Source organism: Williamsia sp. MIQD14 (genome assembly GCF_051025635.1).
GTDB lineage: Bacteria > Actinomycetota > Actinomycetes > Mycobacteriales > Mycobacteriaceae > Williamsia_A.
The window spans coordinates 515388-744149 of record NZ_JBPFDG010000001.1 but is presented as its reverse complement, the minus strand read 5'-3'; the positions used below and the strand labels follow the sequence as shown (position 1 = coordinate 744149).

Annotated in this window: 211 protein-coding genes and 1 riboswitch (2 of these 212 running past the window's edge); of the genes, 123 read left to right on the top strand and 88 right to left on the bottom strand. The window is 68.9% G+C overall.

What is annotated here, in order from left to right:
- Positions 1 to 927 carry the 3' portion of an MFS transporter gene (locus ACQ7HM_RS03230; RefSeq protein ID WP_434214786.1) on the top strand. Its footprint begins 540 nt before the window's first position, so 927 of the gene's 1467 nt are visible here — the last part of the coding sequence; its start codon lies off the left edge, out of view; the stop codon is at positions 925 to 927.
- A gap of 101 nt (positions 928 to 1028) precedes the next feature.
- Positions 1029 to 1553 carry a PaaI family thioesterase gene (locus ACQ7HM_RS03225; protein ID WP_434214785.1) on the top strand — a complete coding sequence of 175 codons (525 nt, stop codon included), beginning with the start codon at positions 1029 to 1031 and terminating at the stop codon, positions 1551 to 1553.
- Between the two features lie 69 nt (positions 1554 to 1622).
- Here the strand turns inward: ACQ7HM_RS03225 and ACQ7HM_RS03220 are convergent, their stop codons facing one another.
- The gene (locus ACQ7HM_RS03220) at positions 1623 to 2219 is read right to left on the bottom strand and encodes a hypothetical protein (protein ID WP_434214784.1); all 597 of its coding nucleotides are present in this window, start codon (positions 2217 to 2219) and stop codon (positions 1623 to 1625) included.
- A 168-nt stretch (positions 2220 to 2387) separates the two neighbouring features.
- Between ACQ7HM_RS03220 and ACQ7HM_RS03215 the strand changes: the two genes are divergently transcribed.
- Positions 2388 to 3551 carry a TerD family protein gene (locus ACQ7HM_RS03215; protein ID WP_434214783.1) on the top strand — a complete coding sequence of 388 codons (1164 nt, stop codon included), beginning with the start codon at positions 2388 to 2390 and terminating at the stop codon, positions 3549 to 3551.
- Positions 3552 to 3726: 175 nt separating this feature from the next.
- The gene (gene clpB / locus ACQ7HM_RS03210; RefSeq protein ID WP_434214782.1) at positions 3727 to 6291 is read left to right on the top strand and encodes an ATP-dependent chaperone ClpB; all 2565 of its coding nucleotides are present in this window, start codon (positions 3727 to 3729) and stop codon (positions 6289 to 6291) included.
- Positions 6292 to 6303: 12 nt separating this feature from the next.
- Here the strand turns inward: clpB and ACQ7HM_RS03205 are convergent, their stop codons facing one another.
- The gene (locus tag ACQ7HM_RS03205) at positions 6304 to 6660 is read right to left on the bottom strand and encodes a winged helix-turn-helix transcriptional regulator (RefSeq protein ID WP_434214781.1); all 357 of its coding nucleotides are present in this window, start codon (positions 6658 to 6660) and stop codon (positions 6304 to 6306) included.
- Between the two features lie 100 nt (positions 6661 to 6760).
- On the opposite strand from ACQ7HM_RS03205, the gene ACQ7HM_RS03200 reads away from it, so the two are divergent.
- Positions 6761 to 7480, top strand: coding sequence for an SDR family oxidoreductase (locus ACQ7HM_RS03200; RefSeq protein ID WP_434214780.1), 720 nt, complete (start codon positions 6761 to 6763; stop codon positions 7478 to 7480).
- Positions 7477 to 8259 carry an SDR family NAD(P)-dependent oxidoreductase gene (locus ACQ7HM_RS03195; RefSeq protein WP_434214779.1) on the top strand — a complete coding sequence of 261 codons (783 nt, stop codon included), beginning with the start codon at positions 7477 to 7479 and terminating at the stop codon, positions 8257 to 8259. Before ACQ7HM_RS03200 ends, ACQ7HM_RS03195 begins: the two co-directional genes overlap by 4 nt.
- A 109-nt stretch (positions 8260 to 8368) precedes the next feature.
- Here ACQ7HM_RS03195 and ACQ7HM_RS03190 read toward each other — a convergent pair whose 3' ends face one another.
- Entirely contained in the window at positions 8369 to 9901 is a 1533-nt protein-coding gene (locus tag ACQ7HM_RS03190; protein ID WP_434214778.1) for an MFS transporter, read from the bottom strand.
- Positions 9902 to 10046: 145 nt separating this feature from the next.
- On the opposite strand from ACQ7HM_RS03190, the gene ACQ7HM_RS03185 reads away from it, so the two are divergent.
- On the top strand, positions 10047 to 10694 hold the full coding sequence (locus ACQ7HM_RS03185) for a TetR/AcrR family transcriptional regulator (RefSeq protein ID WP_434214777.1): 648 nt from the start codon (positions 10047 to 10049) through the stop codon (positions 10692 to 10694).
- A 4-nt stretch (positions 10695 to 10698) separates the two neighbouring features.
- Here the strand turns inward: ACQ7HM_RS03185 and ACQ7HM_RS03180 are convergent, their stop codons facing one another.
- Complete coding sequence (locus ACQ7HM_RS03180; RefSeq protein WP_434214776.1) at positions 10699 to 11052, bottom strand: VOC family protein; 354 nt, start codon at positions 11050 to 11052, stop codon at positions 10699 to 10701.
- Positions 11053 to 11169: 117 nt separating this feature from the next.
- Here ACQ7HM_RS03180 and ACQ7HM_RS03175 point away from each other — a divergent pair, with 117 nt between their 5' ends.
- The gene (locus ACQ7HM_RS03175; protein ID WP_434214775.1) at positions 11170 to 11601 is read left to right on the top strand and encodes an SgcJ/EcaC family oxidoreductase; all 432 of its coding nucleotides are present in this window, start codon (positions 11170 to 11172) and stop codon (positions 11599 to 11601) included.
- A 31-nt stretch (positions 11602 to 11632) separates the two neighbouring features.
- Entirely contained in the window at positions 11633 to 12433 is an 801-nt protein-coding gene (locus tag ACQ7HM_RS03170; protein WP_434214774.1) for a M15 family metallopeptidase, read from the top strand.
- A 3-nt stretch (positions 12434 to 12436) separates the two neighbouring features.
- Here ACQ7HM_RS03170 and ACQ7HM_RS03165 read toward each other — a convergent pair whose 3' ends face one another.
- From ACQ7HM_RS03165 to ACQ7HM_RS03150, 4 genes are read right to left on the bottom strand one after another with little or no spacing between them, the layout of a single operon-like run.
- The gene (locus ACQ7HM_RS03165; RefSeq protein ID WP_434214773.1) at positions 12437 to 13117 is read right to left on the bottom strand and encodes an SDR family NAD(P)-dependent oxidoreductase; all 681 of its coding nucleotides are present in this window, start codon (positions 13115 to 13117) and stop codon (positions 12437 to 12439) included.
- 24 nt (positions 13118 to 13141) lie between these two features.
- Positions 13142 to 13789: a DUF998 domain-containing protein gene (locus tag ACQ7HM_RS03160; RefSeq protein WP_434214772.1), complete on the bottom strand. Its 648-nt coding sequence runs from the start codon at positions 13787 to 13789 to the stop codon at positions 13142 to 13144.
- Complete coding sequence (locus ACQ7HM_RS03155; RefSeq protein WP_434215619.1) at positions 13786 to 15420, bottom strand: dihydroxyacetone kinase family protein; 1635 nt, start codon at positions 15418 to 15420, stop codon at positions 13786 to 13788. The genes ACQ7HM_RS03160 and ACQ7HM_RS03155 overlap by 4 nt, the downstream gene beginning before the upstream one ends.
- A gap of 16 nt (positions 15421 to 15436) precedes the next feature.
- Entirely contained in the window at positions 15437 to 16762 is a 1326-nt protein-coding gene (locus ACQ7HM_RS03150) for an amino acid permease (RefSeq protein WP_434215618.1), read from the bottom strand.
- A gap of 154 nt (positions 16763 to 16916) precedes the next feature.
- Here ACQ7HM_RS03150 and ACQ7HM_RS03145 point away from each other — a divergent pair, with 154 nt between their 5' ends.
- Positions 16917 to 17813, top strand: coding sequence for an SCO6745 family protein (locus ACQ7HM_RS03145; protein WP_434214771.1), 897 nt, complete (start codon positions 16917 to 16919; stop codon positions 17811 to 17813).
- Positions 17814 to 17870: 57 nt separating this feature from the next.
- Here ACQ7HM_RS03145 and ACQ7HM_RS03140 read toward each other — a convergent pair whose 3' ends face one another.
- The gene (locus ACQ7HM_RS03140; protein ID WP_434214770.1) at positions 17871 to 19301 is read right to left on the bottom strand and encodes an amidase; all 1431 of its coding nucleotides are present in this window, start codon (positions 19299 to 19301) and stop codon (positions 17871 to 17873) included.
- Positions 19302 to 19420: 119 nt separating this feature from the next.
- On the opposite strand from ACQ7HM_RS03140, the gene ACQ7HM_RS03135 reads away from it, so the two are divergent.
- Together ACQ7HM_RS03135 and ACQ7HM_RS03130 are read left to right on the top strand one after the other, a co-directional pair.
- The gene (locus ACQ7HM_RS03135; RefSeq protein ID WP_434214769.1) at positions 19421 to 20149 is read left to right on the top strand and encodes a GntR family transcriptional regulator; all 729 of its coding nucleotides are present in this window, start codon (positions 19421 to 19423) and stop codon (positions 20147 to 20149) included.
- A gap of 186 nt (positions 20150 to 20335) precedes the next feature.
- On the top strand, positions 20336 to 21718 hold the full coding sequence (locus ACQ7HM_RS03130; RefSeq protein ID WP_434214768.1) for an MFS transporter: 1383 nt from the start codon (positions 20336 to 20338) through the stop codon (positions 21716 to 21718).
- Positions 21719 to 21842: 124 nt separating this feature from the next.
- On the opposite strand, the gene ACQ7HM_RS03125 is transcribed toward ACQ7HM_RS03130, so the two are convergent.
- From ACQ7HM_RS03125 to ACQ7HM_RS03095, 7 genes are all read right to left on the bottom strand, one after another.
- A complete protein-coding gene (locus ACQ7HM_RS03125) occupies positions 21843 to 22448 on the bottom strand; it encodes a flavin reductase family protein (RefSeq protein WP_434214767.1) in 606 nt (201 codons plus the stop codon).
- 155 nt (positions 22449 to 22603) lie between these two features.
- Positions 22604 to 23788 carry a M20 family metallopeptidase gene (locus tag ACQ7HM_RS03120; RefSeq protein ID WP_434215617.1) on the bottom strand — a complete coding sequence of 395 codons (1185 nt, stop codon included), beginning with the start codon at positions 23786 to 23788 and terminating at the stop codon, positions 22604 to 22606.
- A gap of 14 nt (positions 23789 to 23802) precedes the next feature.
- Positions 23803 to 25029: a PLP-dependent aminotransferase family protein gene (locus ACQ7HM_RS03115; protein WP_434214766.1), complete on the bottom strand. Its 1227-nt coding sequence runs from the start codon at positions 25027 to 25029 to the stop codon at positions 23803 to 23805.
- 33 nt (positions 25030 to 25062) lie between these two features.
- Positions 25063 to 26256 (bottom strand): M24 family metallopeptidase, encoded by a 1194-nt coding sequence (locus ACQ7HM_RS03110; protein WP_434214765.1) that lies wholly within the window; start codon positions 26254 to 26256, stop codon positions 25063 to 25065.
- Between the two features lie 9 nt (positions 26257 to 26265).
- On the bottom strand, positions 26266 to 27732 hold the full coding sequence (locus ACQ7HM_RS03105) for an NAD-dependent succinate-semialdehyde dehydrogenase (RefSeq protein WP_434214764.1): 1467 nt from the start codon (positions 27730 to 27732) through the stop codon (positions 26266 to 26268).
- Positions 27729 to 30785 (bottom strand): FAD-binding and (Fe-S)-binding domain-containing protein, encoded by a 3057-nt coding sequence (locus tag ACQ7HM_RS03100; RefSeq protein ID WP_434214763.1) that lies wholly within the window; start codon positions 30783 to 30785, stop codon positions 27729 to 27731. The genes ACQ7HM_RS03105 and ACQ7HM_RS03100 overlap by 4 nt, the downstream gene beginning before the upstream one ends.
- A gap of 8 nt (positions 30786 to 30793) precedes the next feature.
- Positions 30794 to 32134, bottom strand: a complete 1341-nt coding sequence (locus tag ACQ7HM_RS03095; protein ID WP_434214762.1) for an aspartate aminotransferase family protein — start codon at positions 32132 to 32134, stop codon at positions 30794 to 30796.
- A 90-nt stretch (positions 32135 to 32224) separates the two neighbouring features.
- On the opposite strand from ACQ7HM_RS03095, the gene ACQ7HM_RS03090 reads away from it, so the two are divergent.
- The 5 genes from ACQ7HM_RS03090 to ACQ7HM_RS03070 all read left to right on the top strand — a co-directional run bounded on the left by ACQ7HM_RS03090 (position 32225) and on the right by ACQ7HM_RS03070 (position 36217).
- Positions 32225 to 33214, top strand: a complete 990-nt coding sequence (locus ACQ7HM_RS03090; protein ID WP_434214761.1) for a D-2-hydroxyacid dehydrogenase — start codon at positions 32225 to 32227, stop codon at positions 33212 to 33214.
- Positions 33215 to 33346: 132 nt separating this feature from the next.
- A complete protein-coding gene (locus ACQ7HM_RS03085) occupies positions 33347 to 33898 on the top strand; it encodes a hypothetical protein (protein ID WP_434214760.1) in 552 nt (183 codons plus the stop codon).
- Between the two features lie 34 nt (positions 33899 to 33932).
- The gene (locus ACQ7HM_RS03080; protein WP_434214759.1) at positions 33933 to 35006 is read left to right on the top strand and encodes a hypothetical protein; all 1074 of its coding nucleotides are present in this window, start codon (positions 33933 to 33935) and stop codon (positions 35004 to 35006) included.
- Positions 35007 to 35010: 4 nt separating this feature from the next.
- Positions 35011 to 35541: an orotate phosphoribosyltransferase gene (gene pyrE / locus ACQ7HM_RS03075; protein ID WP_434214758.1), complete on the top strand. Its 531-nt coding sequence runs from the start codon at positions 35011 to 35013 to the stop codon at positions 35539 to 35541.
- The gene (locus ACQ7HM_RS03070; protein ID WP_434214757.1) at positions 35522 to 36217 is read left to right on the top strand and encodes a TrmH family RNA methyltransferase; all 696 of its coding nucleotides are present in this window, start codon (positions 35522 to 35524) and stop codon (positions 36215 to 36217) included. The genes pyrE and ACQ7HM_RS03070 overlap by 20 nt, the downstream gene beginning before the upstream one ends.
- Positions 36218 to 36316: 99 nt before the next feature.
- On the opposite strand, the gene ACQ7HM_RS03065 is transcribed toward ACQ7HM_RS03070, so the two are convergent.
- Positions 36317 to 37024: a DedA family protein gene (locus ACQ7HM_RS03065; RefSeq protein WP_434214756.1), complete on the bottom strand. Its 708-nt coding sequence runs from the start codon at positions 37022 to 37024 to the stop codon at positions 36317 to 36319.
- A 156-nt stretch (positions 37025 to 37180) separates the two neighbouring features.
- Between ACQ7HM_RS03065 and fbaA the strand changes: the two genes are divergently transcribed.
- Complete coding sequence (gene fbaA / locus ACQ7HM_RS03060) at positions 37181 to 38218, top strand: class II fructose-bisphosphate aldolase (RefSeq protein ID WP_434215616.1); 1038 nt, start codon at positions 37181 to 37183, stop codon at positions 38216 to 38218.
- 85 nt (positions 38219 to 38303) lie between these two features.
- Here fbaA and ACQ7HM_RS03055 read toward each other — a convergent pair whose 3' ends face one another.
- Complete coding sequence (locus ACQ7HM_RS03055; RefSeq protein ID WP_434214755.1) at positions 38304 to 39497, bottom strand: Rv0361 family membrane protein; 1194 nt, start codon at positions 39495 to 39497, stop codon at positions 38304 to 38306.
- Between the two features lie 163 nt (positions 39498 to 39660).
- On the opposite strand from ACQ7HM_RS03055, the gene ACQ7HM_RS03050 reads away from it, so the two are divergent.
- From ACQ7HM_RS03050 to ACQ7HM_RS03035, 4 genes are all read left to right on the top strand, one after another.
- Positions 39661 to 40077 carry a DUF3151 domain-containing protein gene (locus tag ACQ7HM_RS03050; protein WP_055793938.1) on the top strand — a complete coding sequence of 139 codons (417 nt, stop codon included), beginning with the start codon at positions 39661 to 39663 and terminating at the stop codon, positions 40075 to 40077.
- Positions 40078 to 40138: 61 nt separating this feature from the next.
- On the top strand, positions 40139 to 41230 hold the full coding sequence (locus ACQ7HM_RS03045) for an FUSC family protein (protein ID WP_434215615.1): 1092 nt from the start codon (positions 40139 to 40141) through the stop codon (positions 41228 to 41230).
- Positions 41231 to 41277: 47 nt separating this feature from the next.
- Positions 41278 to 42186 (top strand): cation diffusion facilitator family transporter, encoded by a 909-nt coding sequence (locus ACQ7HM_RS03040; protein ID WP_434214754.1) that lies wholly within the window; start codon positions 41278 to 41280, stop codon positions 42184 to 42186.
- 65 nt (positions 42187 to 42251) lie between these two features.
- Positions 42252 to 42872 carry a pyridoxamine 5'-phosphate oxidase family protein gene (locus ACQ7HM_RS03035; RefSeq protein WP_434214753.1) on the top strand — a complete coding sequence of 207 codons (621 nt, stop codon included), beginning with the start codon at positions 42252 to 42254 and terminating at the stop codon, positions 42870 to 42872.
- A 26-nt stretch (positions 42873 to 42898) separates the two neighbouring features.
- Here ACQ7HM_RS03035 and ACQ7HM_RS03030 read toward each other — a convergent pair whose 3' ends face one another.
- From ACQ7HM_RS03030 to ACQ7HM_RS03020, 3 genes are all read right to left on the bottom strand, one after another.
- Positions 42899 to 45541 (bottom strand): hypothetical protein, encoded by a 2643-nt coding sequence (locus tag ACQ7HM_RS03030; RefSeq protein WP_434214752.1) that lies wholly within the window; start codon positions 45539 to 45541, stop codon positions 42899 to 42901.
- 137 nt (positions 45542 to 45678) lie between these two features.
- Complete coding sequence (locus tag ACQ7HM_RS03025; RefSeq protein ID WP_434214751.1) at positions 45679 to 49089, bottom strand: ATP-binding protein; 3411 nt, start codon at positions 49087 to 49089, stop codon at positions 45679 to 45681.
- 106 nt (positions 49090 to 49195) lie between these two features.
- Positions 49196 to 52594: an ATP-binding protein gene (locus ACQ7HM_RS03020; protein ID WP_434214750.1), complete on the bottom strand. Its 3399-nt coding sequence runs from the start codon at positions 52592 to 52594 to the stop codon at positions 49196 to 49198.
- 181 nt (positions 52595 to 52775) lie between these two features.
- Between ACQ7HM_RS03020 and ACQ7HM_RS03015 the strand changes: the two genes are divergently transcribed.
- A complete protein-coding gene (locus tag ACQ7HM_RS03015) occupies positions 52776 to 59291 on the top strand; it encodes a VCBS domain-containing protein (RefSeq protein WP_434214749.1) in 6516 nt (2171 codons plus the stop codon).
- Positions 59292 to 59368: 77 nt separating this feature from the next.
- Here the strand turns inward: ACQ7HM_RS03015 and ACQ7HM_RS03010 are convergent, their stop codons facing one another.
- Both ACQ7HM_RS03010 and ACQ7HM_RS03005 read right to left on the bottom strand, forming a co-directional pair.
- A complete protein-coding gene (locus ACQ7HM_RS03010; protein ID WP_434214748.1) occupies positions 59369 to 60151 on the bottom strand; it encodes a site-2 protease family protein in 783 nt (260 codons plus the stop codon).
- Positions 60148 to 60834 carry a hypothetical protein gene (locus ACQ7HM_RS03005; protein WP_434214747.1) on the bottom strand — a complete coding sequence of 229 codons (687 nt, stop codon included), beginning with the start codon at positions 60832 to 60834 and terminating at the stop codon, positions 60148 to 60150. Before ACQ7HM_RS03005 ends, ACQ7HM_RS03010 begins: the two co-directional genes overlap by 4 nt.
- Positions 60835 to 60988: 154 nt before the next feature.
- Here ACQ7HM_RS03005 and ACQ7HM_RS03000 point away from each other — a divergent pair, with 154 nt between their 5' ends.
- The 6 genes from ACQ7HM_RS03000 (at position 60989) to ACQ7HM_RS02975 (ending at position 68937) form a co-directional block, all read left to right on the top strand.
- On the top strand, positions 60989 to 62275 hold the full coding sequence (locus ACQ7HM_RS03000; RefSeq protein ID WP_434214746.1) for an adenylosuccinate synthase: 1287 nt from the start codon (positions 60989 to 60991) through the stop codon (positions 62273 to 62275).
- Between the two features lie 6 nt (positions 62276 to 62281).
- Complete coding sequence (locus tag ACQ7HM_RS02995; protein WP_434214745.1) at positions 62282 to 62950, top strand: hypothetical protein; 669 nt, start codon at positions 62282 to 62284, stop codon at positions 62948 to 62950.
- A gap of 314 nt (positions 62951 to 63264) precedes the next feature.
- Complete coding sequence (locus ACQ7HM_RS02990; protein ID WP_434214744.1) at positions 63265 to 64725, top strand: DUF222 domain-containing protein; 1461 nt, start codon at positions 63265 to 63267, stop codon at positions 64723 to 64725.
- 186 nt (positions 64726 to 64911) lie between these two features.
- Entirely contained in the window at positions 64912 to 66459 is a 1548-nt protein-coding gene (locus tag ACQ7HM_RS02985; RefSeq protein ID WP_434214743.1) for an alkaline phosphatase D family protein, read from the top strand.
- Positions 66460 to 66531: 72 nt separating this feature from the next.
- Entirely contained in the window at positions 66532 to 68169 is a 1638-nt protein-coding gene (locus ACQ7HM_RS02980) for an adenylate/guanylate cyclase domain-containing protein (protein ID WP_434214742.1), read from the top strand.
- A gap of 60 nt (positions 68170 to 68229) precedes the next feature.
- The gene (locus ACQ7HM_RS02975; RefSeq protein WP_434214741.1) at positions 68230 to 68937 is read left to right on the top strand and encodes a YoaK family protein; all 708 of its coding nucleotides are present in this window, start codon (positions 68230 to 68232) and stop codon (positions 68935 to 68937) included.
- Position 68938: 1 nt separating this feature from the next.
- On the opposite strand, the gene ACQ7HM_RS02970 is transcribed toward ACQ7HM_RS02975, so the two are convergent.
- Positions 68939 to 70543 (bottom strand): Na+/H+ antiporter, encoded by a 1605-nt coding sequence (locus ACQ7HM_RS02970; RefSeq protein ID WP_434214740.1) that lies wholly within the window; start codon positions 70541 to 70543, stop codon positions 68939 to 68941.
- Between the two features lie 121 nt (positions 70544 to 70664).
- Between ACQ7HM_RS02970 and ACQ7HM_RS02965 the strand changes: the two genes are divergently transcribed.
- The 3 genes from ACQ7HM_RS02965 to ACQ7HM_RS02955 are packed head-to-tail and all read left to right on the top strand — an operon-like array spanning position 70665 to position 73188.
- Complete coding sequence (locus ACQ7HM_RS02965; RefSeq protein ID WP_434215614.1) at positions 70665 to 70988, top strand: UBP-type zinc finger domain-containing protein; 324 nt, start codon at positions 70665 to 70667, stop codon at positions 70986 to 70988.
- A 25-nt stretch (positions 70989 to 71013) separates the two neighbouring features.
- Positions 71014 to 72708, top strand: a complete 1695-nt coding sequence (purT, locus tag ACQ7HM_RS02960) for a formate-dependent phosphoribosylglycinamide formyltransferase (protein WP_434214739.1) — start codon at positions 71014 to 71016, stop codon at positions 72706 to 72708.
- Complete coding sequence (locus ACQ7HM_RS02955) at positions 72709 to 73188, top strand: DUF456 domain-containing protein (protein ID WP_434214738.1); 480 nt, start codon at positions 72709 to 72711, stop codon at positions 73186 to 73188. It abuts the gene before it with no gap.
- Positions 73189 to 73400: 212 nt separating this feature from the next.
- Here ACQ7HM_RS02955 and ACQ7HM_RS02950 read toward each other — a convergent pair whose 3' ends face one another.
- Genes ACQ7HM_RS02950 through ACQ7HM_RS02940 form a run of 3 tightly spaced genes read right to left on the bottom strand, consistent with a single transcriptional unit; the run spans position 73401 to position 76350 of the window.
- Complete coding sequence (locus tag ACQ7HM_RS02950; protein WP_434214737.1) at positions 73401 to 74231, bottom strand: ABC transporter ATP-binding protein; 831 nt, start codon at positions 74229 to 74231, stop codon at positions 73401 to 73403.
- Positions 74228 to 75340, bottom strand: a complete 1113-nt coding sequence (locus ACQ7HM_RS02945; protein ID WP_434214736.1) for a FecCD family ABC transporter permease — start codon at positions 75338 to 75340, stop codon at positions 74228 to 74230. The genes ACQ7HM_RS02950 and ACQ7HM_RS02945 overlap by 4 nt, the downstream gene beginning before the upstream one ends.
- The gene (locus ACQ7HM_RS02940; protein ID WP_434214735.1) at positions 75337 to 76350 is read right to left on the bottom strand and encodes a FecCD family ABC transporter permease; all 1014 of its coding nucleotides are present in this window, start codon (positions 76348 to 76350) and stop codon (positions 75337 to 75339) included. The genes ACQ7HM_RS02945 and ACQ7HM_RS02940 overlap by 4 nt, the downstream gene beginning before the upstream one ends.
- Positions 76351 to 76674: 324 nt before the next feature.
- Here ACQ7HM_RS02940 and ACQ7HM_RS02935 point away from each other — a divergent pair, with 324 nt between their 5' ends.
- Positions 76675 to 78381, top strand: coding sequence for an AIPR family protein (locus ACQ7HM_RS02935; protein WP_434214734.1), 1707 nt, complete (start codon positions 76675 to 76677; stop codon positions 78379 to 78381).
- Between the two features lie 524 nt (positions 78382 to 78905).
- A complete protein-coding gene (locus ACQ7HM_RS02930) occupies positions 78906 to 79298 on the top strand; it encodes a hypothetical protein (RefSeq protein WP_434214733.1) in 393 nt (130 codons plus the stop codon).
- Between the two features lie 77 nt (positions 79299 to 79375).
- Here ACQ7HM_RS02930 and ACQ7HM_RS02925 read toward each other — a convergent pair whose 3' ends face one another.
- The 3 genes from ACQ7HM_RS02925 to ACQ7HM_RS02915 all read right to left on the bottom strand — a co-directional run bounded on the left by ACQ7HM_RS02925 (position 79376) and on the right by ACQ7HM_RS02915 (position 82391).
- A complete protein-coding gene (locus ACQ7HM_RS02925) occupies positions 79376 to 79714 on the bottom strand; it encodes a hypothetical protein (protein WP_434214732.1) in 339 nt (112 codons plus the stop codon).
- A gap of 137 nt (positions 79715 to 79851) precedes the next feature.
- On the bottom strand, positions 79852 to 81231 hold the full coding sequence (locus ACQ7HM_RS02920) for an FAD-dependent oxidoreductase (protein WP_434214731.1): 1380 nt from the start codon (positions 81229 to 81231) through the stop codon (positions 79852 to 79854).
- A 146-nt stretch (positions 81232 to 81377) separates the two neighbouring features.
- Positions 81378 to 82391: an ABC transporter substrate-binding protein gene (locus ACQ7HM_RS02915; protein WP_434214730.1), complete on the bottom strand. Its 1014-nt coding sequence runs from the start codon at positions 82389 to 82391 to the stop codon at positions 81378 to 81380.
- A gap of 93 nt (positions 82392 to 82484) precedes the next feature.
- Between ACQ7HM_RS02915 and ACQ7HM_RS02910 the strand changes: the two genes are divergently transcribed.
- From ACQ7HM_RS02910 to ACQ7HM_RS02890, 5 genes are all read left to right on the top strand, one after another.
- Entirely contained in the window at positions 82485 to 82979 is a 495-nt protein-coding gene (locus tag ACQ7HM_RS02910; RefSeq protein ID WP_434214729.1) for an Rv0361 family membrane protein, read from the top strand.
- A gap of 69 nt (positions 82980 to 83048) precedes the next feature.
- On the top strand, positions 83049 to 83462 hold the full coding sequence (locus ACQ7HM_RS02905; protein ID WP_434214728.1) for a rhodanese-like domain-containing protein: 414 nt from the start codon (positions 83049 to 83051) through the stop codon (positions 83460 to 83462).
- A gap of 30 nt (positions 83463 to 83492) precedes the next feature.
- Complete coding sequence (locus tag ACQ7HM_RS02900; RefSeq protein WP_434214727.1) at positions 83493 to 84698, top strand: O-succinylhomoserine sulfhydrylase; 1206 nt, start codon at positions 83493 to 83495, stop codon at positions 84696 to 84698.
- A gap of 19 nt (positions 84699 to 84717) precedes the next feature.
- The gene (locus ACQ7HM_RS02895; protein ID WP_434214726.1) at positions 84718 to 85353 is read left to right on the top strand and encodes a DedA family protein; all 636 of its coding nucleotides are present in this window, start codon (positions 84718 to 84720) and stop codon (positions 85351 to 85353) included.
- Positions 85354 to 85372: 19 nt separating this feature from the next.
- Positions 85373 to 86371, top strand: a complete 999-nt coding sequence (locus ACQ7HM_RS02890; RefSeq protein WP_434214725.1) for an acyl-CoA dehydrogenase family protein — start codon at positions 85373 to 85375, stop codon at positions 86369 to 86371.
- 25 nt (positions 86372 to 86396) lie between these two features.
- Here ACQ7HM_RS02890 and ACQ7HM_RS02885 read toward each other — a convergent pair whose 3' ends face one another.
- Positions 86397 to 87497: an isochorismate synthase gene (locus tag ACQ7HM_RS02885; protein WP_434214724.1), complete on the bottom strand. Its 1101-nt coding sequence runs from the start codon at positions 87495 to 87497 to the stop codon at positions 86397 to 86399.
- A gap of 141 nt (positions 87498 to 87638) precedes the next feature.
- Positions 87639 to 87755: riboswitch (SAM riboswitch) on the top strand.
- A gap of 39 nt (positions 87756 to 87794) precedes the next feature.
- On the opposite strand from ACQ7HM_RS02885, the gene ACQ7HM_RS02880 reads away from it, so the two are divergent.
- Entirely contained in the window at positions 87795 to 89084 is a 1290-nt protein-coding gene (locus tag ACQ7HM_RS02880; RefSeq protein WP_434214723.1) for an aminotransferase class V-fold PLP-dependent enzyme, read from the top strand.
- Between the two features lie 119 nt (positions 89085 to 89203).
- Here the strand turns inward: ACQ7HM_RS02880 and alc are convergent, their stop codons facing one another.
- Positions 89204 to 90208: an allantoicase gene (gene alc / locus ACQ7HM_RS02875; RefSeq protein WP_434215613.1), complete on the bottom strand. Its 1005-nt coding sequence runs from the start codon at positions 90206 to 90208 to the stop codon at positions 89204 to 89206.
- A 167-nt stretch (positions 90209 to 90375) separates the two neighbouring features.
- Between alc and ACQ7HM_RS02870 the strand changes: the two genes are divergently transcribed.
- Positions 90376 to 90951, top strand: a complete 576-nt coding sequence (locus ACQ7HM_RS02870) for a MarR family winged helix-turn-helix transcriptional regulator (protein WP_434214722.1) — start codon at positions 90376 to 90378, stop codon at positions 90949 to 90951.
- Entirely contained in the window at positions 90948 to 92843 is a 1896-nt protein-coding gene (locus ACQ7HM_RS02865; protein WP_434214721.1) for an MDR family MFS transporter, read from the top strand. Before ACQ7HM_RS02870 ends, ACQ7HM_RS02865 begins: the two co-directional genes overlap by 4 nt.
- 74 nt (positions 92844 to 92917) lie before the next feature.
- Here the strand turns inward: ACQ7HM_RS02865 and ACQ7HM_RS02860 are convergent, their stop codons facing one another.
- Positions 92918 to 93430: an inorganic diphosphatase gene (locus ACQ7HM_RS02860; RefSeq protein ID WP_434214720.1), complete on the bottom strand. Its 513-nt coding sequence runs from the start codon at positions 93428 to 93430 to the stop codon at positions 92918 to 92920.
- 183 nt (positions 93431 to 93613) lie between these two features.
- Here ACQ7HM_RS02860 and dacB point away from each other — a divergent pair, with 183 nt between their 5' ends.
- Genes dacB through tilS form a run of 3 tightly spaced genes read left to right on the top strand, consistent with a single transcriptional unit; the run spans position 93614 to position 96974 of the window.
- Complete coding sequence (dacB, locus tag ACQ7HM_RS02855) at positions 93614 to 94990, top strand: D-alanyl-D-alanine carboxypeptidase/D-alanyl-D-alanine endopeptidase (protein ID WP_434214719.1); 1377 nt, start codon at positions 93614 to 93616, stop codon at positions 94988 to 94990.
- Positions 94987 to 96036 (top strand): zinc-dependent metalloprotease, encoded by a 1050-nt coding sequence (locus ACQ7HM_RS02850; RefSeq protein WP_434214718.1) that lies wholly within the window; start codon positions 94987 to 94989, stop codon positions 96034 to 96036. The genes dacB and ACQ7HM_RS02850 overlap by 4 nt, the downstream gene beginning before the upstream one ends.
- Positions 96015 to 96974 (top strand): tRNA lysidine(34) synthetase TilS, encoded by a 960-nt coding sequence (gene tilS, locus ACQ7HM_RS02845; protein WP_434214717.1) that lies wholly within the window; start codon positions 96015 to 96017, stop codon positions 96972 to 96974. The genes ACQ7HM_RS02850 and tilS overlap by 22 nt, the downstream gene beginning before the upstream one ends.
- 42 nt (positions 96975 to 97016) lie before the next feature.
- On the opposite strand, the gene ACQ7HM_RS02840 is transcribed toward tilS, so the two are convergent.
- Entirely contained in the window at positions 97017 to 97673 is a 657-nt protein-coding gene (locus ACQ7HM_RS02840) for a hypothetical protein (protein WP_434214716.1), read from the bottom strand.
- A gap of 310 nt (positions 97674 to 97983) precedes the next feature.
- Between ACQ7HM_RS02840 and hpt the strand changes: the two genes are divergently transcribed.
- From hpt to bluB, 3 genes are read left to right on the top strand one after another with little or no spacing between them, the layout of a single operon-like run.
- Entirely contained in the window at positions 97984 to 98565 is a 582-nt protein-coding gene (gene hpt / locus ACQ7HM_RS02835) for a hypoxanthine phosphoribosyltransferase (RefSeq protein WP_434214715.1), read from the top strand.
- A gap of 12 nt (positions 98566 to 98577) precedes the next feature.
- On the top strand, positions 98578 to 99951 hold the full coding sequence (locus ACQ7HM_RS02830; protein WP_434214714.1) for an amidase: 1374 nt from the start codon (positions 98578 to 98580) through the stop codon (positions 99949 to 99951).
- On the top strand, positions 99948 to 100619 hold the full coding sequence (gene bluB, locus ACQ7HM_RS02825; protein ID WP_434214713.1) for a 5,6-dimethylbenzimidazole synthase: 672 nt from the start codon (positions 99948 to 99950) through the stop codon (positions 100617 to 100619). The genes ACQ7HM_RS02830 and bluB overlap by 4 nt, the downstream gene beginning before the upstream one ends.
- A 263-nt stretch (positions 100620 to 100882) precedes the next feature.
- Here bluB and ACQ7HM_RS02820 read toward each other — a convergent pair whose 3' ends face one another.
- Positions 100883 to 101368, bottom strand: coding sequence for a PPOX class F420-dependent oxidoreductase (locus tag ACQ7HM_RS02820; protein WP_434214712.1), 486 nt, complete (start codon positions 101366 to 101368; stop codon positions 100883 to 100885).
- A gap of 28 nt (positions 101369 to 101396) precedes the next feature.
- Complete coding sequence (locus ACQ7HM_RS02815) at positions 101397 to 102470, bottom strand: isocitrate/isopropylmalate dehydrogenase family protein (protein WP_434214711.1); 1074 nt, start codon at positions 102468 to 102470, stop codon at positions 101397 to 101399.
- Between the two features lie 192 nt (positions 102471 to 102662).
- On the opposite strand from ACQ7HM_RS02815, the gene ftsH reads away from it, so the two are divergent.
- The 14 genes from ftsH to ACQ7HM_RS02745 all read left to right on the top strand — a co-directional run bounded on the left by ftsH (position 102663) and on the right by ACQ7HM_RS02745 (position 115179).
- Entirely contained in the window at positions 102663 to 105023 is a 2361-nt protein-coding gene (ftsH, locus tag ACQ7HM_RS02810; RefSeq protein ID WP_434214710.1) for an ATP-dependent zinc metalloprotease FtsH, read from the top strand.
- A gap of 109 nt (positions 105024 to 105132) precedes the next feature.
- Positions 105133 to 105738, top strand: a complete 606-nt coding sequence (folE, locus tag ACQ7HM_RS02805) for a GTP cyclohydrolase I FolE (RefSeq protein ID WP_434214709.1) — start codon at positions 105133 to 105135, stop codon at positions 105736 to 105738.
- Between the two features lie 107 nt (positions 105739 to 105845).
- Complete coding sequence (gene folP / locus ACQ7HM_RS02800) at positions 105846 to 106688, top strand: dihydropteroate synthase (protein ID WP_434215612.1); 843 nt, start codon at positions 105846 to 105848, stop codon at positions 106686 to 106688.
- Positions 106681 to 107058 carry a dihydroneopterin aldolase gene (gene folB, locus ACQ7HM_RS02795; RefSeq protein WP_434214708.1) on the top strand — a complete coding sequence of 126 codons (378 nt, stop codon included), beginning with the start codon at positions 106681 to 106683 and terminating at the stop codon, positions 107056 to 107058. The genes folP and folB overlap by 8 nt, the downstream gene beginning before the upstream one ends.
- Positions 107055 to 107591 (top strand): 2-amino-4-hydroxy-6-hydroxymethyldihydropteridine diphosphokinase, encoded by a 537-nt coding sequence (gene folK / locus ACQ7HM_RS02790; RefSeq protein WP_434214707.1) that lies wholly within the window; start codon positions 107055 to 107057, stop codon positions 107589 to 107591. Before folB ends, folK begins: the two co-directional genes overlap by 4 nt.
- Complete coding sequence (locus tag ACQ7HM_RS02785) at positions 107588 to 108127, top strand: DUF3180 domain-containing protein (RefSeq protein ID WP_434214706.1); 540 nt, start codon at positions 107588 to 107590, stop codon at positions 108125 to 108127. Before folK ends, ACQ7HM_RS02785 begins: the two co-directional genes overlap by 4 nt.
- Before the next feature lie 90 nt (positions 108128 to 108217).
- Positions 108218 to 109309, top strand: coding sequence for a DUF6779 domain-containing protein (locus ACQ7HM_RS02780; protein WP_434214705.1), 1092 nt, complete (start codon positions 108218 to 108220; stop codon positions 109307 to 109309).
- 148 nt (positions 109310 to 109457) lie between these two features.
- Positions 109458 to 110408, top strand: a complete 951-nt coding sequence (locus ACQ7HM_RS02775) for a Rossmann-like and DUF2520 domain-containing protein (protein WP_434214704.1) — start codon at positions 109458 to 109460, stop codon at positions 110406 to 110408.
- Positions 110405 to 111358 carry a pantoate--beta-alanine ligase gene (gene panC, locus ACQ7HM_RS02770; RefSeq protein ID WP_434214703.1) on the top strand — a complete coding sequence of 318 codons (954 nt, stop codon included), beginning with the start codon at positions 110405 to 110407 and terminating at the stop codon, positions 111356 to 111358. Before ACQ7HM_RS02775 ends, panC begins: the two co-directional genes overlap by 4 nt.
- Positions 111359 to 111364: 6 nt before the next feature.
- Complete coding sequence (gene panD, locus ACQ7HM_RS02765) at positions 111365 to 111781, top strand: aspartate 1-decarboxylase (RefSeq protein ID WP_434214702.1); 417 nt, start codon at positions 111365 to 111367, stop codon at positions 111779 to 111781.
- A 5-nt stretch (positions 111782 to 111786) separates the two neighbouring features.
- The gene (locus tag ACQ7HM_RS02760) at positions 111787 to 112620 is read left to right on the top strand and encodes a type III pantothenate kinase (RefSeq protein WP_045824407.1); all 834 of its coding nucleotides are present in this window, start codon (positions 111787 to 111789) and stop codon (positions 112618 to 112620) included.
- A gap of 87 nt (positions 112621 to 112707) precedes the next feature.
- Positions 112708 to 113148, top strand: coding sequence for a rhodanese-like domain-containing protein (locus ACQ7HM_RS02755; RefSeq protein ID WP_434214701.1), 441 nt, complete (start codon positions 112708 to 112710; stop codon positions 113146 to 113148).
- 24 nt (positions 113149 to 113172) lie between these two features.
- On the top strand, positions 113173 to 114687 hold the full coding sequence (gene lysS / locus ACQ7HM_RS02750) for a lysine--tRNA ligase (RefSeq protein WP_434214700.1): 1515 nt from the start codon (positions 113173 to 113175) through the stop codon (positions 114685 to 114687).
- A 159-nt stretch (positions 114688 to 114846) separates the two neighbouring features.
- On the top strand, positions 114847 to 115179 hold the full coding sequence (locus ACQ7HM_RS02745) for a histone-like nucleoid-structuring protein Lsr2 (protein WP_434214699.1): 333 nt from the start codon (positions 114847 to 114849) through the stop codon (positions 115177 to 115179).
- A gap of 17 nt (positions 115180 to 115196) precedes the next feature.
- On the opposite strand, the gene ACQ7HM_RS02740 is transcribed toward ACQ7HM_RS02745, so the two are convergent.
- Positions 115197 to 116795, bottom strand: a complete 1599-nt coding sequence (locus tag ACQ7HM_RS02740) for a FadD3 family acyl-CoA ligase (RefSeq protein ID WP_434214698.1) — start codon at positions 116793 to 116795, stop codon at positions 115197 to 115199.
- 66 nt (positions 116796 to 116861) lie between these two features.
- On the opposite strand from ACQ7HM_RS02740, the gene ACQ7HM_RS02735 reads away from it, so the two are divergent.
- Genes ACQ7HM_RS02735 through ACQ7HM_RS02725 form a run of 3 tightly spaced genes read left to right on the top strand, consistent with a single transcriptional unit; the run spans position 116862 to position 120105 of the window.
- Positions 116862 to 118115 (top strand): acyl-CoA dehydrogenase family protein, encoded by a 1254-nt coding sequence (locus tag ACQ7HM_RS02735; RefSeq protein ID WP_434214697.1) that lies wholly within the window; start codon positions 116862 to 116864, stop codon positions 118113 to 118115.
- Positions 118112 to 118933: an SDR family oxidoreductase gene (locus ACQ7HM_RS02730; RefSeq protein ID WP_434214696.1), complete on the top strand. Its 822-nt coding sequence runs from the start codon at positions 118112 to 118114 to the stop codon at positions 118931 to 118933. Before ACQ7HM_RS02735 ends, ACQ7HM_RS02730 begins: the two co-directional genes overlap by 4 nt.
- Positions 118934 to 118950: 17 nt before the next feature.
- The gene (locus tag ACQ7HM_RS02725) at positions 118951 to 120105 is read left to right on the top strand and encodes an acetyl-CoA C-acetyltransferase (protein WP_434214695.1); all 1155 of its coding nucleotides are present in this window, start codon (positions 118951 to 118953) and stop codon (positions 120103 to 120105) included.
- A gap of 109 nt (positions 120106 to 120214) precedes the next feature.
- Here ACQ7HM_RS02725 and ACQ7HM_RS02720 read toward each other — a convergent pair whose 3' ends face one another.
- The 3 genes from ACQ7HM_RS02720 to ACQ7HM_RS02710 form a co-directional block, all read right to left on the bottom strand.
- A complete protein-coding gene (locus ACQ7HM_RS02720) occupies positions 120215 to 120847 on the bottom strand; it encodes a class I SAM-dependent methyltransferase (RefSeq protein ID WP_434214694.1) in 633 nt (210 codons plus the stop codon).
- Positions 120848 to 120883: 36 nt separating this feature from the next.
- On the bottom strand, positions 120884 to 122425 hold the full coding sequence (locus ACQ7HM_RS02715) for a DUF222 domain-containing protein (protein WP_434214693.1): 1542 nt from the start codon (positions 122423 to 122425) through the stop codon (positions 120884 to 120886).
- Between the two features lie 278 nt (positions 122426 to 122703).
- Positions 122704 to 123090 carry a hypothetical protein gene (locus tag ACQ7HM_RS02710; protein WP_434214692.1) on the bottom strand — a complete coding sequence of 129 codons (387 nt, stop codon included), beginning with the start codon at positions 123088 to 123090 and terminating at the stop codon, positions 122704 to 122706.
- Positions 123091 to 123208: 118 nt separating this feature from the next.
- Here ACQ7HM_RS02710 and ACQ7HM_RS02705 point away from each other — a divergent pair, with 118 nt between their 5' ends.
- Positions 123209 to 124711, top strand: a complete 1503-nt coding sequence (locus ACQ7HM_RS02705; RefSeq protein ID WP_434214691.1) for an aldehyde dehydrogenase family protein — start codon at positions 123209 to 123211, stop codon at positions 124709 to 124711.
- A gap of 48 nt (positions 124712 to 124759) precedes the next feature.
- Positions 124760 to 125368, top strand: coding sequence for a TetR/AcrR family transcriptional regulator (locus ACQ7HM_RS02700; RefSeq protein ID WP_434215611.1), 609 nt, complete (start codon positions 124760 to 124762; stop codon positions 125366 to 125368).
- Positions 125369 to 125405: 37 nt separating this feature from the next.
- On the opposite strand, the gene ACQ7HM_RS02695 is transcribed toward ACQ7HM_RS02700, so the two are convergent.
- Entirely contained in the window at positions 125406 to 125693 is a 288-nt protein-coding gene (locus tag ACQ7HM_RS02695) for a putative quinol monooxygenase (protein ID WP_434214690.1), read from the bottom strand.
- Positions 125694 to 125784: 91 nt separating this feature from the next.
- On the bottom strand, positions 125785 to 126402 hold the full coding sequence (locus tag ACQ7HM_RS02690; protein ID WP_434214689.1) for a TetR/AcrR family transcriptional regulator: 618 nt from the start codon (positions 126400 to 126402) through the stop codon (positions 125785 to 125787).
- Between the two features lie 164 nt (positions 126403 to 126566).
- Here ACQ7HM_RS02690 and ACQ7HM_RS02685 point away from each other — a divergent pair, with 164 nt between their 5' ends.
- Genes ACQ7HM_RS02685 through atzF form a run of 5 tightly spaced genes read left to right on the top strand, consistent with a single transcriptional unit; the run spans position 126567 to position 133350 of the window.
- On the top strand, positions 126567 to 128138 hold the full coding sequence (locus tag ACQ7HM_RS02685; RefSeq protein ID WP_434214688.1) for an amino acid permease: 1572 nt from the start codon (positions 126567 to 126569) through the stop codon (positions 128136 to 128138).
- Complete coding sequence (locus tag ACQ7HM_RS02680; protein ID WP_434214687.1) at positions 128135 to 128974, top strand: urea amidolyase associated protein UAAP1; 840 nt, start codon at positions 128135 to 128137, stop codon at positions 128972 to 128974. The genes ACQ7HM_RS02685 and ACQ7HM_RS02680 overlap by 4 nt, the downstream gene beginning before the upstream one ends.
- A gap of 28 nt (positions 128975 to 129002) precedes the next feature.
- Positions 129003 to 129695: an urea amidolyase associated protein UAAP2 gene (locus ACQ7HM_RS02675; RefSeq protein WP_434214686.1), complete on the top strand. Its 693-nt coding sequence runs from the start codon at positions 129003 to 129005 to the stop codon at positions 129693 to 129695.
- On the top strand, positions 129695 to 131695 hold the full coding sequence (locus ACQ7HM_RS02670; RefSeq protein ID WP_434214685.1) for a 5-oxoprolinase/urea amidolyase family protein: 2001 nt from the start codon (positions 129695 to 129697) through the stop codon (positions 131693 to 131695). Before ACQ7HM_RS02675 ends, ACQ7HM_RS02670 begins: the two co-directional genes overlap by 1 nt.
- The gene (atzF, locus tag ACQ7HM_RS02665; protein ID WP_434214684.1) at positions 131692 to 133350 is read left to right on the top strand and encodes an allophanate hydrolase; all 1659 of its coding nucleotides are present in this window, start codon (positions 131692 to 131694) and stop codon (positions 133348 to 133350) included. Before ACQ7HM_RS02670 ends, atzF begins: the two co-directional genes overlap by 4 nt.
- Positions 133351 to 133488: 138 nt before the next feature.
- On the opposite strand, the gene ACQ7HM_RS02660 is transcribed toward atzF, so the two are convergent.
- Positions 133489 to 133956 carry a DUF3237 domain-containing protein gene (locus tag ACQ7HM_RS02660; protein WP_434214683.1) on the bottom strand — a complete coding sequence of 156 codons (468 nt, stop codon included), beginning with the start codon at positions 133954 to 133956 and terminating at the stop codon, positions 133489 to 133491.
- Positions 133953 to 134480 carry a phenolic acid decarboxylase gene (locus ACQ7HM_RS02655; RefSeq protein WP_434214682.1) on the bottom strand — a complete coding sequence of 176 codons (528 nt, stop codon included), beginning with the start codon at positions 134478 to 134480 and terminating at the stop codon, positions 133953 to 133955. Before ACQ7HM_RS02655 ends, ACQ7HM_RS02660 begins: the two co-directional genes overlap by 4 nt.
- An 82-nt stretch (positions 134481 to 134562) precedes the next feature.
- Between ACQ7HM_RS02655 and ACQ7HM_RS02650 the strand changes: the two genes are divergently transcribed.
- On the top strand, positions 134563 to 135063 hold the full coding sequence (locus ACQ7HM_RS02650) for a MarR family winged helix-turn-helix transcriptional regulator (RefSeq protein ID WP_434214681.1): 501 nt from the start codon (positions 134563 to 134565) through the stop codon (positions 135061 to 135063).
- Position 135064: 1 nt separating this feature from the next.
- Here the strand turns inward: ACQ7HM_RS02650 and ACQ7HM_RS02645 are convergent, their stop codons facing one another.
- From ACQ7HM_RS02645 to echA20, 5 genes are read right to left on the bottom strand one after another with little or no spacing between them, the layout of a single operon-like run.
- On the bottom strand, positions 135065 to 136546 hold the full coding sequence (locus tag ACQ7HM_RS02645; protein WP_434214680.1) for a methyltransferase domain-containing protein: 1482 nt from the start codon (positions 136544 to 136546) through the stop codon (positions 135065 to 135067).
- Positions 136547 to 136590: 44 nt separating this feature from the next.
- Positions 136591 to 137646, bottom strand: a complete 1056-nt coding sequence (locus ACQ7HM_RS02640) for an NAD(P)H-dependent flavin oxidoreductase (RefSeq protein WP_434215610.1) — start codon at positions 137644 to 137646, stop codon at positions 136591 to 136593.
- Positions 137647 to 137663: 17 nt separating this feature from the next.
- Positions 137664 to 138428, bottom strand: coding sequence for a CoA-transferase subunit beta (locus ACQ7HM_RS02635; RefSeq protein ID WP_434214679.1), 765 nt, complete (start codon positions 138426 to 138428; stop codon positions 137664 to 137666).
- Positions 138425 to 139333 (bottom strand): CoA transferase subunit A, encoded by a 909-nt coding sequence (locus ACQ7HM_RS02630; RefSeq protein ID WP_434214678.1) that lies wholly within the window; start codon positions 139331 to 139333, stop codon positions 138425 to 138427. Before ACQ7HM_RS02630 ends, ACQ7HM_RS02635 begins: the two co-directional genes overlap by 4 nt.
- The gene (echA20, locus tag ACQ7HM_RS02625; RefSeq protein ID WP_434214677.1) at positions 139330 to 140085 is read right to left on the bottom strand and encodes a (7aS)-7a-methyl-1,5-dioxo-2,3,5,6,7,7a-hexahydro-1H-indene-carboxyl-CoA hydrolase; all 756 of its coding nucleotides are present in this window, start codon (positions 140083 to 140085) and stop codon (positions 139330 to 139332) included. Before echA20 ends, ACQ7HM_RS02630 begins: the two co-directional genes overlap by 4 nt.
- Before the next feature lie 101 nt (positions 140086 to 140186).
- Here echA20 and ACQ7HM_RS02620 point away from each other — a divergent pair, with 101 nt between their 5' ends.
- Genes ACQ7HM_RS02620 through ACQ7HM_RS02610 form a run of 3 tightly spaced genes read left to right on the top strand, consistent with a single transcriptional unit; the run spans position 140187 to position 142236 of the window.
- Positions 140187 to 140972, top strand: coding sequence for an SDR family oxidoreductase (locus ACQ7HM_RS02620; protein WP_434214676.1), 786 nt, complete (start codon positions 140187 to 140189; stop codon positions 140970 to 140972).
- Positions 140969 to 141889, top strand: a complete 921-nt coding sequence (locus tag ACQ7HM_RS02615; protein ID WP_434214675.1) for an SDR family oxidoreductase — start codon at positions 140969 to 140971, stop codon at positions 141887 to 141889. The genes ACQ7HM_RS02620 and ACQ7HM_RS02615 overlap by 4 nt, the downstream gene beginning before the upstream one ends.
- The gene (locus tag ACQ7HM_RS02610; RefSeq protein ID WP_434214674.1) at positions 141886 to 142236 is read left to right on the top strand and encodes a hypothetical protein; all 351 of its coding nucleotides are present in this window, start codon (positions 141886 to 141888) and stop codon (positions 142234 to 142236) included. The genes ACQ7HM_RS02615 and ACQ7HM_RS02610 overlap by 4 nt, the downstream gene beginning before the upstream one ends.
- A 4-nt stretch (positions 142237 to 142240) precedes the next feature.
- Here the strand turns inward: ACQ7HM_RS02610 and ACQ7HM_RS02605 are convergent, their stop codons facing one another.
- Positions 142241 to 142828, bottom strand: a complete 588-nt coding sequence (locus ACQ7HM_RS02605; RefSeq protein ID WP_434214673.1) for a TetR family transcriptional regulator — start codon at positions 142826 to 142828, stop codon at positions 142241 to 142243.
- A gap of 97 nt (positions 142829 to 142925) precedes the next feature.
- On the opposite strand from ACQ7HM_RS02605, the gene ACQ7HM_RS02600 reads away from it, so the two are divergent.
- Together ACQ7HM_RS02600 and katG are read left to right on the top strand one after the other, a co-directional pair.
- On the top strand, positions 142926 to 143969 hold the full coding sequence (locus tag ACQ7HM_RS02600; protein WP_434214672.1) for an NAD(P)-dependent alcohol dehydrogenase: 1044 nt from the start codon (positions 142926 to 142928) through the stop codon (positions 143967 to 143969).
- 138 nt (positions 143970 to 144107) lie between these two features.
- Positions 144108 to 146378: a catalase/peroxidase HPI gene (gene katG / locus ACQ7HM_RS02595; RefSeq protein ID WP_434214671.1), complete on the top strand. Its 2271-nt coding sequence runs from the start codon at positions 144108 to 144110 to the stop codon at positions 146376 to 146378.
- Positions 146379 to 146405: 27 nt separating this feature from the next.
- Here the strand turns inward: katG and ACQ7HM_RS02590 are convergent, their stop codons facing one another.
- The 5 genes from ACQ7HM_RS02590 to ACQ7HM_RS02570 all read right to left on the bottom strand — a co-directional run bounded on the left by ACQ7HM_RS02590 (position 146406) and on the right by ACQ7HM_RS02570 (position 150627).
- Positions 146406 to 146774 carry a DUF1304 domain-containing protein gene (locus ACQ7HM_RS02590; RefSeq protein WP_434214670.1) on the bottom strand — a complete coding sequence of 123 codons (369 nt, stop codon included), beginning with the start codon at positions 146772 to 146774 and terminating at the stop codon, positions 146406 to 146408.
- A gap of 1 nt (position 146775) precedes the next feature.
- A complete protein-coding gene (locus ACQ7HM_RS02585; RefSeq protein ID WP_434214669.1) occupies positions 146776 to 147438 on the bottom strand; it encodes a GNAT family N-acetyltransferase in 663 nt (220 codons plus the stop codon).
- A 44-nt stretch (positions 147439 to 147482) separates the two neighbouring features.
- Positions 147483 to 148850 carry a WS/DGAT/MGAT family O-acyltransferase gene (locus ACQ7HM_RS02580; protein ID WP_434215609.1) on the bottom strand — a complete coding sequence of 456 codons (1368 nt, stop codon included), beginning with the start codon at positions 148848 to 148850 and terminating at the stop codon, positions 147483 to 147485.
- 100 nt (positions 148851 to 148950) lie between these two features.
- On the bottom strand, positions 148951 to 149448 hold the full coding sequence (locus ACQ7HM_RS02575) for a nitroreductase family deazaflavin-dependent oxidoreductase (RefSeq protein ID WP_434214668.1): 498 nt from the start codon (positions 149446 to 149448) through the stop codon (positions 148951 to 148953).
- A gap of 12 nt (positions 149449 to 149460) precedes the next feature.
- Positions 149461 to 150627 carry a steroid 3-ketoacyl-CoA thiolase gene (locus ACQ7HM_RS02570; protein WP_434214667.1) on the bottom strand — a complete coding sequence of 389 codons (1167 nt, stop codon included), beginning with the start codon at positions 150625 to 150627 and terminating at the stop codon, positions 149461 to 149463.
- Between the two features lie 165 nt (positions 150628 to 150792).
- On the opposite strand from ACQ7HM_RS02570, the gene ACQ7HM_RS02565 reads away from it, so the two are divergent.
- The gene (locus tag ACQ7HM_RS02565; protein WP_434214666.1) at positions 150793 to 152040 is read left to right on the top strand and encodes a cytochrome P450; all 1248 of its coding nucleotides are present in this window, start codon (positions 150793 to 150795) and stop codon (positions 152038 to 152040) included.
- A 45-nt stretch (positions 152041 to 152085) separates the two neighbouring features.
- On the top strand, positions 152086 to 152982 hold the full coding sequence (bla, locus tag ACQ7HM_RS02560) for a class A beta-lactamase (RefSeq protein ID WP_434214665.1): 897 nt from the start codon (positions 152086 to 152088) through the stop codon (positions 152980 to 152982).
- A gap of 4 nt (positions 152983 to 152986) precedes the next feature.
- On the opposite strand, the gene ACQ7HM_RS02555 is transcribed toward bla, so the two are convergent.
- The 4 genes from ACQ7HM_RS02555 to ACQ7HM_RS02540 form a co-directional block, all read right to left on the bottom strand.
- On the bottom strand, positions 152987 to 153439 hold the full coding sequence (locus tag ACQ7HM_RS02555) for a nuclear transport factor 2 family protein (RefSeq protein WP_434214664.1): 453 nt from the start codon (positions 153437 to 153439) through the stop codon (positions 152987 to 152989).
- Between the two features lie 61 nt (positions 153440 to 153500).
- A complete protein-coding gene (locus tag ACQ7HM_RS02550; protein WP_434214663.1) occupies positions 153501 to 154670 on the bottom strand; it encodes a thiolase domain-containing protein in 1170 nt (389 codons plus the stop codon).
- Entirely contained in the window at positions 154670 to 155716 is a 1047-nt protein-coding gene (locus ACQ7HM_RS02545; protein WP_434214662.1) for a thiolase domain-containing protein, read from the bottom strand. The genes ACQ7HM_RS02550 and ACQ7HM_RS02545 overlap by 1 nt, the downstream gene beginning before the upstream one ends.
- Positions 155717 to 155727: 11 nt before the next feature.
- Complete coding sequence (locus ACQ7HM_RS02540; RefSeq protein WP_434215608.1) at positions 155728 to 156735, bottom strand: Zn-ribbon domain-containing OB-fold protein; 1008 nt, start codon at positions 156733 to 156735, stop codon at positions 155728 to 155730.
- 76 nt (positions 156736 to 156811) lie between these two features.
- On the opposite strand from ACQ7HM_RS02540, the gene ACQ7HM_RS02535 reads away from it, so the two are divergent.
- The 6 genes from ACQ7HM_RS02535 to ACQ7HM_RS02510 all read left to right on the top strand — a co-directional run bounded on the left by ACQ7HM_RS02535 (position 156812) and on the right by ACQ7HM_RS02510 (position 162869).
- Positions 156812 to 157867, top strand: a complete 1056-nt coding sequence (locus tag ACQ7HM_RS02535) for an LLM class F420-dependent oxidoreductase (protein WP_434214661.1) — start codon at positions 156812 to 156814, stop codon at positions 157865 to 157867.
- 27 nt (positions 157868 to 157894) lie between these two features.
- On the top strand, positions 157895 to 159457 hold the full coding sequence (locus ACQ7HM_RS02530; RefSeq protein WP_434214660.1) for an acyl-CoA synthetase: 1563 nt from the start codon (positions 157895 to 157897) through the stop codon (positions 159455 to 159457).
- A 52-nt stretch (positions 159458 to 159509) separates the two neighbouring features.
- Positions 159510 to 160139 carry a glycosyltransferase family 2 protein gene (locus tag ACQ7HM_RS02525; RefSeq protein ID WP_434214659.1) on the top strand — a complete coding sequence of 210 codons (630 nt, stop codon included), beginning with the start codon at positions 159510 to 159512 and terminating at the stop codon, positions 160137 to 160139.
- A 92-nt stretch (positions 160140 to 160231) separates the two neighbouring features.
- The gene (locus ACQ7HM_RS02520; RefSeq protein ID WP_434214658.1) at positions 160232 to 160636 is read left to right on the top strand and encodes a hypothetical protein; all 405 of its coding nucleotides are present in this window, start codon (positions 160232 to 160234) and stop codon (positions 160634 to 160636) included.
- On the top strand, positions 160633 to 161448 hold the full coding sequence (locus tag ACQ7HM_RS02515) for a hypothetical protein (protein WP_434214657.1): 816 nt from the start codon (positions 160633 to 160635) through the stop codon (positions 161446 to 161448). The genes ACQ7HM_RS02520 and ACQ7HM_RS02515 overlap by 4 nt, the downstream gene beginning before the upstream one ends.
- A gap of 98 nt (positions 161449 to 161546) precedes the next feature.
- Positions 161547 to 162869, top strand: coding sequence for an HNH endonuclease (locus ACQ7HM_RS02510; protein WP_434214656.1), 1323 nt, complete (start codon positions 161547 to 161549; stop codon positions 162867 to 162869).
- Here the strand turns inward: ACQ7HM_RS02510 and ACQ7HM_RS02505 are convergent.
- Entirely contained in the window at positions 162866 to 164296 is a 1431-nt protein-coding gene (locus ACQ7HM_RS02505) for a cytochrome P450 (RefSeq protein ID WP_434214655.1), read from the bottom strand. The genes ACQ7HM_RS02510 and ACQ7HM_RS02505 overlap by 4 nt on opposite strands.
- Positions 164297 to 164366: 70 nt before the next feature.
- On the opposite strand from ACQ7HM_RS02505, the gene ACQ7HM_RS02500 reads away from it, so the two are divergent.
- Positions 164367 to 165002 carry a TetR/AcrR family transcriptional regulator gene (locus ACQ7HM_RS02500; RefSeq protein ID WP_434214654.1) on the top strand — a complete coding sequence of 212 codons (636 nt, stop codon included), beginning with the start codon at positions 164367 to 164369 and terminating at the stop codon, positions 165000 to 165002.
- Here ACQ7HM_RS02500 and ACQ7HM_RS02495 read toward each other — a convergent pair.
- On the bottom strand, positions 164989 to 165825 hold the full coding sequence (locus tag ACQ7HM_RS02495) for a crotonase/enoyl-CoA hydratase family protein (protein ID WP_434214653.1): 837 nt from the start codon (positions 165823 to 165825) through the stop codon (positions 164989 to 164991). The genes ACQ7HM_RS02500 and ACQ7HM_RS02495 overlap by 14 nt on opposite strands.
- A 75-nt stretch (positions 165826 to 165900) precedes the next feature.
- On the opposite strand from ACQ7HM_RS02495, the gene ACQ7HM_RS02490 reads away from it, so the two are divergent.
- Both ACQ7HM_RS02490 and ACQ7HM_RS02485 read left to right on the top strand, forming a co-directional pair.
- Positions 165901 to 167532, top strand: a complete 1632-nt coding sequence (locus ACQ7HM_RS02490; RefSeq protein ID WP_434214652.1) for an acyl-CoA synthetase — start codon at positions 165901 to 165903, stop codon at positions 167530 to 167532.
- 17 nt (positions 167533 to 167549) lie between these two features.
- Positions 167550 to 168695 carry an NAD(P)H-dependent flavin oxidoreductase gene (locus ACQ7HM_RS02485; RefSeq protein WP_434214651.1) on the top strand — a complete coding sequence of 382 codons (1146 nt, stop codon included), beginning with the start codon at positions 167550 to 167552 and terminating at the stop codon, positions 168693 to 168695.
- Here the strand turns inward: ACQ7HM_RS02485 and ACQ7HM_RS02480 are convergent.
- Genes ACQ7HM_RS02480 through ACQ7HM_RS02470 form a run of 3 tightly spaced genes read right to left on the bottom strand, consistent with a single transcriptional unit; the run spans position 168684 to position 172557 of the window.
- A complete protein-coding gene (locus tag ACQ7HM_RS02480; RefSeq protein ID WP_434214650.1) occupies positions 168684 to 170213 on the bottom strand; it encodes a long-chain-fatty-acid--CoA ligase in 1530 nt (509 codons plus the stop codon). The genes ACQ7HM_RS02485 and ACQ7HM_RS02480 overlap by 12 nt on opposite strands.
- Positions 170214 to 170238: 25 nt before the next feature.
- A complete protein-coding gene (locus tag ACQ7HM_RS02475) occupies positions 170239 to 171345 on the bottom strand; it encodes an acyl-CoA dehydrogenase family protein (protein WP_434214649.1) in 1107 nt (368 codons plus the stop codon).
- Positions 171346 to 171369: 24 nt separating this feature from the next.
- A complete protein-coding gene (locus tag ACQ7HM_RS02470) occupies positions 171370 to 172557 on the bottom strand; it encodes an acyl-CoA dehydrogenase family protein (RefSeq protein WP_434214648.1) in 1188 nt (395 codons plus the stop codon).
- A 139-nt stretch (positions 172558 to 172696) separates the two neighbouring features.
- Here ACQ7HM_RS02470 and ACQ7HM_RS02465 point away from each other — a divergent pair, with 139 nt between their 5' ends.
- The 12 genes from ACQ7HM_RS02465 to ACQ7HM_RS02410 all read left to right on the top strand — a co-directional run bounded on the left by ACQ7HM_RS02465 (position 172697) and on the right by ACQ7HM_RS02410 (position 184483).
- Positions 172697 to 172885 carry a ferredoxin gene (locus tag ACQ7HM_RS02465; protein WP_045821857.1) on the top strand — a complete coding sequence of 63 codons (189 nt, stop codon included), beginning with the start codon at positions 172697 to 172699 and terminating at the stop codon, positions 172883 to 172885.
- Positions 172886 to 172964: 79 nt separating this feature from the next.
- The gene (locus ACQ7HM_RS02460; RefSeq protein WP_434214647.1) at positions 172965 to 173855 is read left to right on the top strand and encodes a 3-oxoacyl-ACP reductase; all 891 of its coding nucleotides are present in this window, start codon (positions 172965 to 172967) and stop codon (positions 173853 to 173855) included.
- Between the two features lie 222 nt (positions 173856 to 174077).
- Entirely contained in the window at positions 174078 to 174839 is a 762-nt protein-coding gene (locus tag ACQ7HM_RS02455; RefSeq protein WP_045821859.1) for an MlaE family ABC transporter permease, read from the top strand.
- 28 nt (positions 174840 to 174867) lie between these two features.
- Positions 174868 to 175692: an MlaE family ABC transporter permease gene (locus ACQ7HM_RS02450; RefSeq protein ID WP_434215607.1), complete on the top strand. Its 825-nt coding sequence runs from the start codon at positions 174868 to 174870 to the stop codon at positions 175690 to 175692.
- Between the two features lie 48 nt (positions 175693 to 175740).
- A complete protein-coding gene (locus ACQ7HM_RS02445; protein ID WP_434214646.1) occupies positions 175741 to 176913 on the top strand; it encodes an MCE family protein in 1173 nt (390 codons plus the stop codon).
- A complete protein-coding gene (locus ACQ7HM_RS02440; RefSeq protein ID WP_434214645.1) occupies positions 176906 to 177979 on the top strand; it encodes an MCE family protein in 1074 nt (357 codons plus the stop codon). The genes ACQ7HM_RS02445 and ACQ7HM_RS02440 overlap by 8 nt, the downstream gene beginning before the upstream one ends.
- Positions 177976 to 179121 (top strand): MCE family protein, encoded by a 1146-nt coding sequence (locus ACQ7HM_RS02435; protein WP_434214644.1) that lies wholly within the window; start codon positions 177976 to 177978, stop codon positions 179119 to 179121. The genes ACQ7HM_RS02440 and ACQ7HM_RS02435 overlap by 4 nt, the downstream gene beginning before the upstream one ends.
- On the top strand, positions 179118 to 180389 hold the full coding sequence (locus ACQ7HM_RS02430) for an MCE family protein (RefSeq protein ID WP_434214643.1): 1272 nt from the start codon (positions 179118 to 179120) through the stop codon (positions 180387 to 180389). The genes ACQ7HM_RS02435 and ACQ7HM_RS02430 overlap by 4 nt, the downstream gene beginning before the upstream one ends.
- Positions 180386 to 181630 (top strand): MCE family protein, encoded by a 1245-nt coding sequence (locus ACQ7HM_RS02425; RefSeq protein WP_434214642.1) that lies wholly within the window; start codon positions 180386 to 180388, stop codon positions 181628 to 181630. Before ACQ7HM_RS02430 ends, ACQ7HM_RS02425 begins: the two co-directional genes overlap by 4 nt.
- A complete protein-coding gene (locus ACQ7HM_RS02420) occupies positions 181627 to 183057 on the top strand; it encodes an MCE family protein (RefSeq protein ID WP_434214641.1) in 1431 nt (476 codons plus the stop codon). Before ACQ7HM_RS02425 ends, ACQ7HM_RS02420 begins: the two co-directional genes overlap by 4 nt.
- Entirely contained in the window at positions 183054 to 183881 is an 828-nt protein-coding gene (locus ACQ7HM_RS02415; RefSeq protein WP_434214640.1) for a hypothetical protein, read from the top strand. The genes ACQ7HM_RS02420 and ACQ7HM_RS02415 overlap by 4 nt, the downstream gene beginning before the upstream one ends.
- Complete coding sequence (locus ACQ7HM_RS02410; RefSeq protein WP_434214639.1) at positions 183881 to 184483, top strand: hypothetical protein; 603 nt, start codon at positions 183881 to 183883, stop codon at positions 184481 to 184483. Before ACQ7HM_RS02415 ends, ACQ7HM_RS02410 begins: the two co-directional genes overlap by 1 nt.
- Here the strand turns inward: ACQ7HM_RS02410 and ACQ7HM_RS02405 are convergent.
- From ACQ7HM_RS02405 to mhuD, 6 genes are all read right to left on the bottom strand, one after another.
- A complete protein-coding gene (locus ACQ7HM_RS02405) occupies positions 184480 to 185499 on the bottom strand; it encodes a glycosyltransferase family 4 protein (protein WP_434214638.1) in 1020 nt (339 codons plus the stop codon). The two genes, ACQ7HM_RS02410 and ACQ7HM_RS02405, sit on opposite strands and share 4 nt — an antisense overlap.
- 14 nt (positions 185500 to 185513) lie before the next feature.
- Positions 185514 to 186077, bottom strand: coding sequence for an FKBP-type peptidyl-prolyl cis-trans isomerase (locus ACQ7HM_RS02400; protein ID WP_434214637.1), 564 nt, complete (start codon positions 186075 to 186077; stop codon positions 185514 to 185516).
- Between the two features lie 110 nt (positions 186078 to 186187).
- Entirely contained in the window at positions 186188 to 187690 is a 1503-nt protein-coding gene (locus ACQ7HM_RS02395; protein ID WP_434214636.1) for an aldehyde dehydrogenase, read from the bottom strand.
- A 77-nt stretch (positions 187691 to 187767) separates the two neighbouring features.
- Positions 187768 to 188412: an LON peptidase substrate-binding domain-containing protein gene (locus ACQ7HM_RS02390; protein ID WP_434214635.1), complete on the bottom strand. Its 645-nt coding sequence runs from the start codon at positions 188410 to 188412 to the stop codon at positions 187768 to 187770.
- Positions 188413 to 188486: 74 nt separating this feature from the next.
- The gene (locus ACQ7HM_RS02385) at positions 188487 to 188915 is read right to left on the bottom strand and encodes a GNAT family N-acetyltransferase (RefSeq protein ID WP_434214634.1); all 429 of its coding nucleotides are present in this window, start codon (positions 188913 to 188915) and stop codon (positions 188487 to 188489) included.
- A gap of 68 nt (positions 188916 to 188983) precedes the next feature.
- Entirely contained in the window at positions 188984 to 189289 is a 306-nt protein-coding gene (gene mhuD, locus ACQ7HM_RS02380) for a mycobilin-forming heme oxygenase MhuD (protein ID WP_434214633.1), read from the bottom strand.
- Between mhuD and ACQ7HM_RS02375 the strand changes: the two genes are divergently transcribed.
- The gene (locus ACQ7HM_RS02375) at positions 189288 to 190112 is read left to right on the top strand and encodes an alpha/beta fold hydrolase (RefSeq protein WP_434214632.1); all 825 of its coding nucleotides are present in this window, start codon (positions 189288 to 189290) and stop codon (positions 190110 to 190112) included. The genes mhuD and ACQ7HM_RS02375 overlap by 2 nt on opposite strands.
- A 28-nt stretch (positions 190113 to 190140) precedes the next feature.
- Here ACQ7HM_RS02375 and ACQ7HM_RS02370 read toward each other — a convergent pair whose 3' ends face one another.
- Entirely contained in the window at positions 190141 to 191028 is an 888-nt protein-coding gene (locus ACQ7HM_RS02370) for an A/G-specific adenine glycosylase (RefSeq protein WP_434214631.1), read from the bottom strand.
- On the opposite strand from ACQ7HM_RS02370, the gene ACQ7HM_RS02365 reads away from it, so the two are divergent.
- Both ACQ7HM_RS02365 and ACQ7HM_RS02360 read left to right on the top strand, forming a co-directional pair.
- Positions 191027 to 191677, top strand: coding sequence for a carbonic anhydrase (locus ACQ7HM_RS02365; protein WP_434214630.1), 651 nt, complete (start codon positions 191027 to 191029; stop codon positions 191675 to 191677). The two genes, ACQ7HM_RS02370 and ACQ7HM_RS02365, sit on opposite strands and share 2 nt — an antisense overlap.
- 71 nt (positions 191678 to 191748) lie before the next feature.
- The gene (locus tag ACQ7HM_RS02360) at positions 191749 to 192519 is read left to right on the top strand and encodes a hypothetical protein (protein ID WP_434214629.1); all 771 of its coding nucleotides are present in this window, start codon (positions 191749 to 191751) and stop codon (positions 192517 to 192519) included.
- A 21-nt stretch (positions 192520 to 192540) separates the two neighbouring features.
- On the opposite strand, the gene disA is transcribed toward ACQ7HM_RS02360, so the two are convergent.
- A complete protein-coding gene (disA, locus tag ACQ7HM_RS02355) occupies positions 192541 to 193623 on the bottom strand; it encodes a DNA integrity scanning diadenylate cyclase DisA (protein WP_434214628.1) in 1083 nt (360 codons plus the stop codon).
- 68 nt (positions 193624 to 193691) lie between these two features.
- On the opposite strand from disA, the gene ACQ7HM_RS02350 reads away from it, so the two are divergent.
- A complete protein-coding gene (locus tag ACQ7HM_RS02350; RefSeq protein WP_434214627.1) occupies positions 193692 to 194207 on the top strand; it encodes a PaaI family thioesterase in 516 nt (171 codons plus the stop codon).
- On the opposite strand, the gene radA is transcribed toward ACQ7HM_RS02350, so the two are convergent.
- Together radA and ACQ7HM_RS02340 are read right to left on the bottom strand one after the other, a co-directional pair.
- Positions 194204 to 195580: a DNA repair protein RadA gene (gene radA, locus ACQ7HM_RS02345; RefSeq protein ID WP_434214626.1), complete on the bottom strand. Its 1377-nt coding sequence runs from the start codon at positions 195578 to 195580 to the stop codon at positions 194204 to 194206. The two genes, ACQ7HM_RS02350 and radA, sit on opposite strands and share 4 nt — an antisense overlap.
- 57 nt (positions 195581 to 195637) lie before the next feature.
- On the bottom strand, positions 195638 to 196321 hold the full coding sequence (locus ACQ7HM_RS02340; protein ID WP_434214625.1) for a hypothetical protein: 684 nt from the start codon (positions 196319 to 196321) through the stop codon (positions 195638 to 195640).
- 244 nt (positions 196322 to 196565) lie between these two features.
- Between ACQ7HM_RS02340 and ACQ7HM_RS02335 the strand changes: the two genes are divergently transcribed.
- The 6 genes from ACQ7HM_RS02335 to ACQ7HM_RS02310 all read left to right on the top strand — a co-directional run bounded on the left by ACQ7HM_RS02335 (position 196566) and on the right by ACQ7HM_RS02310 (position 201099).
- A complete protein-coding gene (locus ACQ7HM_RS02335; RefSeq protein WP_434214624.1) occupies positions 196566 to 197054 on the top strand; it encodes a CarD family transcriptional regulator in 489 nt (162 codons plus the stop codon).
- A gap of 17 nt (positions 197055 to 197071) precedes the next feature.
- Complete coding sequence (gene ispD / locus ACQ7HM_RS02330; protein WP_434214623.1) at positions 197072 to 197737, top strand: 2-C-methyl-D-erythritol 4-phosphate cytidylyltransferase; 666 nt, start codon at positions 197072 to 197074, stop codon at positions 197735 to 197737.
- Positions 197738 to 198205, top strand: a complete 468-nt coding sequence (gene ispF / locus ACQ7HM_RS02325) for a 2-C-methyl-D-erythritol 2,4-cyclodiphosphate synthase (RefSeq protein WP_434214622.1) — start codon at positions 197738 to 197740, stop codon at positions 198203 to 198205. It abuts the gene before it with no gap.
- 15 nt (positions 198206 to 198220) lie between these two features.
- Positions 198221 to 199612, top strand: a complete 1392-nt coding sequence (cysS, locus tag ACQ7HM_RS02320; protein WP_434214621.1) for a cysteine--tRNA ligase — start codon at positions 198221 to 198223, stop codon at positions 199610 to 199612.
- Positions 199612 to 200583 carry a 23S rRNA (guanosine(2251)-2'-O)-methyltransferase RlmB gene (rlmB, locus tag ACQ7HM_RS02315; RefSeq protein WP_434214620.1) on the top strand — a complete coding sequence of 324 codons (972 nt, stop codon included), beginning with the start codon at positions 199612 to 199614 and terminating at the stop codon, positions 200581 to 200583. The genes cysS and rlmB overlap by 1 nt, the downstream gene beginning before the upstream one ends.
- Positions 200584 to 200694: 111 nt before the next feature.
- Positions 200695 to 201099: a hypothetical protein gene (locus ACQ7HM_RS02310; RefSeq protein WP_434214619.1), complete on the top strand. Its 405-nt coding sequence runs from the start codon at positions 200695 to 200697 to the stop codon at positions 201097 to 201099.
- A 5-nt stretch (positions 201100 to 201104) separates the two neighbouring features.
- Here ACQ7HM_RS02310 and ACQ7HM_RS02305 read toward each other — a convergent pair whose 3' ends face one another.
- From ACQ7HM_RS02305 to ACQ7HM_RS02290, 4 genes are all read right to left on the bottom strand, one after another.
- Positions 201105 to 202397: an HNH endonuclease gene (locus ACQ7HM_RS02305; RefSeq protein ID WP_434214618.1), complete on the bottom strand. Its 1293-nt coding sequence runs from the start codon at positions 202395 to 202397 to the stop codon at positions 201105 to 201107.
- Between the two features lie 116 nt (positions 202398 to 202513).
- Positions 202514 to 203233 (bottom strand): class I SAM-dependent methyltransferase, encoded by a 720-nt coding sequence (locus ACQ7HM_RS02300; protein ID WP_434214617.1) that lies wholly within the window; start codon positions 203231 to 203233, stop codon positions 202514 to 202516.
- Positions 203230 to 204783 (bottom strand): AMP-binding protein, encoded by a 1554-nt coding sequence (locus tag ACQ7HM_RS02295; RefSeq protein WP_434214616.1) that lies wholly within the window; start codon positions 204781 to 204783, stop codon positions 203230 to 203232. Before ACQ7HM_RS02295 ends, ACQ7HM_RS02300 begins: the two co-directional genes overlap by 4 nt.
- Positions 204783 to 205553 (bottom strand): LamB/YcsF family protein, encoded by a 771-nt coding sequence (locus ACQ7HM_RS02290; protein ID WP_434214615.1) that lies wholly within the window; start codon positions 205551 to 205553, stop codon positions 204783 to 204785. The genes ACQ7HM_RS02295 and ACQ7HM_RS02290 overlap by 1 nt, the downstream gene beginning before the upstream one ends.
- Positions 205554 to 205583: 30 nt before the next feature.
- On the opposite strand from ACQ7HM_RS02290, the gene ACQ7HM_RS02285 reads away from it, so the two are divergent.
- Positions 205584 to 207119, top strand: a complete 1536-nt coding sequence (locus ACQ7HM_RS02285; protein ID WP_434214614.1) for a carboxylesterase/lipase family protein — start codon at positions 205584 to 205586, stop codon at positions 207117 to 207119.
- Here ACQ7HM_RS02285 and ACQ7HM_RS02280 read toward each other — a convergent pair.
- Positions 207078 to 207887, bottom strand: a complete 810-nt coding sequence (locus ACQ7HM_RS02280) for an alpha/beta fold hydrolase (protein WP_434214613.1) — start codon at positions 207885 to 207887, stop codon at positions 207078 to 207080. The two genes, ACQ7HM_RS02285 and ACQ7HM_RS02280, sit on opposite strands and share 42 nt — an antisense overlap.
- Positions 207888 to 207940: 53 nt before the next feature.
- On the opposite strand from ACQ7HM_RS02280, the gene ACQ7HM_RS02275 reads away from it, so the two are divergent.
- Genes ACQ7HM_RS02275 through ACQ7HM_RS02265 form a run of 3 tightly spaced genes read left to right on the top strand, consistent with a single transcriptional unit; the run spans position 207941 to position 209864 of the window.
- Complete coding sequence (locus ACQ7HM_RS02275; RefSeq protein ID WP_434214612.1) at positions 207941 to 208411, top strand: DUF2599 domain-containing protein; 471 nt, start codon at positions 207941 to 207943, stop codon at positions 208409 to 208411.
- Positions 208412 to 208428: 17 nt separating this feature from the next.
- Positions 208429 to 208833 (top strand): ArsR/SmtB family transcription factor, encoded by a 405-nt coding sequence (locus tag ACQ7HM_RS02270; protein ID WP_434214611.1) that lies wholly within the window; start codon positions 208429 to 208431, stop codon positions 208831 to 208833.
- Positions 208830 to 209864, top strand: coding sequence for a cation diffusion facilitator family transporter (locus tag ACQ7HM_RS02265; RefSeq protein WP_434214610.1), 1035 nt, complete (start codon positions 208830 to 208832; stop codon positions 209862 to 209864). The genes ACQ7HM_RS02270 and ACQ7HM_RS02265 overlap by 4 nt, the downstream gene beginning before the upstream one ends.
- Here ACQ7HM_RS02265 and ACQ7HM_RS02260 read toward each other — a convergent pair.
- The 5 genes from ACQ7HM_RS02260 to ACQ7HM_RS02240 form a co-directional block, all read right to left on the bottom strand.
- Complete coding sequence (locus ACQ7HM_RS02260; protein ID WP_434214609.1) at positions 209786 to 210664, bottom strand: metal ABC transporter permease; 879 nt, start codon at positions 210662 to 210664, stop codon at positions 209786 to 209788. The two genes, ACQ7HM_RS02265 and ACQ7HM_RS02260, sit on opposite strands and share 79 nt — an antisense overlap.
- Entirely contained in the window at positions 210661 to 211461 is an 801-nt protein-coding gene (locus ACQ7HM_RS02255) for a metal ABC transporter ATP-binding protein (RefSeq protein ID WP_434215606.1), read from the bottom strand. The genes ACQ7HM_RS02260 and ACQ7HM_RS02255 overlap by 4 nt, the downstream gene beginning before the upstream one ends.
- Positions 211462 to 211502: 41 nt before the next feature.
- A complete protein-coding gene (locus tag ACQ7HM_RS02250; protein WP_434214608.1) occupies positions 211503 to 212438 on the bottom strand; it encodes a metal ABC transporter solute-binding protein, Zn/Mn family in 936 nt (311 codons plus the stop codon).
- An 83-nt stretch (positions 212439 to 212521) separates the two neighbouring features.
- On the bottom strand, positions 212522 to 214726 hold the full coding sequence (locus tag ACQ7HM_RS02245) for a SulP family inorganic anion transporter (RefSeq protein ID WP_434214607.1): 2205 nt from the start codon (positions 214724 to 214726) through the stop codon (positions 212522 to 212524).
- Positions 214727 to 214895: 169 nt separating this feature from the next.
- Positions 214896 to 215861, bottom strand: coding sequence for a pirin family protein (locus ACQ7HM_RS02240; protein WP_434214606.1), 966 nt, complete (start codon positions 215859 to 215861; stop codon positions 214896 to 214898).
- A gap of 96 nt (positions 215862 to 215957) precedes the next feature.
- On the opposite strand from ACQ7HM_RS02240, the gene ACQ7HM_RS02235 reads away from it, so the two are divergent.
- The 4 genes from ACQ7HM_RS02235 (at position 215958) to ACQ7HM_RS02220 (ending at position 220620) form a co-directional block, all read left to right on the top strand.
- Positions 215958 to 216920 (top strand): alpha/beta fold hydrolase, encoded by a 963-nt coding sequence (locus ACQ7HM_RS02235; protein ID WP_434214605.1) that lies wholly within the window; start codon positions 215958 to 215960, stop codon positions 216918 to 216920.
- On the top strand, positions 216917 to 218257 hold the full coding sequence (mshA, locus tag ACQ7HM_RS02230) for a D-inositol-3-phosphate glycosyltransferase (RefSeq protein ID WP_434214604.1): 1341 nt from the start codon (positions 216917 to 216919) through the stop codon (positions 218255 to 218257). Before ACQ7HM_RS02235 ends, mshA begins: the two co-directional genes overlap by 4 nt.
- Positions 218254 to 218901 carry a YbjN domain-containing protein gene (locus ACQ7HM_RS02225; RefSeq protein ID WP_434214603.1) on the top strand — a complete coding sequence of 216 codons (648 nt, stop codon included), beginning with the start codon at positions 218254 to 218256 and terminating at the stop codon, positions 218899 to 218901. Before mshA ends, ACQ7HM_RS02225 begins: the two co-directional genes overlap by 4 nt.
- A 102-nt stretch (positions 218902 to 219003) precedes the next feature.
- Positions 219004 to 220620, top strand: coding sequence for a 4-coumarate--CoA ligase family protein (locus tag ACQ7HM_RS02220; protein WP_434214602.1), 1617 nt, complete (start codon positions 219004 to 219006; stop codon positions 220618 to 220620).
- On the opposite strand, the gene ACQ7HM_RS02215 is transcribed toward ACQ7HM_RS02220, so the two are convergent.
- On the bottom strand, positions 220553 to 222007 hold the full coding sequence (locus ACQ7HM_RS02215) for an MFS transporter (protein ID WP_434214601.1): 1455 nt from the start codon (positions 222005 to 222007) through the stop codon (positions 220553 to 220555). The genes ACQ7HM_RS02220 and ACQ7HM_RS02215 overlap by 68 nt on opposite strands.
- 60 nt (positions 222008 to 222067) lie before the next feature.
- Positions 222068 to 223624: an MFS transporter gene (locus ACQ7HM_RS02210; protein WP_434214600.1), complete on the bottom strand. Its 1557-nt coding sequence runs from the start codon at positions 223622 to 223624 to the stop codon at positions 222068 to 222070.
- Between the two features lie 162 nt (positions 223625 to 223786).
- Between ACQ7HM_RS02210 and ACQ7HM_RS02205 the strand changes: the two genes are divergently transcribed.
- From ACQ7HM_RS02205 to ACQ7HM_RS02190, 4 genes are all read left to right on the top strand, one after another.
- Entirely contained in the window at positions 223787 to 224533 is a 747-nt protein-coding gene (locus tag ACQ7HM_RS02205) for a phosphoglyceromutase (RefSeq protein WP_434214599.1), read from the top strand.
- A 34-nt stretch (positions 224534 to 224567) separates the two neighbouring features.
- Positions 224568 to 224909, top strand: coding sequence for a GNAT family N-acetyltransferase (locus ACQ7HM_RS02200; RefSeq protein ID WP_434214598.1), 342 nt, complete (start codon positions 224568 to 224570; stop codon positions 224907 to 224909).
- A 179-nt stretch (positions 224910 to 225088) separates the two neighbouring features.
- Positions 225089 to 226492 carry a sensor histidine kinase gene (locus tag ACQ7HM_RS02195; protein ID WP_434214597.1) on the top strand — a complete coding sequence of 468 codons (1404 nt, stop codon included), beginning with the start codon at positions 225089 to 225091 and terminating at the stop codon, positions 226490 to 226492.
- Entirely contained in the window at positions 226489 to 227178 is a 690-nt protein-coding gene (locus tag ACQ7HM_RS02190; RefSeq protein WP_045821892.1) for a response regulator transcription factor, read from the top strand. The genes ACQ7HM_RS02195 and ACQ7HM_RS02190 overlap by 4 nt, the downstream gene beginning before the upstream one ends.
- A 70-nt stretch (positions 227179 to 227248) precedes the next feature.
- Here ACQ7HM_RS02190 and ACQ7HM_RS02185 read toward each other — a convergent pair whose 3' ends face one another.
- The gene (locus ACQ7HM_RS02185) at positions 227249 to 228082 is read right to left on the bottom strand and encodes a hypothetical protein (RefSeq protein ID WP_434214596.1); all 834 of its coding nucleotides are present in this window, start codon (positions 228080 to 228082) and stop codon (positions 227249 to 227251) included.
- 126 nt (positions 228083 to 228208) lie between these two features.
- Positions 228209 to 228762, bottom strand: the 3' portion of a protein-coding gene (locus ACQ7HM_RS02180) for a hypothetical protein (RefSeq protein ID WP_434215605.1). 277 nt of this gene lie beyond the right edge of the window; 554 of the gene's 831 nt are visible here — the last part of the coding sequence; its start codon lies off the right edge, out of view — the gene reads right to left on this strand; it ends in the stop codon at positions 228209 to 228211.

The following is a 228762-nucleotide window of genomic DNA, read 5'->3' as shown; positions in this document are numbered from 1 at the left end:
ATGGTGAACGTCCCGATCGGCGCGGTGGCACTCGTCGCCGCGATCAAGCTCCTGCCCTCGCGTGACGCCGACTCCCTGCAGCCGCTGCGCGCATCGTCGTTCGATCCGGTCGGTGTCGTGCTGTTGGGCCTCGGTGTGCTCGCGGTGATGCTGCCCCTGGTGCAGGAGCAGCAGTGGAAGGGGTCGGCGAAGTGGTTGCTGTTCATCCCGGCCGCGCTGCTGTTGATCGCGTTCGTGCTGTGGGAGCGGCGTCAGGGCGCCCGTGGCCACCAGCAGCTCGTCGACCTCTCGCTGTTCTCGATGCGTTCGTACACACTCGGCTGCGTCATCGGCACCGTCTACTTCGCCGGTTTCACCACGATCTTCTTCGTCTACACGCTGTATGTACAGCAGGGACTGGGCTATTCGGCGTTGCAGGCCGGTCTCGCGGTGACGCCGTTCGCGATCGGTTCGGCGGTGTCGGCGCGCGTGGGAGGGTCGATCGTCGGCCGATTCGGGCGCAGCCTCGTCGCCGTCGGGTTGGCGATGGTGCTCGTCGGAATGGTCGGTGCGGTCGTCGCCTCGGTGCTCGTCCCCGGGTCCGGTGTCGGCTGGGCGGCAGCCTTCCCGCTGCTGATCGCCGGTGTCGGTTCGGGATTCGTGATCTCACCGAACGTCACGCTCACCCTCGACGACGTGCCGGTGACGCGCGCCGGCATCGCCGGTGGCGTGCTGCAGACCGGTCAGCGCATCGGGTCGGCCGCGGGTATCGCGCTCGTCGGCGCGGTGTTCTTCGCCCAGATCACCGACTCCCGAGGTGATTTCGCCCCGGCCTTCCAGGTCGGGCTGTCGGTGGCCTCGGCCCTCGTCGGCGTCGGGCTGATCATCGCCGTCGTCGATGCCGTCACGGCGGCGCGCACGTCCGAGAAGACCGCGGCCTCGGTCTGACCCGGGCCGACGACCCGATTGCAGCCCGAGGGCGGCGGGTTCGCAGCGCGGCGCTCGTCGACAACGGCTGGTCGACAACGGCTGGTGTGACAATGGTGGGTGTGAACAACAACAAGACCGTGTTCCACGGATGGCTGTACAAGCCGTCGAGATTCCGTCTGCTGGTCGGGCTGTTTCCGCCCCTGCTCGGAGCGGGTGTGCGCGTCTCCCACATCGCCGACGACTGGACCTCCGGCGCGATCACGGTTCGCGTCTATCCGTGGACGGCGAACCTGCACGGAGCCGCGTTCGGCGGAGCGCTGTTCTCGGCCACCGACGTGCTCTACGGGATGATGCTTGCCGCACAACTCGGTCGCCGCTTCGAGGTGTGGACCAAGGCCGCGAGCATTGACTTCCAGGCACCGGGTCGCGGTCGACTCGAACTGCGTGTCGCGCTGCCGCACGACGAGGCGCAGCGCATCCGCGAGGAGGCCACCCGCGACGGTGTCACGCAGGTCATCCACCACGTCGACATCCTCGACTCCGCGGGTACCGTGGTCGCCGGTGCCGATCACACCATGCGGATCAGGTTGCGCAGCAACGACACCGCGCCCTCGAGCCCCTCGGCTCCGTCAGGCACACGGTAACGGCATACCGCCCCATGCCGTCAGCAACGGCACCGCCCGACCCCGTTGCCTGTTCGTTCTGCATCCGCCTCAGGCGCCACACTCGGGTGCGCCGCCGGAGCCGGTGCCGGAGCCACACCAGCCGTCGACGAGGGTCGTCGAACCCGGTGACGACGTCGTCAGGATCTGCGCGCCGTTCTCGCTCCTCGTGAAACGCGCCGCCATGGTGAGTCCCGGCCTCAGTCCGATCTCGAGGCCCTTACCGGACTGCTCGAGCCTGCGCTGATAGGTGATGGTGATCCCCTGCGCGGCGGGACGCCAGGTCACCGTCCACTTCTCGCCGTCGATGGCGTTTGCGCCTTCGAGGATGTCGCCGGTCTGGTCGGCGTTCAGGTTCATCAGGCTCTCGTGACGTTGATAGTGGCCGACGTACGCCGATGCCCCGGTGCCACGATCGACGGTCGGCGCCGAACGGACCGTGACAGCGGTGTCGGTGTCGGGTGCGTCGGCGGTGCTGGTCACCGTCTCGGTGACCACAGGTGTCGGAACGGGAGCCGACGGCGCGACCGTCCGGGTCACGGTGACCGCCGATGTCGCGGTGGCGGCGCTGTCGTCGGATGATCCGCATCCGGCGAGCGCGACGACCGCGAGGCCCGCGATGAGGGGTGCGATGGCGCGAGAGTTCACAATGCCTCCTGGGTGTGTGGAACGGTGCTGTACCACCCATGTCGCTCCGACCGCCTCAGTCGTTACCGTGACGCACGAAAAGGTTGCCCCACCCCCGCGAACGTGGGTCTCGACCGGCGAATCCGACTGCCGCCTCGGACAACTGACCGATGCGGCTACGGTCGTGGCATGACGACGCTGAGCCGCGGTGCCAACGCCCCACTCGACGAACGACGGTTCACCGCGACGGTGTCGGGTCCCTCTGCGGGGACGTGTGACCTCATGGTGTTCCAGGTGACCGAGGCCGGTCGCGTCCGGTCCGACGACGACTTCGTGTTCTTCAACAACCCGGTGGCGCCGGGTGGCGCGGTGCGGCTCGCCGGAACCGACGCGGTCGAGGTGGATCTCGGTGCCGTCCCGCCCGACGTGCACACCCTGCGCCTCGCCGTGGTCCTCGACGACTCGGCGCCCGGCACGTTGGCCGACGTGCGTGGCCTGTCGGTGACGATCGGCGCCCTCGAACTGCCGGCCGAGGGGCTGACCACCGAGCGCGCGGCCGTCCTCACCGAGATCTACCGTCGTGGCGACATGTGGAAGGTCCGCAACGTCTCGGCCGGATGGGACGCCGGCTTCACGGCGTTGGTGACCGAACACGGTGTGAGCGTCGACGACGCTCCCACCGCCTCCGCGCCACCGCCCGCCACTCCGCCGCCCGCGGCGACACCGCCTGCCGCCGCGACACCGCCGGTCGATCTGGGCAAGATCACGCTCACGAGATCGGCGCCGACCGTCTCACTGGCCAAGGTGCGCGACAAGCCCAGCGGCACCATGCGCATCAACCTGAACTGGAGTCGCGGAGCGGCGAAGGGCGGTCTGTTCCGTAAGCAATCCGGCATCGACCTCGACCTCGGATGCCTCTACGAACTCACCGACGGCAGCAAGAGTGTGGTGCAGGCGCTCGGCAACTCCTTCGGCAGCCTGAACGGCCCGCCGTGGATCCTGCTCGACGGCGACGACCGCAGTGGCACCGTGTCCGGCGGCGAGAACCTCCTCATCGACCTGTCCCACCTCGCCGAGTTCCGTCGGATCCTCGTGTTCGCGTTCATCTATGAGGGCACGCCGAACTGGTCGGCGGCCGACGGTGTCGTGACACTCTTCCCGCCAGGAGGCACGGAGGTCGAGGTCCGCCTCGACAGCGCCGACAACACCGCCATGACCTGCGCCATCGCGATGCTCGAGGTCCGCGACGGCGAGCTGAGCATCACCCGCGAGGTCCGCTACATCAACGGGGGTCAACGCAAGCTGGACGAGGCCTACGTGTGGGGTATGACGTGGGCCCGCGGCTCGAAGTGAGCCCCTCCGGGCCGACCTGACCGGCACGCAGGCGGTGGGTGTTGCGCGATCGGCGCCCCATCCGCATACTTGAGCGGAACAGACTCAAGAGCGAACGCGTTGAGGTCTGTGACGGGCGAGATGGGCCCGACAGACCACCGAACATGCACGAACCTCACTCAAGAAAGGTGAGCCCATGACCAACCCCTCCTCCGGCGGGTTCAACCCGACCACGAAGACGCAGGCCGCACTGTCGGCCGCGGTGCAGGCGGCCACCGCCGCCGGCAATCCTGATGTCCGGCCGGCCCACGTGCTCGTCGAACTGCTCGACCAGCCCGACGGGATCGCCGCACCCCTGCTGAAAGCCGTCGGGGTCGACCCCGCATCGGTGAAGGCGCAGGCCGCGAACCTGGTGTCGCGGATGCCCACGGCGTCGGGCAGCAGCTCCGCTCCGCAACTCACCCGCGAGACGATCGCGGCCATCACCGCCGCCCAGCAGCTCGCCGGTGAGCTCAGCGACGAATACGTGTCGACCGAGCACCTCGTCGTGGGTCTCGCGACCGGCGACGGCGACGTCGCGAAACTGCTCGCCGACGTCGGCGCCACCCCGCAGGCCCTGCGCGACGCGTTCGTCGCCGTGCGCGGCAGTGCCCGGGTCACCTCGCCCGACCCCGAATCGACCTACCAGGCGCTGGAGAAGTACTCCACCGACCTCACCGCGCAGGCCCGCGAGGGCAAGCTCGACCCGGTCATCGGTCGCGACACCGAGATCCGCCGCGTGGTCCAGGTTCTCAGTCGCCGTACCAAGAACAACCCGGTGCTCATCGGCGAACCCGGCGTCGGCAAGACCGCCATCGTCGAGGGACTCGCGCAGCGCATCATCGCCGGCGACGTGCCGGAGAGCCTGCGCGACAAGACCGTCGTGAGCCTCGACATGTCATCGATGGTCGCCGGCGCCAAGTACCGCGGCGAGTTCGAGGAGCGACTGAAGGCTGTCCTCGAGGAGATCAAGGGCTCGGCCGGGCAGGTCATCACGTTCATCGACGAACTGCACACCATCGTGGGTGCCGGCGCGACGGGCGATTCCGCGATGGACGCGGGCAACATGATCAAGCCGATGCTCGCCCGCGGCGAGCTGCGGTTGGTCGGCGCGACCACGCTCGAGGAGTACCGCAAGTACATCGAGAAGGACGCCGCGCTCGAACGCCGGTTCCAGCAGGTGTACGTCGGCGAGCCCTCGGTCGAGGACGCCGTCGGCATCCTGCGTGGGCTCAAGGAGCGCTACGAGGTGCACCACGGTGTCCGCATCACCGACTCCGCACTGGTCGCGGCGGCGACGCTCAGCGACCGCTACATCACCTCGCGCTTCCTGCCCGACAAAGCCATCGACCTCGTCGACGAGGCCGCGTCGCGCCTGCGCATGGAGATCGATTCGCGCCCCGTCGAGATCGACGAGGTCGAACGCATCGTGCGCCGCCTCGAGGTCGAGGAGGTCGCGCTGAGCAACGAGACCGACGAGGCGTCGAAGCAGCGCCTGGAGAAGTTGCGTCGCGAACTCGCCGATCAGCGCGAGAAGCTCAACGAACTCTCCGCGCGGTGGCAGGGCGAGAAGCAGGCCATCGACGGTGTCCGTGATCTGAAGGAGAAGCTCGAGGCGCTGCGCGGCGAGTCCGACCGCGCCGAGCGCGACGGCGATCTCGGCCGTGCCGCCGAACTGCGGTACGGGCAGATCCCGGCGCTGGAGAAGGAGCTCGCGATCGCGGCCGAGAAGAGCGCGCCCGCAGGTGATTCGGTGATGCTCAAGGAAGAGGTCGGCCCCGACGACGTCGCCGAGGTCGTCTCGGCGTGGACGGGCATCCCCGCCGGCCGCATGCTCGAGGGCGAGGTGGCCAAGTTGCTGCGCATGGAGGACGAGATCGGTGCGCGTGTCGTCGGGCAGCGCAAGGCCGTCGAGGCCGTGTCCGACGCGGTGCGGCGCTCGCGCGCCGGTGTCGCCGACCCGAATCGTCCGCTGGGCTCGTTCATGTTCCTGGGGCCGACGGGTGTCGGCAAGACCGAGCTCGCGAAGGCGTTGGCGGAGTTCATGTTCGACGACGAGCACGCGATGGTGCGTATCGACATGAGTGAGTACGGCGAGAAGCACAGTGTGGCGCGGCTCGTCGGTGCCCCTCCGGGCTACGTCGGCTACGAGTCGGGTGGCCAGCTCACCGAGGCCGTGCGCCGACGGCCGTACACGGTCGTGCTGTTCGACGAGATCGAGAAGGCGCACCCCGATGTGTTCGACATCCTCCTGCAGGTGCTCGACGAGGGTCGGCTCACCGACGGTCAGGGGCGAACGGTGGACTTCCGCAACACCATCCTGATCCTCACCTCGAATCTCGGTGCCGGTGGCAGCGAGGAACAGGTGATGACGGCGGTGCGCTCGGCGTTCAAGCCGGAGTTCATCAACCGGCTCGACGACGTGCTCATCTTCGACGGGCTCAACCCCGAGGAGTTGACGTCCATCGTCGACATCCAGATCGGCCAGCTCAAGACGCGACTGGCGCAGCGACGCCTCGACCTCGAGGTGTCCGACAACGCCAAACGGTGGCTCGCCGCACGGGGATTCGATCCGCTGTACGGTGCCCGACCGCTGCGCCGCCTGGTCCAGAAGTCGATCGGCGATCAGCTCGCGCGCGGGCTGCTCGCCGGCGACATCCACGACGGCGACGTGGTGCCGGTCAACGTCTCGGCCGACGGGGAGAGCCTCGTCCTCGGGTAGGTCGGGTCCGGGCTAGCCGCCGTGTCGGGCGTTGGCCGCCTGCACGTCCGGGACGTGGGTCTCGGCCCACTCCCGGACGGCGGCCAACGGCTCGAGCAGTGACCGGCCCAGGTCGGTCAGTGCGTACTCGACGTGCGGTGGTTGCCCGCCGAAGTCGGTGCGCTCGAGAAGTCCGTCGTGGTGCAGCGCCCGCAGGGTCTCGGTGAGGACCTTCGGCGTGATGCCCTGGATGTGGGCCTTGAGCTCGCTGAAACGCATCGGACCCTCCGCCAGCGCGGTGACGACGAAGACCGTCCATCGCGCGCCGATGCGGTGCAGCACGACTCGGCTCGGGCACGTCGGCGCCATGACGGTGTAGGCCTTCGACATGGTGTCCCTCCTGGTGGGAATCGGTTTCGTTGTAGATACCGGTATCAAATCCATACCGTTGTCGGTGCAAGTCTAACGACGACATCGACAGGGGATACCCATGAGCGACACTCTGACCGGACAGACCATCCTGGTGGTCGGCGGCGCCAAGAACCTTGGGCTCGCGATCGCCACGCGCGCAACCGAACTCGGGGCACGCGTCGTGATCGGGGCCCGCGACGGGGATGCGGCGACGAAGGCTGCCGCAGCCCTGGACGGGGCTCGCGGCATCACCATCGACATCACCGACGAGACGACCATCGCCACCGCAGCCGCGGAGCTGGGCGCGGTCGACCACATCGTCGCCACCGCCGCCGCCCACCACAACGTCCCGGTGTCCGACCTCGACCACGACAAGGTGGTCACCGCGTTCGAGGCCAAGGTGATCGGACCGCTGTTGCTGGCCAAGCACTTCGCGCCGTCGATGCCTGCAACGGGCTCGATCGTCCTGTTCTCCGGCGTCGCGGCGTGGAAGCCGTCGCCCGGCAAGGCGATCATGGGTATCACCAACGGCGCGGTGTCGTTCACCGCGAGCCACCTCGCGAAGGTACTCGCACCCCTCCGCGTCAACGCGATCTCACCGGGCATCGTCGACTCCGGCACCTGGGACGGCATGCCCAAATCGGACCGCGCCGCATTGTTCGACGGCGTCGCCGGCAACATCCCGGCCGGACGCGTCGGCGCGACCGCCGACATCGTCGATGCGGCAGCATGGTTGTTGACCGCCGGATTCGTGAGCGGCGAGACCATCCACATCGAGGGAGGCGCACGCAGCGCATGAGCACCGTCAACACCTACGCAGTTCGCGACAAGGTCGTCGTCGTCACCGGCGCCGGGACCGGTATCGGCCGGGCCATCGCCCGCGCGTTCCTGGCCAACGGAGCGACAGTCGTGGTCACGGGCCGCCGCCGCGAACCCCTCTCCGAAGCCATCGGCGACGCCGGTGAGGATCGCGCACTCGTCGTCACCGCCGACGTGGCGCAGCGGGCCGACGTCGACGCACTCGTCGCGGCGACACTCGAGACGTTCGGTCGCATCGACATCGTCGTGAGCAACGCCGGCGTCCACGACGGTGGCGGCGACATCACCGAGCTGTCCGACGACAGTTGGGCACTGTTGCGCGGGGTCAACATCGACGGCTTCGTGCACATCGCGCAGGCGACGCTGCCCGAGCTCGTGAAGACCGGCGGCAACCTCGTGGCGGTGTCGTCGGTCTCCGGGATCGCCGGCGACTGGGGGCAGGCGGCCTACAACGCGACCAAACACGCGGTGAACGGCTTCGTCGAATCCCTGGCCCTGGACTACGGCGGCCGCGGTGTGCGGATCAACGCCGTCGGCCCGGCGTTCACCCTCACCGAGATGACCGAGGGCATGGGGCGCGACGAGAAGGCGTTGACGCCGTTCGTGAACCGCATCGCGCTCGGCCGCCCGGGTGAGCCCGACGACGTCGCACCCGCCGTGCTGTTCCTGGCCTCCGACGACGCCCGGTACATCACCGGGACCATGCTCACCGTCGACGGCGGCACCAGTGCGTCGACCGGTCAGCCGCACGTCGAGTAGCGCGACACCTGCCACCGGCAGAAAACTGCCCCGAGGCGGTGGTTCGAGGGGAATGTTCCCTCGGACCTCGCTCTCGGGGCAGTTCTCGGCAGTGCGGACGCCTGCAGCGTCAGGCGACGAGCAACGGATCCGGCGACTCGTCGGCAAGATCCTGCTTGCGCATCCGGATGAACACCAGCGCGGCCACCAGGGCGGCGGCCATGAAGCCGGCACCGGAGTAGAAGGCGACGTCGTAGCTGTAGATGTTGGCCGCCTTCAGGCCATCCGGGGTGTTCAGGTTCGGACGATCGGCGAACACCTGGGCGACGATCGTGCTGAGCAGCGCCAACCCGATGGACCCGCCGATCTGCTGGGTGGTGTTGACCAGGGCGCTGGCCACGCCCGAGTCGTCTGCGTCGACCCGGTGCAGTGCGACGGTCTGCATCGAGACGAACACCAGTCCCATACCCGCGGCGATGAGGATCATCGACGGCAGCACGTTGACCAACCACGTCGAGTCGGTGTCGAGCTGTGCCAGGTACAGCAGTCCCGCTGTGGCCATACCCGATCCACCCACCAGCAGGGCCCGCGGACCGAACCGGGGCAGCAGCGAGCTGGCCACACCTGCGCCGATCACGATGAAGATCGGGAAGGGCAGGAAGAGCACGCCGGTACGCAGCGGGGTCTCGCCGAGGGTGTTCTGGAAGTAGTAGCTCAGGAACAGGAACATCGCGAACATGGGGATGGGCACGATGAACGAGATGAGGAACGCCCCACCGCGGTTGATCTCACCCGGGATGCGCAGCGGCAGCAGCGGGTTCGACACCCGCATCTCGATCGCGACGAACACCGCGAGGAGTACGACGCCCGCGACGAGCAGCGACACCGTCGAGGCTGCGCCCCAACCGGATTCGGCCGCCTTGGTGAAACCGTAGACAAGGCTGACCAGGGCGGCGGTCACCGTGACGGCGCCGGGGAGGTCGTAGCCACCCGTGCGGGCGCTGGGCTTGTCCTTGATGACCAGGAGCAGACCACCGATGGCGGCGACGAGCGCGATCGGGGTGTTGATCAGCAATGTCCACCGCCACGAGAAGAACTCGGTGAGCGCACCACCGGCGATGAGGCCGATCGCGGCGCCGCCACCGGAGACGCCGGCGTACACCGCGAGAGCGCGGGCACGTTCCTTCTGCTCGGTGAACGTCACGGTGATCAGCGACAGGGCGGCCGGGGCGAGCATCGCGGCGAAGACTCCCTGTAGGGCGCGTCCGGCGAAGAACGAGGCGCCGTTCCACGCGAGACCTGCTGCGGCGGAGGACAACGCGAAGCCGGCGAGGCCGATCAGGAACATCCTGCGACGACCAAGATAGTCGGCCATGCGGCCGCCGAGCAGAAGCAGTCCACCGAACAGCAGCGTGTAGGCGGTCAGCGCCCACTGGCGGTTGGCGTCGGAGATCGCGAGATCGGTCTGGGCGAAGGGGAGGGCGATGGTGATGATCGTCGCGTCGAGCACGACCATCAGCTGGGCCAGGGCGATGATGCCCAAAGCCCACCACTTGCGGTTGCTCTTCGGCGGGGCGGTCGACGGGTCCGCTGACACGGCCGTGTCGAGCCCGGTGTCGTCGAGTTCTGTGTCGTCGAGTTCTGGGGGATTGGTGATTGCCACGATTCCTCGAATCTGGAGAGGGTGTGCCAGGCGGCGCCCGGCAATAGTGGCAGAGTCAGACACTTGGCGTCAAGCGCCAGAAGGCAGCAAGTGACATTTGGCGGTTTACGGCGCTTGTCTCCGTCAGACGGGTACGATGGGCCTCATGACGGTGGTGGATACCGAGAATCCGCAGGCCAGAGCCGGTCTGCGCGAGCGCAAGAAGGTACAGACGCGGGCTCGGTTGATCGATGTCGCCCTCGAACTGTGCGATTCGCAGGGGTTCGACGCGACCACGGTCGAGCAGATCTCCGACGCCGCGGACATCTCGCCGCGCACGTTCAACCGCTACTTCGCGACCAAAGAGGACGTCATCCTCGCCCCGATCGACGACATGGTCGCCGCCGTCGCGGCCGCGATGGATGCCCAGCCACGCACCGGCAACGAGTTCCAGGCCCTGCTCGACGCGCACCTACAGGTGATGTGCGGCGGGTGTCCCGAGCTCTCCGCCGTCGACGTCGACCGCTTCGAGGTGATGAACCGCATCGCGCAGTCATCACCGTCGGTGAGCGGTCGCAGTGCCGAGATGGGCGAGATCAAGTTCCGCCGCCTCAGCGAGAAGATCGCCGAGCGCACCGGCGCCGACACCGACGACATGCAGGTGCGGGTCATCGCGACCGTGTGGTTGTCCCTGATGCACCTCGCCATGGACAAGTTGTGCGGCGCGGGTGCGCAGGTGGGCAGCCCGGCCGCGCGCGCCGACGCTCTGCAGTCGACCTACGACGCCTTCCGCGTCGCGGTCAAAGACATCTGACGCGTCAGTACTCCTCGCGAAAACTGCCGATCAGAGTGATCGAGTTCCCGTCGGGGTCGACGATCGGCGACAACTGAACACCTTTCGTCACCGTCTGGACGTCGCCGGGTGTCACTCCTCGCTCGACCAGGCCGACGATGTGGGTGTCGAGATCGTCTACAGCGAGATTCAGCAGGCCCGATCCGGCACGGTCGACATCGACGAAGACCTGCACCCAACCGTTCTTCACGACGCGCCACTCGACCAGCGAGGGCATCGGGTTGTTGTCGGCAGGCCGGCCGAACAGCTTCTCGTACCAGCTGTTCGCCGTCGCGAGGTCGCGCACGGGCACCACTGCGAGCAGATGGTCGATGGACATGGGGCGTCCTTTCGTCGGGGATCCGGTACCTCTGTGTCGACTCGTCGAGGCGTCGGAACTCATCGGTGCGGTGTCGGTGTTGACCCCAAGCGAGGTTGAGGTCCTACCGTCTCGGTCATGGACCACGACAACGACCGACCCCACCGCCCGTCGCTCGACACCGGCGACCACCGTGACGCGATCGCAGACCTCATCGACCACCTGCAGCGTGGTCACGACACCGGCGACGCCGACGCCTACGACGGGATGTTCGCCGACGACATCCTGTGGGGGTCACCCAAAGGCCAGGCGCTGCAGGGGTTCGCGCCCCTCACCGCGATTCATCACACCCAGCTGACGGGGACTCCGGCGTCCCCGGCGTCGAAGTTCGAGCTCGCACAGGCGTCGGCACCCACCGACGACGTCGTGATCGCCCAGATCCGCAGGCGTGCGCGCAACGGAGCGTTCTCGGAGATGGCGATGTACGTGCTCGTGCGACAGGACGACCGGTGGTGGCTCGCGGCCGGGCAGAACACCCCGATCACCGACGTTCTGCCCGCCGTCGACTGACAACTGGCCCGGATCGTGCGGTAATCGGGGTATGAGATCCAGACTCCTCGGCCTCGGCGCCGCTGTCGTCGTCGCACTCTCGCTCGCGGCACCCACCGCGTCGGCCGCACCCGCGGCGCCCTCGACCACCAGGGCACCGAGCGACTTCGTCGCGCTGAGCGATGTCGATCCGACGATTCTGCAGGAGATCCGGTACTTCACACCGCACAACTTCACCGGCGATCCGGTCGACGGTTATCGCCAACCGATGTGCATCCTGACGCGCGAAGCGGCGCAGGGACTGCACCGTGCGCAGCTGCAGTTCCTCCTGCAGGGGTACTCGCTGAAGGTGTACGACTGCTACCGCCCCCAACGCGCGGTGAACGACTTCGTCGCGTGGGCGAAGAGACTCGACGATCAGCGGATGAAGGCCGAGTTCTACACCGGCGTCGACAAGGCCAACCTGTTCCGCGACGGCTACATCGCGGAACAGTCCGGGCACAGTCGTGGCAGCACGATGGATCTGACCCTCGTACGCCTACCGGCGCGGCCCACACGGCCGTACGTCCGCGGTCAGCGGCTCGTCGACTGCACCGCGCCGCAGGCGAAGCGATTCGGCGACAACTCCATCGACATGGGCACCGGCTTCGACTGTTTCAACACCCTCGCGTGGCCGCTCGACTCGCGCATCCAGGGCCAACAGCTCCGCAACCGCGTGATGCTCCTCAACGGTCTGGTGCAGCAGGGTTTCTCCCCGTATCCCTACGAGTGGTGGCATTTCACCTACAAGCCCGAGCGGTTCCCGAACACCCACTTCGACTTCCCCGTCGCCCGCTCCTCGCTACGGAGGTAGCGGTCAGCTGAAGTCGGAGCTGGCGACCTCGCGTTCGCCACCGGTGATCGCGGCGATCACGCGGTCGGCGACGGTGTCAGGGCTCAGTCCCTCGGGCATCTTCGGCGGATCGCCCGCGATGGCGCGGTCGACCAGGCCGGTCTCGGTGTGCGGCGGACGGACGTCGACCACGCGGATCTTGCTGCGTCGTGCCTCTTTCGCCGCGGCGACATACAACGTGGAGGCTGCCGCCTTCACCGCCGAGTAGGTCGCCATCCCGGCGACGGGTTGCTCGGCGAGAACAGCGCTGATCCCGACGACGACGCCACCTTCCTCGATCTCTCCGAGTGCCGCCCTCAGCAGGCGCAGCGGTCCGAGGAAGTCGATGAGCACGAGGTCGTCGACGGTGTCGTCGTCGATGTCGGCGACCGGGCCGAAGGCTGCCACCCCTGCCGCGTTGACGACGCCGTCGATGCGGCCGTGCTTCGCCTTCGCCTCGGCGATCACCGTGCGGGCGGCATCGGGTTCCCGCAGATCCGCTGCCACCACGTGCGCGCCGTCGATACCCAGACCCTCGAGCGTCTCGGTCGATCGGCCGCTGATCGTCAGCGTCGCGCCCTGCTCGGCCAGCGATCTCGCGATCCGCGAACCGAGGGCCCCGCTCGCACCGACGACGACGTACACCTTGCCCGAGATATCAGTCATCTCTCCATAGTGCCTCGTGGTCGTTCAGTCGAGACGTGCGTTGTGTCGCGACGCCCGCTGACCAGCAGGTCGACACATCAGCAGGGCGACGCCGGCCACGATGTCCCAGCCGATGATCGTGTAGACGCTGCCGCGTTCGATGGCACCCTCGATCCCGGTGTCGGCGCCGCTGACCGCGAGCAGGGCGACGAAGCATCCGATGCCGATCACGCCCGCCGCCCGACTCGCCGCGCACCAGAACGCGGGTGCCCCCGACCGCCGGAAGAGCCCGGCCGCGACGATGAGCGCTGCGTTCCCACCCACGATGGCGAGGAACGCGCCCACGCCGTGCAGGGGACTCGTCCCAGCGTGGAACAGACCCACGAGCACGTTGCCGACGCCGTTGGTCACCGCGAGTCCGGCGAGACCCGCACGCGCGCGACGCGTTCCGCTCAGACCGCGGGCCGCGACGACACCGGCCGCCGCGAACAGGCAACCGTGGACGAGAAACGCTCCGACGTTCATCGTCGTCGCCCGCGGCGAATCCCCGGGGATGCCGAGCGCGCTGATGTAGTCCCGTACGAGGCTGAAGCCGGGATACCCGGTCACCGCGATCACCTCGGACACCACGTAGACCACCCCGCCGGCCAGCCACAGCCACGCGGCGACGCGGACCTGGCCGCGCGTGCTCACCGGTGGTCGGCGGCGGCGCGGAAGAGCCAGGCGATCACCAGTGCACCGGGATCGACCACGCCGCGCGCACGATCGCCGACGTAGCTCGCGCGTCCCCGCGATGCGACCAGGTCCCGTGTCGACTCCGCACCGGCCTCGGCCGCGGCGGCGACATCGTCGAGCGACGCCCCGGCGGCCAGCGCGTCGGACGCGGGTGCCAGTGCATCGACCAGGGTGTTGTCGCCGACCCGGGCGCCCCCGAGATCGGTGATCTCGCCCAGCGCGCTCGCCACGCCGTCAGCCAGGGCGCCGGACCCGTCGGATTCGTCGGCCGCGGTGGCCAGTTCGGCGAACAGGGTGCCGAAGACCGCGCCCGAGGTGCCGCCCGCACGCACCAGGAACGAGGTGCTCAGCGCCCGTGCGACCGCAGCCTCCGTTCCGCGCAGCGGCAGATCCAGATGGTCCAGCGCCGCAACCATGTTCGTGCCGAAATCGCCGTCGCCCGCACGCCGGTCGAGGTCGGTGAGCTCCTCGATCGACCCCTGCACCCGTTCGACGAACGCACTGAGCCAGCCACATTCGGGTCCCTCGGCGGCGGAGTCGTCGGGCTCGGCGAAACTCACGTCCACCGGATGCGACGCCGACGTGGCGGTGCGCGCCGGCCAGCCCGGAGCGCCGGTGGGGGCGTCGAAGAGTTCCACGATCTCGTCGTCGCAGCGCACCACGGTCAGCGAGAAGCCGGCCATGTCGAGCGCGGTCACCAGTGTCGCGACGAGGCTGCGCCGTACCTCGAATCCCCGTGCGGTGAGCTGACGCACCACCTGGTCGAACACGACACCGAGTTCGAGGGGATGGGTCGATCCCAGTCCGTTCACGAACACGATCAGCGGCTCCCCGTCCTCGGGTGCCAACGCGTCGAGGATGCGGCCCAGCATCCCGGAGACCAGTTCGTCGACGGGCTGCTGCGGGATCCGGTCGACACCACTCTCACCGTGGATGCCGACCCCGTACTCCATCTCGTCGGGGGCGAGGTCGAAACTCGTGCGGTCGGCGCCGGGCACGGTGCACGGCGCGAACGCCACCGAGAAACTGCGTGCGCCGGACGCGACCCGTCGACCGAGATCGGCGACCGACGCCAGGTCGTCGCCCCGCGCCGCCGCTGCGCCACAGATCTTCTCGACGATCACCGTCGCGCCGGTGCCCCGCCGCCCGGGACCGTCGTTGTCATCGCTCGAGGATCCGGTCGCGACGTCGTCGTCGATGAGGACGTGGTCGGTCTCGACCTCTCCGTCGACGAGGCGGCGCGCGACGCGGAAGTTCATCACGTCGCCGGTGTAGTTCTTCACGATGTGCAGTACCCCGGCGCCGCGGTCGACGTGCCGCGTGGCCGCGGCGACCTGCAACGCGTTCGGCGAGGTGAACACCAGTCCCGGGCAGGCGGCGTCGAGCATGCCCGCGCCGATCAACCCCGAGTGCATCGGCTCGTGACCCGATCCGCCACCCGACACCAGCGCCACCCCGTCGCCCTCGCGGTCGGTGCGGTACAAAAAGCCCGGGTCGGGTTCCCACGCGATGTGGTCGTGGGCGGCAACGACACCCGCGAGGGCGTCGGTGAGGAACCGTCGGGGGTCGCCGCTGATGTACCGGTGCACCGGGCGCGTGTCGGTGTCAGCCACGGGTCGATCCCGACACGAGGTCCTTCGGGGCGTCGGTGCGGCGGTGATGCCACACCCCGATCGAGACGATCACGATCGCGGAGATGACCGAGAAGAAGATCGGTTCGCGCTGGTTGTCGTCGAAGACCATCAGCACCAGCACCGCCACGATGAAGACCATCGCCAGCACGGTCAGATACGGGAACATCCACATGCGTACCGGCGGGCGATCGCCGGCGGCGCGCATCTGTCGCCCGAGCACGAACTGGCTGGCCGCGATGGCGAGGTAGACGAACAGCGCGACCGCGCCGCTGGTGGCCAACAGGTACCCGAAGATCTTGTCGGGCAGCACATAGTTGCCGATGACGGCGAGGAAACCCACCACCATCGAGGCCAACACCGCGACCCACGGCACACCGTTGTGGGTGAGGCGGCGGACGACCGCGGGTGCCTCGTTGCGCTCGCCGAGTGAGAAGAGCATGCGCGACGCGGTGTAGAGCGCCGAGTTCAGGCACGACGCGACGGCGGTCAGCACCACGATGTCCATGATGCGCGCCGAACCGGGGATCCCGATGGCCTGCAACACCGTCTGGTAGGAACCGTCGTCGAGACGGTCGTAGGGGACCAGTGCGACGACCACGAAGATCGATCCGATGTAGAACAGGAAGATCCGCCAGATCACCGAGTTGACCGCGCGGCTGATGCCCTTGCGGGGATCGGGCGACTCGGCGGCGGCGATGGTCACGATCTCGGTGCCCATGAACGAGAACATCGTGGTGAGCATGGCCGCGACGATGGCCGAGTAGCCGTTGGCGAAGAAGCCGTCGGGCTGCCACAGGTTGCTCACGCCGCTGACGTCGGAACCCGGGAAGATGCCGAAGATCGCGACGAGTCCGATCGCGATGAACGCCACGATGGCAACGACTTTGATCAGCGCGAACCAGAACTCGAACTCGCCGTAGTTGCCGACGCTGACCAGATTCGTCGCGGTGAGGAGCAGTGTGACGGCCAGCGCCCACACCCACTGCTCGCTGCCGATCAGGCGGCTGAGCACATCGGCCGCGGCCGTCGCCTCCACCGGGATCACCAGCACCCAGAACCACCAGTACAGCCAGCCGACCGAGAAGCCGGCCCAACGGCCCAGCGCACGTTGGGAATACACCGAGAACGAACCGGTGTCGGGGTTGGCTGTCGCCATCTCGCCCAGCATCCGCATCACCAGGACCACCAACGTGCCCGCGAGGCCGTAGGAGATGAGGACGGCGGGGCCGGCCTCCTTGATCGCCGTCGCCGACCCGACGAACAGTCCCGCGCCGATGACCCCGGCGATGGAGATCATCGTGATGTGACGCGGCTTGAGATTGGCGCCGAGTGAGGCGGGCTGTGTGGGGGTCGTGGTCACGGAGGCCCTTCGTGTGAGGTCGAGATCCCCATGGCAGACGGTGTGGCTACCGTGAGGTGGTTCCCACTCATGCTGGCACGAGGAGATACCGATGGCGCACCGATTCGACGCGACCGCACGAGCGCGTGCGCGGACGGCGTACGAGACGCTCGAACCGATGCATGTCCTCTGCTACTTCAACCCCGGGTTGGGCGCGGCGCAGGCCGACACCGGACTCGACGCCTACGCGTTCTACGTCGGTGCCCGCGGGGCGCCGCTGGGTGAGTGCGTGCCGTCGGTGGTCTCGGCGGCGTTCTTCAACTTCAGCGAGGGCATCGTCCACCCGGGATGGGAGGCGGCGAAGGCGGTGGGGCTCGATCAGGTGGCGCAACGACGCGACGCGATGCTGGCCGAGTCGCTCGGGAGCATCTATGGCGACGCCGCCGACCCCGCGACGCTGACCGCGCTGGCCGACCGGTTCTACGCGATCGCCGCTCGGGCACCGATGGCCGGTCGCACGTTGGCCTCGGCGTGGGCCCACGTCCCGCGTCCCGATGACCCGGCCGTCGCGCTGTGGCACGCCGTGGCGATCCTGCGTGAATGGCGCGGCGACGGCCATATCGCGGTCCTGGTGGGCGCCACGCTCGACCGGCTCGAGGCCGTGGTGTTCCACGAGGCCCGGCACCCCGATCCGGCCGTCCGCAAACGCGGACTCGGGCGGCGGATGTCGCAGCTGACACGCGGGTGGTCCGACGAGCAGTGGGATGCCGCCGCCGACGGCCTCGTGGGTCGCGGACTGTTGTCGCGGTCGACCGACGACACCGGCAAGGTGACCGACACCCTCACCGACGCCGGGGCCGCGCTCTACGCCGACATCGAGGAGATCACCGACGACTCCGCGGCCGCCGCCTGGGCCGACGTCGACGATTTCGACGACCTGATGGCCTCGACACGCCCCTTCGTCAAGGCCGTGATCGATGCCGGCGTCCTGCCGGGCACGAAGAAGTAGCCGCCGAGCGGACAGTTGTCCGCGTCGATCGGGCACGTAACCGCGTCGATCGTGCAGTCAGGCGCGATCCTGGATGCGGGCGAACGGTCGGTCGGCCTCGAGCTCGAAGGCGAGCTCGAGCAGCGTCCGCTCATCCCCGTGATCGGCCGAGATCTGCACGCCCAGTGGCATTCCCGTATCGGTCCGACCCAGCGGCAACGAGATCGCCGGTCCGCCGGCCGCGTTGTTCAGCGGGGTGAAGGCGACGTAGGCGATCAACCGCGGGAACAGGACGTCGAAACCGTTGGCGGGGGAGAGGTATCCGAGCTCGGGTGTCGTGTGGGCGACCACCGGCGACACCATCGCGTCGAGATCGGCAAAGCTGTTGTGGTACTTGGCCTCGGCGGCACGCAGTCGCCACAGTGCAGTCGGTGTACGCCAGGCGTTGCGCAGGAACTGACTCGACAGCCCGCGGGTGAGCGACTCGGTGCGATCGCCGTCGAAGTCCGGGCTCATCACCCGCGACCCGAACTTCTGTACCCCGAACGCCAGCAGTCCCCAGAGATGGATGAAGTCGTCCTTGAACCGGGTGAGGTCGCGTTCGGGCAGCGGCAGCCCGATCTCGCGAACGTCGTGGCCGAGATCGGCGAGCCGACGGGCGGTGTCGGCGACGGCGGAGGTCGTGGCGTCGTCGACGGGGAACTCGCTCAGCGAACGGTTCACGACGCCGATACGCAGTCGCTTCGACGACGGGCCCTCGACGAGGCCGATCGGGCGCAGCGACGGTGCCGGTCGGTATCGCTCGATCTGCGCGGCGAAGTGCGCGGTGTCGCGGACCGACCGTGTCAACGCGCCGTTGGAGACGAGGTTGACCGGTAGATCCTTCGCGTGGGCGTCGGGGAGTTCGCGTCCCCGCGTCAACTTCAGGCCCACGAGCCCGCAGGCCGCGGCGGGGATGCGGATCGAGCCGCCACCGTCGTTGGCGTGCGCGATCGGCACGACGCCGGAGGCGACCAGCGCAGCCGAGCCGCCGGACGACGCACCGGCCGAGAACCCGGTGCCCCACGGGTTGCGGGTGGGCGGCAGGTCCTCGTACTCGGTGCTCGCGTTGAACCCGAACTCCGGCATCGTCGACTTGCCGAGGCTGATCAGACCGGTCGAGAGGTACTGGTCGGTGACCGCGGCGTTGCGGCTCGCGGGCCTCGCGTTGACGGCCAGCGAACCCTGATTCGATGCGAGTCCCGCGACGTCGGTGTTGTCCTTGATCACGGTCGGGACGCCGGCGAAGACGCCCTTGCCGGGACTCCGGGCGAACGCGGTCGCGCGGTCGAAGTCGGGGGTCTGCAGGGCGTTGAGGTGCGTGTCGACGGCCTCGGCGCGTGCGATGGCGGCGGCGACCGCCTCGGCGGCCGAGATGTCGCCCGCGGCGATCGCGGCGGCCACACCGGTCGCGTCGAGGTCGCCGAGCGCGTCGTCGGTGAACGCGTGTCGGCGATCCGATTCACTCATCGCTCGAATATAGAGCCGCCGTCGACGGGCCCACGCGAACGCCATGGATACGCGATGACGTAGATTGTTGACAATCTACCGACCCAGCTCGCACCATCGGTGCATGAATGTGACGGGCCATGACTGACCTCGAGGGAGGGCCGGGCACCCGCAAACGGGTACTCGAGCCGCTGGTGCAGGAGTCGACGCCGGCCATCATCGCGCGCAAGCTGCGTGCGGCGATCGCGGCGGGCGATTTCGCGCCCGGAACCCAGCTCACCGAATCCGGCCTCGCCGCCGATCTCGGCGTGAGTCGCGGGCCGCTGCGCGAGGCGATGCAGCGTCTCACCCAGGAAGGGCTGCTGGTCAGCTACCGCAACCGCGGGCTCTTCGTGATCTCGATGGACGACGACGACATCAACGACATGTACGTGGCGCGGTCGGCGATCGAGCGGGCCGCGTTGGCCCAGGTGGTGGCGCGCAGGGACCCTGCCGACGTCGCCGCACTCGAGGCCACGATCGACCACATGCAGGCGTTCGCCGACGATCCGAACGGTCGCGAGATCGCCGACGCCGACATGGCCTTCCATGCACAGCTCGTGGAATGCGCACGCAGCCCCCGACTCTCACGCATCCACGAGACCATCCTGGTGGAGACGCGGATGTGCCTGGGCGCCATGCGCGGAACCTATGCGTCGGCGCAGGCGCGCATCGACGAGCACACCGAGATCGTCCACGCCATCGTCGCCGGTGACCTCGCCACCGCCGACGAACTGATGATCGCGCACATGCGAGACGGATTGGCGCGTCTGATGCCCGACGAGTCGGCGGTGGTCGCGCAGACCGTCCCGCCAGGCCATCTCCCGTGATCGGCGCCGAGTCGCTGCCGCGGTTCGGCGATCTACCTGCAAGGACGGGGGTATCCGCCTCGTGATTGTCGCGTACCGGCTACCGTTGCCACACCCGTTCGGGTGTGCAGCACAGCGCACCGACAACGACATCGCGCAGCGAGCGCGTACATCGACCCGCGTAGTTCCCGACGCCGGAGGCATCACATGACCACCAAGACCGCGAATGCCGGAGATGTTCCCGGCCTGCCGGATCCCGAGACCCCTGAGGGCAAACGGCTGCTCCGCAAGGCGATCGGCGCATCGGCGATCGGCAACGCGACCGAGTGGTACGACTACGGCGTCTACGCCGCGACCGCCACCTATCTGACGCAGGCGTTCTTCCCGGGTGATCTCGGCACCATCGGCACCATGCTGGGTTTCGCGGTGTCGTTCGCGCTGCGCCCGCTCGGCGGCATGGTGTGGGGTCCCATCGGCGACCGCATCGGTCGTAAAGCCGTGCTGGCCATGACGATCATGCTCATCTCGATCGCCACGGCCCTGATCGGTGTGCTGCCGACGCACGCCGTCGCGGGCGTGTGGGCGCCGATCCTGCTGATCGTTCTCCGTGTGGTGCAGGGCTTCTCGACCGGCGGTGAATACGGCGGCGCCGCAACGTTCATGGCCGAGTACGCCCCGGACGCCAAGCGCGGCAAGTACGGATCGTTCCTGGAATTCGGGACGCTCGCCGGCTTCGTGTTGGGCACCGCGTTCGTGCTGGTCCTGGAGTTGAACCTCAGTGACGAGTCGATGCAGACCTGGGGCTGGCGCATCCCGTTCTTCTTCGCGCTACCGCTCGGACTCGTCGGTCTCTACCTGCGTAGTCAGATGGAGGACACACCGATCTTCCGCGAGATGGAGCAGAAGGGCGAGATCGAGGGCACCGCGTGGACGCGCTTCGTCGATCTCCTCCGCGACTACCGTCGTCCGATCATCATCATGTTCGGCATGGTGATCGCGCTCAACGTCGCCAACTACACGCTGCTCGCATATCTCCCGACGTACCTGAAGAACACCATCGGGCTCGAGGGCAACGACAGCACCGTGACCATGCTGATCGGTCAGCTGGTGATGATGGCGCTGATCCCGTTCGTGGGCCGTCTCTCCGACCGCACCGGGCGCAAACCGATGTGGTGGGTGTCGCTGATCGGTCTGTTCGTGTTCGCGCTGCCCATGTTCTGGCTGATGGGACAGGGATTCGTCTGGGCCATCATCGGATTCGTGGTCCTCGGTGTGCTCTACATCCCGCAGCTGGCCACCATCTCCGCGACGTTCCCGGCGATGTTCCCGACCCAGGTGCGTTACGCCGGTTTCGCGATCTCGTACAACGTCGCGACCGCGGCGTTCGGTGGCACCGCGCCGCTCGTGAACGACGCCGTCGTGGAGAACAACGACGGTTGGGACCTGTTCCCGGCGGGCTACATGATGATCGCGTGCGCGATCGGCATGGTCGCCCTGCTGTTCCTGCGGGAGACGGCGGGCTGTTCGATCCGCGGCACCGAGATCCCCGGCGAGGAGACCGACGCCGAGAAGGCCCTCACCAACGCCTGACCCCTCCGCCAGGTGGGCCGACGTTCGCGCCAGTTGGGCCGTTGTTGCCGCCAGTTGGTCTCACAACGCCGCCAGTTGGGCCCTTGTCGCCGCCAGTTGGGCCGACGTTCGCGTCGAGTGGGCCCTAGTGCGGGCGGTCGAGGTCGACGGTGTCGCCCGGCATGCCCCATTCGATGCGGCCGAGGCGGCTGACGGCGGCGAGCTTGTCGTAGTCGGGCAGCCCGTCGTCGGCGACGATCGCGGGGTCGACGGTGAGCGCGACGACCTCGCCCATGATCACGACACTGTTGCCGACCTCGATCGACCGATGGAGGCGACACTCGATCGCGATGGGGGAGTCGGCGACGCGCAGGCAGTCGACCACGGTCGCCGGAGTCGACGGGATGCCCGCCTCGACGAATTCGTCGACGTCGGAATCGAATCCGGCCGAGCTGTCGTTGGCGAGGTGCATCAGCGACTTCGAGACGATGTTGATAACGAACTGCCCGGTGTCGATGGCGTTGCGCGCGCTGTCCTTCGCGCCGCCGACCGAGGTGAACTGTACGACCGGCGGACTCGTCGACGACACCGAGAAGAAGCTGTACGGCGAGAGGTTGTCGATGCCGTCGCTGCTGCGACTCGACACCCATGCGATCGGCCGCGGGACGATCGACGCGGTCAGCAGCTTGTAGAAGTCACCCGGGTCGACGGTGGCGGGATCGTGCACGATGCGGTCGTTCGATGAGCTCATCGTTCCAGTCTGCCCGACGCGATGGCGGTGACGTCGGCCCAGCCCGCGCGAGTAACGGCCCAACTGGCGCGAACGTCGGCCCAACGGGCGCGAACGTCGGCCCAACTGGCGCGAACGACGGCCCAACTGGCGCGAACGACGGCCCAACTGGCGGGTCAGGAGAGGAGGCGCAGGGCCATGAGGGCGTAGGCGCGGGCGGCGGTGACGAGGTCGTCGATGACGACCGACTCGTCGGGTTGGTGGGCCTGGGTGTTGATGTCACCCGGACCGAGGACGATGCAGGGGATGCCGAGGTCGCGGGTCACGAACCCGCCGTCGCAGGCCGCGGTCCAGCCGCCGATCGAGGTGGTGCCGCCGGCGTCGCGGACGGCCTCGACGGCCGACGTCACCAACACATGGTCCTCGGCGGTGCGGAAGCCCGGCATCTGCATGGTGACCGCGATGTCGACCTCGATGCCGTCGGTGTCGATGCCCTCGGCGGTGACCCGCTCGCGCAGATCGGCGGCGATGGCCTCGGCGTCCTCGTCGGGCATGAGTCGCCGGTCGATACCGATCGACGCATCCGGTGCGACCGCCGAGATCCCCTGTCCGCCGGTGATCGTCCCGACGTTCCAGGTACCCGCACCGAGCAGCGGATCGAGGTCGGTCTGCATGGCGTCGTGGTCGGCGCGGATGATCTCGATGATGCGCGCGGCGGCGTTGATGGCGTTGCGACCGTCGGCGGGCCGACCGGAATGGGCAGCGCGGCCACGGATCTCGATGGAGATGTACGACGCGCCGCGACAGGCGATGACCGTGTCGAGGCCCGTCGGCTCGGCCACCACGCAGCCCACGAACGACACCCCGTCCGGCCGCGACACCAGCTCGCGCACACCGATCCCGTGCTCCTCCTCGTCGACCGTGCACGTGAGACGCACCGGGCCGCTGAGCTTCTCGTCGCGCAATGCGTTCATGGCGACGACGATCGACGCGAGCCCGCCCTTCATGTCGGTGGCGCCGCGACCGATGATCGTGCCGTCGACCACCCGCGACACGAACGGGTCGGCGGTCCACCCCGGCCCGGTGGGCACCACGTCGGAGTGGCCCAGGAACATCAGGCCGGGCCCGTCGCCGCCGGGGAGTGTGGCGACCAGGTTCGGGCGGTCGGGCGCCACCTCGGTGACCTCGACCGTTGCACCCGCGGCACGGGCGGCGTCGGCGAGGACGGCCACGGTCGACGCCTCGGTGCCACCCGGGTTGACGCTGGGTTGCTCGACGAGCGCCCGCGTGAGCTCGACGATCGACTCCGCGGTGATCGCGGCACACACCGCGCGTTCACGCTCGGTACGTGCGGTGAGCAGGGATGGCGCGTCGGTCACGCCACCATCTTCTCAAGGCTGCCGGCGAGCCGCTTGATGCCCTCGTCGATGCGCTCGGGCGTACTCGAGGCGAAACACAGCCGCAGGGCGTTGCGGAAACGTCCCCCGGGCGAGAGCGCCGGGCCCGGGATGAACGCGACACCGTCGGCCAGCGCGACCTCGAACAGCTCGCGGGTGTCGATCTCGCCGAACTCGCCGGTCAGCGTCAACCAGAGGAAGAAGCCACCCTCGGGGTTGGTGGTGGTCACCCGGTCGCCGAGATGGCGCTCGATCGAGGCGAGCATCGCGTCCTTGCGCTCGCGGTAGAGCACGCGGATCGACGCGAGGTGGTCGTCGAGTCCGCCACGCGCGATGTACTCGGCGACGATGTGCTGATTGGGGACGTTGGTACACGTGTCCATCGCCTGCTTGCCGTTGATCAGCAGCTGCCGCAACGAGGGATCGGCGTCGACCCAGCCCACCCGCCAGCCGGGCGCCAGGATCTTCGAGAACGTGCGCACCGAGAACAGCAGCGGATCCTGCGGGCTCAGCGTCTGGAACGTCGGGATGTCGGCGCCGGCGAACCGCAGCAGACCGTACGGGTCGTCGTCGATGATCACCGAACCCCACCGATGGGCCAGCTCCAACAACGCCTTCCGGCGTTCGAGCGACATCGTGACACCGGACGGGTTCTGGAAGGTGGGGATGGTGTAGATCGCCTTCGGCGGCCGGTGGTGGTGCGCCACCAGGTCTTCCATCATGTCGACCCGCATGCCCTCGTCGTCGACGGGGACCTCGAGCAGTTGCGCCCCGTACGACAACGCCGTGGCACTGCCGTTGGTGTAGGTCGGCGATTCGACGACCACGAGGTCACCCGGATCGATGAACAGCTTGCACGCCAGGTCGAGCCCCTGCATCCCGCCTGTGGTGATGACGAGCCGGTCCTCGCTCGACGGATCCGGAGTCCCGGCCAGGTATTTCACCAGCAACTCGAGCAACCGGGGCTCGCCCTCGGTGGCCCCGTAGGTGAACGACGAGGCGTCGAGGATCGATCCCGCGATCTCACGGAACTCCTCCGAGGGCACGGCTTCGTCGGCCGGCGACCCCATCGCGAAACGCACGATGTCGTGGGTCTGCGCCGCGAGCAACGACGTCGACGAGTCGATCATCGAACCCACGAGATCCTTCGCGCGTCCGGCGAGGGGGAGGGTCGGGGCGGTCCGAAGAATCTCGGTCGCGGTCATGGCGTGCTCCTTCGTGGTCGAGAGGCGATCAGGTCACTTGCGGATGAGCTCACGCGGGAAGCTGGTGAACGTCTCCACGCCGGTCGCGCTCACGCGCACCGACTCCGACAGCTCGAATCCGTAGCCGTCCATCCACATCCCGCACACGATGTGGAACGTCATGTTCTCGGCGAGGATCGTCTCGTCCTCGGTGCGGATGCTGATGGTGCGCTCGCCCCAGTCGGGCGGGTAACCGATGCCGATGGAATAGCCCAGACGCGAGGGCTTCTCGAGTCCGTACTTCGCCAGCGTCCAGTTCCAGGTCGAGGCGAGTTCGCGGGTCGGCACACCGGGGCGGATGGCGTCGAGGACGTTGTTGAGACCTTCGGCCGTCGCGCCGGCCACGTAGTCGACGTCCTTGTTCGGCGTGCCCAACGACACTGTGCGCGCAAGCGGACAGTGGTAGCGGTTGTGCGCACCGGTCAGCTCGATGACGACGGCCTCGTCGTCGTTGAACGTGCCCTGGTGCCAGGTGAGGTGCGGGGTGTCGGCCGCGGCGCCGGTCGGCATCATCGGCACGATCGCCGGATAGTCGCCGCCGAAGTCGTCGGTACCGGTGATCTGGGCCTGGGAGATCGCCGCTGCCGCATCACATTGCCGCACCCCGACGTCGATGGTGTCGATCGCGGCGCGCATGGCCTGCGAGCACACCATCCCGGCCTGGCGCATCAGCTGGATCTCGGCGTCGGACTTCACCGACCGCACCCAGTTCACGAGTTCGAAGCTGTCGACGAGCTTCCACTCGGGGATCGCGTTGAAGAGGGCGCGGTAGGCCTTGGGTGAGAAGAAGTGTGAGTCCATCTCCAGACCCACCGACCCCTGCCGCGACGCGGGGGCGATCTGGTGTCGTTGGCGCAGCGCCCATGCCACCCAGTCGAACGGGTGCACGTGGGGGCGGTGCACGTAGCTCTCCGGGTACCCGACGATCTGCTCGGCCGGGAGCCACGTGGTGCGGTGTGCGCCGTGAGCGTCCATGTCGCGCAGGAAGAACACCATCTCGCCCTCGATGGGCACGAACAACATCTGCGGGGTGTAGAACGACCACGCGTTGTAGCCGATGAGGTAGAAGATGTTCGCGGGATCGGTGACCACGACGGCCGAGAGTCCCTGTTGCTCCATCAGTTCGCGCACCCGGTGCAGCCGGGTGGCGTATTCGTCGTCGGTGAAGAGTTGGGATCCGAGATACACGAGGCGCCCCTAGGTCCGCGGGATCGCGAGGTACTTGGTCTCGAGGAACTCCTCGATGCCGACGCGACCGCCCTCGCGGCCCAGACCGGACTCCTTCACGCCACCGAACGGCGCGGCCGGATTCGACACCAGGCCGGTGTTGAGACCCACCATGCCGACCTCCAGCGCCGCCGACAGTCGCAGCGCGCGGTCGATGTCCTGGCTGAACAGGTATCCCACCAGCCCCCACGGGGTGTCGTTGGCCATGGCGATGAGCTCGTCCTCGTCGTCGAAGGGGATGAGCGGTGCCACGGGCCCGAAGATCTCGGTCGCCATGAGGTCCGACTCCGGGCTCACGCCGCTGAGCACGGTCGGCGGGTAGAAGTGACCGGGGCCCTCGGGAGCGGTGCCGCCGCACATCACCGTCGCGCCGCGCTCGACGGCGTCGGCGACGAGGTCGCGCACCTTGGCCAGTGCCTTGTCCTCCACCAGGGGACCGACCTGTGTGCCCTCGGCGACACCGTCGCCCACCACGAGCGCGCCCATCCGTTCGGCGAGTTTGGTGCCGAATTCCTCGGCGACGGAACGGTGCACGAAGATCCGGTTGGCCGCGGTGCAGGCCTCGCCCATGTTGCGCATCTTGGCGACCATCGCGCCCTCGACGGCGCGATCGATGTCGGCGTCGGCGCAGACGACGAACGGGGCGTTGCCGCCGAGTTCCATCGACGTCCGCATCACCGTGTGCGACGCCTGCTCGAGCAGCAGCTTGCCGACCTGGGTCGAGCCGGTGAAGCTCAGCTTGCGGGCGAGGCCGCTGTCCATCCAGGTGGTCACCACCGGCCCGGGGGTGTTGGTGGTGACGATGTTGAGCACACCCTCGGGAAGACCTGCCTCGGTGAGGATGTCGGCCAGGGCGAGCGCGGTCAGCGGGGTCAGCTCGGCGGGTTTGAACACCATCGTGCAGCCGGCGGCCACGGCGGGACCGATCTTGCGGGTGCCCATCGCGAGGGGGAAGTTCCAGGGCGTGATCAACACGCACGGTCCGACCGGCTCCTTGGTGACCACGATGCGATTGGCGCCGTCACCGGTGGTGGTGTGGTCGCCGCCGATGCGGACGGCCTCCTCGGCGAACCACCGGAAGAACTCGGCACCGTAGGTCACCTCGCCCTTGGCCTCGGCGAGCGGCTTGCCCATCTCGGTGGTCATGATCAACGCGAGATCGTCGGCGCGCTCGAGGATCAGCCGGTGTGCCCGGTAGAGGATCTCGCTGCGTGACCGGGGAGACGTTGCCGCCCAGCTCTTCTGGGTCGCGGCAGCGGTCTCGATGGCGCGCTGGGCGTCGGCGGCACCGCCGTCGGCGACGGTCGCGATCTGCTCGCCGGTCGCGGGGTTCTCCACGGCGAAGGTGGCGCCCGATGCGGCGGCGCTCCAGCTGCCGCCGATGAACAGCCCGGTGTTCAGCTTCCCGATCAGTTCGGCGGCACGGGTGTCGGTCACGTCGAGTCCTTTCGTGTGGGTCCTGTGCGAAGGGGGTCGGTGTACAAGGGTTCGGGGCGCAGGGTAGCCCGTTCGGGGTCGAGGAGTTCGGCGAGATGGGTCCCGGCGACCGAGGTGATCGCGCTGTCGACGCCCGAGAGGTGGTCGACGGCCATGGCGCAGCTGAACCCGTCGGTGAGCACCGGGGTGCCGTCGGTCCGCGCACGCAGTGCCGGGGCCAGGGCCTGCTCGCCGACGGCCATGCTCACCTCGTAGTGTCCGCGCTCGAAGCCGAAGTTGCCTGCCACGCCACAGCATCCGTCGGCCGAGGTGACCTCGCTGACGCCGAGTCGCTTCAGCACCGACACCTGCGTCGCAGGACCGAACACCGCGTACTCGTGGCAGTGGGTCTGCACCGTCACCGATGTGGGCATCGCGGGCGGGGTGTAGCCGTCGTCGAGCATCTCTCCGACGTGCGCCGCGAAACTGCGTACGCGCGCCGCGACTCGCCTCGCGGCATCGGTGTGGACCAGCTCGGGCAGGTCCTTGCGCAGTGCCGCAGCACAACTGGGCTCGGGCACCACGATCGGTCGGTCGGTGCCGTCATCGAGTGCGTCGGCGGTGCGGGTGAGGACCTTCTTCGCGTGATCGAGCTGGCCGGTCGAGATCCACGTCAGCGCACAGCAGTTGTCCTTCTCGCAACTGACCCGGTCGGTGTGGCCGGAACCGAGCACGCGGGCGGCGGCGGTCGCGACGTCGGGACGGAAGGCCTTGGTGAAGGAGTCGAGGAACAGCACCACCGGCGCATCGGTGCGACGGACCAGCGGTACCAGCGCCGCCCGCACGTTCTTGCGGCGGGCGAAGCGGGGCATGGAGCGCCGGGCGTCGAGACCGGCGACGCGGGCCGCCGGCCCCGACAAGCGGCTGCCGAGGACGGCGTTGATGGCCGGCGCCAGGGCGGTGGCGGGCCGCAGCCAGGCCGGCATCCAGCCCAGGGCGTAATGCGACATCGGCCGCAGGCGACGACGGTAGTGGTGGGAGAAGAACTCCGAGCGGTAGGTCGCCATGTCGACGCCGGTGGGGCAGTCGGTGGAGCACGCCTTGCATGACAGGCACAGATCGAGGGAGTCGCGGACGTCCTTCGAGCGCCACCCGGTCGCGATGTCGGGTGCGGTGCGCGTCATCTCCTGCAGCACACGGGCTCGCGCGCGGGTCGAGTCCTTCTCGTCGCGGGTGGCGCGGTAGCTGGGACACATGACGCCGCCGGAGTGTGAGCGACACCGTCCGACGCCGATGCAGGCCTGGGTGGCGTGCACGAACGGGTCGATCCCGGGCATCTCGAGTTCAGCCGCCTCGAGCGGGTGATCGGCGCGACCGTCGCTGCCGGGACCGGGGATACCGAGATCGAAGGCGGTGGTCCAGCGGCGGGTGGGGATGCCGTCGAGGGCGAGGTGGTCGCCGATGGCGTCGGGGTCGACGATGCTGCCGGGGTTGAGGATGCGGCGTGGATCCCAGGCATCCTTGAACGCGGCGAACATCGACATCATGGTGGGCGAGTACATGATCGGCAGCAGCTCCGACCGTGCGCGGCCGTCGCCGTGTTCGCCCGAGAGCGATCCGCCGTGGGCGACCACGAGGTGGGCGGCGTCGCGGCAGAACGCGAGCATCACCGCGCGACCGGCCTCGGTGCGCTGATCGAAGGTGATGCGTACGTGCATGCAGCCGGCCCCGAAGTGGCCGTACATCACTCCGGTGAGGCCGTGGCGGGCGAGCAGGTCCTGAAAACCCTCGAGGTACTCGGGCAGATTCTCGGGTGCGACCGCGGAATCCTCCCAACCGGGCCAGGATTCGTACCCACTGCCTGCATCGGGATCGTCGAGGTCGACCAGGCGCGACGACAGTCCGGCACCGTCCTCACGCACCCGCCACAACATGGTGCGGGCCGCGGGGTCGGTGACGGTGCGCGCGTCGACGAGTCGTCCCTCGGCGCGCAGCTTCTCGAGCAGGTCCGAGATCGCCGCGGGGACATCATCGGCACTGAACTCGTCGAGTTCGACGTAGATCCAGGCGTTCCCGTCGGGCAGTCCCTCGACCGACGACCGTCCGCGGCGGGCGCGCATGGTGGCGACGATGCGTTCGTCGATGCCCTCGATCGCCGAGGGGGAGAAGCTCAGCATGGTGGGGACGTCGCGGGCGGCGTCGACGACGTCGCGGTACCCCAGGCACAGCAACTGGGGGTGCACCGCGACAGGTACGAGCGACACCGTCGCCGACACCACGATCGCGCAGGTTCCCTCGCTGCCGACCAGCGCCCGCGCGACGTCGAATCCGCGCTCGGGCAACAGGTGTGCGAGGTGATAGCCCGACACCTGCCGCGGGATGCGTTCGAGCTCGGTGCGCAGCGGGGCGAGGTTGTCGCCGACCAGGTCGCGCAGGGCGTCGGTGAGATCCTCGGCGCGGCGGACCGCGGCGCTGTCACCGGGGTCGGTGGCCCTCAGACCCGTTCGGGTCGCGGTGAGGCGTACCCCGTCGGCGGTGACCAGCGAGATCGCGACGACGTGGTCGGTGGTGCGGCCGTAGCGCACCGAGTGGTTGCCGCAGGCGTCGTTGCCGATCGCGCCGCCGACGGTGGCGCGGGACTGGCTCGAGGGGTCGGGTGCGAACGTCAGTGCGCCGTCGCTGACCTCGCGGACCCGCTTCTGCAGGGCGGTCAGCACGACACCGGACTGGGCGACCGCGGTGCGCCCCTCGACGTCGACGGAGGTGACGGCGTCCATGTGCCGGGAGAAGTCGATGACGACTCCCTCGCCGATCGCGTTGCCGCCCATACCCGTTCCGCCGCCGCGGGCGATGATCGGCACGCCGTTGTCGTGGCACCATCGTGCGGTGGTGGCGACGTCGATGTCGGTGCGGGGAAACACGACACACACCGGCGACAGCCGGTAGTTCGAGGCGTCGTAGGAGTATTCGGCCCGGCGGCGTGTCGAGTCGTCGGCGTCGAGACCGAGGCCCCGGAGCGCGATGGCGGCGTCGACGGCGTCCCCGGTGGTCTCGCGCTGCGGTGTGAGGGTCACCGCGCGGATCAGCCCAGCACGGCGTCGACCGCCGCGCCGAATCGGGCCAGACCGGAATCGATCTCGTCGGCGGTGACGACCAGCGCGGGGATGAGTCGCACGACGTTGCCCAACGGCCCGCAGGTGAGGGTGAGCAGGTCCTGGTCGATGCACGCCTGCTGCACTTTCGCCGCGGCGGCGGCGTTGGCGGTGGGCACCGAACCCGACGCGTCGGGGTCGATGAACTCGATGCCGGCCATCAGGCCCTGCCCGCGGACATCACCGATGGCGGGCACGCGTTCGGCGAGCGTCGCCAGGCCGGCGAGCAGCTGATCGCCGCGCTCGCGGGCGTTGTCGACGAGGTTCTCCTCGGCGATCACGGCCAGTGTCGCGACACCGGCGGCCGCGGCGACGGCGTTGCCGCCATAGGTGCCACCCTGCGAACCCGGCCATGCCTTGGCCATGAGCTCGGTGGGCGCGGCGATCGCCGAGATCGGGAAGCCCGAGGCGATCCCCTTGGCGGTGATGAGGATGTCGGGGACGAGGCCGTCGCAGAACTCGTGGCCCCAGAACCTGCCGGTGCGTCCCACGCCGGATTGCACCTCGTCGACGATCAGCACGATGCCGTGGCGGTCGGCGCGCTCGCGCAGACCCGCGAGGAACGCCGGGGGCGTGGGCAGGTAGCCGCCGTCGCCGAGGACGGGCTCGATGAGCATGGCCGCGGTGTCGTTCGGGGCGACCCTCGAGGCGAAGAGATAGTCGAGTTCCCGCAGGGCGAAATCGACGGCGGTGTCGGTGTCCATCCCGTAGCGATAGGCGTAGGGGAACGGCGCCATGTGCACGCCGCTCATCAGCGGGGAGAACCCGGCCGAGAAGCGGGTGCCCGCGGTGGTGAGGCTCGCCGCGGCGACGGTGCGTCCGTGGAAGCCGCCCTGGAACACGACGATGTTCGGACGCCCGGTGGCCATGCGCGCCAGGCGGATCGACGCCTCGACCGCCTCGGAACCGGAGTTGGCGTAGAAGACGGAGTCGATGCCCTCGGGGAGCACCTCGCCGAGGGCGTCGGTGAGTTCGAGCAACGGCTGGTGCATCACCGTCGTGTACTGGGCGTGGATGATCTTGCCGCACTGCTCCTGGGCGGCGGCGACCACGCGGGGGTGGCAGTGGCCGGTGCTGGTGACGCCGATCCCGGTGGTGAAGTCGAGGTACGAGCGCCCGTCGGTGCCGTGGATCCACGACCCGGTCGCGTGGTCGACGACGACCGGTGTGGCCTGCTTGAGCGCCGGACTCAGGGTGGCGCGAGCACGGTGGATCTCGGTCGTGTTGTCGCCGCTCGAGGTGTGCGCGACGGTGCCCAGGGTGGAGGTCATGGGTACACGGTGACCGCTGGATGGTCGGATTGTCAACAATTGGACCATCCGGCTCCGGGCGGTGTCGGGACGTTGTCTACGGTGGGCGGCGTGACAGCAGATCCGAGCCCGGCCGACCGCCCCATCCGCGTTGCCGTGCTGACCCGTGACGGGCTCGCCGACCCGCACAATCTCGACGCGATCTCCGCACTGGCGCAGGTGCGGTTGTGCACCGCCGACGACCTCGCCGACGCCGTCGCCGGGGCCGACGTGCTGATGCTGTGGGACTACTTCTCCGCCGCCCTGCGCGACGTGTGGCCGCACGCCGACGCCCTGCGGTGGATCCACGTGTGCACCGCCGGCGTCGACGCCATGCTCTTCGACGAGCTGCGCGCCTCCGATGTCGTCATGACCAATGCGCGCGGGGTGTTCGACGGTCCGATCGCCGAGTTCGTCCTCGCCTCGATCCTGGCCCGCGACAAGGCGCTGCACGAGTCCCGGGCGCTGCAGCGCGACCACCGGTGGGTGTGGCGCGAGACGCGACGCACCACCGGATCGAGTGCCCTGGTGATCGGCACCGGGTCGATCGGCCGTGCCGTCGCCCGCCTGCTGCGCGCCGCAGGACTCGAGGTGACCGGCGCGGGCCGCACCGCGCGCACCGACGATCCGGACTTCGGCACCGTGATCGCCACCGACGACCTCGTCCGGCACGTCGGCGACTTCGACGACGTCGTCCTCATCGCGCCGCTCACCGAGCAGACCGCAGGACTCGTCGACGCGCGCGTGTTGGCCGCGATGAAGCCCTCGGCCCATCTCGTCAACGTCGGACGCGGGCAGTTGGTGGTCGAGGCCGATCTCATCGGCGCGCTGCGAAACGGCACCATCGCGGCGGCCTCGCTCGACGTCGTGGAGACCGAACCGCTCCCGGCCGACAGCCCGCTGTGGGACCTCGAGCAGGTCGCGATATCGGCCCATATGAGCGGCGACGTCGTCGGCTGGCGTGATGAACTCGCCGACCAGTTTCTCGCGCATCTGCAGCGATATTCGGCCGGGCAGGCCCCCGACCACCCCGTGGACAAGGAGCGCGGCTACGTGCGCTGACCGCCGGGCACGCCGACGCGCCGGGTTCCGACCGTATTCACAGACGTATCTCAGGGTCGGCTCCTAGCCTCGGGGCGGTATCCGACAGGGCATCGACAACAGCGGAGAACCGGTGAAGGAGGTCAGCGCGTCATGAAGCGACGACTGCGACCGACCTGGAAACCGAACAGGACCTGGAAGCCGAACAGCGGCACCCGCACGACACTGTTGTGTGTGGCCGGTCTCATGGTCGCCGGCATCGGACTCGCCTACTGCGTTCATCTCGGCGCCGATCGTGGCGAGGAGTCCGAGGCCGAATCGACCTCCGCCGCGGCGATGAAGTTCATCAGCCCGCCCACGTCGACACCCGCCGTCCCCGACACCGTGGGCCCCGCACCCGTCGCGCCGCCTGCCTCGGGCACCGCGGTCGGTGGTGCGGCCCCGACCGCCATCAGCCGCTCGAAGATGCTGCTCGGGACGGTCGACAGCCTCTCGACGTCGGAGATGGGCATCCACATGAGCGACGGTCGGCGACACCGCATCGCGCTGACCGACTCGACCCACTACGAGACCGCCGACAAGGCCGCCCCCTCGCCGTTGAAGCTCGGCGACCTCGTCGTCGTGCACGTGCTCATCGACGGCGAACGCATGGTCGCCGATCTCGTGGTGGACGGACGCGTGACCGCGTCGCGTCCGGGAAACTGACCTCCGCGGTCACCAGTGACTAGGCTGTAGCGCGATGACCGCCGTCTACTTCGTGATCGCCGCCCTCGCCCTCGCCGGTGCGGCCGTACTCCTGTGGCTCGACCGTCGTCGTGCCGCGGTGGTCCGTCGTGAACGCGCGGTGTGGGGTGACGGTCACGGGTTCCGGTTCGTCGCCACCGAGCGCGCCGCGCCCGAGGAGGTGCGCGACCTGCGGTCGGAGCTGCACCGGGCCGCGATGGACATCGAGGAACACGTCGAGATCGTCGACATCACCCACGGCCGCTACTTCGGCGACGAGGCCGTCGTGTTCGACCTCGTCGACATCGGCACCATCGTCGCGGTGCGTCGGTCGGTCGCGTCGTCGGTGGTGATCGACGTCCGGCAGGAGAAGGTGCTCGCCCCCGCCGAGGACGACGTCGAGTTGCTCGGCGCCATGGGGCGACGCGTCATGTTCTCCACACACCTCGACATCGCCCGCCGCGTCTGCGACCGCCGCATGATCGCGCTGGCCACCAACGCCCCGGACTACATCGAGATCATCTGGAACGAGGGCAACTGGTCGGTCGCGTCGATGCCGCTGACCAACGACCCCGACCGTCTCGACACGGCACTGGAGACGGTGCGTCGGTTCACCGACCTGCTCCGCGTGCTGCCGCCCTCGACCGATCCGGCGCCGCGGCCCGATCCGCGTGACCCCTCGAGTCCGACCGGACGTGCACGCCGCGGGCTGGCCGAGCCGAAGACCGAAGCCATTGCGCGCGAACAGCTCCAGGCGACCGCGGGTGCTGTCGGGGCGCGCGCCGCCGCCCCCCGTCCCGACGGACCGCGTGGTGACCGTGTGCGCGCCGAGAACGCGCCTGCCGAAGCGCCTGCGGCACGGCCGGTCTCGCCGGTCGACGTCGCCGGCGGCCCGCCGCGCACCCTCCCGCCCCGCCCTCAGCCGCGGGCGGCCGAGTCTGCTCCGCCGCGGCCGTCCTCGCCCCCGTCGGATGCGCCGCGTCGTGGTGTGCAGCCGATGCCCGTGCGACGTCGCGTCGATCCCGACCGTGACACTTCACGTGCGGACGCCCCCCGCGAGGGTTTCTCTCGCGACAACCGATCGGAGTGACCCGGTGAGCAAGCAGCGACTGGCGCACCTGGTCGCCGAACTCGCCGTGGTCCACGGCCGGGTGACGCTGTCCTCGGGCAAGGAGGCCGACTACTACGTCGACCTCCGACGAGCGACGTTGCACCACGAGGCATCTCGGCTCATCGGCGCACTCATGCGTGAGCTCACCGCCGACTGGGATTTCGTCGCCGTCGGCGGACTCACCCTCGGCGCCGACCCCGTCGCGACCGCGATCATGCACGCCCCCGGACGCGACATCGACGCGTTCGTGGTCCGCAAGGCCGCGAAAGCCCATGGGATGCAACGGCAGATCGAGGGCCCCGACATCGTCGGCAAGCGCGTCCTCATCGTCGAGGACACCACCACCACCGGCAACTCGCCGCTGACCGCCGTCGCCGCAGCGCGCGACCTCGGTGCCGAGGTCGTCGGTGTGGCGACCGTCGTCGACCGCGACACCGGTGCCGCCGCCGTCATCGAGGCGCAGGGTGTCGAGTACCGGTCGCTGCTGGGCCTGGATGACATCGGACTCGCCTGACGGCTCGTCTGCGCCCGAGCCCGGACCGACCGAGTGGGCGACGGCGGCCGATGAGGCGGTCGGTCTCGGACCCTGGTCGGTCGACCGCGACGGGCCGGTCCCGACCGACGACCACCTCGATCCCGAACTGCTGGCCGAGGGGGATCGGCGCAATGTGGTCGACCGCTACCGGTACTGGCGTCGCGAGGCGATCGTCGCCGACCTCGACACCCGTCGCCACCCGTTCCACGTGGCCATCGAGAACTTCGCCCACGACGCCAACATCGGCACCGTGGTGCGTACCGCCAACGCCTTCGGTGCGGCCGCGGTGCACATCGTGGGTCGGCGGCGGTGGAATCGGCGCGGCGCCATGGTCACCGACCGCTATCAACACATCTCGCATCACCCCGACGTCGCCTCGCTGATCGACTGGGCGCACGAGGCGGGGCTGCGGGTGGTCGCCGTCGACAACACACCCGGCTCGACGCCGCTGGAGACGACCGACCTCCCGCGCGACTGCGTGCTGTTGTTCGGTCAGGAGGGCCCCGGTGTCAGCGCCGAGGCGCACGCCGGTGCCGACCTGACGGTCTCCATCGCGCAGTTCGGGTCGACCCGCAGCATCAACGCCGGTGTCGCGGCGGGGATCGCCATGCACGGCTGGATCCGCGCGCACGCCGATCTCGGTCAGGCCTGGTGAGCGCCCTCGCCGCGACGGACATCGTCCGCGTACAGCGTCGGTTCGGGCATATTCCCCGAGCCGGGCTGTACTCGGACGATCTCGGTCAGCGGCCGATGGTCAGGGGGCGTCGGCCTCGACCGGCGGCGGGGGACCGGAGGCCTTGCGGCGCTTGTAGTACTCCCAGATGATCGGGACGATCGACACCAGCACGATGAGGATGAAGATGGGCTCGATGAGCTTCTGGATGATCTCGAACTGGCCGAGCCAGTAGCCCAGCAGTGTGATGCCACAGCCCCAGACGATGGCGCCGAGCACGTTGTAGGCGGTGAACAGCGCCGCGTTCATGCGGGCGGCGCCGGCGACGATCGGCGCCAGGGTCCGCACGATGGGCACGAAACGCGCCAGGAAGATGGTGACCGGTCCGCGCTTCTCGAAGAACGCGTGCGCCTCGTCGATGTAGCGCTTCTTGAGGAACCGGTTGCCCTCGGCGAACATCGCGGTGCCGGCGTAGCGACCGATCCAGTAGCCGATCTGCCCGCCGATGATCGCCGCGATCGGGATGAACACCAGCAGCTGCCACAGCGACGCGAACTTCGCGACCTCGGCCGATTCACCTGCGGCGACCAGCCCGGCGACGAAGAGCAGCGAATCGCCCGGCAGCACCGGGAACAGCACGCCCGACTCGACGAGGATCACCACCAGCAACCCCACCAACGCCCAGGTCCCGAAGTACCCGAGCAGAGTGATCGGGTCGAGGAAGCCCGGGAGGAGGGCGGTGTTCACGGTGGTGGTGCTCGCGGCGTCGGCGAGCGCGGTGGAATTCACGGCCCTGACGATAGCGGGTCGGGCCTGAGGAAACGCTGTGCGTGCGGTGCCGGTGTGCACGGGACTCTCACCGCACCGCAGGTGACTTGCCATACTGTCTGCGGACGCGAGACCTACGCGAGCACCACGAAGACCTACCGGTTGGAGGACGACCCGATGCCCATCGCCACCCCCGAGCAGTACGCGAAGATGCTGGACAGCGCCAAGAAGGGCGGCTACGCGTTCCCCGCGATCAACTGCACCTCCTCGGAGTCGATCAACGCGGCCCTCAAGGGCTTCGCCGACGCCGGCAGCGACGGCATCATCCAGTTCTCCACCGGTGGCGCGGAGTTCGGTTCGGGGCTCGGCGTGAAGGACATGGTCACCGGCGCCGTCGCACTCGCCGAGTTCGCGCACGTGGTGGCCGAGAAGTACGACGTCACCGTCGCGCTGCACACCGACCACTGCCCCAAGGACAAGCTCGACACCTACGTCCGCCCGCTGATCGCCGTCAGCCAGGAGCGCGTCGACGCCGGCAAGAACCCGCTGTTCCAGTCGCACATGTGGGACGGCAGCGCCGTGCCGCTCGAGGAGAACCTCGAGATCGCCAAGGATCTGCTGGCCAAGGCGGCCGCGGCGAAGATCATCCTCGAGATCGAGATCGGTGTGGTCGGCGGCGAGGAGGACGGCGTCGAGAACGAGATCAACGACAAGCTGTTCACCACCGCCGAGGACTTCGAGAAGACCGTCGACGCCCTCGGCGCCGGCGATGCGGGCAGCCGCTACCTGCTGGCCGCCACCTTCGGCAACGTCCACGGCGTCTACAAGCCGGGCAACGTGAAGCTCAAGCCCGAGGTGCTCAAGACCGGCCAGGAGGTCGCGGTGAAGAAGCTGGGCTCCGGCGCCGGTGACAAGCCGTTCGACTTCGTCTTCCACGGCGGCTCGGGCTCGCTGAAGAGCGAGATCGAGGAGGCACTGAGCTACGGCGTCATCAAGATGAACGTCGACACCGACACCCAGTACGCCTTCACCCGCCCGCTGGCCGGCCACATGTTCGCCAACTACGACGGTGTCCTGAAGGTCGACGGCGACGTGGGCAACAAGAAGGTCTACGACCCGCGCAGCTACCTCAAGAAGGCGGAGGCCGGGATGACCGAGCGTGTCGTCGAGGCCTGCAACGACCTCAAGTCGGCCGGGAAGTCCATCAGCGCCTGACACCCCCGCACGACACGACGCGGCCCCCGATCCTTGAGATCGGGGGCCGTCGTCGTGGGGGTGTTGTCGTGGGCGCGGGGGTGGATCAGCCTGCGGTGCAGACCTTCCAGTCGCCGTTCTCGTTGCGCAGACGCACCGAGACCGGCGTGGTCGTGTTCGGGGTGCTTGCGCTCGCGGCGAGGAGCTCGACGATCGCGGTGTTCGGGTCGACGATCTTCGACGCCTGCACCTTGCGGACCTCGACCAGTTCGTTGTTCGCCTTCTGCGTCTCGAACTGCTGACGGAACGCGTCGTCGGCGACGCTGTCGTAGAACTGCTTGCGCTCGCCGCAGGTGACCGAGCGCAGTGTCGCGAGGTCACCGTCGCCCAGCGCCGTGGCGTACTTCATCGCCGAGGACGCCGCCCGATCCGCCTGCGGCTCGCCCGGCTCGCCCCGAGTCGCGAACACCGCGATGACCACGGCCGCGACAGCGACCACGATCACCACGATCGACGACACCCACAGCAGGGTGCGCCGCGAACGGCCGGTGCTCTCGGGCTTCGGTGTGGTCGACGGCGGAATGTACTGCGGGGCCGCGGTGTCCGACCGCCACGGGCCGTCGTCGGATCGGGCGGGTTCCGGCTGGGCCTCGGGTTCGGGCGTCGATGTCGGCTCGGGCTCGGGTTCGGGCGTCGATGCCGCTTCGGGCTCGGGCTCGTGCTCGGGTTCCGGTTCGACAGGCGTTACCTCGGCCTCCGGCTCCGGCTCCGGCTCTGCGTCGGGTTCCGGTTCGAGTTCGGCCGCGGCGGCGGATTCGGTGCCGGTCTCGGGTTCCACGGCAGGTTCGGGATCCGTCTCGGACTCGTCGCTCACTGCCTCGTCGGAGTCGGAGTCGGAGTCGTCCGAGGCCTCCGAAGGAGAGTCGTCCTCGGCTGACTCGACCTCGGCCGGCTCGTCCGCGCCGGATTCCTCGGCATCGGTCCCCTCGGCATCGGAGCTCTCCGCGTCGGAGACCTCTGGGTCGGACCCATCAGCGTCGGAGACCTCTGGGTCGGAGTCCTCGTCGTCGGAGTCGGTCGCGGTGGCGTCCTCGTGGTCGGCGCGCGGGGCGCGGTCGACGTCGGAGTCGACGGACTCGTCGCCGGAGGCGTCCTCGACGTCGGCCCGCGGGGTCGGCGGGACACCCTGTTCGGACTTCGGGGTGGGGACGACAGGCTCGGACGGAGTGCGGCGCAGTCGTCGTAGAGCGGAGAGGGCCTTGCCGACTCCTGTGGAACCCGTGTCGTCGGGATGCGACATCCGTGCTGCCCTCGCCTTCGTCGTCACGCTCGCGTGTCGGGTCGCCTCTCCTGAACGCACCGCGCCGGGAGGTGTCGACCGCGTCGCTCACCCTATCGAAGGACGCGGTGTCCGTCCGGTGGCGGAGTACCCCGACCAGCTGCGTCGTGTGCACAATGGGGCGGTGACGTCCTTCGGAGATCTCCTCGGCCCCCAGCCCACCCTGCTCACCGGTGACGACGACGCCGAATCGGACCTGCTCGCGGGCACCGACCCGAAGTCGGTCGCCGCCGCGCATCCCACCGCCTCCATCGCGTGGGCGTACCTCGCCGAGGCGGCCATCGACTCGGGCGAGACGATCACCGCCTACGCCTACGCGCGCACCGGGTACCACCGCGGCCTCGACCAGCTCCGTCGCCACGGCTGGAAGGGATTCGGCGCCGTGCCGTGGAGCCATGAGCCCAACCGGGGGTTCCTGCGCTGCGTGGCCGTCCTCGCGCGCGCCGCGCAGACCATCGGCGAGCAGGACGAGTACCTCCGCTGCCTCGACCTGCTCAACGACAGTGACCCGGCGGCGGCAGCCGAACTCGGCCTCGCCTGATCCCGGGCGCGCCCCTGGGGGCGCCTCCGGTGCGGCGGGTCGAGACGCGGTCGCGGCATCGCTGCGCACCCGGCACAACCGGTTGCCGCCCGCGATCCGCACCCGCACGCGACGGGTCTGGTACTCGCTGCTGCCGATAGCCCAGTGCTCGATCGCCGCAGGTGTCGCCTGGTTCATCGCCTTCGACCTCGTCGGCCACACGCGCCCCTTCTTCGCGCCGATCGCGGCGGTTCTCTCGCTCGGGCTCTCACTGGGTCAACGCTGGCGCCGGGCGGTGGAGATGGTCGGCGGGGTCACCGTCGGCATCGGTGTCGGCGATCTCATCATCAGCGTCATCGGCACCGGCGCGTGGCAGATCACGGTGGTCGTGGCGCTGGCGATGACCGTCGCGGTCTCCCTCGACCGCGGTCCGCTGGTGCCGATCCAGGCGGCCAGCTCCGCGGTGCTCGTCGCGACCCTGCTGCCGCCGGGTGGTCCCGCTGGGGTGAACCGGATGATCGACGCCCTCATCGGAGGGCTGGTCGGCCTGGTCATCGTCGCGCTCATACCCACCCATCCGGTCCTGCGTGCGCGGCGCGACGCGGCCGCGGTACTGGCGACGATGGGTCTGGTGGTGCAGGGCGTCGTCGACGGTCTGCGTGCGTCCGACGCGCAGCTCATCTCCGAGGCGCTGACCCGTGCCCGCGGTACGCAGGGCGCCATCGACACCATGCGCACCGACATGAGCGGTGGCCGCGAGATCAGCCACATCTCGCCGTTGTACTGGAACTCGCGAGATCGGTTGTCGCGACTGGAGGCAACCGCCGACCCCATCGACAACGCGGTACGCAACATCCGTGTGATGGCGCGACGTGCGCTGTCGGGTATCCAGCACGGCGAGACGATGCACGACGACGTGATCGACGTCCTCGCCGAGGTGGTGGGCGCACTCGACGTCGTGCGGCAGATGCTGCTCGCCGACCCCGGGGACAAACCCGACGGCGCCGACGCCGCGCGCGTCCTGCGCACCATCGCCCGGAAGGCCACGCCCGAACTCGTGGCCGACAGCGGCCTGTCGGAGACGGTGATCCTCGGTCAGTTGCGGTCGATCCTCGTCGACCTGTTGATGGTCGCCGGCCTCCAGCGCGAATCAGCGATAGCCACGCTGCGCTGACGGCAGACGGTTGTTTTATATGCGTGAGTACGCATATATTGATCGGCATGGGTCACGACCACTCGCATGCGCCGACGGCGGCGGACGGCTCGACACGTCGGCTCTGGCCGATGGTCGCTGGCATGGCCATCATCGCGACGTTCTTCGTCGTCGAGGTGGTCGCCGGTGTGCTCGCGAACTCGCTGGCACTGCTCGCCGACGCGGGTCACATGCTCACCGACGCCGTCGCGATGGCGATGGGGCTCATCGCGCTGCTGCTCGCGCGCCACGGGCGCTCCGACGGTGAGAAGACGTTCGGTTGGCACCGCGCCGAGGTGTTCACCGCCGTCGCGAACGCCGTGCTGCTGATCGGTGTCGCGGTGTTCGTGCTGTACGAGGCCGTCGAGCGGCTCGGCTCCGACCCGAAGGTCCCCGGTCTGACGTTGATCATCGTCGCCCTGCTGGGACTGGCGGCCAATCTCGTTGTCATGCAACTCCTCCGCGCGGATTCGAAGGACAGTATCGCCGTGCGGGGCGCGTACATGGAGGTGCTGGCCGACGCGGTCGGCAGTGTCGGCGTGCTCGTCGCCGGCATCATCGCGCTCACCACCGGGTGGGGGTACGCCGACATCGTCGTCGCCGTGCTCATCGCGCTGTGGGTCGCGCCGCGGGCCATCCGACTGGCACTCGACGCGCTGCGCATCCTGTCGCAGCGGGCGCCCGCGCACGTCGACGTCGAGGCGGTGCGCGCCGAACTCGAGGCGTTGCCGCAGGTCCATGACGTCCACGACCTGCACATCTGGACCCTCACCACCGGGATGGACGTGACCACCGTGCACCTGGGCAGCGACCACCCCAACGGCGAGGTGTTGACCGCGGCGCGCGAGGTCCTCGAGCGCCACGGTCTCGACCACGCGACCGTTCAGGTCGACCCCATCGAGATCCGGAAACGCTGTCACCGCGACCTCACCTGGTGATCAGGGCGGTCGCGACCGCGGTAATCGGCTGGCGTGCACCCCCGAGCGCCCGCCAGACTGTGCGCATGAGCTCCGAACCGCTGACGCGACTGCACCGCAAACCCGATCGCGGGGGAGACCGTGCGTTGCTCGACGAGGTCCTCGACACGGTCACGGTCGGCACGCTGAGCACCGTCGTCGACGGCCTGCCGTGGTCGGTGCCGATGTTGTTCGCCCGCGACGGCGATCGGATCCTCCTGCACGGCTCCACCGGTGCGGGCGCGCTACGCCAGGTGGCCGACGGTGCGCCGGCCACCCTCACCGCGTTCGTCCTCGACGCGCTCGTGGTGGCCGACACCCTGTTCGACCACTCCGCCAACTACCGGTCCGCCGTGGTCCGCGGCACCCTCGAGAACATCCGTGACGATGCCTCGCACGCGCTCGATGTGTTGAGCGACAAGTTGATTCCGGGGCGTGTGGCCGAGGTTCGGGACCACACACGCAAGGAGGTCGCCGCGACCGCGGTGGTGTCCCTGCCGATCGTCGACGGACAGTGGATCACGAAGGCGCGCAGCGGACCCCCGGGCGAGCCCGAGGATCCGAGCCGATGGACCGGCACCGTCGGCGTCCGTACCGTCTACGACCGGCCGATCACCGCGACCGGCGACGAGCCGCCGGAATCGATCCGGCGGCTCGTCGACGGCTGAGCGTCAGGCGTCACACGACCAGCGGGTCACGGTCGGAGGACTGTGACGCTGCCGGGCGTGCCGTTGCTGCTGCCACCGACACCGCCCGCGCCCGCGGTCGGGCTGTACCCGGTGGCGTTGCCACCGTTGCCGGACGCTCCGTCGCCGTATCCGTCGCCACCGGCACCGCCTGTCGCCCGGCCCCCGGCAGGACTGGTCGAGAGGGCATTCCCGCCGTTGCCGGCGTTGCCACCGGGCTCGGCGGTGCTCACGTCACCGCCGCGGCCGCCGGTCGCATTCCCTGCGGTCGCCTTGGCGTCCCCGCCGTTCCCGCCGGTCGAGCCGATGCCCACAGCTGTACCGCCGTCTCCACCGAACGGGTCGCCGTTGACGGTCGTCGCCGAACCGCCGTTGCCGCTCACGCCACCGCGACTCGACCCGCCATCGCCGCCGATCGCCACGCCACCGACGGTGCTGGGTGTCGCTATGTAGGAGGCTGAGCCACCGTCTCCGGCGCGGCCCGGGGCCTGACCCGCGCCGTCCGCACCTGCGACTCCGGTACCGGCCTGGCCACCGGTTCCCGCTGCGCCACCGGAGCCGCCGGACCCGCCGAGCGCGCCGTAGTTCCCGTCGCCACCGACTGCCCGGCCCTCGGTGCGGCCCACGGTCGCGTCGGTGACCGAGGCGTCGCCGCCCGCGCCGCCGTTGCCGGCCCGGCCACCGGCGCCACCGGCGCCGCCGTTGCCGTTCGCGCCGGTCGCGCCGTTCGTCGAACCATTGCCGGCCGCACCGCCGGCACCGCCGATGCCGCCGTTGCCGCCGCGTCCACCGTCGGTGCCTGGCTCGCCCAGGCCGCCCTGTGCCTGTCCTCCTCGCAGGACGACGGTCGCAGAAGTGCCCTTCGCGCCGTCGACACCGGCGACGCCCGTCGCCCCGGTCCCACCGATACCGCCGGTGCCTCCGTTGCCGCCGACGCCTTGGGCGCCCATGGCGCCCGGATCTCCCTGGACGCCGCCGGTCCCGATCCCGGCTGCTCCGCCGACACCACCGGCGCCGCCTTCGCCACCGGCACCTCCGGCCCCACCGGCCTGGCCCGCGTCGCCGTCGGAGCCCGGTGTCGAGCCCGCCGCGCCGGCTGCGCCGTCCGCGCCGTTGCCGCCCGCACCGCCCTGGCCTCCGGTCCCACCGTTGCCGCCACTGCCGCTCAGTCCGGCGGCCCCGTTCGTCGACCCCGCACCACCGGCGCCGGCGTTGCCGCCGACCCCGCCGCTACCGGCGCCCGTCCCGCCGCCGCCCATCACGCCATCGGCGCCCGGGGTCGCACCGTTCGCGCCCGCGGTGCCGATGGCGCCCGCGGCGCCGTTGCCGCCGACACCGCCGTTGCCGCCCTGCCCGCCGACACCACGAATGCCCGTGGCGCCGGACGATCCTGCGACACCACGGGTTCCGCCTGTCCCGGCAGCGCCGCCCGCACCGGCTGCGCCGCCGTCGCCACCCTCACCGCCGCCGCCGCCGTTCTGGCCGTCCGAGCCGTCGGCGCCCGCGACCGCCCCGACGGTGCCGGCTGCGCCGTTCGCACCGGTGCCGCCGGTTCCTCCGAATCCGCCGTTGCCGCCCTGGCCGCCGTCGCCGTTGGTGCCGGCGGCTCCGGCAGCACCCAGGAGTCCGCCGGTGCCACCCGCACCCGCGTTGCCCCCGGCGCCGCCCGCCATACCCGCGCCGCCGGTGCCCCCGTTGCTGCCTCCGGCCCCGGCCGTCACCCCGTTCGCACCCGTGGAGCCGGTCGCACCGTCGCCGCCGGCGCCGCCGACACCTCCGGATCCACCGGTGCCACCGGTGCCGATCAGCCCGCCACCGGAACCGCCGCGTCCGCCGTTCCCGCCTGCGGAGCCGGCGACCCCGGCCGCGCCGTCGGCGCCGGCCGAGCCCGCGCCGCCGTTGCCGCCGTTGCCGATCAGGCCACCGTTGCCGCCGTTGCCCCCGGCCTGGCCGATACCACTCGCGGCACCGCCGTTGCCGCCGTTGCCGAACAGTCCCGCGTTGCCGCCCGAGCCGCCGTTCGCGCCGTTGCCGCCGCTCCCGAAGAGCAGGCCGCCGTTGCCTCCGTTGCATGCGAGGCCGACGCAGTCGGCGGCGGCGTCGGTGCCGTTGCCGATGAAGACGCGGATGAGGACGCCGAGGAAGTCGGTGCCGCCGGTCGCTCCGGTGCCGGTCTCACCGGACGGTGCCACGAGCGCGTAGGACGTCGCGCGTGCACCGGAGGTGATCGGGGTCCACTCGGTGACGGCGGGGAACGCGCTGAACGATGTCGCGACGTAGGGCGCGAACTCCTTCGACACCGACACGAACGTCGTCGGGGTGCCGCCTGATCCGGTCGACGGGGTGGTCGGTGCCGTACCCGAGGTGGTGGTCGAGCCGGTCGTCGAGGAGCTCGAGGAGCTCGAGGAGCTCGAGGCGTTCGACGAGCCGCCGGTCGAAGGTGTCGTGTGCCCGGTCTGCTGCAGCAGGGCGGCGATCGCGGTGTTGGTCAGGGCGAGGCCGTCGGTGTGCGAGCCGGTGGGTGGGGTCGCCTGGGCGGTCGAGGGTGCCGAGGTGTTGACGGTGAAGGCGACGGCGGCCGCGGTGGCGACGCCGGCGGTCATCGCGGTGCGGACCGCAGATCGTGAACCGGCTGGGGTGGAATTGCGCACGGCGATGGTCCCTTCGACCCGCGATGGGACGCCTCGTCGTGTCCGCTGATCGCTCGAGGCGAGACCGTAGCGACGGACTGCAACGAAAGTGCACATCTTTGCCCATGCGAAGGAATTGCACTCGATGTCGACGCGGGTCACGCCGCGAGCGCGTCGATCCTGCGCCGCACCGCGGTGGCGCCCACCTCGTCGGCGGCACGGCGGGCACGGGTGAGCGCGCCGTCGGTGGCGTGCCCGTCGCGACGCTGTTCGAGGAGGGCGACGAGGTAGAGCGTCTCGGCGTACCAGCCGTCGAATCCGCGCTCACGGTGGGCGATACGGGCGTCGTCGAGGTGATCGGCGGCGCGGTCGTAGTCGCCGAGCGCGATCGACAGCTCACCGAGATGATGGTGGACGGTCCCGTACACCGCCGCCCACGACACGGTGTTCTCGTTCGGGAAGGCCGACAGGATCTCGTAGGCCACGGCACAGGTCTCGGTGTTGCCGACCTGCGCGGCGACTCGCCCGATGGTCGCGATCGTGGCCAGCCAGATGTTGTTGACCGGGATCCGCTCGATCCGCCGACGGTCGTACCACGCGACGAGGTCGGTGGCGGCGTCGATCTCCCCGACATCGACGAGAGCGGTTGCGAGACAGGCCCGGTAGGTGTCGACGATGTCGAACCTCTCGACGAGGGCCTCTCGGGCGTCGACCACCTCACGCATGTCGCCGCGCAGCGTGCGCAGAGCGACGACCGGCCCGAGGAGACGTCCGAACGAGTAGCTCTCCAGCGGCGGTGAGGGGATGTCGAGCAGATCCTCCAGCCACCGATCGCAGCGGTCGAGGCGACCGGCGGCCAGGTCGACGGCGAACCGGATGAGACGCGCCAGCCAGGCCAGTTCGGGGTCGCGGGACACCTGCGCATCGGTGAGGACCGCCGCGGTCCGTGTGGCAGCCTGCAGGTCGCCGTACTCGATCTGCTGGCGCGCGATCCACACCGCGACAAGGGGATCGATCCGACGGTCGGTGGAGCCCGAGAGCAGTTCCATCAGCTCGTCGTAGGACTGACGCCGGAACGCGGCGCACTGCGGGGCGCGCAGCGCCACGACGACCGCCGACAGGGCCGTGATGAGCGCTCCGCGGTCGCCGACGGTGCGCGCGGCGCCGATGGCGCGGACCAGCAACGTCTGCCGCGTCGGGTGATCGGAGACCCAGATCAGCTCGATCGCCAACTGCGACAACAGACGTGCGGCCTCGGCCGAGGCGCCGCGCCCCACCTTCTCCAGACCGTCGAGGGCGTCGTAGAGATCGGCGATGCGCTCACTGTCGGAGTGGAGGTGGATGTAGAGGATCCCCTGCAGGTCGTTGGCGAGGGTGGCGGTCACCTGCAGGTCGATGTCGTCGAGTCGCCGGGCCATGTCGGCCGCGCCCAGCAGGGTCGCCCGGAACCCCGGGTCGCGGGCCTTGCGCTGCGCTCGACCCAGATCGACCCACAGGCGACAGCGGTCGGCCGAGTCGCCGCGGGGGATGAGCCGCTGCTCGGCACTGCGGTAGAAGGCCACGGCGTCCTCGTACGCCCCCAGCGCCATCGCGGAGGTGCCCGCACGCCACCAATAGGGCACGGCGCGTGCGCGATCGGCGTCGCGCCCGCGACTGAGGTGGTAGGCCAGCCGCGCGTACTCCTCGGGTACCCCGACCTCACCGAGATCGGTGAGCGCCCGGGCGACGCGGGAGTGCAGTTCCGCCCGGCGGGTACCGGGGATCTCGGCGTACACCGCCTCCTGGACGAGGGGGTGCCGCAGCACGACGTCGGTGCCCTCGGCCGAGTCGATGATGAGTCGCTGCCGGACGAGGTCGTCGAGCGCCTCGGCGAAGGCGTAGTCGGTGAGGTCGGCGGTGACCGTCCGCAACACGATCCGCTGCGCCGCCATGCCGACCACCGAGCACAGCTGCAGGAGATCACGCGCCTGCGCGGTCAGCAGCCGTCCGCGCTGCGCGACGGATTCGGCGATCGACGCCGGAAGCGACTCGCCGGATTCCGAGAGATGGGAGGCGATCAGCGATTCCACGAAGAGCGGTAGACCGCGTGTGCGTTCGGAGAGCGTGACCGGATCGAGTGCGGTGCCCGATGCCTCGATGATCGCACCGACCTCGGCGACGCTGAGACCGGTCAGCCTGATCCGATGCAGGCCGCTCGACCGTTCTGCGGCGGCGAGGGTGGACCGGATGTCGTCGCTGTCGACGTATTCGTCACGCACCGTGACGATCACACACAGGCGGGTGCGATTGGACGCATGGATCAGATAGCGGATGATCGCGAGTGTCGCCGGCGAGGCCCAGTGCAGATCCTCGATCACCAGCACCGTGGGTCCGCGGCGGGCGGTTGTGGTGAGCCATTCGAGGACGGCGGTCATGATCGTGGAGCGGTCGTCGGACAGGGGTTGCTCGGGCGTGATGTCGGGGAAGCGTCGGGCCACGGTCGGGATGAGATGGAAGATCCCGGCGCCGGTGTCGCGAAGCCGCTCCCGGGACACCTCCGCGCCGGACGCGTCGATGTCGTCACCGATCGCCTCGACGAACGGCTCGAACGGGACCACCGCCTCCTCCGAGCAGCGACCGACGAGGACATCGGCGCCGGCGGCCCGCGCCTGGTCCATGGCGGCGTGGGCGACGGTGCTCTTCCCCGAGCCGGCCTCGCCGGAGATGACGACGATCTGTCCGTCTCCCCGCGACGCGCGTCCGACGGCATCGGTGATCGTCGACAACTCGGCGGCCCGGCCGATCAGCCCGGCCGACCGGGGCGGATCGGAGGGTGTGTCACCGCGCAGCACGGTGAGGAACAGCTCCTCGGTCGCCGCCGACGGCTGCACACCGAGTTCGTGGGACAGGACCTGCCGGCAGCGCGCGGCGACCTGGAGAGCGCGCCCGCGCTCACCGAGCCCCATGTGTCCGCGGATGGCCGTCCGGTAGGCGCTCTCTCGCAGCGGGTCGATCCCTATGAGACGCTCGGCCGAGGAGATCGACGCCTCGTACTCGGCGAGGCGCAGCGAGCCCTCGGCATTGACCTCGTGGGCGCGGATCCGCAGCGCGTCGGCCTCGTCGCGCAGTTCGTCGACCCACCGACCCTCGACGTCGCGCAACACCGGCCCGTCGAGCAATCGGAGTGCGGTCCGTGCGTCGTGCACGTTCGTGGTGTCGTCGGGTCCCTGGTCGCAGCAGCGACGCGCGAACTCGAGGTCGGTGACCGAGCCGTCGGGCAGGGACAGACGGACATTGCCCGCCCGTGACCGCACGGTGTCGGCGGGCATGCCGGCCATCTCGAGGGTGTCGCGGACGCGGGACAGGACACCGCGTACCGCCGAGTTCCATGACTGGGGTCGCAATGCCGGCCACAGCGCGTCGGCCAGTTCCTCGAGCGTGACCTCGCGGTGGCGGTTGACGGCGAGGTAGCTGAGCACGATGTCACACCGCCTGCCGCCGACCACGCGGGGATGCACGACGTGCTCGCCGTGGATGACGGCGACCTCGCCGACGAGCCGGACAGCGAGCGCCACGCCATCGGTCGTCATCGTCTCACGATAGAGCAGCGACGCCGGGGGCCTCGACGAAGGCGCAACCCGATCAACGCCAATGACCCACGGGATCCCGGAAATTCGACCATGTGGCGGGCAGCTCCTACCTGACCGTGCCCAGGGCGCTGGTGTCGGCGATGAGGGGATCGAGGCGTCGGCGCACCGCCGTCGCGCCGGTCTCGTCGGCCGATCGGCGGGCGCGGTTCACGGTCGCAGGCTGCGCCATGCCGTCGCGGCGGACCTCGAGTGCGACGGCGAGACACGCCGCGTCGGCGTACCAGCCGCGGTAGTCCCGTGCGGACAGGACGCTCAGCGCGTCGTCGATGTGGACGGCGGCGCGGTCGAGGTCGCCCACGGCCATCGCCGCCTCGGCGAGATACTGGTGCACCACACCCAGCACGGTCGCGCCGCTCGCCACGGTCTGATCGCCGTAGGGCGCGAGGAGTCGCAGGACGTGGTCGCACACCTCGGTGTCGCCGACCTGGGCGGCGACACGTCCGAGCACAGCCATCGAGCACATCCACAGGGGGTCGTCGGCGATCGCCTCGATGCGATCGCGCGTGTGCCACGCGACGAGGTCGGCGGCGGCGTCGAGGTCGCCGCAGTCGGCGTACGCCGCGGCCAGGCACATGCGGTAGAAGCCGATGATGTGGAACCGCTCGACGAGTCCTGATGCGGCATCGACGATCTCGCCCATGTCGCCGCGGAGCATCCGCAGGCTGAACAGCGACGGGAGGATGCGGCCGTAGGAGTATCCGGTGGTCGGGGCGGCGGGGATCGACCGCAGATCGACCAGCTCGCTCTCGCACAGGTCGAGCCGTCCCGCCGCGTGGGCGATGCCGTACCGGGTCACCTTCGCCAACCACGCGGTCTCGGGGTCGCGCGTGAGGTGTGACGGCGAGATCCGGTCGAGGGTACGTCCGGCATGGTCGAGCTGGCCGTAGTGGATGTGGGCGCGGGTGATCCGCACGGCACGGAGCGGTTCCACCGTGCGACCCGTCGAGGCGCTGAGGTGATCCATCAGCTCGCGGTAGGCGGCGTACCGCATGGCGTCGAGGTCACGATGGTGGATCCCGGTGAGGGCGGCGACCAGTATTTCGACGAGGGCATCGCCGTCGTCGGCCGCACGGGCCGCCGCCATGCCGCGGACAACGAGGTCACGCCGCTCACGGTGGTCGGCCACCCAGATCGACTCGATGACGAGTTGCGCTGTGAGATGAGCGATCTCCGACCCATCGGGTCGACCGGCCGCGTCGAGCGCCTCGATCGCTCCGCGCAGGCTCTCGATGCGCTCGGAGTCGGCGACGATCTGGATGTTGAGCACCCCCTGCTGGTTGTTGGCCAGGGTGGCGGTGACGAGCAGATCGAGATCGCCGAGACGTCGAGCCATCGCGACGGCCTCGAGAAGCGTGGAGTGGAACGCCGGGTCGCGGGCCCTGCGTTGCGCGCGCCCGGCCGCCACCATCAGCTCACACCGGGCGGCGGAGTCCCCTTCGGGCGTGAGCCGTTGCGCCGCAGACCGGTACAGGTCGACGGCATCCTCGTGGGCGCCGATGGCCATCGCGCTGTCGCCCGCGCGTCGGAAGTGGTCGACGGACGCGGCTCGATCGGCGTCGACCCCACGCGCGAGGTGATGCGCCAGACGGGCGGCGTCGGCGTGCCCCGCGATCCCGGACCACTCGAGCGCGCGGGCCACCTCGCTGTGCATCTGCTCGCGCAGCGAGACGGTGATCCGGTCGTAGACCGCGTCGGCGACCAGGGGATGTCGGAGGAGTACGTCGCCGCCGGAGTCGGATTCGGTGACGAGGCGGTGATGGATCAGTTCGTCGAGCGCAGAGGCGAACGCGAGGTCATCGCATTCCGGCATCGCTTCGCGCAGGACGGTGCGGGGCGTCGTCATCCCCATCACCGCGCACAACCGGAGCGCCCTCTGCGCCACGTCGCTCAGGACGCCTTCGCGGTGTCGCACCGACTCGGCGATCGATGCGGGCACCCTACGGTCCGAACCGAGCTCGTGGTCGGTGATGAGCGAGGTGACGAACATGGGCAGTCCGCCGGTGCGGGCGTGCAGGATCGCCGGGTCGAGAGCGGCTCCGTTGATCGCGATCAGGTCGGCGACATCTCCGACCTCGAACCCGCGCAGTCGTACCCGATGGGCTTCCGCGCGCGCGTCTCCGACGGCCAGCAACTCCCGGATCCGCGGGCGGTCGGTGTGCTCGTCGCGGACGGTGACGACCACGCACACCCGTCGGTCGGCGGTGGTGGCGACGATGTCGCCGATGAGGTTCAGGGTCGCCGTGGACGCCCAGTGCAGATCGTCGATCACGAGCACGGTCGGCCCGTCGTCGATCGCGGGGGTCACCCAGTCGACGAGGGCGTCCATGGCGTCGGCGCGATGATCTGCGTCCGGTGCATGCGTGCCCGTGGACTCGGTTGACTCACCGGCGCTGAGGATCTGCAGGATCGGATGGCGGTCCCGCCGCGCGGCGTCGACGAACGGTTCGAACGAGACGGTCGCCTCCTCGGTGCACCGACCGAAGAGCACCCGGGCACCGGCCTCGGTCGCCCGCGCCATCGCCTCGGAGACGATCGTGCTCTTGCCCGCCCCCGCCTCACCGCTCACGACGAGGAACTGACCGCGCCCGGTCGCAGACCGTGCGACGCAGTCGGCGACGATCCGCAGTTCGGTGTCGCGGCCGACCACGGCATCACGATGCGGCGTGGGCGGTGTCGGATCGGCGGTCGGGGTGTCGCGCAGGAGCTCGAGGAAGAGCTCCTCGGTCTCCGGTGACGGCAGCTCGCCGAGCTGCTCGCGGAGAACCTGGCGGCACCTCGCAGCAGCGGTCAGCGCGCGCCCGCGTTCTCCGAGACCCATGCGTGCCCGGATGAGAATCCGATAGGTGTTCTCCCGCAGGGGATCCAGGGTGAGCAGTCGTTCGGCCGCGGTGGCAGCGCCCTCGTGGTGTCCGAGCGTCAACGAACCGGTGGCGTCGATCGTGAGCGCCACGTCGGTCATCTCGGCGACGTCGGCGCGCACCGCGTCCACCCATGCGCCCGTCGAGGTGGGGAGGATCGGCTGGTCGAGGATCTCGAGCGCGGCGCGTGCGTCGGCGATGGCGGCCGCCACGTCGTCGCCGATGGGGCGGCAGCATCGACGAGCGACGTCGAGGTCGGTGACCAGCCCGTCGGGCAGTGAGAGCCGAACCGTCCCGCCGCGTGCACGAACGGTGGCCGCGGGTATGTCGGCCAGGGCGACGGCACTGCGCACCTTGATGAGCAGCCCCCGCAGACCCGAGTACCACGACGAGGGCCGTCGGTGCGGCCACACGACGTCCGCCAACTCCTCCAGCGGGACCTCGCGATGGCGGTGGACGGACAGGAAGGCGACGAGATCGTCGCATCGGGGGCCGCCGACGGTGCGGGGACGGACGACGGCTCCGGCGCCGACGATGCGCACGTCTCCGGCGACGTGGATCGCGACCACTTCACCATCGGATGCCATCCGTCAACGATATGCAGTCTCGCGAATCGACGCTGCGGTGATTTGCATGTATTAAGCACGACATTTCGGCCGCTAAAGATTTGCAAAAAATATACAAACCGTTTCTACGGTTCGCTCATACCCCGGCGAGAGTCCGACCGGGAAAGCGCGGCGCGCGTCAGCAAGAGTGGGTTGATCCAGCATGAGTGCACATCGGGTGAAGAATCGGGCGAAGGCCAAGGCGCGTGCGGCGAAGGCGGCGGGCCGCGGTCGCGCGTCGTCGCAACGGCACGAGGTACCGACATGGGTGAAGACCTCGGCGATGACGGTGGGCCTCGGCGCCGCGCTGATCGCGGGATCGGGTGTCGCCGGTGCCGACACCACCGTCGGCGATGGTGGTTCCGCGCCCGCGCCCAGGACCTCCGATGCGACCGGGTCGTCGACCTCGACGGCCACCGCAGAGCCGAACGCGACGCAGACTGCCGCCGACTCGTCGACCCCGCCGTCCTCGTCCGACACCTCCCAGCCCGGTGTGCCCCCATCCGGTGTGCCCCAATCCGGTGGGACGGATGCCCCGACCGGATCGGCCACGCCGCCCGCGGTTGCTGACCCGGTCCCGACGACCGATGGCACGGGCGGGTCGTCGACACCCCCGGCCGCCGCTGCGCCGTCGGTCCCGTCCGCCGCGGACACCCCCTCGACCTCGTCGACCGGAACACGGTCCCAGGGTGGGTCGGGGACCGGTTCGACGGTCAACGGAGGTGCGGAGCCGAGCACTTCCCTACCCGTCCCGGCGGTCGCCCCGTTGGTGGTGTCGACACCGTCGGGTTCGGCAGCGATCACCCCGACGTTGTCGTTGAACGCTGTCGCGCCGACGGTCTCGGTCGCGCCGGTGTCACAGCAGGCGGTCACACCGTTGACCGCGCTGGCCGCGGTCGTGCTCTCGATCTTCGGACTGCACACCAGCACCTCGACCACACCGGGTGGCCCCGTGGTACCCGCAGCGAACCCGATCGGCGATCTCGTGGTCGCGGTGTTCCGGCGGATCGAGGACATCCTCTCGCCGTATCCGACCGCCCAGGGTGGCCAGACCGTCGACCCCACCACCGGTGTGGTGACCGGTAGCGCCCAGTTCACCAGTCCGTTCTGGTTGCCGCAGTGGTACACCGTGACCGCGCCGGCCAACGGCAGCGTCACCGTCGATCGCAACGGGCGCTACACCTACACCCCGTCGGCGACCGCCCCGATCACCGTCACCGCCGATTCGTTCACGGTGTCGGCCAACAACTGGTTCACGAGATCGTCTGTGGTGGTCAATGTCCCGGTCGCGTCGACCGCTCCGCCGACAACGATCGCCATCGTCGTCGGGACGCCCGCCCCGTCGACCGGTGCGATCGACGGCAGGGTGTCCGCGAAGTCGAGCAACGGCACCCCGGTGACCTACAGCGCAGGGTCATCGATGAGCACGCAGGGTGGGGTCGTCACCGTCACCACCGGCGGCGCCTTCTCCTACACCCCGACCGCAGATGCCCGGCACCAGGCCGCGGCGACCGGCGCACCAGATGCGCGCAAGCAGGACACGTTCACCGTGAACGCGACCGACGGACGCGGCGCGACGACGCCGATCGTCGTCACCGTCCCACTGGCTCCGCTCAACGCGGTTCCCGTGGCTCCCGCGAATCAGCCTGTCGGACGGACCGATCCCGCGACAGGTGCGGTGACCGGCACGGTGACGGTCACCGACGGCGACAAGGACCCGGTGACATACACCGGTCCGACGAGCTCGACCGGCGGTACCGGTTCGGTTGTGGTCGACACGAACGGCGCCTACACCTACACCCCGACCGTGGCGGCGCGGCACGCTGCGGCCAAACCCGGTGGTGTGACCTCGGATTCGTTCACGGTGACCGCGAGTGATGGGTTCGGTGGCTCGACGCAGGTTGTGGTGACGGTGCCGATCACCGCGGTGAACGCCGATCCGGTGGCAGGGGAGCAGGTTCCGGGGACGGTGGGTGCCGGTGGTGTGGTGACGGGCACGGTGACGACGTCCGACGCCGACGGTGACACCGCGACCTATTCGGGTCCGACGACCACTGCCGGCGGCACCGGCAGTGTGGTGGTCAACGCGAACGGCACCTACACCTACACCCCGACCGCGGCGGCACAGCACGATGCGGCATCGGCGACGGGTGCGAAGACCGACACATTCACGGTGACCGCGAGTGATGGGTTCGGTGGCTCGACGCAGGTTGTGGTGACGGTGCCGATCACGGCGGTGAACGCCGATCCGGCGGCAGGGGAGCAGATTCCGGGGACGGTGGGTGCCGGTGGTGTGGTGACCGGCACGGTGACGGCCACCGACGGCGACGACGACACGGTGACGTTCATTCCGGCGACGACGACGAGCACGAGCGGCACGTTCACGGTGAATGCGAACGGTTCCTACACCTACACCCCGACCGCGGCGGCGCAGCACGACGCGGCGTCGGCGACGGGTGCGAAGTCGGACACGTTCAGCGTCGTCGCCGATGATGGTTTCGGCGGCCGGGTCGACATCCAGGTGACGGTTCCGATCACGGCGGTGAACGCCGATCCGGTGGCAGGGGAGCAGATTCCGGGGACGGTGGGTGCCGGTGGTGTGGTGACCGGCACGGTGACGGCCACCGACGGAGACGACGACACGGTGACGTTCATCCCGGCGACGACGACCAGCACTAGCGGCACGTTCACGGTGAATGCGAACGGTTCCTACACCTACACCCCGACCGCGGCGGCGCAGCACGATGCGGCGTCGGCGACGGGTGCGAAGTCGGATACGTTCAGCGTCGTCGCCGATGATGGTTTCGGCGGCCGGGTCGACATCCAGGTGACGGTTCCGATCACGGCGGTGAACGCCGATCCGGTGGCAGGGGAGCAGACTCCGGGGACGGTGGGTGCCGGTGGTGTCGTGACCGGCACCGTCACCACGACCGACGCCGACGGTGACACAGCGACATATTCGGGTCCGACCGGCACGGTCGGGGGCTCGGGTTCGGTCGTGGTCAACGCGAACGGCACCTACACCTACAGCCCGACCGCGGCGGCGCAGCACGCTGCGGCGTCGGCGAACGGCGCGAAGACGGACACGTTCACCGTGACCGCGAGCGATGGGTTCGGTGGCTCGACGCAGGTTGAGGTGACGGTGCCGATCACCGCGGTGAACGCCGATCCTGTTGCCGGAGAACAGACACCGGGCACGGTGGACACCTCGTCGGGGCAGGTGACCGGCACGGTGACCACCACCGATGCCGACGGCGACATGGTGACCTTCACGCCGGCGACGTCGACCAGCGCGTCGGGAACGTTCACGGTGAAGGTGGACGGCTCGTACACCTACACCCCGACCGCGGCGGCCCGTCACGACGCAGCATCACCCACGGGTGCGAAGACCGATACGTTCACCGTCACCGCGACAGACGGTTTCGGCGGAATCACCCCGATCACGGTGTCGATCATGATCAATCCGCTCAACGCCCCACCGGTGGTGACCACGACCCCGACCGCGTCGACGATCGGTGTCGGCTACTTCCCGAGCGGTGTCGCGGTCGGTCCGGATGGTCGGATCTACGTGGTCAATCTGAGCAGCAACTCGGTCTCGGTGATCAAGAACGGCGTCGTGGTCCAGACCATCGACGTGGGTAACGGTCCACTGTCTGCGGCGGTCGGTTCCGACGGTCGGGTCTACGTCACCAATCAGGGCGACAACTCGGTGTCGGTGATCAACGACGGTGCGGTGGAGACGACGATCGACCTGGGCGCCCGTCCGGTCGGTGTCGCAGCGGGTGCGGACGGGCGCGTGTACGTCGCTACCGGCAGCGGTGTGTCGGTGATCAACAACGGCGCCGTGGAGTCGACCATCGCGGTCGGCGCCGGACCCGACGGCATCGCGGTCGGTCCCGATGGTCGGGTGTACGTCACCCAGATCGACGGCGGATCGGTCGCGGTGATCCGAGACGGTGTGGTGGAGTCCACGATCAGGGTGGGTGCCGGCCCGGACGGTGTCGGGGTGGCGCCCGACGGCACCGTCTACGTCTCCAACAGTCGATCCAACTCGGTGTCGGTGATCAAGAACGGTGTCGTGGTGTCGACGATCGCCGTGGGCGCGGCCCCGAATCGCGTTGCGGTGGGGCCCGACGGCACCGTGTACGTCACCAACAGCAGTTCGAACACCGTGTCGGTGATCCGCAACGGCGTGGTCACCTCGACCATCGACGGGTTCACCTTCCCGTTCGGTGTCGCGGTGGGTTCTGATCGCGTCGTCTATGTCACGAACCTGTTCGGCAACACCACCACGGTGATCGCACCCCCGGGTGTCACGGTCGGCGCCCCGAACACCGTCACCGGCGCGGTGTCGGGTACGGTGCGGAGCTCGGATGCCGACGGTGACACCCTCATCTTCGGCGGTTCCGGGGCAACGACCTCGGGTTCGGTCGAGATCGCCCCCGCGACAGGGGCGTTCGTCTACACCCCGACAGACGCAGCGCGACACGCTGCGGCGTCGGCGACGGGTGCACAGACCGACACCTTCGCGGTCACGGTGACCGATGGTCACGGCGGATCGATCTCGGTCCCGGTGACGGTGACCATCAGCCCGGTCAACGCTGCGCCCACCGGCGGGACCGTGCCGAAAGTGGTCGCATCGGTCGGGGTGGGCAGCGGGCCCAACTACATCGCCGTCGGTCCCGACGGGCGGGTCTACGTGACCAGCTACGACGAGAGCAAGGTGTCGGTGATCGATCCGATCACCCGAACCGTCACAGGAACCATCGCGCTCACCAGCAACCCGACGGGCGTCGGTGTGGGGCCCGACGGGCTGGTGTACGTGGTCACCAATCGGAACAACCGGGTGACGGTCATCGACCCGACGAGCAAAGCGGTGCTCACGACGTATTCGGTCGGGTCCACTCCGTTCGGCATCGCGCTGGGCTCCGGTGGTGTCGTCTACGTGACGAATCAGGGCGCCGGGACGGTGTCGGTGATCGACACCTCCACCGGGCTGGTGCGCTCGGTCGCGGTGGGTCAACACCCGACGGGTGTCGCGGTGGCACCCTCCGGGCGTGTGTACGTCAGCAACTACCACGGCGGCACGGTGTCCGTCATCGACCCCGCTGACGACTATTCGGTCACGACGATCGACACCGGGTACGGCGCGGCCGGAGTGGCCGTGGGGCGCGACGGATCGGTGTACGTCGTATCCCAGGTAGACGGCACGGTATCGGTGATCGATCCCGTCACGAACACCGTGACATCGGTGGTGACGGTGGGGTCCGACCCGTTCGGCGTCGCGGTGGGTGCCGACGGTCGGGTGTACGTCGGGAACCAGGCCGACAACTCGCTGTCGATCATCGACCCGGTGACGAACACGGTCATCAGGACGGTCGCAGCCGTGGGCAGGGGACCGTTCGCGGTCGCCACGGGTTCCAACGGAGACGTATACGTCATGAACTTCTACTCGGGGACGGTGTCGATAGTTCCCACAGCCGATTTCACGACCGGACCAGCTCAGCCGGGGACCGGTGCCGTCGCCGGCACGGTGAGTGTCGTCGATGCCGATGGCGACACCCTCACCTACGGCGGGTCCGGTGTCACGGGCATGGGGACCATCGAGGTCGATTCGGCTACCGGGGCGTTCACCTTCACCCCGACGGCCGCGGCGCGGCACGATGCGGCCGCGGTGGGTGCGGCGAAGACCGTCACGTTCACGATCACGGCGGACGACGCCCACGGCGGATCGATCTCGGTCCCGGTGACGGTGACCATCAGCCCGGTCAATGCCACGCCGACGGCGGGGACGCAGGTCGCCGGGACGGCCAACGGGGCGACGGGTGTCGTGACCGGAGTCGTGTCGGTGACCGACGGCGACAGCGACGTCCTCACCTATTCCGCTCCGACGACGTCGGTCGGCGGCGGTGCGGTGTCCGTCGACGCCCGGGGCAACTACACCTTCGCGCCGACCGATGCCGCGCGGGCGGCCGCCTCGGCGGCGAACGCACCGGACTCTGCGAAGACGGATTCGTTCGTCGTCACGGTGTCCGACGGCCATGGCGGGAAGGTGCCGATCACCGTGACCGTCGCGGTCGTGCCGAACGCCGCGTCCGGGGCCACCGGAACGACGGGCCCTGTGGGCTCGAGCAGCGGCGCGACCGGCGTGACCGGATCGGCAGGGTCGGATTTCGGGACGATCGGGTTGGCCGGCGGACCGACGAACTCGGTGACCGGCGCGGTATCGGGATTCCTTCTGCCGTCCAACACCGGTGCGGGTCCTTACACCTTCGCCGCCCCGACGGTGAGCCCGCCGACCGGGACGGTGACCGTCACCTCCGGTGGTGTCTGGACGTTCACGCCGACCGCAGCCGCGCGGACGGCCGCAGCGTCGGGCGGCACGACGACGGACTCGTTCGTCATCACGGTCTCCAACGCGCAGGGCGCCTCGATGCCGGTCACGATCACCGTCGCGATCACGCCGGTCACGGTTGTCTCGGTGACGAATGGTTCGGGACGAACCCTGTATTGCGGCGGCACATCCGGCACGAACACGACGCCCACGACGCTGCCGCCGTCCCCGGTAGGAGGTGGCGTCATCCTCGTGCCACAGACTCCCACCGTTCTGGGTTACCAGCCGCCGGTGACCACGAGCCCGCACACATCGGGCCCCAGCATCGACTGCGAGGTCCGCTGACCGCAGCGATCAACCCGCTCTGAACTGACGAACCCGCCTCGAACTCGAGGCGGGGTTCGTCAGTCTATGTCGGGATCTCAGCGCCAGAAGACGACAAGGTCGTAGCCGATGGAGGCCAACGCCGAACTGACGCCGGACAACTCGAAGAGCCAGTAGACGATGTCGAAGAACGCTCGGTTGACCGGGGGCAACAGCAGGATGAGAAAGACGACGAGGAAGCCGTACTGGCCGATCGGCGCGATCGATCGACGGGTCTGCATCGACAGGTACGGCTCGATGGCGCCGTAGCCGTCGAGGCCGGGTATGGGGATGAGGTTGAGCAGCGCGGCGGTGATCTGGAGGAACGCCAGCATCCCGAGTGCGGAGTAGAGGTTGATCGACGTCGCGTCGATGGTGTCGACCGACCAGCGCAGATACGCGAGGAGGGCCACGGCGATCACGATGTTCGCGAACGGGCCGGCCAGCGACACGATCGTTCGCTGCGCCCTGGTGAACCCGGCCTGGTTGACGTACACCGCACCGCCGGGAAAACCGATACCGCCCAACAGGATCAACACGAGGGGGAACGCGATCGACAGGCCGGGGTGGGCGTATTTTCGAGGGTCGAGGGTGAGGTAACCGCGGTTCTCGGCGCCCGCGTCGCCGAACGCGAACGCGGTCACCGCGTGCCCGAACTCGTGCAGGCACAACGAGATCACCCAGCCGCCGACCACCAACAGAAGCGCACCGATGATCGAGGTGGCATTGCGGCCGGGGTCGGAATTCGCCAGCACCACACCACCGGCCACCGTCGCGGCGACCACCCCGAGGAACACCGGGCCGGGTCGGACCGCCCGCGCGATCTGGGTCGTCGTACTCATGTGGTGATCCTGTCCGTGGGCGAGACCAGCTTCCAGTCCTCGTGATGTCGATAGATGGTGGAGCGCTTCACCGGTCGGTCGGCGCGCACGCCGTCGCGCTCCACCACGATGTCGACGCCACCGGTCTGCACAGCGCGCCCGGCGATCCACTTCTGCCGGAACCGCTTGTGCAGTGCACCCTCGACACCGGGCTCCGCTCTCGTCGGGCGGATCTCGACACACGTGGCCTCGCCGAGGAACAGTCGCTCGCTGTCGACGATCGACTCGCCGGTGAACGCCCGACCGTTCTCACCGAGGTGGCGGGCCCGGCCGATGATGACGACGGCTGCATCGTCGCGGATCAGCGGGACGGTGACGGCGGTCCCGGACAGCGCGAGGTCGACTGCGGCCTTGCCGTGGGGGAGGCCCCATGCCGCGGTGCCCGGGGTCGCGGCGGGCGCGACGTAGGCGATCTCGACATCGAGTCGCTCGGCGATCATCAGTCGCGACACCACCCCGCCGCAGAACGCGTCGGATAGTTCGGCGCCACCCACCACGACCACGCGGTCGACGTCGAGCGGCGCCATGGCCTTGGCGACGCCGGCGCGCAGGGAGTCGCGGTCGAGACCGGCGCGGGTGACCGTGAGGTGGGCCAACGCATCGGGCAGCTCGGCGTCCTGCGCGCACATCACGCTGAGGGTCATGGGTGTCGATCGCCTTCGTCCGACGTCGGCGCGACCGTCTCGATCGGGGATCGGCGTCGGTGGACGCGCGGCGAACGAGGCGGTATCTGCCGTACAAAGCCAGTAGGGTTACCCCACGGTTCGGGTGTGCCCGTTCCGGAAGGAGCACGTGGAGATGCCTGCGATCGTACTGATCGGTGCACAGTGGGGCGATGAAGGTAAGGGCAAGGCCACCGACCTGCTCGGCGAGAAGCTGCAGTGGGTGGTCCGTTACCAGGGCGGCAACAACGCCGGCCACACCGTCGTCCTCCCCAATGGCGACAAGTTCGCCCTACACCTCATCCCGTCGGGCATCCTGACGCCCGGTGTGAAGAACGTGATCGGCAACGGTGTCGTGGTCGATCCCGGTGTGTTGCTCACCGAGCTCGGGGGCCTCGAGGACCGCGACGTCGACACCTCGGGCCTGATCCTCTCCGCCGACGCGCACCTGCTGATGCCGTATCACGTGGCCATCGACAAGGTCACCGAGCGATTCCTCGGCAACAACAAGATCGGCACCACCGGCCGCGGTATCGGTCCCTGCTATCAGGACAAGATCGCCCGCGTGGGTGTCCGCGTCGCCGACGTGCTCGACGAGAAGATCCTCACCCAGAAGGTCGAGGCGGCTCTGGAGATCAAGAACCAGATCCTCACCAAGATCTACAACCGGCGCGCGCTCGACCCGCAGCAGGTGGTCGAGGAGGTGCTCGGCCAGGCCGAGGGCTTCACCCACCGCATCGCCGACGCCCGACTGCTGCTCAACCAGGCGCTCGAACGTGGCGAGACCGTGCTCCTGGAGGGATCGCAGGGCACCCTGCTCGACGTCGACCACGGCACCTACCCGTATGTGACGTCGTCGAACCCGACCTCGGGTGGCGCGTCGGTCGGTTCGGGCATCGGACCCACCCGCATCACCACGGTGCTGGGAATCCTCAAGGCGTACACGACCCGTGTCGGGTCGGGGCCGTTCCCGACCGAGCTGTTCGACGAGTGGGGCGAGTACCTCGCCAAGACCGGCGGCGAGGTGGGTGTCACCACCGGCCGGGCCCGTCGCTGCGGATGGTTCGACGCCGTGATCGCCCGCTACGCAACGCGTGTCAACGGCATCACCGACTACTTCCTGACCAAGCTGGACGTGCTCTCCAGCCTCGACACCATCCCGATCTGTGTCGCCTACGACGTCGACGGTGAGCGCGTCGACGACATGCCCATGACACAGACCGGCTTCCACCACGCGAAGCCGATCTACGAGGAGATGCCCGGCTGGTGGGAGGACATCTCCGGTTGCCGCACCTTCTCTGATCTCCCCAAGACCGCGCAGGACTACGTGCTGCGCCTCGAAGAGCTGGCCGGAGCGCACATCTCGTGCATCGGTGTGGGTCCGGGTCGCGATCAGACCATCGTGCGCCGCGAGATCCTCTAGGCGCCGGTGACCGCTCCCGGCGATCACGATCCGCGCGAGGACCTGCGCAACGTCGAACCGATTGAGGGGCGTCCGTGGATCTCGCGGATCTCCACACCGTCGAGTCGTGTGAGGATCGGTATCGCCGTCGTCGGTGTGCTGGCGATCGTCGGCGTGGCGGTACCGCTGTTCATCTCGCTGTTCACCGGTAGCGACGCGCCTGGTCCTGATGTCTCTGCTTCCGGGGTCCCGTCGTCAGCGGCGGCGCCGGTGAGCACCGTCGCGCGCTCGGCCGAGCCCATGTACTCGGCGCCGGGGGAGTGCATCTCGCTGTCGCAGACGCCTGCGGGCATCGTCCCGGCGAAAGTCGGCTGTGACGCTGCGCAGTTCACGTTCATCGTCGCGACGGCGCTGCAGTCGGCGACGGCGGGTTGTGGTGAGGGCCAGTACTCGCAGCTCACCCAGCCCGGCTTCGGAAAGCTCTGCATCCTGCCGAATTTCGCCGCCGGACAGTGCTATCGGATACCTGGCCCGGGCGGCACACTCGTCGACTTCCGTCGTGAGCCCTGCACCACGCCGGGCAGTGTCCGGGTGGTCGGCCGAGCTGCGTCGGCCACCATCACCTGCGACGGCGGACAGGTCGTCTCGTTCTCCCGGCCGTCGCCCCTGAGTTACTGCCTGACCCCTTCGGCCTGATCGACGTGGGCTGGTTGTGCTGACTGTGTGGAAACGGCCAGGCGAGTGGTTGTGCTGACTGTGTGGAAACGGCCAGGCGAGTGGTTGTGCTGACTGTGTGGAAACGTTCGTCGAGTGTGCTGACCGCGCACCGTGAGCCGCCTCCACGACGACGCACACTCGGCGATCGGTTTCCGCACCGTCAGCGGTAGTAAATCGCAATCAGAACAGCGAAATACACCAGCGTTCAACACTATTCACTGAAATCAACTCCCCACGCCTCGAACATCCGTGCTAACCTGGATGTACAGAACCACCTGGGGAGGGGGCAGTCCGTGAGCGATCTCGTCGCGAAATACGCTGCCCTGCAATCCCTTGTGAGAGAGATCGCCGAAGAGACCTCAGACGCCTACGACGACGAGACAGTCGTGCAGTTGGCGATCACCCATGAAACCGCTGTCCGCCAACTCCAGTCCGCCGGTAACCGCCGCATCCTCGAGGTCTCCGACCGCGACGCGCACCGCGCCGTCGGTTGCGTGACCGTCACCGAGTTCCTGCAGACGAAACTGCGCGTGACGCAACCGAAGAAGCGTCTGAAAGAAGTACAGGCGCTGGAGCCGATGCACGCGATGACCGGCGAGAAGCTACCGCCGGTGTGCCCGCACACCGCACGGGAATTGGCCGCAGGGTCGATCGGCCCCGACCACGTCCACGCCGTACTCGACGTGATGGCCAAGATCCCCACCGCGATCGAACCCGAGCACCGGGCCCTTGCCGAGCAGACCCTGGCCGAGTTCGCCACAGCACTGACGCCGAAAGAGATCGCCGCGGCCGGCGTGCGGATCCTCGCTCACCTCGATCCAGATGGCCGGTTGACCGACGACCGTGACCGTGCCCGGAACCGGAAACTGTCGCTGGGCTGCCAGGACTCGCAGTTGATGTCGAAGTTGACCGCCACGTTGGATCCGATCACGCGTGCGCTGTTTGATGTCGTGCTCGCCAAGTGGGCGGCACCGGGGATGAACAATCCCGACGACGACCAGTCACCCCGCGGTGACGGCAGTGAGATCAGCAGCGATGTGCTGCGGGAAGCGGCCGATCGGGATTGCCGCTCGCAGAGTCAACGCAATCACGATGCGTTGAAAGCACTACTCGATGCCGCGGTCAACGGTGGTCTCCTCGGTCGGTCGCATCGCGGGCTACCGCCGCAGATCATCGTCTCCATCACCGACGCCCAGCTTCGTGAGCACGCCGGGGTCGCGCGCACCGCGACCGGCAGCGATCTGCCCATCTCCAACGTGGTCAAGCTGGCCGCGACAGCGCAGACTCATCTCGCGGTGTTCAGCGACGTCACCAACGAGCCGCTGTTCTTCGGCCGGTCTCGCCGGCTCGCTTCACAGGCTCAGCGGCTGATGGCGTTCGCGAGGTACAAGGGCTGCAGTAAGGACGACTGCCCGACGCCGTTCGCGCACACCGAAATGCATCACGCCGAACAGGACTGGGCGGACGGTGGTCTCACCGACTCGCCGCACCTGGCACCCGCATGCGGACCCCACAACCGGGCCGTCGGCACCGAACCCCACCAGTGGACCACAGAGAAGATCACCGACGGCCCCGACAAAGGCCGCTACGGCTGGCGACGCAACACCGACCCACCCCATGCCCTCCGCGCCAACCAGCTACACCGCATCGACGAACTTCTCGAGCGATACCGGAACCCACCTGACGCCGTCCCTGCGTTGAGTCGGCGGTTCGACATCACCTGGCCGCGGGTTCACCTGCACCCGGCGGCCTGATCTGTGGTGGCGTTATACCGCCGCTGACTGTGCGGAAAGCCTTCGCCGAGTGTGCGTTGTCTTGCTCGCCGGTCACTGCGCGCTGTCAGCACACTCTGCTCGGCTTTCCACACACTCAGCCGTACCACTCCGCCGTACGCCTTGCCGTAACCCGGTGTTCGTGTGCGAGGGGAAAGATCTCTTGGCGTGTCTGTCTCACGTCGTACGTTCCTGCGTTCCTCCGCCGCCGCGGGCCTGCTGATCCCCGCAGCCGGACTGCTCGCGCCCCAGGCCGCCGCCACGCCGGCACTGATCCGCGCCCGGCCGACGCTCACCCACGGCATAGCCTCGGGTGATCCCCGACCCGACGGTGCCCTCATCTGGGCGCGGTCGGACACCCCGGCGCGGATGATCGTCGAGACATCGCTGTTCGAGAACTTCGCTTTTCCGCGCCGCTTCGTGGGCCCGATGGTCACACCCGCCACCGACGGCACCGGACGTGTCCGCGTCACCGGACACCCCGCCGGCGCGACCATCCACTACCGCGTGACGCTCGAATCCGACCGCGGCACCCGGTCGCAACCACTCACCGGCACCTTCCGCACCGCCCCGGTCCTGCCCGGAGCGATCACGCTCAACTGGTCGGGCGACGTCGTGGGTCAGGGCTGGGGCATCAACGAAGCCATCGGCGGCCTCCACGGCTTCTCCACCCTCGCCGACCGCAACGCCGACCTGTTCATCCACTCCGGTGACACCGTCTACGCCGACGGGCCGCTGAAGGAGACGGTCACGCTCGACGACGGCCGCGTGTGGCGCAACGTGGTGACCGAGGCGAAATCCGATGTCGCGCAGACCCTCGAGGAGTTCCGCGGCAACCACAGCTACAACATGTCCGACACCAACTACCGACGCTTCGCCGCCTCGACAACACAACTGGTGCAGTGGGACGACCACGAGACGTTCAACAACTGGTTCCCCGGCGAGATCGTCGCGAACCCGGCCTATACGCAGGAGCGTCGCGCCGACGTCCTCTCGCGTCGCGCACTGCAGGCCTTCCACGAATGGCAGCCGGTCACCCCGGTCGACGCCGTCGACGGTCGCGTCTACCGCAAGGTGTCCTACGGCCCGCTGCTCGACATCTTCATCCTCGACATGCGCAGCTACAAGGACTCGAACTCGAACGCCCGCAACGCCTCCGGCCACATCCTCGGTGCACGCCAGGCGAGATGGCTCACCGACGGACTGAACTCGTCACGCGCGGTGTGGAAGATCGTCGCCAACGACCTGCCGCTGGGCATCGTCGTCCCCGACACGACCTATGGCGACGCCGACGGCATCGAGGCCGTCGGCCAGGGCGACAACGGCAGGCCGCTCGGCCGTGAAACCGAACTGGCGCAGTTCCTCTCGCGCACCAGGAACGTCCGCAACGTCGTGTGGCTCACCGCCGACGTGCATTACACCGCGGCCAACCGCTACGACCCCTCGCGCGCCGCCCACACCGACTTCCACCCGTTCTGGGAGTTCGTCTCGGGCCCGTTGCACGCCGGTGCGTTCCCGGCCGGCAAGCTCGACGGCACCTTCGGCGTCGACCAGGTCTTCGTCCACGCCCCGACGGCCGCGAACGTCTCGCCGATCACCACGGAGTTCCAGCATTTCGGCGAGGTCCGCATCGACGGGTTCGGCACCACCATGACCGTCGACCTCTGCGACACCAGCGGTCGCGTACTGCACCGCACCGATATCCGTCGGGAGTGATGCCCACGCGGGTAGATTGCTCCCTACAGCCACCCCGGCGGATGCCTGCGGCGGATACCGAAGCAGGGAGCCATGGGACGCAACCGGCGCAACGCCGATTTCGGATCGATCATCCTGGGCTCGGTCGACGACAGTCCGCGCAAGCAGCGCATCCGCATCCAGATCCTGCTGACCGGCTCCATCGTCATCTCCAACACCATCGGCGCGATCATGGCGGTCGTGCTGGCCAGCGTCGGCATCCCCGAGCCGTCGGTGTTCGAAGCGAAGTTCTGGTGGGTCAACTTCATCGCCCTGCCGATCTACGTCCTCGCCGCCCTGGTCTTCGGGGTGATCATCGGGACGACGTTGATCGTGCGGCAGCTGCGGTGGGCGATCCGGGATCGTGAGCCCACCCGCAAGGAGGCTCGTCGCGCGCGGCGCACGCCGTGGAAGCTCACCGCGCTGCAGGCGTCGTTCTGGATCGGCGCGATCATCATGTTCACCATCTGTTACGGAGTGCTCGACCCGGCACTGATCCCGAAGATCTTCTTCGTGGTGGGCCTGTCCGGCACGGTGGTGTGCGCCATCTCGTACCTGCTCAGCGAGTTCTCGCTGCGGCCCATCGCGGCGCAGGTGATCAACGCCGACGTGAAACTCCGCCGCAAGCGCAGCGCCCTGCGTACCCGCGCGTTGATCTCATGGTCCGTCGGCTCGGGCATCCCCATTGTCGGGATCTTCCTCGTCACCGGCTTCTCGCTGTTCCGCTCCGAGACCGACAAGATCGACATCTTCACCGGTGTCACCGTCCTCGTCGCGACGGCGTTGTTCACCGGCTTGCTGCTCACGGTCCTCAACACGACTCACGTGGTCGCGCCGATCCGTAGCGTCCGCGCGGGCATGAAGAAGGTCAGCGAGGGCAAGACCGACGTCGAGGTCGTCATCTTCGACGGCACCGAGCTCGGTGAGCTGCAGGCCGGCTTCAACTCCATGGTCACCGGTCTCCGTGAACGCGAGCGCCTGCAGGACCTCTTCGGCCGTCACGTCGGCCGCGACGTCGCCGAGGCGGCCCTCTCCAGCGATCCCGAGCTCGGCGGCACCGAACGTACGGTCGCAATCGTCTTCGTCGACGTGATCGGCTCCACGCGGCTCGCGTCGGAGCGCTCCCCGTCGGAGGTCGTGTCGATCCTCAACCGGTTCTTCGCGGTCATCGTGCAGGAGGTCGAGGAGCGCAGCGGGCTGGTCAACAAGTTCGAGGGCGACGCCGTTCTTGCCGTCTTCGGTGCGCCCATCGACCTCGACGACTGCGCGGGTGCGGCCCTGGCGGCGAGCCGCGCGATCTCGCAGCGACTGGCGCAGGAGGTGCCCGAACTGAGCGCGGGCATCGGCGTCAGTTACGGCCCGGTGGTGGCCGGGAACGTCGGAGCGATCCAGCGTTTCGAGTACACCGTCATCGGCGACGCCGTGAACGAGTCGGCCCGTCTGAGCGAACTCGCGAAGCGCGACCCCACCCGACCACTCGCGTCCGAGCGCGCGGTGCGGGCGGCCGACGCCGAATCGGGACACTGGGAGGAGCAGGAGTCGGTGAGCCTGCGCGGCCGCACCGAGGAGACGGTCGTCTTCGCCGCGACGCCGCCGGCCACCCCGGCCGGCGAGACCCGGACCGACAAGACACGGACCGACGGGGACAAGAAGGACGGGGACATCGACTCGTCCACAGCGGCATCGGTCTGAATTTGTGATGCTCTCCGGTCGTGACGACGGTGGCCCGAGAGTGACCTAGATTAGCGATTGATGATCAGCAAAGAAGATGCGGTGGGTACCGACGCCCGGCTGTCGTGGGTTCTGGCCGCCGTCGCCGGGATGATAGGGGCGGCAGCCTTTCTCGATTCCGACGGATATTTCGTCACGTTCATGACCGGCAACACCGAACGCGCGGCGCTCCAGGGTTTCGAGACGACACGCGCCCGCGGTGTCATCGGTCCGACGGCGTTGAACGCCGGATTCATCATCGTCGCCTTCGTGGCGGGGGTCTTCGTCGCGATGTACTGCCGACGCCGGTTCTGGAACAACCATCCGCACGGCACCACCGTGTTGACGACGATCGGTCTGTTCGTCGCCGGGATGACCGACCTGGTGCTCAGCGGGTTCAAGGAGAACAACGTCACCTACTGGCCGATCATCATCGTCGCGTTCTCCGTCGGGGCGCTCAACGCCGCATTCGTGAAGAACGGTGAGGTGTCGATCCCGCTGAGCTACGTGACCGGCACGCTGGTGAAACTGGGCCAGGGGGCCGAACGCCACTTCCGTGGCGGCGGCACCATGTACGACTGGCTCGGCTACGCCCTGCTCTACGCAGGGTTCATCGTGGGCGCGGTGTTCGGCGGCATCGTCGGGACCATCATCGACAGCGGATACCTGCTGTTCGGCGCGGCGGCCCTGTGCGGTGCGGCGACCCTGGTGACGTTCTTCCACACCGACCGCAAGACCCTGCTCGGCTAGGTCATTCGCCCGACCGCGACCGGCGGTCGGAGAGCCCTTCGGCGAGGTCGAGTTGGCTCAGCACCCGACGCATCACCTCGTCGTCGATGCGGCCGGCGTCGCGCTCGGCGATGAACACCTCACGCTGGATCTGCAGCAGCTCGGTGCGGATCCGGTTGACCGCGACCGTCGGGCTCTCGCCGAGTTCGTCCTCACCGCGGCCGAGTTCTTCCCACGCCAGGTTCTTCCGCGATCGCAACCAGCGACGCAGGATCTCGACCTGTTCGTGCATCGCGTCGTGCTCGGGAATGCCCTCGGCGAGCTCGTCCAACCGCGCCCCGGCGGCACGGCCGGCGCGATCCTGGGCCGCGGCCAACGCCAACAGGTCCGATCGCCGCTCGTTGCTCTGCACCCCGAGTCGTCGGATCAGCCACGGCAGGGTGGTGCCCTGCAGCAGCAGGGTGCCGACCGTGACGACGAAGGTGAGGAAGATGATCTCGTCGCGCGCGGGGAAGGCCGAGCCGTCGTCGGTGGTCAGGGGGATCGCGAACGCCGCGGCCAGACTCACCACCCCGCGCATGCCCGACCACGCGACGACGAACACCGCGCCGGCCGGGGGTGCACTCTCGCGTTCGCGCAGCTTCGCCGAGAACACCCGGGGTAGATAGGTCGCCGGGAACATCCAGATCATGCGGACCACGATCACCGTCGACAGCACGGCGACCGCCGCCCAGATGATGGCGCCGACCGAGTGGCCGCGGAGTCCGCGGATGACCTCGGGCAGCTGCAACCCGATGAGCAGGAACACGAACGACTCGAGCATCACGTCGATCGACCGCCACACGGCGCTGTCCTGCAGACGGGTCGCGTACCCCTCGCGGGCCGAGCGCTGGCCCAGGTACAACCCGACGACCACGACCGCGATCACCCCCGAGGCGTGCACCTCCTCGGCGACGAAATAGGTCGCGAACGGGATGACGATGCCCAGCGCGGTCTCCATCGGAGGGTCGGTCAGCCACTGGCGGATCTTCGACACGATCACCCCGAGGACGAGACCCACCACAACGCCGCCGATCGCGGCCTCGGCGAACAGGGCGATGCCGCCCCAGACACTCGTCGTCGCACCGACCGCCGCGCCGAGCGCGAGCCGGTAGGCCGTCAGCGCGGTCGCGTCATTGAGGAGACTCTCGCCGCCGAGCAGCGTGGTCACCTTGCGCGGCAACCCGAGTCGCCGGCCGATCGCCGTGGCCGAGACCGCGTCGGGCGGCGCGACGACCGCACCGAGGACGAGCGCGGCGACCAACGGCAGTTGCGGCAGTGACCAGTACGCCACGAACCCGACCACCACGGTGGTCACGAGGGGCAGTGCCACGGCCAGCAGACCAATGGCGCGGATGTTGCGGCGCAAGGCGACGTACGAGCTGTCCTGGGCCGCGGAGTACAGCAGCGGCGGCAGGATGATGAACAGCACGACGTCGGGGTCGAGGCCGACGATCGGCAGCCCGGGAATCCAGCTGATGCCCAGGCCGACGAGCACCAGGATGAGGGGTGAGGCGAGTTGATAGCGGCGGGCGAGCGCCGCGACGGCCAGCGCGGCGACGAGCACCACGAGGATCGAGGCGTCCATGAGGGCTGACAGTATCGGTTCGCCGGGATTATCTCGCCCGGACCTCGGTTCGGTGACCAGGTGGCCGAATGCACTCCGGATACGGGACACTGTGCAGGTGCGATCCATACGACGATCGGTGATGCACCGACTGATCGGCCCGTCCGATGTGGCCACCGACACCCCCGAACCCGGGGCGTGTGCGGACCTGCTCGCGACCTCCGCCGATCCCACCGACGACCCCGTGCGTGGCCGCGCCGATCAGTGCGAGGGCTGCGAGGCCGAGGGTGTCGAGCACTGGGCCCATCTGCGCCGGTGCCTGACCTGCGGTTACATCGGGTGCTGCGATTCGAGCCCCCGCAAGCACGCGACCGCCCACCACAAGAGCTCGCAGCATCCCGTGATGCGCTCGGCCGAGCCGGGTGAGGCGTGGCGCTGGTGCTACGTGCACGCCGAGCTCGGCTAGAGCCGGCTCGAGAAACGAGAAACCCATGACCTCCCCCGGACCGCGACCCACTCCGCGCCCCGTTCCGCCGCCACGCCCACCGGTGTCACGTCCCCCGGCCGGCGTGCCGCCCACCGGTCGCGGTCCCGTTCCGCCCCGTCCTGCCCCGGGGGTCCCGCCGTCGGCGATCGGACCCGTCCCCGCCGGTTCGCCGCGGATCGGTACGCCGCTGTCGCCCTCGGCGACACGGGTCATGCTGCTCGGCGCCGGCGAACTCGGCAAAGAGGTCGTGATCGCGTTCCAGCGACTCGGTGTCGAGGTCATCGCCGTCGACCGCTATCACAACGCGCCCGGTCACCAGGTCGCCCACCACGGTTTCGTGATGGACATGACCGATCACGACGCGCTGCTCGGCCTGATCATCGACCAGCGGCCCGACTACGTGGTCCCCGAGATCGAGGCCATCGCGACCAGCGCGCTCGAAGAGGCCGAGCGGCGCGGCATCACCGAGGTGATCCCGACCGCCCGCGCGACGTCACTGACCATGAACCGCGAGGGCATCCGGCGTCTGGCCGATTCCGAGCTGGGCCTGCCGACGTCGGCATACGCCTTCGCCGACTCGCTCGAGCAGCTGACCGTGGCCGCCGACCGTGTCGGCTACCCGTGTCTGGTGAAGCCGACGATGTCGTCGTCGGGCAAGGGCCAGTCGATGCTGCGCGGTCCCGAGGATCTCGCCGCGGCATGGGAGACGGCCGCATCGGGTGCGCGCGTGGCCGGTGGCCGCGTCATCGTGGAGGGTTTCGTCGATTTCGACTACGAGATCACCCTGCTCACCGTCCGCGCGGTCGACCCGGCGACCGGCACCCTCACCACCCACTTCTGCGCGCCCATCGGTCACCGTCAGGAACGCGGCGACTACGTGGAGAGCTGGCAGCCGCAACCGATGAGCCCGGTGGCGCACGGAGCGGCCATGTCGATCGCGGCGCGCATCGTCACCGCCCTGGGCGACGGAAAGCTCGGCGGCCGAGGCATCTTCGGTGTCGAGATGTTCGTCAAGGGTGACGACGTCTACTTCTCCGAGGTGAGCCCTCGTCCGCACGACACCGGCCTGGTGACCCTGGCGACGCAGCGCCTCTCCGAGTTCGAGATGCACGCGCGCGCCATCCTCGGTCTGCCCGTCGACGTCACCCTCGCCAGCCCGGGTGCGTCGGCCGTGATCTACGGCGGACGCGACGAGGCGGCCATCGGATTCGAGAACGTCGCCGCCGCACTGACGATCCCCGAGACCGACATCCGGCTGTTCGGCAAGCCCGAGAGCTATACCCGTCGACGGATGGGCGTGGTGGTGGCCACCGCCGACGACATCGCCGGTGCGCGCCGTCGTGCGAACGACGCTGCGGCACTTGTCCGTCCGGTCAGCACGGCGGCCACCCCTCGTGTCGCGCCGCCCGCGTCTGCGCCATCGGTCCTCGACGGTCCGCCCCCGGGGCCGTCCACCGACCGGATACCGGCGACCCCCGCGCCCGACGTCCCCGGGGTGTCGTCGGTGGGCGCCGACGTCGAGACCGAGCGCAGCCCGCTGGCCCGACCCGACGCCGTCGACACCGAGTCGCAGACGGGATCCGAGGACGCGCAGCAGGATCGGCAGGAACCGGAGTCGGCGCCGACCGCGCTGTTCGACACCGCTGCGGAATCCCGCGAACCCGCCCCCTCGGGCCGCAACATCACCGTGGAGAAGTAGATGCCGGTCGCCGGTGAGCTGATCGTCGCGCTCGTGATCGCCATCGGCCTCGTGGGCACGGTGATCCCGATGCTGCCCGGTCCGTCGCTCGTCGGACTGGCGATCGTGGTGTGGGCGGCGTTCGAGGGCGGATGGGCCTGGGCCGTGGCGGGTGTCGCGGTCGCGCTGATCGTGGCCGCCGCGGTGCTGAAGTATCTCGTCGCGGGATCGTCGATGAAGAAGTCGGGGATCTCCAACCGCACCATCATGATCGGTGGCCTCGTCGGCATCGTCGGGTTCTTCGTCATCCCCGTGATCGGACTGCCCATCGGGTTCCTCGCCGGCGCGTTCGCCGCCGAGTGGGCCCCGGCCCGCAGCGTCACCGCCGGACGTCGCGGCGCGATCGCCGCGGCCCGCGCCGCCGTCGTCGCCATCGGGATCGAGCTCACCGCATCGCTCTTCGCGGCCGGCACCTGGCTCACCGGCGCCATCGCGATCTGACCCCACCACCCCAGTTGGGCCGTCGTTGGCGTCAGGTGGGCCGTTGTATGCGTCTGTTGGGCCGTCGTGAAACGCCCGGTGCTCCGTTGTCGATGTCCGTGGGGCCGCGCCGGGCGAGCGGCACCGACCACCTCGGAGCGTTTTCGGGCTGCGGCCCACCCAGCGACAACAACGGCCCAACGGGGGCGGACGACGGCCCAACTGGCGGAGGGTCAGTCGGCGTGCGCGCGACCGAGGGGCACGATGAGCGGCCCACCCGACACCGGGTCGGTGAGCACCATCGACCGCAGCCCGAACGCGGCCTCGAGGAGTTCGGGCGTCACGACGTCGGTCGGCGACCCCTCGGTGAGAACGGCCCCGTCGCGCATCACGATCAGTCGATCGCTGTAGCGGGCAGCGAGATTGAGATCGTGCAGCACCATCACGATCGTCTTGCCGTGCTCGGCGCACAGCGTGTGCACGAGATCAAGGACGTCGACGGCATGCGCCAGATCGAGGAACGTCGTCGGTTCGTCGAGCAGTAGCAGATCGGTCTCCTGGGCGAGGGTGAGCGCGATCCACACCCGTTGACGCTGCCCACCCGACAGCGCCGAGACCGGGCGGTCGGCGAGGGTGTCGGTGCCGGTCATCGCCATCGCCGTCGCGACGGCCTTCTCGTCGTCGGCCGACCACTGTCGATACCAACTCTGATGCGGATGGCGTCCGCGCGCGACGAGATCGACGACCGTCAGACCCTCAGGGGCGATGGGGTTCTGCGGCAGCAGGCCGAGGGTGCGGGCGACGTCGCGCGGCTTCTGACCGGCGATGTCGGTGCCGTCGAGCAGCACGGTGCCCGACCGTGGACGGAGTAACCGTGCCAGGGAGCGCAGCAGGGTCGACTTGCCGCAGCCGTTCGGCCCGACGACCGTCGTCACCTGACCGTCGGGGATGGCGACGTCGAGATCGGCGATGACGGGGTCGGCGTCGTATCCGACGGTGAGGCCGGTCGCGGACAGGCGTGTCGAGGTGAGCAACGCGTCGGTGCTGATGGCTTCGGGGGTCATGCGGACGCCTTTCGCGAGACGGCGATCATGAGGTAGATCAGGAACGGCCCGCCGATGCCCGCGGTCACGACACCCACTGACAGTCCGGCGGGTAACAGGCTGCGGCACAGCAGGTCCGAGCCGACCACGAGGACCCCGCCGACGATGCCGGAGATGATCGGTGGTGGTGCCGGCGTGGCGCAGAGCCGCAGGGCGATCTGCGGGGCGAGCAGCGCGACGAAGGCGATGGGTCCGGCGGCGGAGACGGTGATGGCCGCGACCACGACGGCGACCACCAGTGCGACCGCGGTGACGCCGGAGGTGCGCACCCCCAGGCCGCGGGCGAGGTCCTCGCCGAGTCCGAGCACCCCACTTCCGCGCCGGACCGCCGTCACCGCGATCACCGCGGCGACGAGTGTGACGCTCAGGGTGGTCACCGACGCCCAGGTGGCGTCGGAGACCGACCCGATGAGCCAGCGTTGGGCGCGACCGACGTCGTTGATGCGCGCGCGGGTGAGTCCGAAGGCGACGAGCGCCTGGAACACCCACGTGAGGGCGACGCCGACCAGGACGAGCCGGAATGCGTCGATGCCGCCGCGCCAGGCCAGCAGGTACATGAGCAGCGCGCCGATCCCCGCGCCGACGAGCGCGGATATCGGGGTGCCGACGTCGGCGAACCACGAGCCCCAGCCCGAACCGAACGCGATGCCGAACACCGCCGCGGCGCTCGCGCCGGCGGTGATGCCGAGGACGTCGGGGGTGGCCAGCGGATTGCGCGCGATGGTCTGGGTGAGCGCGCCGGACAACCCGAGGCCGATGCCGACGAGCACCGCCACCAGCGCCCGGGGCAGACCGACGTCGAAGACGATCACGTTCTCGACGCGCGTGCCGCCACCGAGCAGGATGCGCCCGACGTCGATCGCCGACAACGGGTAGTCGCCCACACCGATGCCCGCGGCGAACAGCACCAGCGCCAGTGCGGTGACCACGACTCCGACGATCACGGTGCGGGGCGCCACCAGGAACGAGAAGGAGCCGACGCGCACGACCCCCCGTCGGCGGACGGTCAGCGCTGCCGAAGCGGTGCCGGGTGCCGCGGCCGATGCGGGGTGGTCGCGGGTCTCGGTCATACGGCCACCAGACGTCGTGAACGCACCAGCTTGATCAGCATCGGCGCGCCCACGACGGCGAGGACGATGCCCACCTGGATCTCGGCCGGTCGGGCGATGACGCGTCCGATCACGTCGGAGGCGACGAGCAGGATCGCGCCCAGCACAGCCGAATACGGCACGATCCACCGATAGTCGGGGCCCACCACGGCGCGCGCGAGGTGCGGCACCACGAGGCCGAGGAAGACGATGGGCCCGCAGGCCGCGGTCGCGGCACCGGCGAGCAGCGTGATGGCTGCGATGCCGGCGACGCGGACGGTCACGATGCGCGAGCCCAGCGACCGCGACATGTCGTCGCCGAGGCTCAGCACGTTGAGGAAGAACCCGCTGCCGAGCGCGAGCACGAGACCGGCGGCGATGAACGGTGTCGCCGCCCAGATGACGTCGGTGCCGCGGCCCACCACCGATCCGACGTTCCAGAACCGCCACGCGTCGAGGGAGGCGGTGTCGGTGAGGACGATCGCGGAGGTGATGGCCAGCAGCATCGCCGACAGTCCGGTGCCCGCGAGAACCAGTGTCAGCGGTGAGGCCCCTCGTGTGAGCGCCGAGGTCCCGAAGACCAGCCCCGCGGCGATCATGGCCCCGAGCAGTCCGAACCCCATGTACTCGATGGGCGCGGTGATCCCCAGGAGATAGACGCCGGCGACGACCGCGCACGCCGCGCCGGCGTTCACACCCAACAGTCCGGGATCGGCGAGGGGGTTGCGGGTGTGGGCCTGGGCGAGCGCGCCGGCCGCGCCGATCGCCAGACCCACCAGGATCCCCAGGACCGTGCGCGGGATGCGGAGGTCGCGCACGATGCCGACGACGTCGGCCGGTGCCGACGAGGGGGAGAACAGCGCGTCGACGACGGTGCCGGGGGACAGGGCGCGCGAGCCGATCGCGATCGACGCGATGGCCAGGACGGCGAGCAGTCCGAGGAAGGCCAGCAGCAAGGTCAGGTCGCGACCGCGCCTTGCGCGTGGGGACACCACCGCCGCCGATCCCTCCCTCGTCACCTCGAATGCAGTATGGCAAGGATAGCCTAAGTAGAACGACGGACGCCGGTGAGTGGTGTTCGTCGTTTTGAATGGGTTTGATACCGACAGCCAGCGCGCGCGTGCTGACTGTCGAGTCTGTCGGCCAAAGTTCAGCGGGGTGCGCAGGAAGGACTCTTGAGGGTGGGCGGGTAGCAGGGCGCCGATAATGAACCCTTGGTTGGTGCGTGTCGCGCTTAATGTTCAGGACGGACTAGACCGCAACCTGTACTTTGAAGTAGTTCCCTACTGCCCATCTATATTCGCTAATAGGATCCGATGCCGTCAAACGATGTAGTTCTACTTGCTGACATGCTACTGCGCTCGAGAGGCGACAATTCGTTTCTCTCTAATTCCGCTCAGGAAGCGTACTTCGTGGCGAAACACTATCTTCGCGAGTACAAGCCGGCGCACGACGACATTTTGTCTAGTGTAGTAGACGGTATGCACGACGGAGGAATTGATGCGGCCTATATTTTCGCAGACGGATATCATGTCCGCGATGACGCTTCTATGCAGTTGCTTGGTCGACGCGCGCATCTTGACCTCATCTTCATCCAGGTCAAAAACTCCTCGGGGTTTAGCGAGACGTCGATCGATAAATTGGTAATAAATATTCCAAAGCTGCTTGATTTCGATCGCGACGAGGTAGCTCTCTCGAGGGTCTTCAACCCAAAAGTCATTGAGATAACCAGGCGATTTCTCGAGTCTTACCGTTCGCTCGAAATGCCGACGCTATCCGCGTACTTTGGATTTGCGTCCCTGAAGGCCGATCATGTGCACGAAAATACCTACGCGAGGTCAGGCAATCTCGTGGATTCGTTCACCGCGTGTTTCAATTCGGCAAACGTTGAGATAGATTTTCTCGATGCGTCTCGGGTCGCGGACATGGCGAGGGAGTTGCCAGTAACCAACCGTTCTCTCAGTTTGACGGAGTTTCCGCTCGCTACGGATAGAACGGGAGGGTATATAGGGGTCGTAAGTCTGATGAATTACCAGAAGTTTATTACCGACGAGAGTGGCAAACTCGACTCCTCGCTCTTCGAAGCTAATGTTCGTGATTACGAAGGCGAGACCGGAGTCAATGCGAGCATCAGATCGACGCTGGAAAGCGATGAGCAAGATGTTGACTTCTGGTGGCTGAATAATGGCGTGACGATCGTTGCAGATAAGGTTCAGCAGTCTGGAAAAACGCTGGAGTTGGGGTCGCCTCAAATAGTTAATGGGCTGCAGACCTCCCATGAGATTTATAAAAGATCTCGAGACGGCTCAACTCTTGGCGATTTAGACACACGCGGAATTTTGGTAAAGATAATTGAGGCTCAAGACGAGGCGATTCGAGATCGGATCATTCGCGCTACCAACAGTCAGACCAACTTAGGGATAAGCGCCGTACGCGCGACTGACAAGGTGCAACGTCAAATCGAGGAACACCTACGTACGCACGAACTGTACTACGAACGTCGTAAAAATTTTTACTTAAATCAAGGTGTTCAATCATCGAAGTTGGTGACGATTGACCAGATGGGCCAAGCGGTTCTAAGTGTGTGCGCTCAACTGCCTCATACTGGCCGAGGTGAACTCTCGAGGATCTTTGAGGATGAAATCTACGAGTACGTTTTCTCCAAAACTCATCCGATCGAGATGTACTCTGCGGCGATAAGAATTTTGCGTGTATGCGAAGAGCACCTCAGGATGCGGTATAGAGAACAAGCCGAAGATTTTCTTCTACATTTGACTATGCTCGCGACTATTGCCATCACACGAAAGCACCGCCCAACCGCAGCTGAGATTGCTGGGACCACTTCTCTTCCTTCGCCTCAGCTTCTAGATTCTTTGGTGAAGATTGTCCAGCAGTCCTTTGCAGCAGTTGCTCAGCGGCGCGGTGATGTGCTTTTGGACAAAGTCGCCAAGGATGAAGGAACGACAACTGAAGTGGCCGAACGCGCGCAGAGGTTCCTGCGAACCTCGCATAGAGCACGGTAACTGGCAATGTGGCGGTTCGAGCACTGCGCATAGATCCATCTTCTTGATGAACTCGGTGAAGGTGACTACTGCGCCGATTTGAGTGAACACAGCGAGGAGAGTCGGCGGGCTGCTTACTCCGAACCGCTCGTCCGCGTGGGCGCTTGGAGAGTTTGTGTACCCGGTGGGGCGAGCGGCAGTGGTGGTGTCGCTCGCCGCACCGTCACCGACTGCTTCGGTGTGCTCCTCGCAGGACCTGAGAACCCCGGGTGGCTGTCGGCGTTTGGCCTCCTGCCTGGTTTGGACAAAAATTTGTCGAGGGCTGGCTGCGAACCCGTGGACGGCTGGCTGGCCACCGTTGTCGACCCAGTTCGCTCAGGTTCGATAACCAAAGCGCAACATTTGGTAACCGAAACGGATGATGTGGCGATGAACACAGCAGCCTGGCAGTGAACTGTCAGCAGCGACCGGTCGAGGAGACGAGCCGGCCGTCCACATCGCCTGCTCTCGACCACGAGCGGGCCAGGCCGAGAGAGTGGGATTCGATGAAGAACGCACGGAAGACGACACAACGCGCAGCGGCCACGGTTCTGGCGGCTGCGGCCATCGGTACTGCGGGCATGATCGCGGCCGGACCCGCGAACGCCGTCGCGCCGCCGGAGCTGCGCATCACCGGGGCCGTGTACTGCGACCGCACCGAGTTCGTCCCGACCCTGATCCGCACCATGACCGCCCGCAACGTCGGTGGCGTGACCATGCGCAACACCACGCTGCAGGAGATCAACGGCCAGCGTCGCTTCTCCCCGGCCCTCAAGCCCGGTGAGACCCTGAACATCACCACCAAGCAGCGCGGGTGCTTCCCGTCGTCGATCGCCGGCTACACGATCTCCGACATCCGCGAGAACGTGTTCGACAACTTCGGTTACTGGACGAACTGAGTCCCTCCCGAGTCGCTGCGCGGTCTCGACCGCGACAGGCATGACGGCGGTGATCCCCTCGGGGGTCGCCGCCGTTCTCAGTCGAGGTAGCGCGCGACGACGTCGGCGCGGGCCCGCATCGAGGCGGCGTCCTCGGATCGGCCCAGGGCGTCGAACTGGGCTGCGGCGCTGAGACTCTCGTCCCGTTCTGCCCGGAGCACCGAGCGGATGGCGTTCTCGTCGAGCTCGAGACGATCGATCTCGGTGGAGCCCACACCGACACCGCCCGGTCGCGCAGGTCCCGACGCGTCGGCGTCGTCGACAGGTGGAGCCTGTGCGTTGTCGATGGCGGCGATCGCCGAACGCAGTGCGGCGACGGCTGGTCGATCACCGGCCGCCATCGCGGCGCGCAGACCCTGGCGGAGTGTGGAACGCATGGGCGGTCACGCTAGCGAGGCCGCGTGACGAGCGACAGCGAATAAAAGCCCAACTGACGCCGACGACGGCCCAACTGGCGGAAACGACGGCCCAACTGACGGGAACGACGGCCCAACTGGCGGGGTCGGGGTGGCGGTCAGACCTTGTCGGGTTCGGCGGCGGCGAGCATGTCCTCGCGCTCGACGACCTTGATCCGCTCGCGCCCCTCGGCCTCACCGAGCTTGCGCTCGTGCTCGTCGAGTCGGTACCAGCCGTCCCACGTGGTGAACGGCACCGAGCGGCTCTCCAACAGCTCCACCACCGACGCCTCGGCGGGGCTCGACGGGTCGTTGAGCGACCCGGCCTTCATGTCGTCGAGGATGCATTCGACGGTCTCGTTGGCGTCGCCCTTGGTGTGGCCGATGAGACCGATCGGACCGCGCTTGACCCAGCCGGTGGTGTAGAGCCCGGTGAGGTGCTCGCCCTCGTCGAAGATGCGGCCCGACTCGTTGGGGATGACGCCGGCCTGATCGTCGAACGGGATCTGCGGCAGGTTGTCCGAGAGGTACCCGACGGCGCGGTAGACCGCCCCGATCTCCCAGTCGGTCGTCTTGCCGGTCGGCTTGACGTTGCCGGTCCCGTCGAGCTGGGTGCGCTCGGTGCGCAGACCGACGACTTTGCCGTCGGAGCCGAGGATCTCGAGCGGCGACTCGAAGAAGTGCAGGAACAGCTTGTGCGGCCGGTCGCCGGGCTCGCGGATCGCGTAGTTCTCGATGATGGTGGCGACCTGGTCGGTGATCTTCGACCCGCGACGCGCGACGGCGGAGCCCTCGTCGTAGTCGATGTCCTCGGGGTCGACGATGACCTCGATGTTCGGCGAGTGGTCGAGCTCTTTGAGCTCCAGGGGCGTGAACTTCGCCTGCGCGGGACCGCGGCGGCCGAAGACGTGGACCTCGATCGCCTTGTTGGCCTTCAGTCCCTCGTAGACGTTCGGCGGGATCTCCGTCGGCAGCAGCTCGTCGCCGGTCTTCGCCAGCACCCGCGCGACGTCGAGGGCGACGTTGCCGACCCCGATGACGGCGACCTTCTCGGCCTCCAGCGGCCAGGTGCGCGAGAAGTCGGGATGACCGTCGTACCAGGCGACGAACTGGGCGGCACCGTAGCTGCCGTCGAGGTCGATGCCGGGAATCTGCATGCCGCGGTCGTCGGTGGCGCCGGTGGAGAAGATGACGGCGTCGTAGAACGTCCGCAGGTCCTCGAGAGTGATGTCGGTGCCGTAGTCGACGTTGCCGAGCAGGCGCACCTGCGGCTTGTCGAGCACCTTGTGCAGGGCGGTGATGATGCCCTTGATGCGCGGGTGGTCGGGGGCGACGCCGTACCGGATGAGCCCGAACGGTGCCGGCATGCGCTCGAACAGATCGATGCTCACGCCGCGCTCACCGGCGGTGTCGGATTTCATCAGCGCGTCGGCCGCATAGATGCCGGCGGGTCCGGCGCCGACGATGGCGACTCGCAACGGACGTGTGTCTGCGCTCATGATTCGGGCTTACCTTCTGTTCGTTCCTCGGGGGCCGCATTCTGCCGGGGCCGTGCTGCGGCGCGAAAATCTCCCACCACGGTAGGCGTCGGCCCGCATCCGGCGCTAATCGCCCGCGGTGCCCATCACCTGGGGTGTTCTGCGGCTCAGCTCGCGAGCTGCGGCACCAGCTTCTGCAGCACCCACGGGATGGTGAGCACGGTCGGCACCGACATCGCGCTCCCGGTCACCTGGTCGAGGAACACCACGTCACCGCGCTTGACGACGTCGAGGTTCATGAACGCCGGGTTCGCGCGCAACGCGTCGGTGGACCCCTGCCAGTCGACGACGACCAGCTTGTCGAGACCGCCGAGGAGGCCGAGGTTCTCATCCGAGATCGAGCCGTAGAATCCGTTGGTGATGCTCGGCTGCAGCGACGCCGGGAACTCGAGGCCCAGGTTCGTGAGCATCTGGCCGCGACCGTCGCCGGGGCTGTAGATGCTCACGCCCCCGCCGGCCGAGCCGATCACCACGGCGCCGGTGCGGCCGGCGAGCTGGGGGTTCGCGGCCTTGGCGTCGGCGAACCCCTTCTGGGTGTCGCCGATGAGCTTCGCGGTCTCCGCCGGCTTGCCCACCGCGCGACCGATCTCGGTGGTCGACGCCGTCCACGGCACCGTCCAGTCCTCGTACTGCCCGGGCCGCACCACGGTCGGGGCGACCTTCGCGAGGTTGTCGTACTGGGAGCGGGTCACCGCGTTGTTGACCGCGAGGATCAGGTCGGGATCGGTGGCCAGCGCCTTCGGGATGGCCGAGGAGAGGTCCTGGGAGCCCTGCCCGAGGACGACCGGCTCCTTGCCCTCGAGCATCTTCTCGTTCCAGGGGGCGATCACGGTCTTCTCGGTGGGGTCGGAGAACGGCACCATCGTGGTCGGCGTGATCCCCAGGGCGAGGAGGGTGTCGCCGTCGCCGGGGCCCAGTGTCGCGATGCGGGCGGCGGTGGCGTCGATGGTGGTGTCGCCGTAGCGGTGGTCGATGGTGACCGGCAGCGCGTTCGGCTCGGCGGCGACCGAGCTGCTCGAGGCGGCGGAGTCGTCGGGTGCCGAGCAGGCGCCGAGCCCGACGGCCAGGCCGACGGCGGTGACCATGGCGACGAACGGGACGAGCACGCGGCGGTGGGACATTTGATCTCCTAAGGATAGCCTCACCTCCACAGTGGCAGGTGCGTCCGATCCGGGCAAATCCGCCCATCTCGCGGCGTCGATAGGATCGCTGCCATGGCCTCGACCGACACCCCCTCGCCGTCCCTCGACCCCGGCGCGTCCGACGACCCCGGGTGGAAGGCGGCGTGGCCGTTCCTGGTGGCGGTCGTGATCGTGCTCCTCGCGGTGGGCACCATCGCGCTGTTCCACGTGATCAAGCCGGGTTCGGAGCGCCTCACCGAGAGCGCCAAGGTCACGCGCGCGATCAACGACTACTACACGGCCAAGAACGCGGTGAACTACGAGCAGTTCCGCTCGCTGAGCTGCCCCGCCGACCTGCTGCAACCGTCGTTCCCCACGGACGCGGCGTTCGAGCAGGCCGGCCAGGCATCGCGTACCGAACACGGCAACATCACCATCACCGACATCACCGAGACCGCGGTCACCGGTTCCTCGGCGACGGCCAACATGCACTGGCGCTACACCAAGAACCCGAAGGACGCGGTGCTGCCGATCACCCTGGTGAAGGCGAGCGAGGACTGGAAGGTCTGCGGCGCGAAGGGTCCGTGACCCGACCGGCGCCGAACCGGGGTCGATGCCCGGATGCGCAGCGGGTGCGAGGTGTGCAACGCTTCTCCGGTGAGCTATGCAGGTGACGTGACCCCCCAGCAGGCCTGGGACATCCTCCGTTCCGATGCCGACGCGGTGCTCGTCGACGTCCGGACCCGTGCCGAGTGGTCCTACGTGGGCATCCCCGAGCTGTCCGAGATCGGCAAGCAGGTCGTGCTGATCGAGTGGGTCGGTTTCCCCGACGGGCAGCGCAACCCGCACTTCGTCGAGCAGTTGCGTGATGCCGGCGTCTCCGACGATCAGCAGGTCCTGTTCCTGTGCCGGTCGGGCCAGCGCTCGGTGGGTGCCGCCGAGGCCGCGACCGCCGACGGGATCGCGCAGGCGTACAACATCTCCGAGGGCTTCGAGGGCGGTCTGGGCCCCGACGGCCAACGCGGCGTCGTGGGCTGGAAGGCCCAGGGCCTGCCGTGGCGCCAGTCGTGACGGGTCGTCGGTCGTGACAGGCGCTCGACGGTGATCGGCGGGGGTTCACCTCTCCCCGAGGGTGTCTCGCCGGAGACCATCGGTGTGCGCGGTGGGTTGATGCGGTCGCAGTTCTCCGAGACCTCGGAGGCGATGTTCCTCAACTCCGGCTACGTCTACTCCTCGGCGGCCGCCGCCGAACGTGCCTTCACCGGTGAGGACGAGCGGTTCGTCTACTCCCGCTACGGCAACCCGACGGTCGCCATGTTCCAGGAACGACTGCGCCTGCTCGAGGGGTCGGAGGCGTGCTTCGCGACCGCCAGCGGCATGGCGGCGGTGTTCGTCTCCCTCGGCGCGCTGCTCAAGGCGGGCGACCGACTCGTGGCCGGACGCAGCCTGTTCGGCTCGTGCTTCGTGGTGTGCAACGAGATCCTGCCCCGCTGGGGTGTCGAGACCGTCTTCGTCGACGGTGAGGACCTCGACCAGTGGGAACAGGCGCTGTCGGTGCCGACGACGGCGGTGTTCTTCGAGACACCGTCGAACCCGATGCAGTCGCTCGTCGACGTCGCGCGGGTGTCGCAGATGGCGCACGCCGCGGGCGCACAGGTGGTGTTGGACAACGTCTTCGCCACGCCGCTGCTGCAGCGCGGTCACGATCTCGGCGCCGACGTCATCGTGTACTCGGGCACCAAACACATCGACGGCCAGGGCCGGGTGATGGGCGGTGCGGTGCTGGGCACCAAGGAGTACATCGACGGGCCCGTGCAGACGCTGATGCGACACACCGGACCGGCGATGAGCCCGTTCAACGCCTGGACGTTGCTCAAGGGCATGGAGACGCTGCGGCTGCGTGTCGACGCATCAGTGGCCTCCGCGTTGCGGATCGCACAGTTCCTTGAGGACGATCCGCGCGTCAAGTGGGTCAAATACCCGTTCCTGCCATCACATCCGCAGTACGAGCTCGCTCGAGAGCAGATGACCGGAGGTGGCACCGTCGTCACCTTCGAGCTCAGCGACCCGTCCGGGATCGGCGGCAAGGCGCGGGCCTTCGAGGTGCTCGACGGGTTGCAGATCATCGACATCTCGAACAATCTGGGCGACTCCAAGTCGCTCATCACCCACCCGGCCACCACCACCCACCGCGCGATGGGACCCGAGGGCAGGGCCGCGATCGGGCTGTCCGACGGCGTCGTTCGCCTGTCGGTGGGCCTCGAGGGTGTCGAGGACCTGCTCGCCGACCTCGACCGGGCTCTGTAGAAGGAATCGGGACCCGGCGATGCAATCGGTTGTCGACTGGGTCATCGGCGTCATCGAGACCACTCCGCCGTGGGTGGTGTACCTCCTGGTGTGGTCGCTGGTCTACACCGAGACCGCGGCACTGCTCGGCCTCATCCTGCCCGGCGAGACCGCGTTGCTCGCCGGGGGTGTCGCGGCCGCGGTGGGAGAGACCAACATCGCCTGGCTCATCGCCGGGGCGTGTGTCGCGGCGATCTGCGGTGACGCAACGGGTTTCACGCTCGGGCGCCACTTCGGTCCGCGGATTAGGGTGTCGCGGCTGGGTCGGCAGATCGGTCCGGGACGCTGGGACCGGGTCGCGCAGGCCGTGCAACGTCGCGGCATCCCGACGGTGATCGGCGCCCGCTGGATCGGGTACGTCCGCACGCTGACCCCGTTCGTCGCGGGCATGTCCCGCATGCCGGTCAAGATCTACCTCGTGGCCAACATCATCGGCGGACTGATCTGGGTCATCTCCGTCGGGGTGATCGGGTACTTCGTCGGTGCGACCGTGGGCGCCCGTCTGCTGCTCTACGGCGCGCTCGTCGTGGGTGTCGCCGCCCTGCTGTTCGTCGGGATCGGCTGGCTGCGCAACCGCCGCCACGCCCGCCGCCTCGCCGAGGCCAAACCCGGCTGACCTGGCTATCATCGCGGGCATGTCGAGCATCGTGAGCGCTGCGCGAGCCGTCACGGAGGCGCGACTCGCCCCGATGGCGGACGAGGTCGATGCCTCGGGCTCGATCCCGTCCTCGCACCTGGCGGCGCTGGCCTCCTCGGGCCTGTTCGGTGCGGCACTCGGGGACGAGTGGTGGCACCTGGCCGAGGTGGCGGAGACCATCATCTCCGGTTGTCTCGCCACGGGTTTCGTGTGGGCGCAGCACCACGGCGTCGCGGTCGCGGTGCGACGGGCCGGGCGTGATGACCTGGCCTCCGCGCTCGCGTCGGGTGAGGTGATCGCCGGTGTCAGCTATGCCGGTCTGGGATCACATGGCGCGACCCTCGCTGCGCGTCGCAGCGAGGCCGGATGGGTCCTGTCCGGGTCGTCGGCGTTCGTGACCGGATGGACGATCATGGGCCTGATCGGCGTCTGGGCTCATGATGAGCAGGCCGACGAGGCTCGCATGTTCCTGATCGAGCGTCCCGACGAGGTCGACGGGATCGTCGCCACCGATCTCGATCTCGTTGCTGCGCAGGCGAGCAACACCGTGACACTCGCTTGGGACGACGTGCACGTCGACGATGCTGCGGAGGTCACCAGCGTTCCCGCGGGCGAGCGACCGCGCAGCGCCAATCTCAGGATCCGGATGAATGCGTCTCTGGCCCTGGGGATCTGTGCGTCTGCACTACGAGAGTTCGATGCGTTGGCCGCGACGAATCCGGAGTTCGCCGAGCGGGCTACGGCGGGCCACCGTGCGCTCATCGGTGTGCGCGATCGTCTCGACACCTCACTGAATGACGCGGAAGCGCTGTATCGACATCGCGCGGAGGCGAACGAACTCGCGATGCGCCTGGCCACGGCGGTCGCGGCAGCAACGGGCAGTCGTTCGGCCCTGGCTCGGTCGACGGCGTCGCGTCTCGTTCGGGAGGCACTGTTCTGTGCGGTGTGCGCCGGACGGCCGGCGATTCGTGACGCGATGCTCACGCGTCTGCTCTGACATCGACGTCGCGCGCGCCGTCCGTTCAGGCCAGAAGGTCGGGACAGCGCAGGGCCCGCAGGACGGTGGCGAACTTGGCGGTGGTCTCGGCGAGTTCGGCGTCGGGATCGGATTGCGCGACAACGCCTCCCCCCGACCACGCGCGGATGGTCCGTCGGTCGGCGGCGATCTCGGCGCAGCGGATGCTGACCATCCACTCGCCGTCGCCGGCGGTGTCGCACCAGCCGACGGCGCCGGCGTAGAAGTCGCGGGGCTCCTCGGTGGCGGTGATGAGATCGCGTGCCGCGGCAGTCGGGGTCCCGCAGATGGCCGGGGTCGGGTGCAGCCGGAGCGCGAGATCCAACGACGTCATCTCCGGCTCGCGCAGCACACCGGAGATGGGCGTCGCGAGATGCCACATCTCGCCCGTGCTCAACAGGATCGGTTCGTCGGGCACCGACAGCGTCGTGCACAGCGGTCGCAGCACCGACGTCAGGTAGTCGACGACGATCCGGTGTTCGTGGCGGTCCTTCGCCGAGTCGAGCAGTGCGGCCGCGCGGGCGGCGTCGATCTCCGGATCACTCGACCGCGGCGCCGACCCCGCATACGGACGGCACGTGACACGGTCACCGGTCTTGTGCACCAATGACTCCGGGCTCGCCCCCACCAGCGTGCGCCCCTCGAAATCGCCGCCCGCGGCCGAGAGATCGACCCGGAAGGCGTTGTGTTCGTGGTTGCCCGCGGCCAATGCCGCCACGACCGCGTCGATGTCGACGGGCTCGGCGGCGAGCATCTCGACGCAGCGGGCGAGCACGACCTTGTCCGCGGCGCCCGAGACGATCGCGTCGATGACGGCGGCCACGCGCGCGACGTGGACATCGGGAGTCGGAACCGTCGCGGTGAGGGAGATCTCGACGGCGTGCGTCAGGGCGGCCCCGGAATCGGGGGCGCGGTGGGTGAGGGTGTCGACGGCCGTCAACGCGTCGGGAGCCGCCTCGTCGAAGGCGAGGGCCCCGACCACGGCGATCGGGGCACCGTCGCGACGGCCCCGGGTGATCGCGGCCACGGCATCGGCGGCGTCGGCGAACCGCGCCACCGGGGTGCCCGCGTGCACCGAACCGTGCGGGCGGGACAGGTGGAAGGACACGACCTCAACGCTACCCGCGGGCGTTGCGATCACCGTGACCGCAATTCCGCCCACGACGCCGGTGTCGGTGGGTCGGCGCGATGTGTCGCGCGCCACAGTCGGATTGACACCGCGTGGCCGGAACGGTCACCCTTCTCGCCAGGTCATGAGTGTCAGCGCACAGCCCCGGCTTGCTGACCGGCAACCCTCCAACCGCGGTGGGGTGCTCCGGGTGACGACCAGGTGCGCGTCCGAGGTGGACGTGTGCAAGCGCGGACTCCGGCGAGACGGAGTCCTCTGACGAGAACGAGGACCACCATGTCTGTCATCGACATCACCCCCGCCGCCGCACTCGCGACGGTCTTCCCCATCGCCGACGTCGTCGGGGCCGACGAGACCGTCGAGTGCGCGGCGGGGCGTGTGCGCTACGTCAACGGCGACTACGCGGCCAGTGCGCCCGCGTTGGCCGCTGTCGCCACCGAGATCGCGGCCGCACTGCCGCAGTACGCCAGCGTCCACCGCGGCGCGGGCCATCTGTCGCAACTCACCACCGCCCGCTACGAGAACGCCCGAACCGTCGTCGGCGATTTCGTGCGGGCGCGCACCGACGACCACGTCGTGTTCACCCGCAACACCACCGATGCGATCAACCTTCTGTCGCGCGCCGTGCCGGGCGACACGGTCGTCCTCGACATCGAGCACCACGCGAACCTGTTGCCGTGGCGGCGTTCCGGGGCGGACACGACGGCGAAGCCGGAGCTGGACCGAAGGTGCCGCGTCGTCACGTGTCGGCCCACTCTCGCCGAGACGCTCGCGGCCCTGACCGACGAACTGCACCGCGCACCGGCCGCGCTGCTGGCGATCACGGGGGCGTCGAACGTGACCGGCGAGGTGCTGCCGCTGTCCCGGTTGGCCGACATCGCCCACGACGCCGGCGCCCGGATCCTCGTCGACGCCGCCCAACTCGCCCCGCATCGCGCGATCACCGTCGCGGGCCACGGCATCGACTACCTCGTGTTCTCCGGGCACAAGCTGTACGCGCCGTTCGGATGCGGCGTGCTCGTCGGTCGTGGCGACTGGCTCGACGCCGCGGAGCCCTACCTCGCCGGCGGTGGAGCGACCGCCGACGTCCCCTCGACCGATGAGTCGGAGGGCGAGAACGAGGTGGCGTGGCGTAGCGGACCCGCGCGGCACGAGGCAGGTACCCCGAACGTGCTGGGCGCCATCGCGATCGCCGCGGCGTGCACCGCGATCACCGACCTCGGGTTCGAGCGGATCGGACTGCACGAGCATGCGCTGCGCACGCGGCTCGAGGAGGCACTCGACGCGATCGACGGTGTGGAGCGTCTGTCGATCTGGTCCGAGCGCCGCGACCGCGTCGGCATCGCCGCCTTCACCGTCGCCGGTCACTCACCGCGCGCGGTGGCCGAATACCTCAACGACGCCCACGGCATCGGGGTACGCGACGGTCGCTTCTGCGCCCACCCGTTGCTGCGCCATCTCGGCCACCCCGAGGGCGCGGTGCGGGTCAGCATCGGCGTCGGCACCGGGTCCGACGACGTCGATCGTCTCGCGGCGGCCCTGCGCGAACTCACCACCCGCGCCTGACCTGACCGTTCGCACGCCCGCGCACCGTTCGCATGCTGCCGACAGCATGCGAACAGTCATCGGACGTGCGACGGGTCAGCATCCATGCGAACGACGCCGATCCGTGCGAAACCAGCCGGTCAGTTCTCGCCGCGCTCCCAGCGGCGGTGCAGGTCGGCGCGTCCGGTGTCGGTGACGGTGCCCGACAGTCGCAACCGCGCCATGCCGCCGTCGGGGTGGATGTCCATGCGCGCCTGCGTCATCGGTCGATCGACGTCGACGGTGAAGCGGTGTCGGGTGTCGGGCTGCAGCGGCGTGCGGGGGAGGATCTCGAACCACTCGCCGTCGACGCCGTCACGTCCGTGCACACTCGCCTCCCCGGGCGCGTTGCCCAGGAACCAGCTGGTGTCGAGTTCGACGAGCGAGACGACACCCTGTGCGGCGAGGTCGATCTCGACCCAGTCGTTGCCGTCGTCGCGACGTCGCGAGGTCTCCCAGCCCTCGCCCATCGACCGCGCGCGGCCGGGCATGAGCAGGTTGTTCGGCGAGCCGTAGAACATGTTCGAGCAGGCGCTGATCCGCGCGCCGTTCTCGAGTGCGGCGAGATCGAAGGGCCCGTGGTCGAGGAACTGCGGATCGGGGACGCCGCGTCCGTGGACACGCAGGCGGGCGACACCGCCGTCGGGATAGATCGACAGCCGCACGTGGGTGAACCGGTCGCGGGAGGTGACCTCGAACGGGTTGGCCGAGTCCCCGGCGACCGGTTGGCGCTCGACGATGGTCTGCCACTCCGCATCGACGACCTCGTGGGCCGGCGGGAAGCCGGTGACGACGGCGGCCTCCACCGACACGGTCGGCGGGTAGTTGCCCACGAACCAGGAGGTGTCCACGACGACGCCGTGGATGACGCCGGGTACGCCGAGCCGCACGACGGCCCGATCGACCGCGGAGGCGTCGTCCGGCGCGAACCCGCCGGGGCGGCGTCGTCGTGTCTCCCACCCGTCGTAGATCTGACCCACGTGCCCGAAGGTCGCAGGCCGGTACTCCGACGCCGCCGGGACGATCAGGTTCTCCGCCTCGGCGAACAGGGCGTCGGTGCTGGCGACGACGGCGCCGCCGAGGCTGCGCAGGGCGAGATCGGGCATCGCGGTGAACGCGGCACGGGAATCGGGGGCGGGGGAGTCGGTCACGAGGGACCAGATTACTTCTCGACCACCAGGCGCCGGTCGGGGAGTTTGCGCGCTCGGCCGGCCGTGGGCATACTTGCATCGTTCAAGTAGTTGCGGCATGAAACTCTTTCGAGGTGAGAAGTATGTCCCGTCCGGAGAACGTGGACGAGCTCATCGCGGTGCTCGGCCGGTGGGCCCGTATCCGCGAGCGACTCGTCGTCACCAAGCTCAGGACACCCGACGGCACGGTGGAGACCGCGGCGTTCCAGTGCCTGTTCGAGCTCGCCGTCGGTCCACTGCGCTCCGGTGAACTCGCCGAGCGGTTGTTCGCCGACCCCTCCACGGTCAGCAGGCACATCGCGTCGCTCGTCGGTCTGGGGTACGTGCGGCGGGAGGCGGACTCCCGCGACGGCCGCGCCACGATCCTGGTCCTCACCGACTCCGGGCGTCGCCAGGTCGAGGCGGTCCGAACGCACCGGATGCACGGGATGGATTCGATGCTCGGCGACTTCTCCGACTCCGACATCGGGAATCTCGCGACCCTCATGACGCGTTTCGTCGATGCGGCAGAACACTTCGCAGGTCGGGTCGATGATGATCACATCATCACCGTGGGTTCACACGCCGACGCCCCGACGCACAGCACCACCGATTCCGACATTCACGACACGACAGACGATCTCGCTGCACGGTCACGACACGAAAAGGCATCACGATGAGTCACGACGCAGCCATCTCCGGCGCCACGCCGAAGGCGGGCGCAGCCGACGCCACCGATCCCGGTGGCCTGAGCCATCGTCAGATCCTCACCATCATGGGTGGACTGATGATCGGCATGTTCCTCGCCGCGCTCGACCAGACGATCGTCTCCACCGCGATCCGCACGATCGCCGACGACCTCCAGGGGTATTCACTGCAGGCGTGGGTCACCACCGCCTACCTGATCACCTCCACGATCGTCACCCCGCTCTACGGCAAGCTCTCCGACATGTACGGCCGCAAGCCGTTCTTCATGACCGCGATCACGCTGTTCATCATCGGTTCGCTGCTGTGTTCCACGGCCACCTCGATGTACGAACTCGCGGGATACCGCGCCCTGCAGGGACTCGGCGCCGGTGGTCTGTTCTCGTTGGCGCTGACCATCATCGGCGACATCGTGCCGCCGCGGGAACGTGCCAAGTACCAGGGCTACTTCCTCGCCGTCTTCGGTACCTCCAGCGTGCTCGGCCCGGTGCTCGGTGGCCTGTTCGCCGGCCAGGACAGCATCCTGTTCATCACCGGCTGGCGTTGGGTGTTCCTCGTCAACGTGCCGATCGGTCTCATCGCGCTCGTCGTGGTGTTCAAGGTCCTCGACTACAACCAGATCAAGGGTGAGCGTCGCCGGCTGGACTGGTGGGGCGCACTGGCTCTCGCCATCGGCGTGGTGCCGCTGCTGATCGCCGCCGAGCAGGGTCGCGAATGGGGTTGGGGCGACTACAAGACCGTCGTCTGCTACATCATCGGTGTCGTCGGCATCGCCGCGTTCATCTCGGTCGAGAAGGCCATGGGCGAGGCCGCCATCATCCCGTTGCGGGTCTTCAAGAACCGCATCTTCAGCCAGGGCATCGTCATCTCGGTGGTCATCGGTGCCGTCATGTTCGGCGCGATCTCGATTCTCCCGCAGTACTTCCAGGTGATCCGCGGGTCGAGCCCGACCGTCGCCGGCCTGCAGCTGCTGCCGATGGTGGTCGGCCTCATGAGCGCGTCCATCATCTCCGGTCAGACGATCTCGCGGACCGGTCGCTACAAGATCTTCCCGATGATCGGCGTCGTGCTGATCACGGTGGTCACCTTCCTGATGCACTACGTCAGCGTCGAGACACCGCTGTGGCTGGTCATGGTGATGGCGTTCTTCCTCGGCTTCGGTCTCGGCAACCTGATGCAGCCGCTGACCCTGGCGATGCAGAACGTGTTGCCCGCCAAGGACATGGGCATCTCGACGTCGTCGGCGACGTTCTTCCGTCAGATCGGCGGCACGCTCGGTGTGGCCGTGTTCTTCTCGGTGCTGTTCTCGGCCATGGGGCCGAACATCTCCGACCAGATCGAGAAGGCGGCGCCGTCGGCGGAGTTCCGTCAGGGCATCACGCAGGCCGCCGCCAGTTCCGACCCGTCGGTCGCGCAGTTCGGTCAGGGCCTCGCGTCGGGCAACGCAGGCGCCTCGGGTGGTGTCCTCAACGACACCTCGATCATCGCCAAGCTGCCGGGTGCGATCGCCGCGCCCATCAAGGACGGCTTCGCCGATTCGATGGACCTGGTGTTCCTGTCGGTGTCGCTGATGTCGATCATCGCGCTGATCGCGGTGTTCACCTGGAAAGAGGTGCCACTGCGCTCGGGTTCCGGATCGCAGGCCGCCGCACAGGATCTCGCCGACGCCAAGGCGGTCGACGACGATTCCGGGCCGGTCGAGGTATCACCGGCCGCGTCGGTGGCCGCCGCGACACCGGCCGTCGACCACGGTCGCCACGAGGCGAACACCGGTGGCCCGGGCCGTCACGAGGTGGGCCGTGCGCCGGGTGCGGACAACGTGCCGCCCCTGGGCGGGACCGATCACTCCGGTCGACACGAGGCCTGAGCGACCACACCCTCACACGACACGACCCCGGCGGTGCGTCACCGCCGGGGTCGTGTCGTATGTGCCGAACGCCGTCAGCCGCGCGAGGGATCGTTCGCGTGGTCGGGTGCGTCGGCGAGACGCGCGATCGCCTCCTCGGCGATCTTCTCGGCGTCGGCCCGACCGGTCCAGCCACCGGGGGTGACCTCCTTGCCCGGCTCGAGGTCCTTGTAGTGCTCGAAGAAGTGGGAGATGGCGTCGAGCTCGTACTTCGAGACGTCGCCGATGTCCTGGATGTGATCCCAGCGGACGTCCTTGGCGGGCACGGCGAGCAGCTTGTCGTCGCCGCCGGCCTCATCCGACATCCGGTACATGCCGACGATGCGTGAACGCACGATCACACCGGGGTAGACCGATTCGGGCAGCAGCACGAGCGCGTCGAGCGGGTCGCCGTCCTCACCCAGGGTGTTGTCGATGTAGCCGTAGTCCGCGGGGTAGCCGAACGCGGTGTAGAGGTAGCGATCGAGGTAGACCTTGCCGGTCTCGTGATCGACCTCGTACTTGTTGCGTGCGCCCTTGGGGATCTCGATGGTGACGTCGAACTCCACGACTGGTGTCCTCTCCGGTGGGGATCGCCGGTCGGTTCCGGCGGATTGCGCTGCGCGCGGACCCCGGCCCACTGTGGACCGGCGTCTGCAAACGTCGACAACGATACTGTTGGTCGCAGGTGTGGCGAGGGCGGGATCGGCCGCGGGGAGCGGTGCCGACCGCGAGATGCGATGAGGAGTTGTGTGAACGCACGAGCGGGCAGGCGCGGCAACGTCTGGTGGACGGTGATCCCGCTGCTGGCCGTGGTGGTCGTCGCAGCGGTGGTCGTCGTGGTCGCGCTGTCGGTCGACTCCGGCGAGACCACGTCGTCCGCCGACGTCCCGACGCGCCCCGCGCTGGTCACGGTCGCGCCCGTGGTGGTGCCGGTCGCGGCGAACGCCCCCGAACCCACCGGCGCCGGTATCACCGCGCAGATCGCGTCGGCCGCGTCCGACCCGGCCCTCGGTGACCTCGGCGGCCAGATCTCCGATGCACTCACCGGCCAGGTCCTGTGGTCGGCGTCGCCACAGCGGTCGTTCATCCCCGCCTCCACCACGAAGGTCCTCACCGCGGCCGCCGCACTGCTCACCCTGCCGCTCGACAAGCAGATCACCACCTCGGTCGTGGTGGGCTCGGGCGGTCAGGTGGTGCTCGTCGGCGGCGGCGACCCGACGTTGTCGGTGCAGCCCGACGGCACCCCCAGTTTCTTCACCGACGCCGCACGCATCGCCGACCTCGCCGCCCAGGTCCAGCGCTCCGGCGTCCGGGTCACCTCGGTCGCCGTGGACACCAGCCTGTACACCGGGACGTCGTTCGCGCCGTCCTGGGAGACCGCCGACATCGCCGGCGGCAGCATCGCGCCGATCGAGTCGGTGATGGCCGATTCGGGCCGCATCGACCCGACCGCGCTGTACTCGCCGCGCAGCGCGACGCCCGCCCTCGCCGCCGGCAAGGCGTTGGCCGACGATCTCGGCGTGCCGAGCAGCGCGGTCACCGAGGCGACCGCCCCGGCCGGTGCGCGCCAGATCGCGTCGGTGCGATCGGCGCCGCTCGAGACCCGCCTGCGTGACATGCTCGTCGACTCCGACGACGTCCTCGCCGAGACCATCGCCATCGAGGTCGCCCAGGCCACCGGCGGTCAGTCGAGCCTCGACGGCGGCGTCGCGGCGGTGCAGTCGACGCTGGCCTCGGCCGGACTCGACACCGCCGGGGTCTCGCTGAGCGACACCAACGGACTGTCGGTCCGCGACCGGCTCTCCGCCGCGGTGCTCGACGGCATCCTGCGCGCGGCGGCCGGCAGCGGCAACGAGAAGCTGCGACCGCTCGTCGAGATGCTCCCCATCTCCGGCGCCACCGGCACGCTGGCCGACCGTTTCGGCAACGGCGCCCGGTCGGGTGCCGGGTGGATCAAGGCCAAGACCGGCAGCCTCACCGACGTGAACACCCTCGCCGGCATCGTCCAGACCCGGGAGAACCGCGTGCTCACCTTCGCCCTGCTGTCCAACGGGACCGACGCGAACCGGGCCCGCCCGGCCCTCGACGCCGTCGTGACCCGCCTGCGTGACTGCGGGTGCCGATGACCACCCCCGAGTCGTCACCCGGCGCGCAGATCGACTGGGGCGTGGCCGCGGGGATCGGTCGCCGCATCGCCCGCCCCGGCCCGCTGACCACGCGCTACACCCTCGAGGCGGCACGGTCGGAGCTCGCCTCGGCCGCCGTTGCCGCCGAGAGCCCGGTGCGCGAAGTGACCGGCCTCGCCGACGGACTGCCCGTCCCGGCCGCGTCGGTGCTCGACCGCGGTCAGTGGATCGACGCCGCCGCCCGATCGATGTCGTCGATGCTCGGCGGTGGGCAGCCCGGATCGCCGGGCGGCCTGAACATCACCGGCCGTCTCGGCGGGGTGCAGGCCGGTGGTCTGCTCGCGCTGCTGTCGGGGGCGATCCTGGGCCAGTACGACCCGTTCTCCCCGGACCCGCGCACCGGCGACGACGGTGTGCTGATGTTGGTGACACCCAACATCATCGCCGTCGAACGGTCGCTGAAGGTGGTGCCGTCGGACTTCCGGCTGTGGGTGTGTCTGCACGAGGTCACCCACCGGGTCCAGTTCTCGGCCAACCCGTGGCTGCGCGGCTACATGCTCGACAACATCGCGCTCATCAGCGCCGACAACGGTGAGTCGGGCGGCGAGATGGTCGCGCGGATCTCGGCGGCCCTCAAGTCTGAGAAGCCCAGGGAGAAGGGTGTTCTCGGTGCGATGCAGCTGCTACAGACGCCCGAGCAATACGACGCCTTCACCCGCCTGATGATGCTGGGGACCCTCCTCGAGGGACACGCCGATCACGTGATGGACGCCGTCGGCCCGGGGCACGTGCCCACCGTGGAACGCATCCGCGCGGCCTTCGACCAACGACGCAAACGCCCGCAGAACCCGCTGCAGAAGCTGCTGCGTTCGCTCATCGGCATGGATGCCAAACTGGCGCAGTACATCCGGGGCAAGGCGTTCACCGACGAGGTCGTCGCGACGGTCGGCATGGCGCGCTTCAACGCGATCTGGACCGGGCCGGACACCATGCCGCTCCCCGACGAGATCGACGAGCCGAGACGATGGATCGACCGGGTCCTGTGAGCCCGGTCCGCGAGATCGCCGGTGCCGTCACCGATCTCGCGGACAGCCACCCGATCGGCGACGAGGTCTGTGTCGGTCTCTCCGGTGGCGCCGACTCCCTGGCGCTGACCGCGGGCGCGGTCCGAGCGGGTCTGACCGTCACCGCACTCGTCGTCGATCATGGGCTGCAGCGCGATTCGCGTGTGGCGGCCGATCGTGCCGCCGAGCAGGCGCGAGCGCTCGGCGCTCGGGCGCGGGTGATCGGGGTGTCGGTGCCCGATCGTGGCGGTCCCGAGGGTGCGGCACGGCGCGCCCGCTACGACGCTCTCGACGCCGAACGCGACGGCCTGCCGGTGCTGGTGGCGCACACCCTCGACGATCAGGCCGAGACGGTGCTGCTCGGCCTCGGACGCGGTTCGGGCCCCCGCTCGATCGCGGGCATGGTCGCCTGGGCATCGCCCTGGGGTCGTCCGCTCCTCGGCGTCCGCCGCTCGACCACGCACGCCGCCTGCGCCGAACTCGGCGTCGACCCGTGGCACGACCCCCACAACACCGATCCGCGCTTCGTCCGCGCGCGACTACGCGCCGAGGTGCTACCGCTGCTCGAGGACATCCTCGGCGGCGGAGTCGCCCCCGCGCTGGCGCGCACCGCACGCCGCCTCCGCGAGGACGCCGAGGTGCTCGACGCGCTCGCCGCCGACGTCGAGTCGGGTGACGGGGACGGTCTCGACCGCGCGGTGCTCGCCGCACTGCCCGCGGCGATCCGACGCCGGGTGGTGCGCCGATGGATCATCGCCGTCGGCGCGACCGAACCCACCGAACGACTCATCCTGGCCGTCGACGACCTCGTGTTCGACCCACGGCCGCATGTCTCGGTCGCCATCGGCGGGGACAGCGACCATCGGCTCAGCGTCGTGGCCGACGGTATGGAACTGACTGTGACGAAAACACCCCGCTGACCATCTCAGTTCAGCGGGGTGTTCGTTCGACGAGCAGTGGTGTCAGCGCGTCGGAGCAGGCCTAGGAGCCGGCTTCGGCGGAACGAACGGCGAGCGGATCGTCTTGAAGTACTCGTTGATGTTGCCGATCAAGACGGGGCCGCCGGCGCTGATGGTGCCGAGCGTTCCCCCGATGCCCGCACCGACCACAGCGCCGGACAAGCAGGGGATTGGCGGCAGCGGAATCACGACGCTGGCGACGCATCCGACCCCGGCGCCGATGATCGTTCCGACGAGCGCTCCCACGCCGGTCGCGACACCGAGATTGTCGGCCAGCGTCGACAGCGCCTGGTCGTCGCGCTGCTTGCGGGTGCGCGGCGGATCGGTGAAGTAGGTGTTCGCCTCGATCCGCCCGACCTGCGGGGTGAGGGTGGCGGTCCGGCCCTGGATTGACGTCTTGACCGGAGTCGACACGTTGTTCAGCACGAGGGTCAGCGGAACGGTGCGCGCGACTCGGCCGCGCGCATCGAGGACCTCGAGGTCCTGGTCGCGGGTGCGGAGGGATCCGCTGACCGCGGTGAGCGAGACCGACTGCTTCGCGATCGCGACGTTGACGGTGGGCGCGGCCGCGGGGGCTGCCGACGCCTGGGCGCCGGTGGTGAGGCCGGCCACCGTGGTGACGGCCACCGCTGCGGAGACGAGTGCGGGTTTGATCTTCATGGACGTGCAATCCGTTCACTTGTCGAGCGTTCGGTCGACACGTGTTCCGGTGTCGATCTCGCGTTCTCTCCGTGGGGGTTTCTCGCGAAAGCAGCGTTGCTGTGCGTTCGTCCGGGGTGTCGGAGAAATTCGATATTAGCCGCAGCAAATCCACGTTGTCGTACCAACCCGAATTTTGCTCGTGATCATCTCGTGATGGGCAGCTTATCCACTATCCGGCCTCGTCTGCAGTCCGCACAGCGTGACGTGACAAGCTGACTGTCGAACGCGCAGCGGCGAAGAGCGCGTCGACGGCGAGAGGGTAGATGCGGTGACCGAGAATCGTGACCGTTACGGGAGCGACCCCTACGGCGACGACATCGAGGCCGTGGTGATCAGCGAGGCGCAGATCGCCGAGCGCACCCACGAGCTGGCGCAGGCGATCGCCGCCCGGTACCCCGACTCCGACGACGACCTCGTCCTCATCGGAGTCCTCAAGGGCGCGATCATGTTCATGACCGACTTCGCGCGAGCCCTGCCGATCCCGTCGCAGATGGAGTTCATGGCCGTGAGCTCCTACGGCTCGGCGACGTCGTCGTCGGGTGTGGTGCGCATCCTCAAGGACCTCGACCGCGACATCGCCGGCCGCGACGTGCTCATCGTCGAGGACATCATCGATTCCGGCCTCACCCTGTCGTGGCTGCTGAAGAACCTCAGCGCGCGGCACCCGAAGTCGATCGCGGTGTGCACGCTGCTCCGCAAACCCGACGCCGTGCGCCGCGACGTCGACATCGCCGAGGTCGGCTTCGACATCCCGAACGAGTTCGTCGTCGGGTACGGACTCGACTACGCCGAGCGCTACCGCGACCTGCCCTACATCGGCCGGTTGAACCCGAACGTCTACCAGGGCTGAGTGGGCACGGCCATGACCACCGCGATCGCTCTCGCCGCCGACGTCGCCGCCGGACGGGTGCGCCCGGAACAGGCCGTCGACGACGCGCTCGCACGCATCTCCGCGCGCGACTCCGACGTCGGCGCCTTCGTCCGGGTCCGCGCCCACGCCGCGCGCGCCGAGGCCGCGGCACTCGCCGAGCGCACCGACCTCGGCTCGCTGCCGCTCGCCGGCGTGCCGATCGCGATCAAGGACAACGTCGCCGTCGCCGGTGAGCCGATGACCGTCGGATCGCGTGCCACCGTGCGCGATCCGCAACCCGCCGACCACACGATCGTGTCGCGGCTGACCGCCGCGGGCGCGGTGGTCGTCGGAATCACCGCGGTGCCCGAGCTGTGTCTGTTCGGCGCGACCGACAGCCCCGATCGGATCACCCGCAACCCGTGGAACCGGAATCTCACCGCGGGCGGGTCGTCGGGTGGGTCGGCGGCCGCGGTCGCCAGCGGACAGGTGCTGCTGGCGCACGGCAACGACGGTCTCGGGTCGATCCGCATCCCGGCCGCCGACTGCGGACTGTTCGGCATCAAACCCGGGGCGGGCGTCGTCCCGCCCCAGGGCGGCGGCAACGGTTGGTACGGCATGGCCGAGAACGGCCCGCTCGCCACCACCGTCGCCGACGCCGGGGTGATGCTCGCCGTGATGGCCGACGACATGTCCCTGGCCACCGCGGCCGACGGCACGAACGCCGGCGCACTGCGGATCGTGGTGGCCGAGAACTTCCCGCTCGCGATCGGCGCGACCGACCCGCACTGGGCGGCCACGCTGACCGCGGCATCGCAGGTCGCCGCCGAGATCGGTCACCACATCAGCACCGCCGACCTCCCGTATCCGACGAACCCCGCCCCGCTCATGCTGCGGTGGGTGGGTGGTGCGGCCGCCGACGCCGCCGACATCGCGAGCCAGGGTGGCGATCTGCGACAGCTGCAGAAGCGCAGCCGCCGGCACACCGCGTTGGGTCGCATCGTCAACCGTCGCGGCCTCGTCACCGAGGCGCAGAAGACCGCCACCGTGGCGCGGGTGGAGCGCTACCTCGACGAGTCCGGCGCCGACGTCGCGATGACCCCGATGCTCGCCCGGCCCCCGATCGACGCGGCGCGGTGGAGCGAGCGCGGATGGCTCGCGAACATGTACGCCAACATCGGCTACGCGCCCTTCGCCGGACTGATCAACCTGCTGGGATGGCCGGCGATGTCGGTGCCGTTCGGTCTGCACCCGGCGTCGAAGACGCCGATGGCCGTGCAGGTCTTCGGCCGACCGGGCAGTGAGGCCACCCTGCTGGGGCTCGCGGCGCAGCTCGAACAGGCACGGCCGTGGCCACGGATCGCACCCGGCTTCGACGGGCTGTGACCGCACCCGGACCCTGCGATCCGTTCCCGCCCGCCGACCGGGACGCGGTCTATCGGGTGATCGAGAAGCGCCGCGACATCCGGCATTTCGCGGGTGGCGTCGTACCCGACGACGTGTTGACGCGCCTGCTGGCGGCGGCGCACCACGCGCCGAGCGTCGGGTTGATGCAACCGTGGCGGTTCGTGCGTGTCACCGACCGTGTGGTCCGTGCGTCGATCCGCGATCTGGTGGAGGACGAGCGCGTTCGTACCGCCGACGCGCTGGGGGAGCGGTCCGACGACTTCATGACGCTCAAGGTCGAGGGCATCGCCGAAGCGGCCGAGGTGCTCGTCGTCGCGCTCGCCGACCATCGTGAACGACACGTCTTCGGTCGGCGCACGATGCCGCAGATGGACCTGGCGTCGGTGTCGTGCGCGATCCAGAACCTGTGGCTGGCCGCGCGGGCCGAGGGGTACGGGATGGGCTGGGTGTCGCTGTTCGACCCGGCCGTGCTCGGTGGGCTGCTCGGGTTCCCCGACGGCGCCGAGCCCGTCGCGGTCCTGTGCCTGGGCCCGGTCGACGAGTTCTACGAACGGCCGATGCTCGTCGAGACCGGATGGGCGACCGAACGCCCCCTCGACGACCTCCTCTTCACCGACCGCTGGCCCACCCCGCCGATCGTGCAGTAAACCCCGCCGACCGGGCACTTACACGCGTCGATCGGGCACTTACACGCGTCGATCGTGCACTAATAGCGATCGGTCGGGCACTTGCCGTCTCTGCCCGAATCGGCCGCACCGTCTCCGCCCGTTCGACGTGCGGAACTGCCCGATCGACGACGATATGTGCCCGCTGGACGGGGACCTCTGCCCGATCGACGCAGATAACTGCCCGCTCGACGGGGACAACTGCCCGATCGACGCGGATAACTGCACGGTCGGCGGGGTGAGGGTCAGGAGTCCTGCGCGTCGAGCTTGGCCGCGACGTCCTGGGGGAAGCCGCCGGTGGCGATGGGGCCCCAGCGAGTCGGGGTGACGCGGATGAGGGACTTGTTCTGCGTCGCCATCGCCGCGCGGTACTCGTCCCAGTCGGGGTGCTCGCCGGAGATCGACCGAAAGTACTCCACGAGCCCCTCGAGCGACTCGGGTTGGTGGAGCACCTCGGCGGTGCCGTCGACCTGCACCCAGGCATCGTTGAACTCGGCCGAGAGGACCAGCACCGACACCTCCGGGTGCTTCTCGGCGTTGCGGGTCTTCGCCCGCCCGGGGTAGGTCGAGATGACGATGCGTCCCTCGCCGTCGACCCCGCCGGTCACCGGCGACATCTGCGGACTGCCGTCGGAGCGGGTCGTCGTGAGGATGAGGTTGTGTCGGGTGCGGACGAAGTCGAGGAGTTCGTCGAGTTCGACGCGGTCGTTGGTCGCTACGTTTCTGGCCACGAACCCACGGTAGCGACCGGCGACGTCCTCAGGCGTCGATGCGGCGCACGATCTCGGCGACAGCGGCCGCGGTCCCGCCCACCGGGCATCCGTCGGAACCGATCCGCAGCGTCGCCTCACCCAGTGCGCCGACGACCGCGGCGCGGATGAGATCACCCGCGTCGCCGAGCCCGACATGATCGAACAGCAGTGCGGCGCTGAGGATCTGGGAGATCGGATTGGCGCGGTCGGTGCCCGCGATGTCGGGTGCGCTGCCGTGGATGGGCTCGAAGTAGGCCGCGTGGTCCCCGATGTTGCCCGATGCGCACATCCCCAGCCCGCCGACCGTCCCCGCACCGAGATCGCTGAGGATGTCGCCGAGGAAGTTCTCCATCACGAGCACGTCGAACCGTTCGGGGCGCACCACGAGGTCGTGGGCGGCGGCGTCGGCGTAGAGGTGCTCGGCGGCGATGTCGGGATACTGCGCGGCGACGGTGTCGAACACCGACCGGAACAGCGCGTAGCTCCGCAGCACGTTGCTCTTGTCGACACAGGTGACCCGGCGGACACCGTCGACGGGTGCACCGGGGCGACCGCGGGCCAGCTCGAACGCGTGGCGCGCGACGCGTTCGACGCCGACCCGGGTCACCATCAGCTGGTCGACGGCCGCCTCGGTGGTGGCGACCCCGTTGCCGCGCGAGAGATAGAGGCCCTCGGTGTTCTCCCGGACGATGACGTAATCGATCTCACCCGGCGCGTGCCGGGTCGCGCCGGTGATGCCCGGCATCAGCCGCACCGGTCGCACGTTCGCGTAGGTGTCGAGGCCGGTGCGCAGGATGCCGCCGAGGACGCCGGCCTCGGTGCCGTCGGGATGGCGCACCTCCGGCAGGCCGACCGGACCCTTCAGCACGCCGTCGGCGGTGCGCAGGCGGTCGAGTCGGTCGGCGGGAAACGCCGACCCGGTGGCACGGAAAACCGCTGCACCTGCGTCGATGGGTTCGATGTCGAGGTCGACACCGACGTGGCGGGCGGCCGCGTGCATCACCGCGACGGCGCCTGCGACCAGGTCGGGACCGATGCCGTCGCCGGGGATCGTCACCACGTCGATGCGGCGTGCGGTCATGGGATGGGGCCTCCTGGGTCGTCGACGGCGGGCGCCGCGGACGCCCCGGGTGACCGCTGACCTGCGCGTCCGCTTCGCCGGGAGCTCGTACCGTCGTCCGGGAACGCTGCGTCGTGCCGCGACGTTGACAGGTAGCCTGACAGTTCAGGTGTACCTACATCGAAGGGACGCGCCGGCGCCGGCTGGGACGTGATGAACCGTAAGACTGTATTCCGCAATTTGGCCATCGTCGCTGTCATCGTGCTCGCGATCTGGGGGTGGACCTTCCTGCGCGACGGTGATCGCGAATACAAGAGCGTGGACACGTCGGTCGCCCTCACCCAGCTGAACACGAAGAACGTGTCGAACGTCGAGATCGACGACCGTGAGCAGCAGCTCCGTCTCGAGCTCCGCAACTCCGTCGACGGCACCACCAAGATCAGCGCCAAGTACCCGGCCCGGGGCAGCGAGTTCGTGTTCGATTCCGTCCGCGAGTCCGGGGCCAAGTACCAGACCAACGTCACCCAGGAATCGGCGCTGTGGCAGATCCTGATCTTCATCCTCCCGATGCTGATCCTGTTCGGACTCTTCTTCTTCGTGATGAGCCGCATGCAGGGTGGCGGCAAGGGCGGGGTCATGGGCTTCGGCAAGTCCAAGGCCAAGCAGCTGTCGAAGGATCATCCGAAGACCACGTTCGCCGACGTCGCCGGTTCCGACGAGGCGGTCGAGGAGCTCTACGAGATCAAGGACTTCCTGCAGAACCCCGCGCGCTACCAGGCGCTCGGCGCCAAGATCCCGCGCGGCGTGCTGCTCTACGGCCCTCCCGGTACCGGCAAGACTCTCCTCGCGCGCGCCGTCGCCGGCGAGGCCGGCGTCCCGTTCTTCACCATCTCCGGCTCGGACTTCGTCGAGATGTTCGTCGGTGTCGGCGCCTCGCGTGTTCGTGACCTGTTCGAGCAGGCCAAGAACAACAGCCCCTGCATCATCTTCGTCGACGAGATCGACGCCGTCGGACGTCAGCGCGGCGCCGGCCTGGGCGGCGGTCACGACGAGCGTGAGCAGACCCTGAACCAGCTCCTCGTCGAGATGGACGGCTTCGGCGAGCGCTCCGGCGTCATCCTGATCGCGGCGACCAACCGCCCAGACATCCTGGACCCGGCGCTGCTGCGACCCGGCCGTTTCGACCGGCAGATCCCGGTCGGCAACCCCGACATCGCCGGCCGCAAGGCGATCCTCAAGGTGCACGCCGCGGGCAAGCCGATCGACCCCGACGCCGATCTCGACGGTCTCGCCAAGCGGACGCCGGGCATGTCCGGCGCCGACCTGGCCAACGTCATCAACGAGTCGGCGTTGCTCGCCGCCCGCGAGAACCGGACGACGATCACCGCCGAACTGCTCGAGGAGTCGGTCGACCGCGTCGTCGGTGGACCGCGCCGCAAGAGCCGCATCATCAGCGAGCAGGAGAAGAAGATCGTCGCCTACCACGAGGGTGGACACACCCTCGCCGCGTGGGCGATGCCCGATCTCGACCCGATCTACAAGGTCACCATCCTCGCCCGCGGTCGCACCGGCGGTCACGCGCTGGCCGTGCCGGAGCAGGACAAGGACCTGATGACGCGCTCGGAGATGATCGCGCGTCTGGTGATGGCGATGGGTGGGCGTGCCGCCGAGGAACTCGTGTTCCACGAGCCGACCACCGGTGCCTCGTCCGACATCGACCAGGCGACGAAGATCGCCCGCGCGATGGTCACCGAGTACGGCATGAGCGCCAAGCTCGGCGCCGTCCGCTACGGCCAGGAGCAGGGCGACCCGTTCCTCGGCCGATCGATGGGCGCGCAGAGCGACTACTCCTCGGAGGTCGCCGCCGAGATCGACGACGAGGTCCGTCGTCTCATCGAGGCCGCACACACCGAGGCGTGGGCGATCCTGAACGAGTACCGCGACACCCTCGACGACCTCGCGACCCAGCTGCTCGAACGCGAGACGCTGACCCGCAAGGATCTCGAGGTGATCTTCTCGAACGTGGAGAAGCGTCCGCGCATCACCACGTTCAACGAGTTCGGTGACCGCACGCCCAGCGACAAGCCGCCGGTGAAGACGCCGGGCGAGCTGGCCATCGAGCGCGGCGAGCCATGGCCCCCGGAGCCCGCCCCCGATCTCCGCAAGGAGCCGGTCGGCGCCAACGGTTACGCGCCGAACGGCTACAACGGCAACGGGTACAACGGGAACGGCCACAACGGTGACGGTTACGCACCCAACGGCTACGGGCAGAACGGCCCGAACGGCTACGCACCCAACGGCTACGGGCAGCCCGAACCCCACGGTCAGCCGCAACCCCACGGACAGGGCCAGGCCTACCCCGGTTACCCGCAGGGCTATCCCGCCCCCGGCCACCAGGGACCCGGGTACGGAAACCCCGGCCATCAGCCCGAGCCGCAACCGGTTCCGCGCCAGCAGAACCCGGGCTACCCCGCCCCGGACACCGGGACCCGTCCCGACTACGGCGCCCCGGACGGCTGGTCGGCTCCCGGTTGGCCGCCGCGTGACGGCAACGGATCCCAGCCGCCGCGATGACCCCCCACGTCGCCGGCCCACCAGGGCCGGCGACGTATCGCACATCCCCCACCCCACACACGTTCACCCCAGACATGACCGCGGGCACTCACAGAAGAGCGAGCTCCTGATGACCAGAACCGACGAGAACCGTGCCGCCATCGCACCTTTCGACCAGCCCCGCGCAGAGGCGGCGGTCCGTGAGTTGCTCGTCGCGATCGGTGAGGATCCCGACCGGGACGGTCTGAAGGAGACGCCGGCACGCGTGGCGCGGGCGTATCAGGAGATGTTCGGCGGACTGCACGTCGAACCCGACGACGTCCTCGCGACCACCTTCGACGTCGGTCACGACGAGCTGGTGCTGGTCAAGGACATCCCGATGTACTCGACCTGCGAGCACCACCTGGTCTCGTTCCACGGCGTCGCCCACGTCGGGTACATCCCCGGCAAGGACGGCCAGGTCACCGGCCTGTCGAAACTGGCGCGGGTGGTCGATCTCTACGCCAAGCGCCCCCAGGTGCAGGAGCGCCTCACCACACAGATCGCCGACGCCCTCGTGCGCAAACTCGACCCGCGCGGGGTGATCGTCGTGATCGAGGCCGAGCACCTGTGCATGGCCATGCGCGGCATCCGCAAGCCCGGTGCCTCGACGACAACCTCCGCGGTGCGCGGGGTGTTCAAGACCAGCGCCGTGAGTCGCGGTGAGGCGCTCGACCTCATCGCGCGGCGCTCCTAGACCCAGCACCGAGTCCCGACACGGTGACCCTCGCCTACGCTGACCGGGTGTCATCGGAGCCCGCACCCCGTGCGTCCATCGCCACCACCGGCGGTGCGACCAGGGTGATCGGCGTCCTCAACGTGACCGCCGATTCCTTCTCCGACGGCGGCCGGTACCTCGACACCGACGCCGCCGTCGCCCACGGTCGCCGACTCGCCCGCGAGGGAGCCGACCTCGTCGACGTCGGTGGTGAATCGACCCGACCCGGCGCCGTGCGCATCGACCCCGAGACCGAGATCGCCCGCGTCGTGCCGGTGGTCCGCGCGCTGTCGGACGAAGGGATCGTCATCTCCGTCGACACCATGCACGCCCCGGTCGCCGAGGCCGCTGTCGCCGCCGGTGCGCAGGTCGTCAACGACGTGTCCGGTGGCCGCGCCGACCCCGACATGGCGCGGGTCGTCGCCGACGCGGGCGTGCCGTGGATCCTCATGCACTGGCGACCGGCACTCGACCGCGCCGGCGAGCAACGCTTCGCCCACCGGGTCGACGACGTCGGCGGCTACCGCGACGTGGTCGCCGAGGTGAGCGGCGAACTGCTCTCCCAGGTCGATGCCGCGGTGTCGGCGGGCGTCGACCCGGGATCGGTGATCCTCGACCCCGGACTCGGGTTCGCCAAGGCCACCGAACACAACTGGGCCCTGCTGCACGCCCTGCCGACGCTGGTCGGTCTCGGTTTCCCGGTGCTCGTCGGGGCATCGCGCAAACGCTTCCTCGGTGCGCTGCTCGGCGGCGACGCCGATCCGCGCCCGCCGGCCGGACGCGAGGTCGCCACCGCGGCCATCAGCGCGCTGGCCGCGATGAACGGCGCATGGGGCGTGCGCGTGCACGATGTGGTCTCGAGCCGCGACGCCATCGCCGTCGCGACGGCATGGAACGACGGCGGACGTAGGGGACGAGTGGATGGCTGACCGGATCGAGTTGCGCGGCTTGGTCGTTCGCGGTCATCACGGGGTGTTCGACCACGAGCGCCGCGACGGTCAGGATTTCGTCGTCGACCTCGTGTTGTGGCTCGACCTGCGCCCGGCCGCGGCGAGCGACGACCTCGCCGACACCGTCGACTACGGCGGTCTCGCACAGCGGGCCCACGACATCGTCGCGGGGGAGCCACGGGATCTCATCGAGACGGTGAGCGCCGAGATCGCCGAGGACATCATGCGCGACGAGCGCGTGGCGGCCTGCGAGGTCACGCTGCACAAGCCGTCGGCGCCCATCCCGCTGACCTTCGCCGACGTCGCCGTCATCGCACGGCGTTCGCGCTCGCCGCGAGGGGACCGATGAGTCGAGCCGTGTTGTCGATCGGGTCGAACATGGGCGACCGCCTCGAACTTCTCGCCTCGGTCCGCGAGCACGTCGCCGAGCACCTCGTGGCGGTGTCGGCGGTGTTCTCGACCCCGCCGTGGGGTCCGGTGGCCCAGGACGACTTCGACAACGCCGTCCTCGTCGTCGACGACCCGGACCGGTCACCCGTCGACTGGCTCGAGACCGGCTTCGCACTCGAACGCGCAGCGCAGCGCAGCCGCGAGACCCGCTGGGGCCCGCGCACACTCGATGTCGACCTCGTCACCGCGAGCATCGACGGGCAGGTCGCGGTCAGCGACGACCCCGTGTTGACCCTGCCGCATCCGCGCGCCCACCTGCGGGCGTTCGTGCTGATCCCGTGGCTCGACGCCGATCCGGGCGCCACCCTGCGGACGCCGGACGGCGATCGTCCGGTGACCGAGCTGGTCGACGCCCTCGACCCCGCCGAGCGTGACGGCGTCCGTCGGCGTGACGTCGAGCAGTGGTCGACGACGGCGCGGGGTGTCTCGTGACGACCCGCGGGCCCGGACCGCGCGGCAACCGTCGCGGCGACGACCCCGACGAACCGGGCCTCAAGCCCACCCGCGTCCGTGACCTGCTCGGTGTGGCCGCCGTCGTCGCGGTCGTCGTGTGGTTGCTGGTCCGCGTCAGCTACGGCGAACTGCCGCCGCTGCCGCTGCTGGCCGGACTGATCCTCTACGTCCTCGCCGCGCTCGAGGTCGTGATCGCGTTCGTCGTGCGATCGCGGGTGGCGCGCGCGCAGGTCGGCTCGAGCCGCGAACAGCTGCATCCGATCACCGCCGCGCGGGTGCTCGCGCTCGCCAAGTCGTCGGCCCTGCTCGCCGCACTCGCGGTGGGGGTGTGGGTCGGTTTGCTGGCATATCTGCTGGCGCAGAACGATTCCTCGGCCGCCGACCACGACACCCCGTCGGCCGTCGTCGGTCTGATCGGTGCGGTGGCGCTCGGCGCGGCGGCTCTCTGGCTCGAATACTGCTGTCGGACACCCGACGATCCCACCGACGCCGGCGTCTCGGGCCCCGCGGTCTGACGTCTCTGTGAGTACCCCCGGCAACTCTCGTCGGGGAACCACCGGTCGACCTCGCACAACCGTCGCGCGAACGCAGGTATGTTGACGCCCATGACGACCTCCGGTGGCCGCAAGGCCGACGCACGCCGTCAGCGCCGTGGTCCGGCCCAGTACCTGCTCGGTCTGCTGCTCGCCCTCGCGATCGGTGCGAGCGTCGCGATGATCTTCAGCCCGACCCGCAGCATCGTCGCGAGCCTCGCCGTCATCGCCGCGCTGTGGGCGGCGGTGATCGGGGCGATCCTGGTGACGAAGTTCCGCCGCCAGGCCGATGCGGCCGAGTCGAAGACCCGCGACCTGCGACTGGTGTACGAGCTGCAGCTCGAACGCGAGATCACCGCGCGCCGACAGTACGAACTCGGTGTCGAGGCCCAGATCCGCAAGGAGGTGCGCGCCGAGACCAACGAGGAGCTCCACGAGCTCCAGGCTCAGGTGGCGGCGTTGCGCTCGAGCCTCGAACTGCTGGTGGGCGAACTGCCCGAACAGCGGGTCGCGCTGTCGACCGAGCGATACCCCGAACTCGAGCGCACCCGCGGACCACAGCAGCAGACCGCGGACCTCGACGACAGCGTCGTCGCCGAACGGGACTTCGCGGGCACCGCTCCGGCGCAGGACCCGGTGTCCCCGATCCCGACCTCACCGCCGCAGTCGATGACCGAGGTCATCCCGGCGGTCACCGAGCCCTCGGCGCCGGCTCCCGAGACCCCGATGTTCACTGACGAGACCCCGACCGACGAATGGGCGACCCCCGCGCCGCCCGCGGCCGTCACACCCGAGCCGCCCGTATCGTCGACCGCGCCACCGGCCACGACCCCGCGCCGTCCCGAGCCCCGCCTGACCGCGACGCCGGTCGAGACCCCCGCGGCCGGCGGCCGGCATGGGCGATCGGCGGCTGCCGCGTCGGCCCCGGATACCGCGCCCGAACCGGGACCACAGACCGCCGCCGATCCCGAGCCGGTCGCCGAGCCCGAGGCCGTCGCCGACACCACCGCGGCGTGGGACACCTCGGCCTCCAGCCGCGGTCGGGATCGGCACCGTGCCCCGGAGACCGAGCCGGGTGCCCACGCCAACGGTCGATCGGTGTCGGATCTCATCGAGCAGTTCCGCGCGCCCACCCCTGGCGGCCGCCGCCGTCGGCGTGACTGAACGACTCCGTCGTGCGTGAATGAGTGACGCAGCCGAACCGGTGACCCCGATCACACGTGTTGGCCGCTGAGGCGACCGGCGACCTATCCTCGCCGAGGAACGTCCGGTACCCGATCGTTGGGACCGGAACGAACAACGGAGGACATCGGTGACCTCACCGGGTATCGCGAACTGGCCTACGCCGGCCCGACTCACCGTCGGGATCGTGTCGGCCGGTCGGGTGGGCACCGCTCTCGGCGCCGCCCTCGAGCGCGCCGATCACGTGGTGGGTGCCGTCGTCGCCCGGTCACCCCAGTCCCGTTCCCGCGCCGCGCGCCGACTGCCCGAATCACAGGTCCTCGACCTCGCCGCCGTCGCGGCCCGCAGTGAACTGCTCATCATCAGCGTGCCCGACGCCGCTCTGTCCGCCGTGATCGCCGACCTCGCGGACTCCGGTGCCGTCCGCCCGGGCACGATCGTCGCCCACACCGCCGGTGCCCACGGTGTCGCGATCCTCGAACCCCTCACCGCACGCGGCGCGACCCCCCTCGCCCTGCACCCGGCGATGACCTTCGTCGACAGCGACGACGACATCACCCGACTGCGCTCCGCGTGTTTCGGGGTCACCGCGGCCGACGAGATCGGTCACGCCGTCGGCACCTCCCTCGTACTGGAGATGGGGGGCGAACCCGTCGCCGTCGCCGAGAAGGCCCGCCCGCTCTACCACGCCGCACTCGCCCACGGCGCGAATCATGTTGTGGCGCTCGTGTCCGACGCCGTCGCCGCGCTGCGCATCGCGCTCGAGCAGTCGGTCGGTGAGGGCTTCTCCGCCGCCGATCCCGATCCGCTCGCCGCGGGGCTGCCGGAACGCATCCTCGGACCGCTGGTGTCGGCGGCCCTGCAAAACGTGCTCGAACTCGGTCCCGCGGCGCTCACCGGGCCGGTGGCGCGGGGCGACGCCGACGCGGTCGCCGCCCACCTCGCCGCCCTGGGTGCCGCCGACCCCGATCTCGCCGAGACCTACCGCGCGATGTCGCTGCGCGCCGCGGCCCGCACCGACGCGCCGCCGGCGCTGATCGACGTCCTGACCGGCTCGACCCACCGGAGAGGTGACCTGTGACCCCGCCCGAACCGACGGCACCCGGACGTCCCTATGTCGCGGGATCGCTGACCGTGCACCGCGACCCGGCGACACTCACCCAGATCAGCCGTGCGCTGCGGTCGACCGGCAAGCGCGTGGTGCTCGTACCGACGATGGGGGCGCTGCACGCCGGTCACCGGGAGCTCATCCGGGCCGCCAAGGCGCAGGGGCCGACCGTCGTCATCGTGTCGATCTTCGTCAACCCCCTGCAGTTCGGGGTGGGGGAGGATCTCGACGCCTACCCGCGCACCTTCGACGCCGACCGCGCGATCTGCGAAGAAATGGGGGTCGAGCTGTTGTTCGCGCCCACCGTGGCCGACATGTACCCCAACGGACCCCGCACCACCATCCACCCCGGACCCGCGGGTGCCGAACTCGAAGCAGCCTCGCGGCCCACACATTTCGCGGGCATGCTCACCGTCGTCGCGAAGCTGCTGGCCATCGCCGCACCGCACGCCGCCTACTTCGGCGAGAAGGACTACCAGCAACTCGTGCTGGTGCGACAGATGGTCACCGACCTCAACCTCGACATCGCGATCGTCGGCGTGCCGACGGTGCGGGAACCCGACGGGTTGGCGATGTCGAGCCGCAACCGGTATCTCACGCCCGCGCAACGAGAGTCGGCGACGGCACTGTCGGCGGCACTGGTCGCCGGGGCGTACGCCGCCGCCGGGGGTGTCGAGGCCATCCTGTCCACCGCCCGCGGTGTCCTCGCCGAGCGTCCCGACATCGACGTCGACTACCTCGAGGTACGTGGCGTCGACCTCGGTCCGCCGCCCGACCACGGTGACGGTCGACTGCTTGTCGCCGCGCGGGTCGGCACCACCCGACTGCTCGACAACGTCGGTGTCGCCGTCGGCACCGGGTTCCTCAACCGCGGCGGTGGCGAACCCGGCACCCCGTCGGCCGATCTCCCGGAAGGGCACTGAGAGAACATGTTCCGCACCATGATGACCTCGAAGATCCACCGCGCGCGGGTCACGCAGGCCGATCTGCACTACGTCGGGTCGGTGACCATCGACGCCGATCTGCTCACCGCCGCCGACATCCTCGAGGGCGAACAGGTCACCATCGTCGACATCGACAACGGCAACCGCCTCGAGACCTACGCCATCGCCGGCCCCCGCGGCAGCGGTGTGATCGGGATCAACGGCGCCGCAGCCCATCTCGTGCACCCCGGCGATCTGGTCATCATCATCGCCTACGGCGTGCTGAGCCCCGAGGAGCTGACCACCTACCGTCCCCACGTGGTCTTCGTCGACGACGACAACCGCATCGTCACCTCCGGCGCCGACCCGGCCCATGTGCCGGCCGGCTCGGGTCTGCTCGATCCCCGCGAACTCGTCGGATAGCGGCGATGCTGCTCGCCCTCGACGTCGGCAACACCAACATCCACCTCGGCGTGTTCGCAGGCCGGGGTGACCACGCACACCTGGTGCGTGACTGGCGGATCCGTACCGAACCACGGATGACCGCCGACGAGCTGGCGCTGACCCTGCGGGGTCTGCTCGGCGACGACGTCGACCGTGTCGTGTCGGTGGTCGGACTGTCCACGGTCCCGTCGCTGCTGCGCGAGATGCGTGTCGTGGTGGGCAAGTACTTCGGGTCCGGCCCACATGTCCTGCTCGAACCCGGACTGCGCACCGGTGTGGCCCTGCTCGTCGACAACCCGAAGGAGGTGGGCACCGACCGCGTCGCCAACGCGTTGGCCGCCCACGCCACCTACGGAACAGCCTGCATCGTCGTCGATTTCGGCACCACCACCCTCGTCGACGTCGTGTCGGCGAAAGGGGAGTTCCTCGGCGGTGCCATCGCCCCGGGCATCGACCTCGCCGTCGACGCGCTGGCCGCCCGCACGGTGACCCTGCGCACCGTCGAACTGTTGCCCCCGCGCAGCGTGGTCGGCAAGAACACCGTCGAGGCGCTGCAGTCGGGCATCCTCTACGGCTTCGCCGGGCAGGTCGACGGACTGGTGACCCGGGTGCGTCGCGAGATACCGGGCTTCGCCGACACCGACGAGGTGACCGTGGTCGCGACCGGCTACCTCGCACCGCTCGTGTTCGACGAGTGCCGCACCCTCGACGTCCATCACGGCCATCTCACCCTCGAGGGACTGCGCCTGGTGTTCGAGCGACAGAACGACCTGGCGCGTGCGCGCAAGCGCGGACCTGTGGCAGACTCTGCCCCGTGATGACGTGTCGTGGCGCGGAGTGTTGTCGGGGCTGAACAGCCCCCGACCGATTCCTGCTGCCCACACATCTCACCCTCGAGGTATCCCATGCCTGTCCTGGCACCCGTCTCACCCCTGTCCGTTCCCGTCACCAGCGCACGCATCGGCGTGATGTCGCTGCGCGTCGACGAGTTCACCGCGGCCGTCGCCGCAGGTCACCGCGTCGTCGACATCCGCGGTCAGCGTGAGCGCGACACCCACGGCGTCATCGCCGGCGCGCTGGCCATCGACCCCGCGATCGTCGTCGACCGCCTCGTCCCCGACACCGTCGGGTCTCTGCGCGGCGTCACCACCGACACCCGCTGGCTGCTCGTCGGCACCGACGGTCACGACGCCGAGTGGCTCACCTGGCACCTGCACGCGCGCGGGGTGCACGGCGCCCGGTTCCTGCTCGGCGGACACCGCGCCCTGCGCAGCGCCCGTGACCTGGGTCGCCGGCCGCTGAGCGCGTCGCAGCGCCGCGACCTCGCGGTGATCTCGGCCCACTGAGGCGGTGCCGATAGGGTCGTGCGGGTGACCGACACATCCCCCGGCAGCCCCGATACCGACCACCTGCCCGAGCAGCTGCGCATCCGTCACGCGAAGCGCGCCCGGATCCTCGCCGACGGCGGCCAGGCGTACCCCGTGTCGATCCCGCGTACGCACTCGCTGGCGCAGGTGCGCGCCGAGCACCCCGACCTGCCCGTCGACCACGCGACCGGCACGCACGTCGGTGTCGTCGGACGCGTGATGTTCGTGCGCAACAAGGGGAAGCTGTGTTTCGGCACCCTGCAGGAGGGCGACGGAACCCAGCTGCAGGTGATGGTCAGCTTCAACGGTGTCGGTGAGGAGGCGCTCGCCGCGTGGAAGTCCGACGTCGACCTCGGCGACTTCGTCTATGTCCACGGCGAGGTGATCAGCTCCCGCACCGGTGAGCTGAGCGTGATGGCCGACGCCTGGCAGATCGCCTCGAAGGCGTTGCGGCCGTTGCCCGTCGCGCACAAGGAGCTCAGCGAGGAAGCGCGCGTCCGTCAGCGCTACATCGACCTCATCGTGCGTCCCGCCGCGCGCGAGACCGCGCGTACCCGCGTCGCGGTGATCCGCGAACTGCGGGCGGCCCTCGAGGAGCGGTCGTTCATCGAGGTCGAGACACCGATGTTGCAGGCCCAGCACGGCGGCGCCGCGGCGCGTCCGTTCGTCACGCATTCGAACGCCCTCGACATCGACATGTATCTGCGGATCGCCCCCGAACTGTTCCTCAAACGCTGCGTCGTGGGCGGCCTCGAGCGTGTCTTCGAGATCAACCGCAATTTCCGCAACGAGGGCATCGACTCGACCCATTCACCCGAGTTCGCGATGCTCGAGACCTATCAGGCCTACGGCACCTACGACGACTCTGCGGTGATGACCCGCGAACTGGTGCAGGACGTGGCGCAGCGGGCGCTGGGCACCCTGACACCCACCCTGGCCGACGGCACGGTCTACGACCTGTCCGGTGACTGGCTCACCATCTCTATGTACCCGTCGTTGTCGGAGGCCGTGGCCACCGAGATCACTCCGGAGACGACGGTGCCGACGCTGATGGCGCTCGCCGAGAAGGTCGGGCTGACCATCCCGCGCGACAAGGGATACGGCCACGGCAAACTCGTCGAGGAACTGTGGGAGGACCAGGTCGGCAAGCACATCGACCGTCCGTTCTTCGTGCGCGACTTCCCGGTCGAGACCTCACCGCTCACCCGCGACCACCGCTCGATCCCCGGCGTGGTCGAGAAATGGGACCTCTACGTCCGTGGCTTCGAACTGGCCACCGGCTACTCGGAGCTGATCGACCCGGTGATCCAGCGGGAGCGCTTCGTCGACCAGGCGCGCCTCGCGTCGGCCGGTGACGACGAGGCGATGGTCCTCGACGAGGAATTCCTCACCGCGATGGAACACGGAATGCCGCCGACCACCGGTACCGGAATGGGTATCGACCGACTTCTCATGGCGCTGACGGGATTGGGAATCCGGGAGACAATCCTCTTTCCGTTCGTGAAGCCGAACGAATGAATGCTCTGGTCGTCACCCGCTGACAATTGTCGTGTCCGGGATATGTGGTTACAGTGGGTTTCGGCCGGGGGGCTGTGACCGGGGCACCGACGGAGTGTTCGTCCCTGATTTCCCGCGGCAATTGTCACGAGTCGAGAAATTCATGGTGGGGGCAGAAACATGGCGAAAAAGGTGACGGTCACCCTGGTGGATGACGTCGACGACACCGCATCGGCCGACGAGACCGTGGAATTCGGTATCGACGGGATCAGTTACGAGATCGATCTCTCCGCCGAGAACGCAGCACGTCTGCGCGCCGAGATCGACACCTGGGTCGAGCACGCGCGCCGTGTCGGCGGGAAGCGTCGGGGTCGCTCGTCGGCCACGTCGAACGGTGTCGACACAGGCCAGAGCGCCGCGATCCGCGAGTGGGCGCGGCGCAACGGACACGGGGTGTCGGCGCGGGGCCGGGTGTCGAGCGACATCGTCGAGCTCTACAACGCCGCGCACTGACCGCCGCGCTCGGCCGGCTATTCCGCTCCTGAATTCACCGTTCCGGCGAGGAGTTCGCGTTTGAGGATCTTCCCGGCAGCGTTCCGCGGGAATTCGTCGATCACGATCACACTGCGCGGGATCTTGAAATTCGCCAAAGTGGAACGGCAGTGTTCGATCACGTAACCGGCGTCGATGGTCGCCCCTGATCGCACGGTGAGAAATGCGCGGCCGACTTCTCCGAGTCGCTCGTCGGGTACGCCCACGACGGCGGCTTCGGTCACGTCGGCGATACGCGTCAACGTCTGTTCCACCTCGGCGGGATAGACGTTGAATCCGCCGCAGATGTACATGTCCTTGAGTCGATCGGTGATCGACAGATTGCCGCGATCGTCGATGGTGCCGATGTCGCCGGTGTGCAGCCACCCGTCGGCGTCGATGGTCTCGGCCGTCGCGACGGGGTCGTCGAGGTAGCCGCGCATCACCATCGCACCACGGGTGAGCACCTCGCCGGCCTCCGACAGCGTGATCTCCATGCCCTCGAACGCCCGCCCGCACGTCGTCGCGACGGTCAGGTCGTCGTCGTCGGGGGTGCACGTCGACACGAAGCCGCTGGCCTCGCTCAGCCCGTAGGCGGTGATCACGGTGTCGACGCCGAGATCGCGCTGGATGCGTTCGATCAGCACCACCGGCACGATCGCGGCGCCGGTGACCACCAGGCGCAGCGACGAGAGGTCCGCCGTGGCCCGGTCCGGGTCGTCCAGGATCGTCTGGAAGATGGTCGGCGCCCCCGGGAACACCGTGACCCGGTGTCGTTGCACGGCGGCCATCGCCGCCGGTGCGCTGTAGACGGCCAGGGGCACCATCGTGGTCGCGAACAGCGTGCACGCGAGGATGCCCGCCTTGTAGCCGAAGGTGTGGAAGTAGGGGTTGACCATCAAATAGCGGTCATCGGAGGACAGACGTCCGTTGGCACCCCATGCCCGCGCGCCGGCCATCGACTGTCGATGCTCGGCCAACACGCCCTTGCTGCGTCCGGTGGTGCCCGAGGTGAACAGGATGTCGGACAGGTCCTCCGGTGCCACGGCGTCGGCGCGGATGTCGGCCTGCGCCCGCGCATCCGCGGTGGCGCCGGCGAGGAAGTCGTCCCAGTCGATCGCCAGACCTCGAACGTGGTCGGCGGGGGACTGCGTCAGGTCGTCGAGTGGGATCCGAACGGCGAGCCGCACATCGGTGTCGGAGGCGAGGTCGACCAACCCGGTCAGGTCGGCGAGCCGGTCGGTGCCGAGGAACGCTCCCGCCACGACCAGCGCACGCGCGTGGGTGCGCACCAGGACGTCGAGCACCTCGGTCGCGGTGTAGCGGGTGTTGAGCGGGACCAGCGTCGCACCGGCGTAGTGCGCGCCGAGTGCCGCGATCGGCCAATGCGCGCTGTTGGGTGCCCAGATCGCGACCCGATCACCCGCGGCGATGCCGTTGTCGACGAGCGCGGCGGCGAACGTGCGGACCGCCGCCAGCAGTTGCGACCAGGTCAACCGGACGTCCTCGCCCCACTGGTCGTCGACAATCGCGACACCGTCGGGATGCTCGGACGCGACCGCACGCAGTGCGGCGACGCTGGTCTGATGGTTTGTCACGCGGCTCTCCTCCGGGTATCGAGGCAGCAAAAACAAGCAAGTGCTTGGTAGGTTACGCTAGGGCTCATGACTGCGACCAATCTTGCCGACCGAGGTGTCGACCTGGGTCGACATCCGGGATCGGTGGACGATTTCGCGTCGTCGGTCGGCACCTGGCTACGCGAGAACCTCACGGGGGAGTTCGCACCCCTCGTCGGTCGGGGCGGACCGGGCAGCGAACACGAGTTCTTCGCCCGGCGCCTCGAATGGGACCGCCACCTCGCGCGCGCGGGGTGGACGTGTCTGGGCTGGCCGACCGAACACGGAGGCCGCAACGCCACTCTCGCCCAGCGCATCGCGTTCCACACCGAGTACGCCCGCGCCGACGCACCCGCGCGGGTCAACCACCTCGGCGAGGAACTGCTCGGCCCCACGCTCATCGCCTTCGGCACCGACGCCCAGAAGGAACGGTTTCTCCCGCCGATCGCCGACGTCTCCGAACTATGGGCACAGGGGTACTCCGAACCCGGCGCCGGCTCCGACCTCGCCGGGGTGTCGACCAGCGCGCGGCTGGAGGACGGTCGCTGGGTCATCAACGGGCAGAAGATCTGGACGTCGCTCGCCCACGTCGCGCAGTGGGCGTTCGTGCTGTGCCGCGTCGAACGCGGTTCGACACGTCACCACGGCCTCGGCTTCCTGCTGGTGCCGCTCGACCAGCCCGGCGTCACCGTGCGCCCCATCCAACAGCTCACCGGCACATCGGAGTTCAACGAGGTCTTCTTCGACGACGCCGTCACCGACGCCGATCTCATCGTCGGCGCCCCCGGCGACGGGTGGAAGGTGGCGATGGGGCTCCTCGAGTTCGAACGCGGCGTCTCCACCCTCGGTCAGCAGGTCGGCTTCGCGCGCGAACTCGACCGACTCGTCGATCTGGCGAAGTCGACCGGCGCCGCCTCCGATCCCGAGATCCGCGGTCGACTCGTGACCGCCCACGTGGGTCTGCAGGTGATGCGCGCCCATGCCCTGCGCACGCTGGCCACGGTCGACACCGGCGGCGCCGGCGGGCAGGCGTCGGTGTCGAAGTTGTTGTGGGCCAACTGGCATCGTGATCTCGGCGAACTCGCTTTTGCCATCTCGGGTGCGCCTGCGCTGATCGCCCCCGACCACACCAGCGAGGGCGTCGCCAACGACATCACCGCACCCGACCACGTCGAACTCGGTCCGTGGCAACGGTTGTTCCTCTTCTCCCGTGCCGACACCATCTACGGTGGCTCGAACGAGATCCAGCGCACCATCATCGCCGAACGGGTGCTCGGCCTGCCGCGAGAGGCGCGACCATGAGTGACACGTCCCACGATCGGGGCCCTGGCGATCTGTCGTTACCGCCGAAGGAGATACCCGGGCACGGGCTGCTCGCGGGCCGCGCGGTGGTGGTCACGGCCGCGGCGGGAACCGGAATCGGGTTCGCCACCGCGCGTCGCGCACTGCTCGAGGGTGCCGACGTCCTCGTCAGCGACTTCCACGAGCGCCGACTCGGCGAGACCGCCCGGAAGCTCGTGGCCGAGTTCCCGGATCAGACGGTGACGCAGGCGGTCTGCGATGTGTCGCAGACCGCGCAGGTCGACGAGCTGATCGACACCGCCGCCCGCGAGCTCGGCCGCATCGACGTGCTGGTCAACAACGCCGGCCTCGGTGGCGAGACCCCGATCGTCGAGATGGCCGACGAGGCGTGGGACCGCGTCCTCGACATCACGCTGAACAGCACCTTCCGAGCCACCCGCGCGGCGCTGCGGTACTTCGCGGCGGCACCGCACGGGGGCGTGATCGTCAACAACGCGTCGGTCCTCGGTTGGCGCGCCCAGAAGGGCCAATCCCATTACGCGGCGGCGAAAGCCGGCGTGATGGCGCTGACCCGGTGCTCGGCGATCGAGGCGGCCGAGTACGGCGTGCGCATCAACGCCGTGGCGCCGTCGATCGCGAGACACCCGTTCCTCGCCAAGGTGACGAGCGACGAACTGCTCGACGAACTGGCGTCGCGGGAGGCCTACGGCCGTGCCGCCGAGGTGTGGGAGATCGCCGCCACCATCGCCATGCTCGCCAGCGACTACACCACCTACCTCACCGGCGAGACCGTCTCGATCTCCAGCCAACGCGCCTGAGCGAAAAGGAATTCTCGATGTCACAACCGCAGGCCTACATCGTCGACTCCCGCCGGACGCCGGTCGGCAGACGCCACGGGTCGCTGGCCACGACGCATCCCGCCGACATGGGGGCCCACGTCATCAACGCCGTTCTCGAGCGCACCGGTATCGACCCGAACGCGGTCGACGACGTGATCTTCGGCTGCGTCGACACCATCGGACCGCAGGCGGGCAACATCGCCCGCTCGGCGTGGCTCGCGGCCGGTCAGCCGCTCGGCGTGCCCGGCACCACCATCGACCGCCAGTGCGGGTCATCGCAGCAGGCAATCCATTTCGCCGCCCAGGCGGTGATGAGCGGAACCCAGGACGTGGTGCTCGCCGGCGGCGTGCAGAACATGAGTGCCATCCCGATCTCGGCGGCCATGCTCGCCGGGCGCGAGTACGGCTTCGACACCCCGTTCACCGGGTCGACGGGCTGGGCCGACCGTTTCGGCGGCGCCGACATCTCGCAGTTCACCGGCGCCGACATGATGGCCAAGCGGTGGGACATCAGTCGCGAGGACATGGAGGGGTGGGCGCTGCAATCGCACCGGCGCGCGCTCGCGGCCATCGCCGAGGGACGTTTCGATCGAGAGACCGTGGCGCTGGGGGAGTGCGTCGTCGACGAGTGCCCCCGCGAGACATCCCTGGAGAAGATGGCCGGGTTGAAGGTGCTCGCCGAGGGATCGTCGCTCACCGCTGCCGTCGCCTCCCAGATCTGCGACGGCGCCGCGGCCACCCTCGTGGTGTCGGAGGCGGCGCTCGCGCAGCACGGTCTGACCCCGCGGGCGCGGATCCACCACCTCTCGGTGCGTGGCGACGACCCGGTGATGATGCTCTCGGCCCCCATCCCCGCCACGGCCTGGGCGCTGGAGAAGACCGGGCTGTCGATCGACGACATCGACGTGATCGAGATCAACGAGGCCTTCGCGCCCGTCGTGCTGGCGTGGCTGAAGGAGACCGGCGCCGATCCCGCCCGGGTCAACCCCAACGGCGGCGGCATCGCCCTCGGTCACCCGCTCGGCGCCACCGGCGCCAAGCTCTTCGCGACCCTGCTGCACGAACTCGAACGCACCGGCGGCCGCTACGGCCTCCAGACGATGTGCGAGGGCGGCGGCACCGCCAACGTCACCATCATCGAACGTCTCTGACCCGCCAGTTGGGCCGTAGTTCTCGCCAGTTGGGCCGTTGTTCCCGTCGATTGGGCCCTTGTTCCCGTTGGTTGGGCCCTTGTTCCCGTTGGTTGGTCTCCCAATCGCGTCACCGTGTCGGTTTGTGCCAGACGGCGACGTATCGCCACATCGGGAGCAGCCGGAATGTCGCCTCGGGCATGACCCGGCCGACGGCGGCCTCGATCTCGGAATAGGTGTGCGGCGGCGGCCAGACGATCGGCGCGGTGTGTTCCCAGAGCCCTCGCCGCCGTGAGAGGTACTGGTGCTGGACCACGCCCGCGAGTTGCAGCGCGACGTGCTTCGGTCTGGTGCTGCGTCCGAGTCCGACGATCGCGACCACTCCGCCGGGTGCGGTGAGGTCGGCGCATCGTTGCAGAGCGGCATCGACGTCGGCGATGTGGTGCAGTGTCGCCACCGATGCGACCACGTCGAACGATTCACGCTCGAACGGGTGGTCCATCACGTCACCCGACACCCACGTCACCGCATTCGACTCCTGTCGCGCTGACGCCAACACCGGTTCGTCACGATCGATCCCGGTCACCGACGGCACCCGGCCGGCGAGTTCGGTTGCCAGCAGCCCGTTTCCGGTCCCGATGTCGAGTGCGGTCTGCGCTCCGGCCGGGAGCGCGTCGAGGATCAGCCGGTGGTAGTGGATGTTGTGGTTCCACCGTGGGCGGCCGGCCGCTCCGGAGCGAGGATGGTTGCTGCGACGTCTCACAGGGTCGATCGTACCGACGTACAGATCGGATCGATGCTAGGCAGCGGGGTACAGCGGAGCATCCCGCCAGGTGATGTCGATGCGTGGGGCATGCGGGCGCCGCTCGGCCACGAGGTGGGCGAGCTGGTGTTCGATGTCGGACCCCGGTCGTGGCGGCTGCGTGATGTCCGGCGGGTCCGCGGATGGGTCGTTGCACGCCGAATGCTGGTGCAACAGCTCGTCGATCCGGTGCAGGTGGTTGGCGCGGAGAGCATGGGGTGGGTCGGTGTTGCGTCGCCAGCCGTAGCGGCCTTTGTCGGGGCCGTCCGTGATCTTCTCTGTGGTCCACTGGTGCGGTTCGGTCCCGACGGCCCGGTTGTGGGGGCCGCATGCGGGTGCCATGTGCGGCCAGTCGGTGAGGCCGCCGTCGGCCCAGTCGTTTTCGGCGTGGTGCATTTCGGTGTGCGCGAACGGTGTTGGGCAGTCGTCTTTGCTGCAACCCTTGTACTTCGCGAAGGCCATCAACCGTTGCGACTGCGATGCCAGCCGACGAGACCGGCCGAAGAACAGCGGCTCGTCGGTGGCGTCGCTGAACACCGCGAGGTGTGTCTGCGCGTTTGCGGCTAGCTTCACCACCTCCGAGATCGGTAGGTCGCTGCCGGTGGCGGTGCGCGCGACGCCGGCGTGCTCACGCAGTTGAGCGTCGGTGATGGACACGATGATCTGCGGCGGCAGTCCGCGATGCGACCCACCGAGCAGTCCGCCGTTGACTGCGGCGTCGAGAAGAGCTTTCAGGGCATCGTGGTTGCGCTGGGACTGCGAGCGGCAATCACGGTCAGCGGCCTCGCGCAGGAGTTCGGGAGCGACGTCGGTGTGGTCGCCTTTCGGGGACTGGTCGTCGTCGGGGTTGTTCATGCCGGGCGCCGCCCACTTGGCGAGCACCACATCGAACAGCGCTCGCGTGATCGGATCGAGTGTTGCGGTGAGGTTCGACATCAACTGCGAGTGCTGGCAGCCGAGATTCAGTTTCCGATTCCGTGCGCGATCACGGTCGTCGGTCAACCGGCCGTCGGGATCGAGGTGAGCGAGGATCCGCACGCCCGCGGCGGCGATCTCCTTCGGCGTCAGCGTCGTGGCAAACTCGGCCAGGGTCTGCTCGGCGAACGCGCGGTGATCGGGTTCGATCGCGGTGGGGATCTTGGCGATGACGTCCAACACGGCGTGGACGTGGTCGGGTCCGATCGACCCTGCGGCGAGTTCGCGTGCGGTGTTCGGGCACACTGGTGGGAGTTTCTCGCCGGTCAGCGCGTGCATCGGTTCCAGTGCCTGTACCTCTTTGAGACGCTTCTTCGGTTGCGTGACGCGCAGTTTCGTCTGCAGGAACTCGGTCAGGGTCACGCAACCGACGGCGCGGTGCGCGTCGCGGTCGGAGACCTCGAGGATGCGGCGGTTACCGACGGACCCGAGTTGGCGGACGGCGGTTTCGTGGGTGATCGCCAGTTGCGCGACTGTCTGGTCGTCGTAGGCGTCTGAGGTCTCTGCGGCGATCTCTTTCACGAGGGATTGCAGGGCAGCGTATTTCGCAACGAGATCACTCACGAACGGCCCCCTCCCCAGGTGGTTCTGTACATCCAGGTTAGCACGGATGTTCGAGGGGTGGGAGGTTGATTTCAGTGAATAGCGTTGAACGCTGGTGTATTTCGGTTTCTGATCGCGTTGTACTGCCGCTGACGGTGCGGAAGCCGATCGCCGAGTGTGCGTTGTCTCGTCGTCGGCTCACGGTGCGCGGTCAGCACACTCGACGGCCGTTTCCGCACAGTCAGCACAACCACTCGACGGCCGTTTCCGCACAGTCAGCACAACCACTCGACTCGCGGTCAGTAGGCGATGGTCTGCGCGACGGCGACGGCGACGAGGCCTGCCGACAACAACACGAACGACACCCCCGACACGGCGCGGTAGGCGAGCGTCTCCTGGATCTTCTCCTCGAAGGCCAGGGGCACGAACAGCAGTGGGTTGACGATCGCGCCGATGGTGACCAGCGCCAGCACCCACGCGGGGGTGTCGGTCGCGACGAGTCCGACAGCGATGAGAAGTAGACCCATGAGGATCCAGTCGAGGTGCGTCTGGAACACACGGCGGTGGTGTGTGATGCCGACCTTGTTCAGGTACTGCGGTTTGTCGACGACGAGCACCATCGCGAATCCGGACAGCGCGCCGACCGCGAGCGACCACAGTCCGATCACCGGGAGCAGGTCTCTCATGAGGCCGAACTCTACGGTCCGGCCCGACCCGGTGGCGCAGGTGGTGTGATGTGGCGCATACTGCAAAGCAACACATCGATGAGTTTGTGTCATTGACGATCGAAGGAGATCGACCCGCATGAGCACACCCAGCACGCAGAAGGCCCCGACCGCGCACTTCCGGTCGGCCGACGAGCGGTCGCTCGACGAGCTCCTCGAACTGCAGCGCGCGGCCTTCCTGCGCGACGGCATCCCCGACGCGGCGACACGCATCGACCGCATCAACCGGCTGTCGGCCCTGCTGCTCGACAACGCCGAGGAGATCGCCGAGGCCCTCGACAGCGACTTCGGCACCCGCCCGCGCGACCTGTCGATCGCGACCGACGTCGCCGGCTGCATGGTCGACCTCGCGCACCAGCGCAAGCACGTGGCGCAGTGGATGCGTACCGAGAAGGTCGCCAAGGCGATGGGTGCCGCCGGGTTCTCCCAGCGCATCCGGCACGATCCGCTCGGCGTCGTCGGCATCATGGGTCCCTGGAACTTCCCGTTGCAGTTGACCGTCGTCCCGGCCGGATCGGCGTTCGCGGCCGGCAACCGGGTGATGATGCGCCCGTCATCGGTCACCGCCCGTACCACCGAGGTCCTGGCGAAGCACGCGCCCGACTACTTCTCGCTCGAGGAGTTCGCGGTCCTCACCGGCGCGCACGGTTCGGGATCGGACTTCGCGAAGCTCAAGGTCGACCACATGTTCTTCACCGGGTCGCCCGGAGTGGGCGCCTCGGTCGCCACCGAGGCAGGCCGCAACCTGGTGCCGGTCACCCTCGAGCTCGGCGGCAAGAACCCGGTTGTGATCGACACCGACGCCGACATCGAGGATGCGGCCCGTCGCCTCGCCGACGCCAGGATGGTCAACAGCGGTCAGGTCTGCCTGTGCCCCGACTACGCCTTCGTGCCCGAGGCCCACCTGCAGCGCTTCACCGACCTCATCGTCGCGCGGTGGCGGCAGAACTACCCGTCGATCCTGCACAACGACCAGTTCACCTCGACGGTCAACGAGAAGAACTACACGCGCATCGTCGACCTCATCGACGACGCCGTCAGCCTCGGTGCCACCAAGCGCCAGGTGGTCCCGCCGGGTGAGAAGCTGCCCGACGCCGGCGCCCGCAAGATCCCGCCGACGGTGCTGACCGGTGTGAAGGCGGGCATGAAGATCGAGGAGGACGAGGTCTTCGGACCCGTGTTGACCCTCTATCCTTACCGCGACCTGTCCGAGGCCGTCGACCACATCAACGGTCACGGACACCCGCTGACGATCTACTGGTTCGGCCCCGACAACGAGCGTTACGAGACGCTGCAGCGGTCGACGCGGTCGGGATCGGTGAACGGCAACGACTTCGCGCTCAATCTGCTCAGCGCCGAACTCCCCTTCGGTGGTGTCGGCGGCAGCGGGATGGGCAGCTACCACGGCAGATTCGGCTTCGCGACGTTCTCGCACGCTCGCGCGGTCACGCACTCGCGCATGCCGATCAGCTTCGCGAAGCTGATGTCGGCGCCGTTCACCTCGAGCGACACCCGTTCGACGAACCTGCAGCTGTCGATGTGGAAGTGGATCACGCGGCGGGCGACGCGCAAGAACCGCTGACCGCCGACGGGCGGGTCGCCGGACCGAGCGCTTGCTAGGGTCGATGCGATCGACCCTCGATCGGGAAGGTGGCCGCCCGTGGCCTCGTCACGACGCGACGAGTTGCTCGCCCTCGCCGGCCGCATGTTCGCCGAACAGGGTCTGCGCACCACCACCGTTCGCGACATCGCCGATGCGGCGGGCATCCTCTCGGGCAGTCTGTATCACCACTTCGACTCCAAGGAGTCGATGGTCGACGAGATCCTGCGCGGGTTCCTCGACGACCTGTTCGCGCGGTATCACGAGATCGTCGACGCCGACCCGCCCGCCGACGAGGCCCTGACGCAGTTGGTGGTCGCGTCGTTCGAGTCGATCGACCGTGATCATCACGCGGTGGCCATCTATCAGGACGAGGCCAAGCGTCTGTCGTCGCTGGAACGGTTCGGGTACATCGCCGAGCGCAACCGGGAGTTCCGCGGTCTGTGGGAGACAATCCTCGCCAAAGGTGTGCGGGACGGCACCTTTCGGGCCGATCTCGACGTCGAGCTGGTCTACCGGTTCCTCCGCGACACCGTGTGGGTGGCGGTGCGGTGGTACCGGCCGGGTGGGACGATGCCCGCGCAGACGGTCGCCGACCAGTACCTCGGTGTCGTCCTGCACGGGCTCGTCCCCCGCTGATCGACTGATACGTCGGTCGATCAGCGACTCGCGGGCGCTACTTCGCGGCGAGCGGGTGGATCTTGAGGTCGCCGAGGTGCTCGCCGACCTTGCCCATGGCCTCGGCCAGGTGCGGCGCCTTCATGTGGGCGTCGAGATCCGACTGCGCCTTCCACAGCTCGATGGTCACGAAAGTGCCCGGCTCGGCCTGTGATTCGTAGAGGTCGTAGGAGATGCAGCCGGGCTCGTCGCGGGTGGCGGCCGCCAGGTCGGCGAGTGCGTCGCCGACCTCCTTCTCGAATCCGGGCTTGGCCGGGATGGTCGCCACCACATGCAGATCGCTCATCGACAACGCTCCTTCGCGCTCGAGGTCCGGCGGGTGCCGATCCCTTCGTCACGAACGTACCGCTCGCGGACTCGTGCCGGGCCGAACCGGCTCAGCGCAGGATGCGGAGCACCGCGTCTGCGACGAGATCGGCGACCGCCCCGCCACCGGCATGCTCACCCGCTCCCAGTTCGCCGTCGGAACGCAGGGCGATCACCGACTCCACCAGGCGGAAGGGCACCGCCACCCGCGGGTCGTCGTGTCCGACGATCTCGCCGGCGATCGCCGCGTAGACGTCGCGCAGCGCCAGGCGTGCCGACCGGAAGTCCTCGAACCGCTCGCCGCGCACGTCGGGCAGCAGGTAGAGGGCGCCGAGGTTCCATCGCGAGGTGGCGAGCTGGTCGACGTCGAAGCGGACCAGGTCGGTCATGCGATCTACGGCGTCGACGGCCGGGTCCAGTGCGAGTGCGAATTCCATTGTGGGTGAGACGGTCTCCTGCAGGAGCGCGGCGAGGATGTCCTCCTTCGTCCCGAAGTGGTGGTAGAGCGACGCCTGTCGCAGCCCCACCGCCTCGGCGATCGCCCGGGTCGACGTGCCCGCGAAACCCTGTGTGGTGAACAGTTCCCCGGCCGCGTCGAGGATCTCCTCGCGCGGGTTGCCGCCGACGCGACGTTGAGCCACGAGGCGCGGTCGGCCGGGGCCCGTGGTGGCGGGGGGACGGGTGCTCACGCGCCCGAGGTTACTGCGAACAGCGGTCGCCTCGGCGGTGAGCACTCGTTGACACGGTGTTCACAGACGCGAAACCGCCGGAAACCCGGAGCTGGCTACATTTCGATCATCCGATAGAAAACCGCTCCGGTGATGCAGCGGGCACGAGACACAGGAGTGCTGACATGACCGCCCTCGAACCTCCCACCACGACAGATCGCGCCGACGACGGTCCGTCCTACTCCTCAGCCGCCGACGCCGAGGCGCTGTCGCAACTCGGCTACAACCAGGAACTCCACCGCGGGATCGGCGGATACGCCGCCTTCGCCTCGGGGTTCTCCTTCGTGTCCATCCTGACCACCGTGTTCGCCCTGTTCGCTCTGGGATTCGGCCTGGGCGGACCGGGCTTCTTCTTCACCTGGCCGATCGTGTTCGTCTGCCAGTTCTGCGTGTGCCTGGTGTTCGCCGAGCTGTCGGGCAAGTTCCCGGTCGCCGGCGCCATCTACCAGTGGTCGCGGCGTCTCGCCGGCAACGGGGTGGGCTGGTTCGCCGGCTGGTTCATGCTGATCGGCTACATCGTCAGCGTCGCCGCCCTCGCCATCGCGATGCAGAGCGTGCTCCCGTCGATCTGGTCGGGCTTCCAGCTCGTGGGCACCGACACCGCGCTCGCCTCGGTCTCGGGCGCCACGAACGCGATCATCCTGGGCAGCATCACGATTGCGCTCTGCACCGTCATCAGCGCCGTGGGCGTGTCGTTCATGGGCAAGATCACGATCATCGGCGTCACCATCGAGATCATCGGTGTCGTCCTGCTCGTCGTGCTCATGTTCGTCCACTCCGAACGCACGCCCGCCCAGGCGGTCCTCGACACCGGCGGACACGGGACCGGCCTCGGCTATCTCCCGGGATTCCTCGCCTCGATGCTGATGGCCGCGTACGTCATGTACGGATTCGACTCTGCCGCAGAGCTGTCCGAGGAGACCCGCGATCCGCGCCGCACCGCGCCCAAGGCGATCGTCAACGCGTTGCTCGTCTCGTTCATCGGCGGTGGCCTGATGATCCTGGGTGCCCTGATGGCCGCACCGTCGCTGGGCGCACCCGAACTCTCCGCCGACGGCATCGCCTGGGTGATCACCAGCCAGCTCGACACCTGGATGGGGAAGACGCTGTTGACGATCGTCGCCATCGCCATCTTCTCGGCCACGCTCGCCATCCAGGCGTCCGCGTCACGCGTCATGTTCTCCATGGCCCGCGACAACCGACTCCCGTTCGGATCGTTCCTCGCGAAGGTCAACCCGCGCACCGGGACCCCCGTCAACACCGGCATCGTGGTGAGCGCGCTCGCGATCGCGGTCCTGCTGGTCAACCTCGGCCAGGCCGGTGTGTTCGCCGCCATCACCAGCGTCTCGGTGGTGATCGTCTACATCGCCTACCTGATGGTGACGATCCCCGCGCTGATCCACCGGATCCGCGGTACCAGCCTCAGCTTCGGCCGTCCCGTGTTCGATCTGGGCCGCTGGGGAATCCTCGTCAACCTCATCGCGGTGGTGATGGGCACACTGCTGATGATCAACATCGCCTGGCCGCGCGCCGAGGTGTACGACCCGGACGGCACGTCGTGGTTCCTGCACTACTTCGCGATCATCTTCGTCGCGCTCACCCTCGTCGTCGGTGCCGTTGCCTACCTGCGGGTGCGCAACCTGCCGGGCGCTCCGGCCCCGACCGACGCCCTCGTCGGCGCGAAGCGGTCGCGATGAGCGCCCCCACCGCATCGACCGCCGGGGCGAAGGCCCACGCGCGGGCGCAGGAGGGCGCGATCACCGACTCGATGCCGGTGGTACCGGCATCGCGCTGGCCGCGCCTGCCCGCCGGTGTCGCGGCCGACGGCATGACCTGGGCCGAGACCGTCCCCGGCGGTCGGTACACCACCAAGGTCCTCGCCCGTGGCACGCGTCTACGTCTCCGCGACGTCGACGGCAGTGCCTGCGCGCACCTGCTGCTGTGGCGTGCCGACGCGCCGTGGGAACGACTCAACGTCGCCGACACCGTCAAGGTGCCGTGGCAGGCCTACCTCGGCGAGGGTCACCCGCTGCTCAGCGACCAGGGCCGGGTGCTCGCGACCGTGGTCGCCGACGACTCCGGCCATCACGACGCCCTCTGCGGGACCACCACGCTCGCCGGCAACACCGCGAAGTACGGTTCCGGGCAGCTGCATTCGCAGAGTCCGGCCGGGCGGGAGCTGTTCACCGTCGCGGCCGCGAAACACGGACTCACCCCCGCCGACGTGGCGCCGTCGGTGTCGTTCTTCCACGGCGTCGTCGTCGAATCCGACGGCAACCTCACCTCGAAGGGGTCCGCGGGACTCGACAAGCACGTCGACCTCGTCCTGCATCTGCCGTGCATCGTCGCGATCGCCAACACCGCGCACCCGGTCGACCCTGCGCCCGGCTTCGACACCGGTCCGCTCGAGGTGCTCGCCTGGCGTGCCGAGACCGATCTCGTCGATCTGATCGTCCGCGCCCACGACGCCGATCCCGAATACCGCCGTGCCGTTGCCAATTCCGAGGACGCGGCGCTCGCCGCGCCGCTCTGACCCCGCATCCCGATCCGAGGAGTTTTCCATGTCCGCCCCCGCTGCCGAGGCTCCCGCTCCCGACACCACCGCCGACCAGGCGCTGGTCACCGGTGCCGTCATCACCGATTCCGAGGTCGACCCCCGTGGCCCGTGGTCGCAGGTCGTCGCGGCCGGTGACGTCCTCACCATCGTCGATCTGTACGGCAACCAGGCCGTCGACACCCTGTTCTACGGCATGAACCCCGGCGGCACAGTCGATCCCGCGGCCCGATACTCGGCGCAGGCGACGATCACCGCGCAGGGCAACGTGTTCCTGACGACCGGGTCGGTGATCCGTGACCAGGAGTCGAACCCGCTCATGACCATCGTCGCCGACGAGGTCGGCAACCACGACACCCTCGGCGGCGCCTGCTCGCAGGAGTCGAACACGTTGCGCTACGGCCACCACACGAAGCACCAGCACGCGTGTGTCGAGAACTTCCTCGCCGAGGGTGCGCGTCACGGCCTGGGCAAACGCGACATGGTCGGCAACGTCAACTTCTTCATGAACGTCCCGGTCGATCCCGACGGCGCGCTGGGCATCGTCGACGGCCTCTCCGCGCCCGGTAAACGGATCGCGCTGCGAGCCGAGGTCGACACACTCGTCCTGATCTCGAATTGCCCGCAGATCAACAACCCCTGCAACGGTTTCGACCCTACCGCCGTCCGCGTGATCGTCACCCGACCCGAGGTCGTCTGATGTACACGATCATCGTCGACCGCGCCGGACCGATGACCACCTTGCAGGACTGGCCCGGGCGCATCGGTCACTGGAATGTCGGGGTGCCGCCGTCGGGGCCGATGGACGACCTGTCGTTCCGGCTGGCCAACATCGCCGTCGGCAACCCCGAGGGGGTGCCGGCCCTCGAGGCCACGATGATCGGCCCGGACCTGCGCTTCACCGCCGACGCGACCGTCGCCGTGACCGGGGCCCCCGCGCCGGTCACGCTCGACGGCGAGCCGGTCGCGCAGTGCGCGCCGATCACCGTCACCGCAGGCTCGGTCCTGTCGGTCGGCGCCGTGACGCTGGGCATGCGGGTCTACATCGCCGTGGCCGGCGGCTTCGCGGCGCAGGAGTTCCTCGGCAGTGCAGCGACGTTCACCCTCGGCCGCTTCGGGGGTAAGGACGGTCGGTCGTTGCGCGACGGTGACGAGCTCGCCGTCGGCGACCACCCTCCGGCGGGTGTCGCGCGGCGCATCCAGTACGAGGAGGAGCCCGCGATCGGGGCACGGTGGGAACTCGCCGTCACCGTGGGCCCGCACAGCGCGCCGGAGTTCTTCACCGACGACGACATCGAGGCCCTCTACGCGACCGACTACGAGGCGCATTTCAACTCCGATCGCACAGGCATCCGTCTCATCGGCCCGAAACCGCGATGGGCTCGCGACGACGGCGGCGAGGCCGGCCTGCACCCGTCGAACATCCACGACACCGCCTACTCGATCGGGGCGTTGGACTTCACCGGCGACACCCCGATCCTGCTGGGCCCCGACGGCCCCAGCCTCGGCGGCTTCGTGTGCCCGGTGACCGTCACCACCGCCGACCGCTGGAAACTCGGCCAGATCGCCCCGGGGAACCGGGTGCGATTCGTGCCCGTGCGGACCTCCGAGGCCGCCGATCCACGGTCCATCGGCGAATCCCGCCGTTCCCAGTACATCCCGGTGATCTCCACCGGCGGCGACGACGACCAGGGCGTGCTCGCGACCGCCGACACCGTCGACGGCGAGTCCACGGTCACCTACCGCCGCGGCGGCGACGACAACGTGCTCGTCGAATACGGCGACATGGCCCTCGATCTCGCGTCACGGGCGCGGGTGCACGCACTGGCGCAGCGCATCGAGCACGACCGTCCCGCGGGCCTCATCGACCTCACGCCCGGGATCCGTTCCCTGCAGGTCAAGTTCGATCCCTCCCGCATCGGCCAGCAGACCGTGCTCGCATGGTTGCGGGAGTGCGAGGCCGACCTGCCGTCGGTGACCGATCTCGTCGTCCCCAGCCGCACCGTGCACCTGCCGTTGTCGTGGGACGACCCGTCCACGCGCGAGGCCACCGAACGCTACATGCACGGTGTGCGGGCCGACGCCCCCTGGTGCCCGTGGAACATCGAGTTCATCCGACGGATGAACGGGCTGCCGTCGGTCGACGACGTGCACCGTGTGGTGTTCGACGCCGAGTACCTCGTCCTCGGTCTCGGCGATGTGTATCTCGGTGCGCCGGTCGCGGTTCCGACCGATCCGCGACACCGCCTGGTCACGACGAAGTACAACCCCGCCCGCACATGGACGCCGGAGAACGCCGTCGGCATCGGTGGGGCGTACCTGTGCGTCTACGGGATGGAGGGTCCGGGTGGCTACCAGTTCGTGGGCCGCACCACGCAGGTGTGGAACCATCGTCACCCGCAGGCCACCGTCGGCTTCGACCCCGAGAACCCCTGGCTCCTGCGGTTCTTCGACCGCATCCGGTGGTATCCGGTGAGTGCCGACGAACTGCTCGACATGCGCGCCGACACGGCCGCCGGTCGCGGTCACATCCAGATCGACGACGGCCGGTTCTCCATCGCCGAGCACCAGGCGTTCCTCGACGCGAACGCCGACGACATCGCGTCGTCCCGCGCGTCGATGGAAGCGGCGAGAGCACTCGAACGTCGACGGTGGTCCGACGGTGGCGAGGTCTCCGTCGCGCGGGAGCGTGTCGCGTGACCGCCATTGTCGTCACCGGCCGCATCGCCGCCATCCACGCGGAGATCGAGCGCACCGGCCGCCACGAGGTGTTCATCCACCTCCGCCCGCGCCACGAGGTCGAGACCGAACTCGCCGCGTCGGTCGCCGCCGGCGGACCGCTCGCCGGTGTCGTGCTGGCCGTGAAGGACAACGTCGACGTGGCGGGTCTCCCGACCACCGCCGGATGCCCGTCGTTCGCGCGCATCGCCGACACCGACGCACCGGCCGTGGCCGCGTTGCGTGCCGCGGGCGCGGTCGTGATCGGCAAGACCAACCTCGACCAGTTCGCCACCGGTCTGGTCGGCACCCGCAGCCCCTACGGCGCGGTGCGGGATACGCGCCGACCCGATCACATCTCCGGCGGATCCAGCTCGGGCTCGGCGGTCGCGGTGGCACTCGGGTTCGCCGACATCGCGATCGGTACCGACACCGCGGGCTCGGGTCGGGTACCAGCGGGCCTGCAGGGCATCGTCGGGATCAAACCGACCGTCGGTGTCGTGTCGACCGCGGGCGTCGTCCCGGCGTGTGCGAGTTACGACTGCGTGACGGTGTTCGCCGCCGATCTCGACACCGCCGACCGGGCGATGGGCGTGATGGCGGGAGCCGCCGGGCCACGCCCGTTCCCGGCCGACACCGCACTCGCCGCACGCCCCGACCCGGTGATCGCCGTACCCGCCGATCTGTCGGCGCTGGCCCCGGACTGGCAAGAGGCGTTCACCCGATCCGTCGATACCGCCCGTGCGGCAGGCTGTTCGGTCCGGGAGATCGACATGACCGACTTCCTGGCCGCGGCCGCACTGCTCTACGGCGGCGCTCTGGTCGCCGAGCGCCACGATGCCGTCGGTGCCTTCGTGGACGCCGGGGCGTCCGATCTCGACCCCACCGTGGCCGGCATCATCGCTGCGGCGTCGCGCTTCTCGGCCACCGACCTGCTCGCCGACCGCAGGCGCGTCGCCGAACTCGCCGCATCCGCGCTGGGGTTGCTCGACGGCGTGGACGCGGTGGTGGTCCCGACCGCGCCGGCCCATCCGACCCTCGCCGAGGTCGCGGCCGACCCCGTCGGTGTGAACGCCCGCATGGGGACCTTCACCAATTTCTGCAACCTCTTCGACATGTGTGCCCTCGCGGTCCCCGCGGGCACGGCCGGGCCCGCGCAGTTCGGTGTCACACTGCTCTCGACGGCCCACCGCGACGCGGTCCTCGTCGACCTCGCCCGCCGGATCGCCGGAGCCGACACACGCCCGAGCTGGGTCGAGAACGTCGCCGGCACCGTCGAACTCGCGGTGTTCGGTGCGCACCTCCGGGGTCAGCCACTCGACCACCAGCTCGTCGACAGGGGAGCGCGGTGGGCAGGTGAGCTGATCACCGCGCCCGCCTATCGGCTCGTCGCCCTCGACACCACTCCACCCAAACCCGGACTGGCCCGCGATGACGTCACCGGCCGCGCGATCCGCGGCGAGAAGTGGGTCCTGTCGTCGGCCGCGCTCGGCGGCTTTCTCGCCGAACTGCCGTCACCGATGCTGCTCGGATCGATCGACCTCGCCAACGGGACCGCGATCGTCGGGTTCGGCGCCCAGGCCCAGGCCCTCGCCGAGGGGACCGAGCTGACCGTGGACCACTGGCTCGATCGCTGAGACCGGGATCGGCGCCGTGCTCACTGTCACCTACGCGATGGTCACCGGCGACGAGTCTGTGTCGTGAGACCACGATCCTGCTGCTCACGCTCATCGCGGGAGATGTTGTGGGACTGAAGGTCCTGTACTGATCCGTCGTCAGCCGACCGCGAAGACGTCCAGCTCGACGGTGGCCGGGGTCCGTTGCCCTGTGGCGACGAACAGTGTCTCGGCGAGCCAGGCGTAGGCCGGATGGGCGCTCGACAGGCGCGGCTGGGTGCGGAAGTGGATGCGGCCCGGATCGACGGGTTCGTCGCGCAGCAGCGCGGCGACGTCGACCGCGCTGCCCACGCGCAGGCCGATGTTGTGCACCGCGATGCGGGCATCGTCCTCGGTCTCGAGGACGTAGCGGGCGTCGAGCTCGGTGACCCGCTCGGACCGGAGGTACTGATGGTCGGCGCCTGCGGGCAGCACCCGGCCGCGAAGGCGTGGTCCGCCGACGGTGCCACCGAGGATCGGCACCACGCGTCGGTGGCCGTCGGGGAGGTCGCCGAGATCGATCGGTGCTCCGACGTCGATCGACAGGTGCGCGACGAACTCGAGCGGCGGCGCGGACGGCGGTGTCACAGGTCGGTGCGGTCGGCGAATCCCTCGGGTAGTTCCGCCGGTCCGACCGAGATCACCGATTCGTCGTCGGCACCGACGTTCTCGAACAACGTGATGTAGGCGAACTCGGGCACCACGTAGATCGGGTAGGTGGGTCCGGCGTCGCGGAAGGTACGCATCTCGTCGAGATGGTCGTTCTGGTAGACCACCGTCTTCGTGCCGGCGTCCTCCACCCACTTCGGGAAGAAGATCGTCCCGTGCAGTCGACGCTTGCCCGGCAGCACGTTCACCACGACCGAGGTGCCGGTCGGCTCGTTCCACGAGATCTTGAAGACGTCGTCGTCGAGGGCGACGAGGTCGACCTCCTGGTCCTTCACCCAGCGACCCCCCACCATGCCGGTGTGGATCCGGTAGTCGATGGTCGTCGCGTTCTTCACGTACATCTCGTACTGCCACGAGTTCGCGTAGGTGTAGATGAACCGGTGGCCGACGATGCCGGACAGGTCCTGCGCAGGGATGGGGTTGCGAACGGATGTGGTGGTCATGATGGTAATTTTGTCACAAAATCATTACCTGTGGCAATAGCTCCGACCGGTGGCTACTGTCTCCTCACCAGGGGAGGTCGACGTGTCCAGCAGCGGGTCAGCGGTGAACGACGGCGCATCGGCACCCTCGACGGCGCAGATCGCCACCGAACTCGGTCGGGTCGTCGGTCCGCTGCGTCGCGCGATCCTGCGGTCGGCCCGGTCCGCGGAAGGGCTGCCCGATCTCCCCGACGCCCACATCCAGGTGCTGCGCACCCTCTCGGAACGATCACCCCAGACCTCCGGGGAACTCGCGGCCGGCCTCAACCTCGCCCGCCCCACCATCAGCAACGTCCTCCGGGCGATGACGACGGCTCGCCTGGTGACGCGGTTGCCCGGTGCCGACGACCTGCGCCAGGCCTGGATCGCACCCACCGACCACGCACGTGACCTGCTGGCACGCTACGACCGCGCGAGTTCGGTGCTCATCGACGCGGTGCTGTCGGGCCTCACCCCCGGGCAACTGGCCGCCGTGGCCGACGCCCTGCCGGTGCTGCAGGAGATCGCCATCGGTCTCGCGCACGCCACCGACGACGTCGACTGAGTCAGCGGCGCCGCGCGATCATGGCGCGGGGAGTCCCGGAGACGGTGATCTCACTCGTGCCGATCGCGTCCGACAAGCGCTGTCGCAGATCGGTCTTCGTGGCGTCGTCGAGGACGAGGAAACGTGAGTAGGTGAACACCGAGTCGAGCCATTCCGTCGTGGACACCGTCTGCGTCATCGGGAACTCGACGGTGCGTACGTCGAATCCGGCTGCCGTGAACCGCGCCACCACCTCGTCGGTCGCGCGACGTGCAGCGGTGTCGCCGAGGGGGACCACGCGCTCAATCACCGCCCGGATGCGGGGATCGTCGAACGTACGCCAACTCGCCTCGTGCGCGAGGAGGGCGACATGGCCGCCCGTCGGCACGATCGTGGCGAGCCGGGGCAGCGCGACCTCGGGGTCGACCCAGTGCCACGACCGCGCGAACACCACGAGGTCGAACTGCCGCCCCGCGGGATCCCACTGTTCGAACGTGCCGTCGGCGACCGCAACGCCTTTCGCGCGGGCGATCGCCGCCATCGCCGCGTCGGGTTCGAGACCGAGGACCTCGCAACCCCTCGCGGTGAGCGCGGCTGCGGCCTTGCCGGTGCCGGTCCCGACGTCGAGTACCCGCGGTCCGAGGTCGGCCACGGCGTCCATCATCTCGCCCGGGAAGTCCGGGCGGTGACGCTCGTAGTTCTCGGCCTCGGCGCCGAAGCTCAGTGCGAGTGCGCGATCGGTGTGCACCGGGCGGGTCGGCCGGGTGGCGGTCGCGACGTAGGCGACACCGGCGACGGACACCCCGTCGGGACCGACGAGTGCGGCCAGATCGGCGCGCAGCGCTGCCTTGTCGGCATCGGAGAGCACGTTCTGCGCGGAGAAGGTGAACACCATGTCGAGCCAGGCGTCGGTGGTGTACTCCGCGCGCACCGGATAGGACTTCTCGGCCACCGTGAAACCGGCCGCGGACAACGCATCCGACAGCGAGACATCGTCGCCCGAACCCCGTGGTGGTGCGACGGGGGTGTAGCGCCGATAGACGGCGTCGAACTCCTCGGCCGGCGGCGACTCGGGATTCGTCATGTGCCACAGCAACACGAGACGACCGCCCGGGTTCAGCAGCGACATCGCCTTCGGTATCGCGACACCTGTATCCACCCAGTGCCACGACTGCGCGAACAGGAGGAGATCGAACGTTCGTCCCGCGGCATCCCACTCCTCGAAGGTGCCCCGCTCCACGGGGATCTGCTTCGCCGCGGCGACCTCGGCCATCGCCGCATCGGGCTCCAGGGCGAGAACGTCGAGTCCGCGTGCGACGAGTTGCGCCGAGGCGATGCCGGTGCCTGCGCCGACGTCGAGCACGCGCCCACCACCGGCGACGGCGACGATGTCGTCGATCACCTCGTCAGGATACCGGGGTCGGTGGGCGTCGTAGGCGCGTGCCACCGCACCGAACGAATCGGCGCGATCACGTTGTGCGTACAGGGGATCGGTGTCGGCCACGGCGTCCAGCGTAGCCAGCGCGGCGGTGGGGGAGTCGGGCTCGATCAGTCGATCCGGGCGAGTGCGGCGATCCGGTCACGCGCGTCGCCGACGATGGACTGGATCAGGTCCTCGCAGCTCGGTAGGTCGTCGATCATGCCGACCACCTGCCCGGAGGCGAGGACGCCGGCGTCGGTGCTGCCGTCGACCAGACCCGCCTTGAGGAGCATGGGGGTGTTGCCGGCCATGATGATCTGCTGCCAACTCCGCTCGCCGGATTTCCGCATGCTGCGGCCGTCGGTGAGCATCGTGGTCCACTTCATGCCGGTCATCTGCTTGAACTCGTTGGCGTTGCGGGCCGCGGCGACGAGCGCGGACAGCGGGTTACCGCCCTCGAGCTTCTCCACCAGCGAGGTGCGCAACACCCGGTGCGGCATGCCGTCGACCTTGGTCGACACGACGGTGTCGTTCAGGGTGCGTCCGAGGTACTCCCGTTTCACCGAATCCGGCACGGTGCTGTCGGAGGTGAGCAGGAAGCGGGTGCCCATCGCGACACCGGCCGCGCCGTACGACAGCGCCGCCGCCAGCCCGCGACCGTCGAAGAACCCACCCGCCGCGACGACAGGGATCTCCCCCTGGAGGGCATCCAACACCGACGGCAGCAGCAGCGTGGTCGCGACCGGACCCGTGTGTCCGCCGCCCTCGCCGCCCTGCACGATGACGGCGTCGGCACCCCACGAGGCGACCTTCACCGCGTGCTTGGCCGCGCCGATCGACGGGATGACCACGATGCCGTGATCCTTCAGCTTGCTGATGAGGTCCTTCTTGGGGGCCAACGCGAACGAGGCGACCCGCACCTCCTCGCGGATCAGGAGATCGATCCGTTCGCCCGCATCGGTGGCGTCGGCACGGATGTTCACGCCGAAGGGTTTGTCGGTCAGCGACTTCGTCTTCTTCACGGCCATCTCGAGCTCGTCGAAGGTCATGGTCGCCGAGGCGAGGATCCCGAGACCGCCCGCGTTGGAGGTCGCCGAGGTCAGTGCCGCCCCCGACACCCACCCCATACCGGTCTGCACGATCGGGTAGTCGCACCCGACCAGGTCGGTGAAGGCGGTCCGCATCGGCGCCGCACGGCCGGTCACCGGCTCACCTCCACCGGCTTGACCTCGCGCTCGCGCAACCCCTTCGGGTCGATCACCGTGCGGATCAGCTCGAGTTCGTGTGCGTCGGGCTCGCGGGTGACGCCCGCCGTTTCGAGGTCGGCGATCTCGAAACCGGTGTTCGCGGCGACCTCGTCGGCACTGACCCCCGGATGCAACGAGAGGGCCCGCATCGTGTGGTCGGGTCCGCCGAAATCGAAGACACCGAGGTTGGTGACGACGCGGTGGATGTCGAGATATCGGTACGCCGGGTTGTTCGGGTCGACCTGGTCGTAGCCCACACCCGACACCACGTCGACCTCGCCGCCGAACACCCGCGACGAGTGCTTGGCCACCCAGTAGCTCGTCGGGTGGTTCAGTGTGTTGCCGGGAGCCCCTCGCACACCGAACATCTGACGTGTCGGCTGCTGCAGGGGACCGAAGGCGGACAGGTTCTGGTTGCCGTGGCGATCGATCTGGTTGGCGCCCATCACCACATGGCGACGGCCCGAGGCGACCACGTCGAACACCTTGCGGAACGGCATCCACCCCTCGATGGGTGCCGAGCGTCCGACGGCCGGGGTGTCGGCGAAGATCAGTGCCTCCCCGTCGGTGATGAGCAGGTCGGGTTCGGTCGTCAGCCGCGCCAGACGTGCGCCGATGAGCGGCGTCGTCGCCATGGGTGACGCCATGATCTCGCCTGCGCCGCTGAAGATCTCGGCGCACGCGATCACGCAGATCTCGGCGCGGGTGACGTCGCTCATGCTCGTGTCTCCTGCTCGCTCACCCAGGCGCGGACCTCGGCCTGATACGTCTGTTCGTCCACCTCGAGGAACCGCTTCGAGAAGGCCTCCCACGACGCCGGGTCGGCCGCCGACTCGGCGTAGAAGCGCTGAAAGGCCTCGTCGCGGCCGTAGTCGCCGGCGAACGTGAAGTGCGCGCCACCCGGCGTGTGGATCACCCGGTCGACGTTCATGCGGTTGAGCAACATGCGTTGCAGGGGAACCTCGTCGACGAGTTCGGCGGTGTCGACGACACGGTCGGCCTCGAGCAGCCTTCGCCGGGCCGCCCCGCAGAACAGGTCGTCGAAATACGGGTCGACGCCGGTGTAGGCGGCGTTGCCGTGGACGTCGGCGATGTCGAGATGCACGAGCGCGACGTCGAGTTCGAGGGCCGGCATGGCGATCAGCGTCTGCACACGACCGTCCGCGTCGGGATACGGCGAGGTGACCGTGCGCAGTTCGCCGCCCCAGAAGTCGAGCACCGACGACCCGAGGCCGGCCCGGATGGGAAGGAACGGCAGGCGCGATGCGGCCGCCTCGAGCCCGCACTTCACCATGCCCTCGTCCATCTCGCGGACCTCGATGGCGCCGGTGGTGCGTGCGTGCGCGAACCACGGATCGTAGAAGGGTGGCGAGTCCAGCGAGACGAAACCGTAGTACGCCTTGCTGACCTTGCCTGCCGCGCAGAGCAATCCGAGATCGGGTCCGCCGTAGGTGACCACGGTGAGGTCGGTGGCCTCCGACCGGGCCAGTGCCCGCACCAGCGCCATCGGCTTGCGGCGCGAACCCCATCCGCCGATCCCGATGGTCATCCCGCTGGAGATCTCCGACACCGCCTCCTCGAGGGAACAGCTCTTGTCGGTCCGGGTGACGACCGCCGATGTCATGCGCGGGCCTTTCCGGTGCTGACGAACGCATCGCGGTGTTCATCGGAGACACCGGCGAGGTTGAGCTCGAAGGTGTAGCCCTGCTCGAGGCGGTAGCTCGTCTTGACGTCGACCGGGTCGATGCCGTTGATCGCCTCCTTCGCCGCCCGGATCACCCGTGTGTCCTTGGCCGCGATGAGCCGTGCGACCCCGAGGGCGGCGTCGAGCAATCCCTCGCGGGGCACCACCCGGTACACCGAACCGAAGTGCTCGAGCTGCTGCGCCGTCACGTTCTGGGCGGTGAAGTACAGGGTCCGCATGAGGTGCTGCGGTACCAGGCGTGCGAGATGCGTTGCCGCGCCGAGTGCCCCGCGGTCGACCTCGGGGAGTCCGAAGACGGCGTCGTCGGAGGCGACCACCACGTCGGCGTTGCCGACCAGGCCGACGCCGCCGCCCACGCAGAACCCGTTGACCGCCACGATGACCGGCACCGCGCAGTCGTACACCGCGCCGAAGGCGTGCGCGCAGCCGCGGTTGGCGCCGATGAGGGCGTCGAACCCCTCGGTGGCCTGCATCTCCTTGATGTCCACGCCGGCGTTGAAGCCCCGGCCCTCGGCCCGCAGGATCACCACGTGCGTCGTCGGGTCGGCGCCCGCGGCGAGGATCGCGTCGCCGAGCGCGAACCATGCGGCGCTGGGCAGGGCGTTGACCGGCGGGAAGTCGACCGTGACGGCCACGACGCCCGGCTCGATCGTCGATGTCGTGATCGGCATGTGCGCTCCCACGTCCTCTCGTGCGTGCGGTGGTGCGGCCGGTGGTTACCAACCAAACACTTGCTTGGTAGCGTAGCAGGCGGTGAGAGCGACGATCGGAGATGAGCGTGGATATCGGACTGGCCGGCAAGGTGGTCGTCGTGACCGGTGGTGTCCGGGGCGTGGGCGCCGGCATCTGTGAGGTGCTCACCTCGCTGGGGGCGACCCCGATCGCCTGTGCGCGCCGCCCGGCCGACGACACCGGCAGCGCGGTCGAGTTCGTCTCGTGCGACGTGCGTGATCCCGATGCCGTCGACGCGATGATCGACCGCATCACCGAACGCCACGGCCGACTCGACGGTGTCGTGAACAACGCGGGTGGTTCGCCCTTCGCGCCCGCGGCCGACGCCTCACCCAATTTCCACCGCAAGATCGTCGAGCTGAACATGTTGGCGCCGTTGGTCGTCGCGCAGGCCGCCTACAGCGTGATGCGCTACCAGGACTCCGGCGGGGCGATCGTCAACGTGTCCAGCGTGAGCGGACACCGCCCGTCACCGGGTACCGCGGGATACGGAGCCGCGAAGGCCGGCCTCGACAGTCTCACCGGATCGTTGGCCGTCGAGTGGGCTCCACGGGTGCGGATCAACTCGGTGATCGCCGGCCCCGTCCGCACCGAACAGTCCGCACTGCATTACGGCGACGAGGCCGGGATCGCCGCGGTCGGCGCCACCATCCCCATGGGGCGCATGGCGACCGGCGCCGACGTCGGTCGCGCCGTGGCGTTCCTGCTCTCGCCGATGGCCGACTACATCACCGGATCGACCCTCACCGTGCACGGCGGAGGCGAACGCCCCGCGTTCCTCGACGCCGCCACCACCGACAACCGATGGGAACAGACCACCTCATGAGCACGATCAATTCCGGTCGCGTCGCGATCGTCACCGGCGCCGGCCGCGGCATCGGTCGGGAACACGCCCTGGCGTTCGCGGCGAGCGGTGCCAGGGTCGTCGTGAACGACATCGGCGCCGGCCTCGACGGCAGCAGGACGGGGGAGTCCCCCGCCGAACAGGTGGTCGCCGAGATCGTCGCGGCCGGTGGCGACGCCGTGGTGAACGGTGACGACGTCGCGAGCTGGGAGGGCGCCGCCCACCTGGTGGCGCAGGCGGTCTCCGAGTTCGGCGCGCTCGACATCCTCGTCAACAACGCCGGGTTCCTGCGCGACAAGATGCTGGTGTCGATGAGCGAGAACGACTTCGACGACGTCATCCGCGTCCATCTCAAGGGGCACTTCGCGATGCTGCGGCACGCCGCGGCGTACTGGCGCGAACAGTCGAAGGCCGGCGCGCAGCGCGAGGCGCGGATCGTCAACACCTCGTCGGGGGCGGGACTCTACGGCTCGGTCGGCCAGGGCAACTACGCCGCGGCGAAGGCGGCGATCGCGCAGATGACCATCCAGGCCGCGGCCGAACTCGGCGGCTACGGCATCACCGTCAACGCCATCGCCCCCTCGGCGCGCACGCGGATGACGACGAGTGCGGGGGAGGCGATGGCCGCGCAGATGGCCCCGCCGACCGACGGCTCGTTCGACACCATGGACCCGGCCAACGTGTCGCCGCTGGTGGTGTGGCTCGCCTCGCCGGAGGCGCGCGACGTCACCGGACGCGTCTTCGAGGTGGAGGGCGGCACGGTGTCGGTCACCGACGGTTGGCAGCGCAGTGCCCTGCGCGACAAGGGTTCCCGGTGGGATCCCGCCGAACTGGGCCCTGTGGTCGCCGACATCCTCGCCGAGGCGCCGACGCCGTTCCCCGTCTACGGCGCGCGGTGACCGGCACCCCGGTCGAGGCGGCGCGCGCCTACATCGAGGCGCTGGCCAGCCACGACGTCTCGGCGGTGCGACTGGCCGACGGGTGTCGTCGTGTGGAGAACGGCATCCCGACCGGATCGAGCGGACCCGCGATCATCCACGATCTCGACGTCGGCCGGAAGTACCGCGTGATCCGTCGCGTCGAGATCGACAGCATCGACGAGGTCGAGGGCGGCTCGGTGCAGGCGGTGTTCGTCGTCCACGTGGCATTCGGTCTCGGCGCCCGCATCCGCGAGCGGTTCGACGTCGACTCCGCCGGCGACATCGAGCGCATCACGGCGCGCATCGGGTTCCCGCGGCGTCGCTGACCTGTCAGGGGGCGACTGCCCGGATCACGCTCTCGCGGATGAGGACTCGTCGTGCGTCGTGCGTCGCACGCGGCTCGTCCGCGGTGGCGGCGTAGACGTTGCTCACCGGCGACCACGCCATCGACATGGCGATCACCATCGCCATGATGTCGAACGGGTCGCCGTCGCGGACGAGGCCCCGGGCCTGGGCGTCGGCGATGGCCGCCAACTTCGGCGCATCGACTCGATCCTGGTCGGCGACGAGCGTCCCCGCCGGTCGGCGTTCGAGGCGCGCCCACGTGGCCAGTCGGATGAGGTCGGGCCGGCGCAGGTACTCGTCGTAGAGCCGCACGGCCCAGTCGGCGAGGTCGTCGGCGTCGATGGCGACCACGGAGGTGATGTGTTCCAGCGAGCCGAAGAAGATCGCGTCGAACAGGCCGTCCTTGCTGCCGAAGTACTGATACAGCTGCGCCTTGTTGGTGCGAGCCGCGGCGACGATCCGCTCGACCCGTGCGCCGGCGATGCCGTGCCGGGCGAATTCGTCGGTGGCCGCGTCGAGGATGCGCTGCCGCGTCGCGGCACCTCTGGCGGTCAGCGTCGGGTCCACGGTCATGCGCGCAGTCTAAAATACAGACCGGTTGGTTTGCCAAGCGGCACGGCGGTCGCTAGCGTGACGGAAACAAACCAACCGTTCTGTTTGAGGAGTGATCATGCGAGAGACCGCGGCGTGGACGTTCGACACCGGCAACGGCGGGGGCAGGCGCACCACACTCACCCGTCGAGACCTCCGCGGCGACGACGTCGCCGTCCGCATCGACTTCTGCGGGGTCTGCCACACGGATCTGCACAGCATCGACGGCCTCGCGGCCGGACAATCGGTGGTCCCGGGACACGAGTTCACCGGCACCGTGACCGCTGTGGGTGACGAGGTGACCGACCTGCGCCCCGGCGATGCGGTGGCCGTCGGCAACATCGTCGATTCGTGCGGGATCTGCACGCACTGTCGCGCCGGGCAGGAGAACTGGTGTCGGGAGTTCCCGACCCTCACCTACGGCGGCACCGATCGCCACGACGGCTCGACGACGGCCGGGGCGTACGCCCGCGAGTATGTGGTGCGCGACAGTTTCTGCCACCCCCTCCCGGCGTCGCTCGACCCGGCGGCGGCCGCGCCGCTGCTCTGCGCCGGGGTCACCGTCTGGGAGCCGCTCCGCGCCGCGGGGGTCGGCCCCTCCACCCGTGTCGCCGTCGCCGGGCTAGGAGGCCTCGGGCATCTCGCGGTGAAGTTCGCGGTCGCGCTCGGCGCGCAGACCACCGTGATCAGTCGGTCCGCCGACAAGGCCGTCGACGCCCGTGCACTCGGCGCCGACGCGCTCCTCGTGTCGGCGGACGACGAACAGATGGCGGCCGCGCGGGACACCTTCGACGTCGTCGTCGACACGATCTCCTCCGAGCACGAGGTCGAACCGTATCTGGCGATCACCGCGGTCGACGGCCTCCTCGTTGCGCTCGGTCACCTCGGTCCGATGACCGTGGACACGATGGCCCTGCTCGTCGGTCGGAAACGACTGAGCAGCAGCGGAAGTGCCGGTCTCCGGTCGACGCGCGAGATGCTGGCGTTCTGCGGCGAGCACGGCATCCTCGCCGATGTCGACGTGCTGCCCTCGCGCGATGTCGACACTGCGCTCGACCGTGTCCGGCGCAACGACGTCCGGTATCGCATCGTGCTCGACATGTCCGATCTCGACACGGTGTGACCGGACGATCGTCACGACGGTTCGTGTCCGAACCGATACCTGGGGCACAGGGTCGCAACTTTCACCCCCCGGTCGCGCCCGCATGCGTATGAATGGAGGGAGACCCAGCCCCGGTCGTCGACGAGAGGTGTGCCCGCCATGACCACATATTCCGAGTACTCCGAGGTCCTCGAGGGGAAGTGTCCCTTCGGAGGCAACACCATCGGCGGGGCGCAGACCTCGACCCCCACTCTGTCGGACTGGTACCCCGACCGGCTGCGCGTGGAGCAGCTCCACGCCGACGGACCGGCCGCGAACCCGTTGCGCGACTTCGACTACGAGGCCGCCTTCTCCGCCATCGACCTCGATGCACTCAAGACCGAGATCAAGCAGTTCCTCACCACCTCGGTGTCGTGGTGGCCGTCGGACTACGGCAACTACGGCCCGCAGATGATCCGCATGGCGTGGCACTCGGCGGGGACCTACCGCATCGCCGACGGCCGCGGCGGTGCCGGCCAGGCGCTGCAGCGCTTCGCGCCGATCAGCAGCTGGTGGGACAACGGCAACACCGACAAGTCGCGTCGCCTGCTGTGGCCGATCAAGAAGAAGTACGGCAACGCCCTCTCGTGGGCCGACCTGATGATCCTCGCGGGCAACTGCTCGCTGGAGATCATGGGTTTCCCCACCTACGGTTTCGGCGGTGGCCGCCGCGACGCGTGGGAGGCCGACGACGCGACCTACTGGGGTGCGGAGTGGATCGACAACACCAGCCCCGAGTCGTACGACGCGATGGTCGACCGCAGCAAGCGGTGGACCGGACAGCCCGGTGACGCCGACTACGAACTCGAGCAGCCGCTCGCCGCATCGCATCAGGCGCTGATCTACGTCAACCCCGAGGGGCCGAACCAGGAGGGCGATCCCGCCGCGTCGGCGATCGACATCCGGATCACGTTCGGCCGCATGGCCATGAACGACGAGGAGACCGTCGCCCTCATCGCCGGTGGCCACGCGTTCGGCAAGAGCCACGGCAAGGTCCCGTCCGAGGAGATCGGCGCGCCGCCGGACATCGCACCGATCGAGGCCATGGGCCTGGGCTGGCACAACCCCCGCGGAGCGGGCAACGGCGAGAACACGATGACCAACGGCATCGAGGGATCGTGGACCCAGAACCCCACGACGTGGGACAACACCTACCTCGAGAACCTCTTCGGCTTCGAGTGGGAGAAGACCCAGAGCCCCGCCGGCGCGCTGCAGTGGACGCCCACCGACCCGAACGCTCCGAAGACCCCCGACGCCCACATCGAGGGCCGCAGCGAACCGCTCATGATGATGACGAGCGACATCGCGCTCAAGGTCGACCCCGTCTATCGCGAGATCTGCCAACGATTCCTGTCGGATTTCGACTACTTCACCGAGCAGTTCTCCAAGGCGTGGTTCAAGCTGACGCACCGCGACATGGGACCCAAGTCGCGCTACCTCGGCCCCGAGGTGCCCGCCGACGACTTCTCGTGGCAGGACCCGCTGCCCGCCGCCGACGGCCCGGCCATCGGTGAGGCCGACATCGCCTCGCTCAAGCAGGCCATCGACGCCTCGGGGTTGTCGGTGTCCGACCTCGCCTACACGGCGTTCTCCTCGGCGGTCACCTTCCGCGTCTCCGACAAGCGCGGCGGCGCGAACGGCGCCCGCCTCGCGCTGGCGCCGCAGAAGGACTGGTCGGTCAACGCTCGCACCGTCGACGTCGTCGCGCAGCTCCGTCAGATCGCGGAGTCGAGCGGGACGTCGGTCAGTCTGGCCGACATCATCGTGCTCGGCGGTTGCGTCGCGGTCGAGAAGGCCGCGGCCGCAGCCGGTGTGACCGTGACCGTCCCGTTCACCCCGGGCCGCGTCGACGCGTCGCAGGAGCAGACCGATCCCGAGCAGTTCGCGTGGCTCGCGCCGGTCGTCGACGGGTTCCGCAACTACGTCCTCCCCGAGTACCACTCGGTGTCGACGGTGGCGCCCGAACGGATGTTCCTCGACCGCGCCGCGCTGCTGGGCCTCTCGGCGCCGCAGTGGGTCGCTCTCACCGGCGGCCTGCGCGTGCTGGGTTGCAACCACGACGGCTCGGCGACGGGCGTGTTCACCGATCGTGTCGGCACGTTGAGCACCGACTTCTTCGACGCGGTGACGAGCATGGACTACGTGTGGACCCCGGCCGACGGGTCCGAGGGCGCCTCGGGGCCGACGGCGTTCACCGTCGACGACCGCGACACCGGCGAGACACGCTTCCACGCCTCACGGAACGACCTGCTGTTCGGCTCGAACCAGCAGCTGCGCGCGGTGGCCGAGGTCTACGCCGGCAGTGACGGTCTCGAGCGCTTCGTCCACGACTTCGTCGAGGTGTGGGACATCGTCATGATGTCCGACCGCTACGACGTCGTGAAGGGCTGAAGTCGGAAGGGGTAGCCTCGCGGGGGTCTAGAGCACCGCGAACAGCACCAGCGCGACGACGGCGAACAACGCCTGGGTCGCGGCGGCGCGCAGATACGACAGTCCCGTCGTGAGCAGTACTGCCGCCGCCGCGACGATGCACGCGCAGCAGAAGACGACGAGCGCGGTGCCCACGCTGCCGCCGACGGCGATCCCGATGACGATGCCCAGGGCGAGGAACAGGTTGTAGAAGCCCTGGTTGTAGGCCATCGACTGCGTGGCGGCGGCCTCGTCTGCGGAGGCGAGGCCGAACCGCCGGTAGACGGCCGGTCGCGTCCACAACACCGACTCCATCACGAAGATCGCGACGTGCAGTGCGGCGGCCAGTCCCGCGAAAACCGCGGCGGCGACAGGCACGTCAGGCCGGGGCGCCGGGTGCGCGGACCACCATGGGCACGCCGGGGAAGTGCGACGCCATCTCCGACCGCGAGGCGCGCAGAGCGGCTGTGCCGTAACCCTTCTTGCGGTGCTCGGGGCGGATCCAGATACGAACGTTGACCTCGCCGTCGACGAGTTCGCCGAACACCAGTCCGATCTTCTCCGACCCCTCGTGGGCCACGAACCACGCGGCCTCCTCGGCGAACATGCGGTCCGAGGCCGACGCGATCTCGTCGTCGAGTCCGGCGGCGGGTTTCCCGGAGCCGTCGCCCGCCGCACCGATCTCGGCGGTGCGGGTCGAGAACAGGTCCGCGTCGTCGGAGGGGTCGAACGCGCGCAGGGTCACCGAGTCGCCGCTCGCGGCGGGGCGCTCGGCGAGGGTGAAGGTGAGCTGGCTGTCGAGGTCGTCGAGCTCGGCCTGATTGGCCCGCCGGGCCTCGACGGTCAACTGCTCGAACGACATTCCCATCACGGCCTCGGCGCCCAGCGGCGACACCGACAGCAGTTCGGCGATGGCGGTCACCGACGCGGCGCGGTCGGGGGCGTCGACGATGGCGTCGAGGACCTCGTGACGACGTTCGAAGGCGGACGACAGGGCGGTGGTGATCTCGCGACGGGTCGCGGCACGATCGTGATCGGTCATGGCGTCATCGTAGATCAGCCACCCCGGCCCCGAGGGGTGTCGCGTCAGGCGGAGACGGCCTTCTCCAGTTCGGTCAGCGAGTCCTCGATGTGATGGATGAGTCGCTGCAGGCTGGGCAGCGTCTGACGACATCCGATGATACCGAAATCGAGTTGGTCGTGGTTGCTCGTCAAGGTGATGTTCAGCGCCTGTCCGTCGAGCACGATCGACGCCGGGTAGACGCCGTCGAGTCGAGAACCGTTCCAGTACATGCGTTTCTGCGGTCCGGGGACGTTGGAGATGATGACGTTGAACGGCGGCTTGGTGAGGCTCACGAACCCGGGCACGGGCGACAGCGCCAACGCGGACATGTTGACCGCGCTGAGCAGCAGGATCTGTGTCGGGCTCAGTTCCTTCATCAGACGCTTCGACGCCTGCACGGACTCACGGATCGCCATCAACCGGTCGACCGGATCGTCGACATCGGTTGCCAGGGAGGCGATCACCGCTCCGACGGCGTTGCCGCCGCCGTCGCCGGAGTCGCCGGGACGCAGCGACACCGGGACCATCGACGTCAGCGACTTCTCGGGCAGCTCGCCGAGTTCGGTGAGGTACCTGCGCAGCGCGCCACTGCACATCGCGAGCACCACGTCGTTCAGAGTGGCGCCCACCGCATCGCCGACGGCCTTGACCCGTTCGATCTCCCACGACTGTGCGACGAATCGGCGTGCGCCGCCGATGGGGGTGTTGAAGATCGTTCTCGGGGCGTCGAGCGGGGTCGTGAAGTTGTGTTCACCGAAGGCCTGCCGCAGCACCTTCAGCCCGGCAGGGACGAGACCCGCGGCACTGGTGCCCAGCGAGAACGCGTCGCCGACGAGCGAGAACGGGTTGAAGGAGGAGCCGCCACCGGAGGGCTTGGGGCGGCGCTCCTTCGGCGTCCACGGCACGCGCAGCTCGGTGTCGTTCGGGTCCTCGGTCAGGGTGTTCTGGAGATTGCGCAGGGCCGAGACGCCGTCGAACAGCGAGTGGTGCACCTTGGTGTAGACCGCGAATCGGCCGTCCTCGATGCCCTCGACGACGTGCATCTCCCACATGGGGCGGTGGCGGTCGAGCAGGGTCCCGTGCCAGCGGGAGGTCAGCTGGAACAGCTCGCGGATGCGGCCCGGGCGGGGGACCGCCGAGTGTCGGATGTGGTAGTCGAAGTCGATGGGCTGGTTCTGCGCCCACCACAGGTTGCCGACCGAACTCACCGGGTCGGCGGGGCGCATCGCGAACCGTCCGGAGACCTCGGTCTGGGCGCGGATGGCGGCGAGCATCTGCATCACGTAGTCGGGCCCGGCGTCCTCGGGCGGGGTGAACAGTTGCAGTCCACCGACGTGCATCGGGTGCTCGCGTGATTCGGCCAGCAGGAACATGGCGTCTGTCGGGGGCATGTAGTTCACCCGTGCCATTGTGTCCGCTCCCCGACGTCGCCGACGTCGTTTCCGGAACGTGTGGCTCAAATCCCGGGAGCGGGTGGCCCGATGTCGGGTTTCAGCCCACCGGCTCGCAGATCACGAGCGGGATCGTGCGGTCGGCCCACTCCTGATACTGGTCGACGTCGGCGTAGATCTCGGCGTAGCGCGGCCACAGGCGTTCGCGCTCTCCCGCGTCGGCGGTGCGGGCGACGTACCGCCGGGTGTCGTCGCGGATCTGGATCGTGACGTCGGGGTCGGCGACGAGGTTGAGGTACCAGAGCGGATGGTTCTTCCGGCCGCCCTGCGAGGCGATCAGCACCACGGCGTCGCCGTCGCGCAGACACAGCAACGGCACGGTCCGCTTCTCGCCGGTCTTGCGGCCGGTCGTCGTCAGCAGACACACCGGTACCGGTTTGCGGAAGCCGCCGCCGATGCGCCACTTCGCGCCGAGTCGACCGCCGGTCGCCTTATAGAGAGCAGTGTTGGCTTTCGACCCCCACTTGAGGATCGCTCCCACGGCCGCCGAGTCGAGGGCGCCCGGCTTGGCGCGGGGGGTCTTGTTGTCGGACGTCATTGGAACAGTCTCTCAGATCCGTTCCAAGATTGTCCCGGTCGACAGAGCGCCGCCGGCGCACATGGTGATGAGCGCGGTCTCGGAGTCACTGCGCTCGAGTTCGTGCAGCGCGGTGGTGAGCAGCCGCGATCCGGTGCTGCCCACCGGATGCCCGAGGGCGATGGCGCCGCCGTTGACGTTGACGCGATCCATGTCGGGCTGGTGCACCGAGGCCCAGCTGAGCAGGACCGAGGCGAAGGCCTCGTTGACCTCGAAGCGGTCGATGTCGGACATCGACATACCCGCTTTGGCGAGCACCTTCTCGGTCGCCTGCACCGGGCCGTCGAGGTGGTAGTACGGCTCGGCGCCGACGAGCACCTGCGCCCGCAGCCGGGCGCGTGGTGTGAGACCGAGTGCGCGCGCCTTGGCCTCGTCCATCAGCAGCACCGCCGCGGCACCGTCGGACACCTGCGACGACGTGCCCGCGGTGTGGATGCCCCCGTCGATGACGGGTGTCAGGTTGGCCAGCGATTCCAGGGTGGTGTCGCGCAGGCCCTGATCGCGGGTCACGTCGAGCATCTCGCCGGTGAGCTCGCCGGACCGCGCGCGTTCCGGCGCCTTCATCGCGATGACCTCGCGATCGAAACGTCCCTCGTCCCAGGCCTGTTTCGCCAGTCGCTGGCTGCGTTCACCGAGGGCGTCGGTGTCGGCGCGGGTGATGCCGCGGCGCTGCGCGATGCGCTCGGCGGCGGTGAACTGGTCGGGCATGTCGATGTCCCACGAGGCGGGGCGACGTTCGCCCGCGCCCTCCAGCATCACGTTGGCGCCCAACGGGACCTGCGACATCGCTTCGATGCCGCACGCGATCCCGACGTCGATGGTGTCGGTGGCGATCAGGCCGGCTACGAGGTGGTTGGCCTGCTGCGCCGACCCGCACTGGCAGTCGACGGTGGTGGCGCCGGTCTGCCACGGCAGTCCGGCGTGCAACCAGGCGGTGCGGGTGATGTTGTTGCCCTGCGCGCCGACCTGCATCACGCATCCGCCGATCACCTGCTCGACGAGGGCGGGATCGATCTCGGCGCGTTCGATGACACCCCGCTGCGCCGCCCCCAGGATCTCGGCGGCATGCAGCCCGGACAGCCATCCGGCCCGCTTCCCGATCGGGGTCCGTACTGCCTCGACGATCACCGGCACGCCCATCGTGAACCCTCTTCTCGACTGTCTGCGACTCGACTACTGAGGCAAAACTAGAACAAGTTTCCGTTTCAGTCCATCTCGGACGGCCGAACCGATGGTCAAGCTGGGCAAACAGTGTTTCAATCGAAACTGCAACACGTTCATGCCAGTCCCGAAGAGGTGGTCGCCATGACCAGTACGCAGAATTCCTGTCCGGTGTTCGGCGAAGGGTTCGACTTCACCGACCCCGACCTGCTGCAGAAGGGCATCCCGGCCGAGCTCTTCGCGCAACTGCGCCAGACCGCGCCGATCTGGTGGAACGCCCAGGCCGAAGGCAAGGGCGGCGGATTCCGTGACGGCGGCTACTGGGTGGTGACCAAGCACGAACACATCCGCGCCATCTCCAAGAACAACGAGCTGTGGTCGGCCAACGACAACGGCGTGATCATCCGCTACGACGACGACATGGATCCCGAACAGCTCGAGATCACCAAGGCGCTCGTCATCAACCACGACCCGCCCGAGCACACGCGTCTGCGCAAGTTGGTGTCGAAGACGTTCACCCCGAAGGCCGTGCACGCGTTGGAGGAGGGCCTCGCCGACCGGGCGCGCCAGATCGTCTCCGAGGCCGCCGCGAAGGGTGGTGTCGGTGACTTCGTCCACGACGTCGCCGTCGAGCTGCCGCTGCAGGCCATCGCCGATCTCCTCGGTGTGCCGCAGGAGGATCGGCAGAAGCTGTTCGCGTGGTCGAACGCGATGATGAACTACGACGACCCCGAGTTCGCCGACGACGGTCAGATCGCGGCCGCGGAGATCCTGGGCTACGCCTATCAGATGGCAGAGGCGCGCAAGGCCTGCCCGATGGAGGACATCGTCACCGAACTCGTGCACGCCGACATGGACGGTCTCGCGCTCGACGAGATCGAGTTCGGGTACTTCTTCATCATGTTGACCGTCGCCGGCAACGAGACCACCCGCAACGCCATCTCGCGCGGGATGGATGCCTTCCTCGACCACCCCGACCAGTGGGAGTTGTTCAAGCGGGAGCGGCCGACGACGACGGCCGACGAGATCGTCCGCTGGGCCACCCCGGTCAACTGCTTCCAACGCACCGCCCGCCGCGACCTCGAACTCGGTGGCGTGACGATCCGCAAGGGTGATCGGGTGGGCATGTTCTACGGTTCCGCCAATTACGACGAGTCGGTGTTCACCGACCCGTTCACCTTCGACATCACCCGGGATCCCAACCCGCACGTCGGTTTCGGTGGACACGGCGCGCACTACTGCGTCGGTGCGAACCTGGCGCGCATGGAGATCAACCTCATCTTCAACGCCATCGCCGACCACATGCCCGACATCACCAAGGTCGCCGATCCGCGGTTCCTGCGCCACGGTTGGATCAACGGCATCAAGGAGATGCAGGTCCGCTACGCCTGACCGAACGGTTCCCCGCGGGATGGGGCGCCATGCATACTGTTCGCCGTGCGTACCACCAGGTCTCTCGCGGTCGTCCTGCTCGTGATCGTCGGCGCCGTGTCGGCGCTGGTCGCCCCTCCGGCGCAGGCCGCCCCACCCATCTCCACCCCGTCCGTCTCCACGCAGATCCGTGCGGATGCGGCGCGGGCCGGGGTGTCGATCGGGGTGTGGGCGCGCGACCTGCGCACCGGACGGGTCATCGCCTCCGTCGGCGCCGACCGTCGCTTCCCGGTGCTGTCGATGTCGAAGGTGTACCTCGCCGCCGCCGTCCTCGACGCCGCCCGACATGGACGTCTGTCGCTGACCGCGCGGGTTCCCGTGCGCGCGAGCGACATCGTCGCCAACTCCCCGGAGACCGGGAAGCACGTCGGCGGGAGCATGACCTACCCCGAGATCGCCGTCGCCGCACTGCACCTCAGCGACAACACCGCAGCCAACCTCATGTTCACCGCGATCGGAGGACCACGTGGGATGACGGCGTTCGCGCGCAGCGCCGGCGACCCGGCCACACTCATGGTGCGCACGGAGACCTCGCTCAACACAGCGTTCCCCGGCGACATCCGCGACACCACCGTCCCGCAGGCTTGGGCGACCGGATTGCGGGCGGTGATGGTGGGCACCCGACTCGACCCCCGTGATCGCACGACTCTGGTGGGCTGGATGCGCGGCACCCGTACATCCGACAAACGGTTCCGTGCCGACCTGCCCACGGGATGGACGACCGCCGACAAGACGGGAACCGGCGACTACGGCAGCGCGAACGACGCGGGGATCCTCATCGGTCCCGGTGGTCAGCGCATCCTGCTCGTCGTCCAGACGCGCAGTGCGCGCGACATCCCCGACGCCGCGGCCGCCGATGCGGTGATCGCCCGCGTCGCCGCGCGCGTGGCCCGCGCCGGCTGATGGGTCACTCGGGGCGCAGCGACTCCATTGTTTTCTGGACCTCCCAGAAGGCGCGCAGGGCAACGAGTTTGCCGTCGGCATCGGCGCGATAGGTGAACACACCCCGTGAGGTGGTGACGTGACCGCCGATGTGGCTGACGATGCGCCCGATGTAGGCGACCTCGTTGCCGCAGATGATCTCCTCGTCGAACTCGAAATCGAGTCGCTCGGTGGTCGCGATCGTCATGTCCCAGAACGCGGAGATGGCGTCACGGCCGCGGTGACCGGCTCCGTGTTCGTCGAACATCGACGGACCCACCGGGTCCTCCACCACGGCGTTCTCGGCGAAGTTGTCGAGCCACCCCTGCTTGTCCCGAACCGCCACCATTTCCCGCGAGACCCGTCCGGCCACGACGGCCGGGTTGTTCGCGCGGTCGATGTCGAGATACGCCGGCTTGCCCTGTGCATCAGCACTCATGGCTTCTCCGCACCCACTGTGACACGACATGGTGGGCTGCTACGAAACTCCGTCGTCGTGGTCATGGCTTCTCCGCACCCACCAGCCACATGGAGAAGTACTGCGACCCACCGCCGTAGGCGTGGCCGAAGGCCTTCCGGACGTCGGGAACCTGGTGGTCGCCCGCCTTGCCCTGCACCTGGATCGCCGCCTCGGCGACGCGGATCATCCCCGACGCGCCGATGGGGTTCGACGACAGCACACCGCCGGAGGTGTTCACCGGCATCCGTCCGCCGAAGTCCGTCTCCCCCTTCTCGGTGAGCTTCCATCCCTCGTTCTGTGCGGCGAAACCCAGGTTCTCCAACCACATCGGCTCGAACCACGAGAAGGGGACGTAGATCTCTGCGGTGTCGACCTCCTCGAGTGGGTCGGTGATGCCGGCAGCCTTCCACAGCGCCGCCGACGCGTCGCGTCCTGCCTGCGGGCTCACCTGGTTGCGGTGGGCGTAGGAGAGCGGTTCGGTGCGCATCGCCGTGGCGTGGATCCACGCGACCGGGGTGCCCGCCGCGACGGCGTCGTCGGCGGCCTGTTCGTCACCGATGATCACCGCGCAGGCGCCGTCGGAGGAGGGGCAGGTCTCGTCGTAGCGGATCGGATCCCACAGCATCTGCGAGGCCATCACCGACTCGACGCTGATGTCGGGCTGATGCAGATGCGCCAGGGGGTTCTTGGCGCCGTTGCGCCTGTCCTTCGCCGCGACCATCGCCCCGATGTGCTCGGGTGCCCCGGACTGCCGGATGTAGGAACGCACGTGCGGTGCGAAGAACCCGCCGGCACCCGCGCCGACCGGCATGGTGAACGGGACGGGGATCGACAACGCCCACATGGCGTTCGACTCCGACTGCTTCTCCCACGCCACCGCCAGCACCCGGCGGTGCACACCGCTGCTGATCAACGACGAGGCGACGACCGCGGTCGAGGCACCCACCGAGCCGGCGGTGTGCACACGGATGAGTCGTTTTCCGACGGCGCCGAGATGTTCGGCCATGGCGAGCTCGGGCATCATGGCGCCCTCGAAGAGATCGGGTGCCTTGCCGACCACCACGGCGTCGATGTCGTCCATCGTGTACCCGGAGTCGGCGAGTGCCGCATCGATGGCCTCGCGGCACATCGCCGCCATGGTGACGTCGTGCCGCTTGGCCACGTATTTGGTCTGGCCGGTCCCGATGACCGCCGCGCGATTGCGCCCCATCAGTTCTCATCTCCGGCAGCAGCGTCGCTGGAGAGCGCGACCACCATGTTCTGTTGCAGCAGTGGACCGCTGGTGGCGTGGGCCACCGCGGTGTTCGCCTCGCCTGCGAGGATGGCCGAGGCCGCGAAGCCGACGCGCTCCAGTCCCGCGGCGAACATCGGGTTGGCGGCCAACGCGCCGCCGGACGGGTTGATCCGCACCGAGTCGGGCAGGTCCATGGCCCGACGCAGGATGAGTTCCTGATGGGTGAACGGCGCGTAGATCTCGGCGACGTCGACCGCGCGGTGGTCGCCCAGCGCGGCGTCGGCCGCCAGGCGGGTGGAGGGGGAGTCGGTGAGGTCGCGCGCACCGAAGTTCGGCGAGTCGATGCGATGATCCCATCCGGTGATCCACGCCGGGTTCGCGACGAGTTCTCGCGCCCGGTCCTCCGACGCGAGGATCACCGCGGCCGCACCGTCGGTGTACCGCGAGAGGTCGTGCGCACGAAGCGGATCGGCGACGAACGGCGCGGCGAGGAGATCCTCGACCGAGGAACCGGTGGTACGGGCGGCGACGGCGGCCATGTCGGCCTCGGACCACGCCCCCGACTCCAGTCCCGCGCGGGCCTGCAGCGCGGCCAGCGACCGTGCGTCGGGCCAGAGCGGCGCGACGGTGTACGGATCGGTCTGCAGGGCCAGGGTGAGATCCATGGTGCCGGCGGAGGTCTTGCCGAATCCGTAGGCCAGGGCCAGGTCGACCTCGCCGGTGGCGATCTTCACCCACGCCTCGTATGCGGCCCAGGCGGCGTCCATCTCGACGTGTGACTCGTTGATCGGCGGGACCGCGCCGATCGAGTCGATGGCGGAGATGAACGAGAACGCCCGTCCCGCCAGGTAATCCGACGATCCGCTGCACCAGAAGTCGATGTCGGTGCGGCTGATGCCGAGCTCGGCGTAGAGCTTGGCGAAGCACGGCATCAACATCTCGACACCGTTGGTGGTGCCGAACGTCTGCTTCACGTGCGGGCTGTGCGCGAAACCGATGATCGCGATCCGGGGCATGTTCACTGGCTCATCTCTCACAGATGGTTCTTGTAGGAGTCGTAGTCCGCATCGGGTTCCCCGGTCGGACGGAAATGACTGATGTTGCGCAGCGTGTGATCCCATTCGGATTCGTCACGCCAGACGGCCTGCACGCGCATCCCCATCCGGACCTCGCTCGCCTCCACGTCGAGGATGAGGTGCAGGAAGCCGATGTCGGCGCCGTCGAGCAGCACGTAGGCCGCGACGTACGGGGGCTTGATCTGCTGTCCGAGGAACGGCACGTTGACGATGCAGAACGTGGTGATGATGCCGTGATCGGGCAGCTCCACCCGCTCACCCGCCGGCTCGCCGGTGGCCGGACTCGCCTGTCGCGGAGGGAAATAGACCCCGTCGGCGGTGCGGTTGCCGTAGAGCTTGCCGTTCTTGAGGCCTTCGAGGTACCAGCTCTCCTCGACGGTCGCGGTGTGGTCGATCTCGAGACCGATCGGGGTGGTGATCATCCCCGGTGTGGCCGGGCCCTCGCCGGCGTTGGCGGGAGCGTCGGCCGCGGTGTCGCCGAGGACGAACCACGAGATGTCGTCGATGCGCCCGGTGCGCTGGTCCGACCACACCGGCACGACGCGTGCACCGGAGGTGATCTCGTCGGGGGTGCTCACACGCACCGCGTGCAGGGTGTCGGTGTCGGCGCCGTCGAGCCGGATCAGCGCCCACGCGAACGGCTCGGACAGCGGCTGCCCGGGCAGTGGCTCCGGTTGCCACGACCACGTCGTGATCACCCCGGCGGGTCCGACGGTGAGGAACTCGGTCGTCGGTGCACCGGACGCCGGGTCGAATTCACTCGGCGGGACGATCACGCGACCGTCGGCGGACCTGCCGCCGACGATCTCGCCGGCGAGCAACCCCTCGGCGAATCTCGTCAACACCGGGCCGAGCGAGCGGGTGTAGTCGAAGCTGTTCCTCAACGGGGCCGAGAGCACCGGTGTCGCCGGTTCGGGCACCTGCGCTCTCGCCGCGGTGACGTACCCGGGCGTGGTCTCACTGATGGTCACCCATGGAGTAGAACAGGTTCTAGAAATGGGCGCAAGGAAGCGCCTTCGCCTCGAGGGAAGATGGTCGCTCATGAAGCTCGGACTCCAGCTCGGCTACTGGGGCGCCGGCCCCATCGACAACGCGCCGGAGCTCATCGCCGCGGCCGAGGAATCCGGCTTCGACGCCGTCTTCACCGCCGAGTCGTGGGGGTCGGATGCGTTCACCCCGCTGGCGTGGTGGGGGAGCGCGACAACCAGGGTTCGGCTCGGCACCGCGGTCGCGCAGATCGCGGCCCGGCCGCCGACGTCGGTCGCCATGCATGCGCTGACCGTCGACCATCTCAGCGGCGGTCGCCACATCCTCGGACTCGGTGTCTCGGGTCCACAGGTGGTGGAGGGCTGGTATGGGCAGCCGTTCGCGAAGCCGCTGGCCCGGACGCGTGAATACGTGCAGGTCATCCGGGATGTCCTCGCCCGCGAGGGCAAGGTCACCAACGACGGCCCGCACTATCGGCTGCCGTACCCGGCCGACGCGCCCGGATCGACCGGTCTCGGCAAGTCGCTGAAGCCGATCACGCACCCGCTGCGCAGCGACATCCCCATCTGGCTGGGGGCCGAGGGACCCAAGAATATCGCCCTGACCGGCGAGATCGCCGACGGCTGGCTCGCGATCTACTACACGCCGCGCCTGGCCGACCACTACGAGGAATGTCTCGCCGAGGGCATGGCACGACCGGGTGCGCGCCGTACGCGCGACGAGTTCGAGGTCGCGGCGACGGTGCAGGTGGAGATCACCGACGACGTGCCCGCCGCGATAGCCCGCTACAAGCCCAGCACCGCGCTCTACGTCGGTGGGATGGGCGCCGAGGAGCTCAATTTCCACGCCGAGGTCTACCGGCGGATGGGCTATGGCGACGCCGTCGACGAGATCGGCTCGCACTTCCGGGCCGGCCGGAAGGAGGCCGCCGTCGCCGCAGTCCCCGACGAGATGGTGCGCGAGACGATGATCGTCGGCACCGCCGACGAGGTCCGCGCGGAGATCGGCCGGTGGGAATCTGCAGGTGTCTCGATGCTCATGGTGACCGCCCGCTCGGTCGACCTTGTTCGCGAGTTGGGGGCTCTGGTCTACTCTGACCCCGTCAGGTAGAACACGTTCTCATTGTGGAGGTCGCAGATGGCGGACAAACAAGCTCCGATAGGTCTGTGGAACATCGCTCGGGCGACACCCGAAGCGGTCGCACTCATCGATCCGTCGGGCGCCCAGATCTCCTACGGTGAGCTCGTCTCGCGGGCCAATCGACTCGCCAACGGGATGCGTGCGCACGGTCTGTCGACCGGCGACACCCTCGTGATCGCCATGCCCAACAGCATCGAGACGGTGTGCCTGCAGTTCGCCGCACTGCAGATCGGGCTGTACCTCGCCCCGGTGAACTGGCACCTGACCGGACCCGAGATCGCCTACATTCTCGGCGACAGCGAGGCCAAGATCTTCGTCGCCGACGAGCGCTTCGCCGAGTCCGCCGCCATCGCGGCCCGTGAGGCCGGCATGGCTGCCACCGACCTGTTCGCACACGGGTCGATCGACGGGTTCGGCGCTCTCGACGACCTGATCGCCGACGTCGACGACTCTGAGCCGTCGGACCGGACCACCGGTGCGCCGATGCTCTACACCTCGGGAACCACCGGTAAGCCGAAGGGCGTCCGGCGACCGTTGCCCGGTGTCGCGCCCGAGCAGGCCGCGATGGGCGGCATCGGGTTCTTCGGCGTGATGGGGCTCGTGCCGCACGACGCCCACGTGCACATCTGCGGGTCGCCGCTCTACCACACGGCGGTCGTCAACTTCGTCATGATCTCGATCCAGTTGGGCCACACCGTGGTTCTGATGGACAAGTGGGATCCCGAGGAGATGCTGCGACTGATCGAGAAGCACCGCGTGACCCACAGCCACATGGTGCCCACCCAGTTCCGTCGCCTGCTCGCACTCCCCGAGGAGGTGCGCGCGAGGTACGACGTGTCGTCGCTGCGCAACATGATCCACGGCGCAGCACCGTGTCCGCGCGAGGTGAAGCAGCAGATGCTCGAGTGGTGGGGGCCCGTGGTCACCGAGTACTACGCCGCCACCGAGGGCGGCGGAACCACGATCTTCGGCGACGAGTGGCTCACCCACCCGGGGTCGGTGGGCAAGGCGTGGTCGTACTCGGTCGTCAAGGTCCTCGACGACGACGGCAACGAGGTCCCGCGCGGCGAGAGCGGCCAGGTGTACATGGAGATGAAGGGTTCGTCGTTCGAGTACTACAAGGACAAGGAGAAGACGCAGAGGGCGCGCGTCGGAAACATGTTCACCACCGGCGACATCGGCTACATGGACGACGAAGGCTTCCTCTACCTGCTCGACCGTAAGAACGACATGATCATCTCCGGCGGCGTCAACATCTACCCGGCCGAGATCGAGGGTGAGCTCGTGGTGCATCCCAAGGTCGCCGATGTCGCCGTCTTCGGTGTCCCGCACAGTGATTGGGGCGAGGAGATCAAGGCCGTGGTGTTGCCCGCCGACGGTGTCGCCGGGGACGACGCGTTGACCAGCGAGCTGATGGAGTACGCCCGCGCCCGCCTGGCGAAGTTCAAACTGCCCCGCTCCATCGACTACGTCGACGAGATGCCGCGTGACGACAACGGCAAGCTCTACAAACGCAAATTGCGCGATCCGTACTGGGCGAAGGCCGAGCGCGCCATCTGAGGTACGGGAGGGCAGCGCCTCCAGCCCTCCTTGACGTTTGTACGTTTCTCGTGTGAGGCTCGAATCGATGAAGGCGATCATCGGGACGTACCGCAGACGGCACTACATCGAACGCGCGCTGGACTCCGTCCGCACGCACGCCACCGGCATCACGGAGTTCGTGTTCATCGACGACTCGGGTGACCGCGAGAACGCCGATTGGCTGCGATCATTCGGGACCGTCGTGGAGACCGGCGCGTCCGGCTACGGGAAAGCGATGAGAGCCGCCTGTGCCGCCGCCGAGGGGGAGACGTCCCTGTGGTGGGAAGAGGATTTCGTCGCGGTGACCGACATCGATCTCGACCACATGGCCGACATCCTCACCCGTCGGCCGTACCTCGCGCAGCTCGCCCTGCTCCGTGGTCCTCACTTCTCCGTGGAGCACGAACACGGTGGTGTGATCGAAGCGCTCCAGGCAAAGGGTCACACGTTCCGCGAGATCAACGGCGTCATCGAACACGAGGCCACGTTCACCGGCAACCCGTCCGTCTGGCGGGGATCGGTGTTCGCCGCCGGCTGGCCGCGCGCTCGCTGGTCGGAGGACAGGAAGCGACGCAACCTGCTTCGCGGCGGATACAGGTTCGGGTATCTCCCCGGCATCCGAGTCGAGCACGACGGAGTGCGGTCCGGTCACGGGTACTGAGACCTCCGGCTCGAGGCAGAGATGAGCGTCAGCGTCTGCTTGACACGCACCGGGCGTCACTGTCAGGCTGTACCTGACGAAAGGGGGGCGCGGTGCCCTACATCGATACGGCCTGTGAGGTCGACATCGCCGGCCATATCCGGGCGGTCACGGCGGCGGCGGCAGAGCAGGCGGGTCGGTGTTCCGACGATGTCATCGGTACCGGCCCACTCCCGGGCACTCCCGAGTGGGAAGCCGAACAGTCGACCGCGACACCGGCGCAACGGTCGATCGCCTGGCATCTGCTCAGCCTGCGCATCCAGGTCGCCGCGGGACTCGACGGCGTCGAGACGGTCGTGGTGCTCCGAGTGCTGGGCGCGCCGTGGGCCGCGATAGGTCGAGCGACCGGGATGAGTCGCCAATCGGCGCACGAACGGTGGGGGACACGTTCCCGCGCTGTTCTCGATCCGGTCGGATCAGGACTGCCCTCGATCGTCGTGGACGACGATCCGCGATGACGGGTCCTCGTGTCGGCGGTCGGTTGCTCGGTTCGCGGTCCCTCGCAGTCGTCGCACTGTTGCTCGCGATCGCGTTCGTCGTAGCTCCGTTCTGGCTGACCGGTCGCGGCATCCCGGGTGAGGCTGCATTGTCCCGCTGGGCCGGAGATGATTTCGTCGCGTTCTGGCGTGCCGGCGACCTCACCCGCGCGGCCGGGATGAGCGACCTGGTCGACTACTGGATGCGCTTCCACATCGTGAAAGCCGTTGCCGCCGGACTCCTGGTGGTGGTGCTGGCGGTGTTGGCGACCCGGATGTGGAGGTCGTTCGTCGACGGCACGGTGACCGTCAGGCGACGGCGCTTCGCCGGTGTGGCGGGAACGGTGGCGGCCGCCGGTGGGCTCGGCGCCGTGTTCCTGCTCATGGCCAACGTGCAGGGCGCGATCGCACCGCTGTCGTCGGCGCTCTCCCTGGTCCCCATGTCGGGCCGTGACCCCGCGCTCCGGCAGGTTCGGGGCCAGGTGGCGCAGCAGCTACAGGCCGGGGACACATCGCGCTCCGCGCTCGCTCGCATGATCGACGACTTCGGCACCTACCACGCTGTGCTGGCGGTGTGCGCGGTCGTCGTGGCCTGTGCCGCTGCGGTTCTCGCTGTGATCGCCGCGCGGTCGTTCCTCGTGACCGCCCGCACCGACCGATCGGGACGCCGTGCCACAGTACTCGTCGGCGCGGTGTTCGGGCTCGTCGGCGTCGGTGTGGCCATCCTGGCTGTCGCCAACATCGGCAACGCCGCCGATCCCGCGCACGCACTGCTGTTGTTCTACACCGGGTAGCCGTTGTCGCGGAGTTGTGCACAGCCACAGATTCTTTCGTGGCCGATGTCCGACACCCGCGCTACACTCGAACACATGAACGATCCGGGGGGATTGCGGTGAACGCGCCAGTCGGCGAGGTGGGTGTCGGTGCGCTGCAACAGATCCTGATCTCTCTGGGTGAGCTCGAACCCGCCGGATCCGAGTCCGACGCCATGGATCGCATCGCGGTTCTCGAGGCGATCAAGGCGGGGTGCGCTGCAGCGCAGGCGGTCGAGACGATGCGGCTCGAGGAACTGCGCGTCGAGGCCGAGTCCGCAGCCGGTGTGCCGAAAGCCCGGCAGGGACGTGGATTGGCGGCCGAGGTGGCGTTGGCGCGGAAGGCGTCCGGGTCGGCCGGTGGCCGGTACTTCGGTTTCGCGCGGGCGCTGATGCGCGAGATGCCGCACACGCGTGCTGCGTTGGCATCCGGTGCGCTCACCGAGTGGCGGGCGATGATCCTGGTGCGGGAGACCGCGCACCTCACCCCGCGTGATCGCGGCGAGATCGACCGCCGCATCTGCGCAGACGTGTCGGTGGTGGAGGGTGTGGGCGATCGGGCGCTCGACGCCGAGGTGAAACGACTCGCCTACGAACTCGATCCGCAAGCCGTCGTCGATCGTCACGCGTTGGCGCAGTCCGACCGGCGCGTCAGCACCCGGCCGGCTCCCGACGGGATGGTGCGGCTGTCGGCGTTGCTGCCGCTGGTGTCGGGGATCTCGGTGTTCGCGTCGCTGAAGAAGCACGCTGATGCCACCGTCGGCGGTGATGAGCGGACGCACGCGCAGGTGATGGCCGATGCTCTCGTCGAACGCGTCACCGGCGCCGCGACGGTTGATGCCCTTCCCGTGGCGGTGAACGTCGTTTTGCCCGACGAGGTCCTCCTCGGTGACAGCCCTGCCGCCGCACATGTCACCGGCTACGGACCGATACCGGCCGACACCGCCCGCGCGATGGTGTCCACCGCCCTCGACGCAGACACGGCCTCAACGCTGCGGCGCCTGTACAAGGCTCCGGCGAGCGGGGCGTTGGTGGCGATGGACTCCACCGCGCGCCTGTTCCCGGCCGGGCTCAAGACCTTCCTCGACTTCCGTGACCAGTCCTGCCGGATCCCCTACTGCGATGCGCCGATCGCCGAATACGACCACGCCGAACCCCATTCACGGGGCGGCGAGACGTCAGCAGACAACGGAAGCGGCATGTGCGTGAGCCACAACCGCGCCAAACAGAACCCCGGCTGGCAGATGACCACCGACCACGACACCGGCAGGCACGTGGCAACAGTCACCACACCCACCGGGCACAGTCACGTCTCGCGGGCCCCGGCACCGCCCGGTCACCACGACCACCCCGTCAGTCCCGTCGAACGACAACTCCTGGCGCTTCTTGACGACGCCGCCTAGGAGACGACGGCCTCCGCCATCCGGGGCGAACGGGCTTGCAGGCTGAGTTCGAAACCGCGGGGGAGCATCGTCAGTCGCTCGTCGACGTCGAGTTCGTAGCCCGGGTCACCGGAGATGTCGAAGCGGTGCAGCATCGAGGCCAACACCAACACCGCCTCATGGATCGCGAACTGTCGGCCGATGCAGGCGCGGGCGCCGGCACCGAAAGGCTTGTAGCTGTGCGCCGGTCGCTTCTTCACGTTCGCCGCGAGGAAGCGGTCAGGGTCGAACTCGTCGGGGTTCTCCCACACCGCGGGATCCTTGTGGACGAGACCGAGAGAGACGACGGCGTAGTCCTGTGGCCGCATCGGATACTTCCCGGCGAGCGTGGTCGTCTCACGAGGACTGCGTGCGAAGCCGGGGACCGTGGGCCAGATCCGCAGCGACTCGTCGAGAACGCGCCGGATGTAGCGGAACTTGCTGACCTGTTCGAACGAGGGCATGGCGTCCGGGTCGTCGCCGAGGATCTCGTCGGTCTCGGCCTGCGCACGGGCCAGACAGTGGGGATTGCGGGCGAGGTAGTACAGCGCGAACGACAGTGCGCCCGAGGTCGTCTCGTGGCCGGCGACGAGGAAGGTGAGGATCTGGTGTCGGATGTTCACCGCCGACAGCTTCTCGCCGGTCTCGGGGTGCGCGACGTTGAGCATGATGCCCAGCAGATCGTGTTGATCGGCGGAACCCGTCCGCGAGGCGATCAACTCGTCGAGCATCCGGTCGTTGTAGGCCTGGTGGTGGGCGTACCGGCGGTCGGCCAGACGGGCGAGCACCTCGCCGCCGGGCACGGCCCGGAAACCGCCTTTGCGGCGCCCGTTCTCGAGTGCCTCGACCATCGAGCGCACGAAAGGGTGGGTCTCGGCGGAACTGAACGACCCGAAGTCGTGGCTGAACGCGCTGCGGCTCAGGGTCTCCATCGTCAGCTTGGTCATGTCGCGGGAGATGTCGACCGGGCCGCCGCCGATGCGCGGGCGCCAGTACTCGAACAATTCGAGTGCGGTCTCCAGCATGATCGGGTGGTAGGACTGCATCGCCGATTTCGTGAACGCCGGCATGAGGAGTTCGTGTGCGAGTTGCCAGTTCGGCTCGTCGCTGTGGGCGGTGAACAACCCGTCGCCGGCGTAGTCGCGCAACGCCTCGACCGCCGGCGGCAACGCCTTCTGGAAGCGGGTCTCGTCGCAGAGTTCGGCGGCGAGGTCCGCGGTGCCGACGAACACGATCTTCTGCCGGAAGATCTGTAGTTCGAAGATGGGCCCGAGACCGGCGGAGTTCTCCAACATGCCCTGGATCGGGCGGCTCGGCCGGAAGCTCAGCAGATCACCGACCAGGGGGAGGCGCCGACCGGCGTGCGGGAACTGCTGACCGGACCAGTTGTTTCGAGTTCTCCAGACCACGAACCGAGGATGCTCCGCTACTGAACTCGTGTCAAGTAGCACAAGGCTGCGGCGGGCTAGGCTCGGGTGGATGGCCACCCGGACGCGCATGACCCCCGAGCAACGCCGGGATCAGCTGCTCGATCTCGGTGCCGAACTGTTCGCGTCGCACCCCTACGACGAGGTGCACATCGAGCGTGTCGCCGAGTTGGCGAAGGTGTCGCGCGGGCTGCTCTACCACTACTTCCCGAGCAAACGCGACTTCTTCGTCGCGCTGCTGGCGCGCGAGAACGCGGCGCTCATGGACGAGACCGCGCCCGACGTGCACCTCACTCCGGCCGAACAACTGCGACGGGGAGTGGAGGCGTTCCTCGACCACTGCGTCGGCCACGAGTTCGGCGTGCGCGCCGTGTTCCGGGGAGCGGTGAGTTCCGATCCCGATATCGTCGCGATCATCGCCGACTCGATCGATCGCCAGGTCGAGCGCATCCTCATCGCGACCGGCGCGCCGGCGACGCCCGCCCCGATGCTCGTGTTGGCGTTGCGCAGCTGGATCTACCAGGTGCGCGCGGCGAGCTACGAGATGCTCTCGGACAAGCGGGCATCACCCGACGACGTCACGCGGATGCTGATGGCGGCATTCGTCGGCACGATCTCCGGGTTGTCCCCGGAGGTGGTGCCGCCCGCGATGGCCGCGGTGCTGGGGACTCTCGTCACTCCCCGGTGAACTCCGGGGTCCGCTTCTCCGCGAAGGCCTTCGGGCCGATCTTCGCGTCCTTGCTCATGAAGACCTGCTTGCCGAGTTCGGCGTCGACGGTGAACGCCTCCTCCTCGTGCATGCCCTCGGTGTCGCGGATGGTCTTGAGAATGGCCTGCACGGCGAGCGGACCGTTGGCCGCGATGAGATCGGCGATGGCGAGTGCCTTGTCGAGCGCGGTGCCGTCGGGGACGACGTACCCGATCAGCCCGTAGTCGAGCGCCTCGGTCGCGGTGATGTGACGGCCGGTGAGCAGGATGTCCGCGGCGATCGTGTATGGGATCTGGCGGACGAGCCGTACAGCGCTGCCCCCGAGGGGGAACAGGCCCCACCTGGCCTCGGAGACACCGAACTTCGCACTTTCGCCGGCGACACGGATGTCGGTGCCCTGCAGGATCTCGGTACCGCCCGCGATAGCGGGACCCTCCACGGCGGCGATGAGCGGCTTCGTGAGTCGGCGACCCTTGAGCAGTGCGGGCATCTTCGTGAGATCCCAACCCCCGGAGGCGAAGCCGTCACCGGGTGCGCGCTTGTTCATGGCCTTGAGGTCGGCGCCGGCACAGAAGTACCCGCCGGCGCCGGTGAGGATCGCGGTCCGGATGCTCGGATCGGCGTCGACCCGGTCCCAGGCGTCGGCCATGATCTCCATCATCTCGCCCGAGAGCGCGTTACGTGCCTGTGGCCGGTTCATCGTCACGATGAGCGTGTGTCCGCGCTGCTCGACGAGGCAGTGCGGCTGCGCGTCGGCACCGTCGGTCGCGGTGGTGGGGGTCTCGGGTGTCGACACGGACATTCTCACTTCTTCCCGCAGGCAACGTGGGTGATCGGACGCTTGCTCAAAACGGTAACACGTTCTAGTTTTGTGGTCATGGCCTACAACATCGCCGACTTCATCGAGCACGCGGTCGACCTGATGCCCGAGCGCACGGCGCTCGAGACCGACGGCGACGCGCGGACCTACGCCCAGCTCGAGGCCGACGCCAACGCCCTCGCGCATCAGCTGCGCGCCCTCGGGGTCGCCCCCGGCGACACCGTCGGTGTCTACAGCCGCAACACCCTCGAGTGCGTCGAGGCGATGGTCGCGATCTTCAAGGCCCGCGCTGTGATGGTGAACGTCAACTTCCGCTACGTCGAGAGCGAACTCGAGCACATCTTCACCGACTCGTCGATGTCGGTGCTGTTCGTCGAACGCCAGTACCTGCCCCGGGTGCGCGCCGTCGCCCCGCGCGCCCCGGCACTGGCGCACGTCATCGTGATCGAGGACGGCTCCGACGCGGACCTCGATGATGCGATCGCGTTCACCGACGCCATCGCGAACAACTCCGCCGAGCGCGACTTCGAGGAACGGTCGAACGACGACCTGTACATGCTCTACACGGGCGGGACCACCGGTGCACCGAAAGGCGTGGTGTGGCGGCAGGAGGACGTCTACCGGGTGCTCGGCGGCGGCACCGACTGGTTCTCCGGTGCGACCATCGACGACGAGTGGAAGTTCGCCAACGACGGTGCGGCCGGCGGACAGCTCGTCCGATTCCCGATCCCGCCGTTCATCCACGGAGGGTCGCAATGGGCGGTGTTCCAGGCGCTCTACGGCGGCGGCAAGGCGATCATTTACCCGGAGTTCGGCGCGCACCAGACGTGGCAGATCATCGAACGCCACAAGGTCAACGTCGTGTTCATCACCGGAGATGCCATGGGGCGTCCCATGATCGACGCGCTCATCGAGACCGACTACGACACGAGCTCGGTGTTCTCGGTCGCGTCGTCGGCGGCACTGTTCTCCCAAAGCGTCAAAGACCAGTTCATCGACAAGTTGCCCAACGCCGTCATCATCGACGCGATCGGCTCCAGCGAGACCGGTTTCGGTGGACTCGCCCAGGTGACCAAGGGCATGGACCACGCGGGTGGCCCGCGGGTGAAGGCCGACCCGAACACCGTGCTGCTCCGCGAGGCCGACGGGTCGGTGATCCCGGTCGGCGCCGATGAGGTGGGTCTGCTCGCACGCACCGGCAACATCCCCCTGCGCTACTTCAACGACCCGGTGAAGTCGGACAAGACGTTCAAGGTCTTCGACGGCGTCCGCTACTCCATCCCCGGCGACTACGCCCGCTACGAGTCCGACGGCGCGATCACGATGCTCGGCCGCGGCTCGGTGTCGATCAACTCCGGTGGCGAGAAGATCTTCCCCGAAGAGGTCGAACAGGCCCTCAAGGCACACCCCGAGGTCTTCGACACCGTCGTCGTGGGGGTGCCGGACGACCGCTACGGCCAACGGGTCTCGGCCGTCGTCGCCACCCGCGACGGCAGCAGGCCCTCGCTGGCGGAGCTCAACGAGATCGCCCGCGCACAGATCGCCGGCTACAAGTGCCCCCGCAGCGTGTGGTTCGTCGACGCCATCAAACGATCACCGGCCGGCAAACCCGACTACCGCTGGGGCACCGAGATCACCGAATCCCGTTCCGCCGACGAGACGCTCACCGTAGCGTCGGTCCGATCCTGAGAAGAAGGCACACGCCCATGCGCACCGAACTGACCGAACACTTCGGCATCGAGTACCCGATCTTCGGGTTCACCCCGTCCGAGCACGTCGCCGCGGCGATCAGTCGTGCCGGCGGCATGGGCGTGCTGGGATGCGTGCGGTTCAACGAGGCCGACGAACTCCACCGCGTGCTCGAGTGGATGCACGAGAACACCGACGGCAAGCCCTTCGGCGTCGACATCGTGATGCCGGCCAAGATCCCCACAGAGGGTACGCAGGTCGATCTGTCCTCCATGATCCCCGACGAGCACCGCGCCTTCGTCGAGCGCACGCTCGACGATCTGAAGGTGCCGCGCCTCCCGGGCGAGGAACGCGTCAACGCCGGCGTCCTCGGATGGCTGCACTCGGTGGCCCGGTCGCATGTGGACATCGCGATGGAACACGCCGACCGCTACGGCCAGATCAAGCTCATCGCCAACGCACTCGGATCGCCGCCGAAGGACGTCATCGACAAGTCGCACGAGCACGGTGTGTCGGTGGCCGCGCTGGCGGGCGCGAAAGCCCATGCGCTGCATCACGTCGACGCCGGTGTCGACATCGTCATCGCCCAGGGATACGAGGCGGGCGGGCACACCGGTGAGATCACCTCGATCGTGCTGTGGCCCGAGATCGTCGACGCGGTCGAAGGCCACGCGTCTGTCCTGGCCGCCGGTGGCGTCGGCAGCGGACGACAGATGGCCGCCGCACTCGCCTCCGGCGCCCAGGGGGTGTGGATGGGCTCGTACTGGCTGACCGCGGCCGAATATCGGCTCGGCGCCCGCGGTGACGGTCCGACCGTCATCCAGGAGGCATTGCTGGCCGCGACCTCCCACGACACGGTGCGCCGCCGCATCTACTCGGGCAAGCCCGCGCGGCTGCTCAAGACGAAGTGGACCGACGCCTGGGACGCCGCCGACGCGCCCGAGCCGTTGCCCATGCCCCTGCAGAACATCCTCGTGAGCGAGGCCCACGCACGGATCTCCGCCGCCGACGACGCCAGTGTCGTGGCGATGCCCGCGGGTCAGATCGTGGGTCGGATGAACGCCATCACCCCGGTCGCCGAACTCATCGACGGACTGGTGGCCGAATACGAACAGACCGTGGCGCGCCTGTCGACCACCGTCGCCGAACGCTCACCCGCCTGACGGGCGGTAGCGGCGGGTGCCGCGGTCCAGGGTCCAGGTGGGCTCGACCGCGGCACCGGCCAGTTCGCGCTTGAGGACCTTGAACGTCGCGGTGCGCGGCAGCTCGTCGAGGACGCAGACGTGGTGCGGCCACTGCTTCGGGCCGAGGTCGGTCTGGGCGGCCAGGAACTCCGCGAGGTCGTCGGGGTCGAGTGCGTCGCCCACCAGCGATGCCACGATCTCGTCGCCCACGTCGGCGCCGATCCCGTGGACCGCGGCCAGCCGGATCCGGTCGTGGCGGAGCAGGATCCGCTCGATCGGCCCGGTGGCCAGGTTCTCGCCGTCGACACGCACCCAGTCGCCGAGTCGCCCCGCGAAGTGGATGTACCCCGCGGGATCGACCCAGCCGAGATCACCCGTGTGGTACATCCCGCCACGCATCCGCTCGTCCTGGGCGTCGCGGTCGCCGTAATAGCCGGTGAACAGGCCGGCACCCGCGGTGTTGACGATCTCGCCGATCTCGCCTGGGGCGCAGGGGGTCTGCGTCTCGACATCGACGACGGCGATCGGCGCCACCAGCGGACCGAGCGCCTCGTGCGGGGTGTCGGGGGTCCGCGCGATCGCGACACCACCCTCGGTCGACCCGAAACCGTCGACCACCCGCACCCCGAAACGGCGCTCGAACCGGGCGATGTCGCGCGGAGACGCCTCGTTGCCGTAGACCACACGCAGCGGGTTGTCGGCGTCGTCGGGCCGCTCGGGGGTGGCGAGGATGTAGCTCAGCGGCTTGCCCACGTAGTTGGCGTAGGTGACGCCGTAGCGGCGGACGTCGTCGAGGAAGTTGCTCGCCGAGAACCGGCGTCGCAGGGCGATCGACGCGCCTGCGGCCACGGCGACGCTCCACCCGGCGATGATCGCGTTCGAATGGAACATCGGCATCGACAGGTACACGACGTCGTCGTGACCGAGGCCGAACCGATCCGCGAGCATCACCCCGGCGCCGGCGAACTTGTGGTGGTCGCACCGCACCGCCTTCGGTTCCCCGCTCGTCCCCGACGTGAAGATCAGCATCAGGAGGTCCGTGGCCGCGGGGGTGTGGCGTGTGTCCGGCCCGTCCGCCGCCTTCCCGAGGCGATGTGTCCATGCGGGCGAGGCGATGTCGATGACCGTCACCGCCGGACCGAGGTCGAGGCCGAGCAACAGATGTGCCGTGTCGGGGGAGACCAGGACGACCCCGCAGTCCGCGGTGACGATGTCGCGACGCAGCGCGTCACCTCGCCGGGTGGTGTTCAACCCGACCAGAACCAATCCCTCGAGCGCGGCCGCGCAGAGCAGGAGACCGAACTCGGACACGTTGTCGAGCAACACCGCGACATGCGGTGGTCGGTCCGGATCGAGACACGTCCGCACCGCACGCGACCACACCCTGGCCTGCGCGAGGTGGTCACGCCACGGGGTGAACTCACCCTCGAACCAGATTCCCGAGGTCTCGACGTCGGCGAGCGGCGCGAGGAGTTCGGCGATGGTCGGTGATGTCACGGAAACGCGGGTGCGGCGGGGGCGGTCAGGCCGGCTCCGCCGCCAGGACGTGACCGATGCGTCGCAGGGCGGCGGTGGCCGAGCCGAGCGCGAACTCGTTCTGCTTCGCACGCAGGAAGTACCGGTGCAACGGATGACTGGTGTCGATGCCGACACCGCCGTGGACGTGGACCGCGGTGTGCGCCACCCGATGCCCGGCGTCGGCGGCCCAGAACTTCGCCGTGGCGAGCTCGGTCTCGGCGGGCAGTCCCTCGCCGACGAGGTAGGCCGCCTGCACGACGGTCAGCTTCGCCGCCCGCACATCGATGTACGCGTCGGCGAGACGCTGCGCGACGGCCTGGAACGAGCCGATCGGTCGCCCGAACTGGGTGCGTTCCCGGCCGTAGGTGGCGGTGAGGTCGAGTGCGCCGGCGACGACGCCGGCCTGTTCGGCGCACTGCGCCAACGTCATCCGGTCCACCAGCGCCATCACGGCGTCCCGCCGCCCGAGTACCGCATCGTCATCGAGGGCGACGTCGGCGAACTCGATCATCGCCGTCGGGACCAGACCGGTGGTGCGGGCCGCGCTGATCGTCACGCCGCGTGCGTCGGTCGGCACGATCACCGCCACCAGACCGTCGTCTGTCGAGGCGGTGACGATGACCGCCGCCGCGGTCTCGGCGAACGGCACCGACACCTTCAGTCCGTCGAGCACCCACCGCTCGCCGTCGCGCCGGGCCGAGGTCGTCGGGGACAGCGGGTCGTCGGCGAGCTCGTCGTCGATCGCCACGGTCACCACGGTCGTCCCGTCGAGCATGCCGGGCAGCCAGTGATCGGCGATGTCCCCGCCGGCCGCCGCCACCGCGGGCAGCGCCGCGATCGCATGCGGACCGAACGGGACGAGGGCGAGGTGGCGACCCAGTTCCTCGGCGACCGCGACGTTCTCGGCCGCCCCGAGCCCGGCGCCGCCGGAGTCCTCGGCCACCTCCAGTGCGAGAAGGCCCGCGTCGGCCAGCGCACGCCACAGCTGATCGTCGATCGGGGCAGCCGAGGTCTCGAGGTCGGCGATCCGCTCCGGGGTGGAGATCTTCGCGGCGATGTCGCGGGCGAGTCCGGTGAGATCGGTACTCGCCTCGGTGGGTCGGAAATCCATGGTGCGCCCTATCGCTTCTGTGTTCTATCGCTTCTGGGGAGGTTGACCGAGCGCGAGCATGGCGATGATGTCGCGTTGGATCTCGTTGGTGCCGCCGCCGAAGGTGAGGATGAGCGACGAGCGGTGGAACCGCTCGATACGGCCCATCAGCGCCGCACCGGGCGACCCGCGCCGCAGTGTCGCCGCGGGACCGAGCACCTCCATCAGCAATCGGTATGCCTCGGTGGCGAACTCGGTTCCGAACACCTTCGTGGCCGATGCGTCGGCCGGGGACGGCGAGCCGCCCTGGGTCGCCTCCGAGGCGATGTTCCAGTTGATGAGCTTGAGGAACTCCACCTTGGCGTGCACGCGGGCGAGGTTGAGCTGCACCCACTCGGCGTCGATGACCCGCCGGCCGTCGGCCCGCTTGGTCTCCTGCGCCCAGCGCCGCGTCTCGAGCAGCGCCTGCTGGATCGGTGCCGCCGAACACAAAGCGACGCGCTCGTGGTTGAGCTGGTTGGTCACCAGCGGCCACCCACCGCCCAGTTCCCCGACGAGTGCCGACTTCGGCACGCGCACATCGGAGTAGTAGGTGGCGCTGGTGTCGACCCCGGCCATCGTGTGCACCGGCGTGTAGCCGAAGCCCTCGGCGTCGGTGGGCACGATCAGCATCGAGATGCCCTTGTGCTTGGACGCTTCGGGATCGGTGCGACAGGCCAGCCAGATGTAGTCGGCGTACTGGATGAGGCTGGTCCACATCTTCTGGCCGTTGATCACGAACTCGTCGCCGTCGGCGACCGCGGTGGTGCGCAGCGAGGCGAGGTCGGTGCCCGCGCCCGGCTCGGAGTACCCGATCGAGAAGTGCAGTTCGCCGGCGGCGATGCGGGGGAGGAAGTACGCCTTCTGCTCGTCGGTGCCGAAGTTCATGATGGTCGGCGCCACGGAGTTGATGGTCAGGAACGGCACCGGTACGCCGGCGATGGCGGCCTCGTCGGTGAAGATCAGCTGGTCCATCATCGGGCGGTTCTGGCCGCCGTACTCGGTGGGCCAGCCCAGTGCGAGCCACCCGTCGGCACCCATCTGGGCGACCACCTCGCGGTAGACGTCGCCCTCGCCGACCTCTCCGGAGTCCGAGGCGAGCGCCGCGCGCCGCTCGGGGGTCATCAACTCTGCGAAGTAGGTCCGCAGTTCGCGGCGGAGCTCTTCCTGTGCCTCGGTATAGGCGATGCGCATCGGTGCTCCATGAGACGATTGGACTCGGACGTTCCACCTGCACCCACCAGCCCTGAGTGTGCGCAGTTCTGTAACACGTTCTAGCGTTTGTCAGCGTAGCGCGTCAACACCGCGCCGTGAGCCGAGGAGTCTGAACCAGATGCGTATCAAGGCCGATTTCGACCTCTGTGAGTCCAATGCCGTGTGTGTGGGGATGGCACCCGACGTGTTCGATCTCGATGACAACGATTACCTGGTGATCCTGCAGGAAGAGGTCCCCGAGGACCGCCTCGACGAGATGCGCCAGGTGGTCGCCAACTGTCCGAAGGCGGCACTGTCGATCGAGTGACGCCCCGACGGCGTCCACAGGTGGCCGACTCGGTCGCAGACGCTTGACATTCGGGCAGAATTAGAACAGGTTCTAGCCCGTGGGTGCACTCGAGGGACGCGTAGCTGTTGTCACCGGCGCTGCCGCCGGCCTGGGACGTGCGGAGGCGATCGGCCTCGGCGCGCTCGGTGCCACCGTCATCGTCAACGATCTCGCCGGCGCGCTGGACGCCAGCGACGTCGTCGACGAGATCGCGGCGCACGGCAGCAAGGCCGTCGTCGTGGCCGGCGACATCTCCGACTCGGCGACCGCGACGGAGATCATGCGTGTCGCCGTCGAGGACAACGGTGCGCTCGACATCGTGATGAACAACGCCGGCGTGGTGCGTGACCGGATGCTGTTCAACATGTCCGACGACGACTGGGACCTGGTGATCGCGGTCCACCTGCGTGGACATTTCCTGCTCACGCGCAACGCCGCCGCACACTGGCGATCGGCGTCGAAAGCCGCGGGCGCCCCGGTCTTCGGTCGCATCATCAACACCTCCTCGGAGGCCGGGCTGCTCGGCCCCGAGGGGCAGGCCAACTACGGCGCCGCGAAGGCGGGTATCACCGCCCTGACGCTGTCGGCGTCGCGGGTCCTCGCGAAGTACGGGCCCACCGCCAACGCCATCTGCCCGCGCGCGCGCACCGCGATGACCGCCGCGGTGTTCGGGGAGGCGCCCGAGGGTGAGATCGACCCGCTGTCGACCGATCACGTGGTCTCCCTCGTCGGCTTCCTCGCCGGCCCCGAGTCGGCGTCGGTGTCGGGACAGGTGTTCGTCGTCTATGGCCCGAAGGTCACCCTGATGGCCGCGCCGACCGTCGCCGAGACCTTCACCGCGTCGGGTCCGGCGTGGGACCCGGCCGATCTCGCGACCGCGGTCGGGCAGTACTTCGACGGCCGCGACGCCGACGTCACCTTCTCCGCATCCCAGGCTCTGGCGCAGTGAGCCGGTGAACGGCCCGGCCACCAATTGGACGCATGCTAAGTTCAGCTCGTCGGAGATCGTCGACGGCGACGATGCGCCGATCACTGCAGCTCAGGCCGTTGTCGACGGCAATCGGAAAACGGTCATGAACGTAACTAGAACACGTTATAGTTGCCGGACCTCAGGCGGAGCGGGGCCGATCCGGGGTACGTCCCGCGGTACACCGTTGTGTGAGGAGAGTCGGTGAACGCACGCCTGGCGGCTCCCTTCGTCGGAGTCGGCGATTTCGTCGCCCTCGCGGTGGCGACCGCCCGCGAGTTGCCTCGGCGACCGTTCCAGACCCGCGAGACGATCGAGCAGTCGTGGGCCATCGCGCGGGTCTCGATGGTGCCGACCGTCCTCGTCGCGATCCCGTTCACCGTGCTCGTCAGCTTCACCCTCAACATCCTCCTGCGCGAGATCGGCGCGCAGGACCTCTCCGGCGCCGGCGCGGCGCTGGGCACCATCACCCAGATCGGCCCGATCGTCACCGTGCTCATCGTCGCCGGCGCCGGCGCGACGGCCATCTGCGCCGACCTCGGTGCCCGCACCATCCGCGAGGAGATCGACGCGCTCAAGGTGCTCGGCATCGACCCGATCCACCGTCTGGTGGTGCCGCGCGTCATCGCCTCCACCGGCGTCGCCGTCCTCCTCAACAGCCTGGTGTGCACGATCGGCCTCGGCGGTGGCTTCGTGTTCTCGGTGTACCTGCAGGACGTGAACCCGGGTGCTTTCATCGCCAACCTCACGCTGCTCACCGGGTTCGGCGAACTCGTCATCTCGATGGTGAAGGCCGCCCTGTTCGGACTCTTCGCCGGCCTCGTCGGCTGCTACCGCGGACTCAACGTCAAGGGCGGCGCCAAAGGCGTCGGCGACGCGGTCAACGAGACCGTCGTCTACTCGTTCATGGCGCTGTTCGTGGTCAACGTCGTGGTCACCGCCGTCGGACTGAAGGCGACGGGGTAGCGCCATGGTCCTGGGACACAGCATCTTCATGCGCGCCTCGCGTTCGAGCGCACGCGCGACCGGCGAGTGGGACCGCATCGGCGACCAGGCGATGTTCTACTTCGACAGCATCGCCGCGATCCCTCGGGCGGTGCGGTTGTACAAGAAGGAGACGCTGCGGCTGATCGCCGAGATCTCCATGGGGACAGGCGCGCTGGCGATGATCGGCGGCACCGTCGTCGTCGTCGGATTCCTCACGCTGTTCACCGGCGGCACCATCGCGGTGCAGGGGTACAGCTCGCTGTCGAACATCGGCGTCGAGGTGCTCACCGGCTTCTTCTCCGCGTTCATCAACGTGCGCATCGCCGTCCCGGTGATCTCCGGGATCGCGCTCGCCGCGACCATCGGTGCCGGGGCGACCGCGCAGCTCGGCGCCATGCGGGTCAGCGAGGAGATCGACGCGCTGGAGTCGATGGCGATCTCGTCGATCCCGTACCTCGTGAGCACGCGCATCGTCGCCGGCCTGATCGCGATCATCCCGCTCTACGCACTCGCCTCGGTGGCGTCGTTCCTCGCCAGCCGGTTCGCCACGGTGTTCATCTACGGACAGTCCTCGGGCGTCTACGACCACTACTTCTCGACGTTCCTCATACCCTCGGACATCCTGTGGTCGTTCGTGCAGGCGATCTGTATGGCGGTGGCGGTCATGATGATCCACACCTACTACGGCTACAACGCCTCCGGCGGCCCGGTCGGCGTCGGTGTCGCGGTCGGCAACGCCGTGCGCGCCTCGCTCGTGGTCGTCGTCGTCATCACCCTGCTCCTCTCGCTCGCCATCTACGGCGCCGACGGGAAGTTCAACCTCTCGGGGTAGGCAGATGATGACGACAGCACACACCACCCCGGCACCGGGATCCCGCGCATGAGGACCGAGCACTCGACGACGCAGCGCCGCATCGGTGCGCTGGTGCTCGTCACCGTCATCGTCGCGGCGTTCGCGCTCGCGGTCATGCAGTTCAACAACACCTTCCGCTCGACCTCGGCGGTCACGCTGACCGCCGACCGCGCCGGACTCGTGATGAACCCCGACGCCAAGGTGCGCCTGCGCGGGGTGACGATCGGTCGGGTCACCCGGATCAGCCCGGAGGGCGATCGCGTGCAGCTCGCCCTCGACATCGACACCGACCAGCTCAACAAGGTCCCCGCCAACGTCGAGGCCCAGATCCGTTCCAACACCGTCTTCGGAGCCAAATCGGTCGATCTCGCGCTGCCCGCCGATCCGTCGCCGGCGCGTCTGCGGGCCGGGTCGACGATCGCCGCCGACCGGGTGCAGGTCGAACTCAACACCGTGTTCGCGCGGCTCGTCGACGTGTTGGCGAAGGTACAGCCGGAGAAGCTCAACGCCACCCTCGGCGCCATCGACACGGCGTTGTCGGGCAAGGGTGATCAGATCGGTCAGGGTCTCGACGACCTGTCGAGGCTGCTCGAGCGCACCAACCCCACGCTGCCGGAACTGAACCGGACGTTCCGGGCCACCGCGACCGTCACCGACACCTACGCCGACGCTTTTCCCGACCTGTCCCGCCTCATCGATAACCTGACCCGCACCGGCAACACCCTGGCCGACAGGTCGACGAATCTCGATGCACTGCTGGTGAACACGACCGGTCTCGCCGACACGGTGAACGGCATCGTCGCTCCGAAGAAGGCGACGATCATGACGGCATTGAGCAACCTCGACCCGGTGTCGCAGCTGCTGGGTTACTACGCACCGGGCCTGGCCTGCTTCCTGCGGGCCACCGACGGTGCGGGCCGCAAGGCGTTGCCCATCTTCGGCGAGAAGACCGGCTACCTCTCGCTCAACGCCGGTGTGCTGCCGGGCAAGGAGCCCTACCGCTACCCCGAGGACCTGCCGAAGGTCGGCGTGCAGGGCCCACCGACGTGCGCGTTGGGGTTGTCCGACATCAACGCGACCGCGCACGCCCCGTTCTACGTCGGCGACACCGCGCCGCAGCCCTACCAGCCCCGCACCACGCCGAAGGCCGACCCGCGCAAGCTGTTCGAGATCATGTTCGGACCGGTGCCCCGTGGCTGAGTACCGGACGCGGCGTGACCGCGTGTTCCGCGCCACCGCGATCAAACTCGGTGTGTTCGCCGTGGTGATGCTGCTCATCTTCGTCGGGCTGGTGGTGGTCTTCAGCCAGTACCGGTCGGGTTCGACCAACGGGTACAGCGCGACCTTCTCCAGTGCCTCGCAGATCAAGCCAGGCAGCAAGGTGCGCATCGCGGGCGTCGAGGTCGGATCCGTCGGCGACGTCACCCTGACCCGCGACAACGCCGCGAACGTCGACTTCTCCGTCGACAGCCAATACCGCCTCCCGACGTCGGTCCAGGCGATGATCCGCTACGAGAACCTCACCGGTGACCGGTATCTCGAGCTCGGCGAGGGAACGGGCAACCCCTCGCAGCTGCTGCCCGACGGCGGCCACATCCCCGAGTCGCAGACCGAACCCGCGCTCGACCTCGACAAACTGCTCGGTGGCTTCAAGCCGCTGTTCAAGACCCTCAAGCCCGCCGAGGTCAACGAACTGTCGGGATCGCTCATCGCGGTGTTCCAGGGACAGGGGCCGGCGCTGAACCAGCTCCTCGCCAGCACCGCGTCGTTCACCAACACCCTCGCCGACCGCGACCAGTTGATCGGTGAGGTCGTCGACAACCTCAACGCGACGCTCGGCACCGTCGACGACGACAAGTCCGGCCTCGACACCTCGCTGGATCGCCTGCAGCAGTTGATTTCCGGCCTGTCGTCGCAGCGCGACACCGTCGGCAAAGCGATCACCGACACCTCCCAGCTCACCAACGACCTCGCCGGTCTGCTCGACACGAACCGCCCGAACCTGAAGCGCGTGGTGTCCGAGACCGGCCGGGTGTCCGATCAGGTGCTCTCCGACGAGCCGTTCGTCCGTGGACTGCTGCAGCGGTTCCCCGGCGACTTCAAGGCACTGAGCAACCTCGGCAGTTACGGTGCGTGGCTGCAGATCTGGCTGTGCCGCGTCGACATCTTCTTCACCGGTCCCGACCACAAGGAGATCGTCTACCGCTCGCTGGACAACACCGGCGGCAACGTCAACCCGGGCGGGAGGTGTGCGACCCCGCGATGAGCACCGTCAGCAAGTTCGACACCCCCCGTTCGCGCGCCCGTATCGGCATCATCGGTGTGGTCGTCACCGCCCTCGTGGTGATCGTCGCACTCCAGGTCGACAAACTGCCCTTCCTCTCGACAGGCAGCGTCTACACCACCTACTTCGACGACGCCGGGGGCCTCAAGACCGGTGACGTGGTGGTGGTCTCGGGGGTCGACGTCGGCACCGTCTCGGGCATCGGTCTCGCCTCGACGCGCGACGGCACGAAGGCGAAGGTCAGCTTCAGCATGACCGACACCGTCGCGGTCGGACGCGACAGCCAGGCGTCGATCAAGACCGAGACCGTGCTGGGCCGGCGCAATCTCACGATCACCCCGCGGGGATCGGGGCGCCTCGAGCCCGGCGGTGAGATCCCCAACCGGAACACCGTGGCGCCGTATTCGCTCACCGACGCCCTCGACGACACCACCACGACCCTCGAACAGACCGATCCCGGTCAGCTCAACGACGCCCTGAACACCCTGTCGGCCACCTTCGCCGACACCCCCGGTGAGGTGCGGGGTGCGGTCGACGGCGTCGCGCGGTTGTCGAAGTCCATCAACGACCGCGACGACGCCCTGCGTCAATTGCTCTCGCGCGCGGACAGCGTGACCGGTGTCGTGGCCAAGCGGAGTGGTCAGATCAACGAACTGCTCGTGGACGCGAACGCATTGCTCGGTGAGCTGCAGACCCGACGGTTCGCGATCGGGCAACTGCTGCAGGGGATCAAGGACGTGTCCGCGGAGGTGAGCGGCTTCATCGCCGACAACAACGCGCAGTTGACCCCCGTGCTCACCAAGCTCGACGGCGTCACGAAGATCCTCACCGACAACCGCGACAACCTCAGCCAGACCCTCGACCGGCTCGGCCCGTACGCCAACGTCCTCGGCGAGGCCGTCTCGAGCGGCCCCTACTTCTCGTCACTCGTCGGCGTGCCCAGCTTCGGCGACTACACGTCGCTGTTCCTGAACCTGTTGCAGCAGAAGTACCCCGAGGCGGCCAAGGCGCTGGGATACACCGGGCTCTTCCCGCCGAAGCTGTTCCTGCGACCCGATCAGGAGAGCGATCCCGACCGGTCGGTCCCCGAGGTCGGCTCGCCCCGGGACGGAGGTCCGTCATGACCAGGTTCCTCCCCGGCCGCCGGCTGTGGCAGATCGCGATCGCGCTGCTGATCATCGTGGTGCTCGCGCTCGCCGGGTACATCGGCTACCAGAAGGCGTTCTACAAGAGCTACACCGCGTATTTCACCGAGGTGAACAACCTCTATCCCGGCGATCCCGTCAAGGTCCTCGGCGTCGACGTCGGCACCGTCAAATCGGTGACCCCGCGATCGGGAGATGTCAAGGTGCGCTTCGACCTCGACCGCGATGTCGACGTCCCGCGCACCGCCTCGGCGGTCATCGTGGCGCAGAGCCTGGTGTCGGGTCGGTTCATCCAGCTCTCGCCGGTCTACGCCGGTGGTCCGCAGCTCGCCTCGGGGTCCGACATCCCCATGAGCCGTACGGCCGTGCCCATCGAGTGGGACGACATCAAACGCGAGCTCACCAAGCTCACCACCGCCGTCGGCCCGCAGGGTGCCGACGAGGGTTCGGTGGCGCGGCTGGTGAACACCGCCGACGCCAACCTCGAGGGCAACGGCACCGCCATCCGCGGATCGGTCGCGCAGCTGTCGGATCTCGCCTCGACGCTGGCCAACAGCCGCGGCGACCTGTTCGCCAGCATCCGCAACCTGCAGACCCTGACCGACGCGCTGTCGAAGAGCCACGAGGACCTGGTGCAGTTCAACGGCCGGATCGCCTCGGTGAGCCAGGTACTGGCCGACAACACCGCCAACCTCGACGGTGCACTGACCAACCTGGGATCGGCGCTCACCGACCTGAAGACGTTCATCGACACCAACGGTCGCAAGCTCAGCGAGTCGGTGGGACGCCTGTCGGACGCGACATCGATCCTCGCGAAGAAGGACGAACAGATCCGCGGGCTGCTGCACTCGGCTCCCACGCAGCTGTCGAACTTCTACAACATCTACAACCCGCTCACCGGATCCCTGTCCGGCGTCTTCGGTCTCGGCCAGTTCGGCAACCTCGTCGACCTGCTCTGCGGCACCCTGGCCGGCAACGACCGTCCCGGTACCTCGCAGGCCGATGTCACGAAATGTGTCGACGTCCTCGGGCCGATCCTGTCGTCGATCTCCATCAACTACCCACCGGCACTGATCAACCCGGTCAGCGGGATCAACGCGCGACCGAACCAGATCCAGTATCAGAACTCCGATGTGAGGGCGCGCGCCCAGCAGGGCATCATCCAGCAGGACGCCGCGACGCGTCGCTCCTACGGCGGCAACGTCGGGTTGGCGAACCTCCTCGTCCCGTTCGGGGGCCAGGGATGACGCGGCCGGGTTCTGTGTTCCGTCGCGCCGCCGTCGCGGTGTCGTGTGCGGCCGTCCTCGCGACGTCGGCGTGCTCGTTCCAGGGTCTGAACTCGTTGCCGGTCCCCGGCGCGCAGGGCACCGGCGACGGATCGTTCCGCGTCACCGCGCTGATCCCCAACGCCGCCAACCTCGTCCAGAACGCACCGGTTCTGATGAACGACGCCACCGTCGGCAGCGTCGGGACCATCAGCGTCCGCGACTGGAAGGCCCTCGTGACGCTGCGGTTGAACAAGGGCACCCGCATTCCTGTCGGATCACATGTCATGGTCGGGATCACCAGTGTGCTCGGTTCGCTGAACCTGCAGGTGGTACAACCGGATTCGCCGACCCAGGGCTTCATGCGCGACGGCCAGGAGATCCCCGCCTCGCAGTGCCCCACCCAGGACAACATCGCCGCGCCCACCACCGCGAAGCCGGTCGCCGACATCACGTCGGCGCAGCAGGTCGCCCAGTGCACCTACCCGACGGTCGAACAGGTGCTCAGCTCGCTGTCGGTGGTGCTCAACGGCGGCGGGCTCTCGCAGATCGGCGACGTGATCCACGAACTGAATGCGACGCTCGCCGGCCGACAGGACACCATCCGCGAGCTCATCCCACGGTTGACGACGCTGGTAACCGACCTCGATCGCCAGCGCGGCAACATCATCCGGGCGGTGGAGGGACTCGACCGGCTCAGCAGCAATTTCAACGCCCAGAGCGACACCATCGACCGGGCATTGGCCGACGGTCCGCGGATCCTCAAGGTGCTCGTCGACCAGAGGGTCCACCTCACCGACACCCTGGCGTCGGTCGGGCGTCTGAGTCGCAACACCGACGACATCCTCAAGGCCAACGGTGACGACCTGACCACGATCGTGAAGAACCTCGTGCCGGTGCTCGACCAGCTGCAGGCCAGCGGGAAATCGCTCACCCAGTCCCTGAACATCCTCGTCACGTTCCCGTTCGCCGAGTCGGTGATCCCCAAGATCGTCAAGGGCGACTACGTCAACGCGGTCATCAACCTCGACCTCACCAACGGCCGGCTCTCGCGAGGAGCGTTCGCCAGCATCGGCGCAGCGGCCCCGTCGGCGGTCTACGGCCCCGAAGCGGTACTCGGCAGCCCGGCCGGCGCGGCGAAGCGGGGCGCGAACCCGTTCACCGCACCGCTGCGTCCCGATGCTTCCGAGGTCACCGCCGCCCCGGAGGTGAAGGGCCGGTGACCATCTCACGGTTCGTCCGTATCCAGCTGATCATCTTCTCGATCATCACGGTGATCTCGCTGGTGGTCGTCGGGTTCTTCTACATCCAGGTGCCCGCCATGTTCGGCATCGGCCGGTACGCGGTCGCGGTGGAGCTGCCGAGCACCGGCGGCATCTACCCCAACGCCAACGTCACCTACCGCGGTGTCACGGTCGGGAAGGTCTCGTCGGTGACGCTGACCTCGACCGGGGTCCGCGCGGAACTCTCCATCGACAGCGACCGCAAGATCCCGGCCTCGTCGACCGCGTCGGTGCAGAGCGTCTCGGCCGTGGGCGAGCAGTTCGTGCAGTTCATGCCCGACGCGGGCGCATCGGGGGATGCGCGCACCCTCGTCGACGGCTCGGTCGTCCGCAACGGCCAGGTCCCGACCGAGGTGTCGACGCTGCTCGACCGCTCGAACGCGCTGCTGGCCAAGGTGCAGAGCACGAAGTTGCGACGGGTGCTCGACGAATCGTTCAACGCATTCAACGGTTCCGGCGAGGATCTGCAGCGACTCCTCGACTCGCTGTCGCTGTTCGCCGACGAGGCGAACAAGAACTCCGAGCAGACCGCGAAGCTCGTCGAGCAGGCCGCGCCCCTGCTGGAGACGCAGACGGCGACGGTGGGCGCCATCCGCCAGTGGACGTCGAACGTCGCCGCGTTCACCGACCAGTTGCGGGCGAACGACCCCCAGTTGCGCGACATCCTCGCGAAGGGTCCCGGCGTCACCGATCAGGCGCAGCAGCTGTTCGCCTCGATGGACCAGAGCCTGCCGCTGCTGTTCGACAATCTCGCCACCGCCGGTCGCACCCTCGCGGTGTACCTGCCCAACCTGCAGCAGGTGCTCGTGCTCTACCCGCGCCTGATCCAGGCGTTGATCACCGCGATCAACACCGAGGACTCCCGCAAGGGTGCGAACGTCGACTTCGCCCTCGGCTTCCAGGATCCGGGTGTGTGCACGGTCGGCTTCCTGCCCGCCGAGGACCGCCGCCCGGCGTCGACGATGACGTCGCGCGATCTCCCGCCGGGACTGCTGTGTCGGGTGCCGCAGGACTCGAACCTCGCGGTGCGCGGCAGCCGCAACTTCCCGTGTGTGGAGTTCCCCGGCCGCCGGGCGTCGACCCCGGAGGAATGCCGCGAGGGATACAAGCCGCTCGCCGAGAACGTGCCGTTCCCGAAGGGCATCCCCGGCGTCACGGGCCTGCCGAACGGACAGCTCACCCCGGCGACGCCGTCGTCGTTCGACGGCGCTCCCGCGGTCTACGGTGCGGCGTACGATCCGGGGTCGGGTTCCGCGATCGGACCCGACGGGAAGACCTACACCGTCGGTGGACTGGGCGCGGGGACGTCGTCGCAGGGAGGAAGCGCCACATTGCAGAGCCTCATCACCGGGACCGTGCAGCGATGAGATACGACGCCGACCATCCGCGGGCGCGGCGACGGGTGCGCCGGCCTGCGGGTCCGCCCGTCGGCGGTGCCCCGGGATCGACGATCACCGCACCGACCGCGCGTCCGTCGGCGACGGCCGTTCCTCGCAAGAGCTCGCCCGTCGGCAACCTGCGCAAGTCGGCTCCTGCTGCCACCGCCGCGAAGGCCACGGCGGCGCCGGCGACCACGACGGCGGCGGGATCGCCCGATCGATCGGGTGCCGCACTCGGCTACCGGCAGCGCCGGTCCGCGGTGACGACGGTCCGCAGCGGCGTCGACCGGTCACGCCTCGGGATGAGCCTCGCCGGTGGTGTCGGCGCGGTCGTCCTCGTGGCGTTGATCGTCGCCTCGACGTTGTTCGCGGTGAACACCTCGTCGATCGACGACGCGTCGGCGCAGCGGGCGCAGTACTCGGCGTTCGCACGTCAGATGATCGTCAACCTGACCTCGCTGAGCCCCACCACCATCGACACCGCGGTCGACACGTTCCAGAACGACACCAGCGGCAAGGCTCTCCAGCAGCTGCAGGACACGATGCAGCAGACGACCGACCTCATCAAGACCCAGGGTGTGTCGACCAAGGGCACGATCCTCTCCGATGCCGTCGTCGCCAGTGACGCCGATTCCGCGACGGTCCTGATCGTCTCGGGCTGGACCATGAAGAACCCGCCCCCCGCGCAGGGTTCCGCGGCGGTCCCGCCGGTCACGGGCGACGACACCGTGGTGCAGACGTTCCGCTGGAAGGTCGTCGTCACCAAGATCAACGGCGCGATGAAGCTGACCGACATCGAGTGGGTGACGTGATGGCGCCGGGCCCTCGGACCTCGGGCGTGCTGCGGTCGACGCGGGCGCGGATCGTGACCGGCGTGATGGTGCTGGCGATCATCGCCGCCGCGGCCGCGACGACCGTGCTGGGTCTGCGGTGGTCGTCGGCCGTCGACGACCGGGATGCGCGCACCTCGGCTCTCGACGCCGGAAAGCGGTATGCGACGGTCATGTTCGGTTTCACGCCGGCCGACGTCGACGCCAACGTCGCGGCGGCGAAGAGCGCACTGGTGGGCAACGCCCGCACCACCTACGACCAGATCATGGCCGGCAGCGACCTCTCCGCGCAGGTGAAGAAGCAGAAGGTGAACTCGACGGTCTCGATCCAGCAGGCCGGGGTGGTCTCGGCCGACGCGGGCCGCGCCGTGGTGCTGATCTTCATGAACCAGTCGGTGGTGCGCGGCGACACGCAACTGGTGCGTGTCGAGCCCAGCCGGGTGCAGTACTCGATGCGCAAGTCCGGTGACCGCTGGCTGATCGACGACATCGCCGTCATCACAGACGACTCGCTCCGCGACAAGCTCCATCTCGGCCCGCCGCCCTCGACCCCCTCCAGCACGGCCCCGGCACCTCAGGGCTAGTCGAGTCCGAGGATCCCGGCCAGATCGGCGCACATGCGGGCGGTCGTGAACGTCGACTCGACGAGTCGTCGCCCGTTGCGTCCGTGCTCGGCGGCCAACGCCGGATCGTCGAGGTAGCGCGTGACGGCCGCGGCGACCGCGGCGTCGTCACCGGACGGCACGACCGTGCCCGACACCCCGTCCTGGACGTAGTCGTCCATGCCCGGGCTGTCGGTGATGACGACGGGTCGGCCGGTGGCCATTGCCTCCAGCGCGACGGTCATGCCCGAGACGTGCAGGTTGGGTCGTGTGGTCACCACGACGACGGCGCTGCGCGCGTAGACCTCGAGGACGCCGCTCGGCGACATCCGGGGCAGCAGCGTCAGCCAGTCCGGTGGGGTCGGGGAGGTGCTCTGTACGTCGAACGCGGCGTGCGGATGGGTCTCACGGACACGATGCAGCGCGGCGAACAGGGTGTCGGGGTCACGGTGCCGGTCCCCGCCGAAACTGCAGACCGTCTGGCCGCCGGGGTGATCGCGTGCCGGGAAGAAGTCGGCGTCTATCCCGAACAGCAGGGGATCGACGCGGACGCCGGGCAGCAATTCCTCGAGTGGTCCGACCTGGGCGCGGGACAGACACCACACCGAGTCCATCTGCATGAGAACCCGTTTGGCGTCCCACACCAGGGGAGGATCGGTGCGCTTGGTCATGTCGTTGACCCAGATCGCGCCGCAATGGTTGCGTTCGGAACGGTCTCGGAGGAGGAGGCGCTTGGCCGCACCCTCGTCCCACGCGATCGACACCCGCGCCTCGGGTCCTGCTCCGCCGGGTCGACGGGCAGACGGCGAGATCAGCTGTCGCAGCGCCTCCGACGTCGTGAGCGGTGGGTTGTCGACGTGCACCACATCGACACCGAGGTCGGCGAAACGGTTGAGTCCGTACGGCCAGAGATCCGGTGCGAGACCGTCTGTGGAGCCGGCCTCCGCCCAGCGCGCCGCGCCGCGTTCGGCGTCGTAACAGACCTTGAGATCGTGCACGGCGGCGCGGGCGATCAGCTGATGCCGACCAGGTCGACCACGAACACGAGGGTCGACCCGCCGGGGATGGGACCGGAATCGGAGGCGCCGTAGCCCAGCGCGGGCGGGATCACGATCTCGCGGCGGCCGCCGATCTTCATGCCCTCGATGCCCTGGGCGAAGCCCGGGACCACCTGGTCGAGCGGGAACTCGACGGGCGCGTCGCCGCTCTTCCACGAGGCGTCGAACACCTCGCCGTTGGCGTAGAGGGCGCCGGTGTAGCGCACGTTGACGGTGTCGCCCGATGCGGCGACCTTCCCGTTGCCGGCGACCAGATCGGCGATCAACAGATCCGCCGACGGGGTCCCGGTGCCCGCCGCGATCTTCGCCTCCTTCGAGGTGTCGGTGGCGTTCTCGGTGATCGCCGGGATACCCGCCGACCCGGGCGTACCGCTGCGGGGTGCCGCGGCAGGGGTGGTCGCCTGCGCGGCGCCGTCGGTCGCATCGGCGGTCTCGGTGGCCGACGCCGTCGCGGTGGCCGAGGTGGAGGCCGAGGCCGAATCCGAGGAGTCGTCACCACATCCGGCGAGGACACCCATCGCGACACACGCTGCGAGAACCGAACTCGAGATCGTCACACTTCGCCGCACAGGTTTTTCCGTTTCGTCGGGGATGAGATGTCGCTCCGACGGTAGCGCAGCAGACGCCGTCAGCTCTCCGGGGTGTAGCCCATCGGGAGGATGATCGACTTGTGCTCGAGGTACGACTCGAGCCCCTCCCGACCGTTCTCGCGTCCGATGCCGGAGTTCTTGTAGCCACCGAACGGCGAGGCGGGGTCGATCGCGTACCAGTTGATGCCGAGGGTGCCCGTGCGGATCCGGCCGGCGAGTTCGATGCCGCGTTCGACGTCGGCCGTCCAGATCGCGCCGGCGAGACCGTATTCGGAGTCGTTGGCGATGTCGACGGCCTCGTCGACGGTGTCGTAGTCGATGATCGACAGCACCGGCCCGAAGATCTCCTCGCGCGCGATGGTCATGTCGTTGGTGACGCCGGTGAACACCGTGGGGCTGAGGAAGTATCCCGATTCGAGCCCCTCGGGTCGACCACCGTCGAGGGCCAGGGTGGCACCCTGCTCGGTACCGGTGCGGATGTAGCCCTCGATCTTGTCGCGTTGCTTCTCGGTGATGATCGGGCCGAGTCGCGCCTCGGGGTCACCGGGCTTGCCCGGGGTCATCGCCGCGGCGGCCGCGACGACGGCGTCGACGATCTCGTCGTGACGCGAGCGCGGCACCAGGATGCGGGTCTGCGCGACGCACGCCTGACCGGTGTTGAACAGGCCGTAGAAGGCGAGCATCGGGGCGATCTCGTCGATGTTGACGTCGTCGAGCACGATCGCCGCGGACTTGCCGCCGAGCTCGAGCTGGCAGCGCTTGAGCAGAGCGCCGCAGCGCGACCCGATCACGCGACCGGCCGCGGTGGACCCGGTGAAGGTGATCTTGTCGACGCCCGCGTGCTCCACGAGCGCCTTGCCGGTCTCGACACCGCCGGTGACCACCGACAGGACACCCTCGGGGACGCCGGCCTCGGCGAAGATCTCGATGAGGTACAGCGCCGAGATCGGTGTCTCGGGTGCGGGTTTGAGCACCACCGAGCATCCCGCGGCGAGTGCGGGACCGAGCTTGTTGCACATCAGGAACAGCGGCACGTTCCACGCCGTGATCGCCCCGACGACACCGACGCCCTCGCGTTCGATGCGGGTGGTCCCGAACAGACCGGTGCGGTGCTCGACCCACGGGTACTCGCGGGCGGCGGCGGCGTAGGCGCGCAGCACGCCGGTGCCGGGGAGCTGCTGCAGCATGCCGACGTCGGACGGCATCGCACCCATCTCGGCGGAGACCAGGGCCCCGATTGCTTCGCCGCGTTCGTCGATGAGGTCGGCGACCCGGTCGAGCACGTCGGCGCGTTCGGCGGGCGAACGGCGGCTCCACACACCGGAGGTGAACGCCTGTCGGGCCGCGGTGACCGCGGCGTCGATGTCGACGGCGTCGCCGTCGGGGGCGCGACCCACCCTCTCGCCGGTCGCGGGGGAGTACACGTCGAGCGTTGCCGTCGAGTGCGGCGCGGTCCAGGTGCCCCCGATGTAGAGGGTGTCGTGGTCGTGCGCGGAATCGGAACGGGGATCAGACGGGGCGGTCGCGACGGTGTCGGTCATTGCGGGATGCTCCAGTGCGGTCGAGGGTGGTCCTGCTCACACCGATACTAGAACACGTTCCAGTTTTATGGTTCCGGTCAGTCCATCAGCTGGAACTGGATGGCGGCCGTGACCGACTCGACCGCCTCCGACAGCACCGCGATTCGTTCGAGCGGCGAGGGCGCGGCCAGGATCGCGTAGCGGTCGGCCTGTCCGAGCGGCAGTTGCCCGGCCCATCCGAACGACCGGTCGACGTCGCCGTAGACGGTGTCGTCGAAAGTCGCATCCGAGCGCCCCGCCGTGCGGACCAGCTCGAACAGCGACCGGATGCTCGCGGCCACCTCGGTGTAGTGCGTCTCCAGGCTCGCCGAGTCGCCGACGGTCGTGATCGCCTCGTCGGGGAAGTCCTCGACGATCGCCCTCGGGTAGGGGTCGTCGGGCAGCCACTCGCGGACGCGGATGCGATCGGTGCCCACGCAGCGCAGCAGGGCGCGACCGTCGTCCTTGATGTGGTGTTCGACGATGTTCGCATCCGTCGCCACCAGGTGGCGCTCGTCGCCGCCGCCGAGTTCACGCCCGCGTTCGATGAGCACGACCCCGAACGAGGGGTCGTCGGACCGGAGGCATTCGGCGAGCATCTCGCGGTACCGCGGCTCGAAGATCTGCAGCGGCAGGATCTCGCCGGGCAGCAGCGCCATGCCGAGCGGGAACATCGGCGTCGGCGTACCGGGGGACACTGCCATGGGTCAACGGTAGACCCGTGGGGTGCGGATCGGCCACGGTCGCCGCGGGGCCGTCGCCGTCGTGAGCGCTCGGGTCAGCGGACCATGCGTACCTCGTCGGCGTCCCACCGGTCGAAGACCCCGGTCGTGCCGTCCTCGATGAAGCCGTGCTTGCGGTAGAACGCCAGGGCGCGCGCGTTGCCGGCCAGGACCCACAGCTGCGCCGGCCGGTCGCCGAGAGCCGCGTCGAGCAGCGCCCCGCCGAGGCCGGTTCCGTGCGTCCGCGCGAGGGTGTAGAGACCGCGCAGCTCGATGTCCCGGACGCGTTCGGCGCGTGGGGGGCCCGAGGTGGCGAATCCGACGATCTCGCCATCCATCTCGGCGAGCCAGGTGGTCATACCCGGGGTGGGGGAGGTGACGAGGGCCTGCGTCCACATCGCGGCGCGCTCGGCCACGTCGAAGGTCGCGATCGTGTCCGCGGCGAGGAGGCCGACGTACGTCTCGCGCCAGGAGTCGACGTGCACCTCGGCCAGCGCCCGGACATCCTCGGGGGTCGCGAGACGGACCGGGGCGGGCCGCCGATCGACGGGGGTCAGCTGGGCTTGGCGTCGAGGACGACCTCGAACTCGAGCAGGTCGGCGCCGCTCGACACCGGGTTCGCGCGCTCCCCGGCGTGGGCCGCGCGGGCGGGTCCGCCCGACCACGCCTCGAACGCCTCGTCGGACTCCCACTGCGTCACCACGAAATAGCGCTCCTCGCCCTTCACCGGGCGCAGCAGCTGGAAGCCGAGGAAGCCCGGCGTCCCGTCGACGGTGTGTGCACGGTTCGCGAACCGCTTCTCGAGCTCGGGTCCGGCGCCCTCGGGCACCGATATCGCGTTGATCTTCACCACGGCCATGGTCGCTATCGTATCGGTCGTGACAGCCGAGGAGCGGTGGGCCGAGACGGGCCTGCGGGACCACGGATCCGAACGCGGCGCGGATGCCCCGACGATCGTCCTGCTGCACGGACTGATGGGCCGCGGACGCACCTGGCGGCGTCAGATCCCGTGGTTGCGTCGGCACGGCCGCGTGTTCACCGTCGACGCGGCGTTCCACACCGGCGCCGACGACACGGTCGACATCGACGATCTCGCCGCCGACGAGATCGCGACCGAGCGGTTCGTCGCCGATGTCGCCGAGACGCTGGTCTGGATCGACCGAGGCCCCGCGGTGCTGATCGGTCACTCGATGGGTGGGCTGCACGCCTGGTGCACCGCCGCGCAGTACCCGGAACTGGTGTCGGCGCTCGTGATCGAGGACATGGCACCGGATTTCCGCGGTCGCACGACCGCCGACTGGACGCCCTGGTTCGCCTCGTGGCCGCAGCGGTTCGCCTCGCGGTCGGCGGCCGACGACATGTTCGGACCGATCGCCGGTCGCTACTTCTTCGAGGCCTTCGACGACGGTCGCCTGCACGGTGACGTCGAGATCTTCGCCGCCATCGCCGGGGAATGGGGCGGCCGCGACTTCTGGTCGCAGTGGCGGCAGGTCGCTGCGCCGACCCTGCTCCTCGAGGCCGAGCGCGGTGTGACCCCGCCGGGTCAGATGGCGAGCATGGCCGAGGTGAACGCGCACGCACGACATCTCGTGATCCCGGGTGCCGGGCATCTCGCCCACGACGACCGGCCGGGGATCTACCGCGGCGCGGTCGAGGCGTTCCTGTCGGCGATGGTCGACTGAGGGTGCCCGCCCACCGCGGCGGGTGTGGTCAGTCGCCCTCCCCGGCGAGACAGAAGCGGCCGTCGGAGGTGGTCTCCATCAGGCCGTCGGCGAGCAGCGAGTCGAGCGCGCGTTCTCGCTGACCGATGTCGGTGAGCCACACGGCGTCGAGGATGTCGCGTCCGACCGGACCCTCGGCGGCACGGAGTTGGTCGAGGATGAGGCCGCGGACCTGGCGGTCGGTCCCCGCGAACTTCTGGACCTTGCGTGGGGTGTCGAGGGCGGGCCGTCCGGTCTCGACCCAGAGACAGTGCGGCAGTGGGCAATCGCCGCATCGCGGGTTGCGGGCGGTGCACACCAGCGCGCCGAGCTCCATCAACGCCGCCGAGAAACGGGGCGCGACAGCGGGATCCCGGGGCAGCAGGGCGGCCGCGTCGTCCATGTCCGAGCGGGTCGGGTTGCCGGCGTCGCGACCGTGCAGGGCGCGGGCGATGACGCGGCGGACGTTGATGTCGACCACCGGTACCGACCGGCCGAAGGCGAAGCACGCGATCGCCCGCGCGGTGTAGTCGCCGATGCCGGGCAGGGTGAGGAGGGTCGCCACCTCGGACGGGACGGTGTCGCCGTGCTCCTCGGCGAGCACCGTCGCACAGGCGTGCAGACGCATCGCGCGGCGCGGATAACCGAGCTTGCCCCAGGCGCGCACCACCTCGCCGACGCCGGCGGCGGCCATCGCCGACGGCACCGGCCATCGCGCGACCCACTCGAGCCAGATCGGTGTGACGCGCACGACCGGGGTCTGCTGCAACATGATCTCGCTCATCAGGATCTGCCAGGGTGTGACTCCCTCTGCGCGCCAGGGCAAATCGCGCTCATGGTCGTCGAACCACGACAGGAGGCGGCGCGTCACGTCCGAATTCGGCACAATGTCAGCCATGGCAACCATGACTCCTGCACAGGCGTGGCGCGAGATGCGCGAAGGTAATGACCGATTCGTCGGTGGTGAACCCAAACATCCCAGTCAGGGTATCGACGACCGGACCCGGCTCACCGGTGGGCAGGCCCCCAAGGCCGTCCTCTTCGGATGCTCGGACTCCCGCGTCGCCGCGGAGATCGTGTTCGACCAGGGTCTCGGGGACCTCTTCGTCGTCCGCACCGCCGGGCAGGCCATCGACTCCGCCGTGCTCGGGTCGATCGAGTTCGCGGTAGCCGTCCTCAAGGTGTCGTTGATCGCCGTGCTCGGCCACGACAGCTGCGGCGCGGTCGGCGCCACCATCAAGGCCGTCGACGAGGCGCAGATCCCGGGTGGCTACATCCGCGACGTCGTGGAGAAGGTGACGCCCAGTGTCCTGGCCGGCAAGGCCGAGGGACTCACGCGCGTCGACGAGTTCGAGGCGCGCCACGTCCAGGAGACCACCAAACTCCTCACCGATCGCAGCCAGATCATCGCTGACGCGATCGAGGCAGGGACCCTGGGCATCGTCGGCCTCACCTACAGCCTCGCCGAGGGCCGCGCGTACCTCCGCGAGGCCATCGGTCAGGTCGACGACCAGCCCGACCACGATCACGCCCTGCCCACGGTGTGATGTGCACCCGCGGCGGCGACACGCCGCCGCGGGTCGGACGGGGCGGCCCCCTCGACCGTTAGCGTTGGTGTGTGTTGGAACCGCAGGGCCCGCTGCCACCCGAGATCTACTGGCGTCGGCGCGCGCTCGCGGTCGGCGTGGTGGTCCTCGCGCTCGTCGTCGTGATCGGTCTGATCATCTGGGCCTCCGGCGGTTCCGACGAGTCCCCCACGAACACCAGCGCGAGTGTGTCGTCGAGCCCGTCGCTGACCTCGGTGCCCTCGAGCGCCGACGCCTCGGAGAGCATCGCAGGCGGGTCGGGCGGTTCCGGCGGGTCGGGTTCGGGGGGCAACGGCGTCCCCGGCCAGACGCAGGCGTCGGGATCGGCGGCCTCGGGCGTGGTGCCCGGTGCGTCGTCCTCGTCGTCGGCCGCACCGACGGCGGTGCCCGCCAGCGGTCTGTGCCCCGACCAGAACATCTCGGCGGTCCTCTACACCGACAAGCCGACCTACACCGTCGGCGACAAGCCGGTCTTCACGATCGTCATCACCAACGCAGGACTCGCCGAGTGCACCCGTGACGTCGGCAAGGACATGCAGAACGTGACTGTGCGCAGCCTCGACGGCACCCGCTACATCTGGTCGGCGACCGACTGCTCGCCGATCAACACGGTCAACAACCAGTTGCTCAAGCCGGCGCAGCAGTTCAAGGACACCATCGTGTGGTCGGGCACCACCAGCACGCCGGGTTGCAAGACGCCGCGCCGCGTGGCCGTGGCCGGGCCGTATCAGGCCGTCGGGTCGCTGGGGGAGAAGCAGAGCGCCCCCATCACGTTCAACTTCGCCGACCCGCCGCGCCAGTAACGCGCCGCTCTCGGCGAGGGTCTAGTCGAACCGCTCGATGGTCGTCTCGGCCAGACGCGACAGGCCTTCTCGGATGTGTCGGGCCCAGATCTCGCCGATGCCGTCGATGGCCTGCAGATCCGACGCGCTCGTCGCCAGCAACGACTGCAGCGTCCCGTAGCTGCGCACCAGACGGTCGAGGTGGGCGAACTGCAACCCCGAGATACGGGCCAGCAGACGGTAGCCGCGCGGGCTCATCGTGGTGTCCTGCGCGTCGAGGGTGGTCGGGTAGCCGAAGGCGCCTGCGAGCAGGGTCGAGTCCAGGAGGTCGGTGTCGTTGAGGGCCTCGATCGCCTCGAGCGCCTGTCGCACCTCCTCGATGGTCGCGGGTTCCGGGCTCGAGTAGTAGTCGCGCACCACGAGTTCGCGCATCGAGTCGTTGTCGCCGACGAGTTCTTCGAGCTGCAGGGACAACTGGCGCCCGTTGGCGCCGAGTTCGAGCACGTACTGTTCGATCTCCACCGACACCCGACGCACCATCTCCATGCGTTGCACGGCGGTCATCGCCTCGCGCAGCGACACGTAGTCCTCGATCTCGGCGCGCGACAGCGCGGCACTGACCTCGTCGAGTCGGGTCTTGTAGCGCTGCAACGTCGCCACCGCGAGGTTGGCACGCGACAGGATCGGGTCGGACCCCTCCACCACGTGCCGGATGCCGTCGACGTAGGCACTCACGATCGACATCGACGCACTCACCGAGATCACCGGGTGCCCGGTCTGGATCGCGGTGCGCTCGGCGGCGCGGTGTCGGGTGCCCGACTCCTCGGTGGGGATCGACGGATCGGGCACCAATTGCACGTTGGCGCGCAGGATTCGGGTGCCGTCGGTCGAGAGGACCACCGCCCCATCCATTTTCGACAGCTCACGCAGACGGGTCGGCGCGAACTCGACGTCGAGATGGAAACCGCCGTCACAGATGCGTTCGACGAGTTCGTCGTACCCCAGCACGATCAGCGCACCGGTGCGCCCACGCAGGATCCGTTCGAGACCGTCGCGTAGTCCGGTACCGGGTGCCACCCGACCGATCGTGTCGCGCAGGAGATCGCCGTGCGCCGTGTCCACCATCGCGACAGCCTTTCGTTACGGGCGTTTACCGTGCACTAGATTAACTGCGGGTGAGAACAACCTTTGTCGTGCCCGACGATCTGGACGAGGCCCGCCGCGGCGACGGCGTCGTCGCCCCCGGTGACACGATCCCCCCGCACAACCCGATGTGTTACGGCTGCGGCCCCCGTTCGCCGCACGGTCTGCACGTGTCGATGACCGCGGGCGAGGGTGTCACCGCGACCGGTGATCTGCTGGTGGAGCCACGATTCGAGGGCGGTCCCGGCGTTATCCACGGCGGCATCCTGGCGACCGTGTTCGACGAGTCGATGGGCCTGTGCCTCATGCTCCTGGGCCTCACCGCGGTCACCGTGGTGCTCGACATCGACTACGCCCGACCCATCCCCATCGGCACCCGCCTGCGCGTGGGGGCACGGGTGCTCGGCACCCGTCGTCGCCAGGTCTACGCCGAGGCGACCGCGACGGTGCTCGACTCCGATGGACCCGCCGGCGACCCCGTCGCCGGTGCGCACGGGTTGTTCGTGATCGTCGACCCGCACGCCCATTTCGGTCCGACGCGGGACCTGGGTCAGAAGGTTGGTTAGAAGGTGTACGTGTCCACGCTGGTCACCAGCGCCGCGCGCACAGCCTCGTGCAGGTCGGCGACCTCGGTGATCTTGATGCCCTGGGGCAGGTCGGGGGATCCGGCGGGCACGATCGCGTGTCGGAACCCCAGGCGCTTGGCCTCGGCCACCCGCCGTCCGACGCCGGCGACGCGGCGGACCTCGCCGGCCAGTCCGACCTCGCCGATCGCGACCGTCGAGCGCGGCAGGGCCTTCTTGCGGACGATGGATCCGACGGCGAGCGCTACCGCGAGGTCGGCCGCGGGTTCGGTGAGTTTCATCCCGCCGACGGTCGCGACGTAGACCTCCACGTCGGACACCTTCACCGCGATCCGTCCCTCGAGGACCGCGAGGATCATCGCCACACGCTGCGAGTCCAGACCGCTCACGGCGCGGCGTGGTGACCCGTTCTGCGTCGGCGCGACCAACGCCTGCACCTCACCCACCATCGGCCGCTTACCGTCCATGGCCACGGTGATGGCGGTGCCGGGCACATCGGAGTCGCGATGGTGCAGGAACAGTCCGGACGGGTCGGGCACCTCGTGGATGCCGTCACCGCGTTGCTCGAAACAGCCGACCTCATCCGATGCGCCGAACCGGTTCTTGATGCCGCGGACCATGCGCAGCGACGAGTGCTTGTCGCCCTCGAACGCCAGCACCACGTCGACGAGATGTTCCAGGGATCGCGGACCGGCGACCGCACCGTCCTTGGTGACGTGACCGACGAGGACGATCGCGATGCCGGTGTTCTTCGCCAGGGACGTGAGCGCGGTGGTGACCGAACGGATCTGCGTGACACCGCCGTTGACGCCGTCGGATCCCGAGGCGACCATCGTCTGCACCGAGTCGACGATCATGAGCGTCGGTGCGACCTGTTCGGCGTGGCCGAGCACGGTGTCGAGGTCGGATTCGGCGGCGAGGAACACCTCGGGGTGGACGGCGCCGGTGCGTTCGGCGCGCAGCCGCACCTGCGCCGCGGATTCCTCGCCGGTGACGTAGAGCGACCGCTTGCCCTGTTCGGCCCAGCGTTTGACGGCCTCGAGCAGCAGCGTCGACTTCCCGACGCCGGGTTCGCCCGCGAGCAGCACCACCGAGCCCGGTACGACACCCGCGCCGAGCACACGATCGAGTTCACCGATGCCGGTCGGGAAGGCCGCGGCGGCGGTCGGGTCGATCTCGGTGATGCGGCGGGCCGGGGACGACGGCGCGACGGCGGTCGAACCGCGGGCCGAACTCGAGGCGGTCGCCACCTCGTCGATCGACCCCCACTCACCGCACTCGGGGCATCGTCCGACCCATTTCGCGGATGAGTGACCACACGACCGGCAGCGGTAGGACGTACGGGGTTTGGCCACCCGGGAGACTCTAGAGGCGGGGTGTGACAGGAGCGGGTGGGACGGATCCGGGGCGGATCAGCCCTCGCCGCCCTCTTCCTGCGACTCGGGGTTGAGCAGCTGGTCGGCACGACGCTGCAGCTCCGACCCGGCGTCGATGGGCACGCGGACCGTGGTCTTGCCGGCCTGGGCGAAGGTGAACTCCATCGGCACGGTGAGGCCCGGGGTGATCTGCTTGCCGTAGCCGCTCACGGTCACGGTGATACGGGTCTCGCTGGGATCGGCCGCGTTGTTGTCCGGTGCGGACGGGCTGGTCGGCGAGGCAGAGGTGACCGACGACTCGGCGGCGACAAGGAGCTGCGAGGGCTGGCCCGCGCGCAGCGACTTCGTGGCCGGGATGTCGGTGGCGCCGGAGAACGAGACGCTGCCGCCGCCGGGCAGCGTGATCGACTCGAGCTTGTCGTCGCGGTACGGGCTGTTGTTGGAGATGAGGAACGCGACCTCGAGGGGGCTGCCGTTGGCGAAGGCCTGGGTGCCCTGGCTCGGGAAGACGATGTGGACGTCGCGCAGGGCGATGTCGCCGAGGGTGGCCGACGACCCGTTGACCGCGGCCTGCTGGTTCGCGGTCTGCGCGATCTGACCGGCGCCGCAGGCCGAGACACCGAGCGCGAGTGCGCCGCCCAGCGCTGCGATGGCCACGGCGCGCGCCGCGCGGCGGCCGGGGGTGCGAGCGGGGACCTTCGCGGAAGTGAGCACTGACACCGGGTTTCCTCTTCAGCCTGGGACCCTGGTGGGTCGCGCCGATCTTGCACTACGGAGCGTAGTGGCCGTGACCGCTTCGGGCGCGTTCGGGTGGCGAATTGGCGTCTCCCACCGCGGGGGTGCCGTGGTCCGATCATCGACACTTCACGGGCGATCGCTGCTGGTAGGCCGCTGACCTGCACTGTTGTGTGATGTGCGAAACAGCCCCGTGTTAGACTGGGCAGATCGAAAGGGGCTTGGAACATTGAATTTCAAAGTCGGTGACACCGTTGTATACCCCCATCACGGTGCAGCGAAGGTCGAAGACATCGTCGTCCGCACCATCAAGGGAGAGCAGGTCGAGTACGTCGTCCTGAAGATCGCCGACGGTGACATGACCGTCCAGATCCCGTCCACCAAGCTCGAGTACGTCGGAGTCCGCGACGTCGTCGGGTCGGAGGGTCTGCACAAGGTGTTCGACGTGTTGCGTGCCCCGCACACCGAGGAGCCCACCAACTGGGCCCGCCGGTTCAAGGCCAACCAGGAGAAGCTCATCTCCGGCGACATCATCAAGGTCTCGGAGATCGTCCGTGACCTCTGGCGTCGCGAGCAGGACCGCGGTCTGTCCGCGGGCGAGAAGCGCATGCTGACCCGCGCCCGTCGTGTCCTCGTCGACGAGCTGTCGCTCGCCCAGGGCACCGACCACGCCAAGGCGGACCTCCTCCTCGACGAGGTCTTCGCAGCCGCCTCCTAGGCCGCGGAGTCCCACCCGTGACGACCGTCGCGCTGATCCCGGCTGCGGGATCGGGCACCCGGTTGGGTGCGGGGATTCCCAAGGCGTTCGTCGACCTCGGTGGTCGCACCATCCTCGAGCGATCGGTGGACGGTGTGTTGGCCGCCGGCGTCGACGAGGTCGTCGTGGCCGTCCCCGCCGAACTCCTCGACACGACCCGTTCGATGCTGCCGCGTGTCCACGTGGTGGTCGGCGGGTCGGTGCGGAGCGACTCGGTCCGTGCGTGCCTCACCGAGGTGGGCCCGTCGGCGTCGGATGTGGTGCTGATCCACGACGCCGCCCGCGCCCTCACCCCGCCCGAGGTGTTCACCCGGGTGATCGACGCGGTGACCACCGGCTCCGATGTCGTGGTGCCCGCCGTCCCGGTCACCGACACCCTCAAACGGGTCGATTCCGCCGAGACCGTCGTCGCCACCGTCGACCGCACACCTCTACGCGCGGTGCAGACCCCCCAGGGATTCCGGCCCGAGGCGTTACGGCGCGCGCATGCCGCCGCCGGTGACGCCACCGACGACGCCGGCCTCGCCGAGGCCGCCGGCTACGCCGTTCACGTGGTGCCCGGCGACCTGATGGCCTTCAAGATCACCACCGCCTGGGATCTACGGATCGCCCGCATGCTGCTCGAGTCGACAGGAGTCCGCTAGATGCGCGTGGGGATCGGTACCGACGTCCACCCCGTCCAGTCGGGCAAGCCCTGCTGGATGGTGGGTCTGCACTTCCCCGACGACGACGGGTGCGAGGGCCACTCCGACGGTGACGTCGGGATCCACGCCCTGTGCGACGCGCTGCTGTCGGCGGCGGGTCTCGGTGACCTCGGTGCGGTCTTCGGCACCGGTCGTCCCGAATGGGACGGCGTGGACGGCGCCACCATGTTGACCCACGTGCGCGGGCTCGTGCACGACGCCGGTTTCACCGTCGGCAACGCCGCGGTGCAGGTGATCGGCAACCGGCCGAAGATCGGTCCGCGCCGCGAGGCCGCGCAGCAGTTGCTGTCGGATCTGGCCGGGGGACCGGTGTCGGTGTCGGCGACCACCACCGACGGACTGGGCCTGACCGGGCGCGGCGAGGGTGTCGCCGCGGTCGCCACCGCACTGCTGCTCGTCGCCGACTGAGTAGGATCGCACGTCGTGACCCTTCGCCTGTACGACACCGCCGCGCGTGACGTGCGTGATTTCGCGCCGCTGCACGCCGGACAGGCATCGGTGTACCTCTGCGGTGCCACCGTGCAGGGCGTCCCGCACATCGGTCACGTCCGCAGCGGTATCGCGTTCGACATCCTGCGGCGCTGGCTGCTGCACTCCGGACTCGACGTCCGCTTCGTCCGCAACGTCACCGACATCGACGACAAGATCCTGACCAAGGCCGCCGACGCCGACCGTCCGTGGTGGGAGTGGGCCGCCACCCACGAACGAGCGTTCTCCGCGGCGTACGACGCACTCGGCGTGCTGCCGCCGTCGGCCGAGCCGCGCGCCACCGGCTTCATCACCCAGATGGTGGAGTACATGGAACGACTGATCGACCGCGGCCACGCCTACGCCTCCGACGGCAACGTCTACTTCGACGTCCGCAGCCTGCCCGAGTACGGCGCGTTGTCGGGCCACCGTCTCGACGACGTGCACCAGGGCGAGAGCGCGGGCACCGGGAAACACGACGACCGCGACTTCACGCTGTGGAAGGCCGCCAAGCCCGGTGAGCCGTCGTGGCCCACGCCCTGGGGGCCCGGTCGGCCGGGTTGGCATCTCGAGTGCTCGGCGATGGCGACGTCGCTGCTCGGTGGCGAGTTCGACATCCACTGCGGCGGGATGGATCTCATCTTCCCGCACCACGAGAACGAGATCGCCCAATCGCACGGTGCCGGTGACGGTTTCGCTCGGTACTGGCTGCACAACGGCTGGGTCACCATGGGCGGCGAGAAGATGAGCAAGTCGCTCGGCAACGTCGTCGCCATCCCGGCGATGCTGCAGCGGGTGCGTCCGGTGGAACTGCGGTACTACCTCGGCAGTGCGCACTACCGGTCGATGCTGGAGTACTCCGAGGGCGCGTTGAACGAGGCCGCGGCCGGGTACCGCCGCGTCGAATCGTTTGTGCAGCGGGTCGATTCGCGGTTCGGTCCGGTGGTCGTCGGTGAGGTGGGTGCGGACTTCGCGGCCGCTCTCGACGACGACCTCGGGGTCCCCGCCGCACTCGCGGTGGTCCACACGACCGTGCGTGCAGGCAACACCGCCCTCGAGGCCGGCGACAGCGAGGCCGCACGGGCCGCCGCGTCGTCGGTGCGCGCGATGACGGGTGTGCTCGGGGTCGACCCGTTGGACGAGAAGTGGCACACCGCCGACGACGATTCGCAGGCCGTGTCGGCCCTCGACGTGTTGATCCGCGCCGAGCTGGATCGTCGGGCGACGGCGCGTGCGAACAAGGACTACGCCACCGCGGACGCGGTGCGCGACCGACTGGCCCAGGCCGGTGTCGACGTGACCGACACCGCCGACGGCGCCCAGTGGCATCTGAAGGGGCGCAACTGATGGCAGGCAATTCGAGACGCAAAGGTGCGGTCCGCAAGGACGGCACGAAGAAGGGTCAGGTCGCCGGGTCCGGTGGCAACAGGCGGCGCGGGCTCGAGGGCCGCGGCGCGACGCCCAAGGCCGTCGACCGCCCGTATCACGCCGCGCACAAGCGGGCGAAGGCCGCGAGCGCGTCGGCGACGGGTGCCGGGCGTGGGCGGTCGACCGCGGCGAAGCGTCGCGACGAGGAGGGCCCCGAGTACGTCTTGGGTCGTAACCCCGTCGTCGAGTGCCTGCGTGCCGGGGTCCCCGCGACCGCGCTGTACGTGATGATCGGCGGAACGCCGGACGAGCGGGTGTCGGAGGCCGTGAAGATGGCCGGTGACAAGGGGATCGCGATCCTCGAGGCGCAGAAGTCCGAGCTGGACCGCATGAGCACCAACGGGTTGCATCAGGGCATCGCCCTGCAGGTGCCGCCGTACCGGTACACCCACCCGTCCGATCTCATGCAGCTCGCCGTCGACAGCGGCACGCCGCCGCTGCTGGTGGCCCTGGACAACATCACCGATCCCCGCAACCTCGGTGCGGTGATCCGCTCGGTGGCCGCGTTCGGTGGGCACGGTGTCGTGATCCCGCAGCGTCGCAGCGCGAGTGTGACCGCGGTGGCGTGGCGGACCAGTGCGGGCGCCGCGGCGCGTCTGCCGGTCGCGCAGGCCGCCAATCTCACTCGCACGCTGAAGGACTGGGCGGCCGACGGTGCGCAGCTCGTCGGTCTCGACGCCGACGGTGACACCGAACTCGACTCCTACGACGGCACCGGCCCCACGGTGATCGTGGTCGGCTCGGAGGGCAAGGGACTCTCGCGCCTCGTCCGCGAATCCTGTGACTCGATCCTGTCGATCCCCATGGCCGGCCCGGTGGAGAGCCTCAACGCCTCGGTTGCCGCGGGAGTCGTGCTGGCCGAGTTCGCCCGCCAGCGCCGCGCCGTCTAGCGCACCGCAGATCTCTGGGCCGTCATAAAACGCTTGTCTTGTTTGTTCGCGTGAGTAACACTTCGTATCGAGCGGTACATCGCCGTACCGCTGAATTCGGAGGAGCACGGTATGCGAACGATCAAGGGATTCGTGTTGCCCGCGGTGACCGCAGCGGTGCTGGGCACGATGGTCGCGGCGCCGGCCATGGCGGCGCCCGGTGACACGGGCTCGTCGTCGGGTGTCACCGCGGACCTGGTGGGAACGGACGGGAGCGAGCCGTTCAGCTGCGGTCTGGCGGTCACCAACCGCGGTCCCGCGATCGCCCGGAACGTCTACGTGCTCACATCGCCCGGTGTCTTCGGGCCCGGACCGGTGTCCCTCGGCGACATCGCGCCGGGGCAGACCGCCAAGAAACTGCAAATCGACTGCGGGATCTTCGGACGGCAGCTCTACCAGTACGCGGTGTCGTCGACACTCGACCCGAACCCGGGCAACAACGGTGCGGTGGTCTACACCCCGAGGTACGACAACTGACGGAGTCAGGCAGCGTCCAGTAGCGCTCGCAGCTGTCGTTCGACGGGGCTGACGGGTTGGTCGTGGTGACCCGGCGGCGCGGGTGCCCGGGAGGCACGGGTGTGCCCGGTGGGTGTGGTGACTGTTGCCAGGTGTCTGCCGGTGTCGTGGTCGGTGGTCACATGCCAGCCGGGGTTCTGTTTGGCGCGATTGTGGCTGACGCACATGCCACCGCCGTTGTCTGCTGACGTCCCACCGCCTCGTGAATGTGGTTTGGCGTGGTCGTATTCGGCGATCGGTGCGTCGCAGTACGGGATGCGACATGACTGGTCGCGGAATTCGAGGAAGTGCTTGAGTCCGGTCGGGAACAGGCGCGCGGTGGAGTCCATCGCCACCAGCGCGCCGCTGGACGGCGCCTTGTAGAGGCGGCGCAGTGTGGTCGCGGCGTCAGCATCGAGGGACTCGCGGACAAGGCCACGCGCGGTGTCGGCGGGGATCGGGCCGTACCCGGGCACGTGCGCCGCGGCGGAGCTGTCACCCAGCAGAACGTCGTCGGGCATGACGACGTTCACCGCCACCGGCAGGGCATCAACCGTCGCGGCTCCGGTGACGCGTTGGACGAGGGCGTCGGCCATCACCTGCGCGTGGGTGCGGTCATCGGCGCCGACGGTGGCATCGGCGTGCTTCTTCAGCGACGCGTACACCGAGATCCCCGACACCAACGGCAGCAACGCCGACAGTCGCACCATCCCGTCGGGAGCCGGCCGGGTACTGACGCGCCGGTCGGACTGCGACAGGGAATGACGGTCGACGGCGGCCTGCGGATCAAGCGCGTAGGCAATCTTTTTCACCTCGGCATCCAACGCACGGTCACCGACACCCTCCAGTGACGACGTGGCGGCGCAGATACGACGGTCGATCTCGCCGCGATCTCGTGGGGTGAGATGCGCGGTCTCCCGCACGAGGATCGTCGCCCGCCACTCAGTGAGCGCACCGGATGCCAACGCAGCACGCGTGTGCGGCATCTCGCGTATCAACGCCCGCACAAAACCGAGATACCGGCCACCCGCTGACCCAGACGCTTTGCGGGCCAGTGCCACTTCGGCCGCCAGCCCGCGACCCTGCCGCGCCACCGGTACGCCCGCCGCACGCTCGGCCTCGACGCGCAGTTCCTCGAGCCGCATCGTCTGCTTCGCCTGCGCAGCAGCACATGCCGCTTTCAGCGACTCGAGAACGGAGATTTGGTCGATCGCCGACGTCTCACTGTCGGCGGGTGGAAGCTCGGTGAGCGACGACAGAAACGACTGCAGTGCAACCACTGTCGTGTCCTGAGTCGCCGTCATGATCCCCCCGAATCACCTCTCGAATGTAGGTTCGAGTGTATACCCGCCCACCGACAAGTGCCATGGTCGCGAAGGTGATCTGTGGAGAACTGTTATGAGGCAGCCGATGTCAGCATGTGACGTCGAGCGATGGTGATGATCTCCGGACTGTCGCTCTCGAGCGGACGACGCATCCAGTCGCCGAATTGTTGCTCGACGGTGAGGCCGACGGCGGACAGGTGGGTGTGCACCTCGTCCGGTTGCAGGAAGCGCAGAGCCGAGTGTGTCACGACGTGGTCGGTCTCCCCCGACATGGAGAAGGTCTCGTCGAACTCGACAACCCCGGCTTCTGCGGTCACCACCTCACGAACGACGGTGAGTTGCCTGCCGGTGTCGTCGACCACGGTGAACTCGCCGCCCCAGTGTCGCCACGGTTCGACGGCGGGGTTGCGGGTGTCGAAGGCGAACCGACCGTTCGGGGCGAGCGCGTCGCTGATCGCGTGGAGAGATGAGTCCAGTTCGGCCGGTTCCACGAGCGTCTGGAACGCGTGACCGGTCATGGTGATCAGGTCGGCGTCGGCGGGTGGGACGTCCTCCGCTGTGCCCGCCCGCCAGTCCATGTCGGCTCTCCGGCGGGCAACGGCGAGCATGTCCGCGTCGGGGTCGATGCCGATGAGATGTCCACCGTGACCGTGCTCGCGTGCGCGGTGGAGCAGAGCGCCTGTGCCACAGCCGACGTCGATCACCCGATCGGCACGCATCATCAGGCCGAGATAGAAGTCATCGGAGGCGTCCCACGGGTTCAACAGGTCATAGAAGTCCGCCGGCCTCACGCCCGAGAGCGCTCCGCATCGCGGAGTTCGTTCTTGCGGACCTTGCCGGTGGAGGTGCGGGGGATGGCGTCGGTGAACTCGATGTCGCGGGGTGCCTTGAACGACGCGATGAGCGATTTCACGTGCGCGGTCAGTTCTTCGGCCTCCACCGAGGTGCCCTCGGCGAGCACGACGAACGCCTTGGGGCGTTCACCCCACTTGTCGTCGGCGACGCCGATCACGACGACGTCGGCGACGGCGGGATGACTGGCCAGGGCCTGTTCGACCTCGATGGTGGAGATGTTCTCCCCGCCCGAGATCACGACGTCCTTGGCCCGGTCGAGCAACTGCACGTAGCCGTCGGCGTGCATCACGCCGAGGTCACCCGAGTGGAACCAGCCGCCGGCGAAGGCCTCGGCGGTCGCGTCATCGTCGGCGAAATAGCCCTTCATGACACAGTTTCCGCGCATCACGATCTCGCCCATCTCGACACCGTCGGCCTCGACATCGACGAGTGAACCGTCATCGGCGGCGTCGGGGCGCACCACGCGCAGCCGGTCGGCGGTCACCATCCCCACACCCTGCCGTGACATGACGACGTTCAGTTCGTCGGAATCGAGGTCGGCCCACGAGTCCTGGGGTTCGCAGATCGAATAGGGGCCGTAGGTCTCGGTGAGTCCGTAGACGTGGACGAGAGTGGCTCCCAGAGAGCGGATCTGCCCGACGACGGTCGGGCTGGGCGGTGCGCCGGCGGTGACGACGGTCAACGGGCCGTCGAGCTGGTGGGACTCCGGCGCCGTGGCCAACGTCGACAAGACGGTGGGGGCACCACACAGGTGGTCGACACCCTCGGTGTCGATGAGCCGCCAGATGTCGTCACCTCGCACGGCCCGCAGGCAGATGTGCCGTCCGGACACCGCGGTCACCGCCCACGTGGTGCACCAGCCGTTGCAGTGGAACATCGGCAGCGTCCACAGGTAGCGACTGTCGTGCGCGAAGCCCTGGTGCACCACCTCGGCGAGCGCGTTGAGGTAGGCGCCGCGGTGGGTGTACATCACGCCCTTGGGGCGTCCGGTGGTACCCGAGGTGTAGTTGATGGTGATCGTGGCGGTCTCGTCCTCGACCTCCCACGGCAACCGATCGCCGGTGCCGCGGGCGAGGAACGCGTCGTACCCCGCGTCGAGGTCGACGACCTCGTCGACCGGCAGATCGGCCAACGGAGCGAGCAGGTCGGATTCGCCGACGAGGATCTTCGCGCCCGAGTGCTCGCAGATGTAGGCGATCTCGTCGGGTGACAGGCGTGTGTTGACCGCGACCAGCACCGCGCCGGCCAACGGGACGCCGAAGTGGGCGATCAACAACTCGGCGCGATTGGTGGCGAGGAACGCCACGCGCTCGCCGGGTGTGACCCCGGAGGCGAGGATCGCCGACGCGAGTGCCTGTGCGGCGGCGGCGAACTCGGCGTTGGTGAACCGTCGCTCGCCGTCGACGATGCCGACCGCCTCGGGGTGCACCTCGGCGGCTCGCTCGAGGAAGCGCAGTGGGGTCAGTGGTGTGTCGAGACCGGCCATCACGTCACTCTAGCGACGGTGACGCCCTCGGCACGCAGGGTTGCCGCGACCGCCCGCGCGTGATCGACCGCGCCGGGCGTGTCACCGTGCAGGCACACCGTCGACGCCTCGATCGACACGACCGCGCCGTCGTCCGCGACGACCTCGTGGTCGACGACCATCCGCAGGACCCGGGCACAGATCGCGTCGGTGTCGGTGATGACCGCCCCCGGTTCGGATCGTGGGACGAGAGACCCGTCGGCGCGGTAGGCGCGGTCGGCGAACGCCTCGGCGACGGTGACGAGCCCGGCCGCCTGCGCCAGTCCCACCGACACCGATCCGGGCAGACCGAAGAGCGGCAGGTCGCGGTCGAGGGCGACGACGGCATCGACCACCGCCCGCGCCTGCTCCTCGTGGGAGACGATGCTGTTGTACAGGGCGCCATGGGGTTTGACGTAGGAGACTCGCCCGCCGACCGAGCGTGCGACTCCCTCGAGTGCGCCGATCTGATAGATCACGTCGGCGGTGAGATCGGCCGGGGCGATGTCGAGGAAGCGACGACCGAACCCGACGCGGTCGGGGTAGGACACCTGCGCCCCGATTGCGACCCCGGCCGCCACCGCCGCCGCGCAGGTCTCGCGCAGCGACGTGGGATCGCCGGCGTGGAAACCACAGGCGATGGTGGCGCTCGTGACGACCTCGAGCATCGCGGCGTCGTCGCCGAGGCGCCACACGCCATAGCCCTCGCCGAGGTCGGCGTTGAGATCGATTCGTGTCGAGGTCTGCGCCATCGTCCCAGCGTAACGATTAGTGTCGAGCGCATGTCCCACTCCGATACACGCGTGACCACCACCGACGGCGTCGTCGAGGGTGTCGATCACAACGGCCTGCACAGCTGGCGCGGCATCCCCTACGCCGCGCCCCCGATGGGCGATCGGCGCTTCCGCGCACCCGAGCCGGCCACGGCGTGGTCGGGTGTGCGACTCGCGCACAGCTTCCGCAATGCCGCACCGCAGGCCCGGCGCTACACCACCATCGGCATCAACAAATACCAACCGGTGAGCGAGGACTGCCTGACGCTCAACGTGTTGGCGCCGGCGACACGCTCGGGACCGCTGCCGGTGATGGTGTTCATCCACGGCGGCGCCTACATCCTCGGGTCGTCGCTGACCTACCGCGGCGACTCTCTCGTCCGCGCGGGTGGCGTCGTCTACGTGTCGATCAACTACCGGCTCGGCACCCTGGGATACCTCGACCTCAGCGGCTTCTCGAGCGAGGAACGGCGCTACGACAGCAACCTCGGGCTGCGTGACCAGCTCGCGGCGCTGCAGTGGGTGCAGCGCAACATCGCCGCGTTCGGCGGCGACCCCGACAACGTCACCGTGTTCGGTGAGAGCGCCGGCGGCAACGCCGTCACCACCCTGCTGGCCGTCCCGTCGGCGGAGGGGTTGTTCCACCGTGCCATCGCCGAGAGCTCGGCGCCCGCGCTCACCCTGAAGGCGCAGTGGGCGAGGCAGTTCGCGTCGACCTTCGTCGACATCCTCGGCGAGACCCACGACGACCCGATCGCCGCACTGCACAGCGCGACGCCCGCCGAGCTGGGTCGGGCCGGCGACGTGCTGTCGCGCAAGGTCTCGAAGATGATCCCGGGCGCATTGCCGTTCGGCCCCACCATCGACGGCGACCTGCTGCCCATCGACCCGATCGACGCCGCGGCCCAGGGGCGCACTCTCCCGGTGCCGCTGCTGCTCGGCAGCAACCTCGCCGAGGCCAACCTGTTCGCCAAGGTGTTCCCGGTGTTGCCCACCTCACCCGAGGCGCTCGACAAGGTGTTGGCGGGCGCCGATGACGATGCACGGCAACGCATCCTCGACGCCTACCCCGACTACCCGGCGCCGGAGACCTGTCGGCAGATCATGGCCGACATGATCTTCTGGGCACCGTCGGTCGCCATCGCCGACGGACACAGTCGACACGCGCCGACCTTCATGTACCGGTTCGACTACTCCACCCGCGTCCTCGACGCCACCGGCTTCGGTGCCACCCACGGCATAGAACTGTTCGGGGTGTTCGGACTGTTCACCTCCCGGATCGGCGGCCTGCTGACCGTCGCCGGCGACCGGAAGTCGGCCCGGCGGGTCACCGCCGAGATGCAGTCGGACTGGGCGTCGTTCGCGGCCACCGGCGCACCCCGATCCGGATGGCGTCGTTACGACACCACCACGCGCGCGGTGAAGGTCATCGACGACCCGAGTCGCACCGAACTCGATCCGCACGCCGAGCGACGGAAGGCGTGGAGCCGCTACCAGGCCTACTCAGAGGTCCCACTGGGCGGGGGGATCCCCAGCCAGGAATGACAGCATCAGCGGGTTGAACACGTCGGGCGACTCCAGCGGCAACAGATGGGTGCCGGGCAGGACCGCCAGACGCGCAGCGGGCAGCGCCGCCACCACGTCGACGCTGTGCGCGACCGTCACCTCGTCGCGGTCGCCCTGGGCCACCAGGGTGGGCGTGGTGACCGACGCCAGTGTCGCGAGATCGATCTCGGGTTCGGCGGCGATCATGGCGATGGTCTTGCGGTAGACGGTCTCGAAGTGTTCGGGTCCGTCCGGGGACACCGAATCGTATTCGGCGCGCAGGAAGTTCATCGCCGAGCTGTCGGCGAGGAGCCCGTCGGTGATGCCGTCGGTGACACGACCCGCGCGATTGAAGTACTGCCCGACGAGCACCATGCGGTCGACGAGGTCGGGGCGACGCTGCGCGACCAGCAGGGCGACCACCGCACCGTCGCTCCACCCCACCAGGTGCGCCGGTCGACCGACCGCGGCCTCGAGGTAGGCGATCGTCTCCTCCGCCATCGTCGAATAGCTGAAGGTGGCGCCGGTGTCGGGGGAGTGGGCGTGACCGCACCGCTCGGGCGCGTACACCTTCCAGCCCGCCCTGAGGATCTCGGGGATCTGGGCACCGAACGACGACGCCCCGGCGAAGGCGCCGTGCAACAGCACCACCGGGGTGCCCTCGCCATCGACGAAGTGCCACACGGGATGACCGGCGACGTCGATGTATTCGCCCCCATCGACCGGTCGCAAGGTGTGCGTATCGTCGGCACCGGACAGGCTGGACATGCGCCCCATGCTCGCAGAGGTGGTGTCGCGATCACCGAAACGAGGCTCAATCGATGTCAACTCGACGCCGGTACGCCGCCTGCACCCTGGTGCTGGGCGTGGCGATGGCGGCCGCGGCCTGCTCGACCGGGAGCGACACCGATGTCGCCGCCTCGTCGTCGACACCTCCCTCGAGCACGGCGCCGGAGGTGATCACCGCCTCGCAGGCCCCGGCGGTGCCGCCGTTCATCGACCGGGTGCAGGTCGTGACGCTGCCCTCGGGCACGAGCGTGCAGGTGTATCCGACGGCGTCGGGCCGCGCCGCGCAGGGCGCGGGCGACAACGCCGTCGCCTGGGCGGAGGTGCTCGCCGACGACCCGGGAGCCGACACCCCGGGTATGCGCGCGCAGTTCGACTGTCACTGGACGTTCGCGCGCATCGTCGCACCTGACAAACCGAGCTGGAATCTCGAGCCGTGGCGACCGGTGGTGAGTGCGCAACAGATGATCGACGACCGGTGCAACCCCGGCGGCGCCGAGGAGTAGTCGTCTATTATCTGCGTATGAATGCAGATAAGGGTGTTTGTCGCCGGACACTCGCCGACGACCAGGTGGCCCTGGTGGTCGAGGTGTTCCGCATGCTCTCCGACGCCACGCGCGTGCAGATGCTGTGGGCCCTGGTCGATCGGGAGTGCTCGGTGAACGAGCTCTCGGAGAAGGTCGGCAAGCCGGCCCCCTCGGTGAGTCAGCACCTCGCCAAACTCCGCATGGCGCGGCTGGTGCGCACCCGCAAGGAGGGCACGTCGGTCTTCTACCGCCTCGAGAACGACCACGTGCGCCAGATGGTGGTCGACGCGGTGTTCAACGCCGAACACGCCGGCCCCGGCACGCCCGGTCACCACCGTCCCGACGCCCACGTCGACGCGCCGATCGCCATCGTCGCCTCCGAGAAGACCGCAGGCGCATGAGCGGCGACCACTCCCACAACCACGGTGGTTGGCGACATGCCGTGACCCACGCGTTCACCCCGCACAGCCACGATTCCGCCGACAAGGTCGACAGCGCGATGGAGTCCAGCGCGCAGGGCATCCGCGCGGTGAAGATCAGCATGGCGGTGCTGCTGGCGACGGCGTGCGCGCAACTCGCGGTGGTCGCGGTGTCCGGGTCGGTGGCGCTGCTCGCCGACACCATCCACAACTTCTCCGACGCGCTCACCTCGGTGCCGCTGTGGATCGCGTTCGTGCTCGGCCGTCGCGCACCGACGCGTCGCTACACCTATGGGTTCGGCCGTGCCGAGGATCTCGCCGGGCTGTTCGTGGTGCTCATGATCCTCGCGTCGGCCGTCGTGGCCGGGGTCGAGGCGGTACGGCGTCTGATCGACCCCGCGCCCCTGTCACACCTGCCGTGGGTCGCCGCGGCGGGTGCCGTCGGATTCCTCGGCAACGAGATCGTCGCGCGCTACCGCATCACCGTCGGCCGCCGCATCGGATCGGTCGCGCTGGTCGCGGACGGGAAGCACGCCCGCACAGACGGGTTCACGTCCCTGGCGGTCGTCATCGGCGCCGCCGGTGCCGCCGCCGGCTTCCCCATGGCCGATCCGATCGTGGGGTTGGTGATCACCGCCGCGATCCTCGCGGTGCTCGTCGGTGCAGCGCGAGATGTGTTCCGCCGCCTCATGGACGGTGTCGACCCGCAGATCGTCGGGTCGGCCGAGGTGGTGCTGGCCGCGGTCCCCGGCGTGGACGGCGTGGCCGGGCTACGGATGCGCTGGGTCGGGCACACCCTGCACGCCGAGGCCGATCTCGATGTCGCACCCGAGACCGCGTTGCGCGATGCCCACGCGCTGGCCCACCGCGCCGAACACGCGCTGATCGAGGGCGTCCCGCGTCTGGCCACCGCGCAGGTGCACGCCTACCCGGGTCACGACGTCGGCGACGCCGCCGCGACGCGTCCGGCCGAGCGGAGCCTGCGTCCGCCGACGAGGCGGCAGACGACGTAGATCGCGAACGAGATGGTCGTGACCATCACCGACACCGGCAGATTCGGCGCGAGGGAGAGGATCAGCCCACCCACCGCGGCGATCTCGGCGAACAGGATCGACAGCAGCACCACCGTGGTCGGGGTGGAGGTGACACGCGTGGCCGCGGCGGCGGGGGTGATGAACAGCGACATCACCAGTAGTGCGCCGATGATCTGCACGCCCTGGGCGACACTGGCGCCGAGCAGGACCGCGAACACCAACGACAGTGTGCGCGTGGGGACCCCGAGTGCCTCGGCGACCGTGGGATCGGTGCTCGCGAACTGTAGTGGCCGGTAGATCAGCGCGAGCACGGCGACCACCACGACGGTGGTGACCGCGACGGCGGTCAACCCGTCTACCCCGACACTGACGACCTGCCCGGTCAGCAGGGCGAAGCCGGTTCCGGTGCGGCCGTAGGTCGCGATGAACAGCACACCGAGACCCAGTCCGAACGCCATCACCACGCCGATGACCGAATCCCGTTCGCGGACACGGCTGCCGAGCAGGCCGAAGATGAGGGCGGCGACGATGGAGCCCACCACGCCGCCGATGTTCACACTCACGCCGAGCAACAGCGCCAATGCGGCGCCGGTGAACGACAACTCGGCGGTGCCGTGGACGGCGAACGACATCTGGCGTGCCACCACCGTCGGCCCGAGCAGACCACCGAGCAGCGCCAGCAGCGCCAACGCCACCAACGACTGCTGCACGAAGGGTCGGGCCAGGAGGTCGCCGGCGAGCCCGGCGTCGAAGAAGCTGCCCCAGTCGACGGTGCTCACAGCGCCTCGACGCCGTGGCAGGCGGCCTCGTCGGCGCCCACGACGACCAGGCGGTCGCGGACGCGCAGGACGTCGACCTTCGTGCGGTACAGCTCGCTGAGCACGTCGGTGTTCATCACCTCGTCGGTGGTCCCGATCCGGAACCGACCGTCGACGAGGTAGACGACGCGATCGACGTAGGGCAGAACGGGATTGATCTCGTGGGTGACGAAGACGACCGCGGTCGCCGCCGCCCGGCGTCGCCGATCGATCAACTGCGCCACCCGCGCCTGGTTCGCCGGGTCGAGACTGAGCAGCGGCTCGTCGCACAGCAGCACGACGGGGTCGCTCGCGAGGGCCTGGGCCACCCGCAACCGTTGCTGCTCACCACCGGAGAGCAGGCCGAGCGGGGCGTCGACGAAGGCGCGCGCATCGACCTGATCGATCGCGAGATCGACTGCCGCCCTGCGCGCGCGGCGGTGACGCCACCCGACGCCCCACGAGCGACCGTCGACGCCGAGACCCACCAGGTCGCGACCGCGCAACGGCACACCCTCATCGTGCGGGCGCTGTTGCGGCACGTATCCGATCTTCGACCGATCGGTGCCGTCGCGGCCGTCGATCGAGATGGTGCCCGCGTCCAACCGGTACTGACCCAGCAGGGTCCGCAGCAGCGAGGTCTTGCCCGATCCGTTGGGGCCGAGCACCGCGACGAATTCGCCGGGGGCGACGGTCAGGTCGAAATCCGACCACAGCACGCGGTCACCGAAGCGCAGTCGCGCACCACGGATGTCGATGGCAGGGACGCTGGCGGTGATGGCGTTGCTCCGGTGGCGAGAAGGTGACGAGACGGGGTCGATCAGCGCGACAGCGAGGCCGCGATCGCATCCACCGTAGCCCTCTGCCACGCCACGTAGTCGGTGACTCCGGAGGGCAGCGTCTCGGTCAACTTCACGACGGGGAGTCCGTCGGAGCCGGCCGCGCTGAGCAGTCGCTTGGTCGTCTCGTCGACGGCCTGGGTGTTGTAGAGCAACGCCGAGACGGTCTTGTTGCGCACCAGGTCCTCGGTGGTCGCGACGGCGGCGGCGGGCGGGTCGTTGCCGGCCTCGACGGCGTCGGTGAACGACGACGGGGTGGCGTCGACGAGTCCGGCCTCGGCCAGCAGGTAGGCCGCGAGCGGCTCGGTCTGGGCGACCTTCGCACCGGCGTGGGCCGCCTTGATCGATGCCAACGTCGTCTGCAGGTCGGTGACCTTGTCCTCGAACTGCTTCGCGTTGGCGGCGAACGCGTCCTTGTCGGCCGGGAACTTCTCGGCCAGCGAGTCGGCGATGTCGGCGGCGACGGCCTTCACCACGTCGAAGTCGTAGAAGAAGTGCTCGTTGACCTCACCTGCCCCGGTGGGTGCGTTCGGGTTCAACTTCTTGTACGCGTCGTACGCGCTGATCACCGTGGCGTCGGGGTTCTTCGGCGCCTTCTCCATGTAGGCGTCGTAGTCGGCGCCGTTGAGCACCACGACGTCGGCGTCGAACACCTTCGCGGTGTCGCGCGCGGTGGCCTCGAACTCGTGGGGGTCACCGTCGGGCGAGGTGTAGAGCGAGGTGACGCCGGCGTCCTTGCCCGCGACTGCCTCGGCGACGGCGCCCCACACGTCGGTGGAGGCGACGACGACCGGCGCCCCGGGGGCACCCGCGGCCTCGGTGGTGTCGCCCGAACACCCGGCGACCACCGTCGCGGCGACCAGCGCTGCCGCCAGCGCCGCGACCCGGGTCGACACCCCACGAACGTTCGAACTCATCGCACACTCCACTCCTCGACGACTGCGACGCAAATGGTAACCGTTTTCGAAAAGAGGTCCAACTCGTCCATCGGCGACACCGATCAGGCCGGCACGGTGACCGCCGTGCTCGACACCTCGATGACCCGCGCGGTGGCGATGTCGAAGAACAACCCGGCGACGCGGAGCCGACCGTCGGCGACGGCACGACCGACGAGCGGGTGTCGCTGCAGGGTCTGTATCTGCACCGCGACGTTGACGATCGCGAGTTGATCGACCTCGGAGAACCCGGCTTCGGCGGCACTGCGGCCCGCGGGGTGCCCGCTGCGGTACGCCGACAGGCTGGGCGCCGCGTGCTCGAGCCACGTGCCGACGGCGCCGCCCGGACCGTCCGGGGTGAGCAGACCCTTCATCGCACCGCACGACGAGTGACCGCAGACCACGACCGAGCTGACGCCGAGGGTGTCGACGGCGAACTCGAGTGCGGCCTCCACCGAGATGTCCGCGCCGGGATCGGTCGGGATCAGGTTGCCGATGTTGCGGACGGTGAACAGGTCGCCGGGACCGCTGGCGGTGATGACGTTGGGCACCACCCGCGAGTCCGAACACGTGAGGAACAGCGAGTCGGGATCCTGCGAATCACTCAGGCCCTCCATGTGTTCGAGGAGCGCGTCGGCGGTGAGGCGGTGGTACTCGTGCACACCGCTCTTGATCGACCGCAGGGTCGGCGACTCGTCGGCGTCGGCGTCGCGGCTCGGCGACTGCGCCTTCCACGGCGCGAGACCCAGCACGCGGGTGGCGACCTGATGGCGGCGCGGCGGCGCCTTGGGGGCGTCGACGAGCAGCGCATGCCCGGTCTCGGAGATCACGACGGTGCCTCCGGCGGCCTCGTGCGCCCACTGCCAGTCGGCGATCATCTCCGAGGCGGCGTTGTCGAGGAAGTCGGCGTCGATGTGGATCGTGACGTGCGCGCCCGCGGGCACCTTCGCCAGCGCCTTGTTCAGGCGGGGCAGCATGAGGAAGCTCAACGACCCGTGGATGCTGATCTCCCACTGCCGCGAACCGGCCGTGCCGAACGGTGCGGAGGTGATGCTGGCGCGCACCACCCGGACCACGACGATCGCGACGGCGACCGCGAGACCGATGCCGACACCCTCGAGCAGGTTGAGGAAGACCACGGCGAGCACGGTGATCACGTAGACCCACATGTCGCCGGTGCGCAGGGCGAGCTTCATGTGTGCGGTCTTCACGAGTTGGATGCCGATCACGACGAGCAGTCCCGCCAACGCGGCCATCGGGATCTGCTGCACCAGCGCGGTGAGCAGCACGGCGAACACCAGGATCCACACACCGTGGAGCACGGCCGAGGCGCGCGAGCGTGCACCGGAGGCGACGTTGGTGGAGCTGCGCACGATCACGCCGGTCACCGGCAGGCCACCGGCCATGCCCGACAGGATGTTCGCGCTGCCCTGACCGAGCATCTCCCGGTTGAAATCGGTCCGGGGTCCGGTGTGCATCTTGTCGACGGCCACCGCCGACAGCAGCGACTCCACGCTCGCGATCAGCGCGACGGTGATGACACCGAGGGCGACCGCACCCCAGTTGCCGCTGGGCAGTTCGGGCAGGGCGAGGGCGTCGAAGAAGTTGCCGTCCAACGAGATCTTGTCGATGTCGAAGCCGGCGGCGAGGGCGACGACGGTGGCGCCGACGATGGCGACCAGCGGTCCGGGGACCTTGCGGTGGCGCGCGGGCAGCGACGGCCACGCCAGCATCGTCGCGACGACCAGACCGCCGATCACGACGGTGTGCCAGTCCATGTCGAGCAACGATCCCGGTATGGCGCTGAGGTTCTCCCACGCGGAGCTCTGCGAGTCGTTGCCCAGCAGGACATGGATCTGTTGCAGCGCAATGGTGATGCCGATGCCGGCGAGCATTGCGTGCACCACGACGGGTGCGATGGCCAACGCGGCCTGCGCGATCCGACTCAGGCCGAACACAATCTGCAGGACGCCGGCGCCGACGGTGATGGCACAGGTGACCCGCCATCCGAAGTTCGCGACCAGTTCCGCGACCACGACGGTGAGGCCCGCGGCCGGGCCGCTGACCTGCAGGACCGACCCCCCGAGTGCGCCGGCGACGATGCCGCCGATGACCGCGGCGATGAGACCTGCCATGACCGGGGCGTCGGAGGCGATGGCGATACCCAGCGAAAGAGGTAGCGCCACAAGGAAGACGACGAGAGAGGCGGGGACGTCGTAGCGCACTACGTCACGAAGGCGGGTCGAACTCAGCGAGGTCGGCAGGTGCATGCGGGCGAACGTACCCACCGATTGTTAAAGGGAGCTTAAATAGTTTCCCAAGCATCAGAAAAGACTCGAAGTCTGGTGCGTGCACCCATCGGCGACGCCCGATGTTGGGAGATGTCACAGCGGCAGAGCTGTGGTCCATCACACCGGACGTCGCCGTGGGCGGGTCGGATCACGTGTGCGGCATCAACGCGTCGGGCGGGATGACGCCGAACTTGCCGGCGTTGAAGTCCTCGATCGCAGCGATGACCTCCGACTTGGTGTTCATGACGAACGGGCCGTAGGCGAACACCGGCTCGCGGATCGGGCGACCGCCGAGAAGGAGGACCTCCATCGCCGGGCGATTCGAGTCCTGCGTGCCGTCGGCGCTCACGCTGATCCGGTCACCGGGGCCGAGCACGGCGAGTTGGCCACCCGAGATTGGGGTGCGGAGCGGTCCCACCGTGCCGTCGCCGCTGAGCACGTAGACGAGCGCGTTGTAGTCGCGGTTCCAGGGGAGGTTGAGCTGCGCGCCGGGCTCCACCGTGGCGTGGGCCAGGGTGATGGGCGTGCGGGTCGATCCCGGTCCGTGGTGCCCGCCGATGTCGCCGGCGATGATCCGCACCAGCGCGCCACCGTCGGAGGACGACACGAGCGTCGCCTGCGTGCCCTCGATCGACTGATAGGCCGGTGTCGTGAACTTGTCGGACCGCGGCAGGTTGACCCACAGCTGGATGCCGTGGAACACGCCTCCGCTGGCCACGAGCTCGGCGGGCGGGGTCTCGATGTGGAGGATGCCCGATCCGGCGGTCATCCACTGCGTCGCGCCGTCCTCGATGAGACCGCCGCCGCCGTGGCTGTCCTGGTGCTGGAAGCGGCCGTCGATCATGTAGGTGACGGTCTCGAAGCCACGGTGCGGGTGCCAGCTGGTGCCGCGTGGCTCACCGGGCTCGTAGTCGACCTCACCCATCTGGTCCATGTGGATGAACGGGTCGAGATCGGCCTTGCTGACGCCGGCGAACGCACGGACGACAGGGAAGCCCTCGCCCTCGTAGCCGCGGGGTCCGGTGGTCACCGCGCGCACGGGGCGTTCGGTGTCGGACGGGGCGGCCTGAGCCAACCGGTCCAGGGTCAAAGTGTCTGCGGTGATCGCGGGCATCGTGTCCTCCTTCTCTAGTCGACACGAGTGCGTGTCCATAGTGTGCCTCATGTAACCGGACCGCGGTCCGATTTGTTCCGGCGATACGCTGGGCGGATGACGCACTTCCGCACGCGCTCGGCCACCGGCCCCGGTGGCATCGAGATCGCCTACCGGGTCAGCGCGCCCGCGGTGGAGACGTCGGCGGCTCCTGCCGACGAGGCCACGCCGGCCCTGCTGCTGATCCACGGCTGGGCGCAGTCGGCCGCGGCCTGGGGCGCCGGGCTCCTCGACCGCCTCGCCGAGACCCACCGCGTGATCGCCGTCGACCTGCGCGGCCACGGAGCCTCGCAGGTACCGGCGGTCCACGGCGGCGACGCCGTCGGGTACTCCTACTCCGCAGCGGACTTCGCCGGCGACATCGAGGCCGTGCTCGCGGCCGAGTCGACCACGGCGACCTCGGCCTTCGACACCCCCGCCGTCGGCAACGGTGGGGTGGTGCTCGCCGGGTGGTCGTACGGCGGCCTGGTGTCGTGCGACCTGATCGCCGACCGGCTCGCCCGCACCGAGGGGGTCGGCGATGTCGTCGGTCTCGTGCTCGTCGGTGCGATCACCTCGCTCGGTCGCGGCGCGGCCGGCGGCCGTGTCGGTCCGGCCATGCGCGCGGCCCTGCCAGATGCCTGCTCGGCCGACCCACGTACGGCCATCCGTGCGCTGGGGTCGTTCGGCACCGCACTCGTCCCCGCCCACCGACCCGACCTCGGTGCGGTGAGTCAGCAGCTGTTCGGCGCCTCGCTCACCACCGCGCCGAGCGCTCGCGCTGGATTGTTCGCCCGCACCGCCGATCACGACCCGATGCTGCGCGCACTGTCGATCCCGGTGCTCATCCTCCACGGCACCGCCGACGCCGTCGTCGACATCTCGGCGGCCCGTCACGCCGCCGACCTCCTCGACCACGCCCGCGTGGACCTCTGGGACGGCGCCGGTCACGCGCCGTTCGTGGAGGACCCCGACCGCTTCGCCGAGTCGGTCCTGACGTTCACCGGGACCATCGGCTCCGACGTGGAGGCCGCGGTATGAGGAGACGGGAGCTGCGTCGCATCGCACTGATCTCGGTGCACACCTCACCGCTGGCCCAACCCGGTACCGGCGACGCCGGTGGCATGAACGTCTACGTGTGGCAGACCGCGCGCACGCTCGCCCAGCGCGGGATCGACGTCGAGATCTTCACCCGCGCCACCTCGTCGACCGACGCACCGTCGGTGCGCGCCGCCGACGGGGTGCTGGTGCGCAACGTCGTCGCGGGTCCGTTCGAGGGCCTCGACAAACGTGATCTGCCCACGCAGCTCTGCGCTTTCGCCGCCGGCGTCCTGCGCGCGGAGGCGATGCACCCGCCCGGTCACTACGACCTCGTCCACTCGCACTACTGGTTGTCCGGGCAGGTCGGATGGCTCGCCCGCGATCGCTGGCGCGTGCCGCTGGTGCACACCGCCCACACCCTCGCCGCGGTCAAGAACCTGGCGCTCGCCGCCGGCGACGAGCCCGAACCGATGCTGCGGCAGGTCGGGGAGCAGCAGGTCGTCGTCGAGGCCGATCGCCTTGTCGCGAACACCGATGCCGAAGCGCAGCAACTCATCTCGATCCACCACGCCGACCCCGACCGTGTCGACGTCGCGACACCCGGTGTCGACCTCACCACCTACCGACCCGGCCCGCGTGACGATGCACGCGCCGAACTCGGGCTCGACCCGAACGAGGTCGTGGTGACGTTCGTCGGCCGCATCCAGCCACTCAAGGCCCCCGACGTGCTCATCCGCGCGGCCGCGCCGATCATCGACCGTGCGCGTGCGTCGGGACGCAGGGTGCGGGTCCTCGTGGTCGGCGGACCGTCGGGTTCGGGACTCGCCCGGCCCACTGCCCTCATCGATCTCGTCGCCGAACTGGGTATCGCCGACGCGGTCACGTTCCTCCCGCCGCAACGACCCGAGATGCTCGCGACCGTGTACCGCGCCTCGGATCTCGTTGCCGTACCCAGTTATTCGGAGAGCTTCGGTCTGGTCGCGATCGAGGCGCAGGCCAGCGGCGTACCCGTCGTCGCGGCCGACGTGGGCGGTCTCGGCGTCGCGGTCGACGACGGTGTGACCGGACTGCTGGTGCCGGGACACCGCATCGACGACTGGACCGCGGCGATCGACGGTCTGCTCGCGCAACCGCGTCGCCTGGCCGAGATGGGCGCGGCCGCGGTGACCCACGCGCAGGGTTTCTCGTGGGATCACACCGCCGATCAACTGCTCGACAGCTACCACCGCGCGGTCGCCACCTACGACGGTGCCTCCTCGCGCCCCGAACAGATCCCCACCCCGTCCACCCGTGGAACTCGGCGATGGTCACGTCGCCGGTCAGGAGTTCGAGCATGAGTCAGCCGTTGCGCCCGCCGGGCATCGTCGAGCAGTCCGATTCGCTGCAGAAAGCGTTGCGCGAACGCGGGGTCACGTTCGCGCTCAAGAACTCCGGAGGCGCCGACACCGAGCACCTCGTCATCGAGCTGCCCGGTGAACGCAAGCTGAAGACCACCGTCCTGCTCACCGTCGGCAAGCCCGGCGTGCGGGTGGAGGCGTTCGTGTGTCGACGACCCGACGAGAACCACGAGGGCGTCTACAAGTTCATGCTCAAGCGCAACCGACGCATGTACGGCGTGGCCTACACGATCGACAACATCGGCGACATCTATCTCGTCGGTCGGTTCTCGGCAGAGTCGGTGACGCCCGACGAACTCGACCGCGTGCTCGGACAGGTGCTCGAGGCGGCCGACGGCGACTTCAACACCCTCCTCGAACTCGGCTTCTACACCTCGATCCGGCGGGAATGGGCGTGGCGGGTGTCGCGCGGGGAATCGTTGAAGAACCTCCTCGCCTTCGAGCACCTCATCGACGAGGAATCGCTCCCGTACATCGCGCCCGAGAAGACCGTCACGCCGGTCGCCGAGCGTGCGCAGGCCGCCCAGGATGGCTCTGCCGAGCGTGCGCAGGCCGACCAGGATCCGGTCTCGACATCTGGGTGAACCCCGCCTCGGCGGCCTGTGGCCGTTGCTAGTCTGGGCGGCAGCTAGCTGTGACGGCCGGTGTCACCTACGTCTCCGGTCGTGCCGATCAACGGAGGTTCCATGAGTTTCGCGAGTCCGTTCCCCGCGGTGACCGTCCCCGAGACGACCGTCTACGACTACCTTTTCGGAGGTATCACGGACTCTGACCTCGACCGTCCCGCTCTCATCGACGCCAAGGCCGACGCCACCACGACCTACCGTGAGCTCGTCGGCCGCATCGACGCATTCGCCGGTGCCCTCGCCGCGCGCGGCATCGGTGTCGGTGACGTCGTCGGGTTGCTCTCGCCGAACTCCTCGGCCTTCGCGATCGCCTTCCACGGCATCCTGCGTGCCGGTGCGACCGCCACCACGATCAACGCACTGTTCACCCCGAACGACATCGCCAAGCAGCTCACCGACGCGAAGGCGACCATGTTGGTGACGGTCGGCGTGCTGGCGCCCGGCGCCAAGGAGGCCGCCGAGAAGCTCGGCATCGCCGACGACCACCTGATCGTTCTCGACGGTGAGGGCCTCGAGGCGAGCGGCCACCCGAACGCGGCGGATCTGTTGGGGGAGAACAATGCTGCGCCGGAGGTGAGCTTCGACCCGGCGACCCATCTCGCGGTGTTGCCGTACAGCTCGGGGACCACGGCCAACCCCAAGGGCGTGATGCTCACCCATCGCAACCTGGTGTCGAACGTGTGCCAGATCCGCCCGCTGCAGGGTATGACCGCCGACGACGCGATCCTCGCGGTTCTGCCGTTCTTCCACATCTACGGCATGACGGTGCTGCTCAACGCGGCGCTGCACGCCCGCGCCAGCCTGGTCATCATGCCGCGCTTCGACCTCACCGAGTTCCTGGAGAACATCCAGGATCGCAAGTGCACCATGGGCTACATCGCGCCGCCCATCGCCGTCGCGCTGGCCAAGCACCCGTTGGTCGACAACTACGACCTGTCCTCGCTGCACACCATCATGTCGGGTGCCGCCCCGCTCGACGCCGAGCTCGGTCACGCCGTGGAGAAGCGCATCGGCTGCCGCATGGTGCAGGGCTACGGCATGAGCGAGCTCAGCCCGGTCAGCCACGTCATCCCGTTCGACGGCGGCCAGTCGTTGCTGAACGGCGAGGACGCGGAGCTCAGCTCATCGGGGTGGACGGTGCCCAACGCCGAGAGCAAGCTCGTCGATCCCGTCTCCGGCGACGAGATCCCCTTGCCGAGTGAGGGTCTCAGCGACACCGGTGAGCTGTGGTTCCGCGGTCCGAACGTGATGGCCGGCTACCTGAACAACGACTCCGCCACCGCCGAGACCATCGACTCCGACGGCTTCCTGCACACCGGCGACCTCGCGCAGGTCGACCCGACCGGATGTGTGTTCATCGTCGATCGGCTCAAGGAGCTCATCAAGTACAAGGGCTACCAGGTGCCGCCGGCGGAGCTCGAGGCCCTGCTGCTCAGCCACCCCGAGATCGCCGACGCGGCCGTCGTCGGTGTCGTCGACGCCGAGTCGGGGGAGGAGATCCCCAAGGCGTTCGTGGTGCGCCAGAGCGGAACCGAGGTCACCGCCGACGCCGTGATGGAGTTCGTCGCGGGCAAGGTGGCGCCGTACAAGAAGGTCCGTCAGGTCGAGTTCATCGACGAGATCCCGAAGTCGGTGTCGGGCAAGATTCTTCGGAAGGATCTACGCGCGAAGAGCTGATCCGGGGGATCGCGCTGATCAGCGCGACCCCGACGACGGCGGCGATCGCACCGATGACGTAGACCAGCTCGAAGGCGGAGCGGCTCGGAACGGTGCGCTCGCCGCCGTCGGTCGTCAGTGTGACCGTCGACGCGGCGAGCACCGCGATGATCACCGCCGACGCCGTGGAGGTGCCGATGGACCGCATCAGCGAGTTGAGTCCGTTGGCCGCGGCGGTCTCCTCGAGCGGCACCGACGCCATGATGAGTCCCACCATCGCGGCGTAGGCGACGCCGAGGCCGGCGAACGTGATGGTCACCCCGACCATCACCTGCCACGCCGAGTTCATCCATACGATCACGAACAGGTAGCCCAGGCCCATCACGGCGGTCCCGGCCCGCAGTGTCGACCGTGCGCCGAACGCGGTGACCAGTCGGGCCGACAGCGGCGACATGATCAGCATCGCGAACCCCGCGGGCGCGACCCACAACCCGGCCGACAACACCGACTGACCCATCTCGACCTGCATCAGCCACGGCGACACCAGCAGCATCCCGAGCAGGGTGAAGCCGATCAGCACCGACACCAGGTTGGTGACCAGCACCGTCGGGAGTGCCGCGAGCCGCAGGTTGACCAGCGGTGAGGCGCGTCGCCACTCGTAGGTCGCCCACGCGATCAGCGTCACGGCGCCGACGACCGCGGTGACCACGGTCTCGGGGTCGCCCCAACCCCACACGCGTCCCTTGCTGATCACCAGCAGCAGGCACACGAGGCCGATGGTGAGCCCGACGATGCCGACGACGTCGACGGTGCCGGGCGATCGTCGCGCGGATTCGGGGATCTGTGTGACCACCAGCAGCAGTGCGAGGGCGGCGAGCACCGACGACACCCAGAACAGCATGTGCCAGTCGAACTGCTGGGGGATCCATGCTGCCGGGGGCAGTCCGACGGCGCCGCCGAGGCCCAGGGCCGCGCCCATCGTCGCGATCGCGCCCGGGACCCGTTGCGGGGGCAGGAGATCCCGCAGGAGGCTGACGCCGACGGGGATGACGACGAGGGTCACCCCCTGCAGCGCCCGTCCGACGATGAGCGGTGCGAGACTGTCCGACAGCGCCGCGATCACCGATCCGACGAGCAGCGAGCCGAGCGCGACCACGACGACCCGGCGCTTGCCGAACAGGTCGGCCAGCCGACCGCCCGTCGGCAGGGCCACGGCGGCGACCAGCAGCGTCGCGGTGATGACCCAGGCGGCGTTGTCGGGACTCGTGTCGAGGTACTCGTCGAGGCGTCCGACGATCGGCAGCAGGATCACACTCTGGGAGTACGACGACACCGCGCCGGCGAAGCACAACACCGCGACCATCACCGCGGGGCGGGTCCGGCGTTCCACTTCGGCTGCAACTGTCACGCGCACAGCCTGACCGATCGATTGCTCGGTGGCAATCGGAGCCGGTGTCGGGTCCCTCGACTACCGGGCGGCGGGAGCGGCGTGGCGGCCGTACTCGGCGCTGCCGTCGACCGGCAGCTCGCCACCGAGGATCTCCTCGGCGATCGACTCGTCGGGACGATCCTTGTGCTCGGGCAGGTCGACCGGCTGCGCGCCCGGCAGAGCGTTCTTCTTGTCGCCGGGGATCAGCAGGATCAGTGCGGCGGCCACCAGCGACGCGACGGCGCCGATGATGAACACCATCTGGAAGGCCGACCGGTCGGGGACGCTCGTCGGTCCGATGTTCACCGTCGAGCTGGCCAGGATCGTCGCGAGCAGGGCCGAGGCGATGGCCGTACCGATGGAGCGCATCAGCGAGTTCAACCCGTTCGCCGACGCGGTCTCGCTGAGCGGGACCGCCGACATGATCAGCGACGGCATGGCCGAGTACGCGATACCCACACCGGAGCTGGTGACCATCACCGCGAGGGCGACCTGCCACGGCGCGGCGGCGGCCACGATCGCGAGGCCGTAGCCGAGGGCGATGACGATGGTGCCGATGAGGAGCGTGAACTTCGGGCCGATGCTGACGTTCAGTCGCGCAGAGACCGGCGACAGGAACATCATCATCAGGCCACCCGGGGCCATCCACAGGCCGGCCTCGATGATGCTGCGGCCCATGCCGTAGTCGAGGACACCGGGGATGTGGGGGAGCTGCAGGAGCTGCGGCGACGCGAGGCTGATGCCCATGAGCGCGAACCCGATGACCACCGAGACGATGTTGGTCAGGGCCACCCGCGGCGTCACCGAGACCCGGATGTTGACCATCGGCGAACTCGTGCGCAGTTCGTAGACGACCCACGCGGCGAAGACGATCAGTCCGGCCGCCACGAGGCCGAGGGTGAGGTCGCTGGTCCATCCCCACGACCGCCCCTTGCTCAACGCGAGGAGCAGGCAGACGAGTGCGATGGTCAGGCCGACGGCGCCGACGGTGTCGAAGGTGCCTCCGGAGCGGGCGGGCGACTCCTGCACGAGGGTGACCACCAACAGGAAGGCGACGGTACCCAGTGCGGCCGAGGTCCAGAACAGGACGTGCCAGCTGTAGTTCTGCGAGATCCAGGCCGCGACCGGCAGGCCGATGGCGCCACCGACGCCGAGGGTGGCGCTCATGGTCGCGATCGCGCCGGCGATCTTGTTCGGCGGCAGTTCGTCACGCAGGAGGCTGATGCCGACGGGGATGACGCCCATCGCCATGCCCTGCAGGCCGCGACCGATGATGACCGGGATCAGCGAGTCGAACACCGCGCTGATGACCGAACCGATCACCATGAGGCCGATGCTGGCGAGGATCACCGAGCGCTTGCCGAACATGTCGGCGACGCGACCGGCGATCGGCATGACGACCGCGGCCGCGAGCAGGGTGGCGGTGATGACCCACGACGCGTTGTCGGCGGAGGTGTGGAGGTACGTGGGCAGCAGGCCGACGATGGGGACCACGAGGGTCTGCATGTAGGAGGCCAACAGGCCGCCGAAGCACAGCACCGCGATCAGCATCGTCGGGGAGGGCTTGCGCGTGGGCTCCAGGCGTAAAGTACTCATTACTTGCATCATGCACGTAGTGGTGGAGCGCAATCAATCCGATTTCGTGTGACGACATCTACATACGGATAAAGCGGACACGCGGGAATAATCGGACGTCGCCGTCGCCGGTGCCCTCGCGGTCCGCGGAGGTGTGCGCCCGCGTGTGGAAAACTGCTCGGCATGGCTACCGGAACCCTGATCCTGATGCGGCACGGCGAGAGCGTGTGGAACGAGTCCAACCAGTTCACCGGGTGGGTGGACGTCGCCCTGACCGACAAGGGGCGGGCCGAGGCAAAACGCGCCGGGGAACTGCTCGTCGAGCACGACCTGCTGCCCGACGTGCTCTACACATCGCTGCTGCGTCGCGCGATCGCCACCGCGCAGATCGCGCTCGACGCCGCCGACCGGCACTGGATCCCCGTGGTCCGCGACTGGCGCCTCAACGAGCGCCACTACGGCGCCCTGCAGGGTCTCGACAAGGCGGCCACGAAGGAGAAGTACGGCGACGAGCAGTTCATGCTGTGGCGCCGCAGCTACGACACCCCGCCGCCGGCGATCGAGCCCGACGCCGAGTACAGCCAGTCGGCCGACCCGCGGTACGCCGATCTCGACGAGGTGCCGCTGACCGAGTGCCTCAAGGACGTCGTCGAGCGGATGATCCCGTACTTCACCGAGGTCATCGCCGAGGACCTCCGGGCGGGCAAGACCGTGCTCATCGCCGCGCACGGCAACTCGCTGCGCGCCCTGGTCAAGCACCTCGAGCAGATCTCCGACGCCGACATCGCCGGGCTCAACATCCCGACCGGCAACCCGCGTCGCTACGACCTCGGCGACGACCTCATGCCCATCGGTGAGGGTGCCTACCTCGATCCCGAGGCCGCCGAGGCCGGAGCTGCCGCGGTCGCCGCCCAGGGGGAGAAGAAGTAGCCACGATCCGTCCAAAACGGCGGTATCGTGGGCTATGGCCCACATCACAACCCCGTCGTCCGGTGCTGGTGACACGCCACAGGTCCGGTTCGCTCATTCGGTCGCGCAGGAGCGGTACGAGGCGTTCGTCCGCGACGCTCACGGCAACGACGAACTCGTCGGCTACCTCGACTATCTGAACGAGGTCGACCAGGTCGTCATCACCCACACCGTGATCTTCGACCGGTACACCCACCACGGGTTCGGTGCGGCCCTCGTCCGCCATGTGCTCGACGACATCCGTCGGACCGGGCGGCCGGTGGTGCCGGTCTGTTCGTTCGTCCGCGGTTTCGTCCACGACAACCCGGCGTACGCCCCGATGATGGCGCCCGCCTGACGATCGGCGTGATCGCCACCACCGCTGCGGCGAAAGCGAGGGCGGGAGGGCGAAATCACGGTGAACACCATCCCAACAAGGTCCACCTGGCTTGTTACCTGCGGGCGCAGCACGCATTCTTGCGGAGTGTCGCGTTCAGCCAGGAGTGAGCTCGCCGCCCGGCGGGCACGGTGGGTGACATGACCTCGACGGTGGTCGTCATCGTGATCGCCGTCCTCGCGGTCGCAGTGGCCGCGGTCGTGGGCTGGCGGCTCGGACGGGGTGCGGCGCGCACCGCCGACGCCGTCAGCACCCTGCGCAGTGCGACGAGCAGCGAACCCGAGGCCATCGAGCCGGGGGAGAACGCCGACCTCGGCCATCAGATCGGGGGGCCGGCCGAACTCCTGGAGCCCGGCACCGAGACCGTCGACGGACGCATGTCGAAGGCTGCGCTGCTGGCGTTGATCGTCCAGTCCACCGAGACCGGTATCGCGGTCGTCGACGAACACCGCGACGTCGTGCTGTTCAACAAGCGGGCCGACGCACTCGGACTCGTCCACGATCACCTCCTCGACGACCACGTGTGGCAGGCCGCGCGCTCGGTTCTCGAGACCGGTGTCGACTGCGACGTCGAGCTCGTCCCCGACCACCCCATCAACGGTTTCGTCTCCACCGGCCGCGCGATCAACCCGCCGGTCGCGGTGCGCTGCATCATCCGACTGGTCACCGACGGCAACGAGCGGTACGCGGTGGTCTACGGCGACGACGACTCCGACAACGTGCGCCTCGAGGCGACCCGCCGCGATTTCGTCGCCAACGTGTCGCACGAGCTCAAGACCCCCGTCGGTGCGATCGGCCTGCTGACCGAGGCGCTGCTGGAGTCGCAGGACGACCCCGACGCCGTCCGCCACTTCGGCGAGCGGGTGATGACCGAGTCGATCCGCATGGGCAACATGGTCAACGAGCTCATCGCGCTGTCGCGGCTGCAGGGGGCCGAGAAGTTGCCCGACGCCGACGACGTCGACGTCGACGACCTCGTCGACGAGGCCATCCACCGCGCGCAGGTCGGCGCCGAGGCCGCGGGCATCTCGCTCACCACCGACCCGCCCAGCGGGCTCGTGGTCCGCGGGGACCGCACGCTGCTGCTGACCGCGCTCAACAACCTCATCGCCAACGCCATCGCCTACTCGCCCGCCAACTCGCCGGTGTCGGTGAGCCGCCGCGTCGTCGCCGGTGGCGAGGACATGGTCGCCATCGCGGTCACCGACCGCGGCATCGGCATCGCACCGCGCGATCAGGAGCGGGTGTTCGAACGGTTCTTCCGTGTCGACAAGGCGCGGTCGCGCGCCACCGGCGGCACCGGACTCGGGCTTGCGATCGTCAAACACGTCGCCGCCAACCACGACGGCACCATCACGCTGTGGAGCAAACCCGGCACCGGTTCGACCTTCACGCTCGCCGTGCCGAAGGCCCGCTCACCGCGTCGGACCACACCCCGCGCCGAGGCCTCGTCGCACGGACCCGCCGCCCGCGCCCGCACCGCCCTCAGCCACACCCCGAACCCGTCCACACGGGTTCTCGAGACAAAGGAATCCCACCGGTGACGCATGTCCTGATTGTCGAAGACGAGGAGTCTTTGGCCGATCCGCTCGCATTTCTCCTGCGCAAGGAGGGCTTCGAGACCACCGTCGTGAACGACGGGACCCGGGCCATCGGCGAGTTCGAACGCGTGTCGCCCGACATCGTGCTGCTCGACCTCATGCTCCCCGGCGTCTCGGGGACCGAGGTCTGCAAGGCGCTGCGGCAGAAGTCGAGCGTGCCGGTCATCATGGTGACCGCGCGCGACAGTGAGATCGACAAGGTGGTGGGCCTCGAACTCGGCGCCGACGACTACGTCACCAAGCCCTACTCGGCGCGCGAGCTCATCGCCCGGATCCGCGCGGTGCTGCGACGCGGCGTCGACACCGGCGACGACCTCGGTATCGACGGTGGCCTGCTCGAGGCCGGCCCGGTCACCATGGACGTCGACCGCCACATCGTCCAGGTCGGCGGATCGCCGGTCACGTTGCCGCTCAAGGAGTTCGACCTCCTCGAGTACCTCCTGCGCAACGCCGGTCGGGTGCTCACCCGCGGTCAGTTGATCGACAGGGTGTGGGGCGCGGACTACGTCGGCGACACCAAGACCCTCGACGTCCACGTCAAGCGCCTGCGCTCGAAGATCGAATCCGACCCCGGCAACCCCGAACACCTCGTCACCGTCCGCGGACTGGGCTACAAGCTCGAGCCCTAGGCGGGTCTCGCTTTCCTGCCGCTGCTGCTGAAAACTGCCCCGAGAGCGCGGTCCGAGGGAACATTCCCCTTCAGGCCGCGTCTGGGGGCAGTTTTCGGCTGGGACGGTGTCGGTGGCGGTCAGGACGGGTGATCGACTCGATGTCGGCGAGAAGGCTGTCCCAGTCGTAGACGACGTTCTCGTACGTCGGGCGCATCGGGATGTACCCGAGGATGAGTGCCACTCGGTCGCGTCGGCGGTCGTTGCGGTAGTTCTTTGCGCTCGTGTGGTGTTCCTTGCTGTCGCATTCGATGAGCAGCCGCCCCACGCGCAGATCGACCCGCCCGATGCCGGGGATCTCCGGCTGGACCTCGACCGCGTAGCCGAGCGCGCGGAGTCGCAGGCGCACCATCGACTCGGTTCCCGATTGCGATCGCGAGTCGCAGTCGCGTAGCCAGCGACGGACGTGCGCGGGACACGCAGGCATGGTCGACGCGAGTTCCGTCCGTGACCATCCGTGCGTGGCGAGTGCGGAGTCGGCGATGACGATCCACGATTCCCGATCGAGACATCGCGCGGCACAGTCGAGCGCGATCGGGATGCTGTCGACCGCGCCGACAAAGGGATGTGGCCGTCCGTACCCCTGACACCTGCGGCGACGCGATCGTTCACCGTGGCGCGAGAAACGGATGTGGAGTCCCTGTTCGGTCGGAGGGATCCAGAGCCCGTGGTGACGGAGGGCGGACACGCAGGCGAGCACACCACCCGCACGGACCGCGGCAACGATGTCGGGATCGGCTGTCGCCGTCGCGAACCACCCTCGCCGAAGGCGGATGAGGTCGCCCGCCCGGATCGACGCCCGTATCGCGGCGTCGCCGTGACCGAGGTGAAGGAGTTCAGTACGTGAGTAGACGTGGCTGTGCATGCCGATTCCGACGGTGCCGTGCCCGGGGTGGTTCCGCGAGCAGCGGAAAACTGCCCCGAGAAGGGGTCTCGAGGGGAATGTGCCCTCGGAATCCTCTCTCGGGGCAGTTTTCAGCAGGCAGAGACGTTACTCAGCGTCGAGCTCGACGTATTTGATGTCGGTGTCGCGGCGGGTGGTGGCCGCGGCGGTGGCGGGGTGGATGGCGATGAGGCCGAGTCCGTTGCGACGACGGCAGGCCGCGGCGAGCTCGTCGTAGGCGGCCTGACCGAGCAGTTCGGTCAGCTCGGGGGCGTAGGACTGCCACACCTGCGTCGCGCCGACGTGGGCGTCGGGCGATCCCGAGCAGTACCACTCGAGATCCTCGCCGCCCGAACCCCAACCGCGACGGTCGAACTCGGTGATCGTCGTCTTGAGGATCTGGGTGCCGTCGGGGCGGTCGACCCAGGTCTGTTCCCGGCGCACCGGTAGCTGCCAGCACACGTCGGGCTTCACGGTCAGCGGCTCGATTCCCTTGCGCAGCGCCATCGCGTGCAACGCACATCCCGCACCACCGGCGAAACCGGGACGGTTCAGGAAGATGCACGCGCCCTTGTGTTTCCGCGTCTTGATGGCGGGTTCGTCGTCGAGGGTGTCCTCCTCGAGGTACCCGCGCTTGCCCAGCGGGTCCTTGCCGGAACCCT

Bases quoted from the DNA above. Each gene is read 5' to 3' on its own strand.
- ACQ7HM_RS02925 (WP_434214732.1), bottom strand. From the start codon at position 79,714: ATGCGTTCCACACTCCGCCAGGGTCTGCGCGCCGCGATGGCGGCCGGT.
- ACQ7HM_RS02240 (WP_434214606.1), bottom strand. From the start codon at position 215,861: ATGCCCGCGATCACCGCAGACACTTTGACCCTGGACCGGTTGGCTCAG.
- ACQ7HM_RS02965 (WP_434215614.1), top strand. From the start codon at position 70,665: ATGCACCGACTGATCGGCCCGTCCGATGTGGCCACCGACACCCCCGAA.
- ACQ7HM_RS03070 (WP_434214757.1), top strand. From the start codon at position 35,522: ATGACATCGGACTCGCCTGACGGCTCGTCTGCGCCCGAGCCCGGACCG.
- ACQ7HM_RS02220 (WP_434214602.1), top strand. From the start codon at position 219,004: ATGAGTTTCGCGAGTCCGTTCCCCGCGGTGACCGTCCCCGAGACGACC.
- ACQ7HM_RS02430 (WP_434214643.1), top strand. From the start codon at position 179,118: ATGACCAGGTTCCTCCCCGGCCGCCGGCTGTGGCAGATCGCGATCGCG.
- ACQ7HM_RS02930 (WP_434214733.1), top strand. From the start codon at position 78,906: ATGAAGAACGCACGGAAGACGACACAACGCGCAGCGGCCACGGTTCTG.
- ACQ7HM_RS02485 (WP_434214651.1), top strand. From the start codon at position 167,550: ATGCGCACCGAACTGACCGAACACTTCGGCATCGAGTACCCGATCTTC.
- ACQ7HM_RS03080 (WP_434214759.1), top strand. From the start codon at position 33,933: ATGACCGCCGTCTACTTCGTGATCGCCGCCCTCGCCCTCGCCGGTGCG.
- ACQ7HM_RS02915 (WP_434214730.1), bottom strand. From the start codon at position 82,391: ATGTCCCACCGCCGCGTGCTCGTCCCGTTCGTCGCCATGGTCACCGCC.
- ACQ7HM_RS02295 (WP_434214616.1), bottom strand. From the start codon at position 204,783: ATGGCCGGTCTCGACACACCACTGACCCCACTGCGCTTCCTCGAGCGA.
- ACQ7HM_RS02250 (WP_434214608.1), bottom strand. From the start codon at position 212,438: ATGAGTTCGAACGTTCGTGGGGTGTCGACCCGGGTCGCGGCGCTGGCG.
- ACQ7HM_RS03055 (WP_434214755.1), bottom strand. From the start codon at position 39,497: ATGTCGCATCCCGACGACACGGGTTCCACAGGAGTCGGCAAGGCCCTC.
- ACQ7HM_RS03130 (WP_434214768.1), top strand. From the start codon at position 20,336: ATGACCACCAAGACCGCGAATGCCGGAGATGTTCCCGGCCTGCCGGAT.
- panD (WP_434214702.1), top strand. From the start codon at position 111,365: ATGTTCCGCACCATGATGACCTCGAAGATCCACCGCGCGCGGGTCACG.
- ACQ7HM_RS02375 (WP_434214632.1), top strand. From the start codon at position 189,288: ATGGTCGCTATCGTATCGGTCGTGACAGCCGAGGAGCGGTGGGCCGAG.
- ACQ7HM_RS02200 (WP_434214598.1), top strand. From the start codon at position 224,568: ATGGCCCACATCACAACCCCGTCGTCCGGTGCTGGTGACACGCCACAG.
- ACQ7HM_RS02605 (WP_434214673.1), bottom strand. From the start codon at position 142,828: ATGACCGTGGACCCGACGCTGACCGCCAGAGGTGCCGCGACGCGGCAG.
- ACQ7HM_RS02680 (WP_434214687.1), top strand. From the start codon at position 128,135: ATGAGCGCCCCCACCGCATCGACCGCCGGGGCGAAGGCCCACGCGCGG.
- ACQ7HM_RS02425 (WP_434214642.1), top strand. From the start codon at position 180,386: ATGACGCGGCCGGGTTCTGTGTTCCGTCGCGCCGCCGTCGCGGTGTCG.
- ACQ7HM_RS02840 (WP_434214716.1), bottom strand. From the start codon at position 97,673: ATGAAGATCAAACCCGCACTCGTCTCCGCAGCGGTGGCCGTCACCACG.
- folE (WP_434214709.1), top strand. From the start codon at position 105,133: ATGACCAGAACCGACGAGAACCGTGCCGCCATCGCACCTTTCGACCAG.
- ACQ7HM_RS02265 (WP_434214610.1), top strand. From the start codon at position 208,830: ATGAGCGGCGACCACTCCCACAACCACGGTGGTTGGCGACATGCCGTG.
- ACQ7HM_RS02945 (WP_434214736.1), bottom strand. From the start codon at position 75,340: ATGACCGAGACCCGCGACCACCCCGCATCGGCCGCGGCACCCGGCACC.
- ACQ7HM_RS02870 (WP_434214722.1), top strand. From the start codon at position 90,376: ATGTCCCGTCCGGAGAACGTGGACGAGCTCATCGCGGTGCTCGGCCGG.
- ACQ7HM_RS02435 (WP_434214644.1), top strand. From the start codon at position 177,976: ATGAGCACCGTCAGCAAGTTCGACACCCCCCGTTCGCGCGCCCGTATC.
- ispF (WP_434214622.1), top strand. From the start codon at position 197,738: ATGCGCGTGGGGATCGGTACCGACGTCCACCCCGTCCAGTCGGGCAAG.
- ACQ7HM_RS02285 (WP_434214614.1), top strand. From the start codon at position 205,584: ATGTCCCACTCCGATACACGCGTGACCACCACCGACGGCGTCGTCGAG.
- ACQ7HM_RS02980 (WP_434214742.1), top strand. From the start codon at position 66,532: ATGGGACGCAACCGGCGCAACGCCGATTTCGGATCGATCATCCTGGGC.
- ACQ7HM_RS03180 (WP_434214776.1), bottom strand. From the start codon at position 11,052: ATGTCCATCGACCATCTGCTCGCAGTGGTGCCCGTGCGCGACCTCGCG.
- ACQ7HM_RS03025 (WP_434214751.1), bottom strand. From the start codon at position 49,089: ATGACGACCGATGGCGTGGCGCTCGCTGTCCGGCTCGTCGGCGAGGTC.
- disA (WP_434214628.1), bottom strand. From the start codon at position 193,623: ATGGTGGACACGGCGCACGGCGATCTCCTGCGCGACACGATCGGTCGG.
- rlmB (WP_434214620.1), top strand. From the start codon at position 199,612: ATGGCAGGCAATTCGAGACGCAAAGGTGCGGTCCGCAAGGACGGCACG.
- ACQ7HM_RS02395 (WP_434214636.1), bottom strand. From the start codon at position 187,690: ATGACCGACACCGTCGCGACCGCCCCGTCTGATCCCCGTTCCGATTCC.
- ACQ7HM_RS02955 (WP_434214738.1), top strand. From the start codon at position 72,709: ATGCCGGTCGCCGGTGAGCTGATCGTCGCGCTCGTGATCGCCATCGGC.
- ACQ7HM_RS02685 (WP_434214688.1), top strand. From the start codon at position 126,567: ATGACCGCCCTCGAACCTCCCACCACGACAGATCGCGCCGACGACGGT.
- ACQ7HM_RS02760 (WP_045824407.1), top strand. From the start codon at position 111,787: ATGCTGCTCGCCCTCGACGTCGGCAACACCAACATCCACCTCGGCGTG.
- ACQ7HM_RS02895 (WP_434214726.1), top strand. From the start codon at position 84,718: ATGCAATCGGTTGTCGACTGGGTCATCGGCGTCATCGAGACCACTCCG.
- purT (WP_434214739.1), top strand. From the start codon at position 71,014: ATGACCTCCCCCGGACCGCGACCCACTCCGCGCCCCGTTCCGCCGCCA.
- mshA (WP_434214604.1), top strand. From the start codon at position 216,917: ATGAGGAGACGGGAGCTGCGTCGCATCGCACTGATCTCGGTGCACACC.
- ACQ7HM_RS02950 (WP_434214737.1), bottom strand. From the start codon at position 74,231: ATGACCCCCGAAGCCATCAGCACCGACGCGTTGCTCACCTCGACACGC.
- ACQ7HM_RS02470 (WP_434214648.1), bottom strand. From the start codon at position 172,557: ATGCGCATCGCCTATACCGAGGCACAGGAAGAGCTCCGCCGCGAACTG.
- ACQ7HM_RS02830 (WP_434214714.1), top strand. From the start codon at position 98,578: ATGACCACCGCGATCGCTCTCGCCGCCGACGTCGCCGCCGGACGGGTG.
- ACQ7HM_RS02910 (WP_434214729.1), top strand. From the start codon at position 82,485: ATGGCCTCGACCGACACCCCCTCGCCGTCCCTCGACCCCGGCGCGTCC.
- ACQ7HM_RS03000 (WP_434214746.1), top strand. From the start codon at position 60,989: ATGCCTGCGATCGTACTGATCGGTGCACAGTGGGGCGATGAAGGTAAG.
- ACQ7HM_RS03135 (WP_434214769.1), top strand. From the start codon at position 19,421: ATGACTGACCTCGAGGGAGGGCCGGGCACCCGCAAACGGGTACTCGAG.
- ACQ7HM_RS02475 (WP_434214649.1), bottom strand. From the start codon at position 171,345: ATGGATTTCCGACCCACCGAGGCGAGTACCGATCTCACCGGACTCGCC.
- ACQ7HM_RS02270 (WP_434214611.1), top strand. From the start codon at position 208,429: ATGAATGCAGATAAGGGTGTTTGTCGCCGGACACTCGCCGACGACCAG.
- ftsH (WP_434214710.1), top strand. From the start codon at position 102,663: ATGAACCGTAAGACTGTATTCCGCAATTTGGCCATCGTCGCTGTCATC.
- ACQ7HM_RS02695 (WP_434214690.1), bottom strand. From the start codon at position 125,693: ATGAGCGATCTGCATGTGGTGGCGACCATCCCGGCCAAGCCCGGATTC.
- ACQ7HM_RS02495 (WP_434214653.1), bottom strand. From the start codon at position 165,825: ATGTCCGTGTCGACACCCGAGACCCCCACCACCGCGACCGACGGTGCC.
- ACQ7HM_RS02575 (WP_434214668.1), bottom strand. From the start codon at position 149,448: ATGACGTCCGACAACAAGACCCCCCGCGCCAAGCCGGGCGCCCTCGAC.
- ACQ7HM_RS02615 (WP_434214675.1), top strand. From the start codon at position 140,969: ATGAGCACGATCAATTCCGGTCGCGTCGCGATCGTCACCGGCGCCGGC.
- ACQ7HM_RS02415 (WP_434214640.1), top strand. From the start codon at position 183,054: ATGAGATACGACGCCGACCATCCGCGGGCGCGGCGACGGGTGCGCCGG.
- ACQ7HM_RS03010 (WP_434214748.1), bottom strand. From the start codon at position 60,151: ATGAGTACGACGACCCAGATCGCGCGGGCGGTCCGACCCGGCCCGGTG.
- ACQ7HM_RS03185 (WP_434214777.1), top strand. From the start codon at position 10,047: ATGACGGTGGTGGATACCGAGAATCCGCAGGCCAGAGCCGGTCTGCGC.
- ACQ7HM_RS02735 (WP_434214697.1), top strand. From the start codon at position 116,862: ATGACTGCGACCAATCTTGCCGACCGAGGTGTCGACCTGGGTCGACAT.
- fbaA (WP_434215616.1), top strand. From the start codon at position 37,181: ATGCCCATCGCCACCCCCGAGCAGTACGCGAAGATGCTGGACAGCGCC.
- ACQ7HM_RS02410 (WP_434214639.1), top strand. From the start codon at position 183,881: ATGGCGCCGGGCCCTCGGACCTCGGGCGTGCTGCGGTCGACGCGGGCG.
- ACQ7HM_RS02210 (WP_434214600.1), bottom strand. From the start codon at position 223,624: ATGAGTACTTTACGCCTGGAGCCCACGCGCAAGCCCTCCCCGACGATG.
- ACQ7HM_RS02920 (WP_434214731.1), bottom strand. From the start codon at position 81,231: ATGAGCGCAGACACACGTCCGTTGCGAGTCGCCATCGTCGGCGCCGGA.
- ACQ7HM_RS02620 (WP_434214676.1), top strand. From the start codon at position 140,187: ATGAGCGTGGATATCGGACTGGCCGGCAAGGTGGTCGTCGTGACCGGT.
- ACQ7HM_RS02225 (WP_434214603.1), top strand. From the start codon at position 218,254: ATGAGTCAGCCGTTGCGCCCGCCGGGCATCGTCGAGCAGTCCGATTCG.
- ACQ7HM_RS02365 (WP_434214630.1), top strand. From the start codon at position 191,027: ATGGCAACCATGACTCCTGCACAGGCGTGGCGCGAGATGCGCGAAGGT.
- ACQ7HM_RS03165 (WP_434214773.1), bottom strand. From the start codon at position 13,117: ATGACTGATATCTCGGGCAAGGTGTACGTCGTCGTCGGTGCGAGCGGG.
- ACQ7HM_RS02280 (WP_434214613.1), bottom strand. From the start codon at position 207,887: ATGTCCAGCCTGTCCGGTGCCGACGATACGCACACCTTGCGACCGGTC.
- tilS (WP_434214717.1), top strand. From the start codon at position 96,015: ATGGATCGACCGGGTCCTGTGAGCCCGGTCCGCGAGATCGCCGGTGCC.
- ACQ7HM_RS02565 (WP_434214666.1), top strand. From the start codon at position 150,793: ATGACCAGTACGCAGAATTCCTGTCCGGTGTTCGGCGAAGGGTTCGAC.
- ACQ7HM_RS02710 (WP_434214692.1), bottom strand. From the start codon at position 123,090: ATGAGAGACCTGCTCCCGGTGATCGGACTGTGGTCGCTCGCGGTCGGC.
- ACQ7HM_RS02235 (WP_434214605.1), top strand. From the start codon at position 215,958: ATGACGCACTTCCGCACGCGCTCGGCCACCGGCCCCGGTGGCATCGAG.
- ACQ7HM_RS03215 (WP_434214783.1), top strand. From the start codon at position 2,388: ATGACGACGCTGAGCCGCGGTGCCAACGCCCCACTCGACGAACGACGG.
- ACQ7HM_RS03145 (WP_434214771.1), top strand. From the start codon at position 16,917: ATGGCGCACCGATTCGACGCGACCGCACGAGCGCGTGCGCGGACGGCG.
- ACQ7HM_RS02890 (WP_434214725.1), top strand. From the start codon at position 85,373: ATGTCGAGCATCGTGAGCGCTGCGCGAGCCGTCACGGAGGCGCGACTC.
- ACQ7HM_RS02635 (WP_434214679.1), bottom strand. From the start codon at position 138,428: ATGAGCGACGTCACCCGCGCCGAGATCTGCGTGATCGCGTGCGCCGAG.
- ACQ7HM_RS02515 (WP_434214657.1), top strand. From the start codon at position 160,633: ATGACGGGTCCTCGTGTCGGCGGTCGGTTGCTCGGTTCGCGGTCCCTC.
- ACQ7HM_RS03095 (WP_434214762.1), bottom strand. From the start codon at position 32,134: ATGACCTCCACCCTGGGCACCGTCGCGCACACCTCGAGCGGCGACAAC.
- alc (WP_434215613.1), bottom strand. From the start codon at position 90,208: ATGCCCGATCTCGCCCTGCGCAGCCTCGGCGGCGCCGTCGTCGCCAGC.
- ACQ7HM_RS02570 (WP_434214667.1), bottom strand. From the start codon at position 150,627: ATGGGCGTGCCGGTGATCGTCGAGGCAGTACGGACCCCGATCGGGAAG.
- ACQ7HM_RS02780 (WP_434214705.1), top strand. From the start codon at position 108,218: ATGACGACCTCCGGTGGCCGCAAGGCCGACGCACGCCGTCAGCGCCGT.
- ACQ7HM_RS02390 (WP_434214635.1), bottom strand. From the start codon at position 188,412: ATGGCAGTGTCCCCCGGTACGCCGACGCCGATGTTCCCGCTCGGCATG.
- ACQ7HM_RS02630 (WP_434214678.1), bottom strand. From the start codon at position 139,333: ATGACATCGGCGGTCGTCACCCGGACCGACAAGAGCTGTTCCCTCGAG.
- ACQ7HM_RS02185 (WP_434214596.1), bottom strand. From the start codon at position 228,082: ATGCACAGCCACGTCTACTCACGTACTGAACTCCTTCACCTCGGTCAC.
- ACQ7HM_RS02865 (WP_434214721.1), top strand. From the start codon at position 90,948: ATGAGTCACGACGCAGCCATCTCCGGCGCCACGCCGAAGGCGGGCGCA.
- ACQ7HM_RS03125 (WP_434214767.1), bottom strand. From the start codon at position 22,448: ATGAGCTCATCGAACGACCGCATCGTGCACGATCCCGCCACCGTCGAC.
- ACQ7HM_RS02535 (WP_434214661.1), top strand. From the start codon at position 156,812: ATGAAGCTCGGACTCCAGCTCGGCTACTGGGGCGCCGGCCCCATCGAC.
- ACQ7HM_RS02670 (WP_434214685.1), top strand. From the start codon at position 129,695: ATGTACACGATCATCGTCGACCGCGCCGGACCGATGACCACCTTGCAG.
- ACQ7HM_RS02705 (WP_434214691.1), top strand. From the start codon at position 123,209: ATGAGCACACCCAGCACGCAGAAGGCCCCGACCGCGCACTTCCGGTCG.
- ACQ7HM_RS02880 (WP_434214723.1), top strand. From the start codon at position 87,795: ATGTCTGTCATCGACATCACCCCCGCCGCCGCACTCGCGACGGTCTTC.
- ACQ7HM_RS03040 (WP_434214754.1), top strand. From the start codon at position 41,278: ATGGGTCACGACCACTCGCATGCGCCGACGGCGGCGGACGGCTCGACA.
- ACQ7HM_RS02970 (WP_434214740.1), bottom strand. From the start codon at position 70,543: ATGGACGCCTCGATCCTCGTGGTGCTCGTCGCCGCGCTGGCCGTCGCG.
- ACQ7HM_RS02245 (WP_434214607.1), bottom strand. From the start codon at position 214,726: ATGCACCTGCCGACCTCGCTGAGTTCGACCCGCCTTCGTGACGTAGTG.
- ACQ7HM_RS02755 (WP_434214701.1), top strand. From the start codon at position 112,708: ATGCCTGTCCTGGCACCCGTCTCACCCCTGTCCGTTCCCGTCACCAGC.
- ACQ7HM_RS03085 (WP_434214760.1), top strand. From the start codon at position 33,347: ATGAAGCGACGACTGCGACCGACCTGGAAACCGAACAGGACCTGGAAG.
- ACQ7HM_RS02640 (WP_434215610.1), bottom strand. From the start codon at position 137,646: ATGCGGACCGCCTTCACCGACCTGGTCGGGTGCGACTACCCGATCGTG.
- ACQ7HM_RS03140 (WP_434214770.1), bottom strand. From the start codon at position 19,301: ATGAGTGAATCGGATCGCCGACACGCGTTCACCGACGACGCGCTCGGC.
- folB (WP_434214708.1), top strand. From the start codon at position 106,681: ATGGCTGACCGGATCGAGTTGCGCGGCTTGGTCGTTCGCGGTCATCAC.
- ACQ7HM_RS02195 (WP_434214597.1), top strand. From the start codon at position 225,089: ATGACCTCGACGGTGGTCGTCATCGTGATCGCCGTCCTCGCGGTCGCA.
- ACQ7HM_RS02655 (WP_434214682.1), bottom strand. From the start codon at position 134,480: ATGACCACCACATCCGTTCGCAACCCCATCCCTGCGCAGGACCTGTCC.
- ACQ7HM_RS03015 (WP_434214749.1), top strand. From the start codon at position 52,776: ATGAGTGCACATCGGGTGAAGAATCGGGCGAAGGCCAAGGCGCGTGCG.
- ACQ7HM_RS02450 (WP_434215607.1), top strand. From the start codon at position 174,868: ATGCGCGCCTCGCGTTCGAGCGCACGCGCGACCGGCGAGTGGGACCGC.
- folK (WP_434214707.1), top strand. From the start codon at position 107,055: ATGAGTCGAGCCGTGTTGTCGATCGGGTCGAACATGGGCGACCGCCTC.
- echA20 (WP_434214677.1), bottom strand. From the start codon at position 140,085: ATGCCGATCACGACATCGACGATCGAGCCGGGCGTCGTGGCCGTCACG.
- ACQ7HM_RS02725 (WP_434214695.1), top strand. From the start codon at position 118,951: ATGTCACAACCGCAGGCCTACATCGTCGACTCCCGCCGGACGCCGGTC.
- ACQ7HM_RS03150 (WP_434215618.1), bottom strand. From the start codon at position 16,762: ATGATCTCCATCGCCGGGGTCATCGGCGCGGGACTGTTCGTCGGGTCG.
- ACQ7HM_RS03175 (WP_434214775.1), top strand. From the start codon at position 11,170: ATGGACCACGACAACGACCGACCCCACCGCCCGTCGCTCGACACCGGC.
- ACQ7HM_RS02600 (WP_434214672.1), top strand. From the start codon at position 142,926: ATGCGAGAGACCGCGGCGTGGACGTTCGACACCGGCAACGGCGGGGGC.
- ACQ7HM_RS03035 (WP_434214753.1), top strand. From the start codon at position 42,252: ATGAGCTCCGAACCGCTGACGCGACTGCACCGCAAACCCGATCGCGGG.
- ACQ7HM_RS02275 (WP_434214612.1), top strand. From the start codon at position 207,941: ATGTCAACTCGACGCCGGTACGCCGCCTGCACCCTGGTGCTGGGCGTG.
- ACQ7HM_RS02490 (WP_434214652.1), top strand. From the start codon at position 165,901: ATGGCCTACAACATCGCCGACTTCATCGAGCACGCGGTCGACCTGATG.
- ACQ7HM_RS02815 (WP_434214711.1), bottom strand. From the start codon at position 102,470: ATGACCGCACGCCGCATCGACGTGGTGACGATCCCCGGCGACGGCATC.
- ACQ7HM_RS02675 (WP_434214686.1), top strand. From the start codon at position 129,003: ATGTCCGCCCCCGCTGCCGAGGCTCCCGCTCCCGACACCACCGCCGAC.
- ACQ7HM_RS02205 (WP_434214599.1), top strand. From the start codon at position 223,787: ATGGCTACCGGAACCCTGATCCTGATGCGGCACGGCGAGAGCGTGTGG.
- mhuD (WP_434214633.1), bottom strand. From the start codon at position 189,289: ATGGCCGTGGTGAAGATCAACGCGATATCGGTGCCCGAGGGCGCCGGA.
- ACQ7HM_RS03170 (WP_434214774.1), top strand. From the start codon at position 11,633: ATGAGATCCAGACTCCTCGGCCTCGGCGCCGCTGTCGTCGTCGCACTC.
- ACQ7HM_RS02445 (WP_434214646.1), top strand. From the start codon at position 175,741: ATGAGGACCGAGCACTCGACGACGCAGCGCCGCATCGGTGCGCTGGTG.
- ACQ7HM_RS02550 (WP_434214663.1), bottom strand. From the start codon at position 154,670: ATGGGGCGCAATCGCGCGGCGGTCATCGGGACCGGCCAGACCAAATAC.
- ACQ7HM_RS02530 (WP_434214660.1), top strand. From the start codon at position 157,895: ATGGCGGACAAACAAGCTCCGATAGGTCTGTGGAACATCGCTCGGGCG.
- ACQ7HM_RS02465 (WP_045821857.1), top strand. From the start codon at position 172,697: ATGCGTATCAAGGCCGATTTCGACCTCTGTGAGTCCAATGCCGTGTGT.
- ACQ7HM_RS02500 (WP_434214654.1), top strand. From the start codon at position 164,367: ATGGCCACCCGGACGCGCATGACCCCCGAGCAACGCCGGGATCAGCTG.
- clpB (WP_434214782.1), top strand. From the start codon at position 3,727: ATGACCAACCCCTCCTCCGGCGGGTTCAACCCGACCACGAAGACGCAG.
- ACQ7HM_RS02975 (WP_434214741.1), top strand. From the start codon at position 68,230: ATGATCAGCAAAGAAGATGCGGTGGGTACCGACGCCCGGCTGTCGTGG.
- ACQ7HM_RS03205 (WP_434214781.1), bottom strand. From the start codon at position 6,660: ATGTCGAAGGCCTACACCGTCATGGCGCCGACGTGCCCGAGCCGAGTC.
- ACQ7HM_RS02310 (WP_434214619.1), top strand. From the start codon at position 200,695: ATGCGAACGATCAAGGGATTCGTGTTGCCCGCGGTGACCGCAGCGGTG.
- ACQ7HM_RS02730 (WP_434214696.1), top strand. From the start codon at position 118,112: ATGAGTGACACGTCCCACGATCGGGGCCCTGGCGATCTGTCGTTACCG.
- ACQ7HM_RS02370 (WP_434214631.1), bottom strand. From the start codon at position 191,028: ATGGCTGACATTGTGCCGAATTCGGACGTGACGCGCCGCCTCCTGTCG.
- ACQ7HM_RS03020 (WP_434214750.1), bottom strand. From the start codon at position 52,594: ATGGCATCCGATGGTGAAGTGGTCGCGATCCACGTCGCCGGAGACGTG.
- ACQ7HM_RS02580 (WP_434215609.1), bottom strand. From the start codon at position 148,850: ATGCCCCCGACAGACGCCATGTTCCTGCTGGCCGAATCACGCGAGCAC.
- ACQ7HM_RS03195 (WP_434214779.1), top strand. From the start codon at position 7,477: ATGAGCACCGTCAACACCTACGCAGTTCGCGACAAGGTCGTCGTCGTC.
- ACQ7HM_RS02585 (WP_434214669.1), bottom strand. From the start codon at position 147,438: ATGACCGATCACGATCGTGCCGCGACCCGTCGCGAGATCACCACCGCC.
- ACQ7HM_RS03115 (WP_434214766.1), bottom strand. From the start codon at position 25,029: ATGACCGCGACCGAGATTCTTCGGACCGCCCCGACCCTCCCCCTCGCC.
- ACQ7HM_RS02555 (WP_434214664.1), bottom strand. From the start codon at position 153,439: ATGAGTGCTGATGCACAGGGCAAGCCGGCGTATCTCGACATCGACCGC.
- ACQ7HM_RS02850 (WP_434214718.1), top strand. From the start codon at position 94,987: ATGACCACCCCCGAGTCGTCACCCGGCGCGCAGATCGACTGGGGCGTG.
- ACQ7HM_RS02290 (WP_434214615.1), bottom strand. From the start codon at position 205,553: ATGGCGCAGACCTCGACACGAATCGATCTCAACGCCGACCTCGGCGAG.
- ACQ7HM_RS02935 (WP_434214734.1), top strand. From the start codon at position 76,675: ATGCCGTCAAACGATGTAGTTCTACTTGCTGACATGCTACTGCGCTCG.
- ACQ7HM_RS03200 (WP_434214780.1), top strand. From the start codon at position 6,761: ATGAGCGACACTCTGACCGGACAGACCATCCTGGTGGTCGGCGGCGCC.
- ACQ7HM_RS03005 (WP_434214747.1), bottom strand. From the start codon at position 60,834: ATGACCCTCAGCGTGATGTGCGCGCAGGACGCCGAGCTGCCCGATGCG.
- ACQ7HM_RS02400 (WP_434214637.1), bottom strand. From the start codon at position 186,077: ATGGGTGTCCTCGCCGGATGTGGTGACGACTCCTCGGATTCGGCCTCG.
- ACQ7HM_RS02745 (WP_434214699.1), top strand. From the start codon at position 114,847: ATGGCGAAAAAGGTGACGGTCACCCTGGTGGATGACGTCGACGACACC.
- katG (WP_434214671.1), top strand. From the start codon at position 144,108: ATGACCACATATTCCGAGTACTCCGAGGTCCTCGAGGGGAAGTGTCCC.